Genomic DNA, 230,686 nt, shown 5'->3' on the forward strand with positions numbered 1-230,686 from the left:
GTTGTGCGACGGCCGCGCGGGTGGCGGCGGGGTCGAAGTTGCCGACAATGACGACGACGAGGTTGTTCGGCGCGTAGCGCTCGCGGTAGTAGGCGGCGAGATCGTCGCGCGTGTTGGCGGCGAAGACGTCGCGATGGCCGATGATCGGCTGGCGATACGGATGCGTGCGGTAGGCGGTCTCGAAGAGCGCCTGGCCGAGGCGCTGGTCGGGATCGTCGAGGCACATGTCGATCTCGCGCAGGATGACGTTTTTCTCCTTCTCCACCTCGTCGGCGGGCAGCGTGGAGTGGAGCGTGGCGTCGGCGAGGATGTCGATGGCGACGGCGGTGTGCTCGGCGGGAATGTCGATGTAGTAAACGGTGCGATCGAAGGTGGTGTAGGCGTTGATGTAGCCGCCGTGCGCCTGGACGGTGGCGGAGATCTCGCGGCCCGCGCGGCGCGGCGTGCCCTTGAAGAGCATGTGCTCGAGGTAGTGCGAGAGGCCGGCACCGAGGTGCGCGCCTTCGTGGATGCTGCCGGTCTTCACCCACACTTGCACCGAGGCGACGGGCGCGGCGGTGTCGCGCTTCAGGAGGACGGTGAGGCCGTTGGCGAGCGTGGTGCGCTCCACCGGGGCGCGCCAAAGGGATTCGAGCAAGGCGAGGTCGCGGGAGCGGGAGGAAGGTTTTTTCGGCATGAAGAAAAGGTGGGCGAAGTTCGTCTCGGCCCCGCGGGAACGCCGCCGGGGTGCCAGGAGACTGGCGCGGTCGAGACGATCAGTTCGTCGCGCCGAAGGAGGCGCGGCGCTTGCGGGACTTCGCGGGCGCGAAGGGTTTCACGAAGGCTTCGTCGAAGTCGTAGATGTCCGCGAAGTCCTCGCGGCGATCGTTTTCGGTCTTCGAGAAGACGTTATATTCGATGAGATTGAAAACGATGTCGCCGAAGTCGCGGCAGCGAGTGATGCCCCAGGCGTTGAGGACGGTCTTGGCCAGCGGGCCGAATTGATCGAGGGCGTAGTCGCGCACCCCGCCGAGCAATTCCGGGCCGGTCACATGCTGGGAGCGGCCGGCGCGCTCGGGCGCGCGCTTCTTCAAGTCCTTGACGGTGTGGTCGAGCGCCTGCCGGACGAACGTGTAGGCCTTGCGGTCGAACCGCGCGTCTTCCTTGCAGATGAGTCCGACAACTTCGGTGAATTCCAAGTCTTGCATCACTAAGAGGCGGAACCGCTAGCACAGCCCCCAGCCGTTCGCAACCCGCGTTGCGGGCCCGGCGGGGGGAGCGACTTGGCGCAATAGGGGCGCAGGTCATCGCAAATCGTCCGACCCAACCGGACAAGACGGCACGGTCCGGAATATTCCCACAAAAAAATCGCTCGTAGCCCGAAAGCCCCTCGCCACGGGAGCGACCATGTGCAATTGAAATTCACTCTTCAGACAGATGATTGCGGCTACCCACTCCAACCACCCGCTCGCGGGTGTCCACGCCCCCAAGACTGTCGATCCGCTGGCTGACGCCCTCGCGCGCATCCGCAAGGCGGGCATGCGCGTCACGAAGCCTCGCGTCGCGCTGATCGAATCGCTCGCGCGTCGCCAGGCGCCGGTCGCGATCGAGACGTTGCATCACGAACTGACGGTGCAGAAATGCGATCTGGTGACGGTTTACCGCTGCCTCGGCGCCTTCGAGAAAATCGGCATCGTGCGCCGGAGTTTCCGACACAACGGCACGAGCATGTATGAGCTCGTGTTGAGCCAGCAGCCGAAACACTACCACATCGTCTGCAAGTCCTGCGGCGCCACGGAGCCCGTGGACTACTTCCCGATCGAGGGAGTCGAACGTGTGTTGCGCGAGCGCGGCTACTCCGAGCTGACGCACTTGGTGGAGTTCTTCGGCGTGTGCCCGGCGTGCCAGCAAACCGCGGCCACGAACCGGGTGGCGCGGATCGTCGCGCCTACGCGCGAGACCTGAGCCGGCGCCACGGTTCTCCGCATCGCGAGCGCGGCTTACGCCGCGCTTTTTTGTGTCCGGCTCCCGGCCGAATCCGCGCCGGATGGAATCGCGCGCCGCTGGAGAGATGGTCGTGCCAGCGGGGTGCGAGCGCTCCGTGCTCGCGTGGGTCAGTCGTTTGGGGCCGACGCGGCAACATCGACGCGCGGCGTGGGGCGCGCCCAAAAGAAGACCGCCGTCGGTTGCACTCGACGGCGGTCTCTTTTTTTAACGGCGGGGTTCTAGTGGTGTAGGCCCGTCGAAGGGGGCGTGCGCGCCGGTGACATCGGCGCGCCGACGACTTGTGGGAGATTATTGCTGGAGGAGGCTGAGGACGCTCTTCGGAGTCTGGTTGGCTTGCGCGAGCATGGCGGTGCCGGACTGCACGAGGATGTTGTATTTCGCGTATTGGGTGGATTCCTCGGCCACGTCGACGTCGCGGATGCGCGAGATGGCGGCGCCGAGGTTCTCGTATTCGACCTGGAGGGTCTTGGCGGCGAGTTCGAGGCGCGATTGCGAGGCACCGAGGGAGGCGCGCTCGGTGGCGACGTCCTGAATGGCGCTGGTGATTTTGCCGATCGCGTCGGAATCCGTGACGGAGAGGGCGTAGGTGCCGGAGCCGTTCTGGTCGATGATGTCGAGCATGTCGCCATCGCGGAGGTTCGACTCCGGAATCTTCATGTCCTGGCCGACGGCCTGGCCGATGGTGACGGTGAGGCCGGAGGAGTTCGCGCCGAAGAGGGTGATGCCGTTGAAGGCGCCGAGCGGCGTGTCGATGTCGGCGGTGCCGCCGATCTCGGAGGTGGGGCCGCCGATGGTGGCGCGGAGCTGGTCCTGGAGGGCGCCGAATTCCTGTTGGTAGAGCGAGATGTCGGTGGAGTTCTTGGTGACGTCCTTGGCGAGGATCGCGAGTTCGCTCATGCGCGAGAGGATCTTCGTCATGCCGGACATGAAGCCGTCGGCGGTCTGGACGTAGGAGATGGCGTTTTGGACGTTGGTCGTCGCGGCCTTCACGCGGCGGTTCTGCGCGTCGAGTTTTTCGGAGACGGCGAGGCCGGCGGCGTCGTCGGAGGGGTTGACGATCTTGGAGCCGGAGGAGAGGCGGGTGAGGGAGCGACCCAGCATTTCCTGGGACGCGTTGAGGTTGCGGGCGGCGGCGATGGCCTGGATGTTGGTGTTGATGACGCTCATGGCGGATGGTGGTTGGGTTTAGGCCGCGTTGATCTTCGCCGCGGCTTTCGCGGGAGCGGTCACGACGGTTTTGTTGCCACCATCCATGGCGGGCGACTGGGCCGGGCCGGTATCCTTGGTCCGGTTGATTTTTGGAAGGGTCGGAAGCGCGGCGCCGGACGGGCCGACGGCGGGCTTGAAAGCGGCGGCCTGGTTGGTCGCGGCGATGGCGGTCTGCACTTCCTTGCGGAAAATGGGGACTTCGCGCGGGGCGATGATGCCGATCTTCACGACGTCGCCATCGATCCGGTTGATGCGGATCTCGATGCCGTCGCCGATGACGATCGCCTCATTGGTCTTGCGGGAAAGGACGAGCATGGGGGAATCCTCAGGCGGTGGCGGCGCTGGCGATCGGGGTGCTCTCGACGAGCGGGTGGTGCGCGGAGTAGCGCGAGTAATTGGAGATGACGAGCTGGCGGCCGAGCTTGGTGCGGCGGTTGACGAGGATGGGGCCGATGAGGTTGACCTTGGCCTCGAGCGGGCGCTGCTGCTCGAGCGTGACGATGTTGAGCACCATGGCCTCGCTGCTGTCGCGGAGGTCGAGCTGCGCGGCGTCGTCGTCGAAGACTTCGGGGGTGTAATCCGGGATGAGGCCGGCGGGCTCGATGACGATGAAGTGGACCGAGTCCTTGCCGTTGCTGAGCTTCAGCCAGAGGAACGGGAGGTGGTCGGGCTGATAGAGGAGCTCGGCTTGGGTGTAGTCGCGGAAGCCGATGATGCCCTGGGGCAACGTGAAGAGATTCGCGACCTGCTGGTCGAGCTCGGCGGAAGGTGTTTCGAGGATGACTTTCATGGAGGGGGCGGCGGGGGGTTACTTCAAGTAATCGAGGAGGGAGAGTTTCATGATGTTCGACGCGGACTGGAGCGCGGCCTGATAGGCGACCTGGTTCTGGTTCAGTTTCACGATCGTGGAGGGGAGGTCGCCGTCGGCTTCGGAGGAGACGAGTTTCTCGAGATTGGTGACGCGGTCCTTCTGCTGCGTCTGGTTGACTTCGATGCGCATCTGCACGGCGCCGTGCTCGGAGAGCGAATTGACGATCAGGTCCTCGCTGTTGAGCAGGTTGCTTTGCGCGGACTGGACGGCGCTGGTGTCGCCGGCGCGGAGGGAGTCGCGGAGCGCGACGAGGTGGTTGATGAAATCGCCGAGGCCGGTGTTCGTGGCGGCGGAGGTGCCGGGGGAAACCGTGGAGGATTCCGAGAGCGCGACGGAGGACTGTTCGGTGTTGCCGGCGTAGGTCACGCCGGTGACCTGGCCGCTGGCGTCGCGGGTGGCGGCGAAGGGCGCGGTGTCGACCGCGGTGCCGGAGAAGATGTAATCGTTGCGGAACTTGGTGTTGCCGAGCTGCACGGCCTGCTCGATCAGCTGGTCGACTTCGGAGGCGTAGGCCGTGCGTGCCTCGGAGCTGACGGTGCCGGTGCCGAGCGTGCCGATCTCGGTGGCGCGGTCGGAGAGTTTCTTGATCTGCTGGAGGCCCGAGTAGGAGGCTTGGCTGACTTGCAGCGCGCGGTCGGCGTTGCGCTGGAACTGCGCGAGGGAGCGGCGTTCGCTCTCGAGGTTGATGACGCGACTGACGGCGGCGGGATCGTCCTCGGGGTTCGTGATGCGCTGGCCGGAGGCGACCTGCGATTGCAACCGCGCCGACTGCGAGCCGAGGTTCTGGATCTGGCGGACGATGTTGTCGGAAATCGTGTTGGAGGCGATGCGCATGGCGGGGATTCAGTGGGCCTCAGTGGCCGAGGCGGTTCACGACGGTGTCGAGGAGATCGTCGACGACGGAGAAGACGCGGGAGGAGGCCTGGAACGCGCGTTGGAAACGCACGAGGTCGGCCATCTCCTCGTCGAGCGAGACGCCGCTCACGGCGTCGCGCTGCGATTTCACGAGGTTGCTGATGTTGGTCTGGTCATCGACGCGGGAGTTGGCGCTGGCGAGCGCCTGGCCGAGGTTGGAGACCGACTGGGAAAAATACTGGCTGAGCGTGCCGTCGACGGCGTCGCCGCCCGCGGTGGAGAAATTCTGGCTGGCGATCGCCGCGACCGCGAGGGCGATGGAGTTGTCGCCAGCGGAGCCGTTGCCGGCGCGCAAGGTGGCGGCGGTGACGCCGGCTTGCACGGAGATGGTGCCGGCGGTGGTGCCGGCGGCGAAGAAATCGGCGCCGGGGGTCGCGCTCGGATTGTAGGCGGCGTTGACGGAGGTGACGAGTTGCCGCGCCATGCCGTCGAGGGCGTTGCGGAGATCCTGCACGGCGCCGTCGCGCGCGGAGAGCTGGCCGTAGATCTTGCCGGAGGAGAAGACGAGGGCGGTGGCGGAGGCGCCGCCGGTGAGGCCGGTGCCGGTGAACGCGACGGGGCCGGTGACAGCGGCCTTGTCGACGAGGACGACGTCGGCGTTGGCGGCGTCCTTCATCACGACCTGGATCTGGCCGTTGTCGGTGTTGCGGGCTTCGATCGGGATGATCGCGGCGAGTTCCTCGAGCTTGGCCTGGCGTTGGTCGCGGAGGTCGATCGCGGTGTTCGGGGCGCCGACTTCGATGCGGCCGATCTGGGCGTTGAGGTCGGCGATGGTGGAGAGGAGGCGGTTGACGTCGGCGACGTCGGCGGTGACGGCGGTGTCGACGTCGGACTGCACTTGGGCGAGGCGGGCGTCGGTCTGGTTGAAGCGGTCGGTGAGGATCGCGGCTTTTTGGAGCAGCGTCTGGCGTTCGCCGATGTCGGTCGGGCTGGCGGCGACGCTTTGGAAGGCGTTGAAGAAATCGTCGAGCGCGCCAGCGAGGCCGTTGGTGGAAGCGTTCGAGCTGGAGGCGGTCGTGGAGGAGGAGCGGTCGATGCTCTGGCCGAGGCCGGCTTGCGCGCGGCCGAGGACGTCCTGCTCGGCTTCGAAGGAGGATTTCAGCGCGGTCTCGCGCATGACCTGGCGATCGAGCAACGCGTCGCGGAGCTGCTGCACGGCGAGCGCTTCGAGGCCGAGGCTCTGTGCGCCCTCAGGCGTGACCACCGTGCCGCGATCGCCGTAGATGACCCGCTGGCGCGCGTAGGCGGTGTTGTTGACGTTCGAGAGGTTCTTGCCGGCGATCTCAATGGCGCGGGCGTGCGCGTTGAGCGCTTTGACGGACGCACCGAGAGTGGAGAAGAGGCCGGACATGGGGAGGAGGCTTTAGGCTATAAGCGGTAAGCTGTAAGCGGAGGCAGGTGATCGAAGAGTGGTGGGAGCTTAGGGCTTAAAGCTTTTCGCTTAGAGCTGTTTCAGCCCGCGACGCGGAAGGCGGGCTCGGGGCGGACGCCGCCGAGAGTGACGCGGCCGGTGGGCGCGTAGGTTTGCGTGAAGGCGTCGGGGCGGAGCTGGCGGAGCAGTTCCTGCTGGGCCTCGACGGTGCGGGAGAGCAGCGAGTGGTTGTGGCGCGAGGTGCGGCGGACGCGGTGAATGAGAATGTTGATCTCGGAGATGAGCGCCTCGAGCAGCGGGCGGACATCGGCGGCGAAGTGCGGGAGCAGCGTGCGCAGCGTGGCGGTGGGCAGCTCGTTGTGCTCGGTGGCGAACGCGGCGACGAGCGCCTCGCGGTTGCGGCGGGATTCGTGGAGGCTGTGCACGAGCGACTCGATCTCGCCGCTGAGGCGGAGCACGCCGTCGGGGTTGCGCGCGAAGAGGTAGCGTTGCTGTTCCTCGAAGAGGTGGAGGAGGCCGCCGTATTCGGCGATCTCGTGGCGGAGGGCGTCCGCGATGATTTTCCAGTCGTGATCCATGATCAGTCTTTCTGGCCGGCCGTGTCTGCGGCCAGCGAAGCGCGAGGTGTGAGCTGGTGTTGGAGAATGTTGCCGAGGCCGAGGCCGCCGGCGGCGGAGAGTTGATTCGAGAGGACGTCGGTGAGCAGGTAACCGTAGACGCTGCCGCCACCGCCGGCGCCGCCTTCCTTGCCGCCCATGATGCTGCCGACGCTTTCCTGGAGGAACTGGCGGAGGAGGATGGCCTCGAACTGGCCGGCGACGGCCTTCACCTGCTCGGATTGCGGGAGGTTCTGCATCTTGCCGGGGTTCGCCATCATCGAGGCGACCTGGGCGGCGGACTGGCGGGGAGAAATGGCGGAGACGTTCATGGCTCAGTTGATGATCAGCTCGGCCTGGAGGGCGCCGGAGCGTTTGAGCGATTGGAAAATAGCCATCATGTCGCGCGTGGAGACGCCGAGGGAATTCAGCGCGGCGGCGAGGCGCTCGACGGTCGGCGGCTCGTTGAGGACGGTGAAACCGCCCTTGGTCTCGTTGACGGCGGTCTGCGTGCTCTGGACGGTCTGCGTGGTGCCGTTGCTGAGCGCGCCGGGCTGCGAGACGCCCTGGTTGTTCGTGACAGTGATGGTCAACGCGCCGTGGGCGATCGCGACATGCGAGATGCGGACGGTCGAGGTGGCGACGATGGTGCCGGTGCGCTCGTTGATGACGATGCGGGCGAGCGTGTCGGGCTGGACTTCGACGGTGCCGAGGTCGGCGAGGAACGCGACGTCGCGGCTGCGGTATTCGCCGGGGATGTGGACCTGCACGGTCGCGGCGTCAGTCGCGATCGTGCGCGACTCGGGCCAGCGGGTGTTGATCGCATCCGCCATGCGCGCGGCGGAAGTGAAATCGGGATTGTGGAGGAGCAGGCGCAGCGTCTGGTCGTGGACGAATTGCGCTGGAATCTCGCGTTCGACGATGGCGCCGTTGGAGATCGTGCCGACGGTCGGGTGATTTTTCTGCACGGTGGCGCCGCCGGCGCCGCCGCTGCCGCCGACGAAACCGCCGATGGCCACCGGGCCCTGCGCGACGGCGTAGACGCGGCCGTCGGCACCGAGGAGCGGAGTCTGGAGGAGCACGCCGCCTTGCAGCGTCTTCGCATCGCCCATCGAGGAAACCATCACGTCGATGCGCGCGCCGGGCTTCATGAACGCGCCGATGTCGGCGGTGATCATGACGGCGGCGATGTTCTTCGACTTGATGTCGGTCGCGGCGACGCTGAGGCCGTAGCGCTGTAGCGTGTTGGAAATGGCGCGGAGCGTGGAGAGCGCGTTGCTGTCGCCTTCGCCGGCGAGGCCGACGATGAGGCCGTAGCCGACGAGCTGATTGTCACGGCCGCCCTCGACGAGCGTGAGGTCCTTCACGCGCGCGGCGTGCGAAACGGAGGCGACGACGAAAACCGCCAGGGCGCAGGTGGCCGCGCGGCGGAGAAGAGAGGAGAAGGTGCGTCGTGCTGTGTTCATCCGTGATCCTGAGTGGACCGAAGTCGTGTGTTACATCGCGTCAGAACGGGCGGAGTTTTTCGTAGAGCTTCGAGAGCCAGCCGCGTTTCTGGGCGTCGGTGAGCGCGCCTTCGGCGACGAACTCGACGCGAGCGTCGGCGATGTTGGAGGAAAGGATGGTGTTGTCGGCGGCGATGTCGTCCGGGCGCACGAGGCCGTGGAGGACGATGTATTGCGTCTCGCCGGAGAACGTGACGACGCGCATGCCCTCGATCACGAGGTTGCCGTTGGGCATCACGTCCGTGACGAGCACAGCGGCGCGGCTGCTGAGCGACTGGTTGTTCACCGTCTGGCCGCCGCCGGAGTAGTCGCCCTTGCCGGTGATGTTGGTGGCGGGGAGTTCGCCGTTGTGCGTGCCGAGCTTGCTGGCGGCGACGGAGAACATGAATTGGCTGACCGCGTCCTCGATGGTGGACTTGCGGGTGGCGGATTTGCTCTGGGTGTTCGTGGCCGCGACGCTTTCGATGACGACGATGGTGAGGATGTCGCCGGAACGGGAAGCCTTGCGATCGGCGAACATGCCGCGCGAGCCCGAGGAAGGCGTCCACAACGACTCGCCGCGCACGCCGGCGGTGCCGAGCGCGAGGAGTGCGATCAGGGCGGCGGCGCGAAGCTCAGAAGCGGACTTGGACGCGGTTTTCATCGATGACGAACGCGGAGAAATCTTTCTTCGAGTCGAGATTGCGGACGGTGACGACTTCGCCCTGTGCGCCATTCTGCATGGCGAGGGCCTTCATCGTGACGACGAGCATGCCGTCGGCGGCGGAGACTTCGACCAGCTCGCCTTTCTTGACGAGCGGGCGGCGGGCAATGTCGCGCCAGGTGAGGAGGCGGCCGGCTTGGATGCCGCGCACGAAATTGAACGAGTGATCGCCGACGGCGGCGGGCAGCGCGTCGCGCTCGCGGAGCAGGTCGACGCGGCGGGTCTCGAGGATGGAGGCGTCGAACGGCGTGTTGTTCGAGATGGGCTGGCGGGCAACCCAAGCGTCGCGCCAGAGCGCGGCGCGGAGCGTGAGCGTGGTCTCGCCGAGCGACTGGCCGTCCGCGAGGATGCGGCAGCGCAGGAGCATGGAGGTGGCGGCGACGGAAGGATACTCGCTGATCTGGATCTGCCAGTCGCGGGCGACGCGATCAGGCGAAGTCCACGGGCGGATGAACTCGAGCTGCAGGTCGCCCTCGAGATTGAAGTGCGCGGAGAGGTCGCGGGTGAGCGCGGCGGTGAAATTTTCCTGGCTGAGCGGCATCGCGACAGTCGCGGCCGGCTCGTCGGCGCGGAGCGCGCAGAGGGCGAAAAAGGCGACGAAGGTGACGAGGAGGCGGGGCATGGCGATCAGCGCTTCATGTTGGCCACGTTCTGCAGCATCTCGTCGGAGGACTGCACGGACTTGGAATTAATTTCGTAGGCGCGCTGGGCGACGATGAGCGCGACCATTTCCTCGACGATGTTCACGTTGGAGGCCTCGATGTAGCCTTGGATGGTGCGGCCGAAGCCGTTTTCGCCGGGGTTGCCGGTCTCGGGCGTGCCGGAGGCGGCCGTCTCTTCGTAGACGTTGCCGCCCATGGAGCGGAGGCCCGCGGGATTGGCGAAGCGCGTCATGGTGAGGCGGAAGGTCGTGCTGCCACTCGAGGACTGGACCGTGACCTGGCCGTCCTCAGAAATGGAGACGTTCGAGCCGGCGGGGATGGTCTGCATGCCGCTGAGGATCGGCATGCCGTCGACGGTGACGACCTGGCCTTGGGCGTTGAGCTTGAAGGAGCCGTCGCGGGTGTAGCCGATAGTGCCGTCGGGGCGCTGCACCTCGAAGAAGCCGTCGCCTTGGATCGCGATGTCGAGCTTCTCGCCGGTGTTGGTGAGCTGGCCTTGGGTGAAAACCTTGGAGGTCGCGGCGACGCGGGAGCCGTTGCCGACTTCGATGCCGGTGGGGACGAGGTTGCCGCCGCCGGAGTCGGAGCCGGAGGCGCGCGGCTTCTGGTAGAGCAGGTCCTGGAACTCGATCTTGCTGCGCTTGAAGCCCGGGGTGTTCACGTTCGCGAGGTTGTTCGCGATCGTGTTCAGGTTGAGCTGCTGGGCCTCCATGCCGGTGGCGGCCGAGTAAAGGGAGAGATTCATGGCGTCAGCAGTTCGGGGTTAGCAGAAAATCCGCCCCCCACGACTGGGGCCGGCCCGGCCCCACACCGGGCGCGGCCATGCAGTCGTGATATAGCGGTTGTCTATATGGGGAATTCATTGGCGCGGTGGCGCTCAGCCGAGGGCTTGGAGGGTTTTCTCCATCTGCTCGTCGGCACTGGTGATGATCTTCTGGTTGGCCTCGTAGGCGCGGCTGATGAGGACGAGGTCGACCATTTCGCGGAGCGGCTGGACGTTGCTCTGCTCGAGGTAACCCTGCATCAGCTCGGGATCGGACATGTTGTCCTTCCCGGCCTCGGGGCCGGCCACGAACATGCCGCCCGCGGTCGGCATGAGGGCGGCCGGATTCGAGAACTTGTAGATGCCGAGTTTGCCGAGCGCCGTGCTGCCTTGGAAAATCGTGCCGTCGCGGTTGATCGTGATCGCGCCGCCGCCGGGGAGCATCGTGATCTGGTTGCCGCCCTCAGTCAGGACCGGCAGGCCGCCCGCACCGACGAGCGTGCGCTCCGGCGTCATGCGGAACTCACCGCTGCGCGTGTAGAGCTTCTGGCCGCCGGGACCGTCCATCTCGAAGAAACCGTCGCCCTGGATCGCGACATCGAGCTCGCGGCGCGTGGGCTGCGTCTCGCCGGTCATGAAATTGATGCCGGTGGTGACCTTGGTGAAGAGCACGGCGTGCTCGTTTTCCGGGCCGGCGTTCTTGGCGTCGGGGCGGATGTTCCACTTGCCCGCGACCTGCGAGGAGAACTCGACGGTGCGCTTGCGGTAACCGGTCGTCTGCGCAGAGGTGATGTTCTGCGACGTAGCGTCCTGCCAGCGTTCGAGAGCCGACATCGAGGAGGCGCTTTGGTAGAGACCGATATTCATCCGGCACGGCAAAAAGCAACGCCGGTGCCAACGATTTCGAGCGCGCCATTAGCCAGCGAGGACCAACGAATTAAAAAATTCGCCGTCTCGGCACATCGTTCATCCCCCTCCCTGCCCTCGCCCGGTCCGGCAATCTTTGCCGCCGCTTCGGAAAAATCTGCCCGGCCATGAAAAAGCCGCACCGTAGGGTGCGGCAAATTCATCGGCACGTTCGCGCGTGCGACTCAGAAAAACTTCTTCGCTTTGTCGAAAAAGCTCTTGGCCACCGGCTGGTCGACGTCGCCGCAGGCCTGCGAGAACTCCTCGAGCTTCTTGCGCTGGTCGCTGTTGAGCGAAGTCGGCACCTCGACGTGCACGCGGATCAGCTGGTCGCCGTGCGCGCCGCCGCGCAGGTGCGGCATGCCGCGACCTTTCAGGCGGAACGTCGTGGCGGATTGCGTGCCGGCCGGGATTTTCAGCGTGGCCTTGCCCTGCAACGTCGGCACCTCGATCGTGCCGCCGAGCGTGGCGATGGTGAACTTGATCGGGATCTCCGTGAACAGGTCGTCGCCCTGCCGCTCGAAAATCTCGTGCTCCTTCACGTGCACGACGATGTAGAGATCGCCCGCCGAGCCGCCCATGGTGCCCGCCTCGCCGTTGCCGGCGGAGCGGAGCTTCGAGCCGGTGTCGACGCCGGGCGGGATGCGGACGTTGATCTTGGTCGTTTCCTGCACGCGGCCCTCGCCGTCGCACTTCGCGCACACGCGTTCGAAGCGCGCGCCGCTGCCGTGGCAGGTCGGGCACACCTGCCGCACGTGGAAAAAGCCGCGCGAAGTCGTGACCTGCCCCGCACCACGGCACGTCGGGCACGTCGTGCGCTTCGAGCCGGGCTCGGCGCCGCTGCCATCGCAATGCGAGCAGGTGCCGAGGCGCCGGAACGAAATTTCCTTCTCCACGCCGTGTGCCGCTTCCTCGAGGGAAATCTCGATGTCGTAACGCAGGTCGGAGCCGCGCGACGCGCCGCCCTGGCCGCCGCCTCCGCCAAAAAATTCATCGAACATCCCGCCGCCGCCTCCTCCGCCCTGACCGAAGACTTCGCGGAAGATGTCGAACGGATCGTGGAAACCGCCGCCCGCGCCGCCCGGGAAACCGCCGCCGCCGCGCGCGCCGCCCATGCCGCCTTGCTGAAACGCGGCGTGGCCGAACTGGTCGTAGGCCGCGCGCTTCTGCGGGTCTTTCAGCACCTCGTAGGCTTCGGAGACTTTCTTGAACATCTCCTCCGCCTCCTTGTTGCCGGGATTCTTGTCCGGGTGATACTGCACGGCCTTCTTGCGATAGGCCTTCTTCAAGTCCTCCTCGCTGGCGTTCTTCGCCACGCCGAGCAGCTCGTAATAGTCTTCCTTCTTGGACGTCGCCATGGTCAGGCCTTCGTCTCGGGCTTGGCCGGGCCGCTCGACACGATCACCGACGCCGGGCGCACGAGGCGACCGTTCAGCGAGTAACCGAGCCGCACCACGGCAATGACCTTCTCCTCCGCGACTTTGTCGTCGGGTTGGTGCGAGATGCACTCGTGCTGGTGCGGGTCGAACGCGGCGCCGACGGGGTTGATTTCCTTCAACCCGTGGCGGCCGAGCGCGGCCTTGAACTGCTCCAACACCATTCCGACGCCGTCGACGATCGACTTCGCGTCGCCGCTCTGCTGCTTCGCGGCAGCAAGGCCGAGGCTGAGATTGTCGAGTGTCGGGATAAGGTCCTCGACGACGTTGGCGGTCGCGTATTGGCGGAGCTCGTCCTTCTCGCGCACGGTGCGCTTACGGAAATTTTCCAGATCGGCGACGGAGCGCAGATAACGTTCCTGCGCGGCCTGCGCTTCGGCGCGCGCGACGGCGAGCTGCTCGTCGGCGGACGACGTGGCTTTCGCGGCCTCGGGCGCGGGTTTGGCGTCGGCGGGCTTCGCGGCCGCGTCGGACGCGGGAGGAGTCTTCGGAGTTTCGGTCTGGCTGGTTTCGCTCATGCGGAACGGCGGAAAGTAGGCGTGAGTTTTGCGGTTTTCAAGTGTGGCCGTGCGACAGTTTCGAAGCTGGGGCGGGCCCGCCGGGATCGCCGCGTGGGCGGCATGGCGTCCCTAGCGGAGCCGGCGGTCCCGCCCTACCCCAGGCGTGTCACACGCGGGCGAAATTCTCCGTCACGAGCGCCAGCGTGTCCTCGCTCGCGGTGAAGGCGAAAGCCTCCGCGAACGGCAGCAGGACGTTCTCGCCACGTTCGACGGTCTCGTCGCCGGCCTGCAAGCGGCCGGTCACGACCGAAAGCAGGCGCGGTTGCTCGCGACCGGCGAACTCGAGGCGCGCCCCGCGCGCGAGGCGCACGCGGCGAATGCCGAACTCCGCGCAATCCGCGAGCACGTCGCCCGGCTCGCTCGCACGCAGCAGGTGCGGCGCGGGCGCGGTGTTCGCCGTGAGACAGGCCAGCGATTGCTCGACGTGCATCTGGCGCGGCTTGCCGTCGAGGCCGACGCGGCCCCAATCGTAGACGCGGTAGGTCGTGTCGGAGTTCTGCTGGATCTCGAGGATCAGGTTGCCGCCGTCGATGGCGTGCATGACGCCGCTGCGGATGAGGATCGAGTCGCCGGCGCGCGTCTCGTGGCGGCGCAGGAGCTTTTCCGCGGTGTTGTTCGCGAGCGCCGCGCGGAATTTGTCCGCATCGACGCCGTCCACCAAACCCGCCAGCACGCCGGCACCGGGGTCGGCATGGGCGACGAACCAGTTTTCCGTCTTCGGCTCGCCGCCGAGCGAGAGGGCGATCGAGGCCGGCGGATGCACCTGCAGGCTGAGCCGCTCGCGACAATCGAGCCACTTCACCAAAATCGGGAACGCCCGCGTGCGCTCCCACTCGGGCCCCATCACGTCCTCCGCACGGGCTTCGATCAGCTCGCGCAGTGTCCGGCCAGCGAACTCGCCGCCGCGCACGACGGATTGGGCCTCGGGGCGGTCGACGATTTCCCAGCTTTCGCCGATCGGTTTGTCCGGCGGCAAGGCACGGCCCAGACGCTCCGCGAGGGCGCGGCCGCCCCACACGCGTTCCTGAAAAATCGGGTCGAAACGGAAAAACGGCATCGTAGTTGAAGGCTAGCGGTTTGAGTGGCGCGGAACGGGGAATTTACATTGACCCTCACCCGCGCTAGACGTCTCTAAAGGCATCGAAATGGCCAAAGCTGCGAGCACAAATCCCAAGGACTCCAACCCCTCGTTCGAGGCGCCGCGCCACCGGCCAAACTGGGGCGGTTTCGTGCTGTGCGCGATCCTCGGCATCCTCGTGCTCGTGGCGATGGCGTTCTACGCGCCGAGCCAGAACTATCTTGATCAGTCCGGCAGCCGCAGCGAGGTCATCAACGGCAAGCTCCAGCAAATCGCCCTGCAACCCGCCGACAAAAACCCGGTCGGCGACGTGGGCGTGGTGATTTCGGTTTTCAGCTTCAAATTCCTCGGCGGCGCGGCGTGGCTCATCCCGGTTTTCCTGCTCTGGATGGCAGTGACCTACGTGCGCAGCTCGCGCCACCTCACCGGCACGCGGCTCATCGCGATGTTCTTCTCCTTCGCCTCCGGCGCGCCGCTGCTCGCGATGCAGGGCTTGGCGTTCATGAACCGCCAAGTCTACCCGTCCGGCCCCGGCGGCTGGACCGGCAAGGCGCTCTACGACGGCTTCTTCGAGAGCACATTCGGCGGCTTCGGGTCGTTCTTCCTGCTCACGGCCGTCTACCTGACGAGCATGGTGTTCATCTTCACGCGGGACATCACGGCCGAGTTCGAGAAGTTGCTGCACAACTTCCAGGAATGGCGGCAAAAACGCGCCGCGCTCGCCGCCGCCCTCGCCGAGGAACGCCGCAAACAGAAAGAGGAACTCGCGAAGCAAAAAGCCGCTGCCGCTGCCGCAGCGGCCGCCGCGCCGGCCGCCCCCACCCGGCCCGGCCCGACGCCACAACCGCTCGCGCCGTCGAAAAAGGCCATTGTTCCGAAATCCGACGATCCGCTCGCTGACGCCCCGAAGCCCGGCTCGCGCGCTCCCGCCGCCGGGACCGAACCGGAATCAAACAAGCCGCTCCCGCTCCCCGCGAAACCCGCCGCCAAGCCCGCGCCGACCGCGACCGACACCAAGCAGCTCGCCGTCGCCGCCGCCGGCAAGATCGAGCTCAACATCGTCAAGCCCGAGGAAACCAAGAAGGCCAAGATCGTCCTCCCCCAGACCGACGACAAAAACTACGAATTCCCGCCGCTGAAAATCCTCAAGGAGCAGGTGAAGCTCGACGCCGCGAACTCCGAGGAGGAACACCGCGCCAACGCCGAGAATCTCCTCCGCATCCTCAGCGAGTTCGGCGTCGAAGTCTCGCTCGGCGAAATCCACGTCGGCCCCGTCATCACGCGCTACGAAGTCGTCCCCGCCCCCGGCGTGCGCGTCGAAAAAATCTCCGGCCTCGACAAGAACATCGCCCTCGGCATGCGCGCGCAGTCGGTGCGCATCCTCGCGCCGATTCCCGGCAAGGCCGCCGTCGGCGTCGAAGTGCCGAATCAGAAACCCACGCCTGTCGGCATGCGCGAGATTCTCGAGAGCGAGGACTGGGCGCACGCCAAGGCCGAACTCCCGATCGCGCTCGGCAAGGACGTCTCCGGCAAACCGCTCGTCTCCGATCTGACGAAGATGCCGCACTTGCTCATCGCGGGCGCGACGGGCTCGGGAAAATCCGTCTGCATCAACTCCATCGTCGCTTCGATTCTCTACTCGAAGAGCCCGAAGGACGTGCGCCTCATCATGGTCGACCCGAAGGTGGTCGAATTGAAGGTCTTCAATTCGCTGCCGCACATGCTCATCCCGGTCGTCACCGAGCCGAAGAAGGTGCCCGCCGCGCTGAAGTGGCTCCTCGGCGAGATGGAGCAGCGCTACCAGATTTTCGCGAAGGTCAACGTCCGCAACATCTCCGGCTTCAACAATCGCAAGAAGGACAAGCCCGTCGAACTCCCGCCCGAGCAACAAGGCGAGCTCAGCGGCGTCGCGCCCGACGACATCGAGATTCCCGACCGCCTGCCCTACATCGTCGCGATCGTCGATGAGCTCGCCGACCTCATGATGATCGCGCCGGCCGAGATCGAGACGAGCATCGCGCGCCTCGCGCAGCTCGCCCGCGCCGCCGGCATCCACCTCATCATCGCCACACAGCGCCCGTCGGTGAACGTCATCACCGGCGTCATCAAGGCCAACCTTCCCTCGCGCATCGCCTTCCAGGTCGCCTCGCAAATCGACTCGCGCACCATCCTCGACGGCAAAGGCGCCGAGACGCTCATCGGCCGCGGCGACATGCTCTTCACGCCTCCCGGCACCTCGCGCATCGTCCGCGCCCAGGGCGCCTTCGTCGCCGACGAAGAGGTCGCCGAGGTCGTCGAGTTCCTCAAGAAAAACGGCCCCCCGCAATACGCCCAATCCGTCCAGCAACAGATCGACCGCGCCGCGCGCGAAGACGACGAGGATGGCGAAGGCGGCGAATCCGACGGCGATCTCGGCGACGACGAGGACTTGTTCCGCCAGGCCTTCGATGTGCTCAAGTCCACGCGCCGCGCCTCCACCTCGATGATGCAACGCCGCCTCCGCATCGGCTACAACCGCGCCGCCCGCATCATGGACGTCATGGAGGACAAGGGCATCGTCGGCCCCGAGAACGGCTCGAGCCCGCGCGAAATCCTCGTCGACCTCGACACCTACGAGCCGTGAAAAGCCAGCGCTACCTAGACCGGCTTTAAGCTTTCAAACCCACTTCCAACCCGAAATAAGGTCACACCCATGCAGACGCTCGGCGAACGACTCGAGGAAGCGCGCAAACGCAAAGGCCTCTCCATCCGCGAAGCCGCGGAAGCCACGAAGATCCGTGGCGATTATCTCCAGAAATTCGAGGCCAACTCCTTCGACTTCGACCTGCCGCCGCTCTACATCCGCGGCTTCCTCCGCACCTACGCCAAATATCTCGAATTTGATCCGGCGCGCGTCGTGTCCGAATTCGACACGATGATGGCCGACCAGGGCCGTGCCCCGCGCCGTGAGACCCGCGAGAACTACGGCCGCGTCGAGCTCGGCGGCGAAGGCTCCGAGCCCGCGCCGCGCGCCAGCGGCGGCGGCAACGGCCTCGACCCGGTGATGCTCAAATACGCCCTCTTCGGCGGCGGCGCACTCGTGCTCGTCGTCGTGGTCGTGCTGCTCATCAACGTCCTCTCCAGCCGCACGGAACCGCGGCAAACCGCAGCGAAGCAGACCGCGACCGAGACCGCAGCGACGCAGCCGTCCTCGCCGCCCGTCGGCGCCGAAGGCGCGGCCGGCGCGCAGACCCTCACTTTCGTCGGCCTCGACAACACGCGCCTCAAGATCGTGCGCGATGCCGACCAGAGCATCGTCTTCGACGGAACCATCAATCGCGGCGAAACCCGCTCATTCCGCAAGACCGGCGTCCTGCGCATCACGGTCGAGGATCGCACCAAGCTGCGCATGGAAGTGAACGGCCGCGCGATGGACCTGCCGCAATTCGCGAACGGCAACTACGGCCGCTTCAAGCTGGACTGAGTCGCGCGTCACCTCCGCCCACGAAAAAGGCCGGCGCTCGCCGGCCTTTTGTTTTCCGCACTTCGCGCAGAGTGGCGGGAGCCTCCAGCTCCTGCCGCCTTCTGCGCGGCAAAGCGCTTCACTTTTTCTTCCACGCGCCGCTCTCGTCCTGCACCCAGACGCCGGAGCGCGCGTTCGCGGCGATCTGCTTGGCGCGCGCGCGGCCCACGGAATCCGACGTCGCACCGGTCTGCTGCGCGATGAGCGCATAGACGGCCTCGCGATCGCGGTTCTCGTCCGAGACCACGGACGAGGCATTGCCGACGTTGTCGCGCACTTCGACGAAACCGCGGTTGTTTTCCCCGATGGCGCCCTTCGCTTTCAGCGCGTCGAGCTGCGGCAGACGCTGCTCCATGCGCTGACGAATGGCACCCGCCGATTGGGCGGAGACGGTGACAGTGAGCGCGCAGAGCGCGAGGCAGGCGGCGAAAAGACGGGCGATCATGGTTTTTTCTCCTCGTGGGTGGTGGTGGCGGACTTGGCGTCGAGGCCGCCGAAGAAATCCTCCAGCGCGCGCTCGACCTTCACGTTGACGTCGACGGTGATGTGGATCGGCTTCACCTCGATCGGTTCGGTGCGGACGTTCAGGCACCCGCCCAACAGCAGCGGGGTGGCAACGACCGCGAGGAACAAGGGACGTTTCATGTGGAGAAGGTTTCGCTCATTCGACGCCGCGAGGCGATGGAAAATTCAAATCCCGGCCGAGCTCCGGGAGGCAGCACGGAGTCGTTGGGTCGGGCAAGAGCCGGATGCCAGCCACGCGACGCGCCCGACGGCCGCGCCCTTCCGCAGTTGGAAAATGAACCAGCCTCACTCACGGGGCCTTAGTCCGCTGGGCGGCGCCACGGTTCCGTCCGCTATTTGCCGCCGAAACTTACGCGGCTGTTCAAGCCGAGGTTGAGCAGGCTTTCGAACGGCCCGTTCACATTGAGATCGAGGGTCACCGGCGCCTTGACCTCCGGGTCCACCGGCGAGCCGGCGAGATGCACGATCGCCGAGCGACCGGGCGGCGCCTTGGGCGGGCGGATGTCGAGGCGCAGCTCCGCGAGCTTCAATCGCAGGAGGCCGGCCTCGATCTTCTTCATCACGGTGTATTGCGCACTGTTCGGCGCCACGCCGCTCGTGAGCAAGCCGTCCGCATTGAACTGCACCTCGGCGTAGACGCCGCGTTTCAACTCCAGCCAGCCCGTGCCGAAACGGATACCGGCGCCATCGATACGCAACGGCACGCGGCCGTCCACCCGCCCCGTCGCCTTCGCCGGCACATCCCGCGCGAGCGCGAGCAGTTGTTCCACCACCAAGCCGTCCACGAGCAACACCGCCTCAAGCTCGTTCTGCCGCGGGAAAAACCGGAACGGCTCCGCCGCGAGCCGCCCGCCGAACGCCTCGAGCGTGGCGTGCGAGACCGCGATCTTCTCCACCGTGTCGAAGGCGAGCTGCAGCTCGAGGTTGGTCGTCTTGATCTCGCCGGCGGTGAGCGACGCCACATGCACGTCGCCGGGCTCGGAGATGAATTTGTCGAGATCGCGAAAATGGAACTTCGCGCTCACGCCGTCCGCCACGACGTTGCGCGCGGGAAACTCGAATCGCGCGTCGCTCAGCTCGACATCGCCGGCGAGCGCGAGTTTCCCGCCGGCGTAGGCGCCGGTTGCGCTGCCGCGCAGTTTCCCCGCGAGCGACCATTTGCCGCCCGGCAGCACGACCATTTGTCCGATGAAATCCTGCCACTGCGCGAGATCGAGCTGTGCGTCGGCAACTTGGAATTTCCATGTCCCGCTCGCGTAATTGAACTCGCCGCCGATTTTTGCCGCGAAGCCCGGTGCGGTCGCATTCACGTCACCGCTCCACCGGTCCTTCCCCGCAGGTTTCACGGCGAATTGCACCCGCACGTCCTGTTGTTGCTCACCCGCCGCCTGCACCACGAGCACGCCGTCGATGCTGACTTCCTCCGCCGGAACCGCCAGCGTCGTGGTCGTGCCGCCACCGCCGCCGCTGTAGCTCGCCCACTGCCACGGGTTGGTGTCGGAGCCATCCACAGTCACGGGCACCTTCGCGCCCTCGACGCGGATGGAGGCGAACGACGGCGACCACCAATGCCGCCGGTCGAGCGTGACGCGCTTCGCATCGAAGCGTTGCGCGCGCACGCGAAAGCCAAGGTCCGCCACTTCGACCCGCCAAGGCGACGCCTGTGTGACGTCGAGTTTCACGTCGCCGGCGCCCACCATCTTGAGCGTGGCCGCAATCGCCGCGCCAGCCAGGGGACGTCGCACGAGGACCAACGCCGTCACCAGAACGACAAACGCCACGATCAAGCGAACGATCCAGCGACGGCGCGTAACGACGGGAACGGCAGACATGTGCGCAAACTTGGCAAAGGAAGACGGGTTGTCGATGCGACAGGTAGGACGGCGCATTCCCTCACCGCAGGCCTGGCATCATCCTCGGCGCAGAATGGCGCCCGAGCTCTACCGCACTTGTCCGGTGCCGCGAATGACGTATTTGTAGGTCGTCAGTTCCTCGAGTCCCATCGGGCCGCGCGCATGGAGGCGATCGGTGCTGATACCGATCTCCGCACCGAAGCCGAACTCACTGCCATCGGTGAAACGCGTGCTCGCGTTCCAGTAAACCGTGGCGCTGTCGACTGCGTTGAGGAATTTTTCTGCGGCGGCGGCATCGGCCGTCACGATGGCGTCGCTGTGGTGCGAGCCGTTCTCCTCGATATGCGCGATGGCGGCGTCGAGACTGTCGACCACTTTCACCGCAAGGATCAGATCGAGAAACTCGGTGCGGAAGTCCTGCGGCTGCGCCGCAGTGATGAGAGTTGAGTGTTGAGAGTTGAGCGACGGGCCGAGGGCAGCGTGCGCCGCTGCATCGACCCGGAGCTGCACGCCGCGCTCGAGCAGCGCACGACCGGCCGTCGTGAGAAATTTCTCGGCGACGGCGCGGTGCACGAGCAGCGTCTCGATCGCGTTGCAGACGCCCGGGCGCTGGCACTTGGCGTTGAGTGCAATCTGTTCCGCCATGGCGAGGTCCGCGGCCGCATCGACGTAGAGTGCGCAAATGCCGTCGTAGTGCTTGATCACCGGCACGCGCGCGCTCGCGACGACGGCTTCAATGAGCCCGCGACCGCCGCGCGGGATGATGAGGTTCACGAACTCGTCGAGTGCCGCGAGGTGCTTCACCGCCTCGCGATCGGCAACGGGAATCAGTTGCACGGCGTCAGCGGGCAGGCCGCTCGCGACGAGACCGCGCGAAAGCGCAGCGGCGACCGCGAGATTGGTGCGCAGCGACTCGGAGCCGCCGCGCAGGATCACGGCGTTGCCGGCTTTCAGGCAGAGCGACGCGGCGTCGCTGGTGACGTTGGGGCGAGACTCGTAGATGATGCCAATGACGCCGATCGGCACGGCGACCTTGCGGAAAACGATGCCGTTCGCGTGCGACCATTCGCGCTGCACGCGTCCGACCGGGTCGGGCAAATCGGCCACAGCACGCACGCCGTCGGCCATCGCCGCGAGACGCTTTTCGTCAAGGCGGAGGCGGTCGAGCATCGCTTTCGATAACCCCGCCTTTTCTCCCGCGGCGAGATCGGCGGCATTGGCGGCGATGATTTCCGTGCGAGCGGCGAGCAACGCATCCGCCATGGCGCGCAGTGCGCGGTCCTTGTCGGCACGGGAGGCGAGTGCGAGCTGCGTCGCCGCCGCACGGGCGCGGCGGCCCAATTCGCGAATCTGTGCCGCGAGGTCGCTCATGTTCAGGCGCGCCGCGCGGGGAAAACGGTGCCAACGCGCTCGCCGGCGAGGGCAGCCTTCAGCAAGCCGGGCGTGCGGCCATTGAGGATTTGTCCGCGCACGCCGCCTTGCGTGGCGATCTTCACGGCCTGCAGCTTGGTGGTCATGCCGCCGACGGAGAGGCGGCCTTTTTCCTGGCGGACGAATCCGCTGACGCTGGCGACATCACGAACCTCGGGCACGACTTTGCCGCCGGCATCAAGCACGCCGTCGACGCTGGTGAGAAGGAAAAGGCGGTCGGCTTTCACGAGCAGCGCGACTTCGGCGGAGAGGCGGTCGTTGTCGCCGAAGTTGAGTTCTTCGACGGCGACGGAGTCGTTCTCGTTGATGATCGGCACGACGTCGCGGCGCGCGAAGAGCTGCGCGAGCGTGTTGCGGGCGTTGGCGTAGCTGGTGCGGCTGTCGAGGTCGTTGTGCGTGAGCAGCAGCTGCGCGACGGTCAGCCGGTGCTTCGCGAACATCGCGGCGTAGAGCTGCATCAGGCGCGCCTGGCCGACGGCGGCGCAGCCTTGTTTTGCGGCGAGGTCTTTCGGGCGCTCGGCGAGGCCGAGGGCGGCCATGCCGGCGGCGACGGCGCCGGAGGAGACGATGAGGCATTCGTGGCCGGCGCGAACGAGGGCGGCGACCTCGGCGGTGAGACGCGCGAATTGGCGGCGGTCGAGGGCGTTGCCCTTCGGATTCGTGAGAATGCCGGAGCCGAATTTCAGTATGATGCGTTGCGCGCGCGCAGCCATGGGAGCGGGACGTTCGCCGGGCGAATCGGCTCCGGCAAGGGGGAAAGGTGGCATAGTCCCGGAGGAGCGGGTGGAAGCTTCCGGCTCGGCAAGGAGCCTTTGCGCCGTAGGCTCGCCGCATCGTGAAGGCCCCCGCACGCCTAATCTTCGTCTGTCTGGCTGCGGCCTTCTTTGTCTGCGTGGCGGATGCGCGCACGCGGCGAGCGCCGACGAGCTTGCGGGATTTCACGGCGCGGGTCGTGAAGGTGAAGGACGGCGACTCGCTCGAGGTGCAAAAGGGCCCCGATGTCTACGAAGTGCGCCTCGCGCGGCTCGATGCGCCAGAACTGCATCAGGACCGCGGCGCGCTGGCCAAGCAGTTCACCGAGACGAAAGTCCTCGGCGCCGAGGTGCGCATCACGGCCAAGACGCTCGACACCTACGGCCGCCTCATCGGCGACGTGACGTATCGCAACGGCCGTTCGCTGAACGAGGACATCGTCGCCGCCGGTTGGGCGTGGTGGTATAAACGACTTTATCCCAAGGACAGCGTGATGGAGATGCTGGAGCGGCGCGCGCGGGAGCAGAAGTTCGGCGTGTGGCAAGACAAGGCGCCGACTCCGCCATGGCTGTGGCGGGAGAAGAATCGGAAGTGAAGAGGTAGCCCAGCCACTCCGAGGACGGGAGTCGGAGCGCGTGCAGGCGCAAGTGCTCGCCACCAAACACGCAACCCGCGCCCGGAGGTCGCGGGCTACCTCGCGAGCGAAACATGCGCCGCGAGTGAGGGCGGTTGAGGGCAACCACCCCTACCTCACGCTGCGCGGAGGCAGGCGGCGGACGCCTGCGCTACTTCACGCGACAGTGACGGGTTTGAGGTTCCAGATCTTCTCGGCGTAGTCGCCGATGGAACGATCGCTGGAGAACTTGCCGACGCGCGCGGTGTTGAGGATGGCCATGCGCGCCCAGCGACGCTTGTCGCGGTAGGCGGCATCGACCTTCGCCTGGCAATCGCAGTAGGCGCGGAAGTCAGCGAGCACCATGTAGGGATCGCCACCCTCGAGCAGACTGCTGCGCACCATCGCGGGCAGGTTGGGCGTTTCGCCGGGCACGAAGTAGTCGGAACCGAGCCAGTCGAGCACGGCGCGGATTTCCTCGTCGGCGTTGTAGTAATCCCACGGGTTATAGCCCTTCGTGCGCAACGCCTGCACTTCCTCGACGGTCATGCCGAAGATGAAGATGTTGTCGGCGCCGACTTCCTCGCCGATCTCGACGTTGGCGCCGTCGAGCGTGCCGATGGTAAGCGCGCCGTTGAGGGCGAGCTTCATGTTGCCGGTGCCGGAGGCTTCCTTGCCGGCGGTGGAGATTTGCTCGGAGAGATCGGCGGCGGGGATGATGCGCGAGGCGAGCGAGACGCGGTAGTTGGGCAGGAAGACGACCTTCAGCTTGCCGTTGACGCGCGGATCGTGATTCACGCGCGCGGCGAGGGCGTTGATCGATTTGATGATGGCCTTGGCGAGGTCGTAACCGGGCGCGGCCTTGGCGGCGAAAACGAACACGCGCGGCGTGATGTCGAGATCGGGGTTCTGCACCAGGCGGCGGTAGAGCGCGAGGATGTGGAGCAGATTCAGGTGCTGGCGCTTGTATTCGTGCAGGCGCTTGATCTGCACGTCGAAGAGCGCGTCGGGCGAGACGTCGACGCCGCAGTCGCGTTTGATGATCGCGGCGAGGTCGAGCTTGTTCTGGCGCTTGATCGCCATGAACTCGTCCTGGAACTTCGGGTCGTCGGCCCATTTTTCGAGCTTCTTGAGCTGGTCGAGGTCGCGCGGCCAGGCGTCGCCGATCTTCGAGGTGATGAGCGACGAGAGGCGCGGGTTGCAGGCGCGAAGCCAGCGGCGCGGCGTGATGCCGTTGGTGACGTTGATGAACTTGCCCGGATAGAGCGCGTCGAACTCCGGGAACAGCTGCGCGCGCAGGAGGCGCGTGTGCAGCTCGGCGACGCCGTTGACGGCGAACGAGCCGACGACCGAGAGGTTGGCCATGCGCACGTAGCGCGAGCCGCCTTCCTCGATGAGCGAGACGACGCGTTTCTTCTCGTTGTCGCCGGGCCATTTCGTTTCGCAGAGCGTCATCAGGTGCGAGTTGATCTCGTAGACGATGAGCAGGTGGCGCGGCAGCACGCGCTGGAAGAGCGGCACGCTCCAACGCTCGAGCGCCTCGGGCAGCAGCGTGTGGTTCGTGTAGGCGAAGACCTTCGTCACGATGCCCCACGCGCGGTCGAAGGCCAGGCCTTCCTCGTCGAGGAGGATGCGCATCAGCTCGACCACCGCGAGGGCCGGGTGCGTGTCGTTGAGCTGGACCGCGACCTTGTCGGAGAAGTTGTCCCAGCCGTTGGCGGGATTCGAGAAGTGGCGGCGGATGATGTCGCGCAGCGAGCACGTCACGAAGAAATACTGCTGCACGAGGCGCAGCTCCTTGCCGTTCTCGGTCTTGTCGTTCGGATAAAGAACCTTCGAGATCGTCTCGCCGTAGGCCTTCTCGCGCACGGCCTCGATGTAGCCGCCTTCGTTGAAGGTGCGCAGATCGAAATCCTCGGTGGCCTTCGAGGCCCAGAGGCGGAGGATGTTCACGGTCTTGGTGCCGTAGCCGACGACGGGGATGTCGAACGGAAAACCGAGGATCGTCTTCGTGTCGACCCAGCGCCACTTGAAGTTGCCGCGGTCGTCGAAGATCTGCTCGCAACGACCGAACAGGCGCACCGGTTGCGTGAACTCCGGCCGCACCAGCTCCCACGGCGCGCCGTAGATGAGCCAGTTGTCCGGATGCTCGACCTGGTGGCCGTTGACGAATTCCTGGCGGAACAGGCCGAACTCGTAATGGATGCCGTAGCCGACGGCAGGCAGGTCCATCGTCGACATCGAGTCGAGGTAGCACGCGGCGAGGCGACCGAGACCGCCGTTGCCGAGGCCCATGTCTTCCTCCTGCGCGCGGATGACTTCGAAATCCTGGCCGATGTCGGCGAGCGCCTCGGTGGTCGCGTCGAGCAGGCCGAGATTGATCAGATTGTTCAGCATCAGGCGGCCGATGAGGTATTCGAGCGAGAGATAGTAGACGCGCCGGACGTTGCCCACGCGGTGCGCCTTGTAGGTGTCGAGTCCACGCTCGATCATGCGGTCGCGGATCGCCGTCGCCGTCGCGATCCACCAATCCCGGCGCGTGGCCGACTCGACGTCGCGGCCCATCTTGTATTTCAGGTAATGCAGGATGGAACGCTGCAAATTCGCCGCTTCCGGACTGAGTGCTTTGCGGGCGGATTTGGACTTCGATTTGGCGGTGGAGGGCGCGGACATGGCGGGCGCATCCAACAGCTGAAGCGGCGGGCGGCGCAAGGCGCGATTCCTGCTCCCCGTGTGTCAGACCGGATTTTTCCGGGAAGCCTAAGAAAATTCCGGGGCGCGGGCGGAGCTTTCTCCCCGCGCCGCACTCAGCGCTGGAACCGTCGCGCGAGTTCGCCGCGACTCAGCTCGAAATGCGTCGGGCGTCCGCCCGGGCTCGTGTGCGGCTGCGCGCAGGCGAAGAGCTGGGCGACCAGCGCGAGCGCGTCCGTCTCGGTCGTCGTCTCGGGCAGGCGCACCGCCTTTTGCGCCGCGAGGCGCGCGAACTCGTCGTCGGCCAGCCGTGTGTTGCGTTCGTCGATCCGCCCCTCGCGCATCAGCGCGAGCACGTCGCGCAGGAAACGCTCCGCGCCCTCCGGTTCGAGCCAAGTCGGCACCGACTCGATGCGGAAGAAATTACGGCCGAACTCGGCCACCTCGACGCCGTGGCGCGCCAGCCACTTCAACTTGTCGAGAAGCATCGCGCTCGCCACCGGATCGAGCTCCACCGGCACCGCGAACAACAGCCGCTGACTCTCGATGCGCCCGTCAGCGAACTGCGTCTGCAGCCGCTCGAACCAGACGCGCTCGTGCGCCGCGCGGCGATCGACGACCACGACACCCGCCGGCGACTCGAACAGCGCGAAGTCGCCGTGCGCCGTGCCGAGGAAACGCCAGCCCAGCAGGCGCGAGGCCGCAGCTGGATTTGGGCTTTTTGATATTGGATTTTGGATTGGCGGCGCGGGCGCGAGCGACGCTGCAGCTTGCGGCGTTGAACCCGGGCGGCCCGCGACCTCCGGGCGCGGGTGCTCGGGGCGGGATGCGGGCGCGACGGCCGAACTGGTCGGCGACATCGGCACCGCAGCCGGCGGCGGCGCAAACGTGCTCACGCGTCGCCACTCCGCCAGGCGCTCGACACCGCGCGCCGCAGTCTCCGGGCTCGAAGTTTCCACAACCGGCACGCCCACACCGAACTCGCGCAGACGCTGCAACACGGTGCGAATGACGAAACCCCTCACCTCGCCCTCGCTGCGGAAACGCACCTCGCGCTTGGCCGGATGGACGTTCACGTCGACCGCGGCCGGGTTCATCTCGAGGAAGAGCACGGCGACCGGATAGCGGCCCTTCGGCAGCGACGTCGTGTAGGATTCGATCAGCGCGTAGTTGAGCGTGCGGCTGTCCACCGGGCGCTGGTTCACGAACATGATCATCTCGTGCCGCGCGGCGCGCGATACGCCGGGTTTGCCGATGAGGCCGGTGAGGCGCAGGCCGTTGTCGTTCGCGTCAACCGAGAGCGCATCGGCGGTGAATTGTCGCCCGAAAATTTCCGCCACGCGCGCCTCGAGCGTCGTGCACGCGGGCGACTGGAACAGCACGCGGCCGTCCTCGATGAGCGTGAAAGCCGTCTGCGGACAGGCCAGCGCGTAGAGCCGCACGGTCTGGATGATGTGCGCCGACTCGGTGGCGTCGCTCTTGAGGAACTTGCGGCGCGCCGGCACGGCGTTGAAGAGATGAGTGACGGTGATGCGCGTGCCGGGCGCGACGCCGCACTCGCGGACGTGCACGAGTTTGCCGCCGTTCACGAGCACCTCGGTGCCGGCGGACGCATCGGCCGGGCGCGTTTGCAGCTCGAATTTCGCCACACTCGCGATCGACGGCAGCGCCTCGCCGCGAAAGCCGAACGAGTGCAGCGTGTCGAGGTCGGTCGTTTCGACGATCTTGCTCGTGGCGTGACGCTCGAGGCAGAGCAGCGCGTCGTCCTTGGACATGCCGCAGCCGTTATCCTCGATGCGCATGTAGCTGCGCCCGCCGTGGCGGAATTCGACTTCGATGCGCGTGGCGCCGGCGTCGAGGGAGTTCTCGACGAGCTCCTTGATCACCGCCGCCGGGCGCTCGATGACCTCGCCGGCCGCGATTTGATTCGCGACGCGATCGGAGAGGACGCGGATGCGGGGCATGAACGGAGCGGCGACGCGCGGCGTCAGCCGAGCAGTTTCTTCCAACGCGCGACCTGTCGCTTCACCTGCGCGGGCCCGGGCATGCCGGTGCCGGTGCGACGCGCCATCGCTTTCGCGAGCACGAACGAGTCGGACCAATCCGGGCCAAACTTCGGATGCACGGCGGCGACTTCGTCGTTGGAAAGGCGATCGAGCGGCACGCCTTTCTTTTCGGCGAGTTTCACGACGGCGCCGACCGCGTGATGCGCCTCGCGGAAAGCGACGCCGGCGCGCACGAGGTAGTCGGCGAGATCGGTGGCGAGCAGCGCGGGATCGGCGACGGCCGTCGCGCAGCGCTCCTGGTGGAAAGTCAGGCCGGCGAACGTGCCCGCGAGCACGTCGAGGCAGAGCACGGTCTGGTCGTGGCTGTCGAAGACCGGCGGCTTGTCCTCCTGCAAATCGCGATTGTAGGTGAGCGGCAGGCCCTTCGTCAGCGTGAGCAGCGTGTGGAGATTGCCCTGCAACCGCGCCGACTTGCCGCGGATGAGTTCCATCGAGTCGGGATTCTTCTTCTGCGGCATCAGGCTCGAACCGGTGCAGAAGGCGTCGGGCAAATCGACGAACTTGAACTCCGCGCTCATCCACAGGATCAGGTCCTCGGCCATGCGCGAGAGATGCACGCCGACGAGCGCGCACGCGGAGGCGAACTCGATGTAGAGGTCGCGGTCGCTGACGGCGTCCATGCTGTTCTGCGTGACGCGCGGGCGGCCGGCGTCGTCGATGAAACCGAGTTGTTTCGCGGCGAACTCGCGGTCGATCGGCAGTGTCGTGCCGGCGATCGCGCCGGAGCCGAGCGGGCACCAGTTGGCGTGATCCTGCACGACGACGAAGCGCTCGGCGTCGCGCTGCAGCATTTCGAGGTAAGCGAGCAGATGGTGCGCGACGAACACCGGCTGCGCCCGCTGCAGGTGCGTGTAGCCGGGGATGAGCACGTCGGGATTCGCCTCGGCGACCGCGAGGATGGCGCGCTGCGCGGCGTCGATGCGCTGGATGACGTCCGTGCACGCGGCCTTGAAGTAGAGGCGCATGTCGGTCGCGACCTGGTCGTTGCGGCTGCGCGCGGTGTGGAGCTTGGCGGCAGCGGGCTCGCGCTTGGTCAGCGCTTGCTCGATGTTCATGTGCACGTCCTCGAGCTGCGTGCTCCACGTGAACTTGCCGGCGTTGATCTCCGCGAGGATGGCGTCGAGGCCGGCGTGGATGGCGTCGCGCTCCTTGGCGGTGATAATGCCGACGTGCGCGAGCATGGCGCTGTGGCCCTTGCTGCCTTGGATGTCGAACGGCGCGAGGCGCGAGTCGAAGGAGACCGACTCGCTGAACTTGAGCATCAGCTCGGCGGGTCCCGCCGAGAAACGTCCGCCCCAAGTGGCTTGCGCTTTCTTTGCCATAGGAGAGCGAAGCAACGTCCCGCCGCCGGGCGTGGCAACGAGATTTTGGGTCGCGCCGGGCGACGGCACTTGGAGTTTGCGGGAGCGAGTCGGCGGGGCATCGTGCTGGCATGCGTTTCGCCGCGGTGCTCCTCGCCTGCCTGTTCGCCACGCTCCCCGCGCGCGCGGCGGAGGCGGCTTTCATGCGGGCGACGGTGCCGGCGATGAAGACGTCGATCTACGTCGGCAGCGTCACGCTCACGACGTGCACGTTCGAGCGCAGCGGCGACCGGTGGAGCACGACTTACAACGCAAAGGTTTTTCCGTGGTTTCCGTGGAGCGAGCACGGCGAGATCACGATCACCGTGACGGACGCCGCCCTCGCGCGGCTCGCGAAGGGCGAGACCGTGGAATTCACCGGCGACGCGCAGAACCACAAAAAGAAACCCCGCAAAGTCACCGGTCGCGCGCAACCCGCCAACGATCACGCGGGCAAGATCAAGGTCCGCATCCATGTCGACGACGTGGAGCTGATCTTCAACGGCAGCTACGAACTCTCGCGCTGACGCGCGCGAGCTCCGGCCCGTCGGCTGCGTTCACCGCACCAAGCCGCCCGGAGGCGGGTTCGAAGGTGGGATGAAAAACGCGACGGCAGTGCACCGGCGCAATGTAACCTATTAGGTTACATTCGGCGGGTGCGCACGGCGCTATACACCGCACCGGATTATTCCGGCCAATGGAAGACGACCGGCGTGTCGACCTCGGGCGCGAGGCTCTTCTTCACCGGGCAAGCCAGCGCGGCGCGTTCGAGGAGGCCTTCGGGATCTTTCGTCTTCGCGAACGGCATCCAGACCTGCGTGGCGATGCGCACGATGCGGCGCGGGGCGTCGGCGGACATTTCCTTGGTGACTTCCCACTTCACGCCGGGGATGTCGATGCCGAGGCGATTCTTCGCGGCGATCGCCATCGTCGTGACCATGCACGAGCCGAGCGAGGCGCAGAACAGGTCGGTCGGCGAAAACGCGGCGCCGCGGCCGTGATTGTCCTTCGGCGCGTCGGTGTCGATCGTCTGGCCGGACGGGCCGTGCGTGAGCTGGCAATTCAGCCCGCCGATGTAGGTGCCGGTGCTTTTGACCATGGCGGGAGTTGGCCACAAAGAGGCGCCAGAAGACACAAAAAAGTCCGTCACCGCAAACCTGGGGAGATTTGGTAGCCCGACTGCTCCGCGGGCGGGATTACCCGAGCCCGGAGCGCGGGCTACCCACGGTGGCCATAGACCGCCGCTACAAGGAAGAGCATCACGCGAACTTCTTCAGGCGCGCGGCGACATCGGCGCGCAGGCGGTCAATGTAGCCGAGCGTGAAGGATTCCACGTCGAGCGACGGATCGCGCACGAGTGGCGCGAGGTCCATCGCCCACGTGAGGGCGTTGGCTTTGTCCGTCACGTGCGACGTGAAGAAGGTCGCGTTGGCGAGGCGGCGTCCGGCGATGGCGAGGTCGTAGCGTTTGCCGCCGGCGATTTGGGACTCGAACGCGCCGATGAGCTGCGCGGCGACGTCGGGCAACGCGGAGTCGTCGAGGACGGTCTTGTCGGTGTCGAGGAGCCAGTCGAGATTGCGCCACACTTCGCAGCCGAGGACCTGCGACGGACGCTTCTCCGGCGGCAGCGCGCGCAGCGCGGCGAGGCAGCGGAGAAAAACGGCGATGTGGGTGTCGTGTTTGTCCGCCGGATTGTGCAGATAGACGACGCGCGGCGACATGGTCGCGAGGAGCGCCGCGATGTCTTCCACGACAACCGAAGTGCGCGCGTCCTTCACGACGCTGCTGGGATGCGCGAGCTGGATTTGCGCGGCGTAGCGGCCGAGATCGGCGGCGCGGCGCTGTTCGTCGCGACGGACGAGCTTCATCTCGTCGTCGGTCATCGTCGCGAAGCGACCCGCGCGCGGGCTGCCGCCGCCGTCGGTGACGACCACGCCGGTGAAGCCGGCATCGGCGCGGCCGTAGCAGGCGGCGATGGCGCTGTGGGCCATGATTTCAATGTCGTCCTGGTGGGCGGCGATGCACAGGTGCGTCGTGCGGGCGAGCGCGGCGGCGATGGGTGCTCCATCGGGGATGTGGATGTCCGCGGCGGGTTGGTGGAACTTCATGCGGAAAGCGTGAGCCATTCGATCTTCTCGGCGCGGCCGGCGGCGTTGAACTCGACGATCGTGCCTGACAGGCGGACATCGCCGCTCGCCACTTCAAAGCGCCGCGGCATGCCGTCGCGGAAGCGCGCGATGACGGCGCTCGTGTCGCGGCCGAGCACGGAGTCGTGCGGGCCGGTCATGCCGACGTCGCACTGGAACGCGGTTTGCTTCGTCAACAGCGAGCAATCCGAGGTCGCGACGTGCGTGTGCGTGCCGAGCACGGCGGTCGCGCGGCCGTCGAGGAACCAGCCCATCGCCTGCTTCTCGGAAGTGGCTTCGGCGTGGATTTCCACGAGCGCACCGTCGAATCGGCCGGCGTTGGCAGCGAGGATTTTCTCCGCAGTGTCGAAAGGGCAATCGACCTTCGGGCCCATGAAATTCCGTCCGAGCACGGTGAAGACGAGGAGGCGAAAGCCGTTTTTCTCGAGGATGAGATGAGTGCGACCGGGGCACGCGACGGGGAGGTTCGCGGGTCGGCAGACGCGCTCGAAGCTGGCGATCTCGTTCTCCCACCCTTTCTGGTCCCAGACGTGATCGCCGAGCGTGAGCGCGTCGCAACCGGCTTCGAGGAGGCTTTTCGCGAGCGGGCCGTTGATGCCGGCGCCGGCGGCGCAGTTCTCGGCGTTGGCGATGACGAAATCCAGTCCCCGCTCGGCGCGCAATTTCGGCACGAGCGCGGCGACGGCATCGCGGCCGGGGCGGCCGACGATGTCACCGATGAAGAGAAGTTTCATGCGCGCGCCGTGCAGCGAAGGTTACGGCGCGAGGTAGGCGGCGTTCCAGGCGTTGCCGGCGGCGCTCGGGCTGAGGCGCGTGGCTTTGCCGGTCTCGGTGTCGAGGAGGAAAAGCGCGCGATTGGTCGCGGTGCGGAAGGTGCACACGACGTGGCGGCCGTCGGCGCACCAGACGGGCTCGACGGCGTCGTAGGGCGCTTTCGAGACCTGCTTCGCGGTGCGCGCGGCGAAGTCGAACACCGCGATCTGGTAACCGCGGCCGATGCCGGTGGTGAAGACGATCTTATTCGGATCGGCGCGGCTCCAATCGGGCTCGGCGCAGTATTTCGAGATGTTGGTGGAGAGGCGCGTCATCTGGCCGCCAGCGGCGGGCATGACGAAAAGTTGCGGACCGCCCGCCGCGTCGGAGGTGAAGACGAGGCGCGCGCCGTCAGGCGACCACGCGGGCGAGGCTTCGACGGATTGGTTGTTGGTCAGGCGCTTGATTTGGCGGCCTTGCGCATTGCCGACGTAGATCTCGGGATTGCCTTCGCCGGAGAGCACCATCGCGAGGCGATCACCGTTGGGCGAGAAGCGGCCGCCGCTGTTCGTGCCCTTGAAGCTGACGAGCGTGTCGAGCGAGCGCGTGCGGAGATTCAGCAGGTAGATATCGGGGAAACCGGTGCGATAGCTCGTGAAGATGATGCGGCTGCCGTCGGGCGACCAGCGCGGCCCGATGATGTTCTTGCCCTGCACGGGATGGCTGAAGAGGTCGCCGAAGAAGAGGTCACCGGTCATGATCGTCTGCTGGCCGCCGCGGTCGGTGACGAACGCGAGCTTGCCGGCGAAGATGCCGGGCAGGCCAGTGGTCTTGGTGACGGCGGCGTCAGCCGCTTTGAGAAGGGCGTTGCGCGTGCTGGTGCCGGAGACGGTCTGCGTGAAGATCGCGCTGCCGCGCTGCGAGACGGTGACGGTGACTTGGTTCGCGCCGGCGCTGTCGAAGCGGATCGCGAATGCGCCGCCGCTCTGCACGAGGCGGAATTTGCCGTGGGAATTGAAGGCCTGCAGCGCGAGGTTTTGCAGCTCGGCGGTGTTGGAGCTGATCGAGACGGCGAAGGCGGAAGTGTCGGCGGCGACGTCGATCGAGCCGATGTTGATCGGCTGCGCGAGAACGGGGGCGGCGAGCGCGAGGCCGAGGAGGAGTGCGAAAGTTTTCTGCATGAGAATGGGACGGGCTTTAATGGTGAGCGAGCGGGCGGGTTTTGATTTTACTCCCGACCCTTTAGGAACAACTTCAACTCCCTCTGTTTTCCAAGCCATTTCATCGTCACCTTTTCCCGTGAACTCCGACTCGATCAAGGAAGCGCTCAAGCAAGTGAAATATCCCGGCTTCAGCCGCGACATCGTGTCGTTCGGACTGGTGCGCGGCGCGGCGTTCGACGGCGGCACGGCGAAGGTGTCGGTCGCGATCACTACTTCGGACCCGAAGGTCCCGACGATGCTGAAGCAGGAGATCGAAAAATGCCTCAAGGCGCAGCCGGGCGTCACGGACGTGATCGTCGAGCTCGCGGTCTCGGCGGCGAAGGCGCCGCCAAAGCCCGGCCAGGCCAACCTCGGCGGCGGCACGGCGCCGACGGGCATCAAGCGCTCCGTCGCGATCGCCTCGGGCAAGGGCGGCGTGGGCAAATCGACGTTCGCGGTGAACCTCGCGTGCGCGCTGGCACAGGTGCTCGAAGAGCGCGGCCAGGGTGGCCGCGTGGGCTTGATGGATTGCGACATCTACGGCCCAAGCGTGCCGCTGATGATGGGCATCGAGGGCCGGCCGGAGATCGACGGCGAGTCGCTCGTCCCGCTGGAGCGTCATGGCGTGAAGGTGATGTCGATGGGTTTCCTCGTGGACGACAACACGCCGGTCGTCTGGCGCGGACCGATGGTGATGAAGACCATCCAGCAGTTCGTGCAGAACGTGAAGTGGGGCGAGCTGGACGTGTTGCTCGTCGATTTGCCGCCGGGCACGGGCGACGCGCAACTGTCGCTGGTGCAGACGCTGCCGCTGGACGGCGCGGTGCTCGTCACCACGCCGCAGACGGCGGCCACGAACGTGGCGCGCAAGGGCGGTCTGATGTTCCAGAAGGTGAACGTCCCGCTGCTCGGTGTGGCGGAAAACATGAGCTGGTTCGAGGATGCGACCGGCCAGCGCCAGGCGCTGTTCGGCGAAGGTGGCGGTGCCGAGACGGCGGAGTCGCTCGGCACGGCTCTCCTGGGACAAGTTCCCCTCTTCCCCGAGATTCGCGCCGGCGGCGACTGCGGCCTACCGGTGGTGGTCAATCAACCGGACAGTAAACCGGCCCGCGTCTTCCGCTCGATCGCGGAAACGATGCTCACGAAATTGAAGGTCTAGCCGGTTGACACGCGCCGACGGCAAATCCTACGTTACCGGCAATGAAGGGCCCCTCGCATCCAATCGCTCGCTGCGCCATGCAGCCGATTTGTCGCCTGTGATCACGTCGACTGTCATGACGCCCACCCCGGTCATCGCCAACAAAGGCAGCAAGGAGTTCGTCAAGCAGTCGAGCCTCTACCAGGAGTTTCTGGCCGAGCGGGAGGAGATTTTGAAACACAAGTGGCTCGAGTCCGAGCGGCTCGGCTACGACATCGGTTTCGAGCGCGCGCTGCTGGATTGGATCCGCAAGCATCGCGATGCCTGGCGGGCGAATCGCCGCGCCCAGCTCGCTGCGCAGGGCGCGAGCAGCGCCGTGCCCGCTCCGGCGGCGGCGAAGAAGTAAGCAGGCAAAGCAAAAGGCCGGTCGCGAGACCGGCCTTTGAAATTTGCGACGCCTCGAAATGCGGGCGCCGGGCGGAAGACTTACTTGATCTCCTTGTGGAGCGTGTGGCGCTTGAGGTGCGGGTTATACTTCTTCTTCTCGATGCGCTCGGTCACGGTCTTCTTGTTGCGCTTGGTGAGGTAGCGCGAGACGGGTTTGCCCTCTTTGCGGGCCTCAGTGCACTCCAGGATGACGGTTTCTTGCATGACTTAAATGGGTTGGAAGGGACGAGAGCAAAGCCCCGGCTCGTCGGTGCGCAACAGAAAACTTTTTCGGAAAACCCGGGAATACTAGAGGGCGCGGCTACTGCCGCGTCGCGAATCCTCCATCAGGCCTCCGCAGCACGGCGCGGCGGTAGCCGCGCCCTCCACGCTCATTGACGAAACCGGCCTACCCTCACCCGCTCAGGCGGTTACCTTCTTTTCCGTCAGCGGCATCATCACGCCGCGCCGGAAGAGCGTCACCTGTCCGGTGCTCGACGACACCACGACCGAGATGCAGTCCGCCGCGACCGAGATCGCCGCCGCCGCCGCGTGGCGCGAACCGAGGCCGCTCGGCAGCGAGTGGTTGAAATCGGCGGCCTGGAGGAGCGATCCAGCCGTCTCCACGACGCCGTCGCCGCGGATGATGAACGCGCCGTCGACCGATGAGAACTCCTTGATGGTCTCGTCCATGAACGGGTTGAGAATGTTTCGGTCCTCCTCGCGGTAGCCGTAAAACGGATTCAACACGAGCGGCTTCGAGGCCTTCTCGACCTTTGCGCTGTCGCCGACGACGAAGAGGCAGCCGACCGGGCGGCCTTCACGGCCTTCGACGGCGAGCTCGGTGGCGACGCCGATCACGCGTTCGAGCACCTCGGGCTTCACGTCTTCGGGCAACAGGTCTGCGTGGCCGGAGAGTAGCGTCTGGAATTCCTTCTCCACGTCCACGACCACGACCGTGTCGAACTGATTCGAGCCTGCCATACCGCCGACGCAGCAGAGGCGGTCGGAAAACGTGATCGTGCCGCGCGTCAGACCGACGAGCACGGCGCTGCGCAGTTGCGCGAGCCGCTGGTTGGAGAATGAGCGGACCTGGATCGTCTCGTTGTAGCGCGCGGGGTGGTCCTCGCCATCGACGAGGTTGCGCGTGACGAGGTAAGTCTTCAGCGCGCTGCCCCACTTCGGCGTCTCGAAGCTGCCGGTGAAGGTGTCGCCGAAAACCATGAGCGCCTTGCAACCGGTGCTGCGCGCGATCTTTTCCGCCTCCTTCAGCACGATGTGGCTGACGCGATTCGCGGACGTCTGAACGCGCTTTTCCGAGATACCGCCGAAACCCGCGAAGAGTCGCTCGTAGACTGTGTCGAGGTCCGGCGCGTGGACGAGGCTGTCGACGAAATCCTGCTCCTTCAGCAACCGCGCCAGCGACGCGAGCACTTGCAGGTAATCGCGCGCGCGCTCGTCGGCGATGAGCATGATCACGAGTCGCACCGGCTCGCTCTCGATGGCCCCGTCGTAGCGGATGCCGTAATGACTGCGACCGATCGCGATGACGTAGCGGCGGCCCATCTTCGCGCGCACGTGCGGGAGCGCGACGCCGAGACCGAGGTAGGTCGTCATCGTGTTCTCGCGGCGCAACAGGCCTTTCAGCAGCGCGCCCTTGTCGAGATCCGGAAAGCGGTCGACCGTGAGATTGAGCAACTCCTCCAGCGCGCCTTCCATGTCGGCGCTGGCCAAGTCGACGACGCGACTGCGGGTGATGTATTTGTCTAGCCGCATGAGCTGCTACAGTTGAGAGCTGAGAGTTGAGGATTGAGAGACAGGTTCCGTGACGATGCAGCTGAGCGGACTCTCAACTCTCAGCTCTCAACTCCGAACCCGACTTATTTCTCCCACTCGAGCGCGCCCTTGCGCACTTCGTAGAAAAGGCCGAGCACGAGCACGCCGAGGAAGAACAGCATCGGCGCGAGGATCGCGATGTGGTTGGCGAGGAAATCGCGGTAGACGAACGACCACGGGATGAGGAACACCACCTCGATGTCGAAGAGGATGAAGAGCATCGCGGTGACGTAGAACTTCACCGAGAAACGCGTGTGCGTGCTGCCCTCGGAGCGGATGCCGCACTCGTAGGCGCTGTCCTTGATCGCGTTCTTCTTGAACCGCTGGCCGAACAGATGGCTGGCGGCCACGACACCGCCGGTGATGACGGCGGCGAGCGTCACTTGGACGAGGATCGGCAGGTAAGCGGCGGAAGACATCGGCGCGCTAGCGTTGTCGCGCGCGCGCCGGGTTCAAGGGGAAACTCCCATCCGGACACACTTCGCACGCGACCGTAGCCGCACTGCGTCCGACCATTAATTGTTTTGAACCGGAGCGCGCCGCGGCTGTCATCACGGGAGCGGGCCGCTCCTCTCCCACCCCATGAAAATCGCCCTGACTGCGGTTGCCCTGTTCGCAACCGCCGCGTCAACGGAAGCGCGCTACTTCACCGATCCGACCAAGGATCACCAGATTCTGGACCCGATCATGGCGCCGGATCTGCGTCTGCGCCTGCCGGACGGACGGCTGAGGCCCGATCTCTCGACCGGTGCCGCAGAACGCGAGCCGATGACGATCGAAGCACCGGCGCTGCGGACGCCGCGGCGACCCGGCCCGCGGCCGTGGAATCTGCCCGATCCGAAACCGATCACACCGCAGGGCGACGGCGAGTTTCCCGCGATGCACATCGCGCCGAAGCCGGACATCCTGCGCCTCGCGCCGATGCCGATCGCGAAGGGAGTTTTCGTGCCGCCGCGCATGCCGATGGTGACGCCCGACCCCGCGGTCGACTACAAGTTGCACGTCCTGCAGTTGCCCGCGGAAATCCCCACCAAGTAGCGGCACCGCGCGCGGTTCGCTTTATCGACCGCGCCTTACTGGCCGAGCGGGCGGATGATCTCGCCGTCGATCTTGCGATGGCCGACGCCGAGCTGGACGGCGAAGTCGAGCATGCGCGTCTGGTCCTCATCGATCGGCGGGAAGCCCGTGCGTTTGCGCGCGGCGTTCATCTTGTCGAGCATCAGCGAGTCGAGCAGCACCGGGTCGGCGCTGGCCCAGAGCTTCGGCTCCGAGAGCGTGTAGAGGGAATTGAAATACGGGCCGCCGATGAACTGGTAGAGCTGCAGGCTCACGAGCGTGAGCGCCCAGCCTTCGCGGAGTTCGGGAATCGCCGCCATCTCGGCCACGGCCGCCGGCGCGGTCGCGGGGCTCTTGAAGAAGCGGAAGGTATTCGACGCGTTCCACAGCGTCGCGTTCACCAGCGCGCCGTTCACGCCGAGCACGGGATGGTCGGTATAGACCGGCAGGTTGATCCAGAAATCCGCGTCAAGGAACAGCGGCGTGGCGAGGAAGCTCTTGCGGTCCTCTTCGAGCGTGGAGGAATTCTTGCCGCCGGCCGCCTGCTCAACCGCGCGGTCGTTGGTCACCGGATCAAAGCGCGCCGGGAGCGGGCTGTCGTAGAACCAGGCCGGATCGTAGAACTTGCCGGATTCGAGCACGAACACCTGATGCCCCGGGAACGGCGAGACGCCAGTCGCGAACGACGGCAGGAAACCGGTCAGGCGCAGGCGCAGCGGATTGAGTCCGACGAGGAAGATGTTTTCGCGCTGATAGCCGCGCTTCTCGAGCGACTCGATCACGGCGCGCACGAGCGGAAACGGCGTCGCGAGGCCCGGGCCGGAGTCGGCGTAGATCTTCAGGCCGACCTTCTTCTTTTTGCCCGGATGGATCGGCTGGCCGTTCGTCTGCTCGATCTTTTGCAGCACCTGTTCCACCGCATAGCGATAAGCGGCCTCGCTGAAATCCGGCAACTTCGCCTCCCACACGGGCACTTCGGGCGCGCCGGTTGGTTTCGCCGGATTGGCGGCGGGCGCGGACGCCGGCTCGGATTTCTGGGCGTGCGCGACGACGCCGACGAGAGCGAAGGAGAGCGAGAGCAGCCGGAGGCCGCGAACGGAGAAAAAGGTCATGAAGTATGTGTGAGACGGTGGGCCACACCGTCCCCGTTGCAAGGGCGGCGCACGTTGACAGACCGCCCCGGCGCGGAAAAGTTTAATCTCTGTCGCAATACCTCGCGGGCGCCGCCGGCCCCGGTGGGACGAAAGCCGCCCGGCGCGGGACCGTTCCTCGCCCGCCGACCGCCGCAAGATTTTCCTCGGCGCGTGTCGCCGTGCGGGTCTAGTGCTTTCCCCGCGTGCCCGTCATTAAAGCCAGCAGCCTGCGCGACTTGAAGCTCCGCGTGAACATCCACGATGTCGTGGCACGCACGGTGGCGTTGAAGAAGGCGGGCGGCAACCGCTTCAAGGGCCTCTGCCCTTTCCACTCGGAAAAGACGCCGTCGTTCCACGTCACGACCGACAAGGGTTTCTACAAGTGCTTCGGCTGCGGCAAGGCGGGCGACATCCTGTCGTTCGTGATGGAGACGGAGGGCCTACAGTTCACCGAGGCCGCCGAGACGCTCGCGAAACGCTTCGGCGTCGAACTCGAATACGAGGCCGGCAGCGGCGGACCGACGCGCGAGGAGCGCTCGCTGCGCCAGGAAATTTTCGACCTGCACGACGTCGCCGCGGATTTTTATCGGCAGGCGTTCCTCGCGAACAACGCGCACGGCGTTTGGATCCGCGACTACTGGACGAAGAACCGGAAATTCACGCCGGAGCTCGCCGACGAATTCAAGATCGGCTTCGCGCCCGTCGAGGATCGCGCGCTCGCCGAGGCGTTGATCAAACGCCGCTTCTCCGACGACTCGCTGCGCCAGTGCGGCCTGTTCTTCGTGCGCGACGGCATGCCGGTGACCTCGGCGACGATGCGGCCGCGCTTCCGCGGACGGTTGATGATTCCAATCCGCGATCATCAAGGCCGCGTCGTCGCGTTCACCGCGCGACAGCTCGAACTCACGCCGACGGACGACGCCTCGCACGAGGCGAAATACGTCAACTCGCCCGAGACGCTGATCTTCACGAAGAGCAACCTGCTGTTTAACCTCGATCGCGCGCGCACCGCCGTCGGCGACGGCCATCCGTTCGTGATGGTCGAAGGCCAGCTCGACGCGATGCGCTGTTGGAGCGTCGGCCTGAAGACCGCCGTCGCGCCGCAAGGCACCTCGATCACCGACGGCCAGTTGCTGCTGATGCGCCGTTACCACTCGCAGGTGGAGTGCTTCTTCGACAGCGACTCCGCGGGCCAGAAAGCCGCGCTGCGTTTCCTGCCGCTCGCGCTCAAGGCCGGACTCGAAGCGCGCTTCCTGATGCTCGCCGGCGCGTCGAAGCTCGATCCGGATCTGCTCTTCCTCGAGCGCGGCCTCGCGGCTTACGAGGAAGTGCGGAAAAATTCCCTCGGTGCCATGGAGTTCGCCGTGCGCTCGCTGCTGCCGAACGTCGGCGCCGCCGGCGCGGAGCAAAAGGCGCGCGTCGCGCAGGAACTGTTCGCGATCATCGCGCAGGCCGAGAGCGAGGTCGCGCGTGCGGGCTTCGTGTCCGAGGTCGCGCAGCTGCTGCGCCTGCCCACCGCCGCGCTCGAGCGCGACCTCCGTGCGTTCGTCGCCCGCCAAGCCGGCCAGGCGCGCTACGCCGCTCCCGCCGCGCAAAATGGCAACGGCGACGCTGCGAAACCTGCCTCGCCCGATTCAGCTGCCAAGCCCACCGAGGAGCACCTGCTCTACCTTTGCCTGCACCACGAACCGCTCCTGCTCGGCCTCTCGCAACAGCTGCCGCACGACTGGATCGACACCGAAACGCTCGCCGGCCGTCTCCTCGACCGCATCCTCGCCGAAGCCCAGCACAACGGCTGGCCCGGACGCGAGGCGCTCGACCAACTCCTTGAGACAGAAGAGGAAAAAGCACTCGCCGCCACCCTGCTCTTCGAGGGTCCGGGCGACGAGGACCTCGTCAAATTCGCCAACGAGGGCCTGCGCGCGCTCCACCGCCGTTTCCTCGAGCCGCGGCTGAGGCAAATAGAACTTGAAATAGCCTCTCAGGGCACAAATGGTGACGCGCACTTATTTTCACTCTTGAAGCAACGCGCAGATATCATCCGACAGCTCCAAAATCCGCCGAAGCTCATTCTCGCTTCCTGACGCTGTCCGCCGCGCCCCAACTGCTTCGCTGTCACGTCGTTTAGACCAAGCCCTTTCCTTTCGCCCATGTCGCGCAAAACCAAGCACGAACCCGCCGCCAAGCCTTCCACCAAAGCCAAAGAAGCGTCCGCCAAGCCGACCGCGCACGGCCACGAGCCGAAGCCCGCGCACGCTCCCGCGAAGGCCGCGCCGGAAAAGCATCCGGCCGAGAAGCACGCGGAAAAACACGCCGAGAAGCCGCACGCCGAACCCGTGAAGCCGGCCAGCGCGCAACTCGCCGAAGTCGCCGACGCCGCGAAGGAGTTCAAGGAGAAGGCGCTCGAGAATCTCTCCGGAGACCTCAACGACAAGATCCGCTACCTCATCCGCCTCTCGAAGGAGCAGGGCTACCTCACCTACGCTGACATCAACGAGGCGCTGCCCGAGTCCGTCGACAATCCCGAGGACATCGAGAACGTCATCTCCGTCCTCCAAAACCTCGAGATCGACATCCTCGATCCACAGGAAGTCGAAGGCTACAAGGCGCGTCAGGAAGAGGCCGAAGAGGAAGAGTCCCGCACGTCGAACAACGACATCCTCGACGACCCGGTGCGCATGTATCTCAAGCAGATGGGCCAGGTCCCGCTGCTGACACGCGAGCAGGAAGTCGAAATTTCCAAGCGCATCGAGACCGCCGAGATGAACGCGCAAGCCGCGCTCTTCGCCATCGGACCCGTCGGCAAATACCTCGCCGACCTCGGCGAGAAACTCCTCCAGCGCGCCGAGCGCTTCGACCGCCTCGTCATCGACAAGAAGATCGAGAGCCGCGACGCCTACTTCAAGGGCCTCGAAAAACTCGTCCAGTCCACGCGCGAGAATGACGCCGCCGCCACGGAGGCTTGGGCTGACGCCCAGAAAGCACGCGACGAGAAGTCCCGCAAGAACGCGATGGTCCGCTTCAAGAAGCGCGACAACGTGCTCAAGCAGAACTACGTCAAATTCTACTTCAAGCTGAAGGTCTTCGAGGACTTCCTCATCGAGTTCGCGCCGAAGATCGAGGAGATCGAGAAGTGCAACAACGACCTCGCGCGCGCCAAGCACCCGAAGTCCAAGAAGGACGCCTCGATCGACGTGAAGGCCGTCAACGCCCGCCTGCGCGAACTCGAGTTCGAATTGCGCGTCACGCCGACGGCGCTGATGGAAACGCTCAAGACCGGCCGCAAGCACATCCGCGAAGCGCACCAGGCGAAGACCGAAATGGTCGAGGCCAACCTTCGCCTCGTCATCTCCATCGCGAAGAAATACACGAACCGCGGCCTCTCCTTCCTCGACCTGATCCAGGAAGGCAACATGGGCCTCATGAAGGCGGTCGAGAAATTCGAATACCGCCGCGGCTACAAGTTCTCCACCTACGCCACGTGGTGGATTCGCCAGGCCATCACCCGCTCCATCGCCGACCAGGCGCGCACCATCCGCATCCCGGTCCACATGATCGAGACGCTGAACAAGGTGATGCAGGTCCAGAAGCAGCTCCTCCAGGAATTCGGCCACGAGCCGACGCCCGAGGAAGTCGCCGAGGAAATGAACCTGCCCGTCGAGCGCGTGCAGCAGATCATGAAGATGGCGCAGCAGCCCATCTCGCTCCAATCGCCCGTCGGCGACGGCGACGACACCAGCTTCGGCGACTTCATCGAGGACAAGTCCGCGGAAAATCCCTACGACATGACCGCCTTCTCGCTCCTGCGTGAGAAGATCATGGACGTCCTCGACTCGCTCACCGAGCGCGAGCGCCGCGTGCTCACGCTGCGCTTCGGCCTCGTCGACGGCTACAGCCGCACGCTTGAGGAAGTCGGCAAGCAATTCAAAGTCACCCGCGAGCGTATCCGCCAAATCGAGGCCAAGGCCCTCCGCAAGATGCGCCACCCGACGCGCATTCGCCAGCTGCACGGCTTCTTCGACGCCGAGCAGATCGACAATCCGCAGAACCTCCTCAAGAAGCCGCCGGCGATCCCGCCGCAGTTCATCAAGCAGGGCGGCCCCGGCGGCGCCGGCAATCCCTTCGCCCGGCCGATGCCGTCGGCCCTCCCGCCGTTCCTCGGCGGCTTCCCGCCGCCCTCTTCGCACTAAACGCGCAGGTTTGCGCCTTTACTCACTCTCTCTCCAAAGTAGCCTCCGCTCACCATGTCCCACGTCACTCTCCCTCTCGCCGGCCTCTTCGGCCTCGGCGGTCCCGAGCTGATTCTCATCCTCGTGATCCTGCTGCTGCTCTTCGGCGGCTCCAAGCTCCCGCAGCTCGCCAAGGGCCTCGGCCAGTCCGTGAAGGAATTCAAGAAAGCATCGAAGGAGGCCGACGAAGAGGACGACAAGAAGCCTGCGGCGAAGACCGAGACCAAGCCGGGCAACAACTGAGCCCGCCCATCGCTCTCCATTCCGAAGCGCGCCACCCGGCGCGCTTTTTTGTTGGCCGCGAACGCCGCACCCGGCGCGGTCTGATTCGTCCCGCGATCACCGCCTCATGTCGCTCCGACTTTCCGCGCCGAGACACTGCCATCTGTTTCCCTCGAGATTTGCACCCCTGCCTGCTCGAGCAACGCCTGCTCGATGCGACGCAACGCGCCGGCCTTGGACTCGTTCTTCAGACTCAAGTTGATCCCCGCTTTGATCGCCTTCACCTCCGCCGAAGCCGCGATCGGCTGGCCCGAGATCCGCGCATGGACCATAAGCAGATCCGTGACCGGCGCGTTGAAGAACCTCCCGCTGATCCCGTTTTCGTCGGGACCGCCCGCAAAGACGCCCGCCATGAGGAGGAGATAAATCAGGCTGACCTTGAGCGCATTCATCGCCGGATCGTTTCGGTTGAAGGGGTCGACGAGGCACACAGTGAACCATTAAGAACCTCCCGGCAACCCCGCGGCGGGCGAGCCGTGCAAAGCTTCAGCGGTGCACCGGCACGGACCGCTCGCGCAGAGCCGCCAGCCTGGCTTCGGCGCGCTGGGCATCCGCCGTCCGCTCCAACCGGCGCAGCGCCTCCACCAGCAACTCGTGGAACATGATCTCGTCGTCCTTCAACCGCATCGCCTGCCGGACGTGCCGCTCCACCGCCTGCCAGTCTCCGGTGTCCTGCGCGACGACGGCGAGGTTGAAGTGATAGTAGGGATTCCGCACCCGCATCGCCTGCGCGCGACGTTCGTATTTCTCCGCCAGTTTCAGATTCTCCACTCCACCCTGCCGACGGAGGACATCCACGAGGCAAACCAAGACCATCTCCCCGTGTCGATCGAGTCGCAGCGATTGTTCCAGGCAATCGCGCGCCTGCGGCAGATCTCCGGTTCGCGCGTAGAGCTGGCCCAAGTTTGCCCAAACGAAACAGCTTTTCGCATCGCACTCCGTTCCGAGTTTCATGAGCCGCAACGCCCCGGCTGTGTCGCCGGCCACCAGCCGGAAGAAGCCCGCCGTGCTGTAGAAGTGCGCAAACGCGCGCCGGTCCGGCACGACCAACGCGCTGCCGCTCCCGTCGTCGGCTCGTCCCAGATCCGGTCGCAGATCCACCGTGTAGATGTGCGTGGCGTCCACCAAGCGCAGATTCGTGTGCCGCACCGAGGCGACGAATCCCTCGAAACGGTTCCACCGCGCCGCCGTGTCCATCTCCTGGAATTGCACCGCCACGCCGTATTCCCGCGCCACTGCCGCGACGAGAATCGCGAAACTCACGCACCCGCCCCGGCGACGCCGAAACGACTCCCGCGCGTCGTAGAGCCCGTCGGAGGCGTAGGCAAAACCCAAGTCGGTCGGGCGAACGATCGCCGCGACGATCTGTTGGAGAATTACCGCATGGGCCGCACGTCGGTCGACCCGCTCCGCAAAAAAGCGCCGCATCGGCTCGTCCAATCTCAGCAATTCGCGGGCGTCTTCCGGCGGAAAATAACTCGGCTCGTCCGCCGACGGAGGCACGGCCGGCGCACCTTCCGCTCCGGAAACTACTCCCGCCGCCCCCGGCGCGAGAGCGAAGAGGCAAATGACGACGCAAGAGATACTGCGACAAGTCGGGAACACGAGGAGACCCTCTTGGCCCACGCAGCGAGGAGCCCAAACTTCACCCGTCATTGTATCCCATCGCGGCCGGGTTGCAATCGCGCAGACCGAAACGCTCGCCGCCGCCAGACTCCAAGCACCGCGCCGCCGCGCCGCTCGCCTACGCCGTCCCCTCGTGCGCCCAGCTCTTGAACGCCGCGATCTGGTCCGGGCTCCCGAGCACCAGCACGTCGTCGTTCGGCAACAGCTTCTCGTCACCACCCGGATTCAGGATGCGCAGGCCGCCGCGATTGATGCCCGCCACCTGCACGCCGCAATGCCGCGTCGGCGCCAGCTCCGCGAGCGTGCGACCCGCCAGCTTGCTGTCGTGCGGCAGCTCGCACGTCTCCATCCGCACCTCGTCGAAATTCGATGCCGCGTGCGCGCCCGCCACGCCGAGCAGGAACGCCTTGCCCGCCGCCGTCTGTTTCGCGTCGCCCAACAGCAGAATCTTGTCGCGCGGATAGAGCGCCGTCTCCGGCGACGGATTGCCCACCATCACGCCCTGCCGCTCGATGCCGGCGACCACGACGCCGAACTTCGCCCGCAACGCCAGCTCGCCCAGCGTCAGCCCGCGCGCGTTCGCCTGATCCGGCAGCACGCACTCCGTGAGTCCGAGGTGCCACTCGCTGTGCTGCGCGAGCCACGGCGCGGTGGTGCCGGTGAACCTCTCGTCATTCTGCACGATGCGATCCTGCAGCTCCAATTCGAGCACACTGTGCCAGTAAACCAGCTTCTGCCGCGCAAAAATCACCACGCCCACCGCGAGCAACACCGCGACTACCGGCACCCAGCGTCCCATCACTCCCACCGGCATCACCGCCGTGAGCCACACGAAAATCACCAGTCCCGCCACCACCTTGATGCCCGTCTCCACCATCGGCCGCAGCTTCGCGCGGTTCGCCTGCCCCGCCGTGCTCACCTCGGCGTAGAGCATCGCGAGCGCCGCCACGTTGCGCCAGATCGCGATGAGCGGCGCGAGCACCACCACCGCGAGCCCGCACCAGAACAGCACCCGCGGCGCCTGCGGGAAAAACTTCTCGCCCGGGATGAACGGCAGCACCGCCTCGAGCAGATTTTCCGCGAACGACAGCAGCCCCGTCACGAGCAACACCTCGACCGCGACCTGGATCAGGCGCTTCCGGCTCAGCTGCCAGAGGAGGTTCTTCTTCTGCCGCGCCATCAGCCGCTCCAGCCACCCGCGATAATAACCCAGCCAATCCTCCAGCCACTTCGGCTGACGCTGCTCGACCCACTCGCCGATCCGCGGTGCCCGCCTCATCAGCACCGGCGCCGCCAGCGTCGTGAGCAGCGAGACGCCCACCGCCACCGCCTGGAACTCCGCCGGCAGCACGCCCGCCGCAATGCCGAGTTGCGCGATGATGAACGAAAACTCGCCCAACGCCGTCGCCGACACGCCGACGCGCACCGCGTCACGCGTCGCCGCGCCCGTCACCATCATGCCCACCGCCACCGCAAACGTCCGCCCGAGGATCGTCACGACGCCGAGCAGCAGCACCAGCCACCACAGATGCGCCGCCGCCTTCAAATTGATCATCATCCCGATCGCCACGAAGAACACCGCGCTGAACACGTCGCGCATGCCCTCGAACGCCCGATCCACCTGCGTGCGGTGCGGCGTCTCCGCCACGATCGCACCGAGCAGGAACGCCCCGAGCGCCAGCGAAAACCCCGCCCGCTGCGCCAGGATCGCGAGCATGAAGAGCAGGCCCGCCGTCACGATCGTCGTCAGTTCGTCGTCCGCCGTAATCGTCAGTTTTCTGAGCAGCCACGGCACCAGCAGCAGCCCGCCCACCCCCGCCAGCACCACGAACGCACCCAGCATGCCCAGCGTCTCCCCCATCGCCTCCTGCGGCCCGCTCGTCGACACGAGCGAATTGAGAATCGCCAGCATCACGACCGCCACGATGTCCTCGAGCACCGACACGCCCATCGCCAGTTGCCCGGCCTTCTCGTGCGTCACCCCGAGATCCTGCAACACCTTGCTGATGATCGCCGACGACGACACCATCAACATCGCCGCGAGGATCACGCCCTGCACCGGCGCCCAGCCCAGCCCCGCCCCGACCGCCCGCGCGATCGAATAGACGACAAACGCGCCCACCACCGTCGCCACGATCAGCGAAATCCCGAGCCGCCGCAGCTTCCGCAAGCTCAGTTTCATCCCGATCGAAAACATCAGGAACACCAACCCCACCTGCGCCAGCGTCTCGATGCGCGCCACATCCGACACCAGCGAAAACGGCGGCGTATACGGACCGATCACCATGCCCGCCGCCAGATAGCCCACGACCACCGACAACCCGACACGATGGCACAGCCAGCCGACGAGGCCGGCGACCAGCATCACGATCGCGAGGTCCTGGACGAATTCCGTTCCGTGCATGCAACGCCCGCACAGGGCACGTCCAAGACGCTGGCAAACCCACCCCGCGTCAAGCCTCCGCCCCGGCCTTTTCCGCCCCTCCAAGCCCGCCCAAACCTCCGCCGTTCAACGGCTTTGGTTTTGACAATTTCGCTCGCACGCGGCTTTGATTCGGAAACCCTGCCACCGCGACATGTTCAACCAACTGCTGGGACTTTTTTCCAACGACATCGGCATCGACTTAGGCACCGCCAACACCCTCGTCTACGTGAAGGACAAGGGCATCGTCCTGCGTGAGCCGTCGGTCGTCGCAGTCCACACCGGCAGCCGCAAGGTCCTCGCCGTCGGCGACGAAGCCAAAAAGATGCTCGGCCGCACGCCCGGCAACATCACCGCCATCCGTCCGATGAAGGACGGCGTCATCGCCGACTTCGACATCACCGAGGCGATGCTGCGCTACTTCATCAAGAAGGTGCACAACAACTCCAAGGTCGTCTCGCCGCGCGTCGTCGTCGCCATCCCCTCCGGCATCACCGAGGTCGAGAAGCGCGCCGTGAAGGAGTCCGCCACCCACGCCGGCGCCCGCGAAGTCATCACCATTCTCGAACCCATGGCCGCCGCGCTCGGCGTCGGCCTGCCCGTCGACGAACCCGCCGCGAACATGATCGTGGACATCGGCGGCGGCACCACGGAGATCGCGATCATTTCGCTCTCCGGCATCGTCTTTTCGAAATCCATCCGCGTCGCCGGCGACGAGCTCGACCTCGCCATCATCAACTACATGAAGCGCGCCTACAACCTCCTCATCGGCGAGCGCACGGCGGAAGAAATCAAGATGACCATCGGCTCCGCCTACCCGCTCGACACCGAGCTGTCGATGGAGGTCAAGGGCCGCGACTCGGTCGCCGGTTTGCCGAAGACGATTCACATCACCTCACAGGAAATCCGCGAAGCCCTCGCCGACACCATCGCTGCGATCGTCGAGGCCGTGCGCGCCGCCCTCGAGCGCTGCCCACCCGAACTCTCCGCCGACCTCGTCGACCGTGGCTTCGTCATGGCCGGCGGCGGCTCGCTCATCCGCGGCATCGATAAGCTCCTCTCCGAGAAGACTGGTCTGCCCGTCACCGTCTCCGACGACCCGCTCTCCGCCGTCGCGAACGGCACCGGCGTCTTCCTGAACAACATCGACGAGCTCTACCGCATCGCGGCGGATTTTTGAGCGCTTGGCGAAAGCGCTTGGCGACCAAGTCGCCATCCCCAATGAACCAGCCCGTCAAAATCGAGCTGACAGCCGCTGAAGCGCTGATCGCGTTTGAAGCACTCGCCAAACTCGATGAGAAGCGCATTCATGAACGCGAGCTCGATTCCTCCGAGCGTATGGCTCTTTGGGCGATTCAGAGCGTTCTGGAAAAAAACGTCCCGGTGTTTGCCCCCAACTACGCGCAGCTCGTGCAATCGGCGAAGCGCGAACTGAATCCTGAAAACCTTTAGTCGCAGCCGCCGTGTCCGATAAACGCTTCGATCAAGCCCGTCCCTTCGCCACGCTCGGCCTCGTGCTGCTGCTCTGGCTGCTCGTGCCGCTGGCCGTGAAGTCCTTCACGCGCGTCACCTTCTTCGAGCTCCAGGCCCCCTTCGCCGCCGCCCAATCCTACGTCACCGACCTCCAGGAATTCTGGGCGCTGCGCACACGCCCGAAAAACGAGATCATCGAAGCCGGCCGCGACCTCGCCCGCCTCAACGCCGCCTACGAACTCCGCCTCCAGGAAAACGAGCAGCTCCGCGCCGAGATCCTCCGCCTCGAAAACCTCCTCAAGCTCCCGCCCTTCCCCGCGCATCGCGCCGAGCCCGCACGCGTCGCCAAGCGCGACTTCACCGCCTGGTGGCAGCGCCTCGTCATCCGCAAGGGCCGCAATTACGGCATCCCCGTCGGCGCGCCGGTCGTGTTCGTCGGCGGCGTCGTCGGCCGCGTCGTCGAGGTCCACGCCTACACCGCCGTCGTCGATCTCGTTTCCAGCCCGACGTTCCGCATCGCCGCCAGCGTCGAGGGCGACAACAACAACCGCCCCATCTCCTATCAGGGCGGCATCAACGACTCCTTCAAGAACCCGCGCGGCTCGGTCGAGTTCGTTCCCACCGACATCTCCGCCACGCCCAGTCACCCGCGCCACCTCGTCACCTCCGGCCTCGGCGGCGTGTTTCCGCCCGGCCTCACCATCGGTGACGTCACGCACCTCGAGCCGTCCACCGACGGCCTGTTCGCGAGCGGCGACGTCGATCTCGACAACCGCCTCGGCGCCCTCAGCGAAGTGACCGTGCTCGTGCCCGTCACGCCCGAGGCCCTCTGACGCATGCGCCAACGCGACATCCGCTGGCTGCTCGTCCTCCTCGCGAACCTCCTGCTCCTCTGGCTCGCCGGCCTCGCCAATCACTACCTCGCACCCTACGCGGTCTCGCTCTACCTCGCCGGCCTCTTCGTTCCTTACGCCGCGCTGCGGCTCGACTATCGCCACGGCTTCCTCGCCACCGCGCTCACCGGCCTCGCCTTCGACTCGCTCACGCCCGCGCCGTTCGGCACGCACCTCGTGCTGCTTGGCTTCGTGCACGCCGTCCTGCTCTACGGTCGCAAGCGCTTCCCGCGCGAGGAACCGATCTTCGCCACCGTCGTCGCGCTGCTCGCCAACCTGTTCCTCGTCCTCGCGCTCACCACGCTCCTCATCGGCGACAATCCGCACCCCGCCAACGCCTGGCTGCGCGTCTTCGTCGACCTCATCTTCTCCCAACTCGTCATCGCGCTCGCGACGCCGTGGTTCATGGCGCTCAACGCCCGACTGCTCGCCCTCGCCCGCCTCGATCCCGAGACCGGCCGCCGCGTGCAGCTTTGATTTTTTCGCCCCGCGCGCTTTGTTTCCACCGTGAGCTCCGCCCCGATCGAAACCCACGCCGCGCGCAACCCGCGCCTCCTCGCCTTCTACGGCCTCGTGGCGTTGCTCGTTCTCGTCCTGAGCATCGGCGTCGGTCGGCAGCAACTGCTCCGCAGCTCGCAAAACTCCGACGACGAACGCAAGCAGAGCCAGCGCCGCATCATCGTGCCTGGCCCGCGCGGCAACATCTACGACCGCGAAGGCCGGGTGCTCGTCGGTAATCGCGCGCGCTTCTCCGTCGTGCTCAACCTCGCCGAGCTCCGCAGCGACTTCGGCGCCGAATACGACAAGGTCGTCCGCAACTTCCGCGCCCTGCCGAAGGACGAGCGCCCCAACAGCAGCCAGGTCAACCGCATCGTCCGCACCACCGTCACCGAGCGCTACCTCGAGCAGGTCAACCGCATCCTCGGCCGCCACGAGCAGATCAAGCAGGCCGATCTCAACCGCCACTTCGAGAGCTCGCGCCTCCTCCCCTACACGCTGATCGAGGATCTCTCCCCCGCCGAATACGCCCGCCTCGTCGAGAAGCTCCCCGTCAACTCCCCCCTGCAAGTCTACGCCTCCAGCACACGCTACTATCCCTACGGCCGCGCCGCCGCCCATGTGCTCGGCTACGTCGGCGTCGACGCGAACCCCGACGCCGAGGCCTTCGGCCACGACGACCTCATGACCTTCAAGATGAAGGGCGCCTACGGCCGCGCCGGCCTCGAAAAACGCTTCGACGCCAAACTCCAGGGCCAGGCCGGCGGCGCGATCTACCGCGTCGACCCCTCCGGCTATAAGATCAACCCGCCCCTCGAGAAACGGACCCCGAAACAAGGCGAAAGCATCACCACCTCGATCGACATCGATCTTCAGCAAGCCGCCGAGGAAGCCATCGGCGATCGCACCGGCGCCGCCGTCGCCCTCGACGTGCGCACCGGCGAAGTCCTCGCGCTCAGCTCCAAGCCCGACTACGACCCGAACGCCTGGTATCCGCGCATGAGTGCCGAAACCTACAAGGAGATCCAGGAGCAGCACGCCGAGCTCAACCTCGCGATCGACGGCGCCTTTCCTCCCGGCTCCACGTTCAAAATTCTCACCAGCATCGCCGCGCTCCAACACGCCGCGATCGTTCCCGACCGACCGATCACCTTCTGCGACGGCACCGTGCAGATCGGCGGGCGCACCTTCTACTGCGACAACGGCCGCGGGCACCACGGCCACGTCACGCTCTCCGACGCCATCGCCCATAGCTGCGACGTCTACTACTACGAAGCCGGCCGGCTCACCACCCCCGACGGCATCGCCGAAGAAGCGCGCAAATTCCACTTCGGCCAGCGCACCGGCATCGAACTCCCCGAATCCGACGCGTCGCTCGTGCCCGACACCGCCTGGAAAAGAAAGCGCTGGAATGAACCCTGGTATGGCGGCGACACCGCCAACTACTCCATCGGCCAAGGCTTCCTCCTTGTCACGCCATTGCAGATGGCGTGCTTCACCGCATCCGTCGCACGCAACGAACTCTACACCACGCCGACCCTCATCCACCGAGAAAACGCGCCGGCCCAGCACACGCCACCCATCGGCCTCTCCGACCACGAACGCGCCGCCATCGTCGAAGGCATGATCGGCACCACCACCGAAGGCACCGCCTCGTTGATCACCAAGGGCCCCTACAAGGTTCCCGGTGTGACCATCGCCGGCAAGACCGGCACCGCCCAAAAGGACGTCTACGAGGGCGGCAAGCTCATCGGCAAAATCAACTTTGCTTGGTTCATCTGCTTCGCCCCCGCCGAGAACCCCGAGATCGCCATCGCTGTGATGCTTGAGGGCGACACCATCGGCGAAACCTACGGCGGCGGAGTGAACGCCGCCCCGGTCGCCAACGCGATCATCCGAAAATATTTCGAAAAGAAGAACGCCCCCGCGGCCCCGAAGGCCGAGTTCAAGATCAAGTGACGTTCCCAGAAAGGTAGGGCGGCGAGTCCCTTCGCCGCCGAAAAACCCACGGCGCGGAACGGAGTCCGCGCCCTACCCGCGCACCGCCGCCCGCGCGCGCCGAAAAACCCCGCGCGGCTCCGGCCACGTCTCGCGCCGCCCATACCGCAGACGCTCCAAGTCAGCCACCACAGCCCCGATCGCCGCGTCCACCGTCCTCGGTCCTCCGTCTTCCATCTTCCGTCCTCTGATCCGCGCCAACGCCCGCCCCGCCTCGCGCCGCACCGGATCGAGCGCCCGCGGATCGCGCCATAACTGCCAACGATCGCGCGACCACGCCGCCGCTCGCACAACCCCGATCGCGAGCAACACCGCAGCGCTCGCACCCGCCAACCCGCGCCCCACACGCTGCCAGTCCCAAGGTCCCGCGAACCACGCCTTCAGCCGCTTCGCCCACTCCTCCAGCCGCGCGCGCAACACATCGCCCGTGCTCGTCGTGGCGCTCTTCACGCTGTCCATCAACTCGACCTGCTGCCGCGCGTCGAAGCTCACCACGCGCCGATACCACAGCACTCGCAAGCTATCGAACCGCGCCGTCCAGCTGCTGTCCCGCGCCCGCTCCGTCGCCTGCGCCGCCTGAGTCGCGACCTCCCCGACCACGCCGCCCGGCGTCGGATCGACCCGCACCCAAGCGTCGCGACCATTGAACACCTCGACCCACGCATGCGCGTCCGAGTTGCGCACCATCAGGTAATCCTCGAAGCCGTTCAACGCGCCGCCGTGGAAACCCGCCACCACCCGCGCCGGATGTCCCGCCGCGCGACACAGCACGGTCAACGCCGCCGCGAAGTGCTCGCAAAACCCCGCCTCGCGCGAATCCAGCCAGCGCACGATGTCGTCGCCGCCGCCGCGGGGGATTCGCACCGCCCGCGCATACGCGTGCCGCTCGCGCAGCCACGCCGTCGCCCGCTCCGCGAATTGCTCCGGCGGCAACGCCGCTCCGCCCGCCACTTCACCGATGACGCGCCGCAGCACCGCCGCATTCTCCGCGCCAGCCGGGCCCGCGAGCATCGTGCGCGCATCGTAGCGCCGCTCGCGCCGCATCGCCTCATCGCCCTGCACCCAGCCGTTCAACAGCGCCGCAAAGCCCGCATCGCGCACCACCGGCGCCAGCGCGATGCCATCGATCTGGAACGCCGTCATCGCCAGCGGATCGTTTTGCAGGGCCACCAACCGGTTCTGCGCGCTCACCTGCACCGCCGCCTGATCGCGCAACCGCAACATCGCGAACGCCCCCGGCAACGGCAGGTAGCGGCTCACTCCCGGCTCGAGATAAACCGTCCACATGCCCGACTGCATCTGCCCCGACGTCCACGCACCGCCGCCGCGCACAATGCGCGTGAAACTCTGGTTCGCCCGCAGGTGCGCCTTCATCCAGCTCGAGACGCGGAACCCCTCCGGCGTGTATTCATCGAGCGTCACGAGCCGCCAATAAAGATCGGCCGCCGGCTTCGGTCCCGCCGGCAGATCCACGCGCAGCGCCACGCTGTTGTCCTGCACCAGCTCGCTCACTTCGCCGAACCGCACACTCTCCGAAAATCCCGTGCGACTCTTCCGCGTGATGTATTTATCGAGGAAGAAACTGCTCCCGATCTCGAAGCGCGGGATGAGCAGGAACAACACCGCCGACATCGCCACGACCCCGGCGAACAGCGCACCGCCGAACCCGAGCAGCCGCCAGTCCGCCACCGCCCGCAGCCGCGCCGCGAACGGCCGCCAGCCGCCGCGCGCCCACGCCGGCACCTCGCGCATCTCCTCCGGCCGCATCACCCGCGGCCCCGTGTCCACCATGTCGATCAGCGTGACGACGAACAAAAATCCCAACGCGCACGCCGTGAACAACAGCAGCAGGAACGCGAACTCCAGCGCCACCGTCAGCACGCCGCCCACCACCACGAGGAACAGCCCGAGCACGATCAGCTGCAAATCCTCGCGCTTCCGCCGATACGCCACCGCGCGATACAGCACCAACAGCACCGCCAGCCGGATCAGCACCGGCAGCGTCTCCGCGCTGAAATAGAAATCCGCCGCCACGCCCGCGATGATCGCCGGCACCGCCAGCCGCCACACCAGCGCCGGCACGCGCGCCGGCAACTGCGGCCAGACCACCGCCGCCGCGATCACGACGCTCTCGATCGCCACGAGCCCCAGCGCCTCCACATCGAGGAAGAACACCGTCCATAACGAGACGAGCGCGAGCACCCCGCCGAGCAGCCACTTGAGCCGCCGCAACTCATCGAGCGTCAACTGCGGACGCGCGCTCATCGCATGCCTCCAACGGTGGCGCTCCGGAAAATGGCCCCCAAAAGGCTGCCTCCTGTCATTCTGGGCCACGCTAAGATCGTGCTGCCTAAAGGTGGTCGCCGGCGTCCTCGACGGCGACAGATCGCAGCGCACGCCTCGTCGCCGCCGGGGACGGCGGCGACCACCTCAGAGCTCGTTGTGTGGGCGGCCATCTCTGCTGCGGGATACTCTTGATTCGCGATCACGGGCTAAGCCGAAGCCGTGGGCACGTCATCGACATAGGCCGTGACCCCGCGCGCTCCTTCCGGCGCGAACGTGATGAGATTGCGCGCCGCCTTGCCATGTCGGACGGTGTCTCCCGAACCCGCCGTCGTGCGCGCATCCGGCGACGATCGCGGCGGGGTCGGAATATCCCGCCCGACCACCTCCACCGTCGCCAGCAAGTCCAGCACCGCCTCCACGTCGCGCACGCGCCGCGTCTCGATCCACCGGTCGTTCACGCTCACGCCGCGCAACCGCCCCTCCGCGAACAAGTCCTCCGCGAGGGTCGCGGCAAAGCTGCACAACACCTCGAACTGCTCCGGCCGCGTCCAGATTTCCGCGGGCGTCTCCACGCTCAACGCAAACCCGTCCAAGCTCTCCGCCGCGAACTGGCGCACCATGAGCTTTCCCAATCGCGCCGAGGCCTTCCAGTGCACGAGCCGGTGCGAATCGCCCGCCTGATAACGCCGCAACGCCAGCAAATCCTCGCCGGTGCCAGCGCGCGCCGTCCGCCGCCCGGAGTGGCCGCCGCTCGCGCCTGCCGCCGCCCGCCATTGGTAATCCACCTGCGCCGGCCAGACCACGACCGTCTGCCGCAGCCCAGCACCCACGCTCTTGCGCAGGAATCCGAACGGGAAAAACGACCCCACCGCCTCGAGCGCCAGCACGTGCTCGCCGCGCTTCTCGGGTTTATGCACCCAGTCGAGCACGATCTCGCCGTGCGGCTCGATCCGCTCGCGCAGGAATACCCGTCCGCGCGTCACGGCCTTCTCCGCCGCCGCGAGCACCGCGCGGACTTTCTCCTTCGCCAGATCGGGCACGGGATCGGAATCCTTCGCCCGCGGATGCGTGGCGAGGTCGAACCACAGGCCGTAGGTCGGCAGCCGCCGCTTCGTGTTGCGCACCTCGATCGTCACCATCGTCTCGTGGCCGGCCCGCCACGCATTGAGCGGCCGCACGCGCCAGCACACGCCCATGAAATTGAACCACGACATCAGCCCGCTCAGTAGCAGGCACGCGCACAGCAGCGAAAGCGTGATGAACAGGATGTTGCTCGCCGTGTTGTAGGCCGCCGTGCCGATACCCATCGCCAGACCGATGAGAAAAACGCCCGGCACCGTCACGCCGATGCGATGGCGCTTCGGCGGAAAAACCAGCGACCACACCAGCGCCTGCCAGCTGAACACGCGCCGCGTCCGCTCCTTGGCCCCGGGCCCCTGCCAGTCGACCGCGGTCAAAATCTTGCTGGCCGCTTCACCGTTCATGTTGCGTGCACTGTGGTTCCTTGGAGGGCGCGGCTACTGCCGCGCCGCGAACGCGGCGAAAGCTTCGTGGATTCCGCGGCGCGGCCGTAGCTGCGCCCTCCACGAAGCCGACGAAACTTTGCCGCCGCGCTCACTCCGGCAACGCAATCGCGCCCACGATGCGGCGCAACGCCGCCAGCACCGTGCGCCGTTCCTCGAGCGCATCGGAAGTTTGCCGCGCCAGCCCGAGGCGATGCGCCAACACCGGCCCGGCCATCTCCTGCACGTCGGCGGGAATCACGAAATCCCGTCCGAGGAGCAGCGCCCGCGCCTGCGCCGCCACGCGCAAGGCGAGCCCGCCGCGCACGCTGATGCCGGCCTTGAACTCGCTCTCGGTGCGCGTCGCCGTGACGATCTTCAGCAGGTATTCGAGCACGCTGTCCTCGACGAACACCTGCGCCACGAGCTTCTGTAGGCGCTGCACGTCGGCGCGCGTGGCGACGGCGTTCAAGGCGATGGCGTCGTAGCTCGTCTTGGCCGCGCGCAAGATCTCCAGTTCGTCGCCCGGCTGCGGATAGCCCATGTGCAGCCGCATGAGAAAGCGGTCCATCTGGCTCTCCGGCAGCGGAAACGTGCCCTCGTAATCCACCGGGTTCTGCGTCGCCACGACCATGAAGGGCGCGCCGACATCGTGCGCCGCACCGTCGACCGTCACCTTGGCGCGGTCCATCACTTCGAGCAACGCGCTCTGCGTCTTCGGCGTCGCGCGGTTGATCTCGTCGGCCAGCACGATGTTCGCGAACACCGGGCCCGGCTTGAACACGAACTCCCGCGTCGTCTCGTCGTAGATCGCCACGCCCGTCACATCGCTCGGCAACAGGTCGCTGGTGAACTGCACGCGGGAGAACGTCGCATCGATCGACCGCGCCAGCGAGTAGGCCAGCGTCGTCTTGCCCACGCCGGGCAGGTCCTCGATCAGCAGATGCCCGCCGGCGAGCAGACAGACGAGCGTCTGGTCGACGACCTCGTCCTTGCCGCGGATCGTCTCGCGCATGTTGTTTTTCAGACGGACGAGCAGATCGCGAGCGGACGCGACCTCGGCGGCGGGAGCAAAGTCACTCATGGGCGGCACGCTAATGCTACGCGCCAGTCTCGCAAACGGTTTCCCGGTGAAAGGACTGTGATTTCGCGTGGCCAAGCGCCTCGCTTCCCGCCAACAACTCCCGCGCGCCATGGCCGCCTTCGAACTCGCCCTTCTGCTGATCCTGCTCCTGGCCGCGCTCAGCGTCGTCGCGCGCCGCCTGCCGTGGCCGCAACCGATCACCTTCGCCCTCGGCGGCACGCTGGCCGCGCTCCTGCCGCATTTCCCGCGCGTCACGCTCGACCCGGGTTTTTTCTTCCTCTGCTTCGTGCCGCCGCTGCTGTTTTCCGACGGCTGGCTGATGCCGCTGCGCGACTTCCTCGCGGCCAAGCGCCCCATTCTCATGCTCGCCACCGGCCTCGTCGTGCTCACGACGCTCGTCGTCGGCTTCGTGGCGTGGTGGCTCATCCCGGGCCTGCCGCTCGCCATGGGTTTCGCGCTCGGGGCAGTCGTTTCCCCGACCGACGCCGTCGCGGTGAGCGCCATCACGCACCGGCTCAAGGTGCCGCCGCGCTTCACCACCGTGCTCAACGGCGAGAGCCTCATGAACGACGCGACCGGCCTCGTGGCGTTCAAGTTCGCGCTCGCCGCCGTGTTCGCGGGGACATTCTCGCTGCGCGCGGCGGCCCTGGATTTTCTCTGGGTCGCCGTCGCGGGACTCACCGTCGGCTTCGGCATCGCGTGGGGCGTCGGCCGCGTGCGCGATTTCCTGCTGCGCGTCGAGCGGTCGGACGAATTCATCGAGATCACGCTCTCGCTGCTCACGCCCTACGCCGCCTATCTCGCCGCGGAACACCTGCATCTCTCCGGCATCCTGGCCGTGGTCGCCGCCGGACTCTACTCCGGCTGGCGCGACCCGCTCCGCATGAGCGTGCGTGCGCGGCAGACGACCTGGACCGTGTGGTCGGTCGTGCTGTTCTGGCTGAACGGCCTCGCGTTCATCCTGCTCGGCCTGCAATTCCCCGCGCTGCTCGCCGCCGTCGCGCAGCACTACACGGCCGGACAACTCGCCCTTTTCACCGGCGCGGTCTCGCTCGCCGCCATCCTCGCGCGCCTCGCATGGATCTTCCCCGGTGCCTACCTGCCGTTCCTGCTCTCGCCGCGCGTGCGCCGCACGGAGGAACCGCCGTCGTGGCAGATGGTGCTGGCCGCCGGCTGGGCCGGCATGCGCGGCAGCGTCACGCTCGCCGCCGCGCTCTCGATCCCGTTGCTCCAGGAAAACGGCACGCCGCTCCCCGGTCGCGACATCGTGATCTTCCTCTCGCTCGGCGTCATCTTCACGACGCTCCTGCTCCACGGCACGACCCTCGAATATCTCATCTGCAAACTCCGCCTGCCCGCCGACGACACGCGCGTCCGCGAAGACCGCATCGCCCGCATCCGCGCCGTCGAGCACGGCCTCGCCTCTTTGCGCGAACTCGCGAAATCCCCGTCCTCCGCCGAGGAAACCGCCGCGCTCGGCATCGTCATCGCCGAATACGAGCATCGCCTCGCCGAGCTCACCGCGCAGGGCGAGACGCAGGCCGCCGCGCAAGCCCGCCGCCAATCCGGCCGCCAACACCGCCTGCACGCACTCCGTGCCGAGCGACGCGCCCTCGCGGAATTGCTCCGGCAAAACGTCATCACCGCCGACACGCACCGCCCGCTCCAGCAGCTCCTCGACCACGAGGAAGCCATGCTCGCCGGCCTCGCCGAACACGTGGAAAGCTGAAGGCGGACTCATGCCGGTGAGCGCGCGTCTCGACTCTAGCTCTACTCCGTTACGTAAATGCGCTTGCCAGGTAGCCCGCGACCTCCGGGCGCGGGTGTGTTGGACCCGTCCTCGGAGAGGCCGGGCTACCTCGCGTTTTCCGCGCGAAAAGAGAGACCAAACGGAGCAGTGCTGGCGATCCGCACTGGAAGGTGGTCGTCGCCGTTCCTGGCAACGACTGGCGTCGGCCGGGACGCCGCCGTCCACCTATTGCATGAGCCCGGCTGAGGCGTCGCGCTGCACTCAGTCTTCGCGCAAGGTCACAGAATCGGCGTGAGCGGCGCGCCGACGGCCTTGAGGACGCGCGTGAAAATCTCCTTCTGACTCAGCCATCCATCCGTGCCGGGAAACGCGCCGACATCGCGAAAGCTGCGGTGGAAATCCACATGCCCCGGCGGCACTTCCACCGCGCCCGGCCGCAGTTCGAAATTCGCCGTGTTCTGCAGCGGCCATAAATCCACCGGGCCGATCGCCAGCACGCCGCCGATGAGCCCGTTCACCTTGTCCAACCCGAGCGGGATCTCGCGCCGCGCCACCACCCAGCTGTTCTCCGCCCGCAAATCGCGGTCGATTTCCGTCCGCAACGCGCGCGCGAACTCCGCATCCTCGATCAACAGGCCCGCCTCGGTGTTGAGCCGCTCGGAGCGCGGGTCGAGGTTGTAGGAACCGACGAACGCCACCGCATCGTCCACCACGAGCGACTTCGCATGCACGCACAGGAACGGGGCGCGCTTCTGCTCCCCGCGCGCCAGCCGCGCCGCCGCCCGCGCCTCGACGTCGTCCGCGTGCCGCAGGATCTCCGGCCACGCCGCCGGCCGCGGCTTCGCCTCGTGCACCTCGAGGCCGAGTTGCGCGATGTAGGTGCCGCGCAGCCGGTAGTTCGCGGAATACGCCATGAGATTGTCCGTCGACGCGAGACTGTTGGTCGAGATGCGCACGCGCAGCGCCGGATGCCGCTCGCGCATCTCCGCGACCGCGTCCCGCGCCGCCGGACTGAGCACGAGATACGGCGTCTGCATCACGATGCTCTCGTGCGCGCGCTCGATCGTGCGCCGCAGCTCGCGGGTGATGCGCGCCGTGGGTGCGAACCACCCGCGCATCTTGCCCGGCTCGTCGGCGACGAACGTCACGCGTTGCACCGGCCGCATCCGCGCGGCGAAGCGTTCGCGCATCGCCACTGCGTCGTCCGCCTCGCGTTGGAGTTCGCCGAACAACCCGCCGAAATCCCACTCCTCGCGCCGGTCGTAGCGCGGGAATTTTCCCCGCGCGATCTGCGCCGCCACGTCCCGCAACGCCTGGCTCGGCACGGCGTGGCGGTAGGCCCAGAATTCCTCGAACGACGCCCGCGCCGCCGCCACCACCGGTCCGGTCGCGAGCACGTCGCGATCGCGGAAGTTCAGCTCGGTCGAGTGGTCGAAGTAGGTGTTCTCGACGTTGCGGCCGCCGGTGACGAGCGCCGCGCCGTCGACGATCATCACCTTGTTGTGCATCCGCTGGTTCGTGCTGCGGAACGCCAGCGCGCCCGCCGCGAGCTTTTGCCAGAACGCCGGATCGATGCGCGAGAACGCCGGGCGGTAGTGCTTGATCTGGAGGTTCGGATGGACCGTCGCGAGAAACGCGATCGTCGCCGGGTCCTTCTCGGAAAACATCTGGTCGACCAGCAGGCGCACGCGCACGCCGCGCCGCGCGGCCTCGATCAGTTCCCACAGCAGGAGCCGCCCGCACTCGTCGTTGGTCCAGATGAACGTCTGCATCTCGACCGACTCGCGTGCCGCGCGGATCAAGTGAAGGCGCAGCAGCAGCGCGTCGTAGCCGCTTTCGATCCGCAGCAACCGGTTTTCCGCCGCCACCGCGGGCTCTGCCAGCGGCGAATCGCCCAGCTGGCCGGCCGCGGCCAGCGCCACCGCGCCGGCGAGCACGGCGCACAGCGCCAGCCCGAACCGTGACCACGCCCGCGCGCGCCTCGCTTCACGCATCATGCGGCGACTTCACTTCACCCCCGCGATGCCCGCAATCTTCTTCGCCAGCGCCACGTCCTTCGCCGTGATCTTGTTGCCGGCGTCGTGGGTGTTCAGGCGGATCGCGACGCGATGGTAGACGTTGGTCCACTCGGGATGGTGGTCGGCCGCCTCGGCCTCGAAGCCCACGCGCACCATGAAGCTCATCGCCTCGCGAAAGTTGCCGAATTGAAACGTGCGCGCGAGCGCGTCGCGTTCGCAGGTCCAGCCGGGCAACTCCCGGAGCGCGGCGTCGATTTCGTTTTGCGTCAGCGGAGTCGTGGCCATGCGCGCAACGCAAGCACGGCCTTCGGCCTTGTCAAACGCGCGGACCGAACGCTGAATCCTCGCTTCGATGAGCACCTCCCGCCCGGCCCAAGTCCCGCAACACGTCGCCATCATCATGGATGGTAACGGACGCTGGGCGAAACAGCGCGGGATGCCGCGTCTCGAGGGCCACCGCCGCGGCGTCGAGACCGTCCGCACCGTCGTCGACACCGCGCGCGAACTCGGCATCCGCTACCTCACCCTCTACGCGTTCTCCGCCGAGAACTGGAAGCGTCCCGGCGAGGAAGTGTCCGGCCTGATGGGCCTCCTCGATTTCTTCCTGAAGCGGGAACTCAACAACCTCATCAAGGAAAAGGTCCGCCTCCGCACCATCGGCCGCATCGAGGCGCTGCCCGAGAACGTCCGCCGCGAACTCGAACGCGTGAAGGAGGCGACGAAGCACTTCACGGACTGGAACCTCATCCTCGCGCTCAATTACGGCGCGCAAACCGAGGCCGCCGACGCCGCGCGCGCCTACGGCGAAGCCGTCCGCGCCGGCACTGAAAATCCCGCCGAAGCGACGTGGGAAAAATTCAGCCGCTACCTCTACACCGCCGACCTGCCCGAGCCGGATTTGCTCATCCGCACCTCCGGCGAGCTGCGCCTGAGCAATTTCCTGATGCTGCAGCTGGCCTACGCCGAACTGATCTTCACCCCGACGCTGTGGCCGGATTTCGGTCGCGCCGACCTGATCGCCGCCGTCGAGGAATTCAACCGTCGCGAACGCCGCTACGGCGCCACCACGGAGCAAATCAAGGCTGGCCCCGCCTGATTGGGGCCGACTTACTCCGCCCGTGTTTTCGCGCATTTTCAGCACCCTTCTGCTCTGGGGCATCATCCTCGGCAGCCTGTGGTTCTTCGGTCCGCACGCGGCCGTCGCCATCCTCACGATCCTCGCCGCGCTGACGCTGCACGAGTTCTACCAACTCGCAGAAAAGATGGGCTTCCGGCCGTTCCGCTGGATCAGCCTAGCCTTCTCCGTGGCGATCACCGCCGGGCCGTTCTACGTCACGGAATACTTCTTCCAAGGCGACGAGCCGCCCAGCTTTGCGCCGACGCTGCTCGCGCTGGCCATCGTGGTCTTCTGCGTGCGCGTGCTGTTCGAACGCGAACATCAGGCGCGCGTCGAGTCGCTCATCGCGACCATCGTCGGCCTGCTTTACGTGCCGTTCCTGCTGCACTTCCTCGTGCGGCTGATGCTCCTCTACTCCGAGCCGAACATCGGGCTCGTCGCCTGCCTGTGGGTCGTCGCCGTTTCGAAGTTCTGCGACGTCGGCGCGCTGCTCACCGGCATGGCCTTCGGCAAACACAAGATGGCTCCCAACATCAGCCCGAAGAAGACCTGGGAAGGCGCGATCGGCGGCGTGGCCACCTCGGCCGGCCTCGGCGCGCTGATTGCCTGGCTCGTGCCCGACTACCTGCCCGAGTCCCTCACGCCCGCCATCGCCGCCGCCGTCGGCGTGCCGATCGCGCTGGTCACGATCGTCTCGGACCTCATCGAATCCGCCATGAAACGCCGTGCCGACATCAAGGATTCCGGACGCATGATCCCGGGCATCGGCGGCGCCTTCGACCTCACCGACTCGCTGATTCTCACCGCGCCGGTCGCCTACGTGATCTTCCTGTTCCTCGCCTGAGGGAACGGCCGCGCGACACGCAACGCAGGTGGCCCGCGACCTCCGGGCGGGGGATGCGTCCTGTGGGAGCGAGCTTGCTCGCGACACACCCGCCGCCAGTCGCGAGCAAGCTCGCTCCCACAATCCTCCCCGCCAACGCTTGCCACACGGCGGCGCCGCGGCCGCTTCCCGGCTTCGCCCGCCCCCTCCTCCGATTTTTGCTGTCCCCGTGCCGCGCCGGCCTTCATAAACGCCGCTCGCACCCTTGGCCACCTCCGCTCCCAAACGTCGCATCGTCCTCCTCGGCGCCACTGGCTCCATCGGCGAAAACACGCTCAAAGTCATCGCCGCCCACCGCGACCGCCTCGAACTCGTCGGCATCGCCGCCCACGGTCGGCACACCCGCCTCGCGGAGATCGCGCGCGAATTCGGCGTCCGCCACGTCGCACTCTACGATGAGCGGGCGTTCAGCGCCGCGAAAAACTCCGGCGCTTTCCCCACCGGCACGCGCTTCTACGGCGGCCTCGCCGGCTTGACCGAACTCGCGACGATGCACGCGGCCGACACCGTCCTCGTCGCGGTCGTCGGCACCGCCGGCCTGCAACCCGCCCTGGCCGCCATCGCCGCCAAGAAAACCATCGCCCTCGCCTCGAAGGAACTGCTGGTGATGGCCGGCAAGTTCGTCCTGGCCGCCGCGCACCAACACGGCGTCCGCCTCCTGCCCGTCGACAGCGAGCACAACGCCGTTTTCCAGTGCCTCGAAGGTCACCGCGCCAGCGACGTGAACCGCATCGTGCTCACGGCCTCCGGCGGCGCGTTTCGCGACTGGCCGCTCGAACGCCTCGCCACCGCCACCCCCGCCGACGCGCTGAAGCATCCGAATTGGGCGATGGGCCCCAAGATCACGGTCGACTCCGCCACCCTGGCCAACAAGGGCCTCGAACTGATCGAGGCGCAGTGGCTCTTCGACCTCCGCGCCGAGCAGTGCCAGGCCGTGCTGCACACGCAGAGCATCGTCCATTGCCTCGTCGAGTTTTCGGACGGCTCGATGCTCACGCAGCTCTGCCCGCCGTCGATGACGTTCCCGATCCAGCACGCGTTGCTCCACCCGCACCGCGCGCCGAGCGCGACCGTCAGCGCCCTGAGCTTGGACAAGGTGTTCAGCCTCGATTTTCGCCCGGTCGAAGCGGCCCGTTTCCCGATGCTCGGCCTCGCGCAGGCCGCGATGGCCACCGGCGGCACCGCGCCGGCGATCTACAACGCCGCCAACGAAGTCGCCGTCGCGGAGTTTCTCGCCGGCCGTGCGCCGTTCCTTGCGATTTCGCGCACCGTGGAACAGGTTCTGGCCCGCGTGAAATCCGCCGAACCCACCGCGCTCGACGATGTCTTTGCCGCCGACGCGGAAGCCCGCCGCGTCGCGGCCGAAATTCTGCCGCGCCCCTAACCTTTCACTCCCAGCCGGCACAATCCATTTGAACCACAGATAAACACAGATTCACACAGATGAGTTCGGCCAAACACCAAACGTGAATCCACACCGCTTCCTCGCCCCCCAACTTCTGCCTGCCGTATCTGTGTTCATTTGTGTTCATCTGTGGTTTTCACCCGTCTCGTTTCAGCATCTCCGCCCCAGCTAAATGGAACTCTTTTCCTCCGTCCTCGGCACCGTCTGGTCGATCTTCCTGATCGTCCTCTTTTTCGGTGGCTCGATCTTCGTCCATGAACTCGGCCACTTCCTCGCCGCGCGCCGCCGCGGCGTGAAGGTCGAGCGTTTTTCAATCGGCTTCGGTCCGAAAATCTTCGGGTGGACCGGCAAGGACGGCGTCGACTACCGCGTCTCCTGGCTGCCGCTCGGCGGCTACGTCGCGCTCCCGCAGCTCGCCGACATGGCCGAACTCGAGGGCGGCAGCACGGTCGACGTGAAATCGCTCCCGCCCGTCAGCTACTCGACCAAGGTGATCGTGTTCGTCGCCGGCGCGGTCTTTAACCTCATCTTCGCCTTCCTGCTCGCGACCGTCCTCTGGCAGATCGGCCGCCCGGCGCCCGAGAGCATCACGACAACGAAGATCGGCTACGTCGCCGCCACCATCAAAGTGGATGGACAAGACGTCCCCAGCCCCGCCGCCAAGGCCGGCCTGCGCGTGGGCGACGTCATTCGCAAGGTCGACGGACGCGAGGTGAACGACTGGCTGCAGTTCAAGAGCGCGCTCGTCCTCAGCACCAGCGTCAGCGCGTCCGGCGACCGCTCCGCCGTGCTCACCGTCGAGCGCGACGGCGCCACGCGCGATATCCCCGTCCAACCCGTGCGCGCCGGCGAGGATCGCTTCCGCCAAATCGGCGTCGCTGCCGCCTATTTGCCCGTCATCGACGCCGTCGAGCCCGGCTCCTCCGCCGCCAAGCTCGGTTTTCAGGCCGGCGACCGCTTTGTCGCGCTCAACGGCGTGCGCCTGCACAGCTTCGATCAGCTCTACGATCACCTCGCGAAAAACAAGACGCAGCCCACCGAGATCACGCTCGCGCGCACCGGCGGCGAGGCGCGGGTGACCGTGCCTCCGTTTGAGGACAAAAAACCGAACCCCTTCAACGGCCTGCAGCTGACCGTGCCCTACCAACTGCTCCACGACACGCCCTGGCACCAATTCTCCGACACGGTCGAAACGACCTTCCGCACCTTCTGGAGCCTGATCAGTCCGCGCGGCGACGTCAGCGCGTCGAACCTCTCCGGCCCCATCGGCATCGGCCGCGGTTTCTGGGACGCGGCGCAATCCGACTACCCGCTGCGCTTCGCCACGTGGTTCGCCATCCTGGTGAACATCAACCTCGCCATCTTCAACCTGCTCCCGATTCCCGTGCTCGACGGCGGCCACATCCTCTTCGCCACCATCGGCAAGCTCCGCGGCCGCCCGATTCCCTTCAACATCATCGCCAGCACCCAGAGCGTGTTCGTCGTCCTGCTGCTGGGCATGATGCTTTACGTGACCGTCTTCGGCGACATCCGCCGCATGGTGCGCGACTACCGCGCCGAGGCCGCCGCCAAAGAACAGGTCGAGCAACAGAAAAAAGCCGCCGAGCCGGCGAAGTAAGATCCGCGGATTCTTCCGAGAAGGATCGTAGCTCAGCGAAAGGTGGGCGCCGACGTCCCGGCGGCGCCAGGGATTTTCGCAGCGTGCACCGCGCCCAAGTCGCCGCCGAGACGTCGGCGACCAACTGCAACCGACGCAGTTGTCTTCCATCTTCCAGCCTTCGATTTCCCCGTCCTAAATCCTCTGCCCCAGACTTCAGTCCTCCGCCTTCAGTCCTCCGCCTTCTGTCCTCCGCCTTCTGTCCTCCCCGCCGCACCGGATGAGCGCGCCAGCCCGCTCGGGGCCAAAGTTGCTTAATAGGAACTTTGCCGTCTGCGGCACCGCGCCCTCCGTTCTTGCCACTTGTTGCGGGGGCGACTTGTTACTTCCCGTCGCCATGTCCTACTGCGCCTCCCGCTTCCACACGATCCGCCGCCGCACCGTCGAGGTGAAGGTCGGCTCCGTCGGCATCGGCGGCGCCCACCCGATCCGCGTCCAATCGATGACGACCAGCGACACGCAGGACATCGAGGCGACGGTGAAACAATCGATCGCGCTCGCCGAGGTCGGTTGCGAGATCGTGCGCGTGACCGCGCCGAACGTCCCCGCGGCGAAATGCCTCCGCGACATCCGCGCGCGCCTCAGCGCCGCCGGCTTCGGCGCCATCCCGCTCGTGGCCGACATCCATTTCCTGCCCAACGCCGCGATGGAAGCCGTCGAGCACGTGGAGAAAGTCCGCGTGAATCCCGGCAATTACGCCGACAAAAAGAAATTCGCGGTCAAGGAATACACCGACGCCGATTACGACGAGGAGCTGCAACGCATCCACGACGCGTTCTCCCCGCTCGTGCGGCGCTGCAAGGAACTCGGCCGCGCGCTGCGCATCGGCACCAACCACGGCTCGCTCTCCGATCGCATCATGAACCGCTACGGCGACACGCCGCTCGGCATGGTCGAGAGTGCACTCGAATTCGTCCGCATCTGCGAGGCCCACAGCTTTCACGACATCGTCCTCTCGATGAAGGCGAGCAACCCGAAGGTCATGATCCAGGCCTATCGTCTGCTCGTGGAAAAAATGGACCGCGCCCACCGCGCCTACCCGCTCCACCTCGGCGTCACCGAAGCCGGCGACGGCGAAGACGGCCGCATCAAGTCCGCCATCGGCATCGGCAGCCTGCTCCTCGACGGCCTCGGCGACACCATCCGCGTCTCGCTCACGGAGGACTCCGTCTACGAAATCCCCGTCGCCCGCGCCATCGCCGAGAAAGCCATGAGCCTGTGGAACAGCTGTGGGAGCGAGCTCGCTCGCGACTCTTCCTCCTCGTCGCGAGCAAGCTCGCTCCCGCAGGAAACCGACGCCGTCGACCCCTTCGCCTACGCGCGCCGCGACACTGCCCCGCTCGAACTCTCGCCCGCGTGCGTCGCCGGCGGTGAGCAACCGCCGCGCGTCATCGTCCACGCCGGCACAGTCGGCAAAGTCGCCGAGATCGCACGCCTGCTCTCCGACCCGAAGCTCAAGGACACCCCGGCTGAAGGCCTCGTCGTCCGCGCCGACACCCCGAGCGATCTCGCCGAGCTCGGCGATACCCTCAAGCGCACGCCGCTGCCCGTGCAATTCCTCGTCGTCGAAGCCGGTCCGCTGCTCATCGCGCAGGACTTCGCCGCCGTGCTCCCGCCCGACGGCGGCCGCGTCGTGCTCTGCCGGCGCTTCGGCGCGGACGACGCCGCCGATCTCGAGGCCTTCGCCGCCCTCGTGCGCGAGCGCGAGCATTTCCTCGCCGTCGACCTCGCCCCAGACGCCGAAGCAACGCTGCTCCCCACGGTGCGCCTGCTCGGCGACGCGCGCCTGATCTTCACCCGCAGCCACGTCGGCACGAACGCCGGCCACGCCACGGGCGCGTATCGCCGCCTGCGCGAATTCCTCCGCGCCGCCGGCTCCCGCGCGCCGGTGTGGATCCGCAACACCCACGCCACCGCGGTGCTCGACGAAAACACCTTCCTCTCGCGCCTGCTCGAAGCCTCCATCCTCACCGGCGGCTCGCTCTGCGACGGCCTCGGCGATCTCGTCAGCATCGAGACCGAGTCCGACGCCCCGCGCGCCACCAAGCTCGCCTACAACGTCCTCCAAGGCGCCGGCGCGCGCATCTCGAAGACCGAATTCGTCGCCTGCCCCAGCTGCGGCCGCACGCTCTTCGATCTCCAGACCACCACCCAGCGCATACGCGCGCAGACCGGCCACCTCAAGGGCGTGAAGATCGCCATCATGGGTTGCATCGTGAACGGCCCCGGCGAAATGGCCGACGCGGACTTCGGCTACGTCGGCGGCGCGCCCGGCAAGATCAACCTCTACGTCGGGAAAAACTGCGTCCAATACAACATCCCGCAGAGCGAAGCCGACGCGCGCCTCATCGCGCTCATCCGCGAGCACGGCAAGTGGGTCGACCCCGAGCCGCATCAACTCGCGCGCTGAACGCGACCGCTCTCCGGCCCGGCGCGCGAAAAATTTCGCGTGCCAGTCGCGCCAACTTCATGTGTCAAGCGCCGCGACCGCCGCCGGAATTAAGCCCGGCCTTTGCGCCATTTTTTTCGATTTCCGAGTGAGAATCCGTCCCCGCTCACGCGAAATTCTCGGCAACCCAAAAATGCCGAAAGTTATCCTCCCGGGCATGTGAACAAGTTGTCGGAAACATGGCCTTGAAACGCATTTTGTGATTCACGTTATCGTAGCTTTCTCCTTTAACGACCATCCGCTCGTTTCGTTCTTTGCGGTTCCCCCGACACTTTCAGTCTGTCACCTCGATTAGGACGCCCCCTAGACGCTGGCCATGATGCTTTTCCGCGGCCCCTTCCCCAAGCCTGCGGCGGCCCGGCCAGAGACCCAATTTCACCTTTCGAGGCCTGCTTGACTGACCCTGTGCGGTGGACGCTGCAAACCCTCCGAAACCGGCGATGTGAATAAGCCTGCGTCCGTCACCAAGCCATGCCTCATCCTGCGCCCCAAACTTCCCTCTGGGAAACCGTGAAATGCGACCTCAAAGGTCTGTTTCCCGAGGATGTGTTCCAGATGTGGTTTGAGCCGATGAGCTGCCTCGAGTCCAACGACGACGCCGTCGTCCTCGGCGTGCCGAACGACTTCGCCGCGATCTGGATTCACGACAACTACCTCGACCTGATTTCGCAGCGCATCCGCCTCACCGCCGGCCGCCTGGTCCACGTCTCGCTGCGCAAATCCGAGGCCAACGGTGCCAGCACGCCCGTGCCGGTCCGTCCCGAGCCGGCCCACCGCCACCGCGCCGGAGCGAAGACCCGCACCGTCCGCTACGATGAGCGCACCGCCGTCGCCGGCTCGCTCAACCCGCGCAACACCTTCGAAAACTTCGTCGTCGGCGGCAACAACCAGCTCGCCCACGCCGCCGCGCTCGCCGTCGCCCAAGCCCCCGCGCAGGCCTACAATCCACTTTTCATCCACGGCAGCACCGGCCTCGGCAAGACGCACCTGATGCACGCCATCGGGCACAGCATCCTCCAGCGTAACCCCGAGGCGAAGATCGCCTACCTCTCCACCGAGAAGTTCACCAACGAGTTCATCCACGCCATCCAGGAGAACTCGCTCACGAAGTTCCGCCAGCGCTACCGCAACGTCGACGTCCTCCTCGTCGACGACATCCAGTTCCTCGCCGGCAAGGAGCGCATCCAGGAAGAATTTTTCCACACCTTCAACGACCTCTTCGAGTCCGGCAAACAGATCGTCCTCTCCAGCGACCGCCCCGTCACCGAGATCGCCGCGCTCGAAGCGCGCCTCGTCTCGCGTTTCCAATGGGGCCTCGCCGCCGACATCCAGTCGCCCGACCTCGAGACCCGCGTCGCCATTCTCCGCACCAAAGCCAACACCCTCAAGGTCGACATCCCGATGCCGGTCCTCGAGTTCATGGCGCAGCACATCTCGAAGAACATCCGCCGCCTCGAAGGCGCGCTGATCAAGGTCTCGAGCTACTCCGCGCTCACCGGCAAACCCCTCGATCTCCCGACCGCGGAAAACCTCCTGAAGGACGTGCTCATGGAAGAGGCGCAAAACCGCCTCAGCATCGAGGCGATCCAGAAGCGCGTCGCCGACCACTACCAGATCCGCCACTCCGACATGACGTCCAAGCGCCGGCCCAACGCCATCGCGTTCCCGCGCCAGATCGCCATGTATCTCTGCCGCCAGCTCACCCGCCACTCCCTCCAGGAAGTCGGCGACGCCTTCGGCGGCCGCGACCACGGCACCGTCATCCACGCCATCAAGACCGTGGAAAACATGATGGAGACCGACGACTCCGTCCGCGGCAGCGTCGACTTCCTCAAGGCGCAGCTCTCGAAGTGATTTTCGTCAGCACACACACCTGACAACTAACAAACGGCCGGGTGCGAAAGCGCCCGGCCGTTTGCTTTCCCCCACGCCACGAGCGCCCATTCGAGCCTCGCGCGAAGACGGCCGCTCAAAGCGCCGTCACACTCGCATACCGGTCGGAACGCGCGAAACCCCTTCCCGCGAGCCGGAGCGCGCGCGCCCGCTCCCCACGCCAGTTCAACGCCACGATCTCCTGCTCGGCTTGCAGCCAGATCGACACGTCCTGCCCCACCGGCCGCCCCGCGTGCCGCCAAATCGCGGAGGCCCGGGAAGAGATGTCGCGACGACTGCCGCTTGCGAGACGCAAAGGCCGCACCAGCACCGAAGGAATGGTTTTCATCCCCTACCCTGCGCCTTTCCCCGGAAATAGCAAACCACGCCCCGGCCCGCGCTTCCCCCACGCTTGCAATCCCATTTCCGAATTCGAAAATGCCTCTCCCGATGACTCTCTCTCCCGAACAAAAAGCCGCCGTCGCCTCCTGGATCGCCGCCGGCGACAATCTCTCCGCCGTGCAGAAGAAGCTGCAGGAGCAGTTCAAGATTTCCCTCACCTACCGCGACGTCCGCTTCCTCGTCGACGACCTCGAACTCGATCTCAAGGACCCCGCCCCTAAGGTCGACACCACCGACGTCACGAAGGCCGCCCCAGCCCCCCGCCCCGCTGCGCCGGAAAAGAAAGGCATGCTCGACAAACTGAAGGAAAAGGTCGGCCTCGGCACCGGCGACGGCGAGACACCTGCCGCCGACGAGGACGAGTTGCCCGCCGACGAATTCCCCGAGGAAGAAACGTCCGCCGCCCCCGCCGGCACGGGCAGCGTGACCGTCGAGCTCGACCGCATCGTGCGCCCTGGCTTCGCCATGAGCGGCACCGTGAACTTCAGCGACGGCGTCGCCGGCAAATGGGCCCTCGACCAATACGGCCGCCTCATGCTCGACACCGGCACGCCGGGCTACAAGCCGAGCACGCCCGACGTGCAGGCCTTCCAGCGCGAACTCAGCGCCCAGCTCCAGCGCCAGGGCTACTGAGCCGGGCCCCGCCAGACGTCGGCAGCCACGAGCCCCGGTAGCCCGCGACCTCCTGGCGCGGGGAAAGCCGCCGATCTGCGCCCACACCGCCACGCACTCTCCCGCCATGTCCGAATATACCTTCGAAGTCGCACGGACGATCACCGCTCCGTCCGCCAAACTCCACGCCATCGTGGCCGACTACCGCGTCGGCCACCCGAGCATCCTGCCGCGCCCGCCCTTCGGCGAACTCGTCGTCGAGGAGGGCGGCATCGGCGCCGGCACCGTGATCCGTTTCGAACTCAAGCTCGGCGGAAAATGGCACACGACCCGCGTGCGCATCACCGAACCCCAACCCGGCGTCCAACTCGACGAGTCCGACCTCGCCGGCAATTTCGTCACCAGCTACTTTTTCGAATCGCTCTCACCGGCCGAGACACGCCTCACCATCCGCACCGTGGCGCGCACGCGCGCCGGCGGGATCGCCGGCTGGCTCGAACGCCTCTTCACGCCGCGCCTGCTCAAGCCCGTTTACGAGCGCGAACTCGACTTGCTCACCGCCAAGGTGCGGTGAGCGTCACGCGCCGGCGAGCAGACGCCGCAACTCCGCCTCGTCGATCACCGGCACGCCAAGCTCGCGTGCCTTCTCGAGCTTGGAGCCCGCTTCCTCGCCCGCGAGCACGTAGCTGGTCTTCTTGCTCACGCTGCTGCTCGTCTTGCCGCCCGCGGCCACGATCATCGCGGAAGCCGCTTCGCGCGACAGCGTGGGCAGCGTGCCCGTGAGCACAAAGGTCTTCCCCGTGAACACGCCCTGCACGGGCGCTGTGGCCAGCCGCGCTGCCGTCGGAGCGAGCCCGAGCTCGCCGAGTCGCATCACCGCGCGTCGGCCGCGCTCGCTCGCGAAATACGCCACCGTATGCCGCGCCACCTCCGCACCGATCTTGTCGGCGCCGGGCGTGCGCATGCGGAATTCCTCCAGCGTCGTTTTCTCCGCCGCCAGCTCCGCATGCCGTGCGGTGCGTGCCGTGCGCTCGGCCTCGTCCTTCGGCGGATTCAACCGCGAGCGCGGGCTGATGCGCGTCATCTCGTCGGTCACGTCGGCGAGCCTTGCGAGCTTGGGCAACACCTCGGAATTCGCCACCGCCGCCAGCGTGCCGTGCACCGCCGCGATGTCCTGCGCCGTGGCGCCGCCCACGTCGCGGATCTGCAACGCCAGCAGCCACCGATCCAGCGGCAGCGTGCGCGCGCGCGCGATGGCTTCGACGATCTTCGTGGCGTTCTTCACGCCGAGCACGCGCGGCGCCTCTTCGGTGCCGAGGTTGAGCGCGCCGAGTTTCTCCGCCTCGAGTGCGAACAGATCGAACACATCGCGCACCGCGCCGGTGCGCACCAGCGCCTCGGCCACCACGCCGCCGAGTCCTTCGAGATCGAGCACCGTGCGACCCGCGACGTAATCGAGGCGGCCCGTCAACTGCGCCGCGCAATCGGGATTCGGACAGCGCACCGCGACCTCGCCCTCGACGCGCACGACCGGCGTCGCACACACCGGACACATCGTCGGAAAAACATACGGCGCGCACTCCAGCGCGCGACGCGCGACGTTCACCGCGATCACGGCCGGGATGATCTCGCCGGCTTTCTCGACCGAGACGTAGTCGCCCACGCGGATGTCCTTGCGCGCGATCTCGTCCTGATTGTGCAACGTCGCGCGGCTGACCGTCGTGCCCGCGAGCTGCACGGGCTCGAGCTCCGCCACGGGCGTGAGCACACCGGTGCGCCCGACCTGAATCGTGATGCCCTTGAGCCGCGTCTCGGCGCGCTCCGGTGCGAACTTGTAAGCACAGGCCCAGCGCGGCGACAGCTTGCGCGCGGTCTGTCCCTCGCCGCGGTAACCGGCGCGCGCCTGCAACGCGAAGTCATCGAGCTTCACCACCGCGCCGTCGGTCGCGTAGGGCAATGTTTCGCGCAGGGCGTCAATCGTGCGGATCGCCGCGACTGTCTCCTCGATGCCGCGCGTCTGCCGGCGGTGTTCGAGTGTCGGCAAACCCCACGCGGCGAGCGCGGCATGCCATGCCGCCTGCGACGGCACGAGCTCCGCGGGCTCACAGGCGCCGAGACCGTAGAGCACGATCTCGAGGCCGCGCGCCTTCACGACGGCGGCGTCGAGCAGCTTCAACGTGCCCGAGGCGAGGTTGCGCGGATTGGCGTAGGGCTCGAGACCGTCGTCGGTCTGTTGCTGGTTGATGCGCGCGAACTCCGCGAAGCGCAGGAAAATCTCGCCGCGAATCTCGACCAACTCCGGCACCGGCGGCAGCGCGAGATCGGCCGGACGCCGCAGCTCATGCGGCAGGTTCGCGATGGTGCGGACGTTGGCGGTGACGTCGTCGCCTTCCTCGCCATCGCCGCGCGTGACGGCGCGCACGAGCCGGCCTTTTTCGTAGGTGAGGCTGATGGAGGCGCCGTCGATCTTCGGCTCGACCGAGTAGACGAGATCGTCGCGGCCGACGAGTTTCACCAGACGCGCATGGAAGTCCCGCAGCTCTCCTTCGTCGTAGGTGTTGTCGAGTGTCGTCATCGCCTGCCGGTGCTTCACGCGCGTGAAGCCCTCGGTGCGGTCGTCGCCGATCGATTGCGTGGGCGAATCGGCGGCGGCGAACTCCGGGAACTGCTGCTCGAGATCGGCCAGTCGCCGTTTCAGCTGGTCGAACTCGAAGTCGCCGATCTCCGGCCGCGCCGCGTCGTAGAGCGCCTGATGGTGCGCCACCTCGGCGCGGAGCGCGGCGATTTCCTTCTGGGCTTCAGCGGGATTCATGCGACGGCGAAAGTTGGACGCATCCGCGCCCGGTTTTCAACTCCGCCGACGCGGCCCGAGCGCCCGCTCCAGCGTCGCCCGATACCACGGCCAATGCGCGTAGACCGTCACGGCCACGATCGCCCCCAGCGTGTCGGCGACCCAGTCGCCGAACTCCACGCTCCGCCCCGGGGTAAAGCTCTGGTGCCATTCGTCGGTCAGCCCGAAAATCGAGACCGCGATGATCGGCACCCACGCACGACCCGGCACGAACCCATTCCGCGTCACCAGCGTGGCCAGCAGCCCGAAAATCGAGAAATGCGCCAGCTTGTCGAAATCGACGATGTCCGGTGCCGCCACCTGCCCTTGGCCCGACGCGCATACGATCACCGCAGCCAGCACCGCCGGCCACAGCCACCCGCGCCAGCCGTGGGATGATGACAACTGCATCCCCCCCAGCCTACCCCGCGCCCGGTCCGTCCGCTCAAGGCAATTTCGCCGCGAAATCTCCCGCTCGCGCGCCCCGATTGAAGCGCAAATTCCGAGGCGATTCGGTCAAATGATACAGTGAGCCGGCACTTGCGGGGTCGCCCCCCCGCCGCCAACGTAGCCGCCGATGAATTCCCTGCTCACGGACCGCAGCATCCTCTGGGTCGGCACCCTGCTCTATCTGGCAGGGTTCGTGGCGGGCTGCATCCAGTTGCTGCGCAAGCAACACGCCACTGGAGACCGCACACTGCTGAACGTCCTGCTGGCCTTCGGCCTCGCGACCCAGACCGCCGGCCTCTACGTGCGCGGGCTGGCCCACGGCGGCTGCCCGCTGGGCAACCAGTTCGAGATCGTCCAATTCGTCGCCTGGTCCGCGATGGTGCTCTATTTCGCCGTCGGCCCCGCCTTCCGCGTCAGTTTGCTCGGTCTGTTCTCCTCCGGCTACGCCGCCAGCCTCGCCGCCATCTCGCTGAGCATCCCGCAATGGGACCTCACGCGCGGCACCAAACTCTTCGGCAACAACCCCTGGATCGAGTTTCACGCCGCGCTCGCCGTGTTCAGCTACGGCGTCTTCGGCTTGCTCGCGCTCACGTCGATCATGCATCTGCTGCAAAACTGGGCGCTGAAGCAAAAACGCCTCGACGGTCTGTTCTGGTTCCTCCCGTCCGTCGTGCAGCTCGACCAGATCAACCGCCGCATGCTCATCGCCGGCGTCAGCCTGCTCACGATCTCGCTCTGCGTCGGCGCCTCGTGGTGGGTGCGCGACACCGCCTCCGTCCACTGGCCCAAGCTTCTCGTCACTCTTTCCGTCTGGTTCGTCTACACGCTCGCCCTCGTCCTCCGCTGGCGCGGCGTGCTCTACGCCGTCCGCTTCTCGTGGGCGTGCGTCATCCTCTTCATGCTCGCGATGATGTCCCTCGGGCCGATCAACGCGAACCGCGAGTCCCATCGCGTCGAACTCACGCCGGAACGCTGAGCCATGGAGAGCCAGTCACCCGTCCTCGTCCTCTTCGGCGCCAGCCACCACACCGCGCCCATGTCGGTGCGCGAACGTTTGGCCTTCGACGAAGCTCGCGCCCAACAGCTCGCCGAACGCCTCCGCACCCTGCCGGGCGTCCGTGAATTCGCGCTGCTCAACACCTGCAATCGCGTCGAGCTCTACGGCGTCGCCGAAAACTCCGCCTCCGCCGAATCCGTCCGCCGCACCATCAGCGACATCACCGGCTGCGCGCCGGCCGAGCTCGAGGGCGTCGTCGTCCGCCGCGATAACCACGACGCCATCGCCCACCTCTTCGAAGTCGCCTCCGGGCTCGACTCGCAGATCGTCGGCGAGGTCGAGATCCTCGGTCAGGTGAAGGGCGCCTACGACAAGGCGCTCGAGCGCAAATGGACCGGCCCGGTGTTGAACCGTGTTTTCCAGAAAACCTTCCAAGCCGCGAAGCACATCCGCACCAACACCGCCATCGGCGCCGGTCAGGTCAGCATTGCCACCGTCGCGGTCGACCTCGCCGGCAAGATTTTCGGCGAACTCGCCGACACGAAGGTCCTCGTTGTCGGCGCGGGCGAAATCGGTCTGAAGACGGCCCAAGCCGCCCAGAGTCGCGGCGCCAAATCGATCACCGTCGCCAGCCGCACCCTCTCGCGCGCCGAGGAGACTGCCGCCGCCACCGGCGGCTGGGCCGCCACCATGGCGGAGCTGCCGGAGCTGCTCGCCTCGTCGGATTTTGTCGTCAGTTCGACCAGTTCGCCGAATGCGGTCATCACGCGCGACCTCGTGGCCAGCATCCTGCGCAAGCGCGCCGGCCGCCCGCTCTTCCTGATCGATCTCGCACTCCCGCGCGACATCGAGCCCGAGTGCGCCGGCCTGTCAGGCGTCTACGTCTACAACCTCGACGACCTCGCGCAGATCGCCGAAGCCAATCTCGCCCAGCGTCAGGCCGAGGTGGCCAAATGCCGCGCCATCCTCGCCGAGCGCACCGCGCAGCTCTGGCCCGCCGTCGCCCACTCGCTCGGCACGAACAACACGCCGAAGCCGCACGCGTGAGGCGTGCGTCGTTCGCTCGCGTTGCGGACTGACGCGCCCGAAAGGCCTCCGCACGTAGTTTCCCATCGGAGGGCGCGGCTACCGCCGCGCTGCGAATGTTCCACCGCGTTCCCCGCACAGCGCGGCGTTAGCCGCGCCCTCCAAGTGCGACCCTTGGTGGAGCGCTTTCATGGCGGCCTGCAAATCTACGCCGCCAAATGCGAGCGCTCCGCGAGCTTCTCGCGCGCTTGCACCAGCGCCTTGGTCAGCTCCGGCGTCTTGATCGGTTTGGCGAGATAATCGTCCATCCCGGCGTTCAGGCAGGCTTCGCGGTCGCCTTGCATGGCATTCGCCGTCAGCGCGATCATCCACGGCCGCGCCGCGGGTGACGGGCGCAGCTGCACGAGTCGCCGCGCCGTCTCCAAACCGTCCATCTCCGGCATCTGCACATCGAGGAGGATGATGTCGTAGCGCTGGCGCTCCAGAGCGGCGAGCACCTCAAGCCCATTGGCCGCCACATCCGCGCGGTAGCCGAGATTGCGCAACATCAGGAGCGCGACCTTCTGATTCACGGGATTGTCCTCGGCCAGCAGCACGCGCTCCGTTTGCTGGAACTCGGGTTCGATCGCGGCCTGCGCCGGCGTGATCGGCTTCAGGATCGTCGTGGGCTCCTCGATCTCGCGTGGACCGAGCACGCGCGCCAACGCATCGACGAGCAGCGACGGTTTCACGGGTTTCATCAGGTTCGCGGCAAACAGATTGGCCGGCACGCGATTGCCCACGGACGACAGCAGCACGAGCGGCAGCTCGTCGGCCGGGACGAATTTCCGGATCTCCTCCGCCAGCATGTGTCCGTCGAAATCCGGCATCTGCATGTCGAGGATGGCCACGTCGAAGTGCCGCCCGCCGCGCAGGAGCTGCAGCGCCTCGTCGGCCGAGGCGACGCCGTGCGGAATCATGCCCCAGCCGCGCGCGAGCTCGCCGAGGATGCGGAGATTCGTCGCGTTGTCGTCGACCATCAGCAGATGGCGGTTTTCCAGCGTCGACCGGGCGGCGTTGATGAACGGCCGCGGTTTGCTGGCGGCCGCCTCCAGCTTGACCGTGAAAAAGAAGGTCGAGCCGACCCCGGGCGTGCTCTCCACCCACATGCGACCGTCCATGAGTTCGGAAAGGCGCTTGCTGATCGCCAAGCCGAGACCCGTGCCGCCGAACCGGCGCGTCGTCGACGCGTCGACTTGCGAAAACGACTGGAACAGCCGTCCCATTGCGTCCGGCGCAATGCCGATGCCCGTGTCGCGCACGGCGAAGAGCACCTCGGCCATGCCTTCGGCCGGAGCGAGCGTATGGGGACGCACGGACAGCACCACCTCGCCCTTCTGGGTGAACTTGATCGCGTTGCCGAGGAGGTTGACGAGCACCTGTCGCAGTCGCGAAGCGTCGCCGCGCACGTTGTTCGGCACGCCGTCGGCGAACTCGTAGAGCAGGTCGATGCGCTTCTCGGATGCCCTGGTCGCGAGCACGTCGAGCGCGCCCTCGACGCAATCGCGCAACGAAAACTCGAGGCACTCGAGCTCCATGCGGCCTGACTCGATTTTCGAGAAATCGAGGATGTCGTTGATGATCGTCAGCAGCGCCTCGCCGCTCGTGCGGATCGTGTCGGCAAACTCGCGCTGCTCGCGCGTGAGCGGCGAGTCGAGCAGCAGGCTCGTCATGCCGATCACGCCGTTCATGGGCGTGCGGATTTCGTGGCTCATCATGGCGAGGAACTGGCTCTTGGCCTGGCTCGCGAGATTCGCCTCCACGGCGGATTGCTGGGCGTGGGAAATCACTTCCTCGAGCTGCTCGTTCAACGTCGCCGCCGCCTCCATTGCGGACTGGATCTCGGCTTCGCGCGCTTTCTTGTCGGTGATGTCGACGATCGAGGCCACTTCCTCGAGCGGCGCATCGGGCGAGGCCCGAAACGCCTTCACCGTCAGGTGACACCAGCGGATCGAGCCGTCCGGGCGCACGTAGCGCTTCTCCATCGAAAAACGGTTCACCTCGCCGCGCACGAGCCGCGCCTGCTGCTGCTGTTGAGCGGTCCAGTCGCCCGCGTGGGTCACGGCGCGAAACGCCCCCGGATCGAGCGCCTGCTCGCGCGTGAGCCCGCTCAGGCGCAACACCGCGTCGTTGATCCACGTCTCGCGCGGCTCGCTGTGTTTCACCCAACTCACGCCCATCGGGAGCGCGTTCAGGATGAACCGGTATTGCGCCTCGCGCTGGGCGATCTCGCGCGTCATTCGCTCCGCCAGCGCGAGCGAGTGGCGGCGCCCGTGAACGAGGATCCACGCCAACGCCGCCGCGAACGCCGTCGCGGCTCCGCCGCTCGCCAGCACCACGAATTGCAGGGTGCGATTGCCCGGCTGCCGCGCGTCCGTCACGGAAGCGACCGCCAATGTCGCGCCGAGGCCGACCGCCAGCGTTAACGCCGGCAGCCACCGGCTCCGCAGGAGGCGGTTGGTCGTGGGAACAGGGGACATTATGCCTCTTTCATCGACACAAACGCCCATTCCCTGACCCGAAAATCTCAGCCCAATTGCCTCAGAACCCACTCTGCCGCACTGCCCTGTGTCGGCGCATGCAGGAGCGTGCGCAAACGCGCCGCCTGCTCCCGTGTCCGCGCAACCCGTGCGCCGTCGTGCAAACAAGCCCGCAACTGCCCGCCCAGCGCCGCCGGAGTCGCCGCACCTTGGATGAATTCCGGATACATCGCCTCTTTCAGCAGCAGATTCGCGATGCCGATGAACTCCACCTTCACGATCAGCCGGCCGAGGAAATAGGTCAGCGGATCCGTCTTGTAGGTCAGCGCCCCCGGGAGGCCGGCCAGCGCGCACTCGAGTGACATCGTGCCGCTCGCCGTCAACACCGCCGCACCCGCGACCGGCGCGCCGCCGCCCGCCCGCAACTCCACGCGATCACCCACGGGCGACGCCACTTTCAGCGCCTCGAGCAACGCGCGGATTTCCTCGCTCGGATAAAGCGCTACCGCGCGCTTGTCGGTGCCGGATTGCGCGAACGCTTCCAGCAAAACCGGAAACAACCGCTTCACCAACGCGCGCCGACTACCCGGCAGCAACAGCACCGGACCGGCCGGATCGAACGCAACCGGCAGTTGATACTCCGCCGACAAAAACGGATGTCCCACGAACTCGACCGGCAGCGTCGTGTCCGCGTAGGCCGCGGGTTCGAACGGAAAGATCGCCGCCACGCCATCGAGGTGCCGCGCCATCGCGAAGCGCCGCCCCGCACGCGACGCCCAGATTTGCGGGCTGATGTAGTAAAGCGCCTTGGTCGGCCCGCCCGCCTTCGCCGAGAAACCGCGCTCGAACAACCCGCGCGCGATGCGGAGATTGAGCCCCGAGGAATCCACGAAGCACACGGCACGCGGCCGATGCTCGCCCACCCAACGCACCACCTCCGCGATGAGTGCGCGATAATACGAAAGCTTCGCCAGCACCGCGAAACCCATCGTCGAGCCGACCGTGAGGTCGCGCAGCAACTGGACCCCCTCCGCCGCCAGCCGCGGCCCGCCGAGCGCGCAAACGCGCACCTCCGGCTGCTTGGTTCGCAGCTCGCGCACCATCCGCGCCGCATGCGCGTCGCCCGAATGCTCCGCCGAGACGACGAGCAAATCCACCGCACCGCCGATCGGCGCGGGCAGTGACGTGGTCGCAAGCGTGCCTCCAGCCGCCATCACGATTTCTTCGCCTTGCGGATCTGGTCCGTGATCGTGATCGCGACTTCGAGGGCGGACTTGCCGAGCGCGGCGCCGACCTTGGGCTGCTTGGCCTCGCTCACGCTCTCGAGAAAATGCGCCAGCTCGATCGCCAGCGGCTCGCCTTTCTCGATGGGAATCTCGTGCACCGGAATCGACGAGGCGTCACCGGCCTTCGCGAGACCGATCTTCAGCTTCACGCCATAAGCGATGATGTCGCTCTTCTTCACCAGATGGCCCTTCTGGTTCATGAAATCGAGCGACAGGTAGGCGTTGTCCTGGAAGACGCGGATCTCGCGGTTCTTCTTCAGGCTCATGCGCGAGGCCGTGAGGTTCGCCACACAGCCGTTCTCGAACTCGATGCGCGCGTTCGCGATGTCCTCGGTCTTGGAGAGGACGTTGATGCCCAAGCTGTCGATCTTGCGGATCGGCGACTGCACGAGCGCCAGCACGATGCCGATGTCGTGGATCATCAAATCGAGCACGACGCCGACCTCGGTGCCGCGCGTGGTGTAGGGCGCGAGGCGCTCGGTCGTGATGTATTGCGGACGATCGGCGTGCTTTTCGAGGAACGCCATCACCGGGTTGAAATGCTCGATGTGCCCGACCTGCACGATGCGGCCGGCTTTCTGCGCCGCGGCCAGCACGCGCTCGGCCTCATCGAGCGAGGCGCAGAGCGGTTTCTCGATCAGCAGATGGCAACCCGCCGCGAGCAGCGGCAGCGCGACCTTCTCGTGCAAATCCGTCGGCACGACGACGCTCACGGCTTCGCACGCGGCACCGAGCTCGGCGAGCGTGGCGAAACGCCGGCAGTTGTGCTTCGCGCAAATCTCCGCCGCGCGCGCGTCGCTCGTCTCGAAGATGCCGACGAGTTCCGCATTCGGAAGCGACGCGTAGATGCGCGCGTGGTGTTGCCCGAGCGAACCGACGCCCGCGACGCCGCACTTGATCTTGGACTTGGCCATGCGCGCGAACGTAGCGGACGAGCCGCGCGGAGCCATGCAAAAGATGCGACGTGGGTTGCCGGAAGCGCGCACGCCAACAGTGCGCGGGCGCGGTTCACCTTGTGGGAGCGAGCTTGCTCGCGACTGAAGAACGGTCGCGAGCAAGCTCGCTCCCACAGGGCTCAGTTCGCGCGATCGGTCCGCCAGCCTCAGCGCCACTGTCCCTGATGCAGGAACAGCTGCCGCTGCGTCTTCGCCGCGTGCGCGGCGTTGTGCGTCACGAGCGCAAGCGCGGTGTTTTCCTCGGCGCAAACCTCGAGCAGCAAATGGATCACCTCGTCGCCCGTCCGCTCGTCGAGGTTGCCGGTCGGCTCGTCCGCGAGCAGCAGCGCCGGACGGTTCATCAACGCGCGCGCGACGGCCACGCGCTGCCGTTCGCCGCCCGAAAGGTGCGCCGGCACGTGATGCGCGCGATCGGCGAGACCCACGCGCTTCAGCAACGCCGCCGCGCGCTCGCGCTGCGCGGCAGTCGGCGAGCCGAGCATGCGCGCGCCCATGAGCACGTTCGCCAACGCGTCGATCTCCGGGATCAGGTAATACGCCTGAAAAACCATCCCGAGGAACCGGCCGCGGCGCGCGGTGAGCTCGCTGAGTGAGAGTTTCGCGGTCGCATCGCCGCCCCAGAAAATCTCACCGGTGTCGGGCCGGTCGAGTCCGGCGAGGAGGTTGAGCAGTGTGCTCTTGCCCGAGCCGGATTCGCCGCGAATCGAGACGCTCTCGCCCGCCGCGATGGCGAGATCGACGCCGCGCAGGACTTCGAGCGTCGCGTCGCCGCTGCGGTAGTTTTTGCGCACGCCACTGGCGCGCAGGACTGGCGTGGCATCAGACATGGCGCCCTCCACTTAGGGTGGGCAGCGCGCTTGCGCGCACCTCGTCGTCGGCGCGCGCATGCGCGCTGCCTACCAGATGGTCGTGTTTCTCGGCGCTATTCACTCCGCAGCGCCTCCACGGGTTTCAGGCGCGCGGCGCGCCAGGCGGGAATCAGCCCTGCGAGCGTCGCGGCGGCCAGCGAGAAGATCACGATGATCGCCACGTCTTTCGGCGCGGTGTGCGCCGGCAGCGAGCTGAACTGATAGAACTTCACGAACGCCTCCTGTCCCATCGTGAAGCGCGCGATGAGCTGCACGATGTTGTCGCGCCAGTGCAGCAGCGCGAAGCCGAGCCCGAGTCCGAGCGCCGTGCCACCCACGCCGATGACGAGGCCTTGGGCGCAAAAACACAGCGCGACATCGCGCGCCTTGCCGCCCATCGCGGCGAGCAGGCCGATTTCGCGCGTCTTGCGCACGACCGACATCAGCAGCGAACTCGTGATCGAGAACGCCGCCACGACGATGATGAACGTGAGCAGGAAAAAGATCATGTTTCGCTCGAAGCTGAGCACGGCCTGGAAGTCGGCGTTCGATTCGAACCACGTCAGCGCGTAGGCCTGCGGCGGCAGCGCGTCGTTGAGCTGCGCGGCGACGGTATATTCGTCGGCACCGGGCTTCAGTCGGACGTTGTAGCCGTGCACCGTGCGACCGAGGCCATAGAGGTCCTGCATCAGGCGCAGCGAGCAGAGCACCGTGGAGCTGTCGAGTTGCTGGTGCCCGATCTGGAAAATGCCGGCGACGCGCACCTCGCGCGGGAGGAGCACTTCGTTCTGTTTCAAGCGCTCCATCATCAGCGGCGAATAGACGCTCACTGTGTCGCCCACGCGGACGCCGAGCGATCGTGCGAGGATCGAGCTGAGAATCACCGAGTCGTCGTCGAGGTCGTCGAGCCGGCCGGAAATGAGGTATTTTTGCAGCGGAATGACTTCCTTCATCCGCGCGACGTCGAAACCCGTGATCGCCGGAAACGCCGGTCGGCGCTCGAACTCGAGCATCACCACACCCGCCGCGAACGGCGCGTAGCTCGCGACGCCGGCCTGTTTCCTTAACGCTTCCTCGGTCGCGGCCGCCGGCCGCTGGTCGAGCACGCCGCGCGCGCGCACTTGCACCTCGCCCTGCGTGTCGATGATCATGCGCTGGATCTGGTGACCGAAGCCACCCATCACGCTCGTCGACACGAGCATGAGCGCCACGCCGAGCCCGACGCCGACGATCGAGATCAACGTGAAGAACGACACCCGCCCGGTCGGGAACAGCTGCTTGAGGGCGAGATAGATCGGCCAGGGCATGGGCGCGGCGCCAGTTTAGGTTTAGGAGTTTAAGTTGAAGTAGCGCACGCGGACATCAGGAGCGCGGTTCGGTGCTTCAACTTCAACCTTCAACTTCAACTGGCCGCAGGCCTGAGCGACGGGAACAGAATCACGTCGCGGATGCTCTCGGCGCCGGTGAGCAGGATGCACAGGCGGTCGATGCCCACGCCCATACCACCGGCGGGCGGCATGCCGTGCTCGAGGGCGAGCAGGAAATCGTTGTCGAGGTTCTGCTTCTCCTCGCCGACCTGCTTCTCGAACATCTCGCGCTGCACGAACGGGTCGTTCTGCTCCGAGTAGGCCGGTGCGACTTCCATGCCGCCGATGATGCACTCGAAAACGTCGATCAGGCCCGGGTCTTCCTTGTTCAGCTTGGCGAGCGGGCACAGCTCCTTCGGCAGATGCGTGACGAACGTCGGCTGGATCAGCGTCGGCTCGATCTTCTTGCCGAAAATCTCGTTCACGACCTCGTGCGTTTCCCAACCCGGATGCACTTCAAGGCCGAGCTTGGCGCAGGCCTCGATCGCCTTCTCGCGATACTCGGGCTTGCCGCGGAATCCACTCAGCGCGAAGCCCGCCGCCTCATCGATCAGGTCGAAATAGCGCACGCTGCGCCACTCGCCGGCGAAGTTGATCATCTGGCCGCTCGCGGCGTGCTTGATCTCGGTCGCGCCGATCACGTCGCGGCAGAGGTCGGCGAAGATCGCCTTCAGCAACTCCATCATGCCGCCGAAATCCGAGTAGGCCTGGTAAACCTCGAGCATGGTGAACTCGGGGTTGTGCTTGCGCGAGACGCCCTCGTTGCGGAACACGCGGCCGATCTCGAACACGCGGTCGTAGCCGCCGACGAGCAGGCGCTTGAGGCGCAACTCGAGCGCGATGCGCAGGAAAAAATCCGCGCCGAGCGCGTTATGATGCGTCGTGAACGGCCGCGCCGCCGCGCCGCCCGCCACGCCTTCGAGGACGGGCGTTTCCACTTCGAAAAAGCTGCGTTTCGCGAGCGTCGAGCGGATGCTCGCGACGATCTTGCTGCGCAGCATCAGCCGCTGGCGCGACTCGGGATTGACGATGAGATCGAGGTAGCGCTGACGATAAACCTGCTCCGGATCGGTGAGTCCGTGCCACTTCTCCGGCAGCGGACGCAGCGCCTTCGACACGAGCGTGAACGCATCGACGCGCACCGTGATTTCACCGGTCTTGGTTTTGAACAACGCGCCGGTCACGCCGATGATGTCGCCGAGATCGAGTTGCTTCTTGAAGACGCCGTAGCGCTCCTCGCCGAGCACGTCCTTGCGGAAATAGAGCTGAATCTGCCCCTGCTGATCCTGGATCTTCACGAACGAGCTGCCGCCCTGCACGCGGAACGTCACGAGCCGTCCGGCCACCGAGGCCGTCGCGGCGTAATCCTGGCCGTCGACGTAGAGCGCTTTGGCGTCCTGGGAAAAGTGCGTCTGCGGCGCGCTGGCCTGGAACGGATCAAAGCCGCCCGCGCGCATGTCCTGCAGCTTTTGGCGCCGCACGGCGAACTGGTCGTGAGTGATGTCCTGCTGGTTCTCGCTCATGGAACCGCGCACGATTGGGCGCGCCCCCGCCCGGGGCAAACGGAAATTGGGTTCTAGCCGCCGCGCTTCAGACCGAGTTCCACCCGGCCACGACGGCTCGCTTGAAATCCGGCCAGTGCGCCACGATATCGCCGGCCATGTAACCGACCGCCGTGCCCCCAACGATCCACCCGACGTGGCTCAGCATAAATCTCCACTGCGCTGCGGGCGATGAGGCCTGCACGCCGGCCGCGATCCCGAGCAGCAGCGTGCCGATCGAAACGCCCCAAATCGGCGAGCCAACGAGCGCGAGGCTGAACGGCAGACTGATTGCCAGTCCTTTGACGACTTCCAGACTGCGGCGACGCGCGTCGTCCGTTTGAAGAGGTGAGTTACTCATGGTGCGCTGGCCCGCGCCCGGACTGAGTCGATGGCAGTGGCCGACCGCAAACCGATTTAACGCTCCGCGGACGCGCCAGTGAAAAGTTGCGCCCGCCCCGAAGCTCGGCGAAAGCTTGTCCCGCCATGGCCGAGCCATCGTCCGCCCACTCCGCCGCTCCCGCCCTCGACCTCGTCGACTGGGGACGCACGGCGTATGCGGACGCGTGGCGACGCCAGGAAGAACTCGTCGCCGCCCGCAACGACGGCCGCGCGCCCGATACGCTCGTGTTCACGGAGCACAACCCCGTGTTCACGATGGGCGTGCGCCGCGGCGCCGAGCAAAATCTCCTCTGGCAACAGGCCGAGCTCGCCCGGCGCGGCATCGAAGTCGTCACCACCAACCGCGGCGGCGACATCACTTACCACGGCCCGGGCCAGATCGTCGGCTACCCGATCGTGAACCTCGCGCCGCGCAAAGACCTGCACGCCTATCTGCGTTTCCTCGAGGACGTGATGATCGCCAGCGTCGCACACTTCGGCCTCGCCGCCGGCCGCAATCCCGGCAAGACCGGCATCTGGATCGAGAAGCGCAAGATCGCCGCCATCGGCGTCGCCGTGAAAAAGTGGACGACGTTTCACGGCTTCGCGCTGAACGTGAACACCGACCTCACTCCCTTCACCGGCATCATCCCCTGCGGCATCACCGCCGCCGACGGCACCGTCACGTCGCTGCAGCTCGAACTCGGCCGCACCGTGGATATCGCCGAAGTGAAAGCCGCGCTCGCCGCCGAATTCCGCGCGCGTCTGCCGGAGTTTCTCGCCGGCGCCAACGCATGAGCGAATCGGCGTTCGCATCGCCCCCCATCTCACTTGACCGTCGCGCGCGCCTCGGACTCGTTGTGCCGCCCGCGATCTTCGGCAACCGCGACGGCGCCGCCTCCGCCCTCGACCACGCGCCCACGCTCCAGCCGCAGAACGCCGACGCGCGTCGCCGGCACAAGCAACCGCAATGAAACCGGAACGTCCTTCCGCCCGCGTGCCGTGGCTCTGGGCCGGATTGCTGGGAGCTGTGCTGACCGTCGCGTATTGGCCGGGTCTGCGCACCCCTTTCGTCTTCGACGACCTGCCGTCGCTGGCGCAGAACGCGACGCTCGCCTCGCTTTCGCGCGCCTGGAGTCCTCCCGCCGGCGGCCTGACGGTCAGCGGCCGACCGTTGCTCAACTTCTCCTTTGCCCTCAACCACGCATTCGGCGGCGATCAGGTGCTCGGCTATCATGTCGCGAACCTCGCGATCCACTTCGCCGCGGCGTTGCTCCTTTTCGGCCTCGTGCGCCGAACCTTGGCCGCACGCCCCGATGCCGACTGGATCGCCGGCGCCACAACGCTGCTCTGGGCGCTGCATCCGCTGCAAACCGAGTCCGTCACCTACACGGTGCAACGCGCGGAATCGCTCGCCGGCCTGTTCATCCTGGCGACGCTTTACGCCGCGCTCCGCGCGCGCACCAGTGCGCGGCCACGGCTCTGGGCCACGCTGGCGGTGGGCGCGAGCTGCGCCGGCGCCGCAACCAAGGAAACGGCGGTGGTAGCCCCGCTGCTGATCCTGCTCTACGATCGCACTTTCGCAGACGGTTCGTTCGTCGCCGCGATCGCAGCGCGCCGGCGTTTTTATCTCGGCCTCCTCTCCTCGTGGGTGCTGCTGGCGGCGCTGGTCGTGAGCGCGCACAGCCGCGGCGGCACGGCGGGGACGGCCGGTCCGGTCAGTTCCGGACAATACGCCGCGCTGCAACTCTCCGCGATCGCCCATTATGTGCGGCTCGTGTTCTGGCCCTCTCCGCTGGCGTTCGATTATGGCCCGTTCCAGAGCGTCGATGTCGCCGCCGTGCTGCCGGGCGCGATCTTCACTGTAGGAGCAATCGCTGCGACTGGATGGCTGCTCTGGCGGCGGCCTCCGCTGGGGTTCCTCGGCGCAAGCTACTTCATTTTGCTCGCCCCCAGCTCGAGCGTCGTGCCCGTCGTCACCCAAGTCGCAGCCGAGCACCGTGTCTATCTCGCTCTCGCACCACTGCTGCTCGCGATCGTGCTGGCCGGTGCTCGCTGGCTGCCGCGTCCCGTGGCGCTGGTCGCCGCCGCCGTCGCCGCGCTCGCTTGCGCCCGCCTGACCTGGCAACGCAATCGCGTCTACGCCACGCCCATCGGCCTGTGGAGCGATGCGGCCGCCGCGTGTCCGACGAATCCCCGCGCACATCTGAACCTCGGGGAACAGCTCGCCCGCACCGGACGCACGCGTGAGGCGATCGCCTGCTTCGAGAGCGCACTGCAGTTGCAGCCGAACTACGTCACTGCCCTCTACGACCTCGGCACGGCGCTCATCAGCGATCGCCGGCCACGCGACGCGATCGCTCCGCTGCGACACGCCCTGGATCTCGAGCCGGACCACGCCGAGGCCGCCTACAACCTCGGCAACGCGCACGCGGCGCTCGGTGAACACACTGACGCGGTGCGCGCTTTCACATGGAGTCTGCGGACCCGACCCGATCGCGCCGCGGCGCATTTCAATCTCGCGAACAGCCTGCTCGCGCTCGATCGCCTGCCCGCGGCCATCGATCACCTCCGCCGCGCCGTCGCGCTCGCCCCCGACCATGCCGACGCGCACTTCAACCTCGCGAACGCCCTTTTCCAAAGCGGGCACCCCGAACTCGCGATCCCCGAATACGAAGCGGTCCTGCGCCTCAATCCGAGCGATGCCGACGCAGCGACCAATCTCCGGCTCGCCCGCGCCTCCGCGCGCGAAAATCCCCGGTAAGCAGCGATTAACCCGCACGCCGCCGCCATCAGCCGGGGCGATAGACCGCGAGTGCGCACAAAACCCACTTGTCGTCCCGGCGGCTTCGTGTCCTTTCGTAGCTCCTTCCGATGACTCCCACCTCGCGCAAACCCGACTGGCTCCGCGCCAAGCTGCCCTCCGGCCCCGGCTACAAGGCCACCCGCGCACTCGTCGAGACCAACAAGCTCCACACCGTTTGCCAGTCCGCGCAGTGCCCGAACATCGGCGAGTGCTGGTCGCGCGGCACCGCGACCGTGATGATCCTCGGCAACATCTGCACGCGCTCCTGTAACTTCTGCGCCATCCAAGTCGGCCGCCCGACCGAGTTCGACCTCGGCGAGCCCGCGCGCGTTGCCGACGCCGTGGCCAAGATGGGCCTGCGCCACTGCGTCATCACCTCCGTCGCCCGCGACGACCTGAAGGACGGCGGCGCCAGCGTCTGGGCCGCCACGATCCGCGCCACAAAATACAAGAGCCCGCAATGCGCCATCGAGGTGCTCGTGCCGGACTTCAAGGGCAACATGGATCAGGTCGACATCGTCCTCGACGCCAAGCCCGACATCTTCAACCACAACGTCGAAACCGTGGAGCGCCTCCAGCGCCCCGTGCGCGTGCAAGCCCGCTACGACCGCAGCCGCTCCGTGCTCCGCCACGCCAAGAGCCGCGGCTTCACCACGAAGACCGGCATCATGCTCGGCCTCGGCGAAACGCAGGACGAGATCGCCCAGACGATCCGCGACATCGCCAGCGACAAGACCGACATCCTCACGATCGGCCAGTATCTCCAGCCCACGCCCCAACACTGGAAGATCGACCGCTGGGTGCCGCCGGAGGAATTCGCGCACTGGAAAAAATTCGGCCTCGAGCTCGGCATCGGCGTGATCGAATCCGGCCCGCTCGTCCGCTCCAGCTATCACGCCGACGAGCAGTCGCAGAAGTATACCGGCGTTGTGAATTCCATCGCTAAAATGGACTCTACAGCGGTGACAGCTACTCTACAGCAATAAAATGTGCTGAGGCTGGAGAGATGAGCAAGGAGGTGCCGCCGATAAGAGAGATGCCGCAAGACGAGCATCTGTGGCACTTACAGGGTCTCGGAAAGGTTGACCGAAAGCAAGAAGCCGGAGTGCGAATTGAGGTCGTGATGGTGCGCGCCCTTGGTGAGGCGCCCAGGAAGGCAGACGATTTCGACTACGAGAGCGCGGTGACGATCAAGGTATTCGTCGGATACCTGCCACTACTAACCATGGGCTCTTTCTGGCGCAAAGGCCTTCGGGTGGACTACAAGTATCCCGCGCAGCAGATCGTCAAACTAACAGCCGTGGATGTCTCGCCCGCAACTAGCGTCGAAACACACCTCGGATACCAGCCCGACGGGAAGTATGGATTGGTGCCCTATAGCGACCAGCGATTCTATTTCGGGAAGGTCCACCTCGGCCGGACGCGAGTGTTAGGTATCCGACACAACAACGATCCGTTTGGGATAATCGTCCCGATGGCGGAATTGATACGCTTCTACTATGCGAGATCCTCGGACTTAGCCCGGGCTATCTTCAACGGCGTGTTCACACATGACGCGAACTCAATCTACAATCCCGATGCGACCGGACCGATGACGGTCGCTGGAAAGCGGCGCATGGTAGTTCGACGGCGGAAGGAGTTTGAGAATGCAGACTGCTGGGTGATCGGACGCATTCTTGTGAGTCCTGAAGCCAATCAGGGTGCGAAGATGGTGCATGATCGGCTCAAGAGTGAGAATCTACGCAACCGGCCGATGTTTCCCGCGTCACGTCCGCCTTTTTGGGGAATAACAAATTGGAGACTCCGCGGTATCCACCTAAGAAACGGCCGCTGGTTGGTGCATGAGCTGCTAGGCTGCACGGCTCCGTATCCGTTCGAAGAGCTAGAGGTCATCCCCGATAACGACAACACGCCCGGAGCCAACGATCCTCCCCGGGCGCAACTGCCCGAGGCTTTTCGCGGAGCGCACGAAACACGTGCGGCCAAGGACGCGGACCGGATGGACAGCACGACGGCACCAAACACCACGCTAGTTGGAATCGAAGTGAACGTGCCCAGCTTATCCCCCGACCAATTCTCGGACATAGCGGGGAAGAACATCATTCATACCGAAAAAGCCGCGTGCCGATACAAAGCCAGCAGCTATGGAGCGACTATCGCTCCCAACCAGAACACGACGAATTTTTCAGCAGGTGACCCGAGCTACGCAGAGTCGGACCATGGCGAGGCGAAACTGACCGGCAGCGTGGGAGAAGACTCTATGGAAAGCCGCCGCGCCGCAGCGCTGCGAGCTTCGCTGCCTGGACTGGCCGCGATCGCCGTAGAACTATCGCAACGCGGGATTCCTGCGGCGCTGCGTCGGTCGACCGAGGACATGTATTTGCCGCTGATCGAAAAGCAGCAGTCGACACGCAAGGGTCGCAATAAAAGACAGTGGGCATATCTCGACTCGGCCACACGAACCCGCCGATCTGTCCGCGCGTTCGACGTGACGACGCCGAACGGGAGCGCGCTGTTGGTAGAGTTTCAAATTCGGGAAAACGAGAACTACCCTCTCGCGGTGTTTCACGGAATCGATGTGAGCGATGCTCTCCTCGAGGATCTGTTGCGCCGGCTGGTTGAAAAGAAAGGGCGTTGGGGTAACATCGACTTGGAGGACGGGCTGAAGCTAGCGAGGTTCAAGCACAGCCGAGCAACTCACGCCGATTTTGCTGCTGCGATTGCACGATTTTTGCAGACGTTACCCGAGTCGTCCGCGCCCGGCGGTTGAGAGGAGCGATCAGTCGTCGATACCATTCCGGAGAATCAGGAAAGTCGCGGCTCAAATCGGCGTAAGAAACGTCGCCAGATTCCCACGCCTCGACGATCCACGACGGTGTCGCGAGAAGAGAAAGTGCTAGTTGTAACACGTGATGTCGCTCCGTGACGCCTCGCTGCTCGAAAGCGTATTTTCCGCGAGGCACAAGGACTCGCGGAGCGTGCAACCGTGCCCGCACAAACTCGAGCAACCGCGAGCTTCGGCGCGGAGACACCATGGCCTTGGCCAGTTGATGCAAAACATCGAGGTGTCCCCGCTCAAGTCCGGTCCGGTCCCTGTCTGCGAGCGTCCTGGCCATCGCGATAGCGCGATCTCCCGCCGGAGCGGAGTAAGGAGAGAAGCGGAGCTGCGGTGCTCTGCGCAGGTCGAAGGAACAGCGATGACAGCGGCAGAGCGGTCGAGTGATCGTGCGGTGCGGTCGGCCCATTTCACCGCGATGAAACGCGACCGCCGCGTAGCAACGCGGACAGCGGTCGCGCAAGATGAGCTGATGTTCGGGGCACACCGTTAGCACGGCCGCTCTCCAGACCAGCCGGAAATATGGTTCGTCGTCACCCGCGAGACACTCCGGACAGAATTGAAGTCCGTGAAGTCGGCGCGTCCGATGATAAATGCCGAGCGGGGCTACCCAGCGAAGCTGACCTGAGGAGTGCCAATGCCAGAACAAGCGGCGCCGAAATGCGGCGATGGTGAGGCTCCGCACAACTCTCATCGGTGTCCCGGTTCGTGCGGCCAAGGTCGCGAGCAACCAGCTTGGTGCGCCACGATCAATGTCCCGATTCCACAGCTGATACTCGCGGCCGAAGACGAGCTGCGAAAAGGTCTGGATTTTTAGACCGTGTGCGTGGGCAATCCGCGCGACCCAACATGACAGCAGCTCCCCGGCATAAGGCTTCGGATGCGCAGGCCATAGCGTTGGTCGCTTCATGGCCTTAGGGGCGCTACCTGATACGATACCCGCCAAACGAAACGAGACGACCGCGAGCGTTTTCTGAAACGCCAAGATTCCTCATTTGTCGACGGTGGATCTCGTCCTCGCGGCCTTCGGCGATCAAGCGTTCGTTCTCCACGCGAAACGAGTTTTTCAGCGCAGTCGCGTCTTTAGCCGCTTGGCTCAAATCGCGTCGCCGCCCGTGTTGCCGCCGCCGGCGTTGGTCGTGCGCGGATTGAACGCGCAACCAGTAGCCAGAGATTTGATTGAAATAGGCGCACAGGGACCGATCGATTTCCGCAGTGATGCTGAGCTTGCCTTGCAAAATTTTCTTCACGCGCTGCAGGGGCAACTTCGCATCCTTCGCAAACTGTTTCGCCGTTATCCCTCGCGGCTGAAGAAACTCCTCGCGCAACAGTTCGCCAGGATGGACGTTCACGGCATTGACCGATTTCCTGCTGCTCGAAGGCCGCGTCTTCATCTGCTTGAGCGGTGCCGATCTGGCGGCCCGAATCAAGACCGTTTCGACTTTCGGCACAGCCCGCACCCTACGCTGGGCTAAATTGCTCAGTAAATTCGATCGAGGCGCGAGCCGCTTTGCTCAACAAGACACGTGGCCAAGAAGTCCAGCGTGTTCGCCCAGCAGGAGTAGGCGGATTCCTCGCTGTTGTGATAGTGCGTGTTGATGATGACTGGACAGGTCATGCCGTCGGTGCGCGCCTCGAGAAATAAAGCCCCAAGGAGCTGCCAATGCAGCGCAACACGTTCCGCAAACCGAGCTGCGCTAAGCGCCTGAGAAAAATGCCAGAACAGCTTAAAGTAATTCACCGCATCCGCAGCCAACACCTTGTCGTTAATGCAGAATTCGACGTATCCGCTCATTCTGAATCCGTGTTCGTCGGCAACTTTGCCACTCACACAGCCGACGGTGAAAAACGCAGTTTCGCTGGCGTTCACGAGGGTCAGGAACCGAGCCAAAGCGGGGTCATCGTGCACCTCCGGAATTTGACTGACCTGGTCCGTCCTGCCCTTGAGCGATCGAAAACCGTGGTTGGTCTCACCATCTGACCTTGGATCGCCGCCATTGTAAGGAACGCCTTTCCCGCCGGGCGTAAACTCAAGGTAGCAATCGTAGGACTTCGGAAATTTCATGCGCGGTGGTCAAGCCAGTGACGATGGCTAAGCAATTCGTTTCGCGGATTGAATACGGCACGCGCCCTTGTATTCGGCAACGACCATGACTTCCTTCAGCCGCTCTTCCGAGCGCTGCTGGTGGTTGCCGTTGCCACGCGTTTTCCGAAAAATTGTGATCTTCTTCGTCTCGTATCCGCGCCGTTCGAGAATTTCACTCAGGATCAAGTCCACCGGTATCACTACGCCACTGTAAGCGGAATCAGCGACGACAAAGCCAGCAGTCGCACCCACCTTGAGGCGCTGAGCGCATTGCTCGACCACACGATCCAAGTCCACGAAGTATGCATTGATCATATCGGGAATTCGACCGCACCACAGATCGGCCTCCCCAATCGCGCGGATCTTTTGCTGGAGCAGCGGGATGGGCAGCGGGTCCGAATTTTCCCAAGCGACCTGCACGTGGGATCGCACAGTCTTAAATCGGATTTTTCTCAGCTCCGTAGAATTCCGGGCAGCGTGTAGCAAAAATACCTCCGGCCGATAAATGTCAGTATAATCGAAAGAATTTAAGTATGGTGGCGAGGTCAGCAGTCCATCGAAGTGAGTGTCGGCATCGTCGAGGTGATCGCAGCATTGGCGCGAATCGCCATGCAGCACAGTTGCAGAACCCGGGAGGCGTGGCATTCCTTCGATGTCCTCGACGAATCGGAGCACTTGGGTAGCGAACGCATCATCCAGCGCCTGCGCGTCAAAATTCAGCTTCCGCCACTGGGAGCGATAGCGCCAGCATTTGCCGTCCTTACGCGCGTTGGCAACGTCTTCGATGCATGACACGAGAGCGAGCGTGAGCAGATTGCGCAGTGCCCTTGGTTTGACGTCGGCGATTGCGGTCCGAACTTGCTCGAAGCGGCGCGCGACCGAACGATTGAGCAGCCACTTGTCCAACCCGCGGCGTTCAATCAGGGTCGTGTCATCGGGAAGCCGAAAGGCCGGTGCAATGCGACGGTTAGCGAGACAGCGCATTGCGACGCTTTCGATGTCTCGCAATCCGGCATAGTTGCCCGACTTCACGCGACCTAGGAATGCCATGAAAGGATTGGTTTCCACTCCAACGACGCAGTGGCCGAGACGGGCGCCCTCGACCGCCGTCGTGCCGCTGCCGAGAAACGGATCAAGCAACCGACCGCCGGCTTTGGGGAGAAATTCCTCGGTAAAACTCGCGACCAGGCCGGCGCTAAAGCCCTCCTTGAACCGATACCAACGATGCCGCGGCAGAGCGGTATTGGGGGCGAAATCGGGACGGGCCTCTGCAGCGGCGAAGTCAGCCGCGGGCGAGGGCGCCGCGATGGTTTGATCGAGTTGGATCATGGACTGGTAGCCTTGGACACCGTCGAGGCCTTGCGCGGCTCCACGCACGCACGCAGCGCGCGAAAGCTGGAGAGAGAGTGTGGTGCGATGTGAGCGGGATTGATCGCGTAGTCGCCGTCCGTCCGTCCCGCCGCCGGCGCGCAGCAGTCGAACACGACCAAGAAGGCCTTGTCGTAACCGCCGTTGGCAAAATAGATTTTCATCTGCTTCACACCTTCGTCGAAGGTCGAATCGTCGTAGGTCGTGAACCAACCCTTCGTCTTGGCTTTCAACGCGGCGACGATCTCGTCGGTCGCCGCACTCGCCTGAGTGCTCGTTAGCGACATCCCGGTCCATTTCACCTCGATCAGAAAGACCCGTCCGTCCACCAGCGTGAGCACGATGTCGGCACGGCCGGAATTCTCGATGTAGGGTTCGTCGGCATGCTGCAAATAGCACGCGAGTCGCATTCGGAGAAACTTGCCGAGCGCACGGCTCATCATCGTCTCTGGCTTCGGATATAAGATGTGCTTTCCGGGCACGCACCAAACACCGGCCCGGCTCGTGTCGTTCAATTCGTGGCTTCCGAATTCAAATACTATCGCCCCGTCGTCCCATGGTAACCGGTCGGCGGCGCGCGACACGCCCGAGGGCAGCTCGTCGACGACACTCACCGTCTCGCGATAAGTGTCTCCGTCCAGATAGACGACGGCCTCGACACCGTTCGCCCACACCGCGCATCGCTTTTCCTGCCGGCTGACCATCTGAGCCGCGCTCCGCGGCCACATGTTCCCGGACATCATCCTTTTTTCCTCGGCGGACAGATCGTGGGGCACGGTTCCGCCCGCCGCGAGATCAAGCCGCAGGCTGTAGACCTTCGACCCGACGTCGTGGTGGATCGCTTCAATCGCCGTCAGCAAATCCGCTTCCGCGGGCAGCGCGCCGGAAACGGCGGGTGCCTCCAAAAAAAAGATCGCTCCTCTGGGGCGATTGGCCGTCGGGATTTTTCGCAATGCCTTGCCGTAAGCTTTGAAAAGGAATCGCTCGATATCTCCGGCGCTCGAAAATCCAAGTCGCTGCGCCACGGCGCCGAAGGCTTGTTCGTGCGTCGCGAGATGCGCCAGAGTGAACAGCGCGCTACTCATGCCGCCGCCCCTTTGGCCGCATTGGCTGAGGGAAGTTGCGCCGCCAGCGACTTGAGAAAGATTCGGACGACGTCGCGGGGCGCCAAGGCCGGCAGGTCCTTGCCGCGGCGCATCAAGGCCTGCAGGATCGCGAGGGTCGTGAAGGTCTCGTTATTCGCCGCTGTCACCGCCGGCAATGGCACCTGAGTTTCGGCGCCAATCCCTGCCGCCTGATGCTCAGCGAAGAGCCGGGCGAACTCCGCTTCCTCGTAGACCAGCTTACAGATAGTGGTTGCCTGTTCGACGCCGAGGGTCTGCAAAGCCCACACTAAGTCGGTGGCCAACGGCACCAGATCGGAATCGGCGAACTGCGCAAGAACGCGATGGCCCGCGTGCGTAATGCGATAATGGGCTTCCATCTTGCCACCGCGCTGCTCGGCCTTGATCACCTCGACGAGCCCGTTGCAAATCAGCGTATCCAACCGTTTGAAGATCTCGGCTGACCACGGGCCGTAGTGGTAACGCACGAAGCCGAACGTGCGCAGCCACACCCCATAAAGCGGCCGGATCGTTTCGGCGAGGAACGCCTGCTTTACCAGCACAGTGCGGAGGACGGCGGGCTGGCCCCAGCGGTCGTTCGCCGCCATCAACGCGAGCACGAGAAGGGTTCGGTTTTTCATTTGGCTTGGGCGCGATCCGCGACGAGCTTGAGGATGCGGTCGAAGCGAGACTGCTGTGCCTTCTGCACCGGCCGCGGACTGCCCTCAGCAAGCAAATTCAGGACATGCGATGAGCGATCCGCTTTGGCGCGAGATGCCATCACTTCCGGGAGGAAGATGTCGTTGTTGAGGTTCGTGGTAATCACCATCGTGTGCCCCTGCTCGCCAAAGGTGCGGAGCATTTTCGCCACACGCTCCATGTAGGCGATGTCGACCGCGCCCTCGGGCGTCTCGACAAACAACGTCACGGTCTTGTGCGTCTGCTTGTGCCAGACCTCGACGACCGCCATGCGGAACGCGAGATCAACAAACGAGCGTTGCGCATCCGACAGAGCCTGCGCGGAAGGACGCGTTTCCCCGGAAATCACCGGGTAAAAAGCCGAGTGCGGAGCTTTCACCTGCGGACCACGCTTGCCGGGAACATCGCCTTCGCCGAGGAAGGCGACATCGCATGGCTCGTCCAGGTAGAGCTTCGCGTATTTTTTGAAGGCCTCCGCGATGTCCTCGCTGATTTTCGAGAAGACGGCATTCGTCTTCGCAAGTTCCTTCTTCAGCGTGACCATGTGCTTCTTGCAGCGCTCCCGAGCCTGCTTCTCACGCTCACGCATCTGCTTGATCGCGATTTCCATCGAGTGCGCGACCGACGCGGGATTTTTCCGCATGCTCTCCAGTTCATCTTCCTGCGCCTGCGCAACAGCGGCTGTGATCCGCGCCTCCTCCTCGCGCAGGGCTGCCAGTCGACTCCGCGTCTGCTCCCGTTCGAACAACAGCGCCTGCAACGCCTCGGCACGCTGGTTGGCTTCATGCGACCCGGCCGCGCCGGCAACCCCTCCCTTTGCGCGCTCGGCGGGGAGGGCCTTGCTGCACACCACGCAACTGCCGTTTCGAGCGTTGGCGGCGGCGACCGCAGCGAATTCCGTCACCGCGAGATCTAAACCTGTGCGCCCGCAGCATGGGCACCCACGCTCGTCGGGCGCCCGATAAAAATCGGCCAACGCGCGACGCACCGACGCGACAGTTGGGTCGGCGAGCGCAGCGGCCAAAACGGCCTCGTCCATGTCGGTGCCCTGCTGCGCTTCGACCGTAGAGAGCTGTTGGTGGAATCGCGCGTGCGCAGCGGCGATGCGCTTGGCGAGGTCTTCCTCATGCCGGGTATCGGCCGCGAGTCTCTTGCGCACAGCAGCTAGCCCGTCGTCGAGCTCCTTCTTGTTCATCACGCGCTGATTTTCCGCGCTTCGCCGCGCAAGTGCGGCAGTCGGCTTCTCCGTCAATTTTTTCAGATCCTTTAGGTCCTTTTCGAAGCGATGAGCTTGGGCGCTGATATTGCGCGCATCGCTATCCGCCGACTCGACCTTTTCCCACAGCTCGGCCAGGAGCGCATACGACGCATGGTCTGACATCAGCAGATTTACGAGCTCATGCTGGACCAAATTTTGCCACGCAAGCAGGTAGCGCCCCTCGCCAAAAAAGAAGAGATGCTCTTGCAATCGCAGTGCGCCCTCGAAGTCGGTCGCTAGGCCGACACTGGTAGCGAGAGTCTGCTCAAGTTGCGTGCTTTTGAGCGCGGCGCCGTTGCAGGTAGCGGTCACAAGCGCGCCGGTAAGGAGATTGCGCTCGATGACGAACTCAGTCGCACCGATCTTAAATTCCACGTGCACGCACGGGGGATTTTTGGTCAGCGTCGCGCCAGTCCGCTTCGTCAGCCGATCTTTGAAGAAGTCCTTCTCGATCCGGTCCCCCTCGACGATCAGCTTGCCGAAGATCGCGAATTGCGTCGCGTAGACCAACGTCGTCTTGCCGAGGCCTGTTCCGCCTACGATCGCGTTTACTCCTGGGGTGAGGTGCCAATCGATTCCATTGGGGTAGAGACGTTCCGCTCCCTCAACCTTGACCCGCGTAATGTTCAGCCAGTCCGTTAACATGGGGTTTTTCTGAATCTAAATGCAGAACAGATATTGCTTTTTCAATAATAAAGTTATCAATAATGAAATCAGAATGCAACGGGCCAATCAATTACTGCATTCCTTGCGCGGCGCTTTGTCGTCTGCAAAAAAGGACACCTTCACACAAAAAGACATCGCTGCCCTGCTCGGGGTAAACGAACCTACGATGTCCCGATGGTTTACCGGAAAAATCAAACTGGGGCAGATTGAGCTTTTGCTCCGGTTCATTGAGCACTTGCCGGAGGAGCGATGGCAGCGTGAGATTTCCGATGCCCTGAATCGCCGCGCGGGTGTTCGCTATAGACGATCCAATCCGCCACTTCGGAAAAAGGCCAACGAACGCCGTAAGCGCTAGAGATTACGCCCGCGCGCATTCTCTAGCTTGGCCGGCATTCTATCCCGCCAGTGACTTAGCCTCGGTGGTCGAGCTGCTGTTTGCGGTCAGATGGCCCCGTCCAGTCGAGCTCGGCGAGCAAACGAAGGTCGATACGCTCACGACCATTGTTCACTGCCAACACGGCCGCTTCGGTCAGGAGACGGGAGAGTTCGCCGATATAGCCCTCGCTCATAGCGTGCAACTTCCCGGCCAGATTCGTCTCGTGAAGATTGGATGGCTCGGCGAGTGGGAGCATCCGCTCGAAGCTCACCAGCAAGCGGTAGAATTGCTCATCGATCGTCCACCGCGGCAGCACGAGGGGCTGAAACCGGTTCGCCAGCTGAGGGTCGGTCTGGATCGCGCGGAACGCATCCTTTGTGCCAACACCGACGATTGAAATCTGTAGTTCGTTGCCCAGGAACTTCAGGACGTTGAGGAACGCACGCTGCTTGTTGAGATTCCCGGCGAGGATGTGATGGATCTCATCGATGATGAGCATGCGAACCTGCACGTAGCGCAGCAGGGTCACTGCCTGGGACATCTTCTTGTCGACGCGATCGCTGTGGCGAAAAGGCGCGACGAGCAATTCGAGAATCGCGTTGTAGAAACGCCCCTCTTCCGGGACTGGCGGAGCTTGCACTGTGATGACGGGCGCAAGCACCCCCTGCCCGCTCGGGTTGGAATCGGCTGGGTGCGACTGACGAAAGCGATCCACCAGCATGGTCTTTCCGTTGTTCGTATCTCCGACGATCAGGAGATTCGGCATGCGGTGAGAGCGCGGGTAGACCAGCAAGTCCTCGAGCTTGTCGAGAACTTCACGCGCGCGTGGATAGCCGATCCAACGTGGGGCGCGAATGCGCGCAATCCGCTCTCGCTTGGGCAGCGTGAGACACTCCGCCGCGGCTTGGGTAAGATGGCTCGGCGCTGGATTGCTACTCGTCGTCTTCATGATCCTCAGGTGTGCGGCTGCTCAGGTCATCGAGTTCGTCGAAGGGCGCGGGAGGCTTGCCGGGGGCACCGGCTTCCGTAGTGGCCGGCAAAGGCAATGAACGCGGCAGATCGGGCGCTGAGAAGCGGCGACGCTGTGCGGCACGACGAACGGCCTTCGTGCTGGAAGCCGCCTCCTGCTCAATGGTGCGCATCCGATCGTAGGCCTCAAACAACGCCCGTTCATCCATTGGCTGTTTCGAGGACTCTACCGCTCGGGACATTTCGCGCAATTCCCAGATGCTGACGGGCGGATGCGAGGTGTCCCGATAAGGGATGGGAAAGTGAGCGTTGAGGACCGGGTCCCAGAACCAGATCACGCTAAGGTCGCGGGGATCGAAACGGAAAAGGAACTTTCGCTTGTGGCGCGGGTGTGCGGGATCGGGAGCATTGATCCATGCACGCAAAACGTCGTGGTAGTAGTGGATCTCGTCGATCACGACGCCGTAGTTTTGAATGGTCCGTTCCTTATACGGCAGGAAATCCAAACGGAGCCGTTGTTCGTCCGCGACGCGGGCTGGCAGTCCCGTGCCTGGCCGCGTGGCCGTGCCGAGGATGCCTTGTTGAAATCTCTCGGACGGAGAAACTCCCAACACCGAATGCACACGGCGATGATAGACCTGAACGATGAAGGTGGTCAGCCAGGTCTCGAGTTCACGGAGGGTCATCACCGCCCGTTGTTCCGAGGGATAGTCTCCGCGCTCCACAGGGTTGGAGAACGTGGTGCCCGGGAGAGTGTGAATCTCTCGCGCGAGAGTGCCGAGCAGGCGTTCGATGTGACTCCCGAAGTGAGGCCGGGCCACGGGCCGCCATTCGATATTGATTCCGTATTGCTGACACGCGCGATCGAGCATCTGGCCACGAAACTCGCGCGCATTGTCGACGTGGAAGGTTCTGGGCAGCCCCCAAACCGGCCACTCACCATCCACCTCCGTGCGGAGCAGCCACGGCTCCTTGGCGAGGGCTGAATGAGCGATGCACAAGCCAACGGACAGGGCCCCAGGCGGGTCAAACGAGACGTAGAAGCCGGTCACCATTCGGCTGAAAACATCGATCGCCAAGGTCAGCCACGGTCGGCCAATCGGTCTGCGGTGCACGTCATCAACGAGAATGAGGTCAATTTTCGTGTGGTCGATCTGCACGACCGCGAGCGGCCAATCGGCACCGGGAAACGAGCCTTCGATCGGAGAAAATTTCTGCTCGGCTGCACGACGGCTTGCGCGCTTGGTGAGCTGAAGAGATTGGGAAATCGACGTGATGCGATTGCGCACCGTGTTGGGATGCGGCGGTGTGACATTGCTCCGCAAGCAACGGCTGCGCACCTCCGCGCAGACCTTGGAGATCGGCATGCGCTGAGGCGTGAGGAAAAATTCCTTGATCACCGCTTTGATAACATCCTCCACTAAGAGATCCAGTCGCTGGGCACCTTTATCGGAACGCGTCTTGGGCATCAAGGACGTGAGCAGGCCCGTCTCCTGATAGGCCGATATCCACTTGTAGACGGTATTGACGTGGAGATTGAAAGAGGCCGCCCGTTCCTCGACTTCAGCACGATTGCGATCGGTCTTCCCGAGCAAAGGAAGGATGACCTCCAAGCGCTGATTTGCGATCTGCCAGTCGTGATCCGGAATGCGTTCGAGGTCTGTATGCCCCGGAGTTGGCGCGGAAGTGCGCAGCTCAGCGACACGGAACTTCCGTGTCTCGCCAGTCTCGGCATCGCGCACAAGGACGGTGTCGAGATTCACCAGCCGGGTTACGACACCGCGGCGACCATTGGCAACGACATCGATGCCTTCACGGATTTGGAGAGAGGGAGTCGCGGCCATGTCGGGTCTAGTCCTGCGGGAGCCAGATGCTGCTCTGCATCGTCAGCGGAACAGTCAAATCGGCCATCACTTGCGCGGTGCCAATCATATGCCAGAGCTTGGGCAGCAGGAGCGCCTGGTTCCAGCGATCTTTACATAGCGCGGCCAACAATAGCGCCGGAGTGGCTTCGCGTAGTTGCGCCAACGTCTCGTGCAAGCGAGCAACATCGTCTTCCATGCCGGGCTCCAGGCGGGCATACCGATCCAAGAATCGCACGTTCTCCAGGAAAGGCGTTCTGATTTCAGCCTCCGTAATCAGCTTGAACCGCCATCCCTTCTCGGCCGCAAAGCGAGCCGCCGCTTGAAACTTCGGCGTCAGTTTCTTCCAGTCGGAGCGGAGTTCCGAACGATATTTGACCTCACAGAGCCACGGTTTGCGATCGGGCATCATCCCCGGATCGAAGTGCACGAGCACGTCGGGAGTGTAGTGGCGCTGCCGGTCGGTGCCAGACAGCGGAATTCGCACTGGCTGGACCTCGAATGACCGGACCGCCGGGTTGAAGTTCAGCAGGGCGAGAAAGTCGCGCTCCAATGTGGACTCGAAGCGCGCGGCGCCGACCGCCTTGGTCGAACTGAAGGCGCCGGTGACGTTGCGATGGTTCTTGGGAACAGTGCGGACAGGCATGATGGAAGGGACTAAGCCAGTAGCGTTGAGCGTTGAGAGAGCGGCGCGTCCCCGTGCCTCAGCACACCAGAGCGATGGAATTCGCGCTCCGCAACCGCGCAGCAGCACACTTTAATTTTGGAATTCACAGGCGTCGAGCACCTGAACACGCAAAACACCCTCGCCGCCGCGCGCTGAGCCTAGCCCCTCGCCGGCCGCGCGAGCGTCGCCACTAGCGGTTTCGCCCGCTTCGTTTGTCTCTTTCTGCAGCCCGCAGCTGCATGAAGCTCTCAACGACGGTCCTATTCTCATTTGCCCTCCTCGCGTCGTTCTCGGCGTCGCCCTCTCTCGTCGCTGCGTCCAGTTACGCTACGCCCTACGCGTTCTCCACGCTCACCGGCGTCTCCAGCATCGGCAGCAATGACGGCCCCGGCGCCGCCGCGCGCTTCTACGGTCCGAGCGCGATCACCTGCGACGCGAACGGCAACCTCTACGTCGCCGACGAGGTCAACAACACCCTCCGCAAGATCACGCCCTCGGGCGTGGTAAGCACCTTAGCCGGCACCGCCGGCGTGCGCGGCGGCAGCGATGGCACCGGTCCCGACGCCCGATTCAACAATCCCACCGGCGTCGCCGTCGATGCCGCCGGCAATATCTACGTCGCCGACAAGCTCAACCATGCGGTGCGCAAGGTCTCCCCGGCCGGAGTCGTGACCACCTTCGCCGGCGTTGTCGGACAACGCGGCACCGCCGACGGCACGTCCACCCAAGCGCGTTTTGAAATCCTCGGCGGCGCCGCCATCGACACGGCCGGCAACATCTACGTCGCCGAATGGGTGAATAACACCGTCCGCAAGATCGCACCCAACGGCACCGTCACCACGCTCGCCGGGCAGCCCGGCGTCTATGGCACCGCCGACGGCGTCGGCACCGCCGCGACGTTCATGTTTCCCTACTCCCTCGCGCTCGACGCGAACAACAACGTCTGGGTCGGCGACCTCATCGGCAGCCTGCGCAAAATCGCGCCAGACGGCACCGTGACGACCGTCATTCCCTCGAGCGCGGGCCACCAATCGATCACCGCCCTCGCCATCGCGGCAAACGGCACGCTCTATTTCGCCACCGGTCGCCACACGATTCATCGTCGCGCCACCGACGGCACCGTGACCTTGATCGCCGGCGCCGCGGGAGTGCGCGGCGCGACCGACGGCGCCGGCACGGTCGCGCGGCTCAGCAATCCCTTCGGCCTCGCCCTCGACAGTGCGGGCAACCTCTTCGTCGCCGATCGCGACAACAATACGATCCGCAAGATCACTGCCGACGGCACCGTCTCCACCCTCGCCGGCCTCGCGCCCGACAACGCCACCGGCACGACCGACGGCACGCTGAACGCCGCGCGCTTCGGCGGACTCGCCCAAATCGCCATCGCCCCCACCGGGGAGTCGTATGTCGCCGACGCAATCAACTCCACGATACGTAAGATCAACCGCGACGGCGTGGTGAGCACCTTCGCAGGCAAGGCCGGCCAGCGCGGCAATGTCGACGGCACCGGCGACCAAGCGCGCTTCGACAGCCCCTACGGCATCGCACTCGCCGCGGACGGCAATCTCTACGTGAGCGACGCCGCCACGAACACGATCCGCAAGGTGAGCGCCCAAGGCGTCGTCACGACCCTCGCCGGCAACGCGAACGCTGCCGGCGCTGACGACGGCACCGGCAGCGCCGCGCGTTTCAACTTTCCCGCCGGTCTCGTCGCCGGTCTCGACGGCAATATCTACGTCGCCGACCGGCTCAATCACACGATCCGCCGCATCACGCCCACGGGCGTCGTCACGACTTTCGCCGGCAGCCTCCTGCTTCCGGGCAATCTCGACGGACTCGGCACTGCCGCACGCTTCGATACGCCCGAAGGCCTCGCGCAGGACGCCGCCGGCAATCTCTACGTTTCTCACTCCGTTCGCCACGGCAGCATCCGCAAAATCGCGCCCAACGGCACGGTCACCACCTTGGCCGGCGGTGCCGGCGGCGACGCGAACGCGGAAGACGGCACCGGCTCCGCCGCTCGTTTCAACCAACCCAAGGCACTCGCGGTCGACGCCAGCGGCAACGTCTTCGTCGCCGACGGCGAAAATCATGTGATTCGCAAAGTGACGCCCGCCGGCGTCGTCACCACCCTCGCCGGCCTCGCCGAAGCCGCCGGCAGCGCCGACGGTCTGGGCCGCAAGTCGCGCTTCCTTTCGCCTCCCGGCCTCGCCCTCGACCGCGATGGCGGCATCTACGTCACCAGCGGCACGACGATCCGCAAGGGCATCGTCGCCGCCGCGCCACGCATCACAACGCAGCCCGCAAATGCCAGCGTGAACGCCGGCGCGAACGCCCAACTCTCCGTCATCGCGGCCGCCGCTCCCGAACCGGCCTACCAGTGGCGATTGAACGGCACGGCCATCGCCGGCGCGACCGCGAGCACGTTGACCATCTCCGCGGCGCGCACAGCGGACGCCGGCGACTACACCGTCGTCGTCTCGAACGAACTCGGCAGCGTCACCAGCAATCCAGCCACGCTCAATGTCACGGCAGTCACGACGCCGACGCCAGCGTCCAGCGGGAATGGCGGTGGCGGCGGCGCACCGAGCGTCTGGTTTATCGCGGCGCTGTTACTCAGCGGCCTGGCTCGACGGATCTTCCGGAGCTGAACGCTCTGGAACCACACTCCGCCACGCGCTGCGAATAGCGGTTTGGCCACGTTCAATTGTCTTCTCATGCGGGCCACACCGCATGAACAAAGTGAACTTCTGCTTTTTCCGACCCATCTGGATCGTTCTCATCACGACCCTTATCGTCCGCGCCGAGGACCCCAGCCCGGCGCCCTACTACTTCACCACACTTGCCGGAACCTCCAATATCGGAAATGCCGACGGCACCGGCAAAGCGGCACGCTTCTACAGCCCGATCGGGGCCGCCTTCGACCGCGCAGGGAACCTCTGGGTGGCGGATACCTACAATCACACCATTCGGAAAATCACGCCCGCCGGTGTCGTGACCACCGTGGCCGGGCTGGCGGGTTTTAGCGGCGCGACCGATGGCACCGGCGATGCCGCCCGATTCAACTACCCGGCGGGTCTGGCACTGGACGGCGCCGGCAACATTTATGTGGCGGAATCCCGCAACCACACGGTCCGGCGCATCACGCCGGCGGGAGTCGTAACGACCGTAGCCGGTCTGGCCGCGACTCCGGGTTCCGTCGATGGCACCGGCAACGCTGCACGGTTCAACACCCCAGAGGGCATCGCCATCGACGGGGCGGGCAATCTCTACGTCGCCGACACCAACAATTCCACCATCCGCAAGATCACGGCCACCGGAGTAGTCACGACCTTTGCCGGGAAAGCGGAGACATCCGGAGCCACCGATGGGTTGGGAGAAGCCGCTCGTTTCAAGATGCCAACCGGGCTCGCAGTCGACGCCGCGGGCAATGTTTTCGTGGCCGACTCATTCAACCACACGATCCGGCGTATCACTCCCGCAGGCGCCGTCACCACTGTCGCCGGGCTGGCTGGCTCCAGCGGGGCCATCGACGGTTCGGGCAGCACGGCCCGGTTCAGCATTCCTGAAGGAGTGACGGCCGACCTCCAGGGTAACCTCTACGTGGCGGAGGGTGGCAACTGCACGATTCGCAAGATCGACCCGACAGGCGCGGTCAGCACCATCGCCGGCCAAGCCGGCCGCTTCGGTTGGAAAGACGGCACTGGCAGCGCGGCGCTTTTCAATTTCCCCAACGGAGTGGCGGTCGACGCCAGCAACGGGATTTTCGTCACCGACACCTACAATTCGACGATCCGTCGCATCACACCAGACGGCGTGGTCACCACCTTTGCCGGTTCGGCAGAAAGCCGGGGTTCAGCGGACGGCACCGGCGATGCCGCGCGCTTCAATCTGCCCGGGGGCGTGACTGTGGACGGCACCGGCAACGTCTATGTTGCCGACACGTCCAACAACACCATTCGCCGCATCACCCCTGACGGCGTCGTTACGACCCTGGCCGGGACTGCCGGTCAGGTGGTTGCAGACAGCACCACTGGCCAGGTGGGCGGAAAATACGCGGACGGCACGGGATCCGCGGCGCGGTTCTTCTCCCCGACCGGAGTGGCGTTGGACGCGGCGGGCAACGTCTTCGTCTCCGACACTGGCAACTGTGTCATTCGCCGCATCACTCCCGCTGGAGCCGTGACCACGCTCGCCGGTAACGCGGAGACCTTCGGTTGGGCCGACGGCACGGGCACTGGCGCCATTTTTTTCGAACCGGTCGGCCTGGTGGTCACCGGCGCGAACGAAATCTTCGTCGCCGATTCGGGAAACCACGTCATCCGCCGCATCACTCCCGCCGGCGTCGTGACCACTTTTGCCGGCCAGCCGAGAATCAGCGGCTCCGACGACGGCACGGGCACTGCGGCGCGCTTCAACAGGCCGCGCGGCCTCGCACTGGATGCCTCAGGCAACCTCTACGTGGGGGACACCTACAATCACACCATTCGGAAAATTACGCCCGCCGGAGTCGTTACCACCGTGGCCGGCCTGGCGGGCTCTCCGGGCCTGACTGATGGCCCCGGAAATCTTGCCCGCCTCAACAGCCCCGGCGGGCTAGCCATCGACCAATCCGGAAACATTTATCTGGCCGACAGCACCAATCACACTTTTCGCCGCATCTCCCCTTCTGGCGAAGTCACCACCCTCGCGGGCAAAGGCGGAACCGACGGCTCAGCCGATGGCCTCGGGAATTCGGCCCGGTTCTTTTATCCCAACTTCGTCGCCTTGGATGCCAAGGGCGTCGCCTACGTGACTGATGGGTTCAACAACACCATCCGCCAAGGCCAGCTCGCAGCCGCACCCGTTGCGATCGAGCAACCGAAGAACCTCTCCGTATCCGCCGGCTCCAGTGTGACCTTCTCCGTCAAGGCCGTCGCTGTGCCGGCTCCGACTTATCAATGGCAGTTCAACGGTCAGCCCTTCAGCGGCGCGACCGGCAGCACCCTCAGCTTCAACAACGCCCGCGCCTCCGACGCCGGCGAATACTCCGTCACGATCACCAACGCCCTTGGCAGCGTCACCAGCGGGAAGGCCACGCTGACCGTGACGCCGGCGAGCGCGCCACCACCGACCGGCGGCGGCAGTTCCAGTGGTGGCGGCGGCGCACCGAGCGAGTGGTTCCTCGCCACGCTGCTCAGCCTCGTCGCCTTGCGCACGCTGCGCCGCGCGCGCTGAGCGCACACACCTCCAGTCACGCCGCGACCCGGGGCGAGTGCATCGCCCCTTTTTTGCGCCCGCCTCCGCCGCACCACCTGCGATCTCGGGAAGAAGTGCGCCCCAGCGCGTCCTCGGAAAATTCCGCGGCCTCGCAGTCCGCAGTAGCGGACGCACGACACTGGATTGTCGTTCGGAGCAGCGCTTCTCTTCCATGAAACACCTCCGCCTTTTCACTCTCGGCGCACTCGCGCTGCTCTCCAGCCTCGGCCCGCGGCTCCACGCCGCCGCCGACTATTCAACCCTGTATTCGTTCACGACGCTCGCCGGCACATCGAGCATCGGCAGCCAGGATGGCACGGGTGCCGCCGCGCGTTTCTACAGTCCACAGGACATCGCCGTCGACGCCACCGGCAACGCCTTCGTCGTCGACGAGGGCAACCACACCATCCGCAAGATGACCCCGGCCGGCGTCGTCACCACCTTCGCCGGCAAGCCGGGCGAACCCGGCAACGTCGACGGCACGGGCAGCGCCGCGCGCTTCGACAGCCCGCAAGGCATCGCCATCGACTCGTCCGGCAATCTCTACGTCACCGACACCGGCAACCACACCATCCGCAAAATCACTTCCGCCGGCGTCGTGACGACTCTCGCAGGTCTGGCGGGCGTCACCGGTAACACCGACGCCTCGGGCAACGCCGCGCGCTTCAACCGCCCCCGCAAAATCGCGAGCGACTCGTCCGGCAACCTCTATGTGACCGAAGCGGGCAACAACGCCGTCCGCAAGATCACGCCCACCGGCGGCGTCACCACCTTCGCCACCAACCTGAAATTTCCCGAGACGCAGGACATCGACGCTCTCGTGTCCGTCGCTTACGGCGCCATCGCCGTCGATACGAACGGCAACGTCTGCGTCTCCGCCTACGAATTCACCGACGAGCACTCGGTCCTCACGTCCTCAGGCTATTTCGTGAACTATTCCTACATCGGTTTCGTGCACAAGCTCACGCCCGCCGGCGCCGACTCACGCCTTTGGGAGACTTCGATCACGCGCACCTATGACCGGCAGCTATACAACGCCGGCGTCAGCGCCCTCACCTTCGACTCCACCGGCCAGCTCGTCGCCACCGTCGGATACCAAGTGGTGCGCTACGCTCCGCCCGCCGACGGTTCACCCAATTTTGTCACTCTGGCCGGCGACGGGACGATCGGTGGCGCGGACGGTTCGGCCACGATGGCGAAGCTCGGTTTCCCGATGGCCCTGACCTATGACCGCAGCGGCAATCTCCTCATCGCCGACGCCGGCAACAACAACGTTCGCAAACTCTCCACCACGGGCACCGTGAGCACGGTAGCGGGCCTCGCCTTGGAAAACGCCGCGTCATTCCTCGATGCGACGGGCTCCGCCGCCCGCCTCGGTTCCCAACTCGGCGTGGCCGTCGACGCCCAACGCAATGTCTATATCGCGGACACCGCCAACCACTGCATCCGCAAAGTCACCCCCGCGGGCGACGTCACCACTCTCGCCGGCGCCCCGGGCCAATCGGGAGCCGTCGACGGCATGGGCACGGCCGCCCGCTTCAACGGCCCCGTCGGACTCGCCGTCGCCAGCTCGGGCATCCTCTACGTGACCGACACCCAGAACCACATCCTCCGACGCGTTTCTCCGACCGGCGAAGTCACCACCCTCGCCGGAACCGCGGGCACTTTCGGCAGCGCCGACGGCCAGGGAACCGACGCGCAATTCTACTATCCCCGCGGCGTCACGATCGGCGCGAACGGCGACCTGTTCGTCACCGATTCGACCAATGCCACGATCCGCAAAGTCACCGCGACCGGAGAGGTCTCCACCTTCGCCGGCACCGCTCTCGCCTACGGCACCGCGAACGGCACCGGCAGCGCGGCGCGCTTTGGAAGCCCGCAAGGCATCGTGGCCGACGCCAGCGGCAATCTCTACGTGACCGATCCCGGCAATCACACCATCCGCAAGATCACCTCCGACGGCGCCGTCACCACCCTCGGCAGCGCCACCCCAGGCTACGCCGACGGCAGCCTCGCGGCCGCACGCTTCAATGACCCCGCGGCGATCGGGGCCGATGCGAGCGGCAATCTCTACGTCGCCGACAGTGACAACCAGACCATTCGCAAGATCTGGACGACGGGAACCACGGCCGGGACCGTCAGCACACTCGCCGGTCTGGTCGATTCCCCCGGCAGCACGGACGGCGCGGGCCGCGACGCCCGCTTCTACTACCCGCGCGGCATCGCCGTCGACAACGCGGGCGGGCTCTACGTCGCCAGTGGCACCACGGTGCGCGCCGGCGTGCTCGCTACCGGTCCCACCATCACGACCCAGCCGGCCAGCCAATCCGTCAACGCCGGCGCCAACGTCACATTCAGCGTCACCGCCACCGGCACCCCGACGCCGACCTATCAATGGTCCCTCAACGGCACCGCGCTCAGCGGCGCGACCGGCAGCTCGCTCACCGTCTCCAACGTCGCCGCCGCCAACGCAGGCGACTACACCGTCAGCGTGACCAACGCCGCCGGCAGCGTCACGAGCAACAAGGCCACGCTCACCGTCAACACGCCCGCCCCCACTCCCACCCCCACGCCCGCACCGTCCGGCGGCGGCGGCGGCGCGCCCTCGGATTGGTTCGCCGCGCTCGTCGCCAGCGCGCTGCTCATCCGCGCCTGGCGTCAGGCCCGAGGCTGAGCCGCGCCGACATCGCCAGCTAAATTAACCTCGCCCCGCCGAAACGCGGGGCTAATTTTTTGCGGGCAAAACAGCTCGCATGGACACCAAACAACAAATCGTCGAGAACTGGTTGCCCCGCTACACCGGCGTCCCGCTCAAGGATTTCGGCCAGTATATCCTCCTCACGAACTTCGACGCCTACGTCGAGACCTTCGCCCAGTGGCACAACGTCCCCGTGATGGGTCGCGACAAGCCGATGAGCTCCGCCACCGCGGACGGCGTCACGATCATCAACTTCGGCATGGGCAGCGCCACGGCGGCGACCGTGATGGACCTGCTCACCGCGATCAACCCGAAGGCCGTCCTCTTCCTCGGCAAATGCGGCGGCGTGAAACACCGCGCAAAAGTCGGCAGCCTCATCCTCCCCATCGCCGCCATCCGCGGCGAGGGCACGAGCAACGACTATTTTCCGCCCGAAGTGCCCGCGATGCCGTCGTTCGCGCTGCAAAAAGCCATCTCGACCACGATCCGCGATCATAGCCGCGATTACTGGACCGGCACCGTCTACACGACCAACCGCCGCGTCTGGGAGCACGACGCCGAGTTCAAGAAATACCTCGAGCGCCTCCGCGTCATGGCCATCGACATGGAGACGGCGACGATCTTCATCACCGGATTCGCCAACGAAATCCCCACCGGCGCGCTGCTCCTCGTGTCCGACGAACCCATGACGCCCGAAGGCGTGAAAACCTCCGAGAGCGACCGCAAGGTCGACGGCGACTTCGTCTCCGATCACATCCGCATCGGCCTCGATTCCCTGAAGCAGCTCATCAACAAGGGGCTCACGGTGAAGCATCTGAAGTTCTGAGCCGGCGCCGAGCCGAGCGTTGCGCAACGACGCCCGGCTGGTTTTGCTCGGCGCGGTGCCATGATCGTCCGCATCAAAGGCGCGATTTCGAACTGCTACCTCCTGCTCGGGGACCAGCCCGTGCTCGTCGACACCGGTGCGCCCGGCGATCTCCCGCGCATCCTCGCCGCGTTGAAACAGCAGGGCATCGACCCGAAACAGCTCTCGCTCATCCTGCTGACGCACGGCCACAGCGACCACGCCGGCAACGCCGCCGAGTTGCACACGCGCAGCGGTCGACCGGTCGCGTTGCACGCCGGCGACGCCACGCTCGCCCGCACCGGCAAAAACGGCGTGCTCGCCGCCCAGGGGCCGCTCGGCCGCTTCATCCGCCCCTTCGTCGACGAGGATTTCCAAAGTTTCGAGCCCGACATTCTCTTCCGCGAATCCTTCTCGCTCGAACCCTACGGCGTGCGCGGGAAAATCATCCCGACTCCCGGCCACACCGCCGGCTCCGTCTCGGTCGTCCTCACCTCCGGCGAGGCGATCGTCGGCGACGTGCTGCGCGGCTCGATGATGTGGCCGAACCGCGCGCGCCCGCCGTTTTTCTGCAACGACACCGACCTGAACGCGCGCAGCATCGTGCGCCTCGCACGCGAAGGCTTGTTGCGCTGCCACCCCGGGCAATTCGGCAGCTTCCCCGGCTCCGAGCTCGGTCGCTATCTCACGACCGGCGGCAACGAAGTGTTCGAGCTTTCCGGCGAACCGGTGTGACGACAGGAGGGCGCGGCTCACGCGAACAATCCCGTCCACACGAACCACCCGTAGGCGCCGATCAGCACGCCGCCGACCCACCGCGGCAAGCCGCCAAACGCGAGCAGGCAGAACGCGTGCACCACCACCGCGCCGCCGAGCAGCATCAGGCCGGTCATGAACAGCGGCGGCACAGCGACGGGCGTGAGCAACGCGAGCGCCCCAAGACACAGCGGGATGCAGATGTGCCCGTCGCCGATCTGCGAACTGTAGACGACGTCCGCGCGTTTCTTCCAACCCCAGTAAAGCGCGAGCAGCGCGTTCGGCAGCACCATCAACCAGCCGCTGAGCCAGCCGAGATTCGCCGCGCTCACGAAACCCGACTTCTGCGCCGTGATCCACGTCACCAGCCAATCGATGCTTTCGTAGAGCGCCCACGCCGCCGTGAGCACGACGACGAGATCGACGTAGAACAGCACGCCGAACGACGCGCGCCGTTGCACGTTATGCTTCATCACGTCGAACACCTGGAACGTCTGCCAAAACAGAAACAGTCCCACGAGCATCAGCCCGTCTGTGCGCGCGAGCTGGCCGTCGTCGGCGAGCAGCCATGTGCCACCCGTGAAAAACAGGACCGCGACGAGCGTGAGCAGCAGCGAGAGGCGGTTCACCAGCGCGCCGGTCGCACCGGCATCGCCGCGTGCGTTGCCAGCTTTGCCCGCCGGCTTCTTCGCCCCCTTCGCCGCGCCCGACTTCGCTCCGCTCGTCACCTGCAAGCCAAACAGCAGCGCCGGCAAACCGAGCAGCAAAGTCAGGTTCGTGACGTTGTTCACGAGACAGTTGGTCAACACTTCCTGCGCCGGGCCGTGGCGCTGCCAGACGATCCAGACGAAGAGCAGATTCCCGAGTCCCGAGCAGTAAGGCATCACGAGCGTGCCGAGCGCGGTGCCCTCGAGTCCGTGGTCGAGCATCGCCTCGAGCCGCCACAGCATGAGCAGCGATGCCACGAGGAAGACCCCGAAATAGGTCCACGGATCGGTGAGCCCGAGCGACTCGATGAACGGCGGCAGCACGCCGCGGATTCAGGCGGGGAGCATGCCCGCGTTCAACGGCGAAACCACCCAGGTGGTGGCCAACGTCTCCGACGGCGATGGTTCGCGCCCGATCGCGATGGCGTCGCCCGGACGGCGACGCGCGCCGCCCGTCACTGCAACGGTTGCTCGAGCCGCATCCAGCGATTCGACAGGTCGCGGAAAATCGCGTCGGTGTTCTTCTGCGAGACGCTCTCGCCGGCGGAGATGGTCTGCGCGGCGCTGAAATCTCCGAGCACGGCGCAATAGTCGTTGTTGACCATGATGCCGATGAGGTCGCCGGTCTGCGCGAAGACGAGATCGCCGCGCTTGGGCGCGATTTCGCCGAAGAGGCGCGTCGAGATGCGATTGTCGATCTTCACGTAGCCGCGGCGGTTCGCGTCGATGCGGAAATGCGTCTCGCCGTAGCGGCCGTCGTCGGCGCGGACGAGCACGACGGAGGGGAACTTGAACGGCTCGGTGGCGAGCTTGTAGACCTTCGCGCCCATGACGGCGGCGAGCGAGTCGTCGATCGGCACCAGCACGACGCGCGGGTCGGCGTTGAGGAAGCGGAGTTCGTTGACCGGCGCCTTGAACGTGCCGCGCGTGAGCTGGCCGGCGATCAGGTCGTAGTTCGGCGGGTTTTCCCAGGTGAGCGAGAATGGCGTGTCGCTCAGGTGCGCGAGCGCGTAGACGTGCGCGCCGTCGGTGACGAGGACGGTCTGCGAATCCTTGTCCTTCACGCTGGGGCTGAAGAGGCCGGGGCGGCGCGTGGTGACGTGGAGCTGCACGCGGTTGTTGAGGAACTCGGCGAAGAGCGTGTTCGGGTTCACCGGGCGGTTGTCGCGGATCTCCTGCGTGAGCTCGGTGGATTTCTGCGCGAGCTGGCCGACGCCCTGCGCGAGCTGCGTGGTCTGTTCCTGGACCTTGGCGCGTTCCTGACGCTCGACCTCGATCTGCTGCTTGGCCTCGGTGAGATTCTGGCCGAGCATTTGTTTCTCCTGCTCGGCGACTTTCACGGCGACGGCGAGCGACTCGATGCGCTGGCGCGCCTCGGTGTTGGCGCGCTCCATTTTCGCGAGTTCGGCTTTCTGGCGCTCCGCTTCGGCACGGCGCTCCTCGAGCTCGCGCTGCATCTTTGCGAGCTGCTCCTTGGTGAGGAACGCCTCGTTGGTGGCTTCGGAGTATTTCTTCTCGAGTTCCTTCGCGGCGGCGGAGGTTGAGGACAGCGCGCCTTGGAGCTGCTGCTTCTGCTGTTCGAGCTGGGAAAGGGCTTTCTCGCGCTCGGTGAGCGTGCCCTGCGTGTTGTTGAGCTGCGAGGCGAGCTGGTCGCGCGCGGCCTTCTCGTCCTCGAGGGAGACGCGCATGAGCTCGACCATGTCGGCGTTCACCGCGGGAGCGGCGGCCGGCGACGACGCGGTCGGCGCCGGGGTGTCGAGCGCGCGCTGCGGCTCCGCCTTTTCCCAGCGCGTGAGCGCGAGGAGGTTGAGCAACAGGAAGTCGCAGATGATGAGGAGAAGCGTCTTGTTCATGACGGCGCGGAGGGCGGCCGGTCAGGCAGTGACGGAGGCCTGCTGGGCTTCGAGGATGAGCTTGCGCTTGTAGTTCCGCACGTGGCGGATTTTCACCAGCGCGACGCAGATGATGCCGAAGAGATTCGACGAGTAGGCGGCGAGGAGATTGGCCTCGATGACGCCGAGCACCTGGAGGACGAGCGCCGTGGCGGTGCCGGCGATGCCGACGTAGAGGCCGCCGTCGAAGAGGTTCTCCTCGTTCTCGACGAGCTTCAGCTTCATCGCGGGTGGGAGCGACTGGCGGTCGACGTCGGCGAGCTTGAGCAGGCAAATCACATACATGCCGACCTGCAGCGCGGCGAAAACGGTGATCGAGAGGATGGTGGCGATGTCCATGGCGGGTGCGTTGGTTGAAACGGGTTTGGCGACGGTGGTGGCGGCCTGCCCGAGGATGGGCACGATGAGGCGGAATTGGTATTCGGTGGCCGCCGCGGCCTTGAGCAGGAACGGCTCGGAGAACACGAAGAAGATGAACGTCAGGATGCTCGCGAGCACGCCGCTGCCCATGCGCGGAAAGGCACCGGGCAGGCGCTTCTCCTCGGGAAAAAACAGGCGCAGGTCGATCGAGCGCAGCAGCAGAAAAACTCCGAGGAGGAAAGCCGCGTATTTCCCGAACAACGCGAGTTCCGGATGGCGCAGGACGAAGCCGGCGCCGAATTCGAACTCCATCCCGGAGGTGTGCACGACGGGCGCCTGCCGCGCGACGAGTTGGCGAACGGCACCCTCGCCGCTCGCGAGCGCGAGCCGGAGATTTTCCGCACCGGGCTTGCCGAAGGCGATGAGGTAGCGCGCCACGCCGTCGGCCGACTTCGTCATCAGCGCGGCGGTGTAGATCACCGGCAGATGCTCGGGCGCGACGCGGGTGAGATGCGCGAATTGCGCGACCGTGCGGGGATTCGAGGCGGTGCGGAGCAGTTCGGAGAGTTGCACCCAGTTGAGCCGTTTTCCGAGGGTGAGGATATCGAGGTAAAGTTCCTCGAGCGCGCCCATCTGGCCGGTGGCGACGGCGGCCTCGGCGAGCGAGCGCACCTCGCGTTGGAGCGTCGGTGAAAGACGCTCGGTCTGCCACAGGTAGGCGGTGAGCAGGATGACGGCATCGAGCGGCTGCCCGCCCGGGCGCATCGCGGGCACGAAACGCTGCGTCGTGGTGAGTTCGCCGGTCTTCAGCAGCGCCTGCACGCCGGGCAGCCGCGACACCGAAAGGTATTTTCGCATCGCGTCGCGCGCCTGCGTGGTGACGAGAAACCTCAGCACCGGCGTGGAGTCGGCGGGCGACGCCGCCGTGCGGCCGACGAGCAGCGGCTCGAGCGCGGGATCCCAGCCACCCCACGGGATCATGTCGCGATGGCGCTTTTGGTAGTCTTCGAAAATGACGCCTACCGCACCCGCGCCCGGATCGTTCACGGCACGCGCCGTTTCCAGGACGAGCTCGGCCGGCCCCGGCCGGTCGAGTTCGAGGAGTTCGCGCGCGAACGTGGAAACGCTCTGAGTGTCGCGTCCGGCCTCGCGCAAGAGCGCGGGGTTGAGCGATTTCACGTTCACCGGAAGCAGCCATGCGACCGCCAGCAATGCGAGCCCGCCCAACACGCCCGCGATCCACGCCGCGGAGACGGTGCGGGGCACGGCGACGGTGGTGGCGGACATGCGGCTGGACATAGCGTGGGGCAGCGTGGGCGAAAACTATTTATTTGCGCGCAAGTTGCGCGGACAAATACGCTGCGCGAAATACGACCCATGCCGCTGCGAATTGTTCACTACGACGACGCCGTCCTCCGCAAAAAGGGCGCGAAAATCACGACATTTGACGCGCCCCTGCGCAAACTCGCGGCCGAGATGGTGGATACGATGCACGGCGCGCACGGCATCGGCCTCGCGGCGCAGCAGATCGGTCAGGCGATTCAACTGTGCGTCATCGACCTGCGGGAGACCGAGGTGGATTTCGACTGGGAACTCGACGGTGCCAAGCCGCCGTTGGAGCTGTTCATGCCGATGGTGATCATCAACCCCGTGATCGACGTCGTGCCCGAACCGCAGACGTCGATGGAGGAGGGCTGCCTCTCTTTTCCGGAAATCCGCGGTGATGTGACGCGTCCCGACGAGATCGCGGTGAAATATCACGACGAGCACGGCACCCCACATTCGCTGCACTGCAACGGTTTGTTCGCCCGCTGCGTCCAGCACGAAGCCGATCACTTGAACGGCGTTCTCTTCATCTCGCGCATGGACAAGGAGACGCTCGAACTGCTCGATCCGCAGCTGAAGGCGTTGAAAAAGCAGACGCGCGAAGCCGCGAAGAAATGACCGGCGCGATGGCCGACTCCGGCAAACCTTCCGCCCGCTCCATCGCCACCCGCACCGGCGACGATGGCACCACTTCCCTGCTCTACGGCCAGCGTGTGCCGAAGCATCACCCGCAGATCGAGGCGGTCGGCGCGCTCGACGAGTTGAACGCCGCCATCGGTTTCGCCAAGGCCACGCAGCCGCAGGGCTCCGATCGTTCGACACTGGAACGCATCCAACAGGAGCTCGTCGCGCTCATGGGCGAGATCGCCTGTGCCGAAGGCGATGCGCCGCGTCACGCCACCTCGAAGTTCGCCAAGATCGATGAACCCGCTCTCGCCCGCCTCGATGCGGCCGTCGCAGCCGTCGAGGCGCGGCAACCGAAATTCGATGGCTGGGCGACGCCCGGCGCCAATCTCCACGCGGCCGCGCTGGACCTCGCTCGCACCGCCGCCCGGCGCGCCGAGCGGCGTGTCTCCGGGCTCGGCGCCCACGGCAAGACCGTGCGCCCGCTGCTGCTGCAATATCTGAACCGGGTTTCCGATCTGCTCTGGCTGCTCGCCCGCGCCGCGGAAAGCTGACGAGGCCCGCGCTTGTCTTCCGCGGAAGAGTGCCCACAAGTTGACCCGTCATGCTATTGCCCATCGTCCTCATCCTGATCGCCGCACTCTTCCGCGTGCTGGGGACGATGGATTTCGCCTGGTCGAACATCTCCCCGATCATGGCGATCGCCTTCTGCGGCGCCGTGTATTTCCGCAAACGCTGGACCTGGGCGGTGCCCTTCGTCGCGCTGTGCCTCTCGGACCTTTACATCAACTGGTTCTACGCGCGCGAATACGGCTACTCGCTCCCGACGGCGGGCTACATCGCGCGCTTCGCGTGCTTCGCGGTGGCGGTGGGGCTCGGCTGGTGGGTATCGACGCGCAAGTCCTGGCTCTGGCTCCTCAACGGCAGTCTGCTCGGCGCGCTGCTGTTCTACATCGTGACGAATTCGCAGTCGTGGTGGTCGGATCCGTTCTACGCGAAGTCGCTCGCCGGCTGGTGGCAGGCGCTGACGGTCGGGCATCCGGAGTTTCCGCCGACGATCTACTTTTTCCGCAACACGCTCTTCGGCGACGTGATGTTCACCGGTCTTTTCGCCGGCATCATGGAATTCATCGCGCAGCGCCGAGGCGAACCGAGCCTGCTGGATGACGAGGAAGGCGAAACCGGCGAAGAAGCGCCCGCCCCCGTCGAGGAAGAGGCGAAGCCCGAGTGAATGAAGCGGCGACCTGCGCGGTCGCCACACCGGTTCAGAGCAGGTCGGCTGCGAGCTCGGCGAGGCGGGAGCGCTCGCCCTTGGAGAGCTTCACGTGCGCGTGGAGCGACTGGCCCTTCATCCGGTTGTGGCAGAAAACGAGGCCGTTGCTGCGCGCGTCGACGTAGGGATTGTCGATCTGCGCAGGGTCGCCGATGAGCACGATCTTGGAGCTCTCGGAAATGCGAGTGATGACGGTCTTCACCTCGTGCGGCGTCAGCTGTTGCGCCTCGTCGAGGATGAAGAAACGGCGGGCTATGGAGCGGCCGCGGATGAAGCAGAGCGCCTCGATCTCCACGAGGCCGTTCTTGATCAGGCGCTCGTAGGGTTTCATCGGCGGCAGGCCGTTGCCGTTTCCGTTGCCGCCACCATGCGCGGGTTGCGGTGCAGTCATGCTCGCCATGACGTCGTCGTGCTTGCGCTTCTTCTTGCCGACTTTCTTCGCGGCGAACTGCGGATCCTTCGGCGGCTTCGAAGGCATGAGCACTTCAAGCGCATCGTGATAAGGCTGCAGCCACGGCTTCATCTTCTCCTCGAGCGAGCCGGGGAGGAAGCCGATGTCTTTGCCGAGCGCGATGACCGGGCGCGAGATTGAGAGACCGTCGTAGCGCGCGTTCTCCGGATCGGTGATCTGGTGGAGCGCGCAGCCGGTCGAGAGCAGCGTCTTGCCGGTGCCGGCCTTGCCAAAGCAGGTGATGAGCGAGATGGAGTCGTCCATCAGCGCATCCATGAAGAACTGCTGTTCGAGATTGCGCGGGCGGATCGGGATGCCGCCGGGCGCCTTGACGAATTCCGGAAAACGCAGGCGGCGCACAACGCCTTGCCCGTAGTAACGCCCCGGAGCGGTCTTGCCCTCGGGCGTCATGAGCAGGACGTATTCGTTCAGGTAGAGTCGCTTCGCGACGTCGTCGCCGACGGCAAACTGTCCCTCGGAGAAGAAGCGCTGCATCGCGTAGACGTCGAGCGAGAGCGTCTGATACGAATCGGTGTCGGGCGCCTCGGGGACCTTGTCGTTGAGGTAATCCTCCGCCTCGAGCCCGACGGCACGGGCCTTGAGCTGCACATTGACGTCCTTGGTGACAAGGATCGTGGGCGGCGGAAAGGTCTCCTGCACGAAGAGCGCGGCCGCGATGATGCGGTTGTCCTTCTTCGTGAAATCCGAGACGACGGCGCGCAGCCGCTGCATCGCGGGCGTGGACCAGTTGTTCTCGACGAGGTAGCGGTTGATGATGATCGAGAGCGTGCCGCCGTTCGGCAGCTTCACACCCTCGTGCATCGAGTGCGAGTCGGGCAACAGCTCTTGCAGGAGCCGGTGCACGCGGCGGGCATTGCGCCCGCGCTCAGTCGATTGCTCGCCCTTGATGGCATCGAGCTCTTCCAAAACCTCGACGGGGATCGCGAGGTTGTTCTCCTCGAACTTGAAGATCGACTGCGGATCGTGCAGCAGGACGTTCGTATCGAGAACGTAGGTTTTAACCTTCGTGCCAACGTGATGCTGCGGTGGATTGTAAACCCCACTCAGTGTGGATTCCATCGACGTGGATAACTTGTGAGCAACCCATGTATCCCTCTGGAGGCTTTGTAAATGCGATAATCGCAAATTTGTGAAAATTCCGCGTAAACACCGCGCCGGGCGGCAGGGATTCCTCCGGCGGCACATCTCGCAGGCGGACTGCGCCGAGCTTGCGAAGCGGTGCGCGACGGACGGGCCGACGCCCGGTGATGCGCACATCGGCGCGCAAGCCGCGTGGAAAAGCCCGGCCAAATTCAACCTGAGACCGCGCGACTTTTCTGCGACGCTGCGGGTCCTTTCCGCCATGAATCCAATGCACGTGATCGACTATCGCATCAGCGGCGACGACATGCAGTTCGTCGAAGTTGAGCTCGACCCCAACGAAGCGGTGATCGCCGAAGCCGGTGCCATGATGTTCATGGACGACGGCATCGAAATGGAGACGATCTTCGGCGACGGCACCCAACAGAACCGCGGTTTTGTCGGCGCGCTGCTCGGCATGGGCTCGCGCGTGCTCACCGGCGAGTCGCTCTTCATGACCGTCTACGGCAATCGCTCCGCGCAAAAACGCCGCGTGGCGTTCGGCGCGCCTTATCCCGGCAAGATCCTGCCGATGCACCTCGGCGAGATGGGCGGCGAACTCATCGCGCAAAAGGACGCGTTTCTCTGCGCCGCCAAAGGCGTCAGCATCGGCATCGCATTCCAGAAACGCATCGGCGTGGGCCTCTTCGGTGGTGAGGGTTTCATCATGCAGCGCCTGAAGGGCGACGGGCTGACTTTCGTGCATGCCTGCGGCATGCTCCACGAACGCACCCTCGCGCCGGGCGAGACATTGCGCGTCGACACGGGCTGCATCGTCGCGCTCCAGCCGAGCGTAGACTACGACATCGAATTCGTCGGCGGCATCAAAACGGCGCTGTTCGGCGGCGAAGGATTGTTCCTCGCGCGCCTGCGCGGCCCGGGCAAGGTGTGGCTGCAATCGCTGCCGTTCTCGCGTCTCGCCGGACGCATCGTCGCCGCCGCACCGCAAACCGGCCGTGGCGGACGCGAGGAAGGCTCGATCCTCGGCGGCCTCGGGCGCGTGCTCGACGGCGATAACCGCTGACGCCTCTTCCGCTCTCCGGCTCTGCCGCCCATCCGCGCGCAGAGCCGTTTGTCCTTCGCGGATTGGCAAACCCGCGCGGGCGTGCCATGCACGAAGCATGGGCACAAAATTCTTTTATGCACTGATCCTCACGGTCGTCGGCGCGGCATTCCGCCTGCTGATGTTCTTCACAGGGTTCGAGACAGAGAAGCTCGCCACGGGCCAATACCTGAACTGGGTGATGCTGCCGGTGGTGTTCGCGATCTATTGGTTCGCGCTCAAAGCCATCCGCGACGAACGGCCGAACCAGGCGATTTCCTACGGCCAAGCCGTCGGCAATGGCACGTTGCTGGCCCTGATCGCGTCCATCATGTCGGCGGTCTACAACTTCATTCACCTGAAGTTCATCAACACGAGCTTCGCCGACTATCAGCTCGAAGTCATCCGCTCCAAGTGGGCCGAGCAAGGCATGTCGGAAGACCAGATGAGCAAGGCCGAGGGCTTCGTGCGCATGACGCTTTCGCCGGGCGCACAGGCGATCGGCACGATCTTTTTCGGCGTCATCTTCGGATTGATCATTGTCCTGATCGTCGCCGCCTTCGTGAAGCGCGCCGCGCCCGAAGGGACCGAGCCGCCGCCGATGTGAGCGAGCGTCCCTGATTTCAAGAACGAGCGAGGCCGCCCGAGTAACCGGGCGGCCTCTTTCGTTTACATACCCGACGCGGCTAACACCTCGCGTCGAAAGTCTGGCGCTCAGAACGACGGCTGCAGGCGGATGCTGCGGCGGATGGTCGTGCCGGTCTTGGTCTTGTCCGGCTTCACGGCCGCGCCTTCCTGCTCGAGCGATTCGTCCGCCTCGAAATCGATGCTCGCATCGTCGATCTTGCCGAGACGTTTCTTCACTTCCGCGGGCAGCTTGGCGCGCTCGTCGTCCGTGTTGATCGGCCCCTTGAAGGTCACGTTGCCCTTCGCGTCTTTCATCGTGAGTTCGCGCTGGCCCTTCGACGCGGTGACTTCGATCGAACCGTCGTCGTCGGAGTAGGCGAAGTTGCCTTCGGCCATGTTCAGCAGCGAGGAGCCGCCGTGGCGTTTGACCATGTGGACGCGCGGGCCGGCAAACCAGTTGCCGCGCTCCCGGCCGATGATGCGCAGGACGTCGTTCAACTCGTCGCGCGCGATGCCGGGCAACTCGCGCAGGCGCTCGACGGCGGGACCGTCGCCTTGGAAGAACTGAAACGCGCCGCCATCGACGTCACCGCCGCGGAAGCCGAACATCCGCGGGAGCTCGCGCTCCGCGAGTTTGGCGGTGACGGTCATTTCCTTGCCGCCGCGCACGAGCGTGAGTTTCACCTCGTCGCCCGGCTTCTTCGCGCGGATGAGCACGCTGAGCTGCCGGGAATCGACGAGCTGCTGATCGCCGAGCTTCGTGAGCACGTCGTGCTCTTTCAACACGCCGACCGCCGGGCTGTCTTCGGCCACGCGGCGCACAACGAGGCCCATGCCGTCGCCGAGGCCGAGCTGCGATGCCAACACTTCGGGCAACGGACCGGTCTCGACGCCGAGGAACGTGACCTTTTCGACGGGGAGTTGCTTCTCGGATTTCTCGCCTTTCTCGATCCGCACATGGATCGGATCGCTGACTTGGATGCGCACGACGTTGGGATCGACGTGCCGGACGACGGTGGTCGCGGAGGCCGACACGGCGAGCGCGCCGCCGACCACGGCCGGGAGGATGTAACGGAGGGAATGCTTCATTTTTCGGAGTGGGATTCGGGTGACGCGTCGGTTTGCAAACCGAGTCCGGCGCGCCACCCAGGTTGGGTTTGCAAAATCAATGGAAGCTCGCGGGGAGCACGCGCACCTCGTCGCGCGGCACGCTCCATTTGAGCGAGGCGTTCGTGGCGGGATTTTTCCAGGTATAGGTGTCCACGTAGCGCGCGCGGATGCGCCGCCCCGGCGTGTTGTCGTCGAGCATCACCGGGCCCTCGTCCTTGAGGTCGTAGAGCACGTTCGCCGCCTTGACCGGGCGGTAGGTGTCGACCGCCGCCAACGCGCGCGGAGCCGACGCCGGTGTCGACTCGATCGGCGGCGAGTCCACTTTTTCCGACTGCGCCAGACTCGGCGCCGTCGCCGAAGCCGCGAGGAGCGTGTCGCGCGAGATTTGCCAGCGCCAGACGCCGACCGACACCGCCAGTGCGACGGCGGCGGCCGCGGCCATTTGCCAGCTGAACCATTTCCACGAGCGCAGGGTCGTCGCCGATGCGTAGCGCGGAGCCTCGCGGATCGACCGGGGCGATTCGCGGGAGTCGGATTCCGCGTGGGAGAGCTCGTGCTCGACCCGGGCACGGAGCAGAACCGACGGACGCCGCGGGCGCAGCGCCTTCAGCTCGTTTTCCAGATCCTGGAGCGATGTGTCATCCATAACTGAGCGGCTTCAATTCCTTGCGCAGCGCGCCGAGTGCGTAGCGGTAGCGCGATGCAGCGGTGTTGGGCGAGACGTCGAGCATCTCGCCGATCTGTTCGAAAGTGAGTTCTTCCCAAATCTTGAGCACGAGCACCTCGCGCTGTTCGTCGGGCAACCGTTGGAGGGCGGTCTCGATTTCGACCCGACGCTCGTCACCGTCGCCCGGCAGCGGGTCGAAGATCCCTTCGCGCTCCTCGAGGCCGCCGTCGGCTTTTTCCTCGCGTGCGAGCCGCCGGCCTTCGCGACGGGCGAGATCGAGCGCGGCGCGACGCACCGAGGTGATGAGGAGCGCCTGCGGATCGCCCGGCAGCTCGCGCTGATGGCGCCAGTAACGCACAAAAGCTTCCTGCACGACATCCTCGGCGTCCGCCAGCGAACGGGTCCATTGCCGCGCACAGAGCAGCAGCTTCGGGCCGTAAGCTTCGAACCAGTCTTTCCAGGATGGGGATGCACTGCGGGCCTCCATGGGTGGTTGTTTCCTGAAAAGCGTCATACCCCGGCCGTTTTGTTTATCCGGACCGCGAATCGGCGCAACCGGGCAAAAAGAAAGGGCCGGTCCTGGACCGGCCCCGCGTGGAGGGAAAATAGAGAGGCCCGGGCTACCCCTAACCCGGGCCTCATTTGCACACTATGCTTTCGGCTGAAACTCTTTAGGAGGTGCGCTTCGCACCGTCGAAGGCCGCGAGGCCCAGGATACCGACCGCCGCGACGTAGGCGATGACGAGGCCGACCAGCGGGAGGTCGGTGTTCACCTTCGCGAGTTCCGCGAAGACGGCGGCGAGGGTGGCGGTAAGGGCGGCGGACTGGAGGAGATTCTTGGCGTTCATGTGGGTGAACCTTTCTGTTTCGTGGATGAGTTGGTTGCTTTGCTGCCCAGAGAATACGGCAAACCTTGCAATAGGAGAAATACTTCGTTTCTATGCATCTCATAGTTTTATCCGATGGAAATCTACCAACTTCGTTACTTTGCCGCGGTCGCCGAGACCGGCAACTTTACCAAAGCGGCGAGCCGTAGTTTTATTTCTCAACCATCTCTTAGTCAGCAGATTTTGAATCTTGAAGAAGAGCTCGGGCAGACGCTTTTCCATCGCCTTGGTCGCAAAGTCAGCCTGACCCCCGCCGGCGAACTCCTCCTTGAGCGAGCCCATCGCATCATCGCCGAGGCCGACGACGCCGTCCGCGAACTAAAGGAAGACCCCGCGCAAGGCCACCGCGTCTCGGTCGGGGTGATCCCGACGGTCGCCCACTTTTTCCTCCCCGCCATCCTCGCCTATTGCCGGGCGAACGAGGTCAAGCTCCACCTCCAAACCCGCGAAGACTTCCGTCCCACGGTCGTCCAAGCCGTCTTGGACGGCGACCTGGAATTGGGCGTCGTCCCGCTGCCGGTCAACGAGCCGCGCATCGAGACCTCGATGCTCTTCTCAGAGCCCTTGCTGCTCGCCATCGCAGCCGACCATCCGCTCGCCACAGCCCCCAACGTCACGCTCGAAGACCTGCGCGACCAGGATTTCATCATGCTCGGCACGGGCTCTTCGACCGCCACGCAAGTGCAACGCCTGCTCGGCGACCACGATTTCGAACCCCGGGTGCTGCACCGCGTCGCCCAGCTCTCCACGGCGAAAGCGCTCACCGCGCTCGGCGTCGGCATCAGCGTGCTGCCCCGCAGCGCGCGCACCGCCAACGATCCCGCCGGCCTCGTCTACCGCAAATTCTCCGGCAAAGTGCCCATGCGCGAGATCGCGCTGATCCGCCACTACCGACACCATCACACGAAAGGCGCGAAACTCTTCACCGACGCCGCCCACGCCGTCGTCGGGCCGATGCAAACCGCGCAGGCGCAAACCACCCCGCCCTTTCGGACACTGGGCAGCACGCAAAGCTGAGTTGCGCCACGCGCATTTCTGAGGACGCTGCGCCGCTCCATGTCCGGAACTCCCCGCATCCACGAACGCCTGCTGCTCTTCACCTTGGCGGCCGTGCAATTCACGCATGTGATGGATTACATGATCCTGATGCCGCTCGGCTCGCACCTGATGCGCGTCTTCGACATCAGCCCCGGCCAATTCAGCCGCTTGGTCGCCGCCTACTCGCTGGCCGCGGCGCTCACAGGTTTCATCGGCGGCTTCGTGCTCGATCGCTACGACCGGAAACGCGCCCTGCTCTTCCTCTACTCGGGCTTCGGCCTCTCGACCCTGGCCTGCGCGCTCGCCCCCACTTACCACTTCCTGCTCACCGCGCGCTTTGCCGCGGGCGCCTTCGGCGGCCTGGCCGGCTCCGTCGTGACCGCCGCCGTGAGCGATGTCGTCCCACCCGAACGGCGCGGCGCGGCCATGGGCGTGGTAATGACCTCCTTTCCGATCGCGTCCGTGCTGGGCGTGCCGACCGGCCTCGCGCTCGCCGGCTACTTCGAATGGCATGCGCCGTTCTTCCTGCTCGCGGCCATGAGTCTCGTCATCGGCGTGATCGGCTGGCGCGCCCTGCCCGCCCTGCCGCCGCATCCGGTCGACCAGAATCCCTGGCGGCAAATGCGCGAGATCTGCACGCACCCGATCCACCTGCGCGGCTTCGCGCTCTCGGCGGCGCTCGTCTTCGCCGGCGGCTGCGTCATTCCGTTCATGGCGCCGTCGATGGTCACCAATGTCGGCCTGACCGAGGCGCAACTCCCGCTCGTCTACCTCGCCGGCGGCGCGTTCACGTTCTTCACGATGCCGTGGTTCGGGCGCCTTTCGGATCGCCATGACAAACTGCACGTCTTCGCGATCGTCACCGTGCTCGCCTGCGTATCCGTCCTCGTGCTCACACGCCTGCCGGTCGTGCCGGTTGCCATCGCCTTGCTCGTGACGACCGCGTTCATGATCGGCATGTCGGGGCGTTTTCCGCCCGCGATGGCGCTGATCACCAATTCCGTCGAAGCGCGGTATCGCGGCGGCTTTATGAGCGTCAACTCCGCCATCCAGCAAGGCGGCAGCGCGCTCGCCAACTCCATCGCTGGCATTTTCATCACGCGCGAAGCCGTCAGCGGCCGCCTCGAAGGTTACCCGCGCGTCGGCTACCTCGCCGTGCTGGCCTTCCTCGCCGCGATCTATCTCGCCGCGCGACTCCGCGCCGCCGCTCCGCACGCCGCTCTTTCGTCCGCGACCGCCCGCATCGCCTGACGCGTTCGCGATTGCGGCCGGCGCGCCGCGCGCTAACAGAGGCGTGCACGTGTCCACCACCGCCTCAGCTCAACCTGCTCCGCCCGCCTCCGCGTCCGCTCCCGCGCGCCCGGAAATCCTCGCGCCGGCCGGCGACTGGGAATGCGCCAAAGCCGCCGTCGAAAACGGCGCCGACGCGATCTATTTCGGCCTCGAACGCTTCAACGCCCGCATGCGCGCGCACAACTTCACCGTCGCGGACCTGCCGCGCCTGATGGAGTTCCTGCACCGCCGGGGAGTGCGCGGCTACGTGACGTTCAACACGCTGGTGTTCGCGGACGAGCTCGCCGACGCCGAGCAATACCTCCGCAGCATCATCGCCGCCGGCGTCGACGCCGCGATCGTGCAGGACGTCGGCATCTGCCGCCTCATCCGCGCGCTGTCGCCGGATTTCCCGATCCACACCTCCACGCAGATGACGGTCACCAGCGCCGCCGGCGTGCAGTTCGCCCGGGAACTCGGCGCCAATCTCATCGTGCTCGCACGCGAAAACTCGCTCACCGAGATCGCCGCCATCCAAGCCGCGCAAAAATCCGCCGCCGTCTCGCTGCCACTCGAGGTCTTCGTCCACGGCGCCCTCTGCGTCGCCTACTCCGGCCAGTGCCTCACCAGTGAATCCCTCGGCGGCCGCTCCGCCAATCGCGGCGAGTGCGCCCAAGCCTGCCGCATGCCCTACGAGCTGATCTCCGACGGCGCGCGCGTCGAACTCGGCGACCGTCGCTATTTGCTCAGCCCGCAAGATCTCGCCGGGCTCGAAATCCTGCCCGACCTCGTCCGCGCCGGCGTCGCCTCGCTCAAGATCGAAGGTCGTCTCAAATCCGCCGAATACGTCGCCAACATCACCCGCGTCTACCGCGCCGCGCTCGACCGCGCGCTGCGCGACGCCGGCGTCGACGTGCCCGAACGCCCGCACGCCCACGGCGCCGCTTTTGATCCCGCCTCCGCCCGCTACGACCTCGAGATGAGTTTCTCGCGCGGCCTCTACACTGGCTGGTTCCGCGGCATCAACAATCAGGAGCTCGCCCACGCGCGCTTCGGCACCAAGCGCGGCGTCTTCCTCGGCATGGTCACGCGCGTCGGCGCGGATTTCGTCGCGCTCGCACTCGAAGCGCCGCTGAAGCCGGGCGACGGCCTCGTGTTCGACGCCGGCAATCCCGAGGTGAAAGAGGAAGGCGGGCGCGTCTACCAAGTGCAGCCGCGCGGCGCGGAAACCGTGCTGCGCTTCGGCCGCGGCGACATCGATTTCGAACGCGTGCGCACGGGTCACCGCGTCTGGAAAACCAACGACCCCGAACTCGACCGCCGCCTCCGCCAAACCTTCGAGGGCGACCAAATCCGCTTCCGCCGTCCGATCACCCTCGAAGTGCACGGTCACGTCGGCGCGCCGCTGACGCTCATCGCCCGCGACGCCGAGGGTCACGTCGCCCAGGCGCACTCCACCACGCCGCTCGCGCCAGCCGAAAAGCAGCCGCTCTCCACCGAGCGCCTCCGCGACCAACTCGGCCGCCTCGGCGGCACGCCGTTCGAGCTCGGAGAATTTTCCAACCGCCTCGAAGGCGCCGTGCACCTCGCCGTCAGCGAGCTCAACGAACTCCGCCGCCGCGTCGTCGCCGAACTCGACGCCCAGCGCGCCGCGCCGAAACGCTGGACGCTCTCTGCGACACCGGTGGGAGCGAGCTTGCTCGCGGCCTCGCGCGCAGTCGCAAGCAAGCGCACTCCCACAGCGGACTCCGAGCTCATCGTCGTCATCCGCCACCTGCACCAGCTCGACGCCGCGTGGGCCACCGGTGTGCGCACGATCTACGCCGAGTTCGAGGACCCGAAGAAATACCGCGACGCCGTCACGCGCTTCCGCGAGCTCCGCGCCTCGGACCCCTCACGCAGCGACGCGACGCTCTGGGTCGCAGCGCCCCGCATCTTCAAACCTGGCGAAGAGTGGATCCTGAATCAGGTGCTCTCGTGCGAAGCCGACGGCTATCTCGTGCGCAACCACGACCACTTGCGCGTCTTCAGCGAAAAACGCCGCCGCGGCGATTTTTCGCTCAACGTCGCCAATCCGCTCACCGCCGCCTACTACCGCGAGCGTTACGGCCTCGAGCGCGTCACCGCGAGCTACGATCTCAACGTCGCCCAGCTCGAAGCCCTTCTCCACGGCGCGCCCGGCGAGTGGTTCGACATCACGCTTCACCAGCACATGCCCATGTTTCACATGGAGCATTGCGTCTTCTGCGCGTTCCTCTCTGCCGGCACGGACTACCGCAACTGCGGCCGGCCCTGCGACAAGCACGACGTCCGGCTGCGCGACCGCATCGGCGCCGAGCATCCGTTGAAGGCCGACGCCGGCTGCCGCAACACCGTCTACAACTCCCGCGCGCAAACCGGCGCCGAGTTCGTCGACCGCCTCCTCGCACTCGGCGCCCGGTCGTTTCGCATCGAATTCCTCAACGAGTCGGCCGACGAACTCCAGCGCACCGTCGGCCGCTATCGCCAGCTGCTGCGCGGCGAGATCAGCGGCGCGGAGCTGTGGCGCGAGTTCAAGCTCATCAACCAGCTCGGCGTCACCCGCGGCCAGCTCGAAGCCACGCCCCAGCTCCTGCGGAAGAAGACCTGAGCGCATCGTCCATATTTCCGCTAATCGCCGTGTCACGCGGGCCTTTTTTGTCGCGTCGCCCGGGCGGCATTCTACGCTGCGCCCGACCGTTCGCATGAGCCAGACACCCGCCCAAGCCCCCGTTCCCAAGCCCGTTTCCGCCTCGCCTGATCTCGAGATCAAGGACGCCGTCGTCATTTTCGATCCCATCTGGGCGGATCTCGAAGCGGACTTCGGCCGTGAGAACCTGCGCTTCCCCAAGGAGCTCATTCTCCTCGGCGGCGCACCCGGCGCCGGCAAAGGCACCAACACGCCCTATATTCTCAAAGCCCGCGGCCTCACCTGCCAGCCGATCGTGATGAGCGCGCTGCTCGACACGCCGGAGATGAAACGCCTCAAGGAAGGCGGCAACCTCATCGGCGACCGCGAGGTGCTCAGCGTCCTGCTCCGCCAGCTGCTCAAACCCGAGTATCGCGACGGCGTCATCCTCGACGGCTTCCCGCGCACCAAGGTCCAGGTCGAGTGCCTGAAGATGCTTTACGAGAAAATGATTCAGCTCTGGCGCGAGTTCTACGGCACGCCGCTGGGCATTCATTTTCGCCAGCCGATCGTCCACATCGTCGTGCTCTTCGTCGACGAGAACGAATCGATCTCGCGCCAACTGAAACGCGGCCGCGAATCGAAGGCGCACAACGCCGAGGTCCGCACTTCCGGCCGCGGCGAGCTCTGGGAAGAGCGCGCGACCGACTTCGACGAGAGCCTCGCCGCCCGCCGCTACCGCGTGTTCAAGGAGCAGACGTGGGACGCGCTGCTCTCGCTCAAGGACGTTTTCCACTACCACCTCGTCAACGCGCAGGGTTCGCTCAACGAAGTCGAGAAAGCCATCGCCGAGGAACTCGCCTACCAAAGCTCGCTCGAACTCGACCCGCGCACCTACGACCAGCTCCGCACCCTGCCGCTCGCCAGCGAGATCGTCGTCCACGCGCGCCAGGAACTCGTGAAGCGCCTCGACGGCTACGCGCTGAACCACCCGGAACTCTTCGCCCGCGTCATCGCACTGATCGAGAAGAAGATCATGCCGATCGTCATGCGGCACGCGATCTCGGGTCACTCGAACGTGAACAGCGAGGACCCGATCCTCGAAGAGGCGCAGGCCCTCGCGATGCTGATCGATATCTTCTCCGAGCGCGGCTACCACGCGGTCGTCGACATCATCCGCGTCGACGTGCCCGACCGCTTCGACCTCGCCACCGGCAAGATCCACTGCCGGCAGAAGAAGGTCCACCGCTTCATCATCAAGTTCCGCGGTTCGGAATTGCGCCGCGGCTGAGCCGCGGCGCCGACGCGGCTACTTTTTCCCGTCCCCGGTCTTCTCGAGTGACGGGCCTTCGGCTTCGCGCAACAGCACGACCGCGGCCTTCTCGCCGGGGAGCAATCGCACGATCTCGCGCGCGAGTTGCAAGGCGAGATCGCCCTCGCCCGCCGCGATGTAGTCGCGGACGAGCCGGAACGCCGCGGCGCGCGACGCTCCGGGTTTCAACACCAGATCGCGAAACACGATCGTCGCCGCCGGTCCCTGTTGGAGTGCCCGGCGCGCGCGGTATTCGCGCATCGCCAGCTGCGGTTCGATTTCGGAAAGCCACGCCGGCGCGCTCTTGCGCACGCCTTGGATCAACCACACCGCGTTCTCCGCGTCGTCGCGGCGGAGCGCCAGATCGATCGCGGCGATCGCTTCCGCCCCGGAATTGAAATCGGATTCGGACGCCGCCTTCGGCTTCGCCGCCGCGGTCGGTTCTGCGACGGTCTCGCGCGCGACGCGCAGCGCCAGTCGGGCGCTCTGTTCGCGCAGCTCGTCGTTCAGCGGCGCGAAACGCGTGGCCGTCTCCGCCAGCTGCGCCGCGGCGCGCCAGTTGCCCGCCTTTTCCAGCGTGCGCAGCACCAGCAGCACCGTCCCGGTCGGCACCCGCGCGCCGGTCAGCGAGAAGTGATTGATCAACGCGGCGGTCTGCGTGGCGCGGTCGCTGCCCGCAGCGCGAATCGTCCGCGCCAGCAGCTCAGGCACCGTTCGCTGCGCCTCGAGCAGTTGCGGGAGCGTGTTCTCCCATTGATCGAGCAACCGCTCCGCCTCCGCGAGCTCGCCGCGCCGGAGCATCAGCTCCGTCGTGTGCACCTGAAACGCGAACGGGTTGAACCGCTTGCGCGCCGCGATGCGCTGCGCGCGCAGCAGCGTGCCCGGCAAATCGAGCCGCACCGCCAGCGCGCCCAGTGCCTGGAGCGTCGTCTCGTCGCTCTCATGGAAGCGATAGATCTCCTCCTCCACCGCCTCGCGCCGCAGCGTGCGCTTCAATTCGTGCCACGCCTCGAAGGCGAAGAGCAGCGCCGTCGCGGGCCGCGGCGCCTGCGCCTTCAGCCGCCGCAACGCCGTTTCCAACGCCTCGGAATCCTGCGCAGCCAGGGCGATTCCGACGTCGAGACGCGGGCTGCGCGCGGGGTCCGGCGGCACCAGCGCGAACAGCGCCGCCGCTTCCGCGCCGCGCCCCAGCGCGTGGAGCGCCGTCAGCGTCAGCCTCACGTTTTGCAAGCCGCTCACGCTCGCGAAATCCCGCGGACTGGTCTGGAGCAACGCGAGCGCCCCCGCGGCGTCGGACTTGCCCAACAACAGCGCCGCCCGCGCATTCACCACCACGGCGCGCGCGGCGGCGGCGAGCTCGGGCTTGCGCCCCGGCGCCAGCAACTCCTCGCTCCGGGACAGCGCGAGCGTCACCGCACCGTTCTCGCTCCACAATTCGAACAGCGCGCTCAGGAGCTCCGGTTGATCCGGCGTCGTGGCCAAACCTTGTTCCAGCAGCTTCGCCGCACGCACCGGATCGCCCACCGCGAGCAACGCCGCCAATTGCATCCGCCCCGCGACGTTGCCCGGCGAGCGCGCCAGTCCTGCCCGCAGGTTGAACGAGGCCTCCGCGTATTTCCCCTCCGCGATCTGTTTCATGGCCGCAGCGACCATGACGTCGCCGCGCTGCTGTCGGAACTGGTCCCAGCGCAGCGGCGCGAGCGCGATGTCCTGCCAGCGCAAGCGCGTCTCCGGCTGGCGCGCCCACAAGTGGTGGACCGTCGTGACCGCCGCCGCGTAGCCGCCGACCGTGAGCGCAAACAGGAGCACGGCGAGCCGCTTCCAATAAATCACGAACTCCCACACCGGGACCGTGCCGATCGAAATGTGGAAACGCACCGCCCAGAGCAGCCACAGGTGACGATCGGTCGTCGCCAGCTTGCGCTGCCACGCGGAGGAAAGACGCACGTGTAGTTTCATGATTCGCCTATTCCCCCGGACGCGGCGCCTCGATCTCGCGCAGCAGGCTGGCCGCCGCCTTGTCGTCCGGCAACAGCCGGACCGTCTCCCGCGCGAGAACGCGGGCCGACTCGATCTGGCCTTCCGCCGCGAGGCTGCGCACGAGCTTGAACGCCAGCGAACGCGAGGCGCCCGCGCGCACCGCGAGTTCCTTGTAGGCCGCGAGCGCCAGCGGACGACGATCGAGCGCGAGCCAGACGCGCACTTCGCTCGCGCCGAGATCGGCGCGGGAGGACGCGAGCCATGCAGGCGATTTCTGCTTCACGTATTCGAGCACACGGCGCGCTTCGTCGGCCTTGCCTTGACTCAGCGCGCGGTCGATGGCGGCCAGCGTCGCTTCCGCCGTCTGGGTGGTCTTGGCGAGGTCGTCGGAGATCTCGATCGCGCGCAGCGCCTGCGCAACGGCGGCGGGCGGACGCAGGGCGGCGAGTTCGTCGCGCACGACGCGTGCCTCGCTCTCGCGCTGCCGTTGCGCGAACTGCGCCCCAAGTCGCGCGAGGCGCAACAAATCGGCCTCCGTCCGCGGACGATCCAGGAACGCGTGGAGCACCGCGCGGGAGGTCGTCGCGTCCTGCGAGAGCAGCGTCAGCTCGACATCGCGCACGGCGAGATCCTCGGCCGCCTTGGGCAGCCAAGCCGGCCGCGCGGCGCGGATCGCGCGCAGCAAATCGCGCGCACTGCCGAACGCGCCCGAAGCGAGCGCCGCGTCGATGCGCTCGAGCGCGAGCGCCGCGGTGCCCGGAATTTCGACGGCGGCCAATTCCGGCGCGCCGCCGGTTTCGACTCGCGCCGCCGCTTCGTTGGCCGCGCGCCGTTCGGCGGCCGCCACCACGCCGGGCCGGAGGCGAAGCAACGGATCGGCGTAGGGGTAGATGCGCAGGCCGAGATCGACAACCTCGCGCGCGGCGTTCGCGTGGCCGGCGCGGCCGAGCACCTTCACCGCGAGTTCATACATCGGCGCGGTGGCGCGACCGCGCATCTCGACGAGATGGCTGGTGAGGCCGGTGATTTGTTGCTCGCCGCCCGCCACGCTGGCCCGCGTGAGGCGGTTGATGAACTCCGGATAAAATCGCTGGGCCGGCGGCAGGGTCTCGATGCTCGCCTCCCACTCCCGCAGCCGCTGGAACGCCTCGTCGAAGTCGCCGCGCCGCAAGGCCAGCTCGGTGAGATGGACGCGAAACGCGAACGGGCTGAGCCGGTTCGCCACCGCGATCCGCTCCGCCCGTCGCACGGCGTCGGGCAGGTCGAGATTCACCGCCGTCGCGGCAAACAACTGCAGTGCGCCGTCGTTGGTCGCGAAAAACTCGAAGAACTCCTGCTCCGTGAGATCGCGCAGCGTGAGACGCTTCATGCGGTGCCAGGCGGAAAAGGCGAACACACCGGGTATCGGCTGGCCGGGCGCCATCGCCTTCATGCGACGCAGCACGGATTCGAGCGCCGTCGCATCGCCCGCGTCGATCGCGAGCTCGGCTTCGGTTCGCAGCTCGTCCATCCCGACGCGTTTCAAAGTGGCAAACAACCGGCGCGCCTCGTCGCGGCGCCCGAGCGCGCTCAACGCGCTGACGCGCAGGCGCGTGCTGCGGCGCTCCTCGACGGTCTCGTCGCCCGGCGGCAGCGCGGCGAGCAGCGCCTCCGCGGCGGCGGCATCGTGCGCTCCGAGCAGCAGCGACGCGCGGGTGTTGGCGACGAAGCGGCGCGCCACGGCATCGAGCGCCGGCGTGTGCGCGGGCGCGAGCAGGTCGGCGGTGAGGTCGAGCAGGCGGTTCTGCGACTGCGTGGCGGCGAGATGGCCGAAGAGGACGCGGAACAGCTCGAGGTCGCCGGGAGCGTATTTCAGACCATCCTCGAGGAGCGTGAGCGCCCCGGCGGGATCGGAGCCGGCCATCATGCGGGCAAGATTGACGCGACCGGTGACATTGCCCGGCGAGCGTGCCAGGCCGACGCGCAAGCCGTAATAGGCCTCGACGTAATCTCTGGCCCGCAATCGCAGGAGCGCCTGGGCGATGGCGGTGTCGCCGCGTTTCTGCCTCAGGTGTTCGCCGCGCACCGGAGCGGTCGCGATGTCGAGCCAGGTGACTTCGTTGCCGGGCGTGCGGTTCCACCACAGGAACAGTGCGGTGGCGGCGATGAGATAGAGCGAAACGCCGACGACGGCGGCGCCGGCGAACGCTCGCTTCCAATACAGTTCGAGGTGCCAGGTGGTCGTCTTGACGCGCTCGCGGCGCAGCGCGAGCGTGCGCAGGAGCCAGATGCGGCGGTCACCCGGGGGCAGGTCGCGTTTCCACGCGGAATTGAGCTTCAGCGAGAGTTTCAAGGGCGCCCGACTTCAACGTGCGCCCGCACGCGCCGCAACAGCGCAAATGCCAAAATTGCGCGCGTGCTACTCGAAACGCAGCGCTTCGATCGGGTCGAGCGAGGACGCCTTCCAGGCGGGATAAAAACCGAAGCCCACCCCGATGCCGGAGCACACGAGAATACCGATGAAGGCCCAGTTCCACGGAAACACGACCGAGGCGTTCAGCATCATCGCGAGTCCATTGCCGGCAGCGACGCCCAGCAGGATGCCGACCAAGCCGCCGCTGAGCGAGATGACGACGGCTTCGACCAGAAACTGGGTGAGGATATTCTTCTTACGCGCGCCGATCGATTTGCGGATGCCGATTTCCTTCGTCCGCTCCGTGACCGAGACGAGCATGATGTTCATGATGCCGACGCCGGCGGCGAGCAACGCGATGCCCGAGATGACGAACGAGCCGGCGGCGACCGCGTCGGCGACCTTCGCGAAGGCGGCGATGAGCGAGTCGTTCGAGTAGACTTCAAAATCGTTTTCCTTTTCCGCCTGCAGGCCGCGGACGGTGCGCATGACCGTGATGGCCTTGTCGAGGGTCTCGTTGTAGACCTGCTGCGTCGGCGCCTGCGTGGCGATGCTGATGGAGCGATGCTCGGCGCCGTAGTCGGCGAAGAAGCGCGTGATCGGAATGATCGCGATGTTGTCCGAGCTGCCGCCGAAGGCCTGGCCCTTCGGAGCGAAAACGCCGATGACGATGTAGGTGCGCTCCTTGATCTTGATCGTCTTGCCGAGGGCGTTTTCCGCGGGGAAGAGCTTCGTGACGATGTCCTGGCCGATGATCACGACCGGGCGCGACAGCTCGATGTCGCCCGGCGTGAAGTTGCGGCCGATCTGAACGTCGAACTGGTTTGCGGTGACGAAATTTTCGTCGCTGCCGCCGAAACGGACGTCGGGTGTGGTCTTGCGTCCGCCGTAGGTGGCCTGGCCGCCGTCGTCGAAGATCTTCAGGCAAATGACGTCGGCGATGCCCTCCATCTCGCGCTTGTAGCGCAGCGCCTGGTCGAGGGTGATGTCGCGCCGCATCTGGTAGCGCCGGCGTCCTTCGGGACCGCCGCCGCCGAACACGGGATATTTGGCGAACTGGAAAATGTTCGAACCGAGAAAGCTCAGGCCGGTCTCGATCGACGAGCGCATCGCGGTGACGGTCGTCATCACGCCGATGACGGAGAACACGCCGATCGTGATGCCCAGCATGGTGAGCACGGAGCGGAGCTTGTTCACGCCCAGCGACCCGAAGGCCATCTTGAAGATTTCGGAGAGTTGCATGGTTACTCGTAACGCAGGGCCACGACGGGATCGAGGCGCGAGGCGCCCCAAGCCGGGGCGAAGCCGGAGACGACGCCGGTGATGACCGACACCATCACGCTGATGACGACGAGGTCGGGCGAGAACGCCACGGGGAAATTCGGTGCGGCTTCGCGGACCATGAGGAAGAGCGAAAACGAGATGCCCATGCCAATGACGCCGCCGATGAGGCAGATTGAAACCGCCTCGACGAGGAACTGCATGAGGATGCTGCGGCGGCGCGCGCCGAGGGCCTTGCGGGTGCCGATCTCCTTCGTGCGCTCCTTCACTGACACGAAGGTGATGTTCATGATGCCGATGGCGCCGACGAAGAGTGACAGACCGGTGATGAACAGGCCGGCCAGCGCGATGCCATTCTTGACCGGATCGAGCTGCGCCTTGAAGGCCTGCTGCTCGTTGATGGTGAAATTATCGCGCTCGCCCGGCTTCTGGCCGCGCACGCGGCGCATGGCGCCGACGAGCTCCTCCTTCGCCTCGGCGAGGCGGGTCTTGTCGGCGATCTTGACGCGGACATCGACGCCGCGGCGGACGGAGTTGAACTTCGCGTAGGCGTTCAACGGCACGAGCACGAAGTTATCCATGCTGAACATGCCGAGAAATTCGCCCTGCTTGGCGAACACGCCGATGACCTCGAAGGGCTGGCCGTTGATCGCGACCATCTGCCCGATGGGCGTGCGGCCCTGGAAGAGTGCCTCGGCGACGTCGAAACCCAGCGTGCAGACCTGGCGGCCGCTGGCGGCCTCGGCATCGTTGAACATGCGGCCTTCCGCGTAATCGGTGCCGGTGAGCTGGGCGTATTCGGCCTCGGTGCCGCCGGTGAAGACGCCGCTGATGCGCACGTCGCCGAATTTCACCGTGCTCGAGCGTCCGGCAAAGGGGACGGCGAAGAGCAGCTCGGACTTTTCGGTGGAAGCAATGATGCGGTTCAAAGCCGCGGCTTCGCGCGCCTGCGGGTTCGGGCGGTTGACGTAGTTCCACCAATCCTCGACGCCCGCCCACGGCCACTTCTGCACGTAGAGGACGTCCTCGCCGAGCATGGCGAGGCTGTTCTGGAAGCCCTGATCGATGCCGCGGATGGCGGTGCCCATCAGCGTGACCGCCACGATGCCGATGATGACGCCGAGCGCGGTGAGGACGGAGCGCATCTTGTTCGCGCGAATCTGCGCCCACGCGATGCGGACGGACTCGTTGAACTCGTAGATGAGACGTTTCATGGCGACGAGGATGGCTGGGCGGAGGCTCGGAACGAGAGATCGGGGATGATTGGCGAGAAGAACGCGACAGGGGTCGGTCTATTTGCGCCGTAGCGTCAGTGCTGCCGCACGTCGGACTCGATCAGACCGTCGCGCAGGCGGACGATGCGGCGGGCGTGGCGGGCGATGTCTTCCTCGTGCGTGACGACGATGATCGTGTTGCCTTGCGCGTAGAGGTCCTCGAAGAGCTGCATGATTTCCTCGCCGGTGCGGGAGTCGAGGTTGCCGGTCGGCTCGTCGGCGAGAATGATCGAGGGATTGTTCACGAGCGCGCGGGCGATGGCGACGCGCTGGCGCTGGCCGCCGGAGAGCTCGTTGGGCTTGTGGCTCATGCGCTCACCGAGGCCGACGTTCTGCAAAGCGAGGATGGCTTTCTCCCGGCGCTCGTGCGGGCTGATGCCGGCGTAGATCAGCGGGAGCTCGACGTTGGCGAGCGAGGTGGAGCGCGGGAGGAGGTTGAAGGTCTGGAAGACGAAACCGATCTCGCGATTGCGGATCTCGGCGAGTTCGTCGTCGGTCATCGCGGAGACGTCCTTGCCGGCGAATTGGTAGTGGCCGCTCGTGGGCGTATCGAGGCAGCCGAGCATGTTCATGAGCGTCGACTTGCCGGAGCCGGACGGGCCCATGATGGCGAGGTATTCGTTGCGGTGGACCTTGAGGGCGACGCCGCGGAGGGCGTGGACGGTCTCCTCGCCCATGCGGTAGAGCTTGGTCACGCCTTCGATGTCGATGACGAGCGGACCCGGCGTGCGGTAGGTGCGCGGGTGTGCGGCGGAAGGGACGGGAGCGGTGGACATGGGTGCGGGAGCGGTAGGGCGGCGAGTGGCCTCGCCACCGCGGCGCGGACCGGAGTCCGCGCCCTACCCGTTACTTGTTTTCTTCCTTCTTGGGCGTTTCGAGCATGACGCGGGCGCCGTCCTTGAGCTTGCGGCTGATGGCGGCGTAGCTGCCGGAGACGACTTCCTCGCCGGCCTTGATGCCGGATTTCACCTCGATGTGGCTGTTGTCCGCGAGGCCGGTCTCGACCTTGCGCATGACGGCCTTGTCGCCCTGGCGCACGAAGATGACGCGCTGGAGCTTCTCGGCGTCGCGGCGGGCGTTGCGCTTCTCGGTCTCGACTTCGAGGTCGTTGCCGGAGCGCTCCTTGGCCTCCTTGGATTTCTGCTGTTGGAGTTCCTCGGTGGTCTTGCCGCCCTCGGCGCGCACGGTGACGGACTGGATCGGCACCGCAACGACGTTGGCGACGGTCTCGGTCTCGATGTCGACCGTGGCGCTCATGCCGGGGCGGAGCGTCACGTCCTTGTCGGTGATGCGGATCTTGACGAGGAAGTTCGTCACTTCGTCGGAAGCGGAGGCGGCGAGCGCCGCGGCGTTGTTGCTGCTGGAGCCGGACGACAGGGCGGAACTGGAAATCTCCGCGACCTTGCCTTCGAAACGGCGGCCCGGGAACGCGTCGACCAACACGATCGAGTGGTCGCCGATCTTCACGTTGATGATGTCGTTCTCGTTGACCTTCACGCGAACCTCCATGTTCGCGAGGTCGGCGATGCGCATGATTTCGGTGCCGGCGAACTGGTTGGTGCCGACGACGCGTTCGCCGACTTCGCTGGTGAGGGAGCTGATCGAACCGTCCATCGGGGAGTAGATGGTGGTCTTGTTGAGCTGGTCGCGCGATTGGTCGACCGAACCCTCGGTGCGGCGGATTTGCGCGAGCGAGGATTCGTAGTCGGCCTTGGCGACGTTGAGGTTGGTCTGGGCGGAGGTGAAGTCCGCGTCCGAGATCAGCTTCTTCTGGTAGAGATCGTTCGCCTGCTTGAAGTCCTGCTCGGCTTTCACGAGGCGGGCTTGGCTGAGCACGGAGCTGGCGCGAGCCGAGGCGAGCGAGGCTTCCTGCTGCTCGAGTTGGGCCTTGTAGAAGTCGGGTTTGATGCGGACGAGCAGGTCGCCCTTCTTGACCGTCTGTCCCTCGACAACGGGGATCTGGATCAATTCGCCGGCGACTTCGGGCGAAATCTTCACCTCGGTCTCAGGCTGGACCTTGCCGGTGGCGGTGACGATGTGCGTGATGGTTTTCACAACGGCCTTCTCGACCGTCACCTGGGTCGGCTTCTCGCCGGCTTTGCCCTTGGCGATGCCGGCGGCGATCACGACGACGAGCACCGCGACGACGCCGAAGATGATCCACAGGCGTTGGCGCGACTTCTTTTTGGCCGAGGCGGCGGACGGGACCGCAACGGGCTTGGGGGTGGCGGAGGACATAGTCATCAGGAGAAAAAGAGGAAAAAATCGACGGAGCATTGGCCAGAACTATCGGTGCGCGTCGCTCCCGCCGGAAAACACAGAGGGGCCCCGAAGGACCCCTCTGCAACACAACTGATAACTACGAACGAGGGGACTAAACGGGACCGCCGCGCGCTTTGAAACGGCATTGCGACGACAGGCGATTACCTTGCGATGAACGGCCCACGATTGCCGTTTTCTGCATCACGAGGCGGGCAAAGGCCAAAGAACAGGGGAACAACACCCGAAGCCCACCCGAGTCGCAGCTGTTTTGGGACAAACGGCCCGGCGCCGGGATGGACGGGGCGCGCCCGGCTCAGAGCGCCGAACGCATCAATTCCTCCAGTCGATCATGATAGCCGCGGCTCAGCCGCAGCTTCGTGCCGTCGTGGAGGATCACCGCGTATTCACCGGCGAACGAGGGGCTGAGCTTCTTCACGCGATCGATGTTCACGATCGTCGAACGATGGATGCGGATGAAGCGCTTGGAATCGAGCCGGTCCTCGAGATTCGCCATCGTCTCGCGCAACAGGTGCACGCGCCCGCCGGCGTGGAACTTCATGTAGTCGCCCTCCGCCTCGATCCAGTCGATCTCCTCGGCCTTGATGAAATAAATCTCGCCGCCCGAACGCAGCAGCACGCGCTCGCGCGTGATCGCCTCCTGCGAGGCGCTGCCCTCCGCCGCCGCCGGCTTGGCCGGCGCCAAGCTGCCCGTCGCGACGCTCGCAGCCACCGCCCCGGCATTGGCCTGCAAATGCTGGAGCAACTTCGCCAGCTCCGCGCTCAACGCATCCGTCTGGCGCCGGATCAGCTCGGACTTGGCCCGCCGCAACGCCGCCGCGAAACGGTCGTCCTCGAACGGCTTCAACAGGTAATCCACCGCGTTCACCTCGAACGCCTGCAACGCATGCTGGTCGCGCGAGGTGACGAAAATCACCGCCGGCGGCCGCGGCCCGAGCGCCTCGAGCACCTTGAAGCCGCCCATCTCCGGCATCTGCACATCGAGGAAAATCAGGTCCGGCTTCTCCGCCGCCACCTGCCGCACAGCCTCCGCGCCCGACGCCGCCTCGCCCACCACCAGGACGTCGTGATCCCGCTCGAGCAAACGCACGATCCGCCGGCGCGCGGCCGACTCATCGTCGACGACCAGAATGCGAATCTTGTTCATGCGTCCGCGACGATCCGGCGCGACGACACGCAACACAGCAGCACGGGCGCCAGGGACGGCGAACGGGGGGCACGGGGCTTGGTCATGTCTACGCGGGCTTGTGCGTCCGAGCTTCCACGGACTCAAGCGGATAAATTTTCCCGAAAGTGGGACACGCCACGCCACTGATTTTGTCATACCGCCCGACCCGAGAAAATCAGCGCCGACCGAACCGACCGATCGCCACTGCCGCCGGCCAAGCCGCATCCGATCCCGCCAGCACTTCGCGCCAAACGCGCGCGAGCCACGGCGCGCACAAGGCGCCTTTCGATCCGAGCGCGCCGAAAAATCCCATCCGCAAACCTTCGCGCCAGCCGATCCCCGGCAGCCGATCCGACAAACCCAACCGCACCCCCACCCGCTGCTCGATCACCGCCAGCTCGCCGGCCACCAGCTCGCACGCCTCAGCAAGCAACCGCTCCCGCGCCGCCGCAGTCGGCACGTCATCCTCCACACCGCGCTCGTAGGTCGCGCCGATGCGAGCTCCACTGCCGCCATCCGGCAACACCCACGTGCCGCGACTCACCGCCTCGCCCGCCGCGAGCTCCGCACCGCGCACGTGCACGATCTCGCCCTTCGCCGCCTCGAACGGCAACTCGGCAAACCACCCGCGCGCCAGCGCGCCCGCGCCGGTGCAAAGGATCGCCGCCGCGAACCTTTCGCCGCGCCACGTCACGCCCGTCGCATCCGCCGCCAGCTCCTCGCGCTGCACCGCCGCTGCGCACAACTCGCCGCGCGCGCTCCAGCGGGCCGCGGCCGTTTCGAGCAACGCGGGCAAGTCCACCCACGCCGCCCCGCGAATCGCCAATCCACCCTCGCCCGCCATCGCGAACGGCGCCAGCTCGCCGCTCGCGAGTTTCTTCGCCGCGCGCGCCGCTTCGATATCGCCGGCCAACAACCGCCGCAACCGCAGCGGATGCCACAACTCGACGCCGAGCCGCGCGCCCGCCGCGCGATACCATTGCTCCGCGAACGGCAGCAATTCCTCCACCCGCCACGCCTTCACGAAGCGCTGACCCGAGATTGGATTCACCAACCCCGCCGCCACGCGCGACGCCGCGCGGGCGTGGCCTTCGCTCGCGATGACAAAAGGAATGCCCGCCGCCTCCAGCTCCAGCGCGAGCGCCGTGCCGGCGAGCCCCTGGCCCACGATCAGCACGCGCCCGCTCATCGGCTCACTCGCCCGCCAGCGCGGCGCCGACGATGCCGGCGTCGTTGTGCAGCTTGGCCGGCACGACCTTCGCGCGCGTATGCAGGAGCTTGAACCACATGCGGTGATCCTGGCTCACGCCGCCGCCGATGATGATCAACTCCGGCGAAAACAGACGCTCCACAACGCGCAGGTAGACGTTCACGCGATCCGTCCATTCCTTCCAATCGAGATCGAGCTTCGTCTTCACGGCCGCCGACGCGAATTTCTCGATCGGCTCGCCCTCCCACGGCACATGGCCGAGCTCGGCGTTCGGGAAAAGTTGCCCGCGATAAAACAGCGCCGAACCGATGCCCGTGCCGAACGTCAACATCAGCACCGTGCCGTCGCGCCCCTTGCCCGCTCCGAAACGCATCTCGGCGAGTCCGGCGGCGTCGGCATCGTTCACGACGCCCACCTTGCAACCGGTCGCCTTGGAGAAAATCTTCACGCCGTTCTGCTTCTCCCACTCGTCGCCGAGATTGCCGACCGCGTCGATGCGCTCGTCGAGGATGATGCCCGGAAAACCGATGCCGATGCGACCCTTCCATTTGAAGTGCGCGACGATCTGCCGCGCCGCGGCCAAGCCCTCGCCTCGCGGACACGGACTGGCAACCGGCACGCGAAAACGTTCCGCGAGCAACCGGCCCGTCTTGATGTCCACGGGCGCGGCCTTGAAGGACGAGCCACCGATGTCGATGCCGAGAACTTTCATGAGGGAAATTGCCGACCGTAGTAATCCCGACCTCGCGCGCAATCCTCAGCTGTCCGCTTTGACACGGCCCAATTCCGCCGCCGTCGCCGGGCGCTCCGCCACCAACTCGACGTCGAAATGCAGCGTCGCGCCCGCGAGGGGGTGATTCGCGTCCAGCGTCACTTGGTCGCCCTCGACCGCCGCGACTGTCACGACCGGCGCATGGCGATCCTGTCCGGCCAGAAATTGGTCGCCCACGCTCACCTCGCCGTCGATCGGCAGGCTCGCACGCGGCACGCGCTGCACCAACGCCTCCTCCCGCACGCCGTAACCGAGCTCCGGCGGCACCGCGACGTTCCGGCGCTCGCCGGCGGCCATGGCGCGGAGTTCCTTTTCGAGACCCGGCACGATTTCCTGCGCCCCCTCGAGAAAACTCAGCGGCTCGCCGCCGCCGCGCGACGTGTCGAGCACGCGCCCGTTCGCATCGCGCAAGGTGTAGTGGAAAGTCAGGACTCTAGTCATGTCGCGCGAACAACCGCCGAGACCACGCCCCCAGGCAAGCTTAGGTTTCTTGCCGCAACACTTCGAGCGGCGGGTGATCGCAGATGCCGCGACTCGAAAGCAGACCGGTGATCACGGTCACTGCGCTGACCGCTAGCCAGCCGAGCACGAGCACCGCGAGCGACGGCGTGGACCAGCTCATTTTGAAAATGAAACGCGCCAGCCCCCAGTTCGCGCCGACCGCGAGCACCGCGCCCACCGCCGCGCCGAGCGTGCCGAGCGCGAGATACTCCGCGAGCATGATGCGGTTCACCTGCCGCTTCGTCGCACCGAGCGTGCGCAGCAACACGCTCTCGCGCACCCGTTGGCTGCGCCCGATCAGCACCGCGCCCGCGAGCACGATGACACCGGTCACGACGGTGAACAGCGCGAGAAACTCGACCACGAATGACGCCTTCGCGTAGACGCTGTCGATCGTCTGCAAGATCAGGCCGAGATCGATCGCCGACACGTTCGGATGCTCGCGCACCACCGCCTGCTGCACGCGCGCCGAGACGCCCGAGTCGCTCGCCCGCAGCGCCATGACATGGAACTTCGGCGCGCCTTCGAGCACGCCTTCGGGGAACACCACGAAGAAATTCGGCGCCAACCGCTGCCACTCGACCTGCCGCAGGCTGCCGACGACCGTCTTCACCGGCACGCCCTGCACATCGAATTCGATCTTATCGCCGAGCGTCACGCCGAGTTCGCGCGCGAGGCTTTCCTCCAGCGAAACCGGCACATCCTCCGCGCCGGCCGGCGCGTGTCCTTCGAACTTGCCCGCGACCACCCGCTCGGTGTCGGCGAGTTGCCCGCGATAAGTCGACCGATATTCGCGCCGCACGGTCCACGCCGCGACGCGCGCCGATTTGTCCTTCAACACCTCCGCGATCGGCCGGCCTTTGAGCGCGCTGATGCGCATCGTCACGATCGGCGCCTGCGCGCGCACCGGTGCGCCGTTGTCCGCAACGATCTTCGCCACGGACTCGACCTGATCGTCTTGGATGTCGAACAGCATCAGGTTCGGCCGGTCGCCGCCGCCCATCACGCGCAATTGTCCGAGCAACGTGTCGCGCGTGAGGTAGAGCGTCATCATCAGGAACGTGCCCATGCCCAGCGATACGAGCAGCAGCACCGTGCGGTTGTTCGGCCGGTAAAGATTCGCCACGCCCTGCCGCCACGCGAACGGCAGCCGCCGCAAATTCAACCGCTGCGCGACCCACGCGATCAGTTTCGCGATTCCGCCCAGCACCGCAAATCCCACGAACAACGCGCCCGCGAAACCCACGCCCCATGCCACACGCCCGGTTTGCAGAATCGCGAACGCGAACACGATGCCGACGATCACGACCATGAGCGCCACGCGGAGCCAGTCGACGCGCGCCGCGCCGCCGTTGTCCGCGAACGCCGAGCGGATCGCGAGCAGCGGCGACACACGCCGCACCTCGAGCAGCGGCAGCAAGGCGAACAGCACGCTGATCAACACGCCCGCTCCGACGCCACTCGCGACCGACTTCCACGAAACGAAGAACTCGAACGAGAACGGCAGGAAATCCCGCAGGAACACCGGCAACACCAGCTGCGCCCCGATGCCCAGCACTGCGCCGCCGAGCGCGCCCACGAGACCGAGCCCCACGCCCTGCACGAGGTAGATCGCGAACGCCTTGCCCGCGCTCGCGCCGAGACAACGCAGCACCGCGACGGTCGGAATCTTCTGCCGCACGTGCGCATGCACGGCGCTCGCCACGCCGATTGCGCCGAGAAACAGCGACGCGAAGCCGACGAGCATGAGGAACGAATTCACGTTCTGGATCGCGCCGCCGAGCTCGCGCTTGCGCTCCTCGACCGTGTCGAAACCCAACCGCAACTCGCGGAAACGGTCGCGCAAATCGCGCACCATTTTCTCAACGTCGGTGTTCGCGGGGAACTTCAAATAAACGCGGTAACGCGCGAGGCTGCCTTGCTTGAGCAAGCCGGTTTCCTGCACCGCCGCCAGCGGGATGAACACGCGCGGCGCGAGCGTCGTCACGCCCGCGGCCGATTCGCCCGGCACCTTCAGCAAACCGCCTGCGACGCGAAACTCGCCCGCGCCGAGCTTGATCGGGTCGCCGGATTTCAGGCCGTATTGGACGGCGATGCCTTCCTCGACAATGGCGCGCGCGCCGTTCGCGAGCTGGGCGCGGGCATCCGCCGGCTCGGTGCTGAATTCGCCGTAGAACGGAAACGCGCCCTGCAACGCACGCACTTGCACCAGCCGCGTGGCGCCGCCGGCGGTCGGCGCGACGAGCATCGAGTTGAACGCGATCTCGCGCGCCTGCTCGCCGCCGAGGCCGGCGATGAATTTCTCCGCCTCCGGCGTCAGCGCGGCGCGCGAAGTGATGACGAGGTCGGCGCCGAGCAGCGACTTGGTCTGATCCTCGATCGCGCCGCGGAGATTGTCGCGCAGCGAGCCCACCGCCACGAGCGCCGCGACGCCGAGCACCACTGCGAGCGAGAACAACAGCAATCGCCGCCGCGAAGCCCGCGTATCGCGCCAGGCCATTTTGAGGATGAAGTTCATGAAGACACAGAGAGTTTACCCACGGAACACACGGATGACACGGAATTCAGAGCACGAACCTCTCGTGCTCGATCTTAGGGAAGTGCCCGAAGTTCACGAGCAGCCCCACCCGAAGGCCGGTCGCGTGCAGGTAATTCTGCACTTGAGCACGATGCTCGTCGGTCAGTGCGCTGACGGCCTTTAATTCAAGCAGCACACGGTCATAACAAACGAAGTCGGCGATATAGGTTTTGTTCAGCGGGCGACCTTTATACGAAAGCGGAATTTGGACCAATGACCGCGCGGGCAACCCTTGCAGCTCGAACTCGCATTCGAGGCACTCTTGGTAGACGCCTTCAAGGAACCCACAGCCTTTCTCGCGATAAACCTCAAAACAGGCTCCGAGAATCTTGTAGGTCAGCTCTTCATGGATCAGTTTGTTCATGGGCATCCTTCCGTGTGCTCCGTGTATTCCGTGGGCCCATTGTTTGGTGATTTGGTGACCAGAATTCTTCTCAACCCGTCCGCTCGTCGCTCACGACGTGGCCGCTGCGGAGGCGGAGGATGCGCTGGGTCTGGCGCGCGAGTTCGAGATCGTGGGTCACGAGCACGAGCGTCGTGCCACGCTCGCGGTTGAGGCCGAAGATGAGATCGACCATCGCGTGCGCCGTGTCGCCGTCGAGATTGCCCGTCGGCTCGTCGCAGAAGAGGATCTTCGGGCGGTTGATGAACGCCCGCGCGAGCGCCACGCGTTGCTGTTCGCCGCCGGAAAGTTGCAGCGAGTAGTGATCGAGCCGGTCGCCGAGACCGACGCGCGCGAGCAGCTCCGCCGCCTCTTTTTCGCGCGTGTTGTCGCCGCGCAGCTCGAGCGGCACGAGGACGTTCTCCAGCGCGGTGAGCGTGGGGATGAGCTGAAAATTCTGGAACACGAACCCGACGCTCTCGTTGCGCACCAGCGCGCGTTCGTCCTCCGAAAGCGCGCCGATCTCGCGGCCGGCCAGCTGCACCGTGCCGCTCGTCGGCGCATCGAGTCCCGCGCACAGGCCGAGCAGCGTGGTCTTGCCGGAACCCGACGGGCCCACGATCGCACAGGTGCCGCCGGGCTCGAGCGCGAAGCTCACCTCGTGCAGCACCGTCAACGCGCCGGCCGCGGTCGCGTAGGTCTTGGTGAGGCGCTCGACTTTCAGGATGTTTTGGGCACTCATGGGCAGGATGGCGAGTAACACACCCAACGCCCTCCAAAGTGCAAAGTTGTTCGTCGGACGGCTGATTCGCCGGGCCGGGCGGTTCGGTGCGATGCTGCTCGCGGCGACGCTCGCGACGACCGCGGCCTCCGCGGCGACGAAGACCGTGCTCTTCTACGGCGACAGCATCACCGCCGGCTACGGGCTCGATCCGGGCGAAGCCTACCCGGCGATCGTCCAGCAGAAAATCGATGCCGCCGGCCTGCCGTGGAAGGTCGTGAACGCCGGTCTCAGCGGCGAAACGACTGCCGGCGGCTTGCGGCGGCTCGACTGGATCCTGCGCCAGCCGGTGGACATTTTCGTGATCGAGCTCGGCGGCAACGACGGCCTCCGCGGCATCGAGCCCGACATCACGCGCGCCAACCTCGAAAAGATGATCGAACGCATCCGCGCCAAGAACCCGCGCGTAATCGTTGTGCTGGCCGGCATGCAAATTCCCACGAACATGGGCCCCGCCTACGCCCAGGCGTTCGCGAAAATCTACCCCGCACTCGCCGAGGCGCAGCGGACCGTGCTCATCCCGTTTCTCCTCGAGCATGTGGGCGGCATTCCCGACCTAAACCAGGCCGACGGCATTCATCCGACCGCAGCCGGCCATCGTTTGGTGGCGGAGACGGTTTGGAAAACCATCCACCCCTTGTTGTGAGCGAATCGCGCGACCGGCTCCCAGCGTTTGGCCAAGACAGGACAGCGAGTCCCGTCGCCAGCGCGGCGCGGCGCCGGCTCCGCGCCCGACCCGCGCTGCTCGCGCTCACCGCGCTCCTTTCCGTCGTCGCCGCGCACGCGCACGAATTCCGCATGGGCGCGACGTTGACCTACGCGGAGAACTTCAGCCGCACGTCCTACACGCCCACCGCGCAGGACGCGAAAGTCGCGGACGTCGACGCGGCCTATATTCAGACCAAGCAACTCGCGCCGAACTGGACGCTCATCGCCGCACTCGAGGGCAACGCCGAATACGTCTCCGAATTCTCCGCGCTCAACCGCCTGAGCGCCGGCGCGCGCGCGACCGTGCGCCACAAATTCGGCCTCGGGCCGATGGTGCCGGTGCTCGATGCCGGCGTGGCGCTCACGTCGGTGAATTTCCGCGAGAGCGGCCGCAGCGGCTGGCGCACGGAAGGCTTTGCGACACTCAGCCAACGCCTCACGGAAAGCTGGCGCGTCGCCGCGACAGCCAACTGGGAAAGCTTCACCGCCTCGCATGCCCCATTCGACACACACGCACGCCGCGTCGGTTTGGAGACGACCTACGACGTCACGGAGACCTGGCAATTCGGCGCCGGCGCCTCGCGGCTCCACGGCCAGCTCGTCGCCAACGCCGCGTGGTCCGTTTGGAGTCAGGCCATCGGCGGAGCTCTCGGGCCCACGATTCAGCAGTATTACACCAGCATCCCCTGGGAAGTCTCGAACACCTTCGGCAGCGGCTGGGTGGCCTACCGCGTCGATTGCCGCGCGGATTTCTGGTGGGCGCAGCTCACGGCGCGAGTCAGCGATTCGACGAGCATCCCGCTGCGCTTTGAGAGCGTAAAGGTGATCAACCACGTCGGCGTCCGCTACGATTCGGCTTTTTGGTCGCTCGGCGTGCTCCATCGCTTCTAATCGCTCCCACGTCGCCGCCCCATGCCCCGCGTTTCCACGCTGCTCGCCGTCGCCCTCCTCTGCTCCGTCCGCCTCGCCGCCGCGGCGGCCGACACGGGCGTGCGCGCCGCGATCCGCGACACCAAAGGCGAACCCGTCCCGGACGCCGTGATCTCGCTCCACGCCCTCGATGGGCAACCGGCGTTGCCGGCGGCGGCCAGCAAACCGGTCGAGATCGTGCAAAAGGACCAGGAATACACCCCCTACGTCACCGTCGTGCGCGTGGGCACCGAAGTCGTTTTCCCGAACCAGGACTCGATCCAGCACCACATCTATTCGCTCTCGAAAGCGAAGCGTTTCGAAAAGCCGCTCTACGCGCCCGGCTCGCACGAGTCGGTGCTCTTCGACCAAGCCGGCATCGTCACGCTCGGTTGCAACATCCACGACTGGATGGTCGCCTACGTCGTCGTGCTCCCGACGCCCTACTTCGCGAAAACCGATGCCGCCGGCGTCGCCCAGCTCCACGTGCCCGCCGGCCGCTACCGCATCGAGGTGTGGCATCCGCGCCTCTCCGCGCCCGATGTGCGCGAGGCCAGGATCGGTCCCGGCGCCGCGCCGCTCGCTTACACGTTGAAACTGAAACCCGACCGCCGCATCCGCCGCACGCCCGAAGGCAAGGCCAGCGGCTACTGACGCCATGCGCGGCTGGTTTCGCTTCCGGCATTTTCGCACGCGGCTCATCGTGCTCCTCGTCGGCCTGCTCGCGCTCGTGCAAATCGGGACCTACTTCACGGTCTCGCGGGCGAACAGCACCAATGCGCTCCGCCACGCCGAAGAAAGCCTCGATCGCGGCCAAAAATTCTTCCAAGAGGCCGTCGCGGTGCGCGTGGAGGTTCTCGCCAAAAGCGGCAGCCAGATGGCGACGGACTACGCCTTTCGCCAGCTCCTCCTGCACAGCGACACGGATCCGCGCACCATTCGTTCCGCCCTGCTGAACTCCGCCGAGCGCATCGGCGCGCCCGTCGTGGCGCTGTTTTCGACCGACGGCGACCTGATCGCCAATACCCGCGAAGACCTCACCGCCGAACACTGCGGGCCGTTCCAGAGTCTCATCTCGCTCGCCGCATCCGACGACGCGCGCATGCCCGACGGCCGCTTCGCGAGCGATTTCGCCTACCTCGACGGCCGGCTCCATGTCCTGGTGATCGTGCCGCTCTACGCGCCCTACCCGGAGATCACGCACTGGTTCGGTTTCGCCTCGCCGATCGACGACCGCTTCGCCGCCCGCATCAAGAGCCTCGCGAACCTCGATGTCTCCTTCGTCGGAGCGGAACACGAGCACGAGAGGCGGGTTCTCGCCACGACGCTGCGTCCGGCCATGTCCGCCGCGCTCATGCGCAGCGCCCCCCGCGCCGGCGTTTCCGTGGTGCCGCTGGCGGGCAGCGACTACGTAACCTCGCAATTCGATCTCCCGCTGCTGGGCGACGATCCGGCCGGCGTCGTGCTGCTGCGCTCGCTCGAAGTGGAACTCGCGCCGGCCCGCGCGCTTGGCCGCACGATCCTCCTGGGCACGCTGATCGGCCTCGTCGTCGCTGCGCTCGCTGCGCTGGCCCTCGCCCGCAATCTCAGCCGGCCGGTGCAGCAACTCGCCGCGCATACGCGCCACGTCGCCACCGGCGACTACTCGCGCCGCCTCGAACTGCCGCGCGCCGACGAACTCGGGCAGCTCGCCGACGCCTTCAACCAGATGACCGCCGGTCTCGCCGAGCGCGACCGCGTGCGCGACCTGCTCGGCAAGGTCGTCTCACCCGAGATTGCCACGCAGCTCCTCCAATCGAAACTCGAACTCGGCGGCGAGGAGCGCGAAGTCACGATCCTGTTTTCCGATCTCCGCGATTTCACGGCGCTGAGCGAAAAACTCTCGCCGCACGAAGTGCTCGCGCTGCTCAACCGCTACCTCGACCGCATGAGTGCGATCGTGGAGAAACACGGCGGCGTCATCGACAAATACATCGGCGACGCGATCATGGCGCTCTTCGGCGCGCCGGTCGCGACCGACGGCGCCGCTGCCCGCGCCATCGCCGCCGCCCGCGAGATGAAGGCCGCCCTCGCCGAGCTGAACCGCGAACTCGAAGCCGAAGGCAAACCGCGCCTCGCGCTCGGCATCGGCATCAACACGGGCCGCGTCATCGCCGGCAACATGGGTTCACAGACGCGCCTCAACTACACCGTGATCGGCGACGGCGTGAATCTCGCCGCGCGCCTCGAAGGTTTGACCAAGGACGCCGCTTTCAACGCACACATCATCGTCAGCGAAGCCACCGCCACCGCCGCGCGCTCCACCAGCCAGCTGCGCGCGCTCGGCGACGTCACCGTGAAAGGTCGCACCGAACCGGTGCGTATTTTCGCGGCGGACGTGTAGCGCAGCTGGAAACCGGCGCTACTCCACCGCCCACGCCGCCTTCGGCGCGGCGCGCACCTTGGCGCGAAACGCCTCCGGGATCGGCGCGGACACCATGCCGCCCTTGGAGTCGGCGGTCACGCACACCGCAGTGACTTCGCCCTGAGCGCAGAGCTCGGGGTCGGCCTTGCCCTTCGTGATCTTGCGAAACTGGAACAGCAGCACGATGGCGCGCGTGCGGACCTCCTTCACGAAGAGCCGCACCTCGACCGTCTCGTTGAACCGCAGCGGCGCGCGGAAATCGCAGTTGGCGTTCACGCGCGGCCAGCCCACGACCTGGCCGGGGACGAACGAGATCAGCGGCAAATTCTGCGCGCGATAGAACGCCGACTCGCAGGCCTCCATCCAGCGGAAGTAATTCGAGAAATGCATGATTCCCGCCATGTCCGTCTCGGCGAACTCGACGGTGCGCGTGATCGAAAACTCGGAAACCATGCGCGCGAGGATTGTCCGCGCGCCCCACGACGCAACGCCGGAAGTGCGCGCACAGCGCGAGCCATGCACCTAGGCGAAAGTCGGGGCGGCGCGCCCGGTCGCGGACTTGAGCACCCCGCAGCGCCCCTTAGCCTACAGCGCATGAAAGCTCTCACCCGCGCGCTCGCGCTTCTCGGTTTGCTCACGGTCTCGGCGCTCGGCGCGCTGGCCTTCGAAGGCAGGGTTTCCCTCGGATTCTCCGACAGCAAGGGTCGCGAGCAAGTGATCGACTACGCGATGAAGGGCGCGCTGGTGCGGCTCGAACCGAAGATGAAGGAAGCCGGCGGCGCAGCCATGATCATGGATGCGGACAAACGGGAAATGACGATCCTGATGCCCGAGCAACGCATGTATATGACCATGCCGCTGCGCGGCACGCCCGGCGAGGGCAAGGGCACGCCCGACGCCAAGGACGTGAAGGTCGAGAAAACCGGCCGCACCGAAAAGGTCCTCGGCTACGATTGCGAGGAATACGTGATGTCCGACCGCGGTCAGACCACCGAGATGTGGATCACCGAGCAGCTCGGCTCGTTCATGGGCCTGAGCGGCGCCAATCCGATGGGCGGCATGATGGGCGGCCGCAAAGCCAAGACGGAAGGCCGCGCGTGGGAGCAGGTGCTCAAGGACAAGAAAGGCGCGTTCCCGCTGCGCGTCGTGGGCCACGACGCCAAGGGCAAGGAAACCTTCCGTCTCGAAGCGAAGAAGATCGAACCCGGCAACGTGCCCGACGATCTCTTCACGGCACCGGCGGGCTTCCAGAAATTCGCGATGCCGAACATGGGCGGTTTCGGCGGCTGAGTTCCGCCGGCGCGGCGCCGTTTCCGCCGCGCAAATCGCAGGAAATTTTCCCGCGCGCCCGACCTCGGCGCGCGTTTTTGTTACAGCCCGGAAAAATCGTCGGAGCGCGGCCTCTTTCCCGGGGGATGAGGGCTTGACTCAGCCATAGCGCAAGCGTTCGCTGGGCCATTCAAACCTCGGAGTGGTTCCTCCGGGTTTCCAACACCAACAACTGCATCTGCACCATGCATAAATCGTTCACCAAACTGCTCACCGCTGCGGTGGCAGTCGTGACGCTTCTCGCGTCCACAACCGTCGCGCTTGCGCAAGGCATCACCACCGGTGCCATCGTAGGCACTGCACTTAACTCCTCCGGCCAGCCGGTCTCCGGCGCGGCAGTCACGATCGTTCACGAGCCCTCGGGCACCCGTGCGACCGGCGTGACTCGCGCCAACGGCCAATACAACGTGTCCGGCCTGCGCGTGGGCGGTCCCTACACCGTCACGATCAGCGCTGACACCTATCAGGAGACCGTCCGCCGCGAGATCTACGTCGAGCCGGGCTCCAGCGTCGACGTGAGCGCCAAGCTGGCCTCGTCGGGCATCGTGCAATTGGAGGCCTTCAACGTTGTGAGCAATCGCGACACGACGTTCGGTGCCGGCAAGATGGGCACGGGCACCGCGTTCAGCGAAACCGAGGTGAGCAATGTCACCTCCGTTCGTCGCAACATTCAGGATATCGCGGTGCTCGATTCCCGCATGTTCCTCGGCTCGCTCGATCAAGGCGGCCAGCTGTCCGCCCAAGGCCAGAACTTCCGCTTCAACTCGCTGCTCGTCGACGGCGTCCGCTCCGACGACCAATTCGGCCTCAACAGCAACGGCTTCTCCTCGCTCCGTGGCCCCGTGCCGATCGATGCCATCCAGTCCCTCGGCGTCGAGCTGAACCCCTATTCCGGCCGTTACTCCGGCTTCACGGGTGCGCTCATCAACACGACCATCATCTCTGGCACGAATCAGTTCTCCGGTAAGATCTACTACGAAGTCTCGAGCGAGAATCTCCGCGCCAAGAACCCCCTCACCGGAGTGAAGGAGTCCTTCGACGAGAAGAGCTACGGTATCGTGTTCAGCGGCCCCATCCTCCGCAACCGCCTCTTCTTCTCCTACGTTTACGACAACTTCAAGCGCACCACCGTCCCGCCGCAGGCAAACTTCATCCCGGGTTCGGCCGGCCTGCAGCAGATCACCGATCGCGCCAAGGCGCTCGGCTATGATGCGGGCACCTTCGGCGGTGGCGCCGACAACGTCTCCACGCAAGAGACTCACATCGGCAAGCTCGACTGGAACATCTCGGACAAGCATCGCCTCGCCCTCACTTACCGCCGCAACTACGGCGTCGAATCGATTTTCCCGAACTATACCAGCGCGACCACCACGTCGCTCAGCGGCCACTGGTATACCCAGAACCGCAACACCGACTCCTATGTCGCCCAACTGAACAGCCAATGGTCGTCGGACTTCCGCACGGAGCTCACCGGTTCCTATACGAAGTATGACGGCTCCCCGCAAAACTCCGCTGCCGCCTTCCCGATGGTGACGGTGAACGGTGTCTCCGGCACGCGCGCGAGCGATAACGCCACGATCGCCGGCAGCGTCGTTCTCGGCACGGAAAACTCCCGCCAGCTGAACAAGCTCAACACCGAGGAAAAGCAGTTCAAGGCGATCGGTGAATGGTCCCGTGGCGACCACACCTTCACCTTCGGCCTCGAAGACGTCGCCACCGACTACGTGAACGCCTTCGTGCAGAACACCAACGGTGTCTATAGTTTCGCGAGTATCAATGACTGGATCGCCGGCACGCCGCCTTCCAGCTTCCAGCTCGCAAAGCCCTACGCTGGAGCCACCATCGAAAACGCCATCGCTCGCTGGGGTTACGACAACTATGCCGCGTTCCTTGAGGACACCTGGCGCCCCAACAACAAGCTGACGCTCCTCTACGGCGTCCGTTTCGATTATCCTTACATCGGCGAAGCTCCGCCGGTCGCTGCCGGCTTCCAGAACGCGTTCGGCATCGCCAACAACACGACCAACAGTGGCAACTACACTGTCGCCCCGCGCGTAGGCTTCAGCTACGAGCTCGACACTCAGCGCAAGACCCAGATCCGCGGCGGCGTCGGCCTGTTCCAAGGCAAAAACCCGGCGGTCTGGCTCTCCAATGCCTACTCCAACGCTGGCTCCGTTTACAACTACACTGCCAGCACTGCCGAACGCGCTAGCATCGTGTTCAATCCCGACCCGAACACCCAGACGGTCCCCGGCTCCGCCAATCCCGCTCCGAACATTAACGTTACGGACAAGGATTTCGTCCAGCCGCGCCTGTGGAAGTCCAATATCGCCATCGACCACGAACTGCCCTTCGGCGGCATCACGGCGACCGTGGAATACTACTTCAACAAGGTCGACCGCAGCGTGAACACCGTTTACTTGAACTACCTCGAAGCCGGCACGCTGCCCGATGGCCGTATTCGCTATGCCGGCGCCCCGACCCCCACTGGCAGCTTCCCGATCAGCGGTATTACCACGACCGCACAGGCCCAAGCCGCCTTCGGCTCCGTGGCTAGCGTTAACAGCTCCGGCCAAGTATCGTTCGCCTCCTCCAGTTTGGGCGGCCGCCGTCGTGTTTCGACGTTCGCCGACGTGTTCTATCTGACCAACACGGACAAGGGCCAAGCCTGGGGCACCACCTTCAGCCTCGCCCGCCCGATGAAGAACAAGTGGGGTTGGTCGCTCTCCTACACCCACGGCAATGCCACGGAAGTGAGCCCGATCACCTCCTCCACGGCCTCGTCGAACTACCAGAATCGCGCGGTGTTCAACCCGAACGAGGACATCGCCTCCACGTCCAACACCAGCATCAAGGATCGCATCGTCGCGAGCATCACGCGCCAGTTTGAGTTCATCAAGAAGGCGCCGACCACCGTTTCGCTCGTCTATCAAGGTCGCACCGGCCATCCCTACTCGTGGGTGTTCCGCGGCGATGCCAACGGTGACGGCTACACGTTCAACGACCTGCTCTACGTCCCGACCGGCCCGAACGACCCGAAGGTTACTTGGGGCAGCACTTCCGAACGCGACGCCTTCTTCGCCTTTGTGGAATCGACCAGCTTGGCGAAATACAAGGGCGGTCACGCTCCGCGTAACAGCGAAACCTCCCCGTGGCTTCAGACGGTGGACTTGAAGTTCACGCAAGTGCTCCCGCTCTACAAGAAGGTGCGCGCCGAGCTTTACCTGAACGTGCTCAACTTCGCGAATCTGCTCAACGACAAGTGGGGCATCCAAGAGGAAGTGCCGTTCTCCTATCGTCGTGCGGTCGCGGGTGCGACGTATAACGCCGCCACGAACTCGTGGGCTTACACGTTCAACAACACCACGCTCAATACCGTCCCGACCACGGTCGACGATACGCCGGTCTCCCGCTGGCAAGTCCTCGCCGGCATGCGTATCAAGTTCTAATCGACTGATCGTATTTCACTCACGAAGCGCCCACCAAACGGTGGGCGCTTTTTTTGGGCCGCAGCCGAAAGCCCCAAAAAAGCCGCAAATCTCTTCACTTCACGGGTCGCGCAAAACGCCGAGCACGCGCATTGGCGAACATTCAATCGAGATGCGGCCAATGCCTTTACTTCAACGCATCGCAGTTTTCGCTTTGCCGGGCGAATTCCGCCCTCACCCAAAAAACACACCAACGCGCCGATTACCTACCATCAGATGTCTCAGTGCGACAGAAGCACCTCGAACGGGCATCTGCCGCTACATCAACCAAGCACGCGGTTCGAGCGCAGCAGCGCCCCAACCGCACGCCTGAAAATCCAACTCAAAGCGGCATCAAATCCGCCCGGGCAACACTCCACTCTTTACGGCTGAGCTTCCCGTCGCGATCCGCATCGTAGCGTTGCAGCATACGCACGTCCTTTTGCGCAGCGGCAAAAACGGCCTGCTCGTAGGCACGATATTCCATCGCACTGATGCGCCCGTTTTTGTCGGCATCGAAGGATTTCGCCTGCACGCCCAGCGCGTGCGCCTCGAACAAAGCGATCTCGATTCGTGCCAGCTGATCGCGCTGCGAATCGAGCGCGGACTGCTCGACCTGATTGAGATTCATGACACGCAACACGGCGCTGGTGTCATCACTTGCCCGCAACAATGGCCCGGTAAAGACGAGGGCCAGAAGCACACTGAGTGCATAGTTCTTTTGAGGGGTATTCATAGAAAAAATCCAGCGGCTTGAAGTAAGCTGTTCCAGCAAGTTTCGCCGATCAACGATACACTCGAATGCGGTCTATTCAAGATTCCCCATCACTGGGAGATTCCCCTAACTAGGCCGCTCCCCCCGCTCCCACGTTGACAGCCCAAGCTGAAGCGCGCTCGTTCGCTGCGGTCGCCATTACCGAACAAAACAACCACCGACCTGGGCCATCGGATAAAAGGATAAGACGATGAACTGGAACGGAACGAGCCGCGCGATCGCGCTGGCAATGGGAACGATGCTCGGAGCGATTGTCGCACATGCGACAACCGATTACCTTTATAGTGGCGCCTACGGCGGCAGCGGCGGAGTCGATCTCAACAGTTACAACGTATCGACCATCACATCGATTACTGTGGACGGCGACGCTTACGGCTACGATCCCGGCGCACCAGTGAACGCCTACGCAGAGGTCAACTTCTCCGGCGGCTCATTTGGCTACTTTGCCAGCCAATTCAATCCCACCAGCGACACCGCCAGCGCGTGGGCCTACATGACGGCGACAAACATCACCCTCAATGGATCGGGCGACTGGATCGCAGCGGAGGTCACCGGCACCAATGGGACCTACTACAATGTCAACCTCGGTAGCGGCTGGGTCGAGATGAGCTCCTTCGGCTCGGCGAACGGCTACTCGTCGGCGAGCGGTTCCGCTTACGTCGAGTATTGAGTTCTGTTTCGGCACGAGGCGACTGCGGCTTGCCGCAGTCGCCTTTCGCCTATTCAGCCCCGCACAGTGGTCCGTCGGAATGGATCGATACCAAGCGAGACGGCATTGGCCGCGGCCGATGAGCGGAACGGGGCGTTGCAGGCTCTCGAGCGAGCGGAGAATCTCGTCACCGCGAACACGCCCGCCACACTATCCAAGCGCCTCGCGGTGCAACGCGAAGCCTACCTCGCCAGCCGGCTCCATCGCGACTGAGCGCCGACGCTGCACGCGTCCGAGTTCGCCATCCGCCTCGCTGGCGAAAGCGTCCTTCCGCAGCGCCATGGAGCTGCGCCGCACATCGCACACCGCAAAATTCGTCGCGATCTCGCACCGCGTCGCACTCCACGTCTCGCGCCAGAGGGGAATTGCACCGCGTGACTCGCCGCGTTTCGCGGCGTGGGAAAACTCCCTCTGGAAATCGCGCCACGCATCGCGCAAAACAGCGTCAATCTCTTTTTCCGCGGTTTCGTCGTAGCGCGCACGCGGGACATTTTCCCTCTGAAAATCGCCTTCCACGCGAAATAAACCCTCGCCGAACCACGGCGGGTTTCGGAGCAATTTTTGTCCACCAAAAAATGTCGCGATTCTTTCGGGGAAAAAATTGACGGGGTATGGGCCACTACCATTAGTAGTGCCCTTGGTTCCGGGCAGCCACATCCTGTGGTGGTCAGCAACGTGTGAGGAAGTTCCAGCAACTTCGGTTCGCTTGGGTGTCCTGCGCGCTTCTATGACCACTGAAGGATGGTTTTGCCCACGGCAAAACACACACGTTTCTCGTTCGTCACACACCCGCGCTAGCTATGCTCAAATCTTTCCAAGTCGGCACCAAAACCTTCACCCTCGACCAAGACAAGGCCGAGGCCGCTTTCGCCGGCAAGAAGGTCATCAACGGCCGCCAAGTCCCCTTCTTCAACCTCCTCCCGCTGAAATACCAGTGGGCCTACGATCTCTACAAAAAGATGAAGGCCAACCACTGGGAGCCCGAGGATATCCCGATGGGCAAGGACATCGAACAGTGGCGCGACGCAAAGTCCGTCAGCGACCAGGAGCGCTGGATCATCCGCATGGGCGTCGGCTACTTCTCCGCCGCGGAAGGCATCGTCGGTGACAACATCCAGCACGTCATCCGCGAGGTCGTCACCGCTCCGGAGCTGAAGCTCGTCCTCGGCCGCCACGCCCACGAGGAGAACATCCACGCCGACTCACTCCTCTACATGATCGCCTCGATCGGCGTTAACCCGCACGAGTGCGAGGCGATGTTCGAGGACGTGAAGTCGATCGTCCGCAAGAACGAGTTCGTGAACAAGGTCTCGCGCGACCTCCGCCGCGACCTCGACATGAACGATCCGAAGAACAAGCAGCTCTTCGCGAAAAACATCTTCGTCTTCGGCCAATGCATGGAGGGCACGCAGTTCTACGGCCTCTTCGGCATGATCCTGTCGCTCTATCGGCAGAACAAGTTCCCGGGCATCGGCCAGATGTTCCGCTACACGCTCCGCGACGAGTCCAACCACATCGAGCTCCTCCGCAATCTGTTCATGGATCTCATGGAGGAAAACCGCGAGATCTGGACGCCCGAGTTCAAGGAGGAGCTGCGCCAGACCATGGCCGAGGCCATCGCCCTCGAGAAGGACTTCATCCGCGACTGCCTGCCGGTGAACGCCGTCGGCCTCTCCGTGGACGAATTTCTGACCTACATCGATTTCATCGCCGACCGCCGGCTCGAAGGCTGCGGCCTTGCCCCGCTCAACCCGGGCGTCAAGAACCCGCTCCCCTGGCTGGCCGAGATGATGGACATCAAGAAGGAGCAGAACTTCTTCGAGGGCCGCGTCACGGAATACCAGAAATCGTCGGCCCTTCAGACCACGAGCGACGACGATCTCTAACCAGTCCGCCTCGCCCGCCAAAGCGAAGGCGGCCCCGTCCCCCGGGCGGCTCTGCCTTCTTTTTCGCGCCCCACTTTCCTACCCCTCCCGTCAGTCACCCCACGCATCGTCAGCAGCACTATCTCCATGAGCGACACCTCTTCCGTCCACACCGACCTCGCCCTCAAGAAATTCACCGGCACGCCGCAGGACCAGAAACCCAACTACAACTGGCGCGACGTCCTCCGCGAGGACGTCACCGTCCCCGAAGTCGAGGTCCTCTGCCCGCACGGCACCGAGCGCTTCGACCTCGCCGAAGTCGCCGACACCGTCGGCAAGTCCCTCGCGAACCTCATGCTCGCGAAGGGCGAGAAGGACATCTTCAACGAGAAGAACCAGCGCTTCGTCGCCGACGTCACCCGCGAAGTCGCCTCCAACCTCACCAAGCAGGCCCTCACGCGCGGCCCGCTCCGCGTCTCCCTCCACGACCTCTACGTGCTCATCGAGAAAACCCTCGTCGACAACAACGCCCACGACGTCGCGAAATCCCTCCTCCACAAGCGCGCCCAGAAGCTCGCCACCTCGCGCGAGCAGCCGGCCGTCGCCGTGAAACTCATCCGCCGCAACAACCAGGTCGTTCCCTGGAACGAGGCCAAGATCGAGATCGCGATCCGCAAGGCCTTCCTCTCCCTTAAGAAGGACTCCGCTCCCGCCCCGGCCATCGCCCGCGCCGTCACCGCCCGCGCCGCCACCCTCAAGCAGGCTTTCCTCCACATCGAGGAAGTCCAGGACATGGTGCAGGAAGAGCTGATGAAGGCCGGCCACTACAAGGTCGCCGAGGACTACATCCTCTACCGCGCGATGCGCCACGCCTCCCGCGCCAACGAGTCCGCCGCTCGCCACGCCACCGATGTCGTCGCCACGCCCGACACCGCCGCTCCCGCCGCCGAGGCCAGCGTCCCGCAGGGCCAGAATTCCATGATCGTCGTCCAGCGCGCCGACGGCTCCACCTATTTCTGGAACGGCGAGGACCTCAAGAAGCGCATCGAGTTCGCCTCCATCGGCCTCAACCTCTGCCTCACCGCCGACCAAATCGAGGCCGAGCTCCGCCGCTCCACCTTCGACAACATCGCGCAGGGCGACCTCAACAACACGATCGTCCTCAACGCCAAGACCCTCATCGAGAAGGACGCCGACTTCGCCAAGTTCGCCGGCCGCATCCAGCTCACCTACATCTACGAGGAAGTCCTCGGCTGGGACATCGTCCGCGACGGCATCGGCAAGCTGAAGCAGTTCCACCAAGCCGCCTTCGCCCCCTACATTTTCCGCGGCATCGACATCAAGCGCCTCACGCCGCGCCTCAAGGAATACGATCTCGCCCGCCTCGCCGCCGCCATCGATCCGTCGGCCGACCTCGAGCTCGACTTCCTCGGCATCCAGACCCTCTACGACCGCTACCTCATCATCGACAAGACCGGCAAGCGCTCGCGCCGCCTCGAGACGCCCCAGTTCTTCTGGATGCGCGTCGCCATGGGCCTCTTCCTCGACGAGAAGTCCGACCGCGAGGACTGGTCGATCCAGCTCTACTCGCTCTACAAGAGCCGCCGCTTCTGCTCGTCCACGCCGACGCTCTTCAACTCCGGCACGCTCCACTCCCAGCTCTCGTCCTGCTACCTCTACTACGTCGACGACAGCCTCGAGGGCATCATGTATCGCGGCATCGCCGAAAATGCCCAGCTCTCCAAGTGGGCGGGCGGCCTCGGCGGTTCCTGGACCGCCGTCCGCGGCACCGGCGCGCACATCGCCGGCACCAACGGCGAATCGCAGGGCGTCATCCCCTTCCTCAAGCTCCACAACGACCAACTCGTCGCCGTCAACCAAGGCGGCAAGCGCAAGGGCTCCGGCTGCGCCTACCTCGAATCGTGGCACAACGACATCTTCGAGTTCCTCGAACTCCGTCGTAACACCGGCGACGACCGCCGCCGCACCCACGACATGAACACGGCCAACTGGATTCCCGACCTGTTCATGAAGCGCATGGAGTCGCGCTCCCACTGGACGCTCTTCCGCTCCAACGAGGTCGCCGATCTCCACGAAACCTACGGCCGCAAGTTCGAGGAGCGCTACACGCACTACGAAAAGCTCGCCGAGGAAGGCAAAATCCAAGGCCACAAGGTCGAGGCCATCGAGCTCTGGAAAAAGATGCTCTCGATGCTCTTCGAGACCGGCCACCCCTGGATCACCTTCAAGGACCCCTGCAACCTCCGCTCCCCGCAGGACCACGCCGGCGTCATCCACTCGTCCAACCTCTGCACGGAGATCACGCTCAACACCTCCAACGACGAGACCGCCGTCTGCAACCTCGGCTCCGTCATCCTCGAGTCGCACCTCAAGCCCGACGGCTCGCTCGATCACGACAAGCTGCGCGACACGATCCGCATCGCCCTCCGCGCGCTCGACAACGTCATCGACATCAACTTCTACCCGACCGCCGCCGCCAAGACCTCCAACCTCCGCCACCGCCCCGTCGGCCTCGGCGTCATGGGCCTCGCCAACGCGCTCTACATGAAGGGCGTCGCCTTCGCCTCCCCCGAAGCCGTCGAATTCAACGACGAATTCATGGAGGCCATCGCCTACTACGCCTACGAAGCCTCCTCCGACCTCGCGGCCGAGCGCGGCACCTACTCTAGCTACAAGGGCTCGAAGTGGGACCGCGGCCTCCTCCCGCAGGACACCCTCGACCTCCTCGAACAGGAGCGCGGCGTCCCCGTCGACGTCCCGCGCGGCGGCAAGATGAACTGGGAGCCCCTCCGCGCCAAGATCGCCAAGCAGGGCATGCGCAACTCCAACTGCCTCGCCATCGCTCCCACCGCGACGATCTCCAACATCACCAACACGTCGCCCTGCATCGAGCCCTACTACAAGAACCTATACGTCAAATCGAACCTCTCGGGCGAATTCGTCGTCATCAACCCGTTCCTCGTCGACGACCTCAAGTCGCGCGGCCTCTGGAACCAGGAGATGATCGATGCGCTCAAGTATTTCGACGGCGACCTCGCCGACATCGAAGCCGTGCCGGCCGACCTGAAGGAGAAATACCGCACCGCCTTCGACGTGGACTACAAGTGGGTGATCGACGCCGCGGCCCGTCGCCAGAAGTGGATCGACCAATCGCAGAGCGTGAACCTCTGGCTCAAGACGCCGGACCTGAAGACGCTCTCGCACATGTATCGCCACGCCTGGAAGACCGGCCTGAAGACCACGTATTACCTCCGCACGCTCGGCGCCTCCAACATCGAGAAGGCCACCGTCAGCGTGAAAAAGGAAATGCGCGGCGCCACCGGCGAAACCAAGGCCGAAACCGCCACCCGCGACGCCGCCACCGCTGCCGCCGCGCCGAAGAAGGTCTACACCGACGCCGAGAAGAACGCCTGCAGCATCGAAGCCATGCGCAACGGCGGCACCTGCGAAGCCTGCCAGTAACACGCCATAAACCTCTTGCCTAATTTCTGGCCCGTGCTGGTCTATCTGGCACGGGCCATTTCACACGCACAAGCGTGAAGCATCGAATCTACAAACGGTTTTCGCCCGAACGGACCGCGGTTCTCTACCACGGAGACTGCTTAGATCTACTTCACTCGCTACCCGACGGGTCTGTCGACCTCGTCGTTACATCGCCCCCCTATTGCATGGGCAAGGTGTATGAGAAGACGCGGGATCTCGCGGATTTCCTTAAGCAACACAGAAAGCTCTTCCCGGAGATCGTGCGCGTTGTCAAAGAAGGAGGCAGCATATGTTGGCAAGTGGGAAACCATGTCGACGAGAACGAAGTCGCACCGCTCGATTACTACGTTTTCCGAATCGCCCAAGAACATCCTGAGCTAAAGCTCAGAAACCGTATTGTATGGACCTTCGGCCATGGATTGCATTGCCGACAACGCTTTAGCGGACGGCACGAGACTATCCTTTGGTTCACTAAAGGAGACAAATACCATTTCGATTTGGACCCGGTCCGGGTGAAGCAAAAATATCCAGGCAAGCTCGGATACAAAGGGAAAAACAAAGGGAAACCGACCAGCAATCCACTCGGCAAGAATCCTTCCGACGTTTGGGACATTCCGAACGTCAAGGGGCAACACCCAGAGAAGACGAAACATCCTTGCCAATTTCCGATCGCACTTGCGCAGCGCCTTGTTCTAGCGCTGACAAACAAAAACTCCGTTGTTCTAGATCCGTTCGTCGGATCCGGAAGTGCAGGCATTGCTGCCCTCGTTGAGGGTCGAAAGTTCGTCGGCGCGGAACTTAAGCAATCATATCACAAGCTTGCGTCCAAGCGATTGCTAGACGCGTTGAACGGCAGCATACGCTTTAGATCCCACAATCGACCAATTCACGTTCCAGGGCCAAACGAGAAAGTCGCACAGGATCCCTTCGTTATCCCGTTCCCCAATGGCCAAGAAAAAGCGTCGTAAGAAACAAGTTTTAACCCCCGAGCAGAAACTTGCCCGCCGCATTCAGAGAAAGTTCTCTGCCGACATAATTGCCACATTCGAACGTGCGGGTTTTGTCCGCGTGCGATCTCGTGACGTCCAAGTGGAAATCGACGGACGAAAAGGCGAGTTCGATCAAATTTTCGTTCTGGGCGGGATAATCGTGCTCCTCGAAGAAACATGCACCCGCGATACTGAATCCATCAAAAACCATCTAAACAACAAAGCCAACTTTCATGCCGCTTTCCGCACGCGAAACAAAGAGCTTGTTCAACTACTGGATGCCAAAATCCCCGGATTTAAAGCTGCGCGGGACGGAAAGCGCGATGCCGATGATTGCAGGGTAATTTATGTTTATTGCTCTCGATACCCATTTGAGAAATTCGAGAGACCAGAGTATCAGCATATCCATTTTCTCTCCTACGAATATTTAAGATACTTTAGGCAGCTAACCAAAACGATCGGGGCGTCCGCAAAATATGAGATATTTAAGTTTCTGGGCCTAACAACTAAGGATGTGCGTGGAAAACCTGGCAAAGATTTGGCTGAATATCGAGGCTTTGTCCTGCCAGAACGCCCCAGTGGATTTCCGTCGAACCATAAACTCGTCACGTTCTACGTGGATCCTGCAACGTTGATTGAGATATGCTACGCGTTACGCAGAGATAGTTGGCAAGACGCAGACGCCCTCTACCAACGAATGCTTATCCGGTCTAAAATCAGGCAGATGCGGAAATTTTTGGTCTCTAAGGGTCATGTCTACGTAAACAACGTTATCGTCTCCCTTCCACTGAGCACTGGCTTCGTAGACGGCGAGGGTAAGGCGGTAAACCCAGACGGTCTAGCAGAAGCAACAGACGTGACCGTAAGAATTCCGCGGGAATTCAATTCTGTCGGTCTCATCGACGGTCAACATAGAGTATTCTCATATCATGAAGGAAACGATGAATTCGAACCGAAGATCGCCAAACTGAGGGATAAGCAGCAACTGCTTGTCACTGGAATAATTTTCCCTGGGTCGCTCAAAGCCGATCAGCGTCTCATACGGGAGGCAGATCTATTTTTGGAAATTAATGATCGGCAAAGTCGAACAAAGTCCGAACTTAAGCAGTCCATCGAAACTATAGTCGCTCCTTACAGCGATATCGCGATTGCTCGCAGTGTGATATCGGAGTTGGCCAAAGTGGGACCGCTCACTGGCCATCTAAAGGACCACTATTTTGACGAAGGACTGATCAAGACATCTTCCATCGTCAGTTACGCGCTTCGTTATCTGGTTACACTCAAAGGCCTAGACGGCCATAGACCGCTGAGCGAGTATTGGTCTGCCCCTAAGATCGCGCTTTTAAGGGACACCAAAGATGCAACCCTTGAACTCCGAACGGAATACGTCAAATGGTGCGCGAGTCAGATCAACCAATTCTTGTCGGCATTCCGTGCGGTGGTCCCAAAAAGCATGTGGACGACCGAACGAAAAGTATCTCGAGCGTTATCTGTTACGATGATTAATGGACTAATTTTCTGCTTGCGGGACGTTCTTACCGATAAAGGTCCGGGGGACTTCGAGAGCTATCATAAAGCATTCTCTAAGCTAACGCTGAAATATGGGCCTAAAGAATTCAGCTACAAATCCAGTCACTACAGAGCCTTAGGGCAGCACATATACCAGCAGTGTTTTAAGAACGGTTAAAGCACTTGATCGAGGCGTTTGATTGGGTTCGTCGTCGAAGACGCGGGTTCGTGAAGTTCGACCGCTACTCCGAATACACCGGCGCGGCGCCGGAGTGTTTCACGAGGGCGATCGAATGCTCACAGTCGGCCTTCGCGCCGTAGCTTTCGCTGCTGCGGGCGATCGGCTCGTAGTTCGACGCGTAGTAGATCCAATACCACTTTCCTCCCGCGTCCTTCTTCATCACGTAGCAGGGGTATTTCTTGTCGGACATGGTTCACCTGTGGGTTGGGGGTTCAGCTGGCCGGCTTGGCGGCTTCCTCGGGCGTTTCCTTGGCCGCGCGGCCACCGGAGGCGCTCACGGTGAAACCGTAATCGCCCAGCCGCCGCATCTCGTCGGCGTGCACACCGCTCAGGACATCCCGCGACGCCCGCAGGAACGTCACGATCGTCTCCAGCGCCGCGTCGCGCGTCTGCGTGGCCGCTTCCGCCTGCGCCTGCAGGCGTTTCGATTCCCGGTGTGCCGTCTCCGCCGCCGCGATGGCCGGCGTCACCTTGTCCCATTTCAACTGGGCGAGCGGTGAAGCCGTGCCGAGCTCGGTGTGCTTCGCCGCGATCATCTTCGCGAGGTTGATCCGGTCCTCCGCCCCATTGGGCAGATCGACGCGGACTCGATTGCTACTCATACTGACTCCTCTCACTTGGATTGACAGGAGCCTATGGGGCCCGCGCTCCTGTGCGCCATGGGCCCTTGCGCGCGCGTATATTACGCTAGATCGCGCCACGTCGCAATCGGGTCTATTCCCCGGATCGCCCGCAGCACGCTGAATATCTTGGAAATGACCGCCGACGACGAAAGACCAACTATTGTAAATGATGAACTCACTCCACGAAGTCGCGACGTGGTTTATTCATTTACATATCCGGCTTCCGCGTTTCGTTGACTGGGTTTTTCATCCGCGAGACCGAGTTTCTCGACTCCGCGGCCCTCCACCACGCCTCCACGACCCGCGTTTCGCGCCGCCAAGGTGTCTCCCCTATTTCCACGGGCAACCCCCGTCACTTCGCGAAGCGCTCCCGCATCCCGCAACCTCATCCCACGAGCAACCACAGCGGCCCCGCAAGCGCGCTCCGCCTCCTCTGTGTCCTCCGCAGCCTCTGTGTTTAACCTTCCGACCTTTCGGTCCTTCTCAACACAGAGGGCACAGAGCACACAGAGGCAATCCCGAGCGCCTATTCGCGCACTTGAACCGGCCCACCATGCTCACCCCTTCATGCCGGCCCACTTCCGCGCGTCCGCGCGCTCCGTGAACGAGCGAAACTCCACCATCTTGCCGCCGCGAAACGCGAAACCGTCCGCGATGCGCCCCTCCACCCATTGACCGGAGTCCTTCAGGCGCACGCGGACGTGGACATAGGCGACCACCTTGTCCCCGTGCTCCCGCAACTCCTCCGGCTCGCACGCGCCCTCGGCCCACGTCCCGCGCCCCTTGGCGACATGCGCCTCCACCTCCGCCAGACCACGATAGGTGCCGCCATTCGGCGTCCCCTCGAACTCGACGCGCACGATCTCGGGAGCGAAATGCTCCATCACGCCCGGCACGTCGCCGCGATTGAGGGCCGCATAAAACTGTCGCACGGTTTCTTGCAGGGTGTTCATGGCGTGGAATTCATGACGAAGCCTCGACGAGTTCGCGTTTTCCACTCACCGCGTCAGGACGACATGCGTAGCCGCGGGAGTCGTCACGTGCTGGGTGACCTGGTAACCGAGCTGCACGAGATCGAGGCCGGCAAAAAGGCTTTCGCCGCCGCCGAGCACGACGGGCGCGATCGCGACGTGCAGTTCGTCGATCAAACCGGCCTGGAGGTATTGCCGCACGGTCGCGACGCCGCCGCCGACCCGCACGTCCTTCCCGCCCGCGGCTTCCCTCGCGCGCGCCAAGGCGTCGTGGATGCCTCCCGTGACAAAATGAAACGTCGTGCCGCCCGCCATCGCGAGCGGCGGACGCGCGTGGTGCGTCAGGATGAAAACCGGGACGTGATACGGCGGGTTGTCGCCCCACCAGCCTCTCCATTGATCATCCGTCCACGCGCCGCGTGACGGCGCAAACATGTTCCGCCCCAGAATCCACGCGCCGATCCCGGCGAATCCCCGCTCCGCGAAATCATTGTCCACGCCGGCGGTGCCGTCGGCGTGGCCGATCATCGTCTGGAACACGCGCGTCGGAAAGAACCACCGGTGTAACCCCTCGCCGCCGGCTCCGAGCGGGTGCTCGAGACTCTGATTCGGCCCCGCGCCGAAGCCGTCGATCGACACGCTGAAGCAATGCGCACGTAGTTTGGACATGAGGATATCGTTGGGGGTTTACGGCGGGAGTCGCGGCAACAAGCGCCGTCGTTCTCCTCTCTAACGAACGAAGGAACGCGCCCCGGACAAGCGCCGGGATGTCCATCGCGACTGTTTTTATCCCGCGCGCCCCGCGATTGCCTTGCCCGCGACGCCCGCCCAGCCTTCCGCCGCGCGTTTCACTTCTTCATGTCCGACGTCCCGCCCCCCTCTCCCGCCGCTCCCGACTCGTCGGCCCCCACGCCGCACCGCCGCCGGCCGCGTTACTCGGGAAAAAATCCCCGCCGCTTCGAGGACAAATACAAGGAGCACAACCCGGCGCGCTACGCCGCCGACGTGGCCAAGGTCCTCGCTTCCGGCAAGACGCCCGCCGGCATGCACCGACCGATCATGGTGTCCGAAATCCTCTCCGTGCTCGCGCTCCAGCCCGGCGAGATCGCGGTCGACTGCACGCTCGGCTACGGCGGACACACCCAGGAAATGATGGCCCGTCTCGCGCCGCCCGCCGCCGCGACACGCGGGCGATTGATCGGCCTCGACGTCGATCCCATCGAGCAACCAAAGACCATCGCCCGTCTCCGCGCCGCCGGCTGGGGCGAAGACGTCTTCACGCCCGTCCGCAGCAACTTCGCGGGCCTGTCCAAAGTCCTCGCGCAACTCGGCCTCTCCGGCGTCGACGCGATCCTCGCCGACCTCGGCGTCTCCTCGATGCAGATCGACGACCCGTCGCGCGGTTTCACCTTCAAGGCCGACGGCCCGCTCGATCTCCGCCTCAACCCGCAACGCGCCCCGAGCGCCGCCGAATGGCTCGCGCGCGTCTCCGCCGCCGATCTCACCGACGCGCTGGCCGAATACGCCGACGAACCCCACGCAACGCTCCTCGCGCGCGAGCTCACGACCCGCCGCGCGCTGACGCCGTTCACCCGAACGCAGCAACTCGCCGACGCGCTCCGCGAAATCCTCGCCGCCCACCACCTCGCGCGCGACCCGGACCTCATCACCAGCTGCGTCCGCCGCGTTTTCCAGGCGCTCCGCATCGCCGTGAACGACGAATTCAGCGCGCTCGACAACCTGCTCCGCCATCTGCCCGCCGCGCTCAACCCCGGCGGCCGCGTGGCGATCCTCACCTTCCATTCGGGCGAAGATCGTCGCGTGAAACATGCCTTCCGCGACGGCGTGCGCCACGGCATCTACTCCGCCACGAACGAAGACGTCATGCGCGCCAGCCCCGAGGAGCAGCGCGCCAACCCCCGCAGCAGCTCCGCCAAACTCCGCTGGGCCATCCGCGCCTGACACGGTCTCACGAGTGATCGAACCTTCAGTTGTGTGTTTACTTTGGGCACTCTGTGCCCTCCGTGGCCTCTGTGTTTAATCTTTCGATCCCCGATCCTTTTTAACACAGAGGACGCAGAGGGCACAGAGACTCTCGAAACGAGATTGATGCCTGTTTTCACCTGAAACACATCGCCGCTTCACGCGGAGTTCACCAGGCTGCGCCACCATCGGCTCCCATGAAAGCACCCGGCATGAACCGCCACCTCGCCCTGCTCGCCCAAGTCTTCGTCGTGCTCTGGGGCCTCGTCACTCTGGTTTTCCTGCTGGGCGAACCCCACCTCGAAGGACGCAACGCGCACGCCACGACATTCCAGATCTATTTCCACGACCCGTTCCTCGCCTACGTTTACGCCGGTTCGCTCCCGTTTTTCGTGGTGCTCCATCGCGCCTTCGGCCTCTTCGGTGAAGTCAGACGCACGGGCGCCTTCTCGTCCGCGACCGTCGACTCCCTGCGTGTCGTTCACCGCTGCGCGCTGATCCTCCTCGGTTTCGTGGCGGGCGGACTGGTGATCGTTCTCCTCTTCGGCGACCGCGAGGACCGGCCCGCCGGCGTCTTCATGGGCGCACTCGTCGCCTTCACCGCCGGCTCGAGCGCCGCGGCGGCAACTTGGTTCAGCCGACGGCTGCAGCGCGCGCTGGCTTAAACGGACCGGAGCGCGCTTCGGGCGGAGGCGTGAGCCGCGGGACTGCATCGAACTCGGCCCGGCGCTCGCCGCTCCGCCGCGGCTGCACGCGCACATTTGCCAGTCTCGACTGCTTTGTCCCTTGCCATCGCGAGGCGAGCCGATGTCTTTCCGCCGCGGAGCATTTCGCCAAGCGGTCACGCCCTCCACGTGCCGGCGCTCCCGGTCACCACACTTGGCAAGTTTTCACGGGCCACCCACGTCACGAGGATCGCCATGTCCCTGCCCGCCCCGCTCGACACCTATCAACAGGTGTTCGCCCTGTCCATGCTCTCGAACCGCGCCAGCGCCTTCACCGGCCCGGCTGCGGCGCTCCAGCAACAGCTCCAATACGAGCTCTCCAGCTATCTTTCCGGCACCAATCTGAAGACCGTCTCCAACGGCGGCTTCGTGCCCGACACCGATCCGCTGCCCGGCCTGTTGCCCGGCATCCCAACCTACCTCGGCGACTGGACGCTCGAGTGGGGCCCGGTTGTTTTCTCGCACACGCGCAAGGACGGGAAACCCACCGGCGTCGCCGACAACGCTGTCTTCGTCGCCAGCTGCCCCGCCGTCACCTTCCCCGGCTGCCCCAACACCAATCAAAGCAACCAGCCGACCGGCACGCTCACCACCTACGTCGTCGCCATCGCCGCGACGAATCCGACCTCGATCTACGACTGGACCGTGGAGGATTTCGATGTCAGCTCGTCCGTGCCGTGGAACGGCTGGACGCCCGGCAATCTCACGCCCGCATCCAAACCGGTCGGCCTGACCACGCCGGTGATCTCGATGGGCACGGCCATCGGCGTCAGCACCGTTCTCAGTCTCACGCCGCCCGCCGCCGCGCCCGGCAGCGGCCAGACATTGCCGCAATTTCTCTCCCAACTGAAACCCGGGCCCAACTCCGCCATCGTTTTCACCGGCCACAGCCTCGCGGGCGCACTCTCGCCCACGACGGCGTTCCAACTGCAACGCAGCGGCGCGCTCTCCGGCTTCGCGTATAATCTCGTTTATCCCACCGCCGGCGCCACGCCGGGCAATCTGCCCTTCGTGTCCGCATTCAACACCGCCTTTCCCAGCCCGCCCAAGGATCCCGCCACCGGCGCCACGTGGCAAATACCCGCCGGCGCGCCCTACCAATGCTGGAATACTCTCCTCTGGAATCGCTACGACGTCGTGCCGCACGCGTGGTATGCGTTTTTCGGCGGTTCGCCCAAGCTCTCGGAGATTCCCACACTCTACGGCAGCCCCGCGCTCTCGAGCGTGAGCGATCTCGCGACCGGCGCGGCGGCGAACTCCGCTTTCTCGACCGCGATCTACGCCCACACCCGCAACGCCCCGCTGCCCGGCACGCTCCAGCCCGGCGTCATGCTCGGCTCGAGCTACGTGTCGACGCCCACGCCGCCGACGGCGTTCGAGCAATTCCTCGCACAACTCTACGTGCAGCACATCGGCATGTATTCCGGCATCCCGGCGAATCCGCCGCAGATCCCGAACGCCACGCCCGGCGTGATTCTGCCCTCGCCGGTGCCACACCCATCGCCCGCGCTGCCCCGTTTGCCCGGCGTCTCCACCCTCGAGCTCGACCTCGAAGCCTTCGCCCAACGCATCCTGACGCAGATCGAAGACTGGCTGAAGAAACACCACCTGCCGTGACCTTCCGACGGCGCCGCCGCGACTGAGCGCGTGGCGCCGTCTTCTTTTCGCGCCGCGTGGTTCATCGGGCGACCCTCGTGCATACTGTCGACGAATGGATGAGACGCTCCGCGGCATTGGTATCGCTTTTCCGCGGGAGCCTGAGACACCTCAAGGCAACCCATGCCCGCCCGCACGCCCGTTGACCAACGTTTCGAGCTTTTCGACCACGCCATCGCGCAGATGGGGAAACGCCTCGAACGCGTGCGCCATCCGGAGCAGATGATGGAAGCCCTCGGCTGGGGCATGGCTGAACTCGATCGCACCTACGCCGAGACCCGCCGCAGCGTGCTGGCCAAGGTCGCGTGCCACTCGGGCTGCGACGCCTGCTGCCACGTGCCCGTCGACGTGCAGGCGCACGAGGTCTTCTTCGCCGCGAATCACATCCAGCTCCATTTCTCCGCCACGGAACTCACCGAGCTCCTCGAACGTCTCGCCACGCACCGCGCCAACATCGCCGCGCTCGCCCCCGGCGACCGCGATCTCATCCGCCAGCCGTGCGCGCTGCTGCGCGACGGCGCGTGCTCGATCTACGCCGGACGCCCGCAGGCTTGCCGCACACACCACACCAGCGACGCCGCGCTGTGCGCCGCCTACAACGACGAATCGGGCGTCGAGATCGAGAAAGCCTACATCCCCGCCCTGCGTGCCCGCATGTTCGCCGTCATGCTCGGCGTCGACGAAGCGCTCGAGTCCGCCGGCTACGACGAGCGCTGCTACGACTACGGCACCGCGTTGCACGAGGCGCTCACCAACAGCCTTTGCCTCGTCAACTGGATGCGGCGCCACAACGCCTTCCCCGACTCCTGCCTCGCGTATCCCGACGAGCCGGGCAAGTGACCGGGCGTCGGCGCATCGACAACGCATGAAAGGTGGTCGCCGCCGTCCCGGCGGCGACACGGCACCGGCGGGGAAGACGACGCCCACCCCGTCAACGCACCTCACGCCGTGCCACGATTCGAGTCCTCCGGTCGCGGCGCATCGGCCGGCAGCGCGACGCCGGCCTTTTCCAGTTCGCGCCGCAGTGCAGGCAGGTAGCGATGCGGCAACTCCTCGAGCTCAAATGTGAACTCCACCTCCATGCCCTCGTCCTCGAGGAAGAGCAGGATTTCGTCGAGCTCGTCGATATCCTCATCGAGAAAATGCTCGTCGATCACCGACTGGTTGCCGCGATGCGCCACCAGCGTGGGCCAGAAGCGGTCTGCGTCCGGCTCAGCGCCGTGCAGCGTCACCGGACCGTGCAGCCCGGCGCGCTCGATGCGCGCCGCGTAGTCGCTCAAGCGCGTGAACGCGAAGGCGAGATTCGCGAGCCGCGCCTGCCGGAGCAGGGCTTCGCGTTGTTGGAGGAGGTGGGAAAGGTTCATGGTGTTTGGATGCGGCTGCGCCGCGGTTGAAGGTTTACGGTGGTTGTCCATCGCACGGTCGAAACCAGTCACGCTCGCGCCCAACGCCGCGGTCGGCGTGCCACTGGGCCCATCGCTGTCCCGTCCTGTCGTTGCCTGACCTGCTATCTCGTAGAAGTCGCTAACGCAGAAACCTGAAACTCGTTGCCTGACTCAAATCACAGTCTCGACCGTGCATCTGACCCGACATCGAACACCCTTCTGATTCGTCACATTTTCGCGTTCCGCAAGTGAAATCCCTCCGGACACGCCCGGCCGCGCGCCACCCAGTCCGCCATCGTCTTCGCCGTGAACATCTCTCGTCGCAGTCCTGTCGTCGCAACCGGGATCGCCTACGCATATCTACTTAGGCGCGCAGCGGGAACTTGAGCGTCGCGCGGCCGCCGCCTTCATGCTGCGGCCATGTTTCGCCCTACTTGTTTCTTCGCAGCTCTTCTTGGACTTGCCGGATCCGCGCTGGCGCAGACTACGCCGGCGATTCAATCGCTCACCGCGCTGGGCACGCTCGGCGGCCCCACATCCCGCGCCTACGCGGTGAACGATGCCGGTCAGATCACAGGCTACTCGGTCGACGCAAGCAATCACCAGCACGCCTTCATCTACTCGGGCGGCGTGATGACCGATATCAACCCGGTGGCGGCAACCGGCACTTCCTACGGCAATTCCATCAACAATTCCGGCACGGTGGTCGGCTACGCCCAGGTTGGTGCCACGGTCACACCTTTCTCCTATTCGGGAGGCACCGCGACCGATCTCACCTCCGTGCTCGGCTCGCCCGCCTATCCTCGCGGCATCAATGACGGCGGCATGATCGCCGGCGGCCTCAGCGCCGCCGGATTCACCTTCGCCGGCGGTTCGGTCACGACTCTGCCCGCGGGCTCCACCGCCTTGGCCATCAACAACGCCGGCGTCGCCGTCGGCTCGATTGCCAACAACAACTTCACCGCCGTGCATGCCGCCTCCTTCGTCAACGGCGTCGCGACCGACCTCGGTTTGCTTTCCGGAAAAACCAACTCGCTTGCCACCGCCGTCAACAGCTCCGGGGCGATCGTCGGCTACAGCTACACCAACGCCTTCGACGACGTCGCATTTCTCTACCAAAATGCCACCTTGATGAGCCTCGGCACGTTGGGCGGCTCGCATGCGAAGGCACAGGGCATCAACGACGCCGGCGACGTCGTCGGCTTCGGTTCACCGCCAGCGGGAGGCACCGATCACGCCTTTCTCTATCGCGACGGCACGATGTATGACCTCAACACCCTCGCCGCGAGCTTCCTCGTCGCTGGCCCGGTGGGAGCCGACACCGTCGGTTGGACCTCGCTGAACTACGCCTACGATATCAACAACAGCGGCCTGATCGTCGGTTGGGGCAACTACGCCGTCGGAAACTGGACGGTCTACAGTCGCGCTTTCGCGCTTCAACTGGCCAACGCTTCGCCGGTGCCGGAACCGGCCCAAGCCTCCCTGTTCCTCGGTCTCGTCATTCTCGGCCTCGCACGCGGCAGCCGGCGCCGCCGCACGGCACATCGCTGAACCCCGTGCCGCCGGTGCGCTGCACTGCGCGCGCACACCGCGAGTATGCACCAGCCGATGCCGGCGGCGTGGCCGCTGCGCAGCTCAGCGATGCTCCTCGTAGTCGATCTCGATCTTCGCCGCGAACGCCTTCTGCTTCGCCGCACCGTTGAAGCGCACGCTGTGCGTGAGTTCGTCGTAGACGAAGCCGTTCTGCGGATCGGCCGGCACCGGCTCGCCGTCGACGCGCACGCGCAGCGTCTTCCGCGCGAGCGTGGCGCCGGGCTCCACCGGATCGAGCGCCACCGCGACGGTGTCGGCGATGCGATCGCCGAGCGCGGCGAGCGGCGCGGAGAAATCGCCGTCGATGTTCAGCACCGTGCCGCCGGTGAGCTCCGCGGCGCGCCGGTGCGAGAGATTGTTGGCGGACACGACCGCATGCATCTCGATTTTGCCGCGCTGGTTGCCCTTCACGATGATGAAGGGACGCACGACCCAGTAATTGATGTAGCCGTCGAGTGTCTGCCGCTGGTCGGGATGCTTGGTGTTGAACGCCGAGATCAGCTCGGGAAGTTTGCCGTTCTCGACCCACTCCGCCTTGCGCGTGCCGTCGCGCTGCGGCTGCCACGTCGCCATGCGCGTCTCCTCCTCGTCCATGAAATAGACCACGATCGTCGTCGCTTCCGGGCGCAGCAACGCGTGCCGGCCGGCCTGGGAGTCGGCGACGAAGTTATACACCGCGGTGAAGGCGGTGCGGTTGTCGTCGCCGTTCGTGCCGACCTTCACCAGCTCGGCAAAGACGGCGTCCGGCGTCGACGGCGTCACCCACGGTTGCGGCAAGGCGGGCAGCGTCACGAGCTGGCCGTTGCTAGCGACGTCCTTCGGCGCGCGCTTGGGTTGCCCCTTGCGATCGAGCACCGGCTTGCCCGCCGCGTCGAACTGCAACGAGTCGACGCGCTTGGCCTTGCGCTCCCCCTCGTTGACGAAATCCGTCGTTAGCACGCCGATGCGGTAATCGAGCTTCTTCTCGTCGAACAGCTGGCGGAAGCGGCGCAGGTTTTCCGCAATGCGCTGCTGGTGCGGCGCCATCGAGCGCGAGTTGTTGATCACGAAAATCAAGTCGACCTCGCGGCTCTTGGTGCGGTCGGCGAGCTTGTGTTTCAGCGTGCGGATCGGCTCGACCGTGACGATCACGGAGTTCTCCACGCCGAGCTCAGGATTGTTTTCGTCGGTCGTGTAATAGTTGAAACGATCCTCGCCGACGAAGCCGGGATTCGGCGCGTAGCTCAATTCGCCCGAATGCGCGTCGAGTTTCGCGACGCCGTGCTGCGCAGGGAGCTTGGCGTCGAGGGCGTAGACGACCTTGGCGTTCGCGATGGCGGCGCGGTCGGCCTCGCGCATGAAATCCTGGTGATTGGGAATTTTCTGCGTCACCGGCGTGTTCGGTCGGGTGGTGAGCGCAACGGCGGCGGCCGTCAGGGTGCGCTCGCGCGAGCCCTTGACCGTGAATTGTTCGAGCACCACGGGCGGCGCCGGCCGCACCTGGATGACCACGCGATTCTCGTAGACGAGCCCGGAGGTCGTGTTGCGCACGGTGTAAGTGAACGCGTCCTCGCCGGTGAAATCCTCCTTCGCCTCGTAGGCGAAATAGCCGAAGCGCGACGTCTTGTTGGCGAAGAGATCAGTGTCGTCGCCCTCGCCGGCCAGGCCCACGCGCCCGAACCGCGGCTCGCCCGTGATCGTGTAGATCAGGTCGGCCGACGTGTCCGCGGTGAGGATTTCCGGCGCGACCACCAAGCGACCGGACAAGCGCCGCCCTTCGACCTCGAGCGTCGTCGGGCGCGGCGCGACGATCTTCTCCGCCCCGCCCGACATCGCGAACGCCGCCGCCGTGCCGGTCGCATCGGACTGCCCCGCGCCGTGCACGCACAGCATCGCCGCGAGGAAAAGGAAAACCATCCGCGCCCAAGCGGGCATCTTCATCGTGCAGGTCATCGTAGGGAAATCGCTATCTGCGTTAGTCTCAGACCGCCAGAACTAGTTCCGCCATCGGTCGAACTCCGCCCGCTATTATTCGGAACCTTCCTCACGCCCAACGCGTCAACCGGCGCGCCGCCAATCGGACGACCTGAAGGGAAAAACACAGGACGCACAGGACTCCTGACACGACGCTGTCAGCGGCCCATGCGATAACCGGTGATGCGCATCGCCCAGACCCTCTTCTACGGAGCCGCCAGTCTCGACGGCTTCCTCGCCACGGCCGACGACAACATCGATTGGCTGCTACAGTTCGGCAACGAGGCGTCGAGCTACGCCGCATTCATCGCGGAAGTCGGCGCGCTCGCCATGGGCGCCTCGACCTACGAATGGCTGTTGCGCCAGCATGTGCGCCCCAACACGCCCGCCGCGCAGCCATGGCCCTACGCGCAACCGACCTGGGTCTTCACGCATCGCTCGCTTCCCACCGTGCCGGGCGCCGACGTGCGTTTCGCGTGCGGCGACGTCGCTCCCGTTCACGCCGCAATGCGCGCCGCCGCCGGCGACCGGAACATCTGGATCGTCGGAGGCGGCGAACTGCTCGGGCAATTCCACGACGCCGGCCTGCTCGACGAGTTGATCGTCCAAATCACCCCCATCACGCTCGGCGCCGGCAAGCCGCTGCTCCCGCGCGCGATTCACACGCCGCCGCTGCGCCTGCTCTCCGCCGAGCGGGTCGGCGACGCCTTCGTCGAGTTGCGCTACGCCGTGCCGCACGGTCCCACGGACTCACGTCGTTGAGAGAACGGGAGCCATGATCGCCGCCCTCATCATCCTCGCCGCGCTGGTCTGTCTCGTCGCCCTCGACGGCGGCAGCGAGTAGTCCGGCAGCGCGGCCACGACCGACCCGCCGGAGCCGCCGGCCTCACTCCACCGTCGCCCCGATCGCGATCGTCTCCTCGCGGTGCTCCTCGGCGTGCTCTTCCTCGACCTCGCGGAAGCGCTCGGCATTGAAACCGAGCTCGGCGCGGTTGCCGTTGAACGGATCGAGCGGATTCACGAGTTCGTGCAACAGGATGCGCACGGTGACGCTCTCCTCCGACGCGCCGTTGGGGACGATCTTGCCGTCCTTCACGATCGCCAGCTTCTCTCGGCCGAGCGACACCTCGCGCACGGTGTAGGTCGCGCCCTTCACGGGCAGCGCCATATAGAATTCCTTGATCGCCGCCGGGAAGACGTCGTCCACGCACACTACTTTTGCACCGACTTTCATCGCTTCCACGGGACACACCCGTGCAGGAAAGGCAACCTTCCGAATTTCCGCCGCACGCCAGGCGATCGAGGTCGCCAGTCCGCTCCGCTTCGGCGCTAGGCCCGTTTGCAGTCCGGCCCGCCCACGAGCTTCGCCTGGCAATCGGGGCAAATGCCGTGCGTGAACGTCGCGTCGGTGTGCGTCGATACGTAGCTCTCCAGCGCGCTCCAATAACCTTCGTCCGAGCGCACCTTGCGGCACCATGCGCAGAGTGGCAGCAAGCCCTTGAGCGTCTTCACACTGTTCAACGCCTCCTCCAGTCGCCGGTTCGCCTCGCGCAATTCCGTCTCCTTCCGACGGCGTTCCGCCACTTCCGCTTCCGCCTCGGCGAGCGACGCCCGGATTTGCCGTGTCGCCGCGAGCGTCAAGCCACCCACACAGGCGAAAAACGCCGAGGCGGTGATCCACTGGGTGAACGTCACCCGGTAGTCCGGTGCGGGCAGCCAGCCACGATTCTCCATCCCAATCAATCCGGCCACCGCGAGCGAACCCGCCGCGACCGAGACGACCATGGCGCGCGCGCCGAACACCAAGCCCGTGCACAGCACGATGATCAGATAGAATCCCAGCGCAGGCGCCCGGATGGTGCCGAGCATCGCCAACCCAAACGTCGTCGTGACGAACGACCCGCCCAGCCAGAGCATCGCTCCGAGCTCCAGTCGGTCCCGTTTCACCAACGCATAGGGAATCGTGCCCAGCGCGATCGTCACGAACATCGCGTAGCTGACCGAACGGGATGCGTGCCCACCGAGAAGATTGCCGCCCGTCGCCACCAATAGCCACACCGTGCTGAACCAATAGCAGATGATAAACAGGCGCGCGCGCGCCTCGCGATTTCGGTCCGCGGACGACGCGGGCTCCGTCCACAGATCGCGCAGCCATTTCATCGTGGGACGCGCAAGCTTGCGCCGCTGGACGCCGCGATGTCCGACGGGGAGTGGTCCGGTCCCCGACCTTCACTGGGAAAAGTCACGAGCGGAGAGGTAATACGGCAGGATACTCCGGAAGTTCCTCGCCGGCTGCGCAGGGCTTGTCCTTTCCCCACGCATTCGATCGCGCACCATCGCCCTTCTCTCCTGCACGAAAAACCGCTACGCCTTGGCCATGATCCGCCTGCTCCTGCTCGCGCTGTGCTCCCTTTGTTTGGCCGGCTGCGGCGACCACGACCTCGCCAGTTCGACCATCCACGCCGCTTCCGAGGAGGAGATGGCGAGCGGCCGCGCCGATCTTGCCCGGCGCTTCGGCCCCGAAGCGCTCGCCGCCTACGATGTCGCCATCCAGGAGCTCCAGCTCGCCGGCATGGACCGCGGCGTGGCCGCGGCCGCCGATCGCGCCGCCGCCATGCGCGAAATCGTGGACGGCAAAACGGTCCGTGCCGTCGAGATCCTCGGCTGGCAGGCGCGTCGCACCCGCTTGCAGGGCGAGATCAAGGAATTCGCCGCCCTGCTCGAGCACGACCTCGCACTGCGCGAGAAAACCGCCGCCACCGGCACCTCGCAGACCGTGATTCATCGCATCGAGAACGAGCAGGATATCCTCGCCAAACTCCGCCGCCTGCTCGGGGAAGCCGAGCAGCGACTCCACGGCTGGCAGAGTGGAGCGAACCCGACGCCCTGAACGAAGCCGGCGCGGGAGGCCGCCGGAAAGGCTCCGCCTTCAGCGCGGCGGCAGCGCGCCCGCGAAACGCGGTTCGCCGGCACTCCACCCGAGCACAGCCCGCGCTTCCTCCGGCAACGCCGCCGCGCCACGCAGCGGAAACTCCGCGCGCACGTCGAAGCGCTTCAATTCCGGGCTCGTGAAAAGCGGGCCGTGATAATCGCTCAGCGCCCGGCCGTTTGCCTCGAAGGTCGGCTGCAATTTCCTGAGCTCCGCGAGCGCGAAGACATCGACCGCCTCGTTCTTCGGCGGGACGGGCGCCCAGGAAATCAGCGGCTGCGGCGACGCGGCGGCACGGCGCACGTAGAGGTTGCCGTCGAGCGCAGACAGCTGCGAATCGCCCAGGCGGTCGCGCACTTTCTCGCTCTGCGTCACGGACAGCAGCGGACCGTGAAACGTCGCGTCCGCCGCGAGCAGATTGTTGAGCAACACGTGCCCGTGCCGCTCCGTGACGTCGGGCCCCGCGCTCGGATGCCAGCCAAAGTGGTCGCCGACGGCGCTGCGCTCCGTGCGCTCGATCTTCACCCCGCTGTTCCAGAGTGTGTTCTGGTAGATGCGCACGTTCGAGCTGTTGAGCACGTGGATGCCCCGGTCGCAGTCGACGAAGACGTTGCCGGCGCAGATCGCACCCTTCGATATCTCGAAGAAGAAACCGTCGTTCGTGCGCTCGACCCAATTGTTCACGAACACGCCGTCGACGTTGCCGACGTCCCACCAGACGCCGCTGGCGTTGGGGTTGTCGATGATCAGGTTGTCGCGCACCACCGCGCGGTAGCTCTGGTTGAAGATCTTGATCGCCGAGGCGAAGTAGCCGGTGATTTTCTCCGCGCTGTTGGTGCGCGTCACGATCGTCTTCTCAATGCGGATGTCGCCGGAGTTGACGACGTAGATGCCTTCCGTGCCGCAGTCGGCGATGAGGCAGTTGCGGAACGTGATGCCGTCACCGTGAAAATAGCCCGCAACGCGCGAGCAGAACGAGATCGTGACGTTTTCGAACACCGACCCGACCACCTCCTTGCCGAACTCGTCCGGGTTCATCTTCCGCCCCGGCTCGACGCCCTCGATCTCGAGCGCGCGGTAGGCGTATTGCGTGAAGGTCAGCCCGCGGATCGTCGCGCCGCGGCGGTCGTTCGCCTTGCCGTGCGCCGCGCCCATTGTGCGGACGAGAGCGCTGTCGTGCGCGGTGATCTCGACCGTCTTGCTCGCCGGATCGGTGCCGACGTAGACCCACGCATTCTCGTAATCGACGAAGAACGTCCCGGGCGCGAGCTCGTCGGGTTTTCCGACCGAGGCCAACAGTTCGCCGTCGACGAAGACCATGTCGTTGTTGAAGCGGTGCAGCGGCGTCAGCTTTTCATGGCGCTCGCGCCGCCACCAATCGGCCGGCGCGGCGGGAAACAATTTCGTCCACTTCGTGCGCCAGCGCCCGTCGGCAACCTTCCCCCAGTCGACCGCGATCTCCGTGCCTTTCAAAATCGGCCGCTCCTCCGCGAAAGGCTGCAAGATGATGCCTTGGCTGAGCAGCAGCCCGCCCGTGCGATACGTGCCTCCGCGCAACACCACCGTGTCCCCGGTCACCGCCCGCGCGATCGCGGCGGCGAGCGTCGTGGGTTCCTCCAACGTCGCGCCGTCCGCTTCGACGCGTCCGTCCGCTGCGACGTAGAACACGCGCCCCTGCGCCGGCACCGCATAGTGCACCTGCTGCGGACCGTAAGGACCGCCCGACGGCTGCGCCCACGCCCAGTTGGCGAAAGAGGCCAGGAATAAGGTCGCCAGCAACACGACACGTCGGAACGGCACGCCAGACAGCTTCATGGGGTAAGGGGGTGGCTCAAGGACATCGGGAGCGCGCGCCAAAACCAGTGCCGCGCTGCTCGAACACTAGCACAACCCCGCCATTGACCACACCGCAAGTCACGGCTCCATGGCACCGATGCGGTCGCTCCGCCCACTTTTCTCCCTCCTCGCGGGATTGCTCACCACGGTGACCTGGGCGGCCTCATCGACACCGGAGCTCGCCGAGCGCGCCGCCGTCGCACAACTCCTCGTCTTCGGCCGTTTGCCCGCGCCCGAATCCCCATCGCACTCCGACGCGACATTGGTGGAGCAAGTCGAATTGCTCCGCGCCCAGTTGCCGCGCGACGCCGCGGCCCGCACACGCGCCGCGCACGCCGCATGGCTCGACGCCTTCGGCCGCTCGCCCACGGACGCCGAACTGCGCGCCGAGTCCGCGCTTCCCCTCACCTATACCGAACGCCTGCAACGCCACGTCGCCCGCTTGGCCGCGCAACCGGCCGAGTTCCGCGACGTTCTCCAGCGCGCCTACCAACTCGTCGTCCATCGCGACGCCTACGCGGAGGAGGTCGACTACTGGCATCCGCACGGCGCGCTGAGCTTCGTCGCCCTCGTCGCCTGTCTCGAGGACTGGGCGCGGCGCAACCAGCCCGGCCTGATGATCACCGCCGGCACGCCCACGGTGCCGTTGCGCAGCCGCGCCGTTTGCCTCGTTCCCCTCTCGCCGGCCATCGCCGCCGAAGCACGCCCGTTGGTCGGCTCGCTTGACGTCCACTCCCGGGTCCTCGCCGTCGGAGCCCGCTCGCTCCGCACACCCGGCAACATGCACCTCGCGCTCGTCGGCCGCGACTGAGCGCACGGCGGAGAAATCCGATCTGGCTTCGACGCGCGCGCTCACGCACGTTTCCGCCATGCCGCTCCCGACGCGCGACGCCGCCACCGTCCTGCTCCACCAGCATGTGCAGGACGCCTACCAACGCACGCACGCCGTCATGGTGGCCACCGCGCTCGAAGGCTACGCCGCGCACCTGAACGAGCCCGTCAACCTGTGGTTCGTCACCGGCCTCCTGCACGATCTCGATTTCGAGGAGCATCCCGCCGCGCACCCCGGCCCGTCCCTGCAATGGTTCAAGGAGTGGGACTACCCGCTCGACCTGCTCCACGCCGTCGAGGCGCACGCCTACGGCTACAACGCCTTCCAGACCCTGCCGCAAACGAAGCTCGCCGCCGCCCTGCTCGCCACGGACGAACTGTGCGGACTCTTCTACGCCTACCGGAAGATGAACCCGGTGCCCTACGCGGACATGAAACCGTCCTCGATCCGCAAGAAATTCAAGGAGCCAGCCTTCGCGGCGAAGATCGACCGCAGTGTAATCGAACTCGGCGTGCAGCACCTCGGCCTCCCGCTCGAAGAACACATCGCCAACGTCGGCCGCTTCCTCGCACCGCTGAAGTGAACGCCACATTGCCATGCGTTTCGTTCGTTCCTCATTGATCGGCCGCCCATCGCGTCGCCAGCTGTTCGCGGCGCCGTTCACGAACATTCTCTTCGTCCTTCTCGGACTCGTCGCGCTCATCATCATCGCCACCCCGCTGCGTCAGTTTTGGGACCACGACATCGCCGGGGGAGACTGGTGGGGACAGCATTCTGAATCGACGGCCGTCGTCATCACCGCGATGGAAAACGACGGCTACTACTGGGACGCCGCCGGACCTTTTGCCATCGACTCCTTCGATCAACGCCTCGCGAACTGGATGAAAGACACGCCCGACCCCGCCGTAATCATCGCAGCCGATGAAACGGCCCGGATGGGCGCAGCGATCCGCCTGCTCGACGTCGTGCGCCGTCACGGCATAGCTCGCGTCACGGTGGAAACGCGGACTCGCTCCACACCGCAGTGACGCCCGGCGTCACGCGAGCGCGCGGCATTTCGGAGATCGGCTGCCGCGATTCGCGCCCGATCTAAACCGGACTATTTTCAGTGCTATTCTGTCCGCGCGCCGCTCTTCGACGCGACCGCGTTCATCCAATCCGGTGCGTGGAAAGCGCTCCGCGCAACGCCGTCCTTCGCCTTGCGCGCCCCGCAGGCGGTGAAAAACCGAATTCCGCTCCGCGACCGGACGCTCGAACTGGAGTCCGCGCTTCTCCACGACGACGACGACCGACGCACCGTCGTCCGGGCCTTGCGCCAGATCATCGCGGACGACGGCGGCGGAAAAATCCGTGCGCTGCGCGCCGACGAGATGACGCGCTGGTGGACGTTTATCGCCTTCGACATCGCCGAACCCGTATTCGTGCTCGAAACGGCCAACGGTCGCCACCGCTTCATTCTTTCCTGCGCGCATGGAAAAGTGGCGCTGTCGACGAGCTCAACGGACTGCCCGAGATTTGAATCGCACGGCTGGCGCTCACCTCCGCTGGCGAACGAACGATTCGAATGCGCCGCGAAACGGCGATTGCACCGGCTCCGCTGACTCGCGTAGTAAACGGACATGGCCATCGCATACCGCATCTTGCCTGCCCAGCGACTGGTTCACACTTGGACCGACGGCGCGCTGACGGATGCCGACCTCGCGGCGCATCGCGCGCAATTGCTCGCCGACCCGAACTTCCGGCCCGAGTTCGATCAACTCGTGGAATGCCTCGGTGCCCAACCCAGCTCGATTTCGCAGCGCGGCGTTTCCACGAGCGTGACCGAGACGGTCTTCTCGCCGAAATCCCGGCGCGCCTTCGTCGCCGTGAAAGACATTTCGTTCGGTGTGGCGCGGATGTTCGCCCTCATGCAACCGCCCGGGACGCAAGTGGAAGTCTTCCGCGCAGTCGAACCCGCGCTCCGGTGGCTCGGACAGTCCCCGGACGCGGTGACGCCCGTGTCCGCCGCGCGCGGCGAGGAACGCTAACGCTGGCCGCCGCGCGGATCGAGCAGCCGCCCCGCGGCGCGTGCCGCGACGAGCATCACGGCACACGCGCCGCCGACGAGCGCGGCGTGTAGGAACCAGAATTGCGGGCCACTCATCTTTTCGAGCAGGCCACCCAGCCAGCCCACGAGGCTGTTGCAGGCGAAGAGGTGCAGGTAATACACGCCCATGATCGTGCCCGAAATGCGCTTCGGCGCGGCGCGCGCATACATCGCCAGCCCCACGGGAAACACGTTTGCGAAGCCGATGCTGTTGAGCACCTCGAAGCCGAGCACCCAGCCGATGCTCGCCTTCTGGCCGCCCGCCGCAGCCAGCGCGGCGCCGGCGAGACACAGCGCACCGCACGCGCTGATGCCGAGACCGAGCGTGATCTTCACCACCTCGCTCGGTTCCGCAAAGCGCTTCGCCCACCACCGCCAGAAGCCCACGGCGCCCACGAGCGACGACACGCTCACGATCGCATCGAGCGTCACGAGCCACGTCGTCGGCATCGTCTTGCCGAAGAAGACGAGGCTCACGTGCTCGGGCACCCAGACGAGGTAGGAGTTGAAAATCTGCTGGTTCGCCACCGCACCGGCCGCGAGCACGGGCAACAGCGCGATCAGCACCGCCGTCACGATCCATTCGTCGCGGGTCAACGACGGCCGCTCGGTTTCGCGCGCGACCTTGCGTGCGCCGCGCTCCTCGGCCGGTAGCCATTTGCGCCCGGCCAGGTAAATGACGAGCCCGATCACCATGCCGACGCCGGCCGCACCGAAGCCGTAGTGCCAGCCCCAGACTTCGCCCAGCGTGCCGGTCACGAGCGGCGCGACGATCACCGCGCCGTTGATGAACAGATAGTAGATTTGATAGGCGTCCGCGCGGCGCAGGTCCTCGGGTTTATACAGCGCGCCGACCTGGCTCGCGAGGTTGCCCTTGAAGCATCCGACGCCGACGAGGAGGCACAGCAGCGCGAGCAGGAAAGTGTAATCGAACGCCATCAGGAAATGCCCCGTCGCCATCAGCAGCGCGCCGATCGTCACCGTGCGTGTGCGGCCGAGCCAGCGGTCCGCGATGAAGCCGCCGACGATCGGCGTGAGGTAGACGAGCCCCGCATAGAGTCCGAAGATCGCCGAGGCCGTCGCCACCACGCTCATCGCGCTGCCGCCGCCGTAAGTGTTCTCCAGCCAGACACGGAACTTGGCAAAACCACCCACACCCTCCACGCGACCGGGCAACAGGAGCTGCTTGGTCATGTAGAGCACCAACAGCGTCTGCATGCCGTAGTAGGAGAAACGCTCCCACGCCTCCGCGAATGCGATGTAGCCGAGGCCGCGCGGATGGCCGAGGAACGCGCGATCGTCCTCACGACCGCTAACCGGGGTAACAGGAGACGTGGTCAAGTCCGCACGCTCGCCTCGGTCCGCAGCGGAGGCAAGCCGCCAGTCGTGGCCGGCCCGACGCGAATAGGTCGCCCGGTTTTCCGCCTCCGCTCCCTGCGCGATGCGAACTCAAGGTCACCCCATGACCACGCTCGCCTCGCCCACCCTGTCCTCTTTCGCGATCACACCGATCTCCGCCGCCTTCGTCACACGCGTGCGCACCACGCTGCGCGACGACTTCGGCCGCGCCGTCGCCGTGACGACCGCCGCGGGCGGCGAACCGATGCGCGACCAGCTGCGGCGCGCCGCGCCCGGTGAGCGTCTCATTCTTTGCAGCTATCAAGCCGTGGCGCTGCCGAGTCCGTTCGCCGAGATCGGCCCGGTCTACGTGAGCGCCGACGCGCCGGCGCCAGCGCCGTTCCGCAGCGAGCTGCCGTCCGGATATTTCAACCGCATCTTCGCCCTGCGGGCCTACGATCGTTTCGACCGCATCGTCGACTCCACGCTCGTCGAACCGGTGGCCGCCGCGGCGAAATTCGCCGAATTTCTGGCCCGCGACGACGTGGCCTACCTGCACGCGCGCTTCGCGGGCCACGGCTGCTTCGCCGCCCGCATCGAGCGATCCTGACGCACCGGCCCAGTGAAGGCCGCGCCCGCCGGCTCGCGGCGCTCAGTTCTCCTTGCGGGCAAACACCCAGATCCCAATCGCCAGCGTCGCGATCAGCAGCGTCGGCACCACCACCCACGCCGGTCGGATCGGCACCTGCCAGCGGTCGATGGCCCAGCAAACCGTCACGCATTTCGCCAGGATCAGCAGCCACGCCCCCGCGAGAAACCAACGCATACGCAGCGGATAGCGGTGTTCGTCCACATGGTAGGAGAGGTTCATGCGGGGATTTTACCCCCGCCCGCCCGCTGCTGCTCCGCATGGGTTGCTCCGCCCGCCGGCGGGTGGCGACGCCGGGACAAACTCCCAAACCCCGCGCTCGCGCAGTTTTTTCAAATAAACCATCCTCGTCGCACGTCAGATCAGGAACCCACCCGGCCCACCATGAAAACACCCCTGCTCGTGGCCACCTGCATCCTCGCGCTCGTCATGCCGAGTCGCGCCTTCGCCGAGGAAGCGACGATCCTCCTCCCTTCCGATCAGATTGAAACCCTCGTCGCGCCCATCGCGCTCTATCCCGATCCGCTCGTCGCGCTGATCCTGCCAGCGTCGACGCACCCGTCCGACGTGGTGCTCGCCGCGCGCTACCTCGCCGGTGGCGGTTCGCCCGAGACCGTCCTCGACCAGCCGTGGGACGAGACCGTCAAGGCGCTCACGCGTTACCGCGAAGTCGTCGACTACCTCGACCGCAACCTCGAGTGGACCCGCCGGCTCGGCGACTGCTTCGCCGCGCAGCCCGACGACGTCATGGACGCCATCCAGTCGCTCCGCGCCCGCGCGCGCGGTCAGGGCCTCCTCGCCGACAACGCCCAGCAGCAAGTCATCCTCGAATCCGACGAGATATGCATCGTCCCGACGAACCCGACCGTCATCTATATTCCGCGCTACGACCCCGTCGTGCTTTGCGGACCGATCGTCACGACCTACTTCGCGAGCAGCTGGCTCTCCTTTGGCGTCGCCTACAGCGTCGGCCCCTGGCTGAGCTACGACTGCGACTGGCGCTCGCACTACGTGCGCGTGAATCGCCGGCCCGCCAGCTGGTATTACCAACCCGACTGGCACCGCCGGCGCGAGTCGGTCGCCTGGACGCGCTGGACGCCGCCGCCCCGCCACGAGCGCCATTGGGAACGCGATGGCGATGCTCCGCGCGGCAACGACCGCCGCTGGATCGGCGCCGGCCAGACCGTTTGGAACAACCCGCCGGCATCTCCGCGGCACGCGCCATCCGGCCCGTCTCGCGAGCGCGATTCCCGTTGGAACAACACTCGTCCGCGCCGCGAAACCGGCAACGAAATCGCCACCGCACCGAGCGTCGTCGCCACCGCCCCCGACGTCCCGACCGCTCCTGTCGTCTCCTCGCAGCCTCCGGGCCGCAGCAATCAACCGCCCCCCGAGCGCACGCGCGAGCCGCGCCGCTTCCCGCGCAACGACGGCGACTCCCCACGCTCCGACCGCGGCCCGCGCTCCAATTCCCGGCCTCTCGGCGTCACCGGACCGATGACAAATCCGCCGCCGATGACGTCATCGCCCGTCGGTCCTCCGGTGCAACCGCCCGCACCGATGACCCGCAGCTACGAGCCGGCGAATCCACCCGCCCGCACCGAGCGCAGCGACCGGACCGACCGCTCCGACCGCGGCGATCGCAACGACCGCGGTGGTCGCTGGGACCGCAACAACGACCGGCAACAACCGCGCTGAGCCGCGCTTGCCCCCGCCGACAGCGCGCATAGGGTCCCGCCATGCTCCGCCTCCTGCTGCGCCCGCTCGCCGGTCTCGTTCTCGGTTTCTCGCTGCTCTCCCCGCTCGTCCACGCGGCCGAAGCCCCCGCCCCGGACACAGCAAAGCGCGAGATCGCGGCACTGCTGCAGGAATTTCTTTCGCGCGTCGATGACCCCGCGATGCACGCGCGCTTCTGGGCCGACGACCTGATCTACACCAGCGGCAAGGGCGAAGTGAAGACGAAGGCCGAGATCGTCGCCGGCGTCGCCGCCGCCGCCAAGGCCTCGACGCCCGCCACGCCGCGCACGAGCTACGGCGCGGAAGATATTCGCGTGCGCCCCTATGGCGAATTCGCCGCGCTCAACTTCCGCCTGCTCGTGAAAAACCCCGACGGCACGCAGTGGTATTCGCGCAACAGCGGCGCGTTCCTCTGGCGTCACGGTCAATGGCAGGTCGTCACCTGGCAAGCGACCCGCGAACCCTGACGGCCGGAAGCCGGACAACGGAGGACTGAGGACGGAATACTGAGGACAGGCACCGGGCCGCCATCACGCTCCGTCATCTGCTTTCCGCTCTCTGTTCTCAGTTCTCCGTCCTCAGTCTTCCGTTCTCCGTAATCAGTCCAACACGCGCCGCAGCGCGCGGTGACATTTCTCCATTTCCTCGGGCAACCCGATGCTGATGCGCGCCCATTCCAGCAGCGGCGGAAACGGCCGGCCGACCTCCACGCCTTCCGCGCGCATCTTCGCGATGAAATCCTGCACCGGCATGCCGGTGCGGAAGAACACGAAATTCCCGTGCGGCACCGCATGCGTCCGCCCGAGCGCCGTGACCTCGGCGATGAGCGCTTCGCGCCCGGCCTGGATCTTCGCGCGCGTGGCCTCGACGTAAGCGGCGTCCTTGAGCGAGGCGATCGCCGCCGCAATCGTGACGATGCTAAGGCTGCCCGTCATGCGCGCCTTCAGCGACACCGCCAGTTTCTCCGGCATCACCGCGTAGCCGAGCCGCATGCCAGCCAAGCCGAAGATCTTCGAAAACGTGCGCGCCACGACGACGTTGTGCCCCTCGACCGCGAGCGGCGCACAGGTGCGGCCGGCGAAGTCGTCGCTCAGTTCGAGATACGCCTCGTCGATGAACACCGTGGTCCGCTTCGCCTGCTCGCGCACGAAGGCCTTGAGTTCCGCCGCGTCGCACACGGTGCCGGTCGGGTTGTTCGGATTCACGATGTAGATGCACTTCGTCCGCTCGGTCACCGCCGCCGCCATCGCCGGCAGGTCGTGTTCGAACCGCGCGTTCAACGGCACGCGCACGGCGCGCCCGCCCACCCGGTCGGCCGCGAGCACCAACTGCATGTAGCTCGGGTCCGCCGCAATAACTTCACCGTGGTCGAAACCGAAATGAAATCCCGCCACATCGAGGATCTCGCCCGAGCCCGCGCCCATCACGATCTGCTCCGGCCGACAGCCCTCGCGGCGCGCGATGAGTTCCAGCAACTCTCGCTCCTCGGCGTCGGCGTAGCGGAACGCCTGCGTGTTCGCCGCGTGCGTCATCGCCGCCTTGGCGGAGGCGGCCGGGCCGAACGGGTTCTCGTTGTAGTTGAGTCGGACGAGTCCGGGCGCGACGACGAAGCGGCGCGGCGCGGCGGGTGTCTGGGCGGGGAGCGGCGAACGCGAGGCCAGAGCCGTCGCGGCGAGCGTGGCGCCGGCGGCTTTGAGCCACTGGCGGCGGTTGAGGAGCGTGGTCATCGTGGCGGGGGTAAAGGCGTGGCGCCGCGCGAATCGCCCTGCCGCGCGACGGGATCAGTGCGGACTGACCGGCGGCAGCGGCTGGCCCTTCATCTGTTCGTTCGCGCAATCGGCGCAGATGCCGTGCGTGAAACGGATGCGGTCGCGCTTCTCGAAAAACTCCTCCACCTGCTGCCAGTAGCCGTCGTCGTCGCGCACTTTCTTGCACCAGGCGCAGATCGGCAGCAGCCCGGAAAGCGTCTCCACCTCGGCGCGCGCGCTCGAGAGCTCCTCGTGGCGCTGTTGCAGCACGGCGATGAGCAGCGCGACGAAGAGCGCCACCATGAAGAAACTCACCTCGAGGTCGCCGACGATCTGGAGCGCATCCGCGACCTGCGACCAGCCGCCCGCCGCCGAAAGCAGCGCCAGCGACATGCGCGCGATGTGAAACGCGGCGTGGAGCAGGAACGCGTTCGCCGGCGCCACGAGCGAGCGCCAGAAAACCGCCGGCCCCTGCCGCAGGATGAAAAAGCTCGCCAGCGAGAGCGAGGACCAGACGGCGCCGTTGGTGAACATGCGCCACGGCGTCTTCTGCCCGAGCCAGATGAAATAGATCAGCGCCGCCGCGTGAAACACCAGCACGCCGGCGAGCAGCGCCCACGGGCGTCTGCGCCGCGCCGTGGCGCTGGCGCCAAGCACGAGCGCCGTCTGCCCGATCGTCACCATGAGCGTCGGCACGAACCGCGCGAAAACCTCCGACGATTGCGGCCGCGCCGCGAAACACACATCGGCGGCGACCATCGTCCAAGCCGCGATCGTCCACGCCCGCATCGCCTCGGTGCGACTCTGGACCAGCCAGTAGTGGGTCATCAAACCGGACAGAATCACTCCAATGACGATGTTCGTCAGATAAATCGTAGATTCTTGATCCATGGCCCGGGGATGGAAGCCAGCTTGCAGCCGTTGGCGGCCTTGGAAAGCGGTTTTCTCGTAAACTTTGCCGCGCCCACCACCACGAGCTTCAGCTCTCCGGATCGAGCGCGCGCGCGAAATACTGCAACGGCTCGCGCGCCGGGTCCGTCACGATGGGTCGCTCGAAGCGCAGCCCGAGTTTCTCCAGGACGCGGATCGACGCCCGGTTCTCGGGCATCACGACTGCGCCGATGCGCCGCAGCCCGTGCTGTTCCCGCGCCTCGCCCAACACCGCCCCACCCGCCTCGGTGGCATAGCCCTGGCCCGCATGCTCCGCCAGGAACGCGAAACCGATTTCAACGTCGGGCGTCGTATCCCGCCGGAGTAACCCGCACATGCCGACCGGCTTCCCGTCGCTGCGCCGCGAGACGTGATACAGCCCGAAACCGTTCCTCGCGTAGCCCTGCACCTCCAGCCGCTCGATGTAGACGAGTGCATCGGTCTCCGTGCGCACCCCGCGGTCGCCGATGAACCGCAGCCAGTCCGGCGACGTCAACAGCGCCACCACGAAGGCGGCATCGATCGGGGCGAAACGACGGAGGCTAAGGCGTGGGGTTTCGAGAGCCATCGCCTCACGGTCTGCGCTCCCGGTTCCGTGCCAAGCCAGAATCTCGACCGTGGCGGCGCCTCACTCGCCGGCCTCGCCGCGCCAACCATGCGGGAATTCCGCGCGGTGCTCCGCTTCCCGTTGGCGACGCGCGGCCGCCATGTTGTCGACGAGATTCGGGTAACGTCGCCCCGCCGCCCGCGCGCGGGCCCGCGCCCACGCGATGCTCTCGGCGGATAGTTTCACTTTCTCCGCGGCCGACGGCGGCGCGGAACGTTTCTTCTCCCAAGGGGGCCTGCGGTGCGTGGGCATGCGGCGGAACGTGCCTCGTCGCTCCGCACCCGCAAGTCCGGTTTCGCTCCGGCAAGTCGCGCCCTCATCGTCCACGCATCGCGACTCACGCCCCGCCCGACCGGCTGGGAAACGAACGCGCCGGCTTGCCGGGACCGCGCCCTTCGCGCCATCCTCCCCGCGTGAAACGTCCCACCGCCGAGCAGCGTCAGCGCATGTGCACCCGCAAGCGCCGCTATCGCACCCAAGCCGACGCGCTCGACGCTGCGCTTCTGGCCGGCGTGGAGCGTCGGCGGAGCGCCTACCGTTGTCCGCTCTGCGGCCTCTGGCACCTCACGAGCGCTTGAGTCGCGCAGCCGCGCTCAGACGAGCGTCGCGTCGAGTGAAATCTCCGCGTTGAGCACGCGCGAGATCGGGCAGTTGGCCTTAGCTTTGGCCGCGATCTCCTGGAACTTTTCCGGCGCGACGCCGGGCACCTGCGCCTTCAACGTCAGTCGCGACGCCGTGATCGTCCAGCCCTTCGGCGGGACATTGTCGAATCTGACCTCCGCGCTCGCGTCGAGACGTGTCGGGGTGAAACCGGCCTCGCCCAACGCCGCCGATAGCGCCATCGCAAAACAGCCCGCGTGCGCCGCGGCGATGAGTTCCTCCGGGTTCGTGCCGGCGCCCGACGCGAAGCGCGAGCCGAACGAATACTCCGTGTTCTTCAACGCCCCGCCCGGGGCGGTCAGCGTGCCTTTGCCTTCCTTGAGGGAACCTTGCCAGACGGCGGATGCGGAACGTTTCATCTGGCGGACCGTCGCCACATTTCGCGGTTTCGCAAGCCGCCGCCCGCTTGCCAGTTCCCGCGCCGCGCCTCAACCTCCGCGCCGTGCGGGTTCTCGTTTCAACGCTCTCCCTCCTCGCCGCCGCGCTGCTCGCCGGCTGCGGCAGCATCGCCTACCACCTGCCCGGACACACGGCGCAACAGCACACCGCGCCGCTTCAGCTCGCGTCGGGCCAGCATCTGCTCGCACTCGAAACGCCCGCCCGCCTGCCCGCGCCCGGCGGTTTCTGGCTCGGACTCGCGAGCGAAAACCCCGCCATCGTCTCCGTCGAATCGCGCGACTCCGCGCGCGGCGCATCCGCCGTCTCGCTGGTCGCGCACCGACCGGGCGAGACGGTCGTGCATTACGTCAATCGCTTCACCGTGCCACGCGATCCGGCCGCGCTTGCCGCGCTGCCGGCGTCCGAGTTGCGCGCGCTCTCCCTCGGCGCGTTTCCTGTGACCGTCCGCTGACCATGCGCCGCCCTCTCCTCTGCCTCGCTCTCGCGCTCGCCGCCGCACTCCCGGCGCAGGAGCCACCGGCCGCCGAAGAAGCTCCGGCGGAGGAAGCCGTCGCCACTTTCGAACCGCGCGCGCCCGCGAACCTGCTGGAAGCGCAAATAGAGCTGCATCGCCGCGGGTTTTCGTGCGGCTCGATCGACGGCGTGCGCGGCGCGCAAACCGCCGCGGCGTTGCGCGCGTTTCAACGCAGCCAGCAACTCAAGGAGACGGGCGAACTCGACAAGCTCACACGCGAGGCACTGCAATTGACCGAGGAGCCGCTCGGCGAGCACACGCTCACCGCCGAGGAGCTTTCATCGCTGCATCCGGTGCCCGACACCTGGGTCGGCAAATCCGAGATGGAACGCCTCGGCTACGCCACCGCGCTCGAACTCGTCGCCGAGCGCCACCGCTCGAACCCGAAACTGATCCGCCAGCTGAACCCGGAAGTGAACTGGGACGACTTGCTCCCGGGCGCCGTGCTGAAAGTGCCAAACATCGGCACCGTCCTCCTCGAAGGCCACGCCGCTCTCCTCCACGTGCGGCTCGCCGAGCGCGAACTCGAAGTGACCGACCCCGACGGGAAACTCATCGCGCATTTTCCCGTCTCGATCGCGAAGATGGTGGAGAAACGCCCTGTCGGACAGTTGACGATCAAGGTCATCATCCCCGATCCGAACTACACGTTTGATCCCGCAGTGTTCCCCGAATCGGCGGAAGCGCAGACGCTCGACCACAAATTGATTCTCTCACCCGGCCCGAACAATCCGGTGGGCGTCGCGTGGATCGGACTCGATCGTCCCGGCTACGGCATCCACGGCACGCCCGAACCGGAAAAGGTCGGCCGCACCGAATCGCATGGTTGTTTCCGCCTCGCGAACTGGGATGCACGCACGCTGCTCGCGCTCGTCGAGGTCGGTTTGCCGGTGATCGTCGAGCCCTAGCGCCACGGCCTCCACCCGGCCCTGATGGGTTCGGGAAAAACCCGAGGGCACCGGCTGTCTCCGCCGGAAACCTTTTCCACAAGCGAGCGTCTCACGTCGCATGAAGCCGCTCCGCCTGTTTCTCCTCGCCGTCCTCGGCGGCACCGCCGTCGCCACGACGCGCGCCGACATCGACATCACCATCTCGGCCGACATCCGCCTCGGCCGCGTCGTCGCACCGCCGCCACCGGTCGTCGAAGTAGTCGATCTCCCCGCGCCCAAGGGGCCGCCACCGTGGGCACGCCGCGGCTGGTTCACGCGCGAGCGCGTCTACTATTTCTATCCGGAGGCGGAAGTTTATTACCGGCCGGCTGACCGCATGTGGTTCTACGTCGACCACGGCGCGTGGCGCACGAGCGTCGAACTGCCGACCTGGGTCCGCGTCGACCTGGGCCACAACGTCCAGCTTTCGATGGGCACCGACCGGCCGTTCGAACGTCACCGCGAGGTGATCGTCTATTATCCGCGCGCCTACTTCACCCATGTCCGCGTCAAGGGCCCTCCGCCCCGCCACGCGGAACCGCACGGCCGCGACCGGGACGACGACGACCGCGGTCACGGCCACGGCAAGGGTCGCGACCGGCACTGAGCCGCGCCCGTCAATCGCGCAACCGCACGAACCCGCAACCGCTGCGGGTTCGTTGGTCTGGCACGATCACATCTGGTCGAGCGCCTGGCCGAGGTCCCAGATCAGGTCGTCGACGTTTTCGATGCCGATCGAGATGCGCACCAAATCGTCGGACACGCCGCTCGCCTTCTTCGCCTCGGGCGTGAGGCCGGAGTGCGTCATCGCCGAGGGATGCTGCGCCAGCGACTCGGTGGAACCGAGCGAGACGGCAAGCTTGATGATCTTCAGCGCATCGAGGAACCGGAAGGCCTCCGCCTCGCCGCCCCGCACGAAAATCGAGATCAGCGAGCCCGGGCCGGTCTGCTGCTTTTGGTAGATCGCATATTCCGGGTCGCCCGCCTTGAGCAGGCCGAGGAAGTTCACCGCGCGCACCTTCGGGTGCGCCGCGAGGAACTCCGCGCACTTCTGCGCGTTGGCGGCGGCCGCCTCGGCGCGGATCTTCAACGTCTCCAGCGAGCGCGTGAGCAGCCACGCCGTGTGCGGATTCGGCATGCCGCCGAGACTGTTGCGGAGGCTCGCGATGCCCTTGAGGATCGCAAAGTCGTTCGCCAGCACCGCGCCGCCCACGACATCCGAGTGGCCGCCGATGTATTTCGTCGCCGAGTAGATCACCACGTCCGCGCCGAACTTCGCCGGCTGGCAAAACACCGGACCGGCGACGGTGTTGTCGACCATGATGAGCACGCTGCGGCCGTCCGACGTCCGGTGCGCGCCGCTCATCTCGCGCAGCGCGCCGAGATCGGTGAGCTTGTTGTTCGGATTGGCCGGCGTCTCGACGAAGATCGAGCGCGTCTTCGGCCCGAGCAGCGCCTTCGCCTCGTCCACGGCGGTGATGCCCGCGTGGATGAAATGCGACTTGATGCCGAACTTCGTCAGGAACCCGCGCATGAACGTCTCCGTGCCGCCGTAGAGCGGTGCGCACACGATCATCTCGTCACCCGGATTGTGCGTCGCGAGCAGCGCGGTGCTGATCGCCGCCATGCCGCTCGAGAAACTCAGCGCGCCGCGCATGCCTTCCCACATCGCCATGCGATCCTCGAAGATCTCGAGGTTGGGATTGTTGAACCGCGAGTAGATCAGGCCCGCCTGGTGCTTGCCGGTCGGCGCGCCGCCCTCGCCGCGCATCCACGCGAAGAATTTCTTGCCGTCCTCGGACTTCTTGAATGCGAACGTCGACGTGAGGAACACCGGCGGCTTCACCGCGCCTTCGCTCAGGAACGGATCGAAACCGAGGCTGAGCGCGAGAGTTTCAGGATGCAGACGGGCGGATTCTTCGGGGGTCAGCTTGGACATGACTGCCATGCCATATGACACGGCAGCGCGAGGCAAGAACGACCTTGAGGACTCACTCAGAGCGGAATCGCCCTCTCACCCGCTCCGTCCGACGTCCGCCGCCGCCCGCGCCGCGTCCAGCGCAGTATGACATGCCCGCCACGCCGCGCCGGCGCCGAATCGCGCTTCCCACGCCGCAGGCAATTTGGTCCATTGCCCGCCCATGCTCCGCCTCCTCCTGCCGCCGAACCTTCCCAGCGCCGCTCCACGCGACGCGATTCCGGTCCGGCTCGAGCTCGACTTGAAGGTGGAGCCGCCGGCGGCGTTCGTGCCCGCGCTCGCGATTCTCCAGCGCATCGGCGTCACGCCCCAGCCGGTCTCGTTCCTGCAACTCACCCGCGCGCAGCTCCGCGAACTCGTCAACGCGCTCGTCGGCGAGAAAGTCTTCTTCCGGCTCGACCGCCCAAACGACGCCCTGGCGTGGAACGGCCTCGCGCTGCCCGGCGTCAGCGAGCACCTCACTGAAAAACCCGCCGCACCCGCGCCACCGCCGCCGCCGTCCAAACCGAAGCCGAAACCGGTCGCGCCCGCGCGCGACGCGCCGCTCGCCCCGATGACCGTCGACGGCTCGGAGCACTACCTCGCCATCACCCTGCCCGCGCGCGAGTCGGTTCTCCACGCACCCGCGCTCGAATTTCTCCAAACCAACCGCTTCGTCCTCGATCCGCTCACGCGCAAGTGGTGGCTCCGCGATCGGCACAAGGTCCTCAACCTCCTCGCCACCCACGGTGCCGAGCTGCGCGAACGCTTCCAGGCCGAGTTCACGCCCAACTACGAGCGCAACACCGCCCACCTGAAAACCGCCGCCATCGCGGCCGAAATCACCGAAGCCGGCGAAGCCTACGACGTCGCGCTCGGCCTCAAGGCCGGCGCCGCGCCCGACGCCCAGATCCGCGCCGCTGTCTCGACCGGCCGCGGCTACATCGAGGACAACGGCACGATCTACCTCGTCGACCGCGCCAGGCTCGCGCAGCTCGAACAAGCCCACCGCGCCCTCGCCCAAGAGCCCGCCGCCTCCCCGCTCGGCAAGCGGCGCATCCCGAAGGCGCGCGTCGCGGAAGTCTCCGACCTCCTCGAAAAAATCGCGCCCGGCTTCGCCGCACCCGAGACGTGGCGCGCGCGCAGCAGCGCGTTGCACCACCTCTCGACGCTGGCGCCGGCACCGATCCCGCCGTGGTTCGCCGCCACGCTACGTCCCTATCAACAGCTCGGCGTCGCCTGGCTCTGGCATCTCTACCGCCAGCAACTCGGCGGCATCCTCGCCGACGAGATGGGCCTCGGCAAAACGCCGCAAGCGCTCGCGCTCATCGCTGCGAGCCGGAATGCCACTGTGGGAGCGAGCTTGCTCGCGACTGTGGAGGGTCGCGAGCAAGCTCGCTCCCACAGTGTTCGAACCGCCCTGCCCAACCTCGTCGTCGTTCCCGCCTCGTTGATGGAGAACTGGCGCCGCGAAGCCGCGCGCTTCGCCCCGCAGCTCCGCACCTTCGTGCACCACGGCGCGCAACGCCTCGCGGAAAAGGACTTCGCCGCGCTCGACCTCGTCCTCACCTCCTACGGCACGCTCGCACGCGACACGGCGCTGTTCGAGAGCGTCGAGTTCGACCTCGTGCTCGCCGACGAAGCGCAGCACCTGAAGAACCGCCGCACGCAGGCCGCGCAATCGCTCCGCGCCCTGCGCGGCCGAGGCCGCTTCCTGCTCACCGGCACGCCGCTCGAAAACTCGCTCGACGACCTCCGCTCGCTCTTCGAGTTCCTCATGCCCGGCTTCGTGCCGAAACTCCCGCCCGGCCTGAAGCGCGACGAGCGCGCCTTCCACGACGAGCGTCTCCGCGCGCAAACCGCGCCCTACATCCTGCGCCGCACGAAAGCCGCCGTCGCGCCCGAACTGCCGCCGAAGATCGAGCAGATCATCTGGTGCGAGCCGAGCTCCGCGCAAACGCAGCTCTACCGCCGCCTCCAGGAGGACAGCGAGCGTGAGCTCATCGACCTCGCCGCCGCCGGCGCTTCCGAGAATCGCCTGCGCCTCGCCACGCTCACGCAGTTGCTCCGCCTTCGCCAAATCTGCTGCGACCCGCGCCTGCTCCAGCCCGCGATCCCGGCCGACGACTCCGCCAAGCTCGACGCGTTCCGCGAACTGCTCGCCGAGTCCATCGACGAGGGCCATCGCATGCTCGTCTTCTCGCAATTCACCTCGCTGCTCGCCCTGCTGCGCGCCGAGCTCGAGGCGCAAGGCATCGCGCACTGCTACCTCGACGGCTCAATGAGCGCGAAGGCGCGCCAGGCCGAGGTCGACCGTTTCCAGACGAGCGACGACGTCCCTGTTTTCCTCATCTCGCTCAAGGCCGGCGGCACCGGTCTCAACCTCACCGCAGCCGACGTGGTCGTGCACTACGATCCGTGGTGGAATCCCGCCGCCGAGACGCAGGCCACCGACCGCACGCACCGCATCGGCCAGACCAAGGTCGTGACGAGCTACCGCCTGATCTGCGCAGGCACCGTCGAGGAGAAAGTCATGGCGTTGCAGGATGCGAAGCGCGCGCTGCTCGCCGACGTGTTCGAAGCCAGCGACGCAGCGGCCGCCCGCCTCAACCTCGCCGATCTGCGCGATCTGCTGAAATAGTCGGCACCGCGCGAACATTTCCCGATTGAGCCGGCGGCTGGGCTCGGCAAATCATGGCCCTCATGCGCCTGCCGCTCGCCGTCCTCCTCGCCTCGTTGTTTCTCGGCGTCGCGCCGCTGCGCGCCGATTATGCGCAGGAGGTCGCGCAATGGCGCCGCGAACGCGTGGAGCGACTCACTGCGCCCGACAGCTGGTTGGCGTTGATCGGCCTGCATTGGTTGCAAGTCGGCGACAACTCCGTCGGCTCCGCCGAGGACAACACCGTGCGCCTCGCCGCCGGTGCACCCTACCTCGGCACCGTGCGGCTGACGGCCGACGGACACGCGACGTTTCTCGCCGCCCCCGCGTCGCGCACGGAAGTCGATGGTGTCGCCGCCGGCACGCATCCCGTCGAGCTGCGCTACGGCGCCGCGAAGCCCTCTCTCGTCTCGGCTGACAGCGTCAGTTTCTTCGTGATCAAACGTGGCGAGAAAATCGGGCTCCGCGTGCGCAACAGCGAGAGCGCACGCCGCACCGGCTTCCTCGGCATCGACTATTTCGAGACCGACCCGAGCTGGCGCATCGAGGCGCAATGGATCGCGTTCGAGCAGCCGCGCATGATTCCGATCACGAACGTGCTCGGCCAGACCTCGGCGATGCCGGTGCCCGGCAAGGCGGTGTTCACCCGCGACGGCCGGACGTTCGAGCTGCTTCCGGTGCTCGAAGGCGCGGGCGAACCGCTGTTCTTCATAATCGCCGATGCAACCAGCGGCACGGAGACCTACGAAGCCTCGCGCTTCCTCTACGCCGACGCGCCGAAGGACGGAAAGATCATCCTCGATTTCAACCGCGCGCAAAATCCGCCGTGCGCCTTCACGCCCTTCGCCACCTGCCCGCTGCCGCCGAAGGAAAACCGCCTGCCGATCCGCGTGACCGCGGGCGAGAAGGTCTACCGCGGCGAGCACCACTGAGTTTCCCCATGAAAACCAAACTGCTGTCCCTCGTCCTCGCGGCCGCGCTCACTCCCCTCGCCCTGCTTGCCGCCGCCACCAAAGGCGCCGAGCCCGCCGTCGTTTCGCACGGCGAACGCATCGACCTCGCCGCCCTCGCCGTGCCCGGCAAGATCACGGTCGTCGATTTCACCAGCCAGTATTGCCCGCCGTGCCGTGGATACACCGAGCCGCTGCATCGCCTGCACGCGAAGCGCGCCGACATCGCGGTGGTGAAGGTCGACATCAACCGGCCCGGCGTGAAGGGCATCGACTGGAAATCGCCCGTCACCGCGCAGTTCCAGCTGCGCTCCATTCCTCACTTCAAGGTCTTCGGCCCGGACGGGAAGCTGCTGGCGGAGGACATGATCAAGTTCGGCCCGGACGGCCAGCCGGTCGTCCGCGAATCGAAAGCGCGCGCGATGGTCGATCAGTGGATCGCCGCGCTGAAGTAATCCGCTCATCCACGCCGGCCGTCGCGGTGGCGCGCCGTTGGCCATTGCCCGCTTGCCGCCGGGCGGGCGCACCGTAGCTTCGCGCGCGCATGACCTCCACGTCCGCCCGTTCGCCGGCGATCAGTTTCATCTTCATCACCATGGTCCTCGCGATCATGGGCATGGGATTGCTCATTCCCGTGCTGCCCCAGCTCATCGTGAAGATGCAGGGCGACAACGAAACTGCGGGCGCGCACGCCTACGGCGTCATCGTCGCGGTCTACGCGCTGATGCAGTTCATCGGTTCGCCGATTCTCGGATCGCTTTCGGACCGCTTCGGTCGGCGCCGCATCATCCTCATCGCCACGGCGGGCTCGGCGATCGACTACGTCATCATGGCCAACGCCCCGACGCTTTCCTGGTTGTTCGTGGCGCGTGTAGTCGCCGGCCTCACGGCGGGCATCATGGCCACGGCCAACGCCTACATCGTCGACGTGACGCCGCCGGAGAAACGCGCGGGCGCATTCGGCATGCTGGGCGGCGCGTTCGGCATCGGCTTCATCATCGGGCCGCTGCTCGGTGGTGTGCTGGGCGACATCAATATCCGCCTGCCATTCTGGGTCGCGGCGGGTTGCGCGGCGACGAACTGGGTGTTCGGCTTCTTCGTCTTGCCGGAATCGCTGAAGCCGGAGAATCGCCGCGCCTTTTCCTGGGCGCGCGCCAATCCCGTCGGCGCCCTGCTCGCGCTCCGACAGCTCCCGGCCGTGCTGGCGCTGGCTTGGAGTTATTTCCTGCTGATGCTTGCCCAGATGATGCTCTTCAGCACGTGGACGCTCTACACGCTGCATCGCTATGAGTGGAGCATGCGCACCGTCGGGCTCTCGCTGATGTTCTCGGGATTGCTGATGGGCATCGTGCAGGCGACGCTGGTGCGCAAGATCGTGCCCAAGCTGGGCGACACCCGCGCGGTCGTCGTGGGCTTCTGCATTTCGTGCTGCGTGCAGCTTTGCTACGGCTTTGCCAGCCAGGGCTGGATGATCTTCGCGATCATTGTGGTCGGTTCGCTCGCGGGCATCTCGGGGCCGGCGCTGCAGTCCTACATCACCAAGCACGTCCCGGCCAACGAGCAGGGCGCCGTGCAAGGTGTGCTCGGCGGCCTGCAAAGCCTCGCTGGCATCCCCGCGCCGCTCATCGCGACGTGGAGTTTCGGCTGGGCGATCTCGCAGGACGGTGCGGTGCATCTGCCGTGGATCTTCTCGCGTGCGGACGGGGCCGTCACGTGGCTCGCGAACCATTTCCTGCCGCGCCATCCTGGCATCGCCTTTTTCGAGGCCGCCGCGCTGGTGCTATGCGCGCTGATGCTGACGATCCGCGCGTTCCGCAAAGACCACGAACCCATCCTGCACCCGGCGCATTCCTGAGTGCGCCGTCGCGGGCAAGGCCCAGCGCGCTTCAGCCAAGTTCTGCGCAGGCGGCGCGCTTGACCGCGCGGTGAAGTTGCGCAACCTCTCCCTCGCGCCCGAGACGCTTACCGGGACCGTGCGAAAGAACGCGACCCCGGCGGACCAAGCGCCCCGTCATCGACGCAAGAGCTTCAACCCCGCTTGCCCACCATGACTTGGAAAATCGAGATCACGGAACCACACAGCGGTGAACTCGGAGAGGCGATCGAGCACGCCGATCACGAGTTCGCCATGGAAGAATACGCCTACGAAAAGGGAAAAGTGCTCGAGGTGTTCGTCCATAACGCCGACCACGGCGAATGGCACATCTTCACCGACCTGGACTCCGGCCACCGCTTCAAGATCCCGCCGACGCGTTATCGCAAAGTTGCCGAGGTGCAGACCGCCTGAGCGGCCCGCGCTGAATTCGAAACTGCGTTTCGACTGACCGCCACCCGCGCCGCACCGTTGTGCGGAGTCGGTGGCGGTTTGGTTTTCATCGCGGCGAACCGCGGCAATGCGAACTCGCCGCCCCGCGCCCGTCGCACCTGGCGCTTCCGGCCTCACCAAACGAACAGGGCGGGCTCCACGCTGCCCGCCCTGTCGTTTGGTGCGCAGTTACACTGCGCTCAAAGGTTCCCTCCCGTCAAAATTTCCAGCCGTAACCGACCGAGAAGATCCACGGATCGAGCTGCGCGGTCGTCAGGCGGGAACCGCCGGCCGACACGTCGCTGCGGAGCGCGGTCCTCTTGAGATCGACATTGAGGTAATGTCCGTTGCCGAGATCGTAGTCGAAGCCGACCTGCCCGGAGAGGCCGATGCTGTTGTGCTCGAGTGCGAGCGGCACGCCCGCGACGCTGAGCTTGGTATTCCAGATCAGCGTGAAGTTCACGCCGGCGCCCACGTAGGGCTTGAAGGCCTCCGTGCCGTTGAAGTGATACACCGCCATGAAGTGCGGGGGCAGTTCCTGGAACGTGCCGAGCTTGCCGACGCCGGCCAGCTTCACTTCGTGCTTTTGCGGGATGGTGAGAACCACATGGGCCGACCAGTTCGCGTTGAACACATAGTTCACATCGAACTCGGGGATCAGCTTGCTCTGCACGCTGACGGAGTCGGCGGCGAAATTGATGCCGAGCGCCGAGAAGGCGTCCGACTTGTCGGCCATGCTCACATAGGTGGCGCCGACGCGCACATTCCAGCCGGTCTGCTCTGCAGCGGCGGCGGAAACGGTAAGAAGGAGCGCCGCGAGGGCGCTGCCGAGGATGCGGGGGGTAGTTGTCAGTGATTTCAACATCCGTGTGACAGTAGCTGAAACGCGCGTGCGCCGCCTCGCATCGGTTGGTGAACACCCCGCGCAAATTGACTATGCAATTCTTGCGCGCGTCCCCTGAGGGCAAAAAGCGCGCTGTCACGCGGGCGGTCCCGGCCGCCGCCGGCCGAACTCCGCATAAGCCGCCGTATCGGCGAGCATCGCCTTGAATGTCGCCACGAACGGATCGAGTCGGACGATACCGGAGAAAACCGCGCGATCACCGATCGCGCTCTCGAGGACGAAGGCCGGACGTTGCGCCACGCCGAGCGCGTGGAACTCCGCCGTCGTCGCCCGCAGGCGCTCCGCGATTTCCGGCGTCTGCGCTCGCGCACGCAGGATCGTCGCGTCGAGACCGCCTGCCGCCGCGGCCACGGCGACAGCCACGTCCAGCCGGCCGACGGGCAGCCCCTCGCGATACGCCGCACGTGAGAGCGCCACGCGCACCTCGTCGCCCGTCACGCCGAGCTCGCGGGCGGCCTCGGCCACCGCCGACGCCGCCGGATAAGCGCCGGGAGTCGGAAGATCGTAGTAAGTGGATTTCAACACCACCGGCGACTGCATGACGGCGCTGGAGCGTTCGAGGAACCAGTCGTATTGCGCGTGGCTCGTGGGAAAATCACCCGCGTCCATCAGCGCGATCTTCCATCCGAACTCCGCCCGGCCCGCGTAGCGCCGCTGCAATTCCGCCCAGGTCGGCTCGACCCAGTGGCACCATGATGACGTCACTTCCAGATAATAGGTGATTTTCACGGTCGGAGCGTTACGACGTGCGCTCCGCGGTCAACGTCCCGGCCGGCCCCGGACTGCACAGTGCCTGCACGCCGCATCGGATACATCAATTGCGCTGCGCGTCGCTTTGCCTCAAGCTGCGGACCGTGCCAGCCGATATGGGAGCATTGCCTCATTCATCCGTGCCCCGCAACCGCGTGATGCCGTGGCTATGCTCGCTCGTGGCGGGCATGGCGGGCTTGGGCATTAACCAATTCGGATTGCCGATCTTCGGCGGCACCGAGCTCATCTTTGGCGGCTGGCTGCCGTTGCTGGTGACTTACGCGTTCGGCGGACTTCCGGGCACGCTGGCGGCCGTCATTGCCTTCGGCCTCACTCCGCTCTCGTGGGGTCATCCGTGGGGCCTGCTCTGCTTCGGCCTGGAGCCGCTGTTCGTCGGCTGGTTGACGCCGCTGCTGCGAGGGAGACTGCGCGCCAGCGCCGCCTATTGGCTGTGCGTGGGCATCCCGCTGGTCGCGGTGGGCATCTTCGCACTGTCGGATTTTCCGTTCCCGAGCAACTGGGCGATCGTCCTCAAGTATCCCGCGAACAGCCTGCTGATGATCATGCTGGCCGTGCCGGTCTACCACAGCCCGTGGGGACGACGCTGGCTCGGCACGATCTCGAACGAGCCGGCATTGCCATTGCAACGCGTGCTCTTCCAGCGCTTCGGCGTGATCGTGGCGCTCTCCATCGCCGTCCTCGCCATCGTCGTCGGCCGCGACTTCGACCAGACGCTGCGCCGTGTCGCGGAGGCCGCACTCACCCGCGATGCCAAGGAAGCCGCCCGCGACATCGCCAACGACCTCGGCGCCCACCAGCGCGCGCTCGCACTCGCGGTGCGCCAGACCGGCGCGAACGCCGCACCCGAGGAAATCGCCCAGCGTCTCGAGACGGTGCGCCGCGAGTTCGGCGGCTTCCTCACCCTGCTCGCCGCGGACGCGCACGGCGAGATCATCGCCGCGGCGCCCGCCACCAGCGCGACCGGCGAGCCAATCGCAAATCGCGGCGTCTTCATCGCCGACCGCGCCTATTTTCGCGAGCCCATGGCCAGCGGCCGGCCGTTCATGAGCGAGGTTTTCCAAGGCCGCGGCTTCGGTGGCGATCTGATCGTCGCCGTCAGTGAGCCGGTGCTCGACGCACGCGGCCAGCCCACGCTCCTCCTCGAAGGCTCGCTCAAACTCAACGCCCTCCTCGATATCAAACCTCCGCCCGGCTACCTGCGCGGGCGCAGTCTCCTCCTCCTCGATCGCACCGGCCGCGCTGTCGCGGGCAACGGCGTGCTCGTGCACCCGGCGCTGACCGACCTCACCGGCGATCCCGTGGTGCAAGCCGGCCAGCGCGCCGGCGAAGCCGCCTACACGGTCGATCTCGCCTCGGCCGCACACGGCCGGGAGCGCTACGTCGTCGCCCACGCGATCGTGCCTGGCTGCGGCTGGCAGGTCTACCTGACCGAGCCGATCTGGAGCACGCAACGGCTCATCGCCGCCTACTATCTGGCGACCTTCGTCGCCGCCGGCATCGCGGTGGGCCTTGCCTTGGTGCTCGCCCGCATCACCGCCGCCGACGTCACCGGCCCGCTCAACCGGCTCGTCACCTCCATCCAGGCGCTCGCGCGCCAGGAGACGGCCGCCCCCTTTCCCCTCGAAATCTCGTCCGCCTCGCGCGAACTCGCCGAGCTCGGGCTCGCCGCCCATGAGGCGGCCCTGCTGCTCAGCCGCGCCAATCGCGAGCTCGCCATCTCTCTCCACGAACAAAGCAAAACCCACCAGCAGCTCCGCCAGGTCCTGCTCCACCTCGACGACAAGGTCCGCCAGCGCACCGAGCAGCTCGAGGAAGCCCGCCAGCAAGCCGAGTCCGCCAACCGCGCCAAGAGCGAGTTCATCGCCAGCACCAGCCACGAGCTGCGCACACCGCTCAACGTCATCCTCGGCATGTCCGAGGTCCTCCTCGAACGCACGCTCGGCGAACTCAACCCGCGCCAGCACGAAAGCGTCGCCGCGATCGAGGAAAGCGGCCGGCACCTCCTCGCCCTCATCAACGACATCCTCGATCTCTCCAAGATCGAGGCAGGCAAACTCGAACTCGACATCCAGGAGACCGACGTGCGCGGCACCTGCGAAGCCAGCCTCCGCTTCGTCCGCAACGCCGCCCAGCGCAAGCAGCACACCCTCGAATTCGCCTGCCCGGCGGACCTCCCGCCCATCGCCGCCGATTCGCGCCGCCTGAAGCAGATCCTCGTCAACCTCCTCTCGAACGCCGTGAAATTCACGCCCGACGGCGGCCGCGTGCGCTTCGAAGTCGTGCCTCACACCGCGCCGGCCGAGGTCCATTTCCGCGTCAGCGACACCGGCATCGGCATCACGCCCGAGCAACAGGCGCGCCTCTTCCAACCCTTCCAGCAAATCGACGGCGCCCTCAACCGCCGCCACGGCGGCACCGGCCTCGGCCTCGTGCTGGCCCGTCGCATGGCCGAACTGCACGGCGGCCGCATCACGCTCGAAAGCGCCGCCGGCCAGGGCAGCTGCTTCTCCGTCATCCTGCCGATGCGCGCCGCCGAACGGCCCGCGCCACGCGCCCCCGCCCTCGCATCCTCCCCCGCCTACGCCGCTCCCGCCGGCACGCACGTCCTCATCGCCGAGGACAACGACACCAACGTCCTCATCTATCAGCGCAGCCCGATCTTCGCCGCGTGCCGCTTCACCCTCGCCCGCAACGGCGAGGAAGCGATCGCCGCCGCGCTCGCCGATCGCCCCGACCTCATCCTCATGGACGTCCAGATGCCCGGGATGGACGGCCTCACCGCCACCCGCCGCCTCCGCGCCGACCCGCGCACCGCCGACATCCCCATCATCACTGTCACCGCCCTCGCGATGTTGGAGGACCGCACCCGCTGCCTCGAAGCCGGCGCCACTTCCTATCTCAGCAAACCCGTCAACCTGCGCGAGCTCGCCCGCCACGTCGCCGAGGCGCTCATCCGACCCGTCAAACCATGAAACCCCAATCCACCATTCTCGTCGTCGACGATGAGCCGCGCGCGCTCGCCCTCCTCCGCAACGTCATCGAGCCCGAGGGCCATCGCGTCCTCACCGCACCCGACGGCGCCAGCACCCTCGCGCTGGCCGGGAAGGAGCATCCCGATGCCATCGTGCTCGACGTCATGATGCCCGACATGGACGGCTTCGAAGTTTGCCGCCGCCTGCGCGCCACCCCCGAACTCGCCACCGTCCCCATCCTGCTCCTCACCGCCCTCGACGATCGCGAATCGAAACTCCAGGGCCTCGATGCCGGCGCGGACGATTTCCTCACCAAACCCTTCGACGCCGTCGAGCTCCGCATCCGCCTCCGCACCATCTCGCGCCTCAACCGCTACCGCCGCCTCTACGAGGAATCCTCCCGCTACGAGGCCGCCATCACGCACTCCGCCGAAGGCATCGTCCTCGCCGAGCTCGACGGCACGATCGTGCTCCGCAACTCCGCCTTCACGCACCTCGTCCAATCGACCCACGCCGCGCTGCCCAACTTCTTCGAATATTTCTCCACCGAGCACGCCGCCCGGCTCCGCCACGACTCGGGCCCGGCCCCCACCCTGCGCCCGACCGAGCTGGAGCTCCTCCACGGCCGTGCCCAGCCCACCATCGTCGAAGTCACCGCCGGCTACGTGCCGTGGGAGCACCGCACCCTCCTGCAATACCACGTGCGCGATCTCACGGAGAAGAAAAACCTCGAAGCGCAGCTGCTGCGCTCGCAACGCATCGAGCTGCTCGGCCAGCTCTCCGGCAGCGTCGTGCACGACATGAACAACATCCTCGCCGCGATCGGCGGCAGCGCCGGACTCATCGAGCTCGATCCCTCCGGCAAGTTCCTCCCGCGACACCTCGACAACATCAAGAAAGCCGTCCAACGCGGCGCCGGCATGCTGCGCCAGCTGCTCCACTTCGCGCGCGGCAGCGACGGCCCGCTCGAGACCACCAGCCCGGCCGAGGTCGCCGGCGAAGTCGCCACGCTCGTGAAGGAATCGTTCGGCGGGCACTTCGAAGTCAGTTTCACCGCCGAGCCGCACCTCCCCGCCATCCGCGCCGACTCGACCCAGATTCACCAAGTCCTGATGAACCTGTGCGTGAACGCCCGCGACGCCATGCCCGACGGCGGCGCGCTGGAACTCGCCGTCACCCGGCGCACGCTGACGCCCGCGGAACTCCCCGCCCTCGGCCCCGACGTCCGCGCCGGCGACTACGTCGTGCTCACCGTGCGCGACCACGGCACCGGCATCCCGCCCGAAGTCCGTGCGCGCCTCTTCGACCCGTTTTTCACCACCAAGCCCAAGGGGAAAGGCACCGGCCTCGGCCTCGCCACCGTGCTGCGCCTCGTGCGCCGTCACGGCGGCTTCGTCGAGCTCGAGACCGAAGTCGGTCAAGGCACCACGTTCCACTGCGGCTTTCCCGTCGCTTAGCCGGCCAGGCCGGCAGGAGTCTTTGCCCTAAAGTTCTCCGGATTCCCACCGATGGGAGGAATCGGTCACCCTTATCTGTCCGAAGGGCCATGAAATCCTCGCGTATCCTCATTATCGACGACGATCAGCTCACTCGAGATATGCTCGAGGGCTGGTGCCTGCATTGCAGTGCCCATTGCACCACGGCGGCCTCCACTGCCGAAGCCGATGTCGCGCTCTCGACCGCGACCTTCGACGCCATCATTTGCGACGTGCATCTGCCCGGCAACCGCCAGCTCAGCTGGGTCCGCCAGATCGTTTCCCAGGACACGTCGCCCGCCGTCATCATGATGACCGGCAATCCGGAGCTGGAATCGACTCTCAGCGCCGCCAATCTCTCCGTCGCCGGTTACCTCGTGAAGCCGCTGAATCTCGTCATGCTGCGCGAACTCGTGACCGGCATCGTCGACAACCGCCGGCAACAGCGCGCCCTGGTCGACCTCTCGCACGCCACCGCCCAATTGCTCGTCGCCGCCCGCAACAGCGAAGGCGGACAGGACCAACAACTTCAAGACCACCTCCTGCGACTGGCCCAGCAACTCCAGGCCCAATCGACCGTGCCGCGCACCGGCACGCTGGTCGGCCCGCTCCGCGAATCCGTCGCCGAAGCCATCGCCGTCCTCGAACGCACGAAGCACAGCTTCCGCTCCAAGGACCTCGGCGAACTCCGCCGCCGCCTCCAGCAAACGCTGGACACCGCCCGCGTCTCCGCCTGAGCGCGCCGCGTCTGGGTCCGTCGGACTACATGCGCGGTCCGCCTCAGCGCATCTTCTGATGCGAGGCTGTCCTAAAACTGGGTTCCACCGCAGGCCGCGTGCTTGCACACGCCCATTGCCCCCTGAGGCAGCGACCGGGATCGCTGTCTGCCATTTCAGCAAAGCGCTGCTTTCGGATGACTTCTAAAGTTCCGCGCGGACCTGACCGATAACAAAGGTAACGTTGCGGTGTGCCCCAGCACGACCGCCAGATCCGGGCTCGTTCCAGGCGGGCAAGAATCAGGAGCGACGTGTCGGCACGCCCTCGTGCCCGGTCCCACCGTATCCCCATGAAATCGCTCTCCCTCGCCCAACGCATCTCCCTCGGATTTGCCACCGTCATCGCCATCACACTGGCGCTGGGAGCCATCTCCTTGAATCGCTTTTTCGCCGTATCTTCCGCCGGCGCCTACCTGGCCAACGATCCAGTGCCCGGCACGGTCGCCATCCTGAAGATCAACGCGGAGTTCGAAAACCAGCTCGGCCTGCTCCGCGAATACATCTTCACCCCTGATCGCCCCAAAATCGCCGCGGAATACAACACGCAGATCGAACACGTCAAAAAGGTGCTCGCCGCCTACGACGTCACCATCACCGCCGCGGACGACCGCGCCATGTTCGAGGAGTTGCAGAAGGACTACCGCGACTTCTCCACCGCCGCCGCCGAGATCATGGCCATGGTCGACGGCGGACGCGCGCAGGAGACGCTCAAGATCATGGACGACGGCATCGAGCCGATCTTCGCGCGGCTGGAAGGTCAGCTGAACAAGCTCATCGCCTTCAACGAATCGAATCTCGGAAACGGCGTCCAAAGCATCACCGAGGCCGCTTGGAGCGGGAAGAAACTCCTCGTCGGCGGACTCATCCTCGCGATTGTCGCCGCCGTCGGCATCGCGTGGTTCATCACTCGCTCCACCAACCGCGCGCTCCACTCCATCGCCTCGCGCCTCGCCGCCGGCGCCGAACAAACCGCCGCCGCCGCCGGCCAGGTCTCCAGCTCCTCCCAATCCCTCGCCGAAGGCGCCAGCGAGCAAGCCGCCTCCCTCGAAGAAACCTCCGCGTCGCTCGAGGAGATGTCCTCGATGACCAAGCGCAACGCCGATAACGCCAGCCAGGCCAAGGACCTCTCCGCGCAAACCCGCACCGCCGCCGACACCGGCGCCGCGGACATGACCGAGATGAAATCGGCGATGGACGCCATCAAGCTCTCCTCCGGCGAAATCGCCAAGATCGTGAAGACGATCGACGAGATCGCCTTCCAGACGAACATCCTCGCGCTCAACGCCGCGGTCGAAGCCGCCCGCGCCGGCGAGGCCGGAGCCGGCTTCGCCGTCGTCGCCGAGGAAGTGCGCGCCCTCGCCCAACGCTCCGCCACCGCCGCCAAGGAGAGCGCAGGCAAGATCGAAGACTCCGTCAACAAGAGCGAACACGGCGTCCGCATCTCCGGCAAAGTCGCCGACTCGCTCGGACAAATCGTCGACCGCGCACGCCGCGTCGACTCCCTCGTCGGCGAGATCGCCACCGCCTCCTCCGAGCAAAGCCAAGGCATCGTGCAGGTGAACCACGCCGTGTCGCAGATGGACAAGGTCACGCAAAGCAACGCCTCCGCCGCCGAGGAATCCGCCGCCGCCGCCGAGGAACTCAATGCACAATCCGCCGAGGTCCAGCACCTCGTCCACGAACTGCTCCAGCTCATCGGCGGCCCGGCTCGCACCGACGGAAAATCGCCGACGCCAAACGCCATCAGCACGCGCCCCGTCGCCGCCGCTCGCCGCGCCCCGTCGCCGGTGAAGCCCGTCCGCCACGCCGCGCCGGCGCACGCCGAGGCGTTCGTCGACGCCTGACGCGCTCATCTCTCCTCCCGCCGCCATCATTTTTCCCTTCACGCCTGCAATGTCCGGTTCGCTCGCTCCTCAACCTCACCCGGCCTCCGCCAAACCAACGCCGCCCGCCGGAAAATCCATCCCGCCCGGACACGTCGCAGTGCTCTGCCCGGCCGGTTTCAACGCGACCAGCGTCAAAACCGTCGACCCGAAGAAAGCAGTCTACGCGCGCGTCACCTACCGGCCACACTGAAGCCCTCCGCCGCGCCGGAGCCTCCCGACAGAACCGCTGGGCGTGCCGCACGCTGGGACGCCCTCACGAAGTTGGAATCAAGCGCTGCTCCTCACCGGGCGAGCCGAAGAGTGGTCGCCGGTTCCCGCACCGGCGACAAACGCGTCGGTGCGGAGATCGACGCCCACCCGGCCGCGCGAGTCCGCTCAGGGTTTTCCGCCGAACAGTTTCTTGATGCCTTCGCCAGCTTTCTTGGCCGCATCCTTCGTCTGTTCGACCGTGTTGGCGCCGATGGTGCCAGCGGTCTTGCTCAACGCCTCCGCGGTGCCGCTCACGATTCCGCCGAGCACATTGCGCATGATCGCGCCCGCCGCCTGGTCCGGCGTGATGCCGCCTTCCTTTGTGCCGAGGTTGTCGATCGAGATGGGCGGCAGCGGCACGGGCACCGCCGCGGCACCGACCCCGAGGCGCGCCACGCCGTTGGTCAGGCGGAATTTCTTGATCTCAAATTTGATCGGCTTGCCGTCCTTCGCCACCGGCTGCTTGGCCTCCGGGTTCTTGCCGCCGGAGAATTCCTCGATGTTCTTCAGCAGGTCCTTGATGTTGCTCGAGACGATCTTGGTCTCGTAGAGGAATTCCGGCCCATCGACCGTGATCTCCTCAATCACGATGTGGTCACCGAGCAGCGACAACGGCCGGATGGCGACGTGCACCTTGCCGAGCTTGAACGCATCGCGCTCGGACCAACCCTTCGGATTGCCGACCGCCAGCCCGGTAAGCGTGCCCGAGCCGGTGAGCGGCGAGATGGACGCACCGGCGAGCTCCACCTTCGTCTGCGTGAGCTTCGGCCCGAAGGCGTTCACGCCGGCCTTGACGATAGAGCCGAGGAAGAAGGTCGCGCCGACATAGAGCACGACGACCAGCACGAGGACGATCAGCAGGAGCTTTTTCATGGCGAGACCGAGCAAACCCGAGTCGCGCCCCGCCGCAAGCCGCGACCGCCGCCGCTCAGTCCGCCTCACCGCCGGCGTCGACGAGCCGATAGCCGCCGGGCACCGTGCGGATCCAGCGCGGGTCACCGGAGTCGTCGCCGATCTTCTGGCGCAGCCGCCAGACATGCGTGTCGACCGTGCGGGTCGCCGCCGTGGACGAGTAGCCCCACACCTTCTTCAACAACTCATCGCGCAGCACCGCGCAACCGCGGCTGGCCCCCAGCTGCTCGAGCAACTTGAACTCGATCTGGGTCAGCGCGAGCGGTTGGCCGTCCTTCTCCGCGGTGCGGGCCGCCAGGTCGATCCGCACGGCGCCGAGTTGGAGCACTTCCTGTTGCTTGGTCCCGCGCGCCCGGCGCAGCACGGCGTTCACCCGCGCGAGCAGTTCGCGAAATGCGCACGGCTTGCTCACGAAATCGTCCGCCCCGCTGCTCAGCGCGCGCACGATCTCGTCGGTGCCGTCGGCACCGGTCAGCATGATGATGCCACCGCGAAAACCGCGGTCGCGCAGTTCCTGGAGCGTGCGCCAGCCGTTCTGCCGCGGCATATCGATGTCGAGCAGCACGAGATCGGGCGCCGCGCGCTCGACCGCGGCGACGCCTTGCTGGCCGTCCGCCGCCTCCGCCACCGTGTAGCCGGCGCGGCGCAGCACCTCGGCCGTCGTGTCGCGGAGCACCGCGTCGTCGTCGATGAGAAGCAGGGAATTCAAGGCTGACCCGATCGTTTAGGGATGAGCATCGTCGCGGGCCCACGCGAGTTGAGAGCTTTGTGACAAGCTCGTGACACAGGATGTCCGCGAACGGGCCGCTATTTCGAGTAGATTTTAACGCCCGTCTCGCGCGTGCGTCACCCTGCCCATCCTGTCGCCATGTATTCCGGCCTTATCGCCCTCGCTCGCTGCGTCCTCCCGGACGCCACGCCGGCCGTGGCCCGAAACACCGGACGCGGGACGGTCTCACTTTCCACTCGCGCCGAAGGAGCGCCGCGCGCGGGCATGTTGCACGGCGGGGCGCGAGTGTCGTCCGCCACCGCGCTGGCGGGCTCCCTTTCGCTTCCGGGCGCCGCGACGGCCCCGGTTCATTTTGCCTGACAGGGGCAATGCAGCATCCGGTCGTCGGGGGACACCGGATGCTGCCCTCCTGTCGGGGCACCCGCCCACCGCCGCCTGATCGCGCGAGCCTCGCGCGAGGATCTCGGACAAAGCCCTACCGAGAGCGGGGATATTTCCCGCTTGTGACCATTCTGTGACATGAGCGCGCCCGCTCACGGCACGATATTCACACAGCGGACCTAGCGACCAGCCCCACCCCACTGCCCCATGAAACTCGGAACCAAGATCGTTCTCGCGAGCATCATCGCCATTCTCCTCACCGTCGGTAGCGCGCTGCTCGTCCAGCGCAACATCATCCAAAAACAGGGCGTCGCGCTGACGCTCGACACCATGCGGGCCGCCGTCGTCGAAGCCGAGAACGTCCGCGAAAGCATCTCCAAACTCGGCGAAGGCGGCGCCTTCGATCGCCCCAAACTCCTCGCCGAATACAAAGCCACGGGCGACCTCCGTGGCTCCACCCTCTATCGCACCATCCCGGTGGTCGCCGCGTGGGAAGCCATCGCCAAGGCCGCCAACCAGGCTGGCTACGAATTCCGCGTGCCGAAGAACGGCGCGCGCAACCCGAAGAACAACCCGACGCCGGCCGAGGCCGAGATCCTCCGCCAGCTCGAGAGCGGCACGCTGAACGAATTCGTCCGCGTCGACCGCGCCGCCAACGAGATCGTCTACGCCCGCCCGATCAAACTCACGCAAGACTGCCTCACCTGCCACGGCGATCCCGCCAAGAGCGCCAGTGGCGACGGCAAGGACTTCCTCGGCTTCCGCATGGAAAATTGGAAAGCCGGCGAAGTGCACGGTGCCTTCGTGCTCAAAACCGATTTCACCCACGTCGACGAAGTCGTCCGCGCCGGCATGCTCCACAGCCTCGCCTGGGTGCTGCCGATCACCGCCCTCATGGGCCTCGGCTTCTACATCCTCAATCGCCGCCTCGTCGTGGCGCCACTCACCGCCTCGATCACCAGCATCCGCGACGCGTCCACCCAGACCAACGCCGCCGCCCACCAGATCTCCGGCGCCAGCACCGGCCTCGCTGAAGGCGCCAGCGTCCAGGCCGCCTCCCTCGAGGAAACCTCCGCGTCACTCGAAGAAATGTCCTCGATGACCAAGCGCAACGCCGACCACGCCAGCGCCGCCCGCGCTACCGCCGGCACTGCCCGGCACGCCGCCGACGCCGGACACGAACGCATGCAGCAGATGCAGGGCGCCATGCACTCCATCGAACACGCCACTCAGGACATCACCAAGATCCTGAAGACGATCGACGAAATCGCCTTCCAGACGAACATCCTCGCACTCAACGCCGCCGTCGAAGCCGCCCGCGCCGGCGAAGCGGGCGCCGGTTTCGCCGTCGTCGCCGAGGAAGTCCGCGCCCTCGCCCAGCGCTGCGCCACCGCTGCCAAGGAAACCGCCGCGAAAATCGACGACTGCGTGCAAAAGAGCCAGCACGGCGTGCAAATCAGCACCGACGTCGCCGGCAGCTTCGATGAAATCCAGAAGCAGGTGCGCGAGCTCGAAACCCTGATTACCGAGATCGCCAACGCCTCAGGCGAACAAGACACCGGCATTCACCAACTGAACCAAGCGGTGTCCGACATGGACCGCGTCACCCAAGGCAACGCCGCCCACGCCGAAGAGACCGCCGCCGCCGCCGCCGAGCTCGATTCTCAGACTCAGGCCCTCGATCGGGCCATTGCGGACCTCCGCCGCATCATCGGCGGCGACCTCGCGGCCCCCACCCTCACGTCCGCCGCCCCGCTCTCAAGCGCCCTCAAGCCAGCCGCAAAAGCCGCCCACGCTTCACGGCCGGCCGTCCCCGCTCCGCGCGCCAAGGCTCCGGCACCCGAGGGACACTTCGTCTAACCGACCACGCCGCGCTAGAATCCCCTAAACTCCCTCGGAGTTTTGCCGATGCAAAGGCCGGCCCATCATGCAAGAACCCGCCGCCACTTCAGCCGCTCCTTCGCCGGCCCCCTCTCCGTTCGATGAAGAGGAAGTCGTCGCGATGAGCGCTTCGCACATCGTGATCCACGCTCCGAAAGGCCGCTACATTACGATCATGTGCCCGGTGGGTTTCTCGCCCGGCAGCGTCGAAGGCATCGGCCTCGACAAGCCCCTCTTCGCGCGCGTCCGCTACCTGGCCTGCTGAGTTCCGGCCCGAGCGCCGCTTCCCGTCTCGTCACACCGTCGCTCGCCCGCGGCTACCCGCGAGACCCTGCCCGACACTGACGGCTTGCCACGCCGCCGTGCGGGCCCTCTGTAGATTGCGCGACGTCCACGCGCGCCCATCCGGCGCTCGCCGCGGCCGTCGTTCGATCCCTGTCCTCCGTTTTCCGTCCTCCGAAAAAATGGCGTCCAACTACACCGAAGCCAGCATCAAGACCCTCAGCTCCCTCGAGCACATCCGCCTCCGCCCCGGCATGTATATCGGCCGGCTCGGCAACGGCACGCACGCCGAGGACGGCATCTACGTCCTGCTCAAGGAAACGATCGATAACTCGATCGACGAGTTCACCATGGGCGCCGGCCGGAAGATCGAAGTCGAGATCGACGAGGAGCGCCGCCACATCCGCGTGCGCGACTACGGCCGCGGCATCCCGCTCGGCAAACTCGTGGACTGCGTCTCCATCATCAACACCGGCGCGAAATACGATTCCGAGACTTTCCAAAAAGCCGTCGGCCTCAACGGCGTCGGCCAGAAGGCCGTCAACGCCCTCGCGCTCAGCTACCGCGCCCAGGCCTTCCGCGACGGCGAGACCAAGGTCGTCGAATTCGAGAAGGGCAAACTCAAGTCGCAGTCCAAGGTCACGAAGTCCGACGAGCGCAACGGCACGCTGATCGAGTTCACGCCCGACGCGCAGCTCTTCGGCGCCGACTTCCGCTTCCGCCTCGAGTTCATCGAGGACATGCTCTGGAACTACGCCTTCCTCAACCGCGGCCTCACGCTCACGCTGAACGGCAAACCGTTCCGCTCGGAGAACGGCCTGAAGGATCTGCTCACCAAGGAACTCTCCGGCGAGCCGCTCTACCCGATCATCCACCTCGAAGGCGAAGACATCGAAGTCGCCTTCACGCACGGCAACCACTACGGCGAAGAGTATTGGTCCTTCGTCAACGGCCAGCACACCACGATGGGCGGCACGCACCTCGCCGCCTTCCGCGAGGCGCTCGTCGAGACCCTCCGCAATCACTTCAAGAAGGACTTCGACGCCGCCGACATCCGCCAGTCGATCGACGCCGCCGTCGCCGTCCGCGTGCAGGAACCCGTCTTCGAATCGCAGACGAAAACCAAACTCGGTTCGACCGACATGGGCCCGAAAGGCCCGACCCTGAAGGAATTCGTCGGCAAGTTCATGCAGCAGTCGCTCGACGTCTACCTGCACAAGAACCGCGAGGTCGCCGAAACCATCAAGCGCAAGATCGAGGAGAACGAGCACGAGCGCAAAGAACTCGCCGGCATTCGCAACATCGCCCGCGAACGCGCCAAGAAGGCCTCGCTCCACAACCGCAAGCTCCGCGACTGCCGCCTCCACCTCGGCGACCGCAACGAGCGCGCCGAGCAGAGCACGCTCTTCATCGTCGAAGGCGACTCCGCCGCCGGCTCGCTCACCTCCTGCCGCGACGTGCAGACGCAGGCCGTGTTCGCCCTGAAGGGCAAACCGCTCAACACCTACGGCCTCTCGAAGAAAGTCATCTACGAGAACGAGGAGTTTCACCTCCTGCAGTCCGCGCTGAACATCGAGGAAGGCATGGACGGCCTGCGCTACAACCGCATCGTCATCGCCACCGACGCCGACGTCGACGGCATGCACATCCGCCTGCTGCTGATCTCGTTTTTCCTCCAGTTCTTCCCCGACCTCATCCGCAACGGCCACCTCTTCATCCTCGAGACGCCGCTCTTCCGCGTCCGCAACAAGCGCAAGACGATCTACTGCTACGACGAGCGCGAGAAGCAGTCCGCCATCGCCGAACTCGGCGCCAGCCACGAGATCACGCGCTTCAAAGGCCTCGGCGAAATCTCCTCGGGCGAGTTCAAGGACTTCATCGGCGAGAACATCCGCCTCGAACCGGTGAACCTGAACCACCTCTACAGCTCCGAGGAACTCCTCGCCTTCTTCATGGGCAAGAACACGCCCGAGCGGCAGGACTTTATCATCGACAACCTCCGCGTGGAAAAGGACCTCGTCGAGACGGCCTGACGCCCGCATCGCACGCCGGTTGCCCCATCGCCTCGTCACCGCCACGAGTCGCAACCGGGGACGATTGATCGCCCACGCTGCGCTTGCCGGCCGGGCCGCGTGGCGATTTTCTGTCCCTGCGTGCTTCTTGATCGCACCGATCTTCGTCACGTCCTCGCACTCGCGGCTTCACTGCTCCTCGCGGGTTGCGCCACGCCACCGACCGCGTATCGCGAACCTGACACACGAGGCGGCACCGACTGCTCGGCGGCTAACCTCGCCGTCTTCGACCGCGTCTGGTCGCTCGTGAACGACAAGTATTTCGACGCCGCACTCCATGGCGTCGACTGGCCATCCCTGCGCAGCCGTTACCGTCCCGAAGCCGCCGCCGCCCGAGACGAGAAGGAACTCTACGGCATCCTCAACCGCATGGCTGCCGAATTGCACGACCGCCATGTTTGCGCGATTTCGCCGCGACAGGTTCATGAGCAGCGCCAACACCACGCGATTGGCTTCGGATTCCGCGAGCGCACATTGGCCGCCAGTCGGACAGTGACGGAGGTCCTCCGCGGAAGTCCGGCCGAAGCCGCCGGCATACGCGTCGGCTGGCGTATTCTCGCACCGAACCCCATCGAGCTCGACTCCCTGCGCTACTCGGAACAAGCCATCCACCTTTCGTTTCTCGATGAACACGACCAACCACGCGCGCTGACCCTTTCGCCGACGCTCCTGCCCCTGGACGATGTGCGCACCGACGCACGACTCGTCGCCGACGGCGTTCTCTACCTGCGCTTCGACGAGTTCACCCCTGAGTCGGTTTCGTGGCTCGGCCGCGAACTGCAGCACCACCTCGCGGTTCCCGCGGTGATCATCGATCTGCGTGAAAACACCGGCGGCGCATCGATCTCGCTCCAGCGGGCGGCGCGCCTCTTCTTCGCGGAAGGGCGGCGTTTGGGCGAGGTAATCGACCGCTCAGGAAAACCCCAGCCGCTCGATACGCTGCCGACCTTTTCCGCGCCCTACTCGGGGAAAGTGGTTGTCCTCGTCGGCGAAACGACGGCCAGCTCCGCGGAGATTTTCGCTCGGGCACTGCAATGGCATCGTCGCGCGACCCTGATTGGTCAGCGCACCGCCGGCTCGGTCGTCGAGGCGTTCACGCACCGCCTGCCCGATGGCGGCCACCTGAAAGTGTCCGAGCGAGACTTCGTCGACCCGGCCAGCCAGCGCCTCGAAAGCCACGGCGTCGCACCCGATGTCACCGCACCCTGTCTGACGCTCGCCGATATCTGCGCTGGACGCGATCTCGCTCTGGAAACTGCGCTGCGACTATTGCCGGGGATCGGTTCGACGCCCGGCGTCCAAACACGCTGACGCATTCACTTGATCGCGACGCTTGATTGGGACCGGAGTTCATCCCCACGCCACGGTGAACGCTCCTCGCTTCTTCGCCGTCGAGCGTCGCGCGTCGCAAAGAGAGCTGCGCTTGCTCAGCGATTGTTGCGGATGCTGGTGGTCGTGGTGATCCGATCGCGGTCGCCGGGTTCGATGTTCTCGTCCTCGATGTATTCGCTCTTGGCCTGCGCGATGAGGCTCCGGTTGAGGCTGTCGTTCGGAAACGGATATTCGTATTTGCGCGCGGTGTAGTAGCCGCCGGCAGCGGTCGTGCAGCTGCAGCGAATGACGAGATGGCGTCCACCGTGTTTGGCCATGGCTGGAGGGGGTCGAGGGTTGAGGACGAAAAGAAGGGTGTGGTCGCAGCGAGTCTACGCCGCGCCGGGAGAGACCTCCGCGCCCTCGTCGATCCGGCTCAGGACGCGATCGAGCAGGTAGCAGCGGTCGGTTTGCGAAAGCGAAGCGCTCATGTAGATGGCGAGCGGGCGCGTCGCGGAGAATTGCCGGAGGAGTTCCCAAATGCGCAGCAGCGACGCCTGATGCTCGGTGGTGCGCGGCGGCATGCCGTTCTGGACCACAAAGGCCGTCAGACCTTCGCACAATTTCTCCTCGAAGAATTTCAACCGCTCCTCGGCGGCGGTCACGCGCTGCCGCAACACTTCCTCCGCCCGCGTCAACGCCTCGGCGGCCGCCGCCTGCTGCGCCCGGCGCATGGCCGCGCGGGAGGGGTGCCCGTCCTCGGCCGGCAGCGCATCCGCCGCGCGCAGGATGCGTCCGCGCAGCGCCGACATCTCCGCGCCTTCCGGCAGGCGGAGCGTGCCCATCGCCTTCTCCGCCTCGTCGAGCCACTTCAACGCCTCACTCGGGAACGTCGGCTCGCCACGCTGATATTTGTCCATCAGCGGACGCAGCGTGGCGAGACGCTCGCCCAGTTTTTCCTGCTGCACGCAGAGGATCATGGCGTCACTCGGGTCCGAGCGTCGTCGTCTCCTTGCCGTCCTGCGACCCGGTCATCCATTCGAGTCCTTCTTCGTGCAGGAGGAGATTGAGCCGGGTGACGGCATCGGGTCCACCGCCGGTGTTCTTGATGTCGTCGGTGTTGACCGACACCTCGAAATCCGGGGCGACGGTCGGCTTGAGCACGGCGGCCTGCTGGGCGGCGAGACGGAGGTTGTCGATCAGCTTCTTCACCAGTTCGTGATTCAACACCTCGTCGGCAAACTTCCGCGCGCGCCCTTCGTCGAAGTCGTCTCCGGCTTTCTCATTCGGGGCCAGTCGTCCGCGCTCCTGATCCAAGCGGTCATGCAGGTAGCGCAGGCAAACCTCCTCGATCAATCCGCGCACCACCCGCTCCGTGGTGGCGGCCACGGCGTCGCGGATCGCCGCGTCGGCCGGCGCGCCGCCCGCCTCGGACAGGGAAAGGCCGTTGAGCGTCTGCTGGATCTCGCCGTCGAGCGATTCGCGCAGCAGCGCCGGCGCGTTGGCCGACATCACGGACGGGATCAGGCGCTCGAACCGGCCCTGCCATTTCCGCTCCTCGGGTGAGAGGTTTTTCAGCTGCCGCTGGTCCCGCAGCGATTCGCTCGCCCAACTGAGCGCTTGCTGAAAGGCGTCGCCGGCGATCCGCGCGATTTCCTTCGGTGTGTTCGCCACGGCGGCGTTGCCAGGAATCGTGGAGGTGAGAATCACCGGCAGGCTGATGCTGACGTTGCGGATGCGCAGGCGCGGCACGGAGAGGCCCTTCAGCAGCTCGTGTTGCCGGTAGCGGTGGGCGATGCGCAGGGCCTCGGCGTCGGCCACGCTGCGGGCGTGCGCGATGCTGGCCACGAGTCCACCGATGACTTCGGAGAGTTTGGTGGCGGGGGGGATTTTTTCGGCCATGGGAAATGCGGGATGAACATCGTCCGCGGCGCCCGGCGCGGCTCAGCGGCGTCCGGCAACGTCGCGCCCGCCACCGTGACCAGTGGCGGGCGGAGCGCTCGCGGGAAACGCAGACTCTCGTCTCGGCGTCACGTCGTGTAGCGCACCTCGACGGTGGTGCCGACGAGCGAGTCGGGCACCTCCTTGTCGAGCGTGACGCTGAGCCGGCGCGTGGCGTTCTGCGTGTCGGGCGTGAGCGTGGCACCGGACGGGATGCTGGCCGTCACTTCGGCCTTGGGCGTCTGCGTCGAGGCCGGATCGGGCCACTTCGCGAGGGGCAGCGCGGTCGCGCCGGCCTTGGCGATCGCGTTCTTCAGGTCCTGCACGTCCTCCATCTCGAGCGTGACGATGGCTTTGTTCTGGGCGTCCTTGCTCACGATCGTGATCGGCACGACCAAGCTGCCTTTCGACTCGCGCAGCGACTGCTCGAGAATCGTGAGGAGGCGCTCGGTGCCGGCGGGGATGTCCTGGTTTTTCGCGCGCACGAGGATCTTCATGTCGAAGGTCCGTTCCTCCTTGTCGGAGCGGCTGGTGTTCTTGGCGGTGGACGCCTTGCCGGAGACGCTGACCGACGCGAACCAGAACTTCGCGCTGGCGCTGAAGGAGCCGGAGGTGGCGGTATTCTCCTCGCTCTTGCTCTCGGTGGTGGAGGTGATCTTCGCGTTGAACTCCACGAGGGCGTCACTGACGGTGAGGTAAGGCACGGGCACCATCGCGAGGAAGGGCACGGTGAGGCTGAAGCGGCGCGTGCCGCCGTCGTCGTCGCGGCGCGTATAGGCGAACTCGGCGTTCACCACCTTGCCGTTGCGATCGCAGCCGACCTCCTTGATGAAGTTGGTCGTGGCGATGGCCGACTTGGCCTGCGCGCGGATGATGGCGTCGAGGGGGCCACCGATGAGGTTCGCAAAATCGAGACTGGCGATCTCGTTACCGGAAACGGGCATGGCTGGATCTCCTGTAACTCAGGTTGAAGGGGGGCCGGTTCACTCCGGCAGGGCAATTTCGATGGTCTGGCCGGTGAGGGCGGCCGGGGCTTGGGGCGCGACGGTGAAGTCGCCGCCGGCCTGTGTCGGGGGCGTCAGCTTGTATTGCGCGCCGCTGTAGCTGAAGCCGTAGTTCGCCTTGATCTTCTCGAGGTCGCTGGCGGGCGCATCGAGCTTCAACGTGGTGGAGCCGCCGCCGGAGACGACCTTGGCGATGACGATCTTCGGGCCTTTCTTTTCGCCGATGGCTTCCTCGAGGATCGTCAGGAGGCGGTCGGTGCCGGCCGGCATGTCCTGATTGCGGGCTTCGACGCGGATGTGCATGTCGAACGACCGCTCTTCCTGGTCCGTGTAGGAGGTCTTTTTCTTCGAGGAGGTTTTTCCCGTCACGTTGACGGAGAAGAACCAATACTTCGCGCTCGCGCTCATCTCGCCCTCGTAGTCCGACGAGGTGTCGAGCTGCGTCTGCGTGGTCGAGGTGATCTTCGCGTTGAAGTCGATCACCGCCTCGTAGATCGTGATGTAGGGCACGGGCAGCATCGTCAGGAACGGCACCGTGAGGGTGAATTCCTGGTTTTTGCCCGCGTCGTTCTTCTTGTTGTATTTGAAGTCGACGGTGATGAGGTTCCCGTCCTTGTCGAAGCCGACTTCCTTGATGAAGTTGGCGGTGGTAATGGCCGACTTGGCTTGGGTGCGGACGATCGCATCGAGCGGACCGCCGATCAGATTCGAGAAATCCAAGCTGGCGATTTCTCTTCCGGAGACAGGCATGGGGAGCTCCTTCGTGGGGGGTTGACGTGGCGACGGCTGGCCCGACCGTCACGCGCGAGCATGGGCCTCCCCTGCCGTTAGCCAATGTCCGCGCCTTGTAGATTTGTGTCTTTCGCTTGTAGAAAAATACCCGCGCGCCGCGCGGCCTCGCGCGGCCCGTCCGCTCCCGTCGCGAAGGGCGAGCGCGTCCGCCGCGGACACAATTGCGCGGGCGTGAGGCCGAGGTGCTTCTTCAACGCGTGGTTGAGGTGCGCCGCGTCGCGGTAGTGAAACGCGTCCGCCACCTCCTTGGCGGAAAATCCCGCACGCGACGCCGCAGCGGCCTGACGCGCCCGCACGCTGTCGAAAAAATCCTTGGGCAGACACTTGAATCGTTCGCGGAACAGCCGCCGCAGCTGCTTCGTGTTCATCCGGAGTTTCTGCGCCAGACGGCTCATCGAATACCGCGCCTCGTGGGCCAGCTCGGTCCAACGCTCGATCTCGTCGGTCGATTCAGAGGGAGAAATGCTCATGGCGGCGCAAACATCGTCCAGCGGCCTCCTCCGAAGACATTTGTCCCGCGAGGTTACCGATCCATCGCCGCACCACCACCCCGCTAACCACCTGAAAAAAGGTATCCGGCTTTCTCCGATGCCCGGTCGGGGGTCTGACAGGACACGCGTTGGATCTCATCGCGCGTCACGGATCGCTGCGCGCGCCCGGAAAGCTCCCGCGTCGTCGCTCCCTCGCTCCTACGGCAACAATCCCTCGAGGCCCGCCGCCGCGAATTTGTTTCGCAACTCCGCCAGCGCTCGCCGGCTCGCGGTGAGCGGCGACACCGGCACATCGAGGTGAAACACCACCTCGTCGTCGCCGCTGCGCTCGATCTTCTTCACCCGCGCGAGATTCACCAGCACCTGCCGGTGGATGCGCACGAATTGCGCCTCCGGCAAAGTCTCCTCCCACGACTTCAGCGTGCGCAGCACCAGCAGCGTCTGCCCGCCCTCGAGCACGAGCTCCGTGTAGTTCTCCGCCGAGCGCACCGCGCAGATCGACGCCACGGGCACGAACCGCGTCGTGCCGTCGGTCTTCACGAACACGCGATCGTCCATCGTCAGCCGTTGCCCCGTCGCCGCCGGCGCGGCGATCGCCGTCGGCGCCGGCGCCACGGCCAGCGTGCGCGCCTCGCCGAGCCGTTGCAGCGTCGCCTTCAAGCGCGCGGTCGTGACCGGCTTCAGCAGGTAATCCAGCGCGTTCACCTCGAACGCCCGCAGGGCAAACCGATCGTAGGCGGTCACGAAGACGATCTGCGCGTTCGGCTTCACGCTATCGAGCAAGTCGAAGCCGCTGCCGCCGCGCAGCTGGATGTCGAGGAACACCAGATCGTAGTCGGCGCGCCCGAGCAGCGCGCGCGCGTCGTTGATCGTGCCCGCCTCGCCCACCGCCTCGATCGAGGGATGCGCAGCGAGCAGACGCCGCAGTTCGAGCCGCGCCAGCGGCTCATCGTCGATCAGCAAAGCCCGCCGCGCCGCGCTCATTGTGAGTCGGCGCGCTGGCGCGTGCTCGTCCAGTTACCCTGCCTGGTCCCGGTCTTCATGCGTGTGAATGCGTGTCCATTCGTGGTTCAACTCGGTCGCGGGCCGCTCGCTCACACCGGCGGATTCGAGCCGGCGCGCGGCCGCAACGGCAGCCGCAACCGCACGCGCACCCAGCCTTCCTCGGTCACGATATGTGGACGGCACGCGGGCCCGTAGTAACGCGAGAGTCGCCGGCGCAGGTTCTCGAGCCCGATGTGCGTCGAATCGCCGTTCAGCTCGGCGGGCGCGGTGAATTTCTCGCCCACCCACGCGCCGGTGTTCGCGATTTCGCAGACGAGAATCTCGCCTTCGACCTTCAGCGTGACCGCCACCTCGAGGACGCTCGGACTCGTGCGGCCGCCGTATTTGATCGCGTTCTCGATCAACGGCAAAAACAGGAACTGCGGCACCGGCACCGCGCGCGCTTCGGGGGCCACGTAGACACTCGTGCGCAATCCCTCCTGCCAGCGCGCTCGCTCGATATCGAGGTAGGCGTGCAGCATTTCCACCTCCTCCGCCACCGTCGTCATGCCGTCGCCGCCGCGCGTCAGCGTCCAGCGACAGAACTCCGAGAGCCGCGTCACCATCTCGCCCGCCGCCTCCGCGTTCGCGTAGACCAGCGCGCGGATCGAATTGAGCGAGTTGTAGAGGAAATGCGGATTGAGCTGGTAGCGCAGCAACTCCAGCTGCGCCTTCTCCTCGGCGAGGCGCGCGGCGAGTTTCTCGTCCTGATCGAGCCGGTGCAGCCGCTCGAGCTCCGCGTTCTGGCGCGCCAACTCCGCCGTGCGCTGCGCGATCACGTCCTCCAGCCGCGTGCGCTCGCGGAGCAGCCGCCGGATGCGCCAGCGGATGTAGACGAACAGCGCCAGCGAACCCGCCACGAGATACGCCGCCACCGCCCACAACGTCTGCCACCACGGCGCGCGCACCACGAACGGCACCGTCGCCGGCTCGGCCCAGCGGCCATCGCTCGATCGCCCGCGCGCCTCGAACACGTAAGCGCCCGGCGGCAGGTTCGCGAACGACCGGTCGCCGCGCGAATCGAGCTCCGGCACGCTGTCGCCGAAGCCCTTCAACCGCGTCTCGTAGAGCGCGCCGCTTTCGCCCGCAAGGCCGGGCGCGCCGAAGCTGAAGCGCACCGTCGTGCGCCCCGGGCCGATCTCCACCGGTTTCCCGTCCGCCAGCGTCGCGTGCCGCCCGTCGTTCAGCGCGATTTCGCGCAACAACGTCGCGCCCAGCGCGGCCGGCGCGTTCGCCCGCCACAGTTTCAGATCGATGCGCAACAAGGCCGACGGGCCCATCACCCACAACGCATCGCGTCCCTCTTCCTCGTCGAGAAACAGCGCCGAATTGCCGGAAACGCGCTCCATCTCGGGCAACGGCACCTGAATCCACACGCCGTCGCGCACGTAGCCGAGCTGCAACGCCTCGCTGGGATTGCGCAGCCCGGCCTTCGCCGCGAGGATCCACACCTCGCCGCGCCGCCCCTCCACGAGCGCGCGCACCGCCATCGTGCCGTCGGCGAATTGCCGCCCGAACGCCGGCTCGGGCCGGAAGCCCTTCGTGGCCGCGTCGAAGCGGAAAAGCCCCTGCGCCGTGACGAACAGCGGCGCGCCGGCCACTTCCTGCACCGAAATTTTTCCGGCCGGCAGTCCGGCATCCCGACCGAAAACCTGCGCCTGCGCCGCCCCGCCCGGCTCCGCGGGAAACGCAAGATGCCACACGCCCTGGTTGTCGGTGCCGAGCCACACGCTGCCGTCGCGGTCCTCGACGATCGAGCTGCCCCGCGCTTCCTTCACTTGCCCGGACTCCTTCCACTCGCCGGCGACGCGCCGCCAGCGGAACGTCCCGCGCAGCGAGGCGCTGTAGGCCACGTCCGGCGACGCGTGCGTGACGGTGACGGCGAACTGATTCGTGACCCCGGAGATTTTTTTCGGCGCGCCTTGCGCGTCGATTTCCCACAAACCGCCGAGCGAGGCCACGAGCAGCGTGTCTCCCGCCGGCGTCATCTGCCAGATCTTGTCCTGGATCGCCGACCAGCGCTCGAAGCGGGCCGGACCCGGCGCGACGCCCGGCGGTTCCAGCCGGTGCAATCCATCCGGTCCGCTCATCAACAACCGCCCTCGCCAGCGCGCGAGCGTCGGCGAGGAGTGCCGCCGCACGCCGTTGGCCGGACCGAACCATGTGTAGGCAGGATGCAGTTGCGCGCGGGCCACGCCCCACTCGGTCCCGATCCACAGTCCATCGTGCTGATCGGGCGTCGCGCTGATCGTGCTGCTCGTTTCCAGACCGCTGTTCTCATCCAGAAGCGCGACGAAATTCAGTTCGCGGTCGAGCACCACCGCGCCGCCGCCCAGCGTCGTCAGCACATAGCGCCCATCCGGCAGACGCACGCCGCCGTAAAGCCGCTTGGCCTTGAAGAACTCGTCGAGCGGATGCGGTTCGAGCGTGAGTTTTTTCCCGTCCCAACGCCCGAGACCGGCCACGACGCCGTGCTCACCCTCGAGTCCCATCAGCCAGCCGCCGCGCGGATGCGGCACCGCGAAATGCGGGAAATAGTTGCCGAGCCGGTCCGCCGGATCGCCGAGCTCCTCCCATTTGCCGCCCTCGATCGGTTTGAACCAACCGCGCGTCAGCGCCACCAGCAGGTGATCGCCGAGCCAAAACGACAGCACGATGCTGCGTTCGCCCGTCGGCCAGAAATCGAATTTCCCCTCGCGCCACCGCAACAGCGCCGTGTTGCCCTGGAACCACACGCCTTGCGGCGTCACATGCACCTGCCAGAGCGTGCCGAGGTCGCCGGCCTCCTTCGGCACGAGCGCACGCAACGACGTGAACACGCGCCGGCCGTCGGGCCCGCGGTCGATGCGCCCCAGCTCGTTCACGCCCGCGACCCACACCGTCCCCTGCGCGTCGACGCCCACGCCGCGCACATGCGCGCTGTTCGGCACCGCGATCTGCCGCCACGTCTGGCCGTCGTATTCGAGCACGCTGTCGAAGTTGCCGAACAGCATCGTCCCGTCCGGTGCACACACGCCGCCCCACACCTGATTCAACCCGCCGTTCACGCGCGGCGGGAAATTCCGCACCAGCGGCACGCCGGTTTCGCCGGCTGGCGCCGCGCGCCCCGCCACCGCCCCCGCAGCCATGAATGCGAGCAGAAAGGCGAGAGCGTGGGAGGGGCGCACGGCGTCAGAAAAACGAAACGACATCGCAGGGCGAGCCGGTTCGCGCCGCCGCCCACGGACGGGACGGCGGCGCGTGCTCAGCTGACCGGCATGAGCAAAAATCCGCGCAGCCCGCCGTCCTTCAAACCGGTGCCCGCGATCCAGCCCGCGGCGTTCACGGCGACCGCTTTTTGGAGGAGCCAGCCCGGCGCGCCGTTCACGAAATCCGCCAGCGCGCGCATGCCGTCCGCCGGTGTCCAGCGAAACGCCTCGCGGCGTCCGTTGTCGTCCATGTAGCGCCCGACCACGACGCGCGCGTCGTTGGCCGCGAGCGCCTCGCTCTGGTGGCTCACGTCCGAGTTCAAGTCGTAGGTGCGCCCGCCTTCGTGCAGGAACGCGTGGATGTTGCCCTGCGGCGTCATCAGGCGCCCGCACACGCGCCCGCCCGGCGTCAGCGCCGTGCCCCAGAGGCCGCCGCCGGTCTCGGGCTTGATCAGCGTCACCGCGTCGCCCCACCACAGCGCGATCTGCGACTGTGTTTCGAAGAGCCCGCACGCGCAATTCGCCAGCACCGTGCCCGAATCGTTCAACGCCATCGCGACCGCGTTGCCGCCGGTCTGCACCGGCATGAAGCGCGGCTCGCCGCCGTCGTGCAGGAACACGCGCCGGCGCACGCGGCCGTTTGAGACGAAAGTCACATGGCCGGCCACTTCGCCGACGTTGTTCACGCCGGCCGCGCAACTCTCGGCCTCGGGCCAGAATTCCGCGCCGAAGCCGTTGCGATGCGCCGCCCACGCGTGCAACGGACCCGCGCCCGCGCGCCGCTGGCCCGCGAGCAGGCCGTTGCCGCTCAGGCTCGTCAGCGGCACGCCGCCGGCGACGCTCGCGCGCTCGATCAGCGCACCGTTGTCGCGCACGAAGCCGCGCACCGCATCGGGCTTCACGACGCGCTCCGTGGGATGCCCGTAGAGCGCGACTTGCCCGGCGTCGTTCAACGCCACCGGCAACAGCGGCACGCCGGGCGCGAGCTCGCCGAGATCCTCGAGCCGATACGCGGCTGCATGCTCGGCGGGCCGTTCCCGCGGGGACGTCGAGGTGAAGGGCGGATGGGAGGTGACCGATGGCATCGGGACAGGCGGGACGCTGCCTCGCTCCGTGCCGCTCACGACCGGCGATTGACCAGCGGCCGGCCCCGTCTGACCAGCGGCACGGCCGCCGCTCGCCGGGAGAAAATTAGTCCTCGTGCCATCCGGCGATTTTTCCAAGTTTCGGGAGTCAACCGGCCGGCTCCTCGCGCCGATGTTCAGGAGATGAAAGTCGAACAGCTGCTTTTTGCCCCCACTCAGGAATGGCGCGCTCACCACGGTTCGCTCGCGGGGCTCGCGCCGCAGTTCGTCCTCGTGTTCGGCGAACGCGCCTTGCTCACCGCGGCGAATCTCGCCGGGCTGCGCGCGCGCTTCCCGACGGCGCGCCTCGTCTGCTGCTCCACCGCCGGCGAAATTCTCGGCACCGAGGTGCTCGTCGGCACGCTCACCGCCACCGCCGTCGCCTTCGAACGCAGCGAAGTCCGCTGCCTCTCCACCACCATCGCGCAACCCGCCGACAGCCGCGCGTGCGGCGCCCACCTCGGCCGCGAACTCGCCCGCCCGGACCTCGCCCACGTCTTCGTGCTTTGCGACGGCGCGATCACCAACGGCAGCGAATTCGTCGCCGGCCTCGTCGCGCATCTGCCCTCCGCCGTCAAAGTCACCGGCGGCCTCGCCGGCGACGGCGACCGATTCGAGAAAACGCTCGTCGGCCTCGACGAGCTTCCGACCGACGGCCGCATCGTCGCCCTCGGCTTCTACGGCACGCGGCTGCGCATGCACTACGGCTGCGAAGGCGGCTGGTCACCCTTCGGCCCCGAGCGCATCGTGACGCGCTCGGCCGGCAACCAGCTCTTCGAGCTCGACGGCCACTCCGCGCTCGACCTCTACAAGCGTTACCTCGGCGACCTGGCGCGCGGCTTGCCGGGCACCGCGCTCCGCTTCCCGCTCAGCGTCCATCCGATCGGCGCGGCCGCACCGGTCGTGCGCACCATCCTCTCGATCGACGAGACCGCGCCCAGCATGACGTTCGCCGGCGACATTCCCCTTGGCGCGCGCGTCCGCTTCATGCGCGCCTCCTACGAGGATCTCATCGACGGTGCCGCCCGCGCCGCCACCGCGGCGCGCGGCGATGGCCCCGAACTCGTGCTCTGCGTCAGTTGCATCGGCCGCCGCATCGTCCTCGGCCAGCGCACCGAGGAGGAAACCGAACTCGTCCGCGAGGCCGTCGGCGCCGGCTCCGTCATCACCGGTTTCTACTCCTATGGCGAACTCGCCCCGCAGGGCGACGGCGCGTGCCAGCTCCACAACCAGACGATGACCATCACCTCGCTGTCCGAAGCATGACGCCCACCCATCGCCTCCTCGCCCGCCAGCTGCGCAAGCATTTCGGCGACACTCCGCCGGACGACCCGCGGATGGAGGCGTTCCTGCGCGCCATCGAAAGCACCTACGAACAATCCGACGCCGACCGCCATCTGCTCGACCACGCGATGAAGCTCAGTTCCGACGAACTCGGCGCCGCGCTCGAATCCCTCCGCCAGCAAAACGCCTGCGAGCACGACATCATCGTCAAGCTGCGCGCCGCCATCCACGCCCTCGGCGACCAGGATCTCCCGCGCGACACCGCCACCGACGACCCGCTCGAACTCGCCGCGGTGATGCAGCAGCTCGTCGCCGAGCGCAACGCCAACAAGGCCGCGCTCGAAGCCGCCAAGGAAGCCGCCGAATCCTCCAGCCGCGCCAAGAGCGAGTTCCTCGCCGTGATGAGCCACGAGATACGCACGCCCCTCAACGCCGTCATCGGCTTCGCCTCCCTCATGGCCGACGCGCCCGACGCCGACCACCGCGAACCCATCGACATCATCCGCCGCAGTGGCGAGCACCTGCTCGCGCTCATCAACGACATCCTCGACTTCTCCAAGATCGAAGCCGGCCATCTCGAACTCGCGTCCGCGCCGTTCGATCTCCCGCAGCTCTGCCGCGATGCGCTCGACTTCGTGCGCCCGCCGGCCGCGGCCAAGCACCTCACGCTCGTCTCCGATGGCATCGAGCTGCTGCCCGCCCGCATCGTCAGCGACGCCGGGCGGCTCCGCCAGATCCTCACCAACCTCCTCAGCAACGCCGTCAAATTCACCCCCGCCGGCCGCGTCACGCTCCGCGTCGCCGCCACGCCGCGGGACGCCGGCTGGCTGCTCCGTTGCGAGGTCATCGACACCGGCATCGGCATCGGCGCCGAGCATTTGCCGCGCTTGTTCCGCGCCTTTTCCCAAGTCGACTCCTCCAACGTCCGCCAACACGGCGGCACCGGCCTCGGCCTCGCCATCAGTCGCCGCCTCGCCGAGCTCATGGGCGGCTCCCTCGAGGTGGAGAGCACGCTCGGCGCCGGTTCGCGCTTCACGCTCGCCCTGCCCGTCGGACGCGTGACGGAAACGGCGCCCGCCGTGCCCATCCCCGCCACAACCGCCGCCGCCGGCGTGCTGCGCATCCTCGTCGTCGAGGACAACGAGAACAACCGCCGGCTCATGCGCCTCGGCCTCGAAGCCTCCGGCTACGCGCCGCATTTCGCCGTCGACGGCCGCGCCGCCCTCGTCGCCCTGGCCCGGCCCGACGACTTCGATGTCGTTTTCATGGACCTGCAAATGCCCGACGTCGACGGCTTCGGCGTCGTGGCCGAGTTGCGCAAGACCGTCCCGCTGTCTCGGCCGCCGTATCTGATCGCGCTCACCGCCAGCGTGCGCCCCGAAGACCGCGACCGCGTGCTCGCCGCCGGCATGCACGAATTCATCGCCAAGCCCGCGCCCATCGCCGAAATCCGCGCCGCCCTCGTCCGCGCCCGCGACTGGCTCGCCGCGCGCGCTCGGTAGCCCGCGACCTCCGGGCGCGGGTCGATCGCGGACGGGCCGATCGTCCGCCCGCCTCCCGTCAACCGACCGCTTGACGGCCCCCCGCCCGCCCCAGCAAGTTCCAAGGGCCAACTCCCAAGCAACAAGCGCCGAGATTTCGGCTTCCATCTTGTTACTTGAGGCCTGTCACCTCCCACTTTCTCCCCGCAGATGTCCAAGAAGAAACCGTCCAAGAAACCGACCGATCAGCCCGAACTCCCGCTGGACGCCGCCGCGCCCGCGCCGGAACCCAAAGCCGAGCCACCCGCTTCCGCCGAAACGCCTGCGACTGCCGACACCGCATCCGCCCAGCCCTCAGCTCTCAGCTCTCCGCCCTCCGCTCCCGCCGACGCCCCCCGTCGCGCCAAGGGCGAAAAGGTCCAGGACGAATCCGCGCCGCTCGCGAAAGCCTACCGCAACTGGTTTCTCGATTACGCCAGC

Annotated in this window: 208 protein-coding genes and 2 pseudogenes (2 of these 210 running past the window's edge); 94 read left to right on the plus strand and 116 right to left on the minus strand. The window is 65.9% G+C overall.

The window, feature by feature from the left end; genetic code table 11:
* Positions 1-676 carry the beginning of an insulinase family protein gene (locus KF715_15510; GenBank protein ID MBX3738101.1) on the minus strand. 1,883 nt of this gene lie to the left of the window's left edge, so 676 of the gene's 2,559 nt are visible here — the first part of the coding sequence; it begins with the start codon at positions 674-676; its stop codon lies beyond the left edge, outside the window.
* 79 nt (positions 677-755) lie between these two features.
* Complete coding sequence (locus tag KF715_15515) at positions 756-1,187, minus strand: hypothetical protein (GenBank protein MBX3738102.1); 432 nt, start codon at positions 1,185-1,187, stop codon at positions 756-758.
* Positions 1,188-1,416: 229 nt separating this feature from the next.
* On the opposite strand from KF715_15515, the gene KF715_15520 reads away from it, so the two are divergent.
* Positions 1,417-1,944, plus strand: coding sequence for a transcriptional repressor (locus KF715_15520; GenBank protein ID MBX3738103.1), 528 nt, complete (start codon positions 1,417-1,419; stop codon positions 1,942-1,944).
* 330 nt (positions 1,945-2,274) lie between these two features.
* Here the strand turns inward: KF715_15520 and KF715_15525 are convergent, their stop codons facing one another.
* The 16 genes from KF715_15525 to KF715_15600 form a co-directional block, all read right to left on the minus strand.
* The gene (locus KF715_15525) at positions 2,275-3,153 is read right to left on the minus strand and encodes a flagellin (protein MBX3738104.1); all 879 of its coding nucleotides are present in this window, start codon (positions 3,151-3,153) and stop codon (positions 2,275-2,277) included.
* A gap of 18 nt (positions 3,154-3,171) precedes the next feature.
* Entirely contained in the window at positions 3,172-3,510 is a 339-nt protein-coding gene (gene csrA, locus KF715_15530) for a carbon storage regulator CsrA (protein ID MBX3738105.1), read from the minus strand.
* 10 nt (positions 3,511-3,520) lie between these two features.
* Positions 3,521-3,985: a flagellar assembly protein FliW gene (locus KF715_15535; GenBank protein ID MBX3738106.1), complete on the minus strand. Its 465-nt coding sequence runs from the start codon at positions 3,983-3,985 to the stop codon at positions 3,521-3,523.
* Positions 3,986-4,003: 18 nt separating this feature from the next.
* Positions 4,004-4,900 carry a flagellar hook-associated protein FlgL gene (gene flgL / locus KF715_15540; protein MBX3738107.1) on the minus strand — a complete coding sequence of 299 codons (897 nt, stop codon included), beginning with the start codon at positions 4,898-4,900 and terminating at the stop codon, positions 4,004-4,006.
* Between the two features lie 19 nt (positions 4,901-4,919).
* The gene (flgK, locus tag KF715_15545; GenBank protein ID MBX3738108.1) at positions 4,920-6,332 is read right to left on the minus strand and encodes a flagellar hook-associated protein FlgK; all 1,413 of its coding nucleotides are present in this window, start codon (positions 6,330-6,332) and stop codon (positions 4,920-4,922) included.
* Positions 6,333-6,433: 101 nt separating this feature from the next.
* Entirely contained in the window at positions 6,434-6,931 is a 498-nt protein-coding gene (gene flgN, locus KF715_15550) for a flagellar export chaperone FlgN (GenBank protein ID MBX3738109.1), read from the minus strand.
* 2 nt (positions 6,932-6,933) lie between these two features.
* Positions 6,934-7,281, minus strand: a complete 348-nt coding sequence (locus KF715_15555) for a flagellar biosynthesis protein FlgJ (protein MBX3738110.1) — start codon at positions 7,279-7,281, stop codon at positions 6,934-6,936.
* Positions 7,282-7,284: 3 nt separating this feature from the next.
* Positions 7,285-8,415, minus strand: a complete 1,131-nt coding sequence (locus KF715_15560; protein MBX3738111.1) for a flagellar basal body P-ring protein FlgI — start codon at positions 8,413-8,415, stop codon at positions 7,285-7,287.
* Positions 8,416-8,455: 40 nt separating this feature from the next.
* Positions 8,456-9,097, minus strand: coding sequence for a flagellar basal body L-ring protein FlgH (locus KF715_15565; protein ID MBX3738112.1), 642 nt, complete (start codon positions 9,095-9,097; stop codon positions 8,456-8,458).
* Positions 9,069-9,779 (minus strand): flagellar basal body P-ring formation protein FlgA, encoded by a 711-nt coding sequence (gene flgA, locus KF715_15570; GenBank protein MBX3738113.1) that lies wholly within the window; start codon positions 9,777-9,779, stop codon positions 9,069-9,071. Before flgA ends, KF715_15565 begins: the two co-directional genes overlap by 29 nt.
* 5 nt (positions 9,780-9,784) lie before the next feature.
* On the minus strand, positions 9,785-10,564 hold the full coding sequence (gene flgG / locus KF715_15575) for a flagellar basal-body rod protein FlgG (GenBank protein MBX3738114.1): 780 nt from the start codon (positions 10,562-10,564) through the stop codon (positions 9,785-9,787).
* Positions 10,565-10,696: 132 nt separating this feature from the next.
* Positions 10,697-11,449 (minus strand): flagellar hook-basal body protein, encoded by a 753-nt coding sequence (locus KF715_15580; GenBank protein MBX3738115.1) that lies wholly within the window; start codon positions 11,447-11,449, stop codon positions 10,697-10,699.
* Positions 11,446-11,652, minus strand: a complete 207-nt coding sequence (locus KF715_15585; protein ID MBX3738116.1) for a hypothetical protein — start codon at positions 11,650-11,652, stop codon at positions 11,446-11,448. Before KF715_15585 ends, KF715_15580 begins: the two co-directional genes overlap by 4 nt.
* 21 nt (positions 11,653-11,673) lie before the next feature.
* Complete coding sequence (gene dnaJ / locus KF715_15590) at positions 11,674-12,846, minus strand: molecular chaperone DnaJ (GenBank protein ID MBX3738117.1); 1,173 nt, start codon at positions 12,844-12,846, stop codon at positions 11,674-11,676.
* Positions 12,847-12,848: 2 nt separating this feature from the next.
* Positions 12,849-13,442, minus strand: coding sequence for a nucleotide exchange factor GrpE (locus KF715_15595; protein MBX3738118.1), 594 nt, complete (start codon positions 13,440-13,442; stop codon positions 12,849-12,851).
* Between the two features lie 148 nt (positions 13,443-13,590).
* Positions 13,591-14,541, minus strand: a complete 951-nt coding sequence (locus KF715_15600; protein ID MBX3738119.1) for a class I mannose-6-phosphate isomerase — start codon at positions 14,539-14,541, stop codon at positions 13,591-13,593.
* Between the two features lie 88 nt (positions 14,542-14,629).
* On the opposite strand from KF715_15600, the gene KF715_15605 reads away from it, so the two are divergent.
* Both KF715_15605 and KF715_15610 read left to right on the plus strand, forming a co-directional pair.
* Positions 14,630-17,185, plus strand: a complete 2,556-nt coding sequence (locus tag KF715_15605) for a DNA translocase FtsK (GenBank protein MBX3738120.1) — start codon at positions 14,630-14,632, stop codon at positions 17,183-17,185.
* Positions 17,186-17,254: 69 nt separating this feature from the next.
* Entirely contained in the window at positions 17,255-18,025 is a 771-nt protein-coding gene (locus tag KF715_15610; GenBank protein MBX3738121.1) for a DUF4115 domain-containing protein, read from the plus strand.
* A 118-nt stretch (positions 18,026-18,143) separates the two neighbouring features.
* Here the strand turns inward: KF715_15610 and KF715_15615 are convergent, their stop codons facing one another.
* The 5 genes from KF715_15615 to proB all read right to left on the minus strand — a co-directional run bounded on the left by KF715_15615 (position 18,144) and on the right by proB (position 22,586).
* Complete coding sequence (locus KF715_15615; GenBank protein MBX3738122.1) at positions 18,144-18,509, minus strand: YdbL family protein; 366 nt, start codon at positions 18,507-18,509, stop codon at positions 18,144-18,146.
* Entirely contained in the window at positions 18,506-18,709 is a 204-nt protein-coding gene (locus KF715_15620) for a hypothetical protein (GenBank protein MBX3738123.1), read from the minus strand. Before KF715_15620 ends, KF715_15615 begins: the two co-directional genes overlap by 4 nt.
* 212 nt (positions 18,710-18,921) lie before the next feature.
* Positions 18,922-20,421: a YdbH domain-containing protein gene (locus KF715_15625; protein MBX3738124.1), complete on the minus strand. Its 1,500-nt coding sequence runs from the start codon at positions 20,419-20,421 to the stop codon at positions 18,922-18,924.
* A 108-nt stretch (positions 20,422-20,529) separates the two neighbouring features.
* Positions 20,530-21,819: a glutamate-5-semialdehyde dehydrogenase gene (locus tag KF715_15630; protein MBX3738125.1), complete on the minus strand. Its 1,290-nt coding sequence runs from the start codon at positions 21,817-21,819 to the stop codon at positions 20,530-20,532.
* Positions 21,816-22,586, minus strand: coding sequence for a glutamate 5-kinase (gene proB / locus KF715_15635; GenBank protein ID MBX3738126.1), 771 nt, complete (start codon positions 22,584-22,586; stop codon positions 21,816-21,818). The genes KF715_15630 and proB overlap by 4 nt, the downstream gene beginning before the upstream one ends.
* A gap of 122 nt (positions 22,587-22,708) precedes the next feature.
* Here proB and KF715_15640 point away from each other — a divergent pair, with 122 nt between their 5' ends.
* Positions 22,709-23,221, plus strand: coding sequence for a thermonuclease family protein (locus KF715_15640; GenBank protein MBX3738127.1), 513 nt, complete (start codon positions 22,709-22,711; stop codon positions 23,219-23,221).
* 195 nt (positions 23,222-23,416) lie between these two features.
* On the opposite strand, the gene KF715_15645 is transcribed toward KF715_15640, so the two are convergent.
* The 3 genes from KF715_15645 to argH form a co-directional block, all read right to left on the minus strand.
* Positions 23,417-25,912 carry a glycogen/starch/alpha-glucan phosphorylase gene (locus KF715_15645; protein MBX3738128.1) on the minus strand — a complete coding sequence of 832 codons (2,496 nt, stop codon included), beginning with the start codon at positions 25,910-25,912 and terminating at the stop codon, positions 23,417-23,419.
* Positions 25,913-26,046: 134 nt separating this feature from the next.
* Positions 26,047-27,894, minus strand: coding sequence for a DNA mismatch repair endonuclease MutL (gene mutL, locus KF715_15650; GenBank protein ID MBX3738129.1), 1,848 nt, complete (start codon positions 27,892-27,894; stop codon positions 26,047-26,049).
* 23 nt (positions 27,895-27,917) lie between these two features.
* Positions 27,918-29,318: an argininosuccinate lyase gene (argH, locus tag KF715_15655; GenBank protein ID MBX3738130.1), complete on the minus strand. Its 1,401-nt coding sequence runs from the start codon at positions 29,316-29,318 to the stop codon at positions 27,918-27,920.
* A 110-nt stretch (positions 29,319-29,428) separates the two neighbouring features.
* Here argH and KF715_15660 point away from each other — a divergent pair, with 110 nt between their 5' ends.
* Entirely contained in the window at positions 29,429-29,863 is a 435-nt protein-coding gene (locus tag KF715_15660) for a hypothetical protein (protein ID MBX3738131.1), read from the plus strand.
* Positions 29,864-30,021: 158 nt separating this feature from the next.
* On the opposite strand, the gene KF715_15665 is transcribed toward KF715_15660, so the two are convergent.
* The 4 genes from KF715_15665 to KF715_15680 all read right to left on the minus strand — a co-directional run bounded on the left by KF715_15665 (position 30,022) and on the right by KF715_15680 (position 33,417).
* Positions 30,022-30,435 (minus strand): OsmC family protein, encoded by a 414-nt coding sequence (locus KF715_15665; GenBank protein ID MBX3738132.1) that lies wholly within the window; start codon positions 30,433-30,435, stop codon positions 30,022-30,024.
* Positions 30,436-30,595: 160 nt separating this feature from the next.
* The gene (locus KF715_15670) at positions 30,596-31,444 is read right to left on the minus strand and encodes a PIG-L family deacetylase (protein MBX3738133.1); all 849 of its coding nucleotides are present in this window, start codon (positions 31,442-31,444) and stop codon (positions 30,596-30,598) included.
* A complete protein-coding gene (locus KF715_15675; protein ID MBX3738134.1) occupies positions 31,441-32,217 on the minus strand; it encodes a YmdB family metallophosphoesterase in 777 nt (258 codons plus the stop codon). Before KF715_15675 ends, KF715_15670 begins: the two co-directional genes overlap by 4 nt.
* Before the next feature lie 21 nt (positions 32,218-32,238).
* On the minus strand, positions 32,239-33,417 hold the full coding sequence (locus KF715_15680; protein MBX3738135.1) for a PD40 domain-containing protein: 1,179 nt from the start codon (positions 33,415-33,417) through the stop codon (positions 32,239-32,241).
* 118 nt (positions 33,418-33,535) lie between these two features.
* On the opposite strand from KF715_15680, the gene KF715_15685 reads away from it, so the two are divergent.
* The gene (locus tag KF715_15685) at positions 33,536-34,597 is read left to right on the plus strand and encodes an Mrp/NBP35 family ATP-binding protein (GenBank protein ID MBX3738136.1); all 1,062 of its coding nucleotides are present in this window, start codon (positions 33,536-33,538) and stop codon (positions 34,595-34,597) included.
* A 115-nt stretch (positions 34,598-34,712) separates the two neighbouring features.
* Positions 34,713-34,919, plus strand: a pseudogene (locus tag KF715_15690) (hypothetical protein).
* Between the two features lie 143 nt (positions 34,920-35,062).
* Here the strand turns inward: KF715_15690 and rpmG are convergent.
* From rpmG to KF715_15705, 3 genes are all read right to left on the minus strand, one after another.
* Positions 35,063-35,227 (minus strand): 50S ribosomal protein L33, encoded by a 165-nt coding sequence (gene rpmG / locus KF715_15695; protein ID MBX3738137.1) that lies wholly within the window; start codon positions 35,225-35,227, stop codon positions 35,063-35,065.
* 198 nt (positions 35,228-35,425) lie between these two features.
* The gene (locus KF715_15700) at positions 35,426-36,778 is read right to left on the minus strand and encodes a PTS sugar transporter subunit IIA (GenBank protein MBX3738138.1); all 1,353 of its coding nucleotides are present in this window, start codon (positions 36,776-36,778) and stop codon (positions 35,426-35,428) included.
* A gap of 104 nt (positions 36,779-36,882) precedes the next feature.
* Positions 36,883-37,257: an NADH-quinone oxidoreductase subunit A gene (locus KF715_15705; GenBank protein MBX3738139.1), complete on the minus strand. Its 375-nt coding sequence runs from the start codon at positions 37,255-37,257 to the stop codon at positions 36,883-36,885.
* 163 nt (positions 37,258-37,420) lie between these two features.
* On the opposite strand from KF715_15705, the gene KF715_15710 reads away from it, so the two are divergent.
* Complete coding sequence (locus KF715_15710) at positions 37,421-37,876, plus strand: hypothetical protein (protein ID MBX3738140.1); 456 nt, start codon at positions 37,421-37,423, stop codon at positions 37,874-37,876.
* Between the two features lie 35 nt (positions 37,877-37,911).
* Here KF715_15710 and KF715_15715 read toward each other — a convergent pair whose 3' ends face one another.
* On the minus strand, positions 37,912-39,006 hold the full coding sequence (locus tag KF715_15715) for a DUF362 domain-containing protein (protein ID MBX3738141.1): 1,095 nt from the start codon (positions 39,004-39,006) through the stop codon (positions 37,912-37,914).
* A gap of 224 nt (positions 39,007-39,230) precedes the next feature.
* Between KF715_15715 and dnaG the strand changes: the two genes are divergently transcribed.
* From dnaG to tatA, 3 genes are all read left to right on the plus strand, one after another.
* Positions 39,231-41,111 carry a DNA primase gene (gene dnaG, locus KF715_15720; protein ID MBX3738142.1) on the plus strand — a complete coding sequence of 627 codons (1,881 nt, stop codon included), beginning with the start codon at positions 39,231-39,233 and terminating at the stop codon, positions 41,109-41,111.
* 66 nt (positions 41,112-41,177) lie between these two features.
* Positions 41,178-43,217, plus strand: coding sequence for an RNA polymerase sigma factor RpoD (gene rpoD, locus KF715_15725; protein MBX3738143.1), 2,040 nt, complete (start codon positions 41,178-41,180; stop codon positions 43,215-43,217).
* Between the two features lie 54 nt (positions 43,218-43,271).
* On the plus strand, positions 43,272-43,499 hold the full coding sequence (tatA, locus tag KF715_15730; protein MBX3738144.1) for a twin-arginine translocase TatA/TatE family subunit: 228 nt from the start codon (positions 43,272-43,274) through the stop codon (positions 43,497-43,499).
* 104 nt (positions 43,500-43,603) lie between these two features.
* Here the strand turns inward: tatA and KF715_15735 are convergent, their stop codons facing one another.
* The 3 genes from KF715_15735 to KF715_15745 form a co-directional block, all read right to left on the minus strand.
* Positions 43,604-43,930 (minus strand): hypothetical protein, encoded by a 327-nt coding sequence (locus KF715_15735; GenBank protein ID MBX3738145.1) that lies wholly within the window; start codon positions 43,928-43,930, stop codon positions 43,604-43,606.
* Positions 43,931-44,024: 94 nt separating this feature from the next.
* Positions 44,025-45,041, minus strand: coding sequence for a tetratricopeptide repeat protein (locus KF715_15740; protein MBX3738146.1), 1,017 nt, complete (start codon positions 45,039-45,041; stop codon positions 44,025-44,027).
* A 241-nt stretch (positions 45,042-45,282) separates the two neighbouring features.
* Entirely contained in the window at positions 45,283-47,568 is a 2,286-nt protein-coding gene (locus tag KF715_15745) for a cation:proton antiporter (GenBank protein MBX3738147.1), read from the minus strand.
* A gap of 172 nt (positions 47,569-47,740) precedes the next feature.
* On the opposite strand from KF715_15745, the gene KF715_15750 reads away from it, so the two are divergent.
* Genes KF715_15750 through mrdA form a run of 5 tightly spaced genes read left to right on the plus strand, consistent with a single transcriptional unit; the run spans position 47,741 to position 52,409 of the window.
* Positions 47,741-48,766, plus strand: coding sequence for a rod shape-determining protein (locus tag KF715_15750; GenBank protein MBX3738148.1), 1,026 nt, complete (start codon positions 47,741-47,743; stop codon positions 48,764-48,766).
* Positions 48,767-48,807: 41 nt separating this feature from the next.
* A complete protein-coding gene (locus KF715_15755; GenBank protein ID MBX3738149.1) occupies positions 48,808-49,038 on the plus strand; it encodes a hypothetical protein in 231 nt (76 codons plus the stop codon).
* 11 nt (positions 49,039-49,049) lie between these two features.
* A complete protein-coding gene (locus KF715_15760) occupies positions 49,050-49,892 on the plus strand; it encodes a rod shape-determining protein MreC (protein MBX3738150.1) in 843 nt (280 codons plus the stop codon).
* A 3-nt stretch (positions 49,893-49,895) separates the two neighbouring features.
* Positions 49,896-50,429: a hypothetical protein gene (locus KF715_15765; protein MBX3738151.1), complete on the plus strand. Its 534-nt coding sequence runs from the start codon at positions 49,896-49,898 to the stop codon at positions 50,427-50,429.
* A 30-nt stretch (positions 50,430-50,459) separates the two neighbouring features.
* Positions 50,460-52,409: a penicillin-binding protein 2 gene (mrdA, locus tag KF715_15770; protein MBX3738152.1), complete on the plus strand. Its 1,950-nt coding sequence runs from the start codon at positions 50,460-50,462 to the stop codon at positions 52,407-52,409.
* Between the two features lie 72 nt (positions 52,410-52,481).
* Here the strand turns inward: mrdA and KF715_15775 are convergent, their stop codons facing one another.
* From KF715_15775 to KF715_15785, 3 genes are all read right to left on the minus strand, one after another.
* Positions 52,482-54,845 (minus strand): DUF3488 domain-containing protein, encoded by a 2,364-nt coding sequence (locus KF715_15775; protein MBX3738153.1) that lies wholly within the window; start codon positions 54,843-54,845, stop codon positions 52,482-52,484.
* A gap of 95 nt (positions 54,846-54,940) precedes the next feature.
* The gene (locus KF715_15780) at positions 54,941-56,218 is read right to left on the minus strand and encodes a DUF58 domain-containing protein (GenBank protein ID MBX3738154.1); all 1,278 of its coding nucleotides are present in this window, start codon (positions 56,216-56,218) and stop codon (positions 54,941-54,943) included.
* A gap of 130 nt (positions 56,219-56,348) precedes the next feature.
* Positions 56,349-57,320 (minus strand): MoxR family ATPase, encoded by a 972-nt coding sequence (locus KF715_15785; protein MBX3738155.1) that lies wholly within the window; start codon positions 57,318-57,320, stop codon positions 56,349-56,351.
* Positions 57,321-57,429: 109 nt separating this feature from the next.
* Here KF715_15785 and KF715_15790 point away from each other — a divergent pair, with 109 nt between their 5' ends.
* The gene (locus tag KF715_15790) at positions 57,430-59,049 is read left to right on the plus strand and encodes a Na+/H+ antiporter (protein MBX3738156.1); all 1,620 of its coding nucleotides are present in this window, start codon (positions 57,430-57,432) and stop codon (positions 59,047-59,049) included.
* A gap of 299 nt (positions 59,050-59,348) precedes the next feature.
* Here the strand turns inward: KF715_15790 and KF715_15795 are convergent, their stop codons facing one another.
* Both KF715_15795 and KF715_15800 read right to left on the minus strand, forming a co-directional pair.
* Positions 59,349-61,067, minus strand: a complete 1,719-nt coding sequence (locus KF715_15795; GenBank protein ID MBX3738157.1) for a phospholipase D family protein — start codon at positions 61,065-61,067, stop codon at positions 59,349-59,351.
* Between the two features lie 9 nt (positions 61,068-61,076).
* The gene (locus KF715_15800; protein MBX3738158.1) at positions 61,077-61,373 is read right to left on the minus strand and encodes a 4a-hydroxytetrahydrobiopterin dehydratase; all 297 of its coding nucleotides are present in this window, start codon (positions 61,371-61,373) and stop codon (positions 61,077-61,079) included.
* 67 nt (positions 61,374-61,440) lie between these two features.
* Between KF715_15800 and KF715_15805 the strand changes: the two genes are divergently transcribed.
* The 6 genes from KF715_15805 to dnaA all read left to right on the plus strand — a co-directional run bounded on the left by KF715_15805 (position 61,441) and on the right by dnaA (position 70,453).
* Positions 61,441-62,184, plus strand: coding sequence for an isoprenyl transferase (locus tag KF715_15805; GenBank protein MBX3738159.1), 744 nt, complete (start codon positions 61,441-61,443; stop codon positions 62,182-62,184).
* 22 nt (positions 62,185-62,206) lie between these two features.
* A complete protein-coding gene (locus KF715_15810; GenBank protein MBX3738160.1) occupies positions 62,207-63,049 on the plus strand; it encodes a phosphatidate cytidylyltransferase in 843 nt (280 codons plus the stop codon).
* 244 nt (positions 63,050-63,293) lie between these two features.
* Complete coding sequence (gene dxr / locus KF715_15815; GenBank protein MBX3738161.1) at positions 63,294-64,472, plus strand: 1-deoxy-D-xylulose-5-phosphate reductoisomerase; 1,179 nt, start codon at positions 63,294-63,296, stop codon at positions 64,470-64,472.
* A gap of 193 nt (positions 64,473-64,665) precedes the next feature.
* A complete protein-coding gene (gene rseP / locus KF715_15820; protein ID MBX3738162.1) occupies positions 64,666-66,111 on the plus strand; it encodes an RIP metalloprotease RseP in 1,446 nt (481 codons plus the stop codon).
* Positions 66,112-66,487: 376 nt separating this feature from the next.
* Positions 66,488-68,560 carry a (E)-4-hydroxy-3-methylbut-2-enyl-diphosphate synthase gene (gene ispG, locus KF715_15825; protein ID MBX3738163.1) on the plus strand — a complete coding sequence of 691 codons (2,073 nt, stop codon included), beginning with the start codon at positions 66,488-66,490 and terminating at the stop codon, positions 68,558-68,560.
* Positions 68,561-69,070: 510 nt separating this feature from the next.
* Positions 69,071-70,453 (plus strand): chromosomal replication initiator protein DnaA, encoded by a 1,383-nt coding sequence (gene dnaA / locus KF715_15830; protein MBX3738164.1) that lies wholly within the window; start codon positions 69,071-69,073, stop codon positions 70,451-70,453.
* 115 nt (positions 70,454-70,568) lie between these two features.
* On the opposite strand, the gene KF715_15835 is transcribed toward dnaA, so the two are convergent.
* On the minus strand, positions 70,569-70,820 hold the full coding sequence (locus tag KF715_15835; GenBank protein ID MBX3738165.1) for a DUF2934 domain-containing protein: 252 nt from the start codon (positions 70,818-70,820) through the stop codon (positions 70,569-70,571).
* Between the two features lie 101 nt (positions 70,821-70,921).
* Between KF715_15835 and KF715_15840 the strand changes: the two genes are divergently transcribed.
* Both KF715_15840 and KF715_15845 read left to right on the plus strand, forming a co-directional pair.
* Complete coding sequence (locus KF715_15840) at positions 70,922-71,506, plus strand: hypothetical protein (GenBank protein MBX3738166.1); 585 nt, start codon at positions 70,922-70,924, stop codon at positions 71,504-71,506.
* Positions 71,507-71,612: 106 nt separating this feature from the next.
* Positions 71,613-72,059 carry an SRPBCC family protein gene (locus tag KF715_15845; protein MBX3738167.1) on the plus strand — a complete coding sequence of 149 codons (447 nt, stop codon included), beginning with the start codon at positions 71,613-71,615 and terminating at the stop codon, positions 72,057-72,059.
* A 3-nt stretch (positions 72,060-72,062) separates the two neighbouring features.
* Here the strand turns inward: KF715_15845 and ligA are convergent, their stop codons facing one another.
* The gene (gene ligA / locus KF715_15850; GenBank protein ID MBX3738168.1) at positions 72,063-74,297 is read right to left on the minus strand and encodes an NAD-dependent DNA ligase LigA; all 2,235 of its coding nucleotides are present in this window, start codon (positions 74,295-74,297) and stop codon (positions 72,063-72,065) included.
* Positions 74,298-74,333: 36 nt separating this feature from the next.
* A complete protein-coding gene (locus tag KF715_15855) occupies positions 74,334-74,726 on the minus strand; it encodes a VanZ family protein (GenBank protein MBX3738169.1) in 393 nt (130 codons plus the stop codon).
* 166 nt (positions 74,727-74,892) lie between these two features.
* Between KF715_15855 and ccsA the strand changes: the two genes are divergently transcribed.
* Both ccsA and hemA read left to right on the plus strand, forming a co-directional pair.
* A complete protein-coding gene (gene ccsA, locus KF715_15860) occupies positions 74,893-75,741 on the plus strand; it encodes a cytochrome c biogenesis protein CcsA (protein MBX3738170.1) in 849 nt (282 codons plus the stop codon).
* Positions 75,742-75,744: 3 nt separating this feature from the next.
* The gene (hemA, locus tag KF715_15865) at positions 75,745-76,809 is read left to right on the plus strand and encodes a glutamyl-tRNA reductase (GenBank protein MBX3738171.1); all 1,065 of its coding nucleotides are present in this window, start codon (positions 75,745-75,747) and stop codon (positions 76,807-76,809) included.
* A gap of 185 nt (positions 76,810-76,994) precedes the next feature.
* Here the strand turns inward: hemA and KF715_15870 are convergent, their stop codons facing one another.
* The 7 genes from KF715_15870 to KF715_15900 form a co-directional block, all read right to left on the minus strand.
* The gene (locus KF715_15870) at positions 76,995-79,307 is read right to left on the minus strand and encodes a response regulator (GenBank protein ID MBX3738172.1); all 2,313 of its coding nucleotides are present in this window, start codon (positions 79,305-79,307) and stop codon (positions 76,995-76,997) included.
* Between the two features lie 47 nt (positions 79,308-79,354).
* Positions 79,355-80,521, minus strand: coding sequence for a lipid-A-disaccharide synthase (locus KF715_15875; GenBank protein MBX3738173.1), 1,167 nt, complete (start codon positions 80,519-80,521; stop codon positions 79,355-79,357).
* A complete protein-coding gene (locus tag KF715_15880) occupies positions 80,521-81,543 on the minus strand; it encodes a Gfo/Idh/MocA family oxidoreductase (GenBank protein MBX3738174.1) in 1,023 nt (340 codons plus the stop codon). Before KF715_15880 ends, KF715_15875 begins: the two co-directional genes overlap by 1 nt.
* Positions 81,544-81,695: 152 nt before the next feature.
* The gene (locus tag KF715_15885) at positions 81,696-82,376 is read right to left on the minus strand and encodes an ABC transporter ATP-binding protein (protein ID MBX3738175.1); all 681 of its coding nucleotides are present in this window, start codon (positions 82,374-82,376) and stop codon (positions 81,696-81,698) included.
* Positions 82,377-82,471: 95 nt separating this feature from the next.
* Positions 82,472-83,704: an ABC transporter permease gene (locus KF715_15890; protein MBX3738176.1), complete on the minus strand. Its 1,233-nt coding sequence runs from the start codon at positions 83,702-83,704 to the stop codon at positions 82,472-82,474.
* Between the two features lie 95 nt (positions 83,705-83,799).
* On the minus strand, positions 83,800-85,287 hold the full coding sequence (gene lysS / locus KF715_15895; GenBank protein ID MBX3738177.1) for a lysine--tRNA ligase: 1,488 nt from the start codon (positions 85,285-85,287) through the stop codon (positions 83,800-83,802).
* Positions 85,288-85,354: 67 nt separating this feature from the next.
* Positions 85,355-85,666 carry a hypothetical protein gene (locus KF715_15900; protein ID MBX3738178.1) on the minus strand — a complete coding sequence of 104 codons (312 nt, stop codon included), beginning with the start codon at positions 85,664-85,666 and terminating at the stop codon, positions 85,355-85,357.
* Between the two features lie 125 nt (positions 85,667-85,791).
* Between KF715_15900 and lipB the strand changes: the two genes are divergently transcribed.
* The 5 genes from lipB (at position 85,792) to KF715_15925 (ending at position 91,262) form a co-directional block, all read left to right on the plus strand.
* Positions 85,792-86,484: a lipoyl(octanoyl) transferase LipB gene (gene lipB / locus KF715_15905; GenBank protein MBX3738179.1), complete on the plus strand. Its 693-nt coding sequence runs from the start codon at positions 85,792-85,794 to the stop codon at positions 86,482-86,484.
* Entirely contained in the window at positions 86,481-86,660 is a 180-nt protein-coding gene (locus KF715_15910; protein MBX3738180.1) for a hypothetical protein, read from the plus strand. The genes lipB and KF715_15910 overlap by 4 nt, the downstream gene beginning before the upstream one ends.
* Complete coding sequence (locus KF715_15915) at positions 86,657-88,450, plus strand: tetratricopeptide repeat protein (GenBank protein MBX3738181.1); 1,794 nt, start codon at positions 86,657-86,659, stop codon at positions 88,448-88,450. The genes KF715_15910 and KF715_15915 overlap by 4 nt, the downstream gene beginning before the upstream one ends.
* Before the next feature lie 110 nt (positions 88,451-88,560).
* Positions 88,561-89,478, plus strand: a complete 918-nt coding sequence (gene lipA, locus KF715_15920) for a lipoyl synthase (GenBank protein MBX3738182.1) — start codon at positions 88,561-88,563, stop codon at positions 89,476-89,478.
* Between the two features lie 20 nt (positions 89,479-89,498).
* Positions 89,499-91,262 (plus strand): hypothetical protein, encoded by a 1,764-nt coding sequence (locus tag KF715_15925; GenBank protein ID MBX3738183.1) that lies wholly within the window; start codon positions 89,499-89,501, stop codon positions 91,260-91,262.
* On the opposite strand, the gene KF715_15930 is transcribed toward KF715_15925, so the two are convergent.
* The 7 genes from KF715_15930 to KF715_15960 all read right to left on the minus strand — a co-directional run bounded on the left by KF715_15930 (position 91,171) and on the right by KF715_15960 (position 98,487).
* Entirely contained in the window at positions 91,171-92,238 is a 1,068-nt protein-coding gene (locus KF715_15930) for a TniQ family protein (GenBank protein MBX3738184.1), read from the minus strand. The two genes, KF715_15925 and KF715_15930, sit on opposite strands and share 92 nt — an antisense overlap.
* Before the next feature lie 13 nt (positions 92,239-92,251).
* Positions 92,252-92,680, minus strand: coding sequence for a HigA family addiction module antidote protein (locus tag KF715_15935; protein MBX3738185.1), 429 nt, complete (start codon positions 92,678-92,680; stop codon positions 92,252-92,254).
* Positions 92,681-92,808: 128 nt separating this feature from the next.
* Positions 92,809-93,393: a hypothetical protein gene (locus tag KF715_15940; GenBank protein ID MBX3738186.1), complete on the minus strand. Its 585-nt coding sequence runs from the start codon at positions 93,391-93,393 to the stop codon at positions 92,809-92,811.
* Positions 93,394-93,420: 27 nt separating this feature from the next.
* A complete protein-coding gene (locus tag KF715_15945; protein MBX3738187.1) occupies positions 93,421-94,743 on the minus strand; it encodes a hypothetical protein in 1,323 nt (440 codons plus the stop codon).
* Positions 94,740-95,867: a hypothetical protein gene (locus tag KF715_15950; GenBank protein MBX3738188.1), complete on the minus strand. Its 1,128-nt coding sequence runs from the start codon at positions 95,865-95,867 to the stop codon at positions 94,740-94,742. The genes KF715_15945 and KF715_15950 overlap by 4 nt, the downstream gene beginning before the upstream one ends.
* On the minus strand, positions 95,864-96,526 hold the full coding sequence (locus KF715_15955) for a PadR family transcriptional regulator (GenBank protein ID MBX3738189.1): 663 nt from the start codon (positions 96,524-96,526) through the stop codon (positions 95,864-95,866). Before KF715_15955 ends, KF715_15950 begins: the two co-directional genes overlap by 4 nt.
* On the minus strand, positions 96,523-98,487 hold the full coding sequence (locus tag KF715_15960; protein ID MBX3738190.1) for an AAA family ATPase: 1,965 nt from the start codon (positions 98,485-98,487) through the stop codon (positions 96,523-96,525). The genes KF715_15955 and KF715_15960 overlap by 4 nt, the downstream gene beginning before the upstream one ends.
* A gap of 19 nt (positions 98,488-98,506) precedes the next feature.
* On the opposite strand from KF715_15960, the gene KF715_15965 reads away from it, so the two are divergent.
* The gene (locus KF715_15965; protein ID MBX3738191.1) at positions 98,507-98,863 is read left to right on the plus strand and encodes a hypothetical protein; all 357 of its coding nucleotides are present in this window, start codon (positions 98,507-98,509) and stop codon (positions 98,861-98,863) included.
* 55 nt (positions 98,864-98,918) lie between these two features.
* Here KF715_15965 and KF715_15970 read toward each other — a convergent pair whose 3' ends face one another.
* From KF715_15970 to KF715_15980, 3 genes are read right to left on the minus strand one after another with little or no spacing between them, the layout of a single operon-like run.
* Positions 98,919-99,833, minus strand: a complete 915-nt coding sequence (locus KF715_15970; protein MBX3738192.1) for a TniB family NTP-binding protein — start codon at positions 99,831-99,833, stop codon at positions 98,919-98,921.
* Positions 99,817-101,697, minus strand: a complete 1,881-nt coding sequence (locus KF715_15975; protein MBX3738193.1) for a DDE-type integrase/transposase/recombinase — start codon at positions 101,695-101,697, stop codon at positions 99,817-99,819. The genes KF715_15970 and KF715_15975 overlap by 17 nt, the downstream gene beginning before the upstream one ends.
* Positions 101,698-101,704: 7 nt before the next feature.
* Positions 101,705-102,361, minus strand: coding sequence for a TnsA endonuclease N-terminal domain-containing protein (locus tag KF715_15980; GenBank protein MBX3738194.1), 657 nt, complete (start codon positions 102,359-102,361; stop codon positions 101,705-101,707).
* 260 nt (positions 102,362-102,621) lie between these two features.
* Between KF715_15980 and KF715_15985 the strand changes: the two genes are divergently transcribed.
* From KF715_15985 to KF715_16005, 5 genes are all read left to right on the plus strand, one after another.
* On the plus strand, positions 102,622-105,033 hold the full coding sequence (locus KF715_15985) for an immunoglobulin domain-containing protein (protein MBX3738195.1): 2,412 nt from the start codon (positions 102,622-102,624) through the stop codon (positions 105,031-105,033).
* Positions 105,034-105,115: 82 nt separating this feature from the next.
* Positions 105,116-107,599: an immunoglobulin domain-containing protein gene (locus KF715_15990; protein MBX3738196.1), complete on the plus strand. Its 2,484-nt coding sequence runs from the start codon at positions 105,116-105,118 to the stop codon at positions 107,597-107,599.
* A gap of 193 nt (positions 107,600-107,792) precedes the next feature.
* Entirely contained in the window at positions 107,793-110,294 is a 2,502-nt protein-coding gene (locus KF715_15995; protein MBX3738197.1) for an immunoglobulin domain-containing protein, read from the plus strand.
* 79 nt (positions 110,295-110,373) lie between these two features.
* On the plus strand, positions 110,374-111,144 hold the full coding sequence (locus tag KF715_16000) for an AMP nucleosidase (protein ID MBX3738198.1): 771 nt from the start codon (positions 110,374-110,376) through the stop codon (positions 111,142-111,144).
* A 60-nt stretch (positions 111,145-111,204) separates the two neighbouring features.
* On the plus strand, positions 111,205-111,897 hold the full coding sequence (locus tag KF715_16005) for an MBL fold metallo-hydrolase (protein ID MBX3738199.1): 693 nt from the start codon (positions 111,205-111,207) through the stop codon (positions 111,895-111,897).
* A gap of 17 nt (positions 111,898-111,914) precedes the next feature.
* Here KF715_16005 and KF715_16010 read toward each other — a convergent pair whose 3' ends face one another.
* The 3 genes from KF715_16010 to KF715_16020 all read right to left on the minus strand — a co-directional run bounded on the left by KF715_16010 (position 111,915) and on the right by KF715_16020 (position 116,164).
* A complete protein-coding gene (locus tag KF715_16010) occupies positions 111,915-112,934 on the minus strand; it encodes a sodium:calcium symporter (GenBank protein ID MBX3738200.1) in 1,020 nt (339 codons plus the stop codon).
* A 146-nt stretch (positions 112,935-113,080) separates the two neighbouring features.
* The gene (locus KF715_16015) at positions 113,081-114,478 is read right to left on the minus strand and encodes a hypothetical protein (protein ID MBX3738201.1); all 1,398 of its coding nucleotides are present in this window, start codon (positions 114,476-114,478) and stop codon (positions 113,081-113,083) included.
* Between the two features lie 21 nt (positions 114,479-114,499).
* Positions 114,500-116,164 carry a hypothetical protein gene (locus KF715_16020; protein ID MBX3738202.1) on the minus strand — a complete coding sequence of 555 codons (1,665 nt, stop codon included), beginning with the start codon at positions 116,162-116,164 and terminating at the stop codon, positions 114,500-114,502.
* Between the two features lie 90 nt (positions 116,165-116,254).
* Between KF715_16020 and def the strand changes: the two genes are divergently transcribed.
* From def to KF715_16035, 3 genes are read left to right on the plus strand one after another with little or no spacing between them, the layout of a single operon-like run.
* The gene (def, locus tag KF715_16025; protein MBX3738203.1) at positions 116,255-116,821 is read left to right on the plus strand and encodes a peptide deformylase; all 567 of its coding nucleotides are present in this window, start codon (positions 116,255-116,257) and stop codon (positions 116,819-116,821) included.
* Positions 116,818-117,381, plus strand: a complete 564-nt coding sequence (locus KF715_16030) for a cob(I)yrinic acid a,c-diamide adenosyltransferase (GenBank protein ID MBX3738204.1) — start codon at positions 116,818-116,820, stop codon at positions 117,379-117,381. Before def ends, KF715_16030 begins: the two co-directional genes overlap by 4 nt.
* 50 nt (positions 117,382-117,431) lie before the next feature.
* Complete coding sequence (locus KF715_16035) at positions 117,432-118,058, plus strand: hypothetical protein (protein ID MBX3738205.1); 627 nt, start codon at positions 117,432-117,434, stop codon at positions 118,056-118,058.
* Between the two features lie 34 nt (positions 118,059-118,092).
* Here KF715_16035 and KF715_16040 read toward each other — a convergent pair whose 3' ends face one another.
* The gene (locus KF715_16040) at positions 118,093-119,631 is read right to left on the minus strand and encodes a PhoH family protein (GenBank protein MBX3738206.1); all 1,539 of its coding nucleotides are present in this window, start codon (positions 119,629-119,631) and stop codon (positions 118,093-118,095) included.
* Positions 119,632-119,914: 283 nt separating this feature from the next.
* On the opposite strand from KF715_16040, the gene KF715_16045 reads away from it, so the two are divergent.
* Positions 119,915-120,715, plus strand: a complete 801-nt coding sequence (locus KF715_16045; protein ID MBX3738207.1) for a TIGR00266 family protein — start codon at positions 119,915-119,917, stop codon at positions 120,713-120,715.
* A 97-nt stretch (positions 120,716-120,812) separates the two neighbouring features.
* Positions 120,813-121,340, plus strand: coding sequence for a DUF4199 domain-containing protein (locus tag KF715_16050; protein MBX3738208.1), 528 nt, complete (start codon positions 120,813-120,815; stop codon positions 121,338-121,340).
* A 107-nt stretch (positions 121,341-121,447) separates the two neighbouring features.
* On the opposite strand, the gene KF715_16055 is transcribed toward KF715_16050, so the two are convergent.
* From KF715_16055 to KF715_16070, 4 genes are all read right to left on the minus strand, one after another.
* Complete coding sequence (locus KF715_16055) at positions 121,448-122,449, minus strand: PDZ domain-containing protein (protein ID MBX3738209.1); 1,002 nt, start codon at positions 122,447-122,449, stop codon at positions 121,448-121,450.
* A gap of 76 nt (positions 122,450-122,525) precedes the next feature.
* A complete protein-coding gene (locus KF715_16060) occupies positions 122,526-123,116 on the minus strand; it encodes a hypothetical protein (protein ID MBX3738210.1) in 591 nt (196 codons plus the stop codon).
* The gene (locus KF715_16065; GenBank protein ID MBX3738211.1) at positions 123,109-123,624 is read right to left on the minus strand and encodes a sigma-70 family RNA polymerase sigma factor; all 516 of its coding nucleotides are present in this window, start codon (positions 123,622-123,624) and stop codon (positions 123,109-123,111) included. The genes KF715_16060 and KF715_16065 overlap by 8 nt, the downstream gene beginning before the upstream one ends.
* Before the next feature lie 184 nt (positions 123,625-123,808).
* Complete coding sequence (locus tag KF715_16070; protein ID MBX3738212.1) at positions 123,809-123,985, minus strand: hypothetical protein; 177 nt, start codon at positions 123,983-123,985, stop codon at positions 123,809-123,811.
* Between the two features lie 114 nt (positions 123,986-124,099).
* On the opposite strand from KF715_16070, the gene KF715_16075 reads away from it, so the two are divergent.
* The 4 genes and pseudogenes from KF715_16075 to KF715_16090 all read left to right on the plus strand — a co-directional run bounded on the left by KF715_16075 (position 124,100) and on the right by KF715_16090 (position 130,272).
* On the plus strand, positions 124,100-125,041 hold the full coding sequence (locus tag KF715_16075; GenBank protein ID MBX3738213.1) for a LysR family transcriptional regulator: 942 nt from the start codon (positions 124,100-124,102) through the stop codon (positions 125,039-125,041).
* A 39-nt stretch (positions 125,042-125,080) separates the two neighbouring features.
* A pseudogene (locus KF715_16080) lies at positions 125,081-126,296 on the plus strand (MFS transporter).
* A 60-nt stretch (positions 126,297-126,356) separates the two neighbouring features.
* Positions 126,357-128,963, plus strand: a complete 2,607-nt coding sequence (locus KF715_16085; protein ID MBX3738214.1) for a U32 family peptidase — start codon at positions 126,357-126,359, stop codon at positions 128,961-128,963.
* A gap of 94 nt (positions 128,964-129,057) precedes the next feature.
* On the plus strand, positions 129,058-130,272 hold the full coding sequence (locus tag KF715_16090; GenBank protein MBX3738215.1) for a nucleoside monophosphate kinase: 1,215 nt from the start codon (positions 129,058-129,060) through the stop codon (positions 130,270-130,272).
* A gap of 18 nt (positions 130,273-130,290) precedes the next feature.
* On the opposite strand, the gene KF715_16095 is transcribed toward KF715_16090, so the two are convergent.
* The 13 genes from KF715_16095 to KF715_16155 form a co-directional block, all read right to left on the minus strand.
* Positions 130,291-132,252 (minus strand): tetratricopeptide repeat protein, encoded by a 1,962-nt coding sequence (locus KF715_16095; protein MBX3738216.1) that lies wholly within the window; start codon positions 132,250-132,252, stop codon positions 130,291-130,293.
* Between the two features lie 7 nt (positions 132,253-132,259).
* Positions 132,260-134,605, minus strand: a complete 2,346-nt coding sequence (locus KF715_16100) for a hypothetical protein (protein MBX3738217.1) — start codon at positions 134,603-134,605, stop codon at positions 132,260-132,262.
* A 66-nt stretch (positions 134,606-134,671) separates the two neighbouring features.
* The gene (locus KF715_16105) at positions 134,672-135,907 is read right to left on the minus strand and encodes an ABC transporter permease (GenBank protein MBX3738218.1); all 1,236 of its coding nucleotides are present in this window, start codon (positions 135,905-135,907) and stop codon (positions 134,672-134,674) included.
* A gap of 2 nt (positions 135,908-135,909) precedes the next feature.
* Positions 135,910-137,160 carry an ABC transporter permease gene (locus KF715_16110; protein ID MBX3738219.1) on the minus strand — a complete coding sequence of 417 codons (1,251 nt, stop codon included), beginning with the start codon at positions 137,158-137,160 and terminating at the stop codon, positions 135,910-135,912.
* Between the two features lie 95 nt (positions 137,161-137,255).
* Positions 137,256-137,996, minus strand: coding sequence for an ABC transporter ATP-binding protein (locus tag KF715_16115; protein ID MBX3738220.1), 741 nt, complete (start codon positions 137,994-137,996; stop codon positions 137,256-137,258).
* A gap of 70 nt (positions 137,997-138,066) precedes the next feature.
* Positions 138,067-139,458 carry an efflux RND transporter periplasmic adaptor subunit gene (locus KF715_16120; protein ID MBX3738221.1) on the minus strand — a complete coding sequence of 464 codons (1,392 nt, stop codon included), beginning with the start codon at positions 139,456-139,458 and terminating at the stop codon, positions 138,067-138,069.
* A gap of 337 nt (positions 139,459-139,795) precedes the next feature.
* Positions 139,796-140,647 carry a response regulator transcription factor gene (locus KF715_16125; protein ID MBX3738222.1) on the minus strand — a complete coding sequence of 284 codons (852 nt, stop codon included), beginning with the start codon at positions 140,645-140,647 and terminating at the stop codon, positions 139,796-139,798.
* Positions 140,648-140,843: 196 nt separating this feature from the next.
* The gene (locus tag KF715_16130) at positions 140,844-141,857 is read right to left on the minus strand and encodes an FAD-dependent oxidoreductase (protein ID MBX3738223.1); all 1,014 of its coding nucleotides are present in this window, start codon (positions 141,855-141,857) and stop codon (positions 140,844-140,846) included.
* Positions 141,858-141,861: 4 nt separating this feature from the next.
* The gene (locus KF715_16135; protein MBX3738224.1) at positions 141,862-142,590 is read right to left on the minus strand and encodes an ROK family protein; all 729 of its coding nucleotides are present in this window, start codon (positions 142,588-142,590) and stop codon (positions 141,862-141,864) included.
* Between the two features lie 45 nt (positions 142,591-142,635).
* Positions 142,636-143,091 (minus strand): peptidylprolyl isomerase, encoded by a 456-nt coding sequence (locus KF715_16140; protein MBX3738225.1) that lies wholly within the window; start codon positions 143,089-143,091, stop codon positions 142,636-142,638.
* 40 nt (positions 143,092-143,131) lie between these two features.
* Positions 143,132-145,669, minus strand: coding sequence for an ABC transporter permease (locus KF715_16145; protein ID MBX3738226.1), 2,538 nt, complete (start codon positions 145,667-145,669; stop codon positions 143,132-143,134).
* 46 nt (positions 145,670-145,715) lie between these two features.
* Positions 145,716-146,093: a GxxExxY protein gene (locus tag KF715_16150; GenBank protein ID MBX3738227.1), complete on the minus strand. Its 378-nt coding sequence runs from the start codon at positions 146,091-146,093 to the stop codon at positions 145,716-145,718.
* 70 nt (positions 146,094-146,163) lie between these two features.
* Positions 146,164-146,853 (minus strand): ABC transporter ATP-binding protein, encoded by a 690-nt coding sequence (locus KF715_16155; GenBank protein ID MBX3738228.1) that lies wholly within the window; start codon positions 146,851-146,853, stop codon positions 146,164-146,166.
* Here KF715_16155 and KF715_16160 point away from each other — a divergent pair.
* Genes KF715_16160 through KF715_16175 form a run of 4 tightly spaced genes read left to right on the plus strand, consistent with a single transcriptional unit; the run spans position 146,852 to position 150,892 of the window.
* A complete protein-coding gene (locus KF715_16160) occupies positions 146,852-147,538 on the plus strand; it encodes an arylesterase (protein MBX3738229.1) in 687 nt (228 codons plus the stop codon). The two genes, KF715_16155 and KF715_16160, sit on opposite strands and share 2 nt — an antisense overlap.
* Positions 147,535-148,491: a hypothetical protein gene (locus tag KF715_16165; GenBank protein MBX3738230.1), complete on the plus strand. Its 957-nt coding sequence runs from the start codon at positions 147,535-147,537 to the stop codon at positions 148,489-148,491. The genes KF715_16160 and KF715_16165 overlap by 4 nt, the downstream gene beginning before the upstream one ends.
* 21 nt (positions 148,492-148,512) lie before the next feature.
* The gene (locus KF715_16170; GenBank protein ID MBX3738231.1) at positions 148,513-149,163 is read left to right on the plus strand and encodes a methylamine utilization protein; all 651 of its coding nucleotides are present in this window, start codon (positions 148,513-148,515) and stop codon (positions 149,161-149,163) included.
* A gap of 4 nt (positions 149,164-149,167) precedes the next feature.
* A complete protein-coding gene (locus tag KF715_16175; protein MBX3738232.1) occupies positions 149,168-150,892 on the plus strand; it encodes a HAMP domain-containing protein in 1,725 nt (574 codons plus the stop codon).
* An 18-nt stretch (positions 150,893-150,910) separates the two neighbouring features.
* Here the strand turns inward: KF715_16175 and KF715_16180 are convergent, their stop codons facing one another.
* Entirely contained in the window at positions 150,911-151,366 is a 456-nt protein-coding gene (locus KF715_16180; protein MBX3738233.1) for an acyl-CoA thioesterase, read from the minus strand.
* Positions 151,367-151,507: 141 nt separating this feature from the next.
* Between KF715_16180 and KF715_16185 the strand changes: the two genes are divergently transcribed.
* Complete coding sequence (locus KF715_16185) at positions 151,508-152,203, plus strand: DUF4412 domain-containing protein (protein MBX3738234.1); 696 nt, start codon at positions 151,508-151,510, stop codon at positions 152,201-152,203.
* Between the two features lie 224 nt (positions 152,204-152,427).
* Positions 152,428-155,691 carry a TonB-dependent receptor gene (locus tag KF715_16190; GenBank protein MBX3738235.1) on the plus strand — a complete coding sequence of 1,088 codons (3,264 nt, stop codon included), beginning with the start codon at positions 152,428-152,430 and terminating at the stop codon, positions 155,689-155,691.
* Between the two features lie 361 nt (positions 155,692-156,052).
* On the opposite strand, the gene KF715_16195 is transcribed toward KF715_16190, so the two are convergent.
* Positions 156,053-156,445 carry a hypothetical protein gene (locus tag KF715_16195; protein ID MBX3738236.1) on the minus strand — a complete coding sequence of 131 codons (393 nt, stop codon included), beginning with the start codon at positions 156,443-156,445 and terminating at the stop codon, positions 156,053-156,055.
* A 277-nt stretch (positions 156,446-156,722) separates the two neighbouring features.
* On the opposite strand from KF715_16195, the gene KF715_16200 reads away from it, so the two are divergent.
* Positions 156,723-157,154: a hypothetical protein gene (locus KF715_16200; protein ID MBX3738237.1), complete on the plus strand. Its 432-nt coding sequence runs from the start codon at positions 156,723-156,725 to the stop codon at positions 157,152-157,154.
* A gap of 189 nt (positions 157,155-157,343) precedes the next feature.
* Here the strand turns inward: KF715_16200 and KF715_16205 are convergent, their stop codons facing one another.
* Positions 157,344-157,850 (minus strand): hypothetical protein, encoded by a 507-nt coding sequence (locus tag KF715_16205; protein MBX3738238.1) that lies wholly within the window; start codon positions 157,848-157,850, stop codon positions 157,344-157,346.
* 143 nt (positions 157,851-157,993) lie between these two features.
* Between KF715_16205 and KF715_16210 the strand changes: the two genes are divergently transcribed.
* From KF715_16210 to KF715_16225, 4 genes are all read left to right on the plus strand, one after another.
* Positions 157,994-159,079, plus strand: coding sequence for a ribonucleotide-diphosphate reductase subunit beta (locus tag KF715_16210; GenBank protein ID MBX3738239.1), 1,086 nt, complete (start codon positions 157,994-157,996; stop codon positions 159,077-159,079).
* A 105-nt stretch (positions 159,080-159,184) separates the two neighbouring features.
* Entirely contained in the window at positions 159,185-162,541 is a 3,357-nt protein-coding gene (locus KF715_16215) for a ribonucleoside-diphosphate reductase subunit alpha (protein MBX3738240.1), read from the plus strand.
* Positions 162,542-162,747: 206 nt separating this feature from the next.
* Positions 162,748-163,530, plus strand: coding sequence for a site-specific DNA-methyltransferase (locus KF715_16220; GenBank protein ID MBX3738241.1), 783 nt, complete (start codon positions 162,748-162,750; stop codon positions 163,528-163,530).
* Entirely contained in the window at positions 163,508-165,238 is a 1,731-nt protein-coding gene (locus KF715_16225; GenBank protein ID MBX3738242.1) for a DGQHR domain-containing protein, read from the plus strand. The genes KF715_16220 and KF715_16225 overlap by 23 nt, the downstream gene beginning before the upstream one ends.
* A 64-nt stretch (positions 165,239-165,302) precedes the next feature.
* Here KF715_16225 and KF715_16230 read toward each other — a convergent pair whose 3' ends face one another.
* From KF715_16230 to KF715_16245, 4 genes are all read right to left on the minus strand, one after another.
* Positions 165,303-165,491, minus strand: coding sequence for a DUF1508 domain-containing protein (locus KF715_16230; GenBank protein ID MBX3738243.1), 189 nt, complete (start codon positions 165,489-165,491; stop codon positions 165,303-165,305).
* A gap of 22 nt (positions 165,492-165,513) precedes the next feature.
* The gene (locus KF715_16235) at positions 165,514-165,903 is read right to left on the minus strand and encodes a hypothetical protein (GenBank protein MBX3738244.1); all 390 of its coding nucleotides are present in this window, start codon (positions 165,901-165,903) and stop codon (positions 165,514-165,516) included.
* Positions 165,904-166,481: 578 nt separating this feature from the next.
* On the minus strand, positions 166,482-166,877 hold the full coding sequence (locus KF715_16240) for a nuclear transport factor 2 family protein (GenBank protein ID MBX3738245.1): 396 nt from the start codon (positions 166,875-166,877) through the stop codon (positions 166,482-166,484).
* Positions 166,878-166,922: 45 nt separating this feature from the next.
* Positions 166,923-167,564 (minus strand): dihydrofolate reductase, encoded by a 642-nt coding sequence (locus tag KF715_16245; GenBank protein ID MBX3738246.1) that lies wholly within the window; start codon positions 167,562-167,564, stop codon positions 166,923-166,925.
* 189 nt (positions 167,565-167,753) lie between these two features.
* Between KF715_16245 and rsmH the strand changes: the two genes are divergently transcribed.
* From rsmH to KF715_16265, 4 genes are all read left to right on the plus strand, one after another.
* Complete coding sequence (rsmH, locus tag KF715_16250; protein MBX3738247.1) at positions 167,754-168,857, plus strand: 16S rRNA (cytosine(1402)-N(4))-methyltransferase RsmH; 1,104 nt, start codon at positions 167,754-167,756, stop codon at positions 168,855-168,857.
* A 233-nt stretch (positions 168,858-169,090) separates the two neighbouring features.
* The gene (locus KF715_16255; protein ID MBX3738248.1) at positions 169,091-169,543 is read left to right on the plus strand and encodes a DUF2975 domain-containing protein; all 453 of its coding nucleotides are present in this window, start codon (positions 169,091-169,093) and stop codon (positions 169,541-169,543) included.
* 255 nt (positions 169,544-169,798) lie between these two features.
* Positions 169,799-171,220 carry a hypothetical protein gene (locus KF715_16260; GenBank protein ID MBX3738249.1) on the plus strand — a complete coding sequence of 474 codons (1,422 nt, stop codon included), beginning with the start codon at positions 169,799-169,801 and terminating at the stop codon, positions 171,218-171,220.
* Between the two features lie 162 nt (positions 171,221-171,382).
* On the plus strand, positions 171,383-172,099 hold the full coding sequence (locus KF715_16265) for a YkgJ family cysteine cluster protein (GenBank protein MBX3738250.1): 717 nt from the start codon (positions 171,383-171,385) through the stop codon (positions 172,097-172,099).
* Between the two features lie 101 nt (positions 172,100-172,200).
* On the opposite strand, the gene KF715_16270 is transcribed toward KF715_16265, so the two are convergent.
* Positions 172,201-172,623, minus strand: a complete 423-nt coding sequence (locus KF715_16270) for a hypothetical protein (protein MBX3738251.1) — start codon at positions 172,621-172,623, stop codon at positions 172,201-172,203.
* Between the two features lie 441 nt (positions 172,624-173,064).
* Here KF715_16270 and KF715_16275 point away from each other — a divergent pair, with 441 nt between their 5' ends.
* Positions 173,065-174,195 (plus strand): hypothetical protein, encoded by a 1,131-nt coding sequence (locus KF715_16275; GenBank protein MBX3738252.1) that lies wholly within the window; start codon positions 173,065-173,067, stop codon positions 174,193-174,195.
* 84 nt (positions 174,196-174,279) lie between these two features.
* Here the strand turns inward: KF715_16275 and KF715_16280 are convergent, their stop codons facing one another.
* Positions 174,280-176,169 (minus strand): hypothetical protein, encoded by a 1,890-nt coding sequence (locus KF715_16280; GenBank protein ID MBX3738253.1) that lies wholly within the window; start codon positions 176,167-176,169, stop codon positions 174,280-174,282.
* 201 nt (positions 176,170-176,370) lie between these two features.
* Between KF715_16280 and KF715_16285 the strand changes: the two genes are divergently transcribed.
* On the plus strand, positions 176,371-176,952 hold the full coding sequence (locus KF715_16285; protein MBX3738254.1) for a dihydrofolate reductase family protein: 582 nt from the start codon (positions 176,371-176,373) through the stop codon (positions 176,950-176,952).
* A gap of 124 nt (positions 176,953-177,076) precedes the next feature.
* Here the strand turns inward: KF715_16285 and KF715_16290 are convergent, their stop codons facing one another.
* Positions 177,077-177,424 (minus strand): hypothetical protein, encoded by a 348-nt coding sequence (locus KF715_16290; protein ID MBX3738255.1) that lies wholly within the window; start codon positions 177,422-177,424, stop codon positions 177,077-177,079.
* Positions 177,425-177,519: 95 nt separating this feature from the next.
* Positions 177,520-178,350, minus strand: a complete 831-nt coding sequence (locus tag KF715_16295) for a hypothetical protein (protein MBX3738256.1) — start codon at positions 178,348-178,350, stop codon at positions 177,520-177,522.
* Between the two features lie 217 nt (positions 178,351-178,567).
* Between KF715_16295 and KF715_16300 the strand changes: the two genes are divergently transcribed.
* Positions 178,568-179,080 (plus strand): hypothetical protein, encoded by a 513-nt coding sequence (locus KF715_16300; GenBank protein MBX3738257.1) that lies wholly within the window; start codon positions 178,568-178,570, stop codon positions 179,078-179,080.
* A gap of 39 nt (positions 179,081-179,119) precedes the next feature.
* Here the strand turns inward: KF715_16300 and KF715_16305 are convergent, their stop codons facing one another.
* Complete coding sequence (locus KF715_16305; GenBank protein MBX3738258.1) at positions 179,120-180,934, minus strand: right-handed parallel beta-helix repeat-containing protein; 1,815 nt, start codon at positions 180,932-180,934, stop codon at positions 179,120-179,122.
* A 118-nt stretch (positions 180,935-181,052) separates the two neighbouring features.
* On the opposite strand from KF715_16305, the gene KF715_16310 reads away from it, so the two are divergent.
* From KF715_16310 to KF715_16330, 5 genes are all read left to right on the plus strand, one after another.
* The gene (locus KF715_16310) at positions 181,053-181,766 is read left to right on the plus strand and encodes a hypothetical protein (GenBank protein ID MBX3738259.1); all 714 of its coding nucleotides are present in this window, start codon (positions 181,053-181,055) and stop codon (positions 181,764-181,766) included.
* A 58-nt stretch (positions 181,767-181,824) separates the two neighbouring features.
* Entirely contained in the window at positions 181,825-182,370 is a 546-nt protein-coding gene (locus tag KF715_16315) for an HD domain-containing protein (GenBank protein ID MBX3738260.1), read from the plus strand.
* Between the two features lie 13 nt (positions 182,371-182,383).
* Entirely contained in the window at positions 182,384-182,815 is a 432-nt protein-coding gene (locus KF715_16320) for a biopolymer transporter ExbD (GenBank protein ID MBX3738261.1), read from the plus strand.
* Between the two features lie 282 nt (positions 182,816-183,097).
* Positions 183,098-183,388 (plus strand): hypothetical protein, encoded by a 291-nt coding sequence (locus tag KF715_16325; protein MBX3738262.1) that lies wholly within the window; start codon positions 183,098-183,100, stop codon positions 183,386-183,388.
* Between the two features lie 18 nt (positions 183,389-183,406).
* The gene (locus tag KF715_16330; protein ID MBX3738263.1) at positions 183,407-183,814 is read left to right on the plus strand and encodes a hypothetical protein; all 408 of its coding nucleotides are present in this window, start codon (positions 183,407-183,409) and stop codon (positions 183,812-183,814) included.
* Here KF715_16330 and KF715_16335 read toward each other — a convergent pair.
* Positions 183,811-185,214 (minus strand): peptide MFS transporter, encoded by a 1,404-nt coding sequence (locus tag KF715_16335; protein ID MBX3738264.1) that lies wholly within the window; start codon positions 185,212-185,214, stop codon positions 183,811-183,813. The genes KF715_16330 and KF715_16335 overlap by 4 nt on opposite strands.
* Before the next feature lie 121 nt (positions 185,215-185,335).
* Between KF715_16335 and KF715_16340 the strand changes: the two genes are divergently transcribed.
* Complete coding sequence (locus KF715_16340; protein ID MBX3738265.1) at positions 185,336-185,821, plus strand: DUF1203 domain-containing protein; 486 nt, start codon at positions 185,336-185,338, stop codon at positions 185,819-185,821.
* A 42-nt stretch (positions 185,822-185,863) separates the two neighbouring features.
* Here KF715_16340 and KF715_16345 read toward each other — a convergent pair whose 3' ends face one another.
* Entirely contained in the window at positions 185,864-186,082 is a 219-nt protein-coding gene (locus KF715_16345; protein MBX3738266.1) for a hypothetical protein, read from the minus strand.
* A gap of 162 nt (positions 186,083-186,244) precedes the next feature.
* Between KF715_16345 and KF715_16350 the strand changes: the two genes are divergently transcribed.
* Both KF715_16350 and KF715_16355 read left to right on the plus strand, forming a co-directional pair.
* Complete coding sequence (locus KF715_16350) at positions 186,245-187,558, plus strand: DUF3300 domain-containing protein (protein ID MBX3738267.1); 1,314 nt, start codon at positions 186,245-186,247, stop codon at positions 187,556-187,558.
* A 41-nt stretch (positions 187,559-187,599) separates the two neighbouring features.
* Positions 187,600-188,064: a nuclear transport factor 2 family protein gene (locus KF715_16355; GenBank protein MBX3738268.1), complete on the plus strand. Its 465-nt coding sequence runs from the start codon at positions 187,600-187,602 to the stop codon at positions 188,062-188,064.
* A gap of 132 nt (positions 188,065-188,196) precedes the next feature.
* On the opposite strand, the gene KF715_16360 is transcribed toward KF715_16355, so the two are convergent.
* From KF715_16360 to KF715_16375, 4 genes are all read right to left on the minus strand, one after another.
* Positions 188,197-189,324 carry a histidinol-phosphate aminotransferase family protein gene (locus tag KF715_16360; GenBank protein MBX3738269.1) on the minus strand — a complete coding sequence of 376 codons (1,128 nt, stop codon included), beginning with the start codon at positions 189,322-189,324 and terminating at the stop codon, positions 188,197-188,199.
* Between the two features lie 54 nt (positions 189,325-189,378).
* Positions 189,379-190,236, minus strand: coding sequence for a hypothetical protein (locus KF715_16365; GenBank protein MBX3738270.1), 858 nt, complete (start codon positions 190,234-190,236; stop codon positions 189,379-189,381).
* 88 nt (positions 190,237-190,324) lie between these two features.
* Positions 190,325-190,843, minus strand: a complete 519-nt coding sequence (locus KF715_16370) for a GNAT family N-acetyltransferase (GenBank protein MBX3738271.1) — start codon at positions 190,841-190,843, stop codon at positions 190,325-190,327.
* 60 nt (positions 190,844-190,903) lie between these two features.
* Positions 190,904-191,134 (minus strand): hypothetical protein, encoded by a 231-nt coding sequence (locus KF715_16375; GenBank protein MBX3738272.1) that lies wholly within the window; start codon positions 191,132-191,134, stop codon positions 190,904-190,906.
* Between the two features lie 161 nt (positions 191,135-191,295).
* Here KF715_16375 and KF715_16380 point away from each other — a divergent pair, with 161 nt between their 5' ends.
* On the plus strand, positions 191,296-191,460 hold the full coding sequence (locus KF715_16380; protein MBX3738273.1) for a hypothetical protein: 165 nt from the start codon (positions 191,296-191,298) through the stop codon (positions 191,458-191,460).
* A 15-nt stretch (positions 191,461-191,475) separates the two neighbouring features.
* Here KF715_16380 and KF715_16385 read toward each other — a convergent pair whose 3' ends face one another.
* On the minus strand, positions 191,476-191,901 hold the full coding sequence (locus KF715_16385; protein ID MBX3738274.1) for an OsmC family protein: 426 nt from the start codon (positions 191,899-191,901) through the stop codon (positions 191,476-191,478).
* 47 nt (positions 191,902-191,948) lie between these two features.
* On the opposite strand from KF715_16385, the gene KF715_16390 reads away from it, so the two are divergent.
* From KF715_16390 to KF715_16400, 3 genes are all read left to right on the plus strand, one after another.
* Positions 191,949-192,392, plus strand: coding sequence for a hypothetical protein (locus KF715_16390; protein ID MBX3738275.1), 444 nt, complete (start codon positions 191,949-191,951; stop codon positions 192,390-192,392).
* A 2-nt stretch (positions 192,393-192,394) separates the two neighbouring features.
* The gene (locus tag KF715_16395) at positions 192,395-193,363 is read left to right on the plus strand and encodes a murein L,D-transpeptidase (protein MBX3738276.1); all 969 of its coding nucleotides are present in this window, start codon (positions 192,395-192,397) and stop codon (positions 193,361-193,363) included.
* Positions 193,364-193,463: 100 nt separating this feature from the next.
* Positions 193,464-193,991, plus strand: coding sequence for a hypothetical protein (locus tag KF715_16400; protein MBX3738277.1), 528 nt, complete (start codon positions 193,464-193,466; stop codon positions 193,989-193,991).
* A 66-nt stretch (positions 193,992-194,057) separates the two neighbouring features.
* On the opposite strand, the gene KF715_16405 is transcribed toward KF715_16400, so the two are convergent.
* The gene (locus KF715_16405; protein MBX3738278.1) at positions 194,058-195,323 is read right to left on the minus strand and encodes a cystathionine gamma-synthase family protein; all 1,266 of its coding nucleotides are present in this window, start codon (positions 195,321-195,323) and stop codon (positions 194,058-194,060) included.
* A gap of 202 nt (positions 195,324-195,525) precedes the next feature.
* Between KF715_16405 and KF715_16410 the strand changes: the two genes are divergently transcribed.
* The 5 genes from KF715_16410 to KF715_16430 all read left to right on the plus strand — a co-directional run bounded on the left by KF715_16410 (position 195,526) and on the right by KF715_16430 (position 201,237).
* Entirely contained in the window at positions 195,526-197,982 is a 2,457-nt protein-coding gene (locus KF715_16410) for a DEAD/DEAH box helicase (protein MBX3738279.1), read from the plus strand.
* A gap of 53 nt (positions 197,983-198,035) precedes the next feature.
* Positions 198,036-198,932 carry a DUF1684 domain-containing protein gene (locus KF715_16415; protein MBX3738280.1) on the plus strand — a complete coding sequence of 299 codons (897 nt, stop codon included), beginning with the start codon at positions 198,036-198,038 and terminating at the stop codon, positions 198,930-198,932.
* A gap of 8 nt (positions 198,933-198,940) precedes the next feature.
* On the plus strand, positions 198,941-199,405 hold the full coding sequence (locus KF715_16420; protein ID MBX3738281.1) for a thioredoxin family protein: 465 nt from the start codon (positions 198,941-198,943) through the stop codon (positions 199,403-199,405).
* Positions 199,406-199,494: 89 nt separating this feature from the next.
* The gene (locus tag KF715_16425) at positions 199,495-200,805 is read left to right on the plus strand and encodes a TCR/Tet family MFS transporter (GenBank protein ID MBX3738282.1); all 1,311 of its coding nucleotides are present in this window, start codon (positions 199,495-199,497) and stop codon (positions 200,803-200,805) included.
* A gap of 192 nt (positions 200,806-200,997) precedes the next feature.
* Positions 200,998-201,237, plus strand: a complete 240-nt coding sequence (locus KF715_16430; protein MBX3738283.1) for a hypothetical protein — start codon at positions 200,998-201,000, stop codon at positions 201,235-201,237.
* Between the two features lie 235 nt (positions 201,238-201,472).
* On the opposite strand, the gene KF715_16435 is transcribed toward KF715_16430, so the two are convergent.
* The gene (locus KF715_16435; GenBank protein MBX3738284.1) at positions 201,473-202,120 is read right to left on the minus strand and encodes an OmpW family protein; all 648 of its coding nucleotides are present in this window, start codon (positions 202,118-202,120) and stop codon (positions 201,473-201,475) included.
* A 114-nt stretch (positions 202,121-202,234) separates the two neighbouring features.
* A complete protein-coding gene (locus tag KF715_16440) occupies positions 202,235-202,888 on the minus strand; it encodes a DsbA family protein (protein ID MBX3738285.1) in 654 nt (217 codons plus the stop codon).
* Positions 202,889-203,049: 161 nt separating this feature from the next.
* Here KF715_16440 and KF715_16445 point away from each other — a divergent pair, with 161 nt between their 5' ends.
* From KF715_16445 to KF715_16465, 5 genes are all read left to right on the plus strand, one after another.
* Complete coding sequence (locus KF715_16445; protein MBX3738286.1) at positions 203,050-205,902, plus strand: response regulator; 2,853 nt, start codon at positions 203,050-203,052, stop codon at positions 205,900-205,902.
* Positions 205,899-207,359 (plus strand): response regulator, encoded by a 1,461-nt coding sequence (locus tag KF715_16450; protein MBX3738287.1) that lies wholly within the window; start codon positions 205,899-205,901, stop codon positions 207,357-207,359. The genes KF715_16445 and KF715_16450 overlap by 4 nt, the downstream gene beginning before the upstream one ends.
* A gap of 89 nt (positions 207,360-207,448) precedes the next feature.
* Positions 207,449-208,114, plus strand: a complete 666-nt coding sequence (locus KF715_16455) for a response regulator (GenBank protein MBX3738288.1) — start codon at positions 207,449-207,451, stop codon at positions 208,112-208,114.
* Between the two features lie 710 nt (positions 208,115-208,824).
* Positions 208,825-209,997, plus strand: a complete 1,173-nt coding sequence (locus tag KF715_16460) for a hypothetical protein (GenBank protein ID MBX3738289.1) — start codon at positions 208,825-208,827, stop codon at positions 209,995-209,997.
* A 49-nt stretch (positions 209,998-210,046) separates the two neighbouring features.
* Complete coding sequence (locus KF715_16465; protein MBX3738290.1) at positions 210,047-210,229, plus strand: hypothetical protein; 183 nt, start codon at positions 210,047-210,049, stop codon at positions 210,227-210,229.
* Positions 210,230-210,414: 185 nt separating this feature from the next.
* Here the strand turns inward: KF715_16465 and KF715_16470 are convergent, their stop codons facing one another.
* Together KF715_16470 and KF715_16475 are read right to left on the minus strand one after the other, a co-directional pair.
* The gene (locus tag KF715_16470) at positions 210,415-211,161 is read right to left on the minus strand and encodes a hypothetical protein (GenBank protein ID MBX3738291.1); all 747 of its coding nucleotides are present in this window, start codon (positions 211,159-211,161) and stop codon (positions 210,415-210,417) included.
* 55 nt (positions 211,162-211,216) lie between these two features.
* A complete protein-coding gene (locus KF715_16475) occupies positions 211,217-211,909 on the minus strand; it encodes a response regulator transcription factor (protein MBX3738292.1) in 693 nt (230 codons plus the stop codon).
* 1,167 nt (positions 211,910-213,076) lie between these two features.
* On the opposite strand from KF715_16475, the gene KF715_16480 reads away from it, so the two are divergent.
* The 4 genes from KF715_16480 to KF715_16495 all read left to right on the plus strand — a co-directional run bounded on the left by KF715_16480 (position 213,077) and on the right by KF715_16495 (position 217,857).
* Positions 213,077-214,171 (plus strand): hypothetical protein, encoded by a 1,095-nt coding sequence (locus tag KF715_16480; GenBank protein MBX3738293.1) that lies wholly within the window; start codon positions 213,077-213,079, stop codon positions 214,169-214,171.
* A gap of 67 nt (positions 214,172-214,238) precedes the next feature.
* On the plus strand, positions 214,239-214,457 hold the full coding sequence (locus KF715_16485) for a hypothetical protein (GenBank protein MBX3738294.1): 219 nt from the start codon (positions 214,239-214,241) through the stop codon (positions 214,455-214,457).
* A 199-nt stretch (positions 214,458-214,656) separates the two neighbouring features.
* The gene (locus KF715_16490; GenBank protein MBX3738295.1) at positions 214,657-216,507 is read left to right on the plus strand and encodes a type IIA DNA topoisomerase subunit B; all 1,851 of its coding nucleotides are present in this window, start codon (positions 214,657-214,659) and stop codon (positions 216,505-216,507) included.
* A gap of 120 nt (positions 216,508-216,627) precedes the next feature.
* Positions 216,628-217,857 carry a hypothetical protein gene (locus KF715_16495; protein ID MBX3738296.1) on the plus strand — a complete coding sequence of 410 codons (1,230 nt, stop codon included), beginning with the start codon at positions 216,628-216,630 and terminating at the stop codon, positions 217,855-217,857.
* 116 nt (positions 217,858-217,973) lie between these two features.
* On the opposite strand, the gene KF715_16500 is transcribed toward KF715_16495, so the two are convergent.
* The 9 genes from KF715_16500 to KF715_16540 all read right to left on the minus strand — a co-directional run bounded on the left by KF715_16500 (position 217,974) and on the right by KF715_16540 (position 227,402).
* Complete coding sequence (locus KF715_16500; GenBank protein ID MBX3738297.1) at positions 217,974-218,195, minus strand: hypothetical protein; 222 nt, start codon at positions 218,193-218,195, stop codon at positions 217,974-217,976.
* Between the two features lie 54 nt (positions 218,196-218,249).
* Positions 218,250-218,837, minus strand: coding sequence for a hypothetical protein (locus KF715_16505; protein ID MBX3738298.1), 588 nt, complete (start codon positions 218,835-218,837; stop codon positions 218,250-218,252).
* A 4-nt stretch (positions 218,838-218,841) separates the two neighbouring features.
* Entirely contained in the window at positions 218,842-219,759 is a 918-nt protein-coding gene (locus tag KF715_16510; GenBank protein ID MBX3738299.1) for a hypothetical protein, read from the minus strand.
* A gap of 128 nt (positions 219,760-219,887) precedes the next feature.
* Complete coding sequence (locus KF715_16515) at positions 219,888-220,742, minus strand: DUF2589 domain-containing protein (protein MBX3738300.1); 855 nt, start codon at positions 220,740-220,742, stop codon at positions 219,888-219,890.
* Between the two features lie 39 nt (positions 220,743-220,781).
* Positions 220,782-221,552 (minus strand): DUF2589 domain-containing protein, encoded by a 771-nt coding sequence (locus KF715_16520; protein ID MBX3738301.1) that lies wholly within the window; start codon positions 221,550-221,552, stop codon positions 220,782-220,784.
* Between the two features lie 77 nt (positions 221,553-221,629).
* On the minus strand, positions 221,630-222,064 hold the full coding sequence (locus tag KF715_16525; GenBank protein ID MBX3738302.1) for a helix-turn-helix domain-containing protein: 435 nt from the start codon (positions 222,062-222,064) through the stop codon (positions 221,630-221,632).
* Positions 222,065-222,283: 219 nt separating this feature from the next.
* Positions 222,284-223,069, minus strand: a complete 786-nt coding sequence (locus tag KF715_16530; GenBank protein MBX3738303.1) for a response regulator transcription factor — start codon at positions 223,067-223,069, stop codon at positions 222,284-222,286.
* 110 nt (positions 223,070-223,179) lie between these two features.
* A complete protein-coding gene (locus KF715_16535) occupies positions 223,180-226,296 on the minus strand; it encodes a histidine kinase (protein ID MBX3738304.1) in 3,117 nt (1,038 codons plus the stop codon).
* A 77-nt stretch (positions 226,297-226,373) separates the two neighbouring features.
* Positions 226,374-227,402 carry a hypothetical protein gene (locus KF715_16540; GenBank protein MBX3738305.1) on the minus strand — a complete coding sequence of 343 codons (1,029 nt, stop codon included), beginning with the start codon at positions 227,400-227,402 and terminating at the stop codon, positions 226,374-226,376.
* 183 nt (positions 227,403-227,585) lie between these two features.
* On the opposite strand from KF715_16540, the gene KF715_16545 reads away from it, so the two are divergent.
* The 3 genes from KF715_16545 to KF715_16555 form a co-directional block, all read left to right on the plus strand.
* On the plus strand, positions 227,586-228,707 hold the full coding sequence (locus tag KF715_16545) for an FIST C-terminal domain-containing protein (protein ID MBX3738306.1): 1,122 nt from the start codon (positions 227,586-227,588) through the stop codon (positions 228,705-228,707).
* Positions 228,704-230,227, plus strand: a complete 1,524-nt coding sequence (locus tag KF715_16550; protein MBX3738307.1) for a response regulator — start codon at positions 228,704-228,706, stop codon at positions 230,225-230,227. The genes KF715_16545 and KF715_16550 overlap by 4 nt, the downstream gene beginning before the upstream one ends.
* A 189-nt stretch (positions 230,228-230,416) precedes the next feature.
* Positions 230,417-230,686, plus strand: partial view of a DNA gyrase/topoisomerase IV subunit A gene (locus KF715_16555; GenBank protein MBX3738308.1) — the 5' end (the start) only. Its footprint extends 1,905 nt past the window's final position; the window shows 270 of its 2,175 coding nt (coding positions 1-270); its start codon is at positions 230,417-230,419; its stop codon lies beyond the right edge, outside the window.

This window comes from Candidatus Didemnitutus sp. (assembly GCA_019634575.1).
Classification (GTDB): domain Bacteria; phylum Verrucomicrobiota; class Verrucomicrobiia; order Opitutales; family Opitutaceae; genus Didemnitutus.

Bases quoted from the DNA above. Each gene is read 5' to 3' on its own strand.
- KF715_15515 (MBX3738102.1), bottom strand. From the start codon at position 1,187: ATGCAAGACTTGGAATTCACCGAAGTTGTCGGACTCATCTGCAAGGAA.
- KF715_15520 (MBX3738103.1), top strand. From the start codon at position 1,417: ATGATTGCGGCTACCCACTCCAACCACCCGCTCGCGGGTGTCCACGCC.
- KF715_15525 (MBX3738104.1), bottom strand. From the start codon at position 3,153: ATGAGCGTCATCAACACCAACATCCAGGCCATCGCCGCCGCCCGCAAC.
- csrA (MBX3738105.1), bottom strand. From the start codon at position 3,510: ATGCTCGTCCTTTCCCGCAAGACCAATGAGGCGATCGTCATCGGCGAC.
- KF715_15535 (MBX3738106.1), bottom strand. From the start codon at position 3,985: ATGAAAGTCATCCTCGAAACACCTTCCGCCGAGCTCGACCAGCAGGTC.
- flgL (MBX3738107.1), bottom strand. From the start codon at position 4,900: ATGCGCATCGCCTCCAACACGATTTCCGACAACATCGTCCGCCAGATC.
- flgK (MBX3738108.1), bottom strand. From the start codon at position 6,332: ATGTCCGGCCTCTTCTCCACTCTCGGTGCGTCCGTCAAAGCGCTCAAC.
- flgN (MBX3738109.1), bottom strand. From the start codon at position 6,931: ATGGATCACGACTGGAAAATCATCGCGGACGCCCTCCGCCACGAGATC.
- KF715_15555 (MBX3738110.1), bottom strand. From the start codon at position 7,281: ATGAACGTCTCCGCCATTTCTCCCCGCCAGTCCGCCGCCCAGGTCGCC.
- KF715_15560 (MBX3738111.1), bottom strand. From the start codon at position 8,415: ATGAACACAGCACGACGCACCTTCTCCTCTCTTCTCCGCCGCGCGGCC.
- KF715_15565 (MBX3738112.1), bottom strand. From the start codon at position 9,097: ATGAAAACCGCGTCCAAGTCCGCTTCTGAGCTTCGCGCCGCCGCCCTG.
- flgA (MBX3738113.1), bottom strand. From the start codon at position 9,779: ATGCCCCGCCTCCTCGTCACCTTCGTCGCCTTTTTCGCCCTCTGCGCG.
- flgG (MBX3738114.1), bottom strand. From the start codon at position 10,564: ATGAATCTCTCCCTTTACTCGGCCGCCACCGGCATGGAGGCCCAGCAG.
- KF715_15580 (MBX3738115.1), bottom strand. From the start codon at position 11,449: ATGAATATCGGTCTCTACCAAAGCGCCTCCTCGATGTCGGCTCTCGAA.
- KF715_15585 (MBX3738116.1), bottom strand. From the start codon at position 11,652: ATGAATTTGCCGCACCCTACGGTGCGGCTTTTTCATGGCCGGGCAGAT.
- dnaJ (MBX3738117.1), bottom strand. From the start codon at position 12,846: ATGGCGACGTCCAAGAAGGAAGACTATTACGAGCTGCTCGGCGTGGCG.
- KF715_15595 (MBX3738118.1), bottom strand. From the start codon at position 13,442: ATGAGCGAAACCAGCCAGACCGAAACTCCGAAGACTCCTCCCGCGTCC.
- KF715_15600 (MBX3738119.1), bottom strand. From the start codon at position 14,541: ATGCCGTTTTTCCGTTTCGACCCGATTTTTCAGGAACGCGTGTGGGGC.
- KF715_15605 (MBX3738120.1), top strand. From the start codon at position 14,630: ATGGCCAAAGCTGCGAGCACAAATCCCAAGGACTCCAACCCCTCGTTC.
- KF715_15610 (MBX3738121.1), top strand. From the start codon at position 17,255: ATGCAGACGCTCGGCGAACGACTCGAGGAAGCGCGCAAACGCAAAGGC.
- KF715_15615 (MBX3738122.1), bottom strand. From the start codon at position 18,509: ATGATCGCCCGTCTTTTCGCCGCCTGCCTCGCGCTCTGCGCGCTCACT.
- KF715_15620 (MBX3738123.1), bottom strand. From the start codon at position 18,709: ATGAAACGTCCCTTGTTCCTCGCGGTCGTTGCCACCCCGCTGCTGTTG.
- KF715_15625 (MBX3738124.1), bottom strand. From the start codon at position 20,421: ATGTCTGCCGTTCCCGTCGTTACGCGCCGTCGCTGGATCGTTCGCTTG.
- proB (MBX3738126.1), bottom strand. From the start codon at position 22,586: ATGGCTGCGCGCGCGCAACGCATCATACTGAAATTCGGCTCCGGCATT.
- KF715_15645 (MBX3738128.1), bottom strand. From the start codon at position 25,912: ATGTCCGCGCCCTCCACCGCCAAATCGAAGTCCAAATCCGCCCGCAAA.
- mutL (MBX3738129.1), bottom strand. From the start codon at position 27,894: ATGCCCCGCATCCGCGTCCTCTCCGATCGCGTCGCGAATCAAATCGCG.
- argH (MBX3738130.1), bottom strand. From the start codon at position 29,318: ATGGCAAAGAAAGCGCAAGCCACTTGGGGCGGACGTTTCTCGGCGGGA.
- KF715_15660 (MBX3738131.1), top strand. From the start codon at position 29,429: ATGCGTTTCGCCGCGGTGCTCCTCGCCTGCCTGTTCGCCACGCTCCCC.
- KF715_15665 (MBX3738132.1), bottom strand. From the start codon at position 30,435: ATGGTCAAAAGCACCGGCACCTACATCGGCGGGCTGAATTGCCAGCTC.
- KF715_15670 (MBX3738133.1), bottom strand. From the start codon at position 31,444: ATGAAGTTCCACCAACCCGCCGCGGACATCCACATCCCCGATGGAGCA.
- KF715_15675 (MBX3738134.1), bottom strand. From the start codon at position 32,217: ATGAAACTTCTCTTCATCGGTGACATCGTCGGCCGCCCCGGCCGCGAT.
- KF715_15680 (MBX3738135.1), bottom strand. From the start codon at position 33,417: ATGCAGAAAACTTTCGCACTCCTCCTCGGCCTCGCGCTCGCCGCCCCC.
- rpmG (MBX3738137.1), bottom strand. From the start codon at position 35,227: ATGCAAGAAACCGTCATCCTGGAGTGCACTGAGGCCCGCAAAGAGGGC.
- KF715_15700 (MBX3738138.1), bottom strand. From the start codon at position 36,778: ATGCGGCTAGACAAATACATCACCCGCAGTCGCGTCGTCGACTTGGCC.
- KF715_15705 (MBX3738139.1), bottom strand. From the start codon at position 37,257: ATGTCTTCCGCCGCTTACCTGCCGATCCTCGTCCAAGTGACGCTCGCC.
- KF715_15710 (MBX3738140.1), top strand. From the start codon at position 37,421: ATGAAAATCGCCCTGACTGCGGTTGCCCTGTTCGCAACCGCCGCGTCA.
- KF715_15715 (MBX3738141.1), bottom strand. From the start codon at position 39,006: ATGACCTTTTTCTCCGTTCGCGGCCTCCGGCTGCTCTCGCTCTCCTTC.
- rpoD (MBX3738143.1), top strand. From the start codon at position 41,178: ATGTCGCGCAAAACCAAGCACGAACCCGCCGCCAAGCCTTCCACCAAA.
- tatA (MBX3738144.1), top strand. From the start codon at position 43,272: ATGTCCCACGTCACTCTCCCTCTCGCCGGCCTCTTCGGCCTCGGCGGT.
- KF715_15735 (MBX3738145.1), bottom strand. From the start codon at position 43,930: ATGAATGCGCTCAAGGTCAGCCTGATTTATCTCCTCCTCATGGCGGGC.
- KF715_15745 (MBX3738147.1), bottom strand. From the start codon at position 47,568: ATGCACGGAACGGAATTCGTCCAGGACCTCGCGATCGTGATGCTGGTC.
- KF715_15750 (MBX3738148.1), top strand. From the start codon at position 47,741: ATGTTCAACCAACTGCTGGGACTTTTTTCCAACGACATCGGCATCGAC.
- KF715_15755 (MBX3738149.1), top strand. From the start codon at position 48,808: ATGAACCAGCCCGTCAAAATCGAGCTGACAGCCGCTGAAGCGCTGATC.
- KF715_15765 (MBX3738151.1), top strand. From the start codon at position 49,896: ATGCGCCAACGCGACATCCGCTGGCTGCTCGTCCTCCTCGCGAACCTC.
- KF715_15780 (MBX3738154.1), bottom strand. From the start codon at position 56,218: ATGAACGGTGAAGCGGCCAGCAAGATTTTGACCGCGGTCGACTGGCAG.
- KF715_15785 (MBX3738155.1), bottom strand. From the start codon at position 57,320: ATGAGTGACTTTGCTCCCGCCGCCGAGGTCGCGTCCGCTCGCGATCTG.
- KF715_15790 (MBX3738156.1), top strand. From the start codon at position 57,430: ATGGCCGCCTTCGAACTCGCCCTTCTGCTGATCCTGCTCCTGGCCGCG.
- KF715_15795 (MBX3738157.1), bottom strand. From the start codon at position 61,067: ATGATGCGTGAAGCGAGGCGCGCGCGGGCGTGGTCACGGTTCGGGCTG.
- KF715_15800 (MBX3738158.1), bottom strand. From the start codon at position 61,373: ATGGCCACGACTCCGCTGACGCAAAACGAAATCGACGCCGCGCTCCGG.
- KF715_15805 (MBX3738159.1), top strand. From the start codon at position 61,441: ATGAGCACCTCCCGCCCGGCCCAAGTCCCGCAACACGTCGCCATCATC.
- rseP (MBX3738162.1), top strand. From the start codon at position 64,666: ATGGAACTCTTTTCCTCCGTCCTCGGCACCGTCTGGTCGATCTTCCTG.
- ispG (MBX3738163.1), top strand. From the start codon at position 66,488: ATGTCCTACTGCGCCTCCCGCTTCCACACGATCCGCCGCCGCACCGTC.
- dnaA (MBX3738164.1), top strand. From the start codon at position 69,071: ATGCCTCATCCTGCGCCCCAAACTTCCCTCTGGGAAACCGTGAAATGC.
- KF715_15835 (MBX3738165.1), bottom strand. From the start codon at position 70,820: ATGAAAACCATTCCTTCGGTGCTGGTGCGGCCTTTGCGTCTCGCAAGC.
- KF715_15840 (MBX3738166.1), top strand. From the start codon at position 70,922: ATGACTCTCTCTCCCGAACAAAAAGCCGCCGTCGCCTCCTGGATCGCC.
- KF715_15845 (MBX3738167.1), top strand. From the start codon at position 71,613: ATGTCCGAATATACCTTCGAAGTCGCACGGACGATCACCGCTCCGTCC.
- ligA (MBX3738168.1), bottom strand. From the start codon at position 74,297: ATGAATCCCGCTGAAGCCCAGAAGGAAATCGCCGCGCTCCGCGCCGAG.
- KF715_15855 (MBX3738169.1), bottom strand. From the start codon at position 74,726: ATGCAGTTGTCATCATCCCACGGCTGGCGCGGGTGGCTGTGGCCGGCG.
- ccsA (MBX3738170.1), top strand. From the start codon at position 74,893: ATGAATTCCCTGCTCACGGACCGCAGCATCCTCTGGGTCGGCACCCTG.
- hemA (MBX3738171.1), top strand. From the start codon at position 75,745: ATGGAGAGCCAGTCACCCGTCCTCGTCCTCTTCGGCGCCAGCCACCAC.
- KF715_15870 (MBX3738172.1), bottom strand. From the start codon at position 79,307: ATGTCCCCTGTTCCCACGACCAACCGCCTCCTGCGGAGCCGGTGGCTG.
- KF715_15875 (MBX3738173.1), bottom strand. From the start codon at position 80,521: ATGGCGGCTGGAGGCACGCTTGCGACCACGTCACTGCCCGCGCCGATC.
- KF715_15880 (MBX3738174.1), bottom strand. From the start codon at position 81,543: ATGGCTCCGCGCGGCTCGTCCGCTACGTTCGCGCGCATGGCCAAGTCC.
- KF715_15885 (MBX3738175.1), bottom strand. From the start codon at position 82,376: ATGTCTGATGCCACGCCAGTCCTGCGCGCCAGTGGCGTGCGCAAAAAC.
- KF715_15890 (MBX3738176.1), bottom strand. From the start codon at position 83,704: ATGCCCTGGCCGATCTATCTCGCCCTCAAGCAGCTGTTCCCGACCGGG.
- lysS (MBX3738177.1), bottom strand. From the start codon at position 85,287: ATGAGCGAGAACCAGCAGGACATCACTCACGACCAGTTCGCCGTGCGG.
- KF715_15900 (MBX3738178.1), bottom strand. From the start codon at position 85,666: ATGAGTAACTCACCTCTTCAAACGGACGACGCGCGTCGCCGCAGTCTG.
- lipB (MBX3738179.1), top strand. From the start codon at position 85,792: ATGGCCGAGCCATCGTCCGCCCACTCCGCCGCTCCCGCCCTCGACCTC.
- KF715_15910 (MBX3738180.1), top strand. From the start codon at position 86,481: ATGAGCGAATCGGCGTTCGCATCGCCCCCCATCTCACTTGACCGTCGC.
- KF715_15915 (MBX3738181.1), top strand. From the start codon at position 86,657: ATGAAACCGGAACGTCCTTCCGCCCGCGTGCCGTGGCTCTGGGCCGGA.
- lipA (MBX3738182.1), top strand. From the start codon at position 88,561: ATGACTCCCACCTCGCGCAAACCCGACTGGCTCCGCGCCAAGCTGCCC.
- KF715_15925 (MBX3738183.1), top strand. From the start codon at position 89,499: ATGAGCAAGGAGGTGCCGCCGATAAGAGAGATGCCGCAAGACGAGCAT.
- KF715_15930 (MBX3738184.1), bottom strand. From the start codon at position 92,238: ATGAAGCGACCAACGCTATGGCCTGCGCATCCGAAGCCTTATGCCGGG.
- KF715_15940 (MBX3738186.1), bottom strand. From the start codon at position 93,393: ATGAAATTTCCGAAGTCCTACGATTGCTACCTTGAGTTTACGCCCGGC.
- KF715_15945 (MBX3738187.1), bottom strand. From the start codon at position 94,743: ATGATCCAACTCGATCAAACCATCGCGGCGCCCTCGCCCGCGGCTGAC.
- KF715_15950 (MBX3738188.1), bottom strand. From the start codon at position 95,867: ATGAGTAGCGCGCTGTTCACTCTGGCGCATCTCGCGACGCACGAACAA.
- KF715_15955 (MBX3738189.1), bottom strand. From the start codon at position 96,526: ATGAAAAACCGAACCCTTCTCGTGCTCGCGTTGATGGCGGCGAACGAC.
- KF715_15960 (MBX3738190.1), bottom strand. From the start codon at position 98,487: ATGTTAACGGACTGGCTGAACATTACGCGGGTCAAGGTTGAGGGAGCG.
- KF715_15965 (MBX3738191.1), top strand. From the start codon at position 98,507: ATGCAGAACAGATATTGCTTTTTCAATAATAAAGTTATCAATAATGAA.
- KF715_15970 (MBX3738192.1), bottom strand. From the start codon at position 99,833: ATGAAGACGACGAGTAGCAATCCAGCGCCGAGCCATCTTACCCAAGCC.
- KF715_15975 (MBX3738193.1), bottom strand. From the start codon at position 101,697: ATGGCCGCGACTCCCTCTCTCCAAATCCGTGAAGGCATCGATGTCGTT.
- KF715_15980 (MBX3738194.1), bottom strand. From the start codon at position 102,361: ATGCCTGTCCGCACTGTTCCCAAGAACCATCGCAACGTCACCGGCGCC.
- KF715_15985 (MBX3738195.1), top strand. From the start codon at position 102,622: ATGAAGCTCTCAACGACGGTCCTATTCTCATTTGCCCTCCTCGCGTCG.
- KF715_15990 (MBX3738196.1), top strand. From the start codon at position 105,116: ATGAACAAAGTGAACTTCTGCTTTTTCCGACCCATCTGGATCGTTCTC.
- KF715_15995 (MBX3738197.1), top strand. From the start codon at position 107,793: ATGAAACACCTCCGCCTTTTCACTCTCGGCGCACTCGCGCTGCTCTCC.
- KF715_16000 (MBX3738198.1), top strand. From the start codon at position 110,374: ATGGACACCAAACAACAAATCGTCGAGAACTGGTTGCCCCGCTACACC.
- KF715_16005 (MBX3738199.1), top strand. From the start codon at position 111,205: ATGATCGTCCGCATCAAAGGCGCGATTTCGAACTGCTACCTCCTGCTC.
- KF715_16015 (MBX3738201.1), bottom strand. From the start codon at position 114,478: ATGAACAAGACGCTTCTCCTCATCATCTGCGACTTCCTGTTGCTCAAC.
- KF715_16020 (MBX3738202.1), bottom strand. From the start codon at position 116,164: ATGTCCGCCACCACCGTCGCCGTGCCCCGCACCGTCTCCGCGGCGTGG.
- def (MBX3738203.1), top strand. From the start codon at position 116,255: ATGCCGCTGCGAATTGTTCACTACGACGACGCCGTCCTCCGCAAAAAG.
- KF715_16030 (MBX3738204.1), top strand. From the start codon at position 116,818: ATGACCGGCGCGATGGCCGACTCCGGCAAACCTTCCGCCCGCTCCATC.
- KF715_16035 (MBX3738205.1), top strand. From the start codon at position 117,432: ATGCTATTGCCCATCGTCCTCATCCTGATCGCCGCACTCTTCCGCGTG.
- KF715_16040 (MBX3738206.1), bottom strand. From the start codon at position 119,631: ATGGAATCCACACTGAGTGGGGTTTACAATCCACCGCAGCATCACGTT.
- KF715_16045 (MBX3738207.1), top strand. From the start codon at position 119,915: ATGAATCCAATGCACGTGATCGACTATCGCATCAGCGGCGACGACATG.
- KF715_16050 (MBX3738208.1), top strand. From the start codon at position 120,813: ATGGGCACAAAATTCTTTTATGCACTGATCCTCACGGTCGTCGGCGCG.
- KF715_16055 (MBX3738209.1), bottom strand. From the start codon at position 122,449: ATGAAGCATTCCCTCCGTTACATCCTCCCGGCCGTGGTCGGCGGCGCG.
- KF715_16060 (MBX3738210.1), bottom strand. From the start codon at position 123,116: ATGGATGACACATCGCTCCAGGATCTGGAAAACGAGCTGAAGGCGCTG.
- KF715_16065 (MBX3738211.1), bottom strand. From the start codon at position 123,624: ATGGAGGCCCGCAGTGCATCCCCATCCTGGAAAGACTGGTTCGAAGCT.
- KF715_16070 (MBX3738212.1), bottom strand. From the start codon at position 123,985: ATGAACGCCAAGAATCTCCTCCAGTCCGCCGCCCTTACCGCCACCCTC.
- KF715_16075 (MBX3738213.1), top strand. From the start codon at position 124,100: ATGGAAATCTACCAACTTCGTTACTTTGCCGCGGTCGCCGAGACCGGC.
- KF715_16090 (MBX3738215.1), top strand. From the start codon at position 129,058: ATGAGCCAGACACCCGCCCAAGCCCCCGTTCCCAAGCCCGTTTCCGCC.
- KF715_16095 (MBX3738216.1), bottom strand. From the start codon at position 132,252: ATGAAACTACACGTGCGTCTTTCCTCCGCGTGGCAGCGCAAGCTGGCG.
- KF715_16105 (MBX3738218.1), bottom strand. From the start codon at position 135,907: ATGCAACTCTCCGAAATCTTCAAGATGGCCTTCGGGTCGCTGGGCGTG.
- KF715_16110 (MBX3738219.1), bottom strand. From the start codon at position 137,160: ATGAAACGTCTCATCTACGAGTTCAACGAGTCCGTCCGCATCGCGTGG.
- KF715_16115 (MBX3738220.1), bottom strand. From the start codon at position 137,996: ATGTCCACCGCTCCCGTCCCTTCCGCCGCACACCCGCGCACCTACCGC.
- KF715_16120 (MBX3738221.1), bottom strand. From the start codon at position 139,458: ATGTCCTCCGCCACCCCCAAGCCCGTTGCGGTCCCGTCCGCCGCCTCG.
- KF715_16125 (MBX3738222.1), bottom strand. From the start codon at position 140,647: ATGAACAAGATTCGCATTCTGGTCGTCGACGATGAGTCGGCCGCGCGC.
- KF715_16130 (MBX3738223.1), bottom strand. From the start codon at position 141,857: ATGAGCGGGCGCGTGCTGATCGTGGGCCAGGGGCTCGCCGGCACGGCG.
- KF715_16135 (MBX3738224.1), bottom strand. From the start codon at position 142,590: ATGAAAGTTCTCGGCATCGACATCGGTGGCTCGTCCTTCAAGGCCGCG.
- KF715_16140 (MBX3738225.1), bottom strand. From the start codon at position 143,091: ATGACTAGAGTCCTGACTTTCCACTACACCTTGCGCGATGCGAACGGG.
- KF715_16145 (MBX3738226.1), bottom strand. From the start codon at position 145,669: ATGAACTTCATCCTCAAAATGGCCTGGCGCGATACGCGGGCTTCGCGG.
- KF715_16150 (MBX3738227.1), bottom strand. From the start codon at position 146,093: ATGAACAAACTGATCCATGAAGAGCTGACCTACAAGATTCTCGGAGCC.
- KF715_16160 (MBX3738229.1), top strand. From the start codon at position 146,852: ATGGGCAGGATGGCGAGTAACACACCCAACGCCCTCCAAAGTGCAAAG.
- KF715_16155 (MBX3738228.1), bottom strand. From the start codon at position 146,853: ATGAGTGCCCAAAACATCCTGAAAGTCGAGCGCCTCACCAAGACCTAC.
- KF715_16170 (MBX3738231.1), top strand. From the start codon at position 148,513: ATGCCCCGCGTTTCCACGCTGCTCGCCGTCGCCCTCCTCTGCTCCGTC.
- KF715_16175 (MBX3738232.1), top strand. From the start codon at position 149,168: ATGCGCGGCTGGTTTCGCTTCCGGCATTTTCGCACGCGGCTCATCGTG.
- KF715_16180 (MBX3738233.1), bottom strand. From the start codon at position 151,366: ATGGTTTCCGAGTTTTCGATCACGCGCACCGTCGAGTTCGCCGAGACG.
- KF715_16185 (MBX3738234.1), top strand. From the start codon at position 151,508: ATGAAAGCTCTCACCCGCGCGCTCGCGCTTCTCGGTTTGCTCACGGTC.
- KF715_16190 (MBX3738235.1), top strand. From the start codon at position 152,428: ATGCATAAATCGTTCACCAAACTGCTCACCGCTGCGGTGGCAGTCGTG.
- KF715_16195 (MBX3738236.1), bottom strand. From the start codon at position 156,445: ATGAATACCCCTCAAAAGAACTATGCACTCAGTGTGCTTCTGGCCCTC.
- KF715_16200 (MBX3738237.1), top strand. From the start codon at position 156,723: ATGCTCGGAGCGATTGTCGCACATGCGACAACCGATTACCTTTATAGT.
- KF715_16205 (MBX3738238.1), bottom strand. From the start codon at position 157,850: ATGTGGCTGCCCGGAACCAAGGGCACTACTAATGGTAGTGGCCCATAC.
- KF715_16210 (MBX3738239.1), top strand. From the start codon at position 157,994: ATGCTCAAATCTTTCCAAGTCGGCACCAAAACCTTCACCCTCGACCAA.
- KF715_16220 (MBX3738241.1), top strand. From the start codon at position 162,748: ATGGGCAAGGTGTATGAGAAGACGCGGGATCTCGCGGATTTCCTTAAG.
- KF715_16225 (MBX3738242.1), top strand. From the start codon at position 163,508: ATGGCCAAGAAAAAGCGTCGTAAGAAACAAGTTTTAACCCCCGAGCAG.
- KF715_16230 (MBX3738243.1), bottom strand. From the start codon at position 165,491: ATGTCCGACAAGAAATACCCCTGCTACGTGATGAAGAAGGACGCGGGA.
- KF715_16235 (MBX3738244.1), bottom strand. From the start codon at position 165,903: ATGAGTAGCAATCGAGTCCGCGTCGATCTGCCCAATGGGGCGGAGGAC.
- KF715_16240 (MBX3738245.1), bottom strand. From the start codon at position 166,877: ATGAACACCCTGCAAGAAACCGTGCGACAGTTTTATGCGGCCCTCAAT.
- KF715_16245 (MBX3738246.1), bottom strand. From the start codon at position 167,564: ATGTCCAAACTACGTGCGCATTGCTTCAGCGTGTCGATCGACGGCTTC.
- rsmH (MBX3738247.1), top strand. From the start codon at position 167,754: ATGTCCGACGTCCCGCCCCCCTCTCCCGCCGCTCCCGACTCGTCGGCC.
- KF715_16255 (MBX3738248.1), top strand. From the start codon at position 169,091: ATGAACCGCCACCTCGCCCTGCTCGCCCAAGTCTTCGTCGTGCTCTGG.
- KF715_16260 (MBX3738249.1), top strand. From the start codon at position 169,799: ATGTCCCTGCCCGCCCCGCTCGACACCTATCAACAGGTGTTCGCCCTG.
- KF715_16265 (MBX3738250.1), top strand. From the start codon at position 171,383: ATGCCCGCCCGCACGCCCGTTGACCAACGTTTCGAGCTTTTCGACCAC.
- KF715_16270 (MBX3738251.1), bottom strand. From the start codon at position 172,623: ATGAACCTTTCCCACCTCCTCCAACAACGCGAAGCCCTGCTCCGGCAG.
- KF715_16275 (MBX3738252.1), top strand. From the start codon at position 173,065: ATGTTTCGCCCTACTTGTTTCTTCGCAGCTCTTCTTGGACTTGCCGGA.
- KF715_16280 (MBX3738253.1), bottom strand. From the start codon at position 176,169: ATGACCTGCACGATGAAGATGCCCGCTTGGGCGCGGATGGTTTTCCTT.
- KF715_16290 (MBX3738255.1), bottom strand. From the start codon at position 177,424: ATGAAAGTCGGTGCAAAAGTAGTGTGCGTGGACGACGTCTTCCCGGCG.
- KF715_16295 (MBX3738256.1), bottom strand. From the start codon at position 178,350: ATGAAATGGCTGCGCGATCTGTGGACGGAGCCCGCGTCGTCCGCGGAC.
- KF715_16300 (MBX3738257.1), top strand. From the start codon at position 178,568: ATGATCCGCCTGCTCCTGCTCGCGCTGTGCTCCCTTTGTTTGGCCGGC.
- KF715_16305 (MBX3738258.1), bottom strand. From the start codon at position 180,934: ATGAAGCTGTCTGGCGTGCCGTTCCGACGTGTCGTGTTGCTGGCGACC.
- KF715_16310 (MBX3738259.1), top strand. From the start codon at position 181,053: ATGCGGTCGCTCCGCCCACTTTTCTCCCTCCTCGCGGGATTGCTCACC.
- KF715_16315 (MBX3738260.1), top strand. From the start codon at position 181,825: ATGCCGCTCCCGACGCGCGACGCCGCCACCGTCCTGCTCCACCAGCAT.
- KF715_16320 (MBX3738261.1), top strand. From the start codon at position 182,384: ATGCGTTTCGTTCGTTCCTCATTGATCGGCCGCCCATCGCGTCGCCAG.
- KF715_16330 (MBX3738263.1), top strand. From the start codon at position 183,407: ATGGCCATCGCATACCGCATCTTGCCTGCCCAGCGACTGGTTCACACT.
- KF715_16340 (MBX3738265.1), top strand. From the start codon at position 185,336: ATGACCACGCTCGCCTCGCCCACCCTGTCCTCTTTCGCGATCACACCG.
- KF715_16345 (MBX3738266.1), bottom strand. From the start codon at position 186,082: ATGAACCTCTCCTACCATGTGGACGAACACCGCTATCCGCTGCGTATG.
- KF715_16350 (MBX3738267.1), top strand. From the start codon at position 186,245: ATGAAAACACCCCTGCTCGTGGCCACCTGCATCCTCGCGCTCGTCATG.
- KF715_16355 (MBX3738268.1), top strand. From the start codon at position 187,600: ATGCTCCGCCTCCTGCTGCGCCCGCTCGCCGGTCTCGTTCTCGGTTTC.
- KF715_16360 (MBX3738269.1), bottom strand. From the start codon at position 189,324: ATGACCACGCTCCTCAACCGCCGCCAGTGGCTCAAAGCCGCCGGCGCC.
- KF715_16365 (MBX3738270.1), bottom strand. From the start codon at position 190,236: ATGGATCAAGAATCTACGATTTATCTGACGAACATCGTCATTGGAGTG.
- KF715_16370 (MBX3738271.1), bottom strand. From the start codon at position 190,843: ATGGCTCTCGAAACCCCACGCCTTAGCCTCCGTCGTTTCGCCCCGATC.
- KF715_16375 (MBX3738272.1), bottom strand. From the start codon at position 191,134: ATGCCCACGCACCGCAGGCCCCCTTGGGAGAAGAAACGTTCCGCGCCG.
- KF715_16385 (MBX3738274.1), bottom strand. From the start codon at position 191,901: ATGAAACGTTCCGCATCCGCCGTCTGGCAAGGTTCCCTCAAGGAAGGC.
- KF715_16395 (MBX3738276.1), top strand. From the start codon at position 192,395: ATGCGCCGCCCTCTCCTCTGCCTCGCTCTCGCGCTCGCCGCCGCACTC.
- KF715_16400 (MBX3738277.1), top strand. From the start codon at position 193,464: ATGAAGCCGCTCCGCCTGTTTCTCCTCGCCGTCCTCGGCGGCACCGCC.
- KF715_16405 (MBX3738278.1), bottom strand. From the start codon at position 195,323: ATGTCCAAGCTGACCCCCGAAGAATCCGCCCGTCTGCATCCTGAAACT.
- KF715_16410 (MBX3738279.1), top strand. From the start codon at position 195,526: ATGCTCCGCCTCCTCCTGCCGCCGAACCTTCCCAGCGCCGCTCCACGC.
- KF715_16415 (MBX3738280.1), top strand. From the start codon at position 198,036: ATGGCCCTCATGCGCCTGCCGCTCGCCGTCCTCCTCGCCTCGTTGTTT.
- KF715_16420 (MBX3738281.1), top strand. From the start codon at position 198,941: ATGAAAACCAAACTGCTGTCCCTCGTCCTCGCGGCCGCGCTCACTCCC.
- KF715_16425 (MBX3738282.1), top strand. From the start codon at position 199,495: ATGACCTCCACGTCCGCCCGTTCGCCGGCGATCAGTTTCATCTTCATC.
- KF715_16430 (MBX3738283.1), top strand. From the start codon at position 200,998: ATGACTTGGAAAATCGAGATCACGGAACCACACAGCGGTGAACTCGGA.
- KF715_16435 (MBX3738284.1), bottom strand. From the start codon at position 202,120: ATGTTGAAATCACTGACAACTACCCCCCGCATCCTCGGCAGCGCCCTC.
- KF715_16450 (MBX3738287.1), top strand. From the start codon at position 205,899: ATGAAACCCCAATCCACCATTCTCGTCGTCGACGATGAGCCGCGCGCG.
- KF715_16455 (MBX3738288.1), top strand. From the start codon at position 207,449: ATGAAATCCTCGCGTATCCTCATTATCGACGACGATCAGCTCACTCGA.
- KF715_16460 (MBX3738289.1), top strand. From the start codon at position 208,825: ATGGCCATGGTCGACGGCGGACGCGCGCAGGAGACGCTCAAGATCATG.
- KF715_16465 (MBX3738290.1), top strand. From the start codon at position 210,047: ATGTCCGGTTCGCTCGCTCCTCAACCTCACCCGGCCTCCGCCAAACCA.
- KF715_16470 (MBX3738291.1), bottom strand. From the start codon at position 211,161: ATGAAAAAGCTCCTGCTGATCGTCCTCGTGCTGGTCGTCGTGCTCTAT.
- KF715_16480 (MBX3738293.1), top strand. From the start codon at position 213,077: ATGGAAAATTGGAAAGCCGGCGAAGTGCACGGTGCCTTCGTGCTCAAA.
- KF715_16485 (MBX3738294.1), top strand. From the start codon at position 214,239: ATGCAAGAACCCGCCGCCACTTCAGCCGCTCCTTCGCCGGCCCCCTCT.
- KF715_16490 (MBX3738295.1), top strand. From the start codon at position 214,657: ATGGCGTCCAACTACACCGAAGCCAGCATCAAGACCCTCAGCTCCCTC.
- KF715_16500 (MBX3738297.1), bottom strand. From the start codon at position 218,195: ATGGCCAAACACGGTGGACGCCATCTCGTCATTCGCTGCAGCTGCACG.
- KF715_16505 (MBX3738298.1), bottom strand. From the start codon at position 218,837: ATGATCCTCTGCGTGCAGCAGGAAAAACTGGGCGAGCGTCTCGCCACG.
- KF715_16510 (MBX3738299.1), bottom strand. From the start codon at position 219,759: ATGGCCGAAAAAATCCCCCCCGCCACCAAACTCTCCGAAGTCATCGGT.
- KF715_16515 (MBX3738300.1), bottom strand. From the start codon at position 220,742: ATGCCCGTTTCCGGTAACGAGATCGCCAGTCTCGATTTTGCGAACCTC.
- KF715_16520 (MBX3738301.1), bottom strand. From the start codon at position 221,552: ATGCCTGTCTCCGGAAGAGAAATCGCCAGCTTGGATTTCTCGAATCTG.
- KF715_16525 (MBX3738302.1), bottom strand. From the start codon at position 222,064: ATGAGCATTTCTCCCTCTGAATCGACCGACGAGATCGAGCGTTGGACC.
- KF715_16530 (MBX3738303.1), bottom strand. From the start codon at position 223,069: ATGAGCGCGGCGCGGCGGGCTTTGCTGATCGACGATGAGCCGCTGGCG.
- KF715_16540 (MBX3738305.1), bottom strand. From the start codon at position 227,402: ATGCCATCGGTCACCTCCCATCCGCCCTTCACCTCGACGTCCCCGCGG.
- KF715_16545 (MBX3738306.1), top strand. From the start codon at position 227,586: ATGAAAGTCGAACAGCTGCTTTTTGCCCCCACTCAGGAATGGCGCGCT.
- KF715_16550 (MBX3738307.1), top strand. From the start codon at position 228,704: ATGACGCCCACCCATCGCCTCCTCGCCCGCCAGCTGCGCAAGCATTTC.